Annotated in this window: 158 protein-coding genes, 4 pseudogenes and 1 riboswitch (2 of these 163 running past the window's edge); of the genes and pseudogenes, 91 read left to right on the top strand and 71 right to left on the bottom strand. The window is 70.7% G+C overall.

The features are described 5' to 3' along the window. Both QBL25_RS02175 and ccrA read right to left on the bottom strand, forming a co-directional pair. Positions 1-841, bottom strand: the 5' portion of a protein-coding gene (locus QBL25_RS02175; protein WP_409062519.1) for a 3-hydroxybutyryl-CoA dehydrogenase. The gene continues 23 nt to the left of window position 1, outside the view; 841 of the gene's 864 nt are visible here — the first part of the coding sequence; its start codon is at positions 839-841; its stop codon lies beyond the left edge, outside the window. 86 nt (positions 842-927) lie between these two features. Then, positions 928-2,310, bottom strand: a complete 1,383-nt coding sequence (gene ccrA, locus QBL25_RS02170; protein ID WP_409055231.1) for a crotonyl-CoA carboxylase/reductase — start codon at positions 2,308-2,310, stop codon at positions 928-930. 450 nt (positions 2,311-2,760) lie between these two features. On the opposite strand from ccrA, the gene QBL25_RS02165 reads away from it, so the two are divergent. The 10 genes from QBL25_RS02165 to QBL25_RS02120 all read left to right on the top strand — a co-directional run bounded on the left by QBL25_RS02165 (position 2,761) and on the right by QBL25_RS02120 (position 30,217). After that, entirely contained in the window at positions 2,761-2,976 is a 216-nt protein-coding gene (locus QBL25_RS02165) for an MbtH family protein (protein WP_409055230.1), read from the top strand. A 116-nt stretch (positions 2,977-3,092) separates the two neighbouring features. Further along, positions 3,093-4,703 carry an amino acid adenylation domain-containing protein gene (locus QBL25_RS02160; RefSeq protein WP_409055229.1) on the top strand — a complete coding sequence of 537 codons (1,611 nt, stop codon included), beginning with the start codon at positions 3,093-3,095 and terminating at the stop codon, positions 4,701-4,703. A 36-nt stretch (positions 4,704-4,739) separates the two neighbouring features. Further along, complete coding sequence (locus QBL25_RS02155) at positions 4,740-4,970, top strand: phosphopantetheine-binding protein (protein ID WP_409055228.1); 231 nt, start codon at positions 4,740-4,742, stop codon at positions 4,968-4,970. Positions 4,971-5,025: 55 nt separating this feature from the next. Then, the gene (locus QBL25_RS02150; RefSeq protein ID WP_409055227.1) at positions 5,026-6,213 is read left to right on the top strand and encodes an NAD(P)/FAD-dependent oxidoreductase; all 1,188 of its coding nucleotides are present in this window, start codon (positions 5,026-5,028) and stop codon (positions 6,211-6,213) included. A 43-nt stretch (positions 6,214-6,256) separates the two neighbouring features. Continuing rightward, positions 6,257-14,905 (top strand): amino acid adenylation domain-containing protein, encoded by an 8,649-nt coding sequence (locus tag QBL25_RS02145; protein ID WP_409055226.1) that lies wholly within the window; start codon positions 6,257-6,259, stop codon positions 14,903-14,905. Between the two features lie 5 nt (positions 14,906-14,910). Continuing rightward, positions 14,911-23,820 carry an amino acid adenylation domain-containing protein gene (locus QBL25_RS02140; protein ID WP_409055225.1) on the top strand — a complete coding sequence of 2,970 codons (8,910 nt, stop codon included), beginning with the start codon at positions 14,911-14,913 and terminating at the stop codon, positions 23,818-23,820. Between the two features lie 5 nt (positions 23,821-23,825). Next, a complete protein-coding gene (locus QBL25_RS02135) occupies positions 23,826-27,650 on the top strand; it encodes a non-ribosomal peptide synthetase (protein WP_409055224.1) in 3,825 nt (1,274 codons plus the stop codon). A gap of 64 nt (positions 27,651-27,714) precedes the next feature. Then, a complete protein-coding gene (locus tag QBL25_RS02130; RefSeq protein WP_409055223.1) occupies positions 27,715-28,449 on the top strand; it encodes a thioesterase II family protein in 735 nt (244 codons plus the stop codon). Between the two features lie 68 nt (positions 28,450-28,517). Further along, a complete protein-coding gene (locus QBL25_RS02125) occupies positions 28,518-29,456 on the top strand; it encodes an ATP-binding cassette domain-containing protein (protein WP_409055222.1) in 939 nt (312 codons plus the stop codon). After that, positions 29,453-30,217, top strand: coding sequence for an ABC transporter permease (locus QBL25_RS02120; protein WP_409055221.1), 765 nt, complete (start codon positions 29,453-29,455; stop codon positions 30,215-30,217). The genes QBL25_RS02125 and QBL25_RS02120 overlap by 4 nt, the downstream gene beginning before the upstream one ends. Here the strand turns inward: QBL25_RS02120 and QBL25_RS02115 are convergent. Beyond that, positions 30,201-33,392: a BTAD domain-containing putative transcriptional regulator gene (locus QBL25_RS02115; RefSeq protein WP_409055220.1), complete on the bottom strand. Its 3,192-nt coding sequence runs from the start codon at positions 33,390-33,392 to the stop codon at positions 30,201-30,203. The genes QBL25_RS02120 and QBL25_RS02115 overlap by 17 nt on opposite strands. Positions 33,393-33,601: 209 nt before the next feature. Further along, positions 33,602-34,426, bottom strand: coding sequence for a dimethylargininase (gene ddaH, locus QBL25_RS02110; protein ID WP_409055219.1), 825 nt, complete (start codon positions 34,424-34,426; stop codon positions 33,602-33,604). A gap of 298 nt (positions 34,427-34,724) precedes the next feature. Here ddaH and QBL25_RS02105 point away from each other — a divergent pair, with 298 nt between their 5' ends. From QBL25_RS02105 to QBL25_RS02055, 11 genes are all read left to right on the top strand, one after another. Further along, entirely contained in the window at positions 34,725-34,973 is a 249-nt protein-coding gene (locus QBL25_RS02105; RefSeq protein WP_409055218.1) for a phosphopantetheine-binding protein, read from the top strand. Further along, positions 34,970-36,220: a cytochrome P450 gene (locus QBL25_RS02100; protein WP_409055217.1), complete on the top strand. Its 1,251-nt coding sequence runs from the start codon at positions 34,970-34,972 to the stop codon at positions 36,218-36,220. Before QBL25_RS02105 ends, QBL25_RS02100 begins: the two co-directional genes overlap by 4 nt. Next, entirely contained in the window at positions 36,217-36,954 is a 738-nt protein-coding gene (locus QBL25_RS02095; RefSeq protein ID WP_409055216.1) for a thioesterase II family protein, read from the top strand. Before QBL25_RS02100 ends, QBL25_RS02095 begins: the two co-directional genes overlap by 4 nt. Before the next feature lie 52 nt (positions 36,955-37,006). Then, the gene (locus tag QBL25_RS02090; protein WP_409055215.1) at positions 37,007-40,189 is read left to right on the top strand and encodes a type I polyketide synthase; all 3,183 of its coding nucleotides are present in this window, start codon (positions 37,007-37,009) and stop codon (positions 40,187-40,189) included. Positions 40,190-40,232: 43 nt separating this feature from the next. After that, positions 40,233-60,176 (top strand): type I polyketide synthase, encoded by a 19,944-nt coding sequence (locus QBL25_RS02085; protein ID WP_409055214.1) that lies wholly within the window; start codon positions 40,233-40,235, stop codon positions 60,174-60,176. Between the two features lie 32 nt (positions 60,177-60,208). Beyond that, positions 60,209-66,760 (top strand): type I polyketide synthase, encoded by a 6,552-nt coding sequence (locus QBL25_RS02080; RefSeq protein WP_409062518.1) that lies wholly within the window; start codon positions 60,209-60,211, stop codon positions 66,758-66,760. A gap of 67 nt (positions 66,761-66,827) precedes the next feature. Further along, a complete protein-coding gene (locus tag QBL25_RS02075; RefSeq protein WP_409062517.1) occupies positions 66,828-69,872 on the top strand; it encodes a type I polyketide synthase in 3,045 nt (1,014 codons plus the stop codon). 223 nt (positions 69,873-70,095) lie between these two features. Then, positions 70,096-73,320, top strand: coding sequence for an AMP-binding protein (locus QBL25_RS02070; RefSeq protein ID WP_409062516.1), 3,225 nt, complete (start codon positions 70,096-70,098; stop codon positions 73,318-73,320). 60 nt (positions 73,321-73,380) lie between these two features. Continuing rightward, positions 73,381-74,952, top strand: a complete 1,572-nt coding sequence (locus QBL25_RS02065; protein WP_409055213.1) for an FAD-dependent monooxygenase — start codon at positions 73,381-73,383, stop codon at positions 74,950-74,952. A gap of 263 nt (positions 74,953-75,215) precedes the next feature. After that, complete coding sequence (locus QBL25_RS02060) at positions 75,216-76,562, top strand: lysine N(6)-hydroxylase/L-ornithine N(5)-oxygenase family protein (RefSeq protein WP_409055212.1); 1,347 nt, start codon at positions 75,216-75,218, stop codon at positions 76,560-76,562. A gap of 100 nt (positions 76,563-76,662) precedes the next feature. After that, positions 76,663-77,433 (top strand): thioesterase II family protein, encoded by a 771-nt coding sequence (locus QBL25_RS02055; protein ID WP_409055211.1) that lies wholly within the window; start codon positions 76,663-76,665, stop codon positions 77,431-77,433. 226 nt (positions 77,434-77,659) lie between these two features. Here the strand turns inward: QBL25_RS02055 and QBL25_RS02050 are convergent, their stop codons facing one another. Together QBL25_RS02050 and QBL25_RS02045 are read right to left on the bottom strand one after the other, a co-directional pair. Next, the gene (locus QBL25_RS02050; protein WP_409055210.1) at positions 77,660-78,505 is read right to left on the bottom strand and encodes a DUF4097 family beta strand repeat-containing protein; all 846 of its coding nucleotides are present in this window, start codon (positions 78,503-78,505) and stop codon (positions 77,660-77,662) included. A gap of 929 nt (positions 78,506-79,434) precedes the next feature. Then, on the bottom strand, positions 79,435-80,643 hold the full coding sequence (locus QBL25_RS02045; protein WP_409055209.1) for an IS701 family transposase: 1,209 nt from the start codon (positions 80,641-80,643) through the stop codon (positions 79,435-79,437). 671 nt (positions 80,644-81,314) lie between these two features. Between QBL25_RS02045 and QBL25_RS02040 the strand changes: the two genes are divergently transcribed. After that, the gene (locus QBL25_RS02040) at positions 81,315-81,998 is read left to right on the top strand and encodes an LmbU family transcriptional regulator (RefSeq protein ID WP_409055208.1); all 684 of its coding nucleotides are present in this window, start codon (positions 81,315-81,317) and stop codon (positions 81,996-81,998) included. 130 nt (positions 81,999-82,128) lie between these two features. Here QBL25_RS02040 and QBL25_RS02035 read toward each other — a convergent pair whose 3' ends face one another. The 7 genes from QBL25_RS02035 to QBL25_RS02005 all read right to left on the bottom strand — a co-directional run bounded on the left by QBL25_RS02035 (position 82,129) and on the right by QBL25_RS02005 (position 89,183). Next, positions 82,129-82,773: an FMN-binding negative transcriptional regulator gene (locus QBL25_RS02035; RefSeq protein ID WP_409055207.1), complete on the bottom strand. Its 645-nt coding sequence runs from the start codon at positions 82,771-82,773 to the stop codon at positions 82,129-82,131. Between the two features lie 654 nt (positions 82,774-83,427). Beyond that, positions 83,428-84,822 (bottom strand): purine-cytosine permease family protein, encoded by a 1,395-nt coding sequence (locus QBL25_RS02030; protein ID WP_409055206.1) that lies wholly within the window; start codon positions 84,820-84,822, stop codon positions 83,428-83,430. Beyond that, positions 84,819-85,508, bottom strand: coding sequence for a thiaminase II (gene tenA, locus QBL25_RS02025; protein ID WP_409055205.1), 690 nt, complete (start codon positions 85,506-85,508; stop codon positions 84,819-84,821). Before tenA ends, QBL25_RS02030 begins: the two co-directional genes overlap by 4 nt. A gap of 5 nt (positions 85,509-85,513) precedes the next feature. Further along, complete coding sequence (thiD, locus tag QBL25_RS02020) at positions 85,514-86,347, bottom strand: bifunctional hydroxymethylpyrimidine kinase/phosphomethylpyrimidine kinase (protein WP_409055204.1); 834 nt, start codon at positions 86,345-86,347, stop codon at positions 85,514-85,516. Continuing rightward, positions 86,344-86,982, bottom strand: coding sequence for a thiamine phosphate synthase (thiE, locus tag QBL25_RS02015; protein ID WP_409055203.1), 639 nt, complete (start codon positions 86,980-86,982; stop codon positions 86,344-86,346). The genes thiD and thiE overlap by 4 nt, the downstream gene beginning before the upstream one ends. 238 nt (positions 86,983-87,220) lie before the next feature. Beyond that, positions 87,221-87,997 carry a hydroxyethylthiazole kinase gene (gene thiM / locus QBL25_RS02010; protein ID WP_409055202.1) on the bottom strand — a complete coding sequence of 259 codons (777 nt, stop codon included), beginning with the start codon at positions 87,995-87,997 and terminating at the stop codon, positions 87,221-87,223. 47 nt (positions 87,998-88,044) lie between these two features. Next, positions 88,045-88,170, bottom strand: a riboswitch (TPP riboswitch). A 173-nt stretch (positions 88,171-88,343) separates the two neighbouring features. Continuing rightward, on the bottom strand, positions 88,344-89,183 hold the full coding sequence (locus QBL25_RS02005; protein ID WP_409062515.1) for a glycoside hydrolase family 19 protein: 840 nt from the start codon (positions 89,181-89,183) through the stop codon (positions 88,344-88,346). A gap of 450 nt (positions 89,184-89,633) precedes the next feature. Here QBL25_RS02005 and QBL25_RS02000 point away from each other — a divergent pair, with 450 nt between their 5' ends. Together QBL25_RS02000 and QBL25_RS01995 are read left to right on the top strand one after the other, a co-directional pair. Next, positions 89,634-90,794, top strand: a complete 1,161-nt coding sequence (locus QBL25_RS02000) for an alkaline phosphatase PhoX (RefSeq protein WP_409055201.1) — start codon at positions 89,634-89,636, stop codon at positions 90,792-90,794. Positions 90,795-91,139: 345 nt separating this feature from the next. Continuing rightward, positions 91,140-91,316 (top strand): hypothetical protein, encoded by a 177-nt coding sequence (locus QBL25_RS01995; RefSeq protein WP_409055200.1) that lies wholly within the window; start codon positions 91,140-91,142, stop codon positions 91,314-91,316. A gap of 135 nt (positions 91,317-91,451) precedes the next feature. On the opposite strand, the gene QBL25_RS01990 is transcribed toward QBL25_RS01995, so the two are convergent. Next, a complete protein-coding gene (locus QBL25_RS01990) occupies positions 91,452-92,324 on the bottom strand; it encodes an alpha/beta fold hydrolase (RefSeq protein ID WP_409055199.1) in 873 nt (290 codons plus the stop codon). An 85-nt stretch (positions 92,325-92,409) separates the two neighbouring features. On the opposite strand from QBL25_RS01990, the gene QBL25_RS01985 reads away from it, so the two are divergent. Further along, entirely contained in the window at positions 92,410-92,970 is a 561-nt protein-coding gene (locus QBL25_RS01985) for a CGNR zinc finger domain-containing protein (protein ID WP_409055198.1), read from the top strand. A gap of 291 nt (positions 92,971-93,261) precedes the next feature. Further along, positions 93,262-93,597 (top strand): annotated as a pseudogene (locus QBL25_RS01980) (CoA transferase); the annotation flags it as partial. Positions 93,598-93,693: 96 nt separating this feature from the next. Here QBL25_RS01980 and QBL25_RS01975 read toward each other — a convergent pair. Continuing rightward, complete coding sequence (locus tag QBL25_RS01975; RefSeq protein ID WP_409055197.1) at positions 93,694-94,260, bottom strand: TetR/AcrR family transcriptional regulator; 567 nt, start codon at positions 94,258-94,260, stop codon at positions 93,694-93,696. 128 nt (positions 94,261-94,388) lie between these two features. On the opposite strand from QBL25_RS01975, the gene QBL25_RS01970 reads away from it, so the two are divergent. Beyond that, a complete protein-coding gene (locus QBL25_RS01970; RefSeq protein WP_409062514.1) occupies positions 94,389-95,387 on the top strand; it encodes an NADP-dependent oxidoreductase in 999 nt (332 codons plus the stop codon). A gap of 224 nt (positions 95,388-95,611) precedes the next feature. On the opposite strand, the gene QBL25_RS01965 is transcribed toward QBL25_RS01970, so the two are convergent. After that, positions 95,612-96,397, bottom strand: a complete 786-nt coding sequence (locus QBL25_RS01965) for an SDR family oxidoreductase (RefSeq protein WP_409055196.1) — start codon at positions 96,395-96,397, stop codon at positions 95,612-95,614. Between the two features lie 38 nt (positions 96,398-96,435). Next, a complete protein-coding gene (locus QBL25_RS01960) occupies positions 96,436-96,798 on the bottom strand; it encodes a nuclear transport factor 2 family protein (protein WP_409055195.1) in 363 nt (120 codons plus the stop codon). Positions 96,799-96,876: 78 nt separating this feature from the next. Between QBL25_RS01960 and QBL25_RS01955 the strand changes: the two genes are divergently transcribed. Continuing rightward, a complete protein-coding gene (locus tag QBL25_RS01955; protein ID WP_409055194.1) occupies positions 96,877-97,671 on the top strand; it encodes a MerR family transcriptional regulator in 795 nt (264 codons plus the stop codon). 213 nt (positions 97,672-97,884) lie between these two features. Here the strand turns inward: QBL25_RS01955 and QBL25_RS01950 are convergent, their stop codons facing one another. After that, on the bottom strand, positions 97,885-98,820 hold the full coding sequence (locus tag QBL25_RS01950; protein WP_409055193.1) for an alpha/beta hydrolase family protein: 936 nt from the start codon (positions 98,818-98,820) through the stop codon (positions 97,885-97,887). 205 nt (positions 98,821-99,025) lie between these two features. On the opposite strand from QBL25_RS01950, the gene QBL25_RS01945 reads away from it, so the two are divergent. Then, positions 99,026-99,400 (top strand): MerR family transcriptional regulator, encoded by a 375-nt coding sequence (locus QBL25_RS01945; RefSeq protein WP_409055192.1) that lies wholly within the window; start codon positions 99,026-99,028, stop codon positions 99,398-99,400. Positions 99,401-99,595: 195 nt separating this feature from the next. Here QBL25_RS01945 and QBL25_RS01940 read toward each other — a convergent pair whose 3' ends face one another. Then, complete coding sequence (locus tag QBL25_RS01940; RefSeq protein WP_409055191.1) at positions 99,596-100,609, bottom strand: sporulation protein; 1,014 nt, start codon at positions 100,607-100,609, stop codon at positions 99,596-99,598. A gap of 398 nt (positions 100,610-101,007) precedes the next feature. On the opposite strand from QBL25_RS01940, the gene QBL25_RS01935 reads away from it, so the two are divergent. The 7 genes from QBL25_RS01935 to QBL25_RS01905 all read left to right on the top strand — a co-directional run bounded on the left by QBL25_RS01935 (position 101,008) and on the right by QBL25_RS01905 (position 108,923). After that, positions 101,008-102,603, top strand: a complete 1,596-nt coding sequence (locus QBL25_RS01935) for a hypothetical protein (RefSeq protein ID WP_409055190.1) — start codon at positions 101,008-101,010, stop codon at positions 102,601-102,603. A gap of 172 nt (positions 102,604-102,775) precedes the next feature. After that, positions 102,776-103,237 (top strand): hypothetical protein, encoded by a 462-nt coding sequence (locus tag QBL25_RS01930; RefSeq protein ID WP_409055189.1) that lies wholly within the window; start codon positions 102,776-102,778, stop codon positions 103,235-103,237. Between the two features lie 117 nt (positions 103,238-103,354). Next, a complete protein-coding gene (locus QBL25_RS01925) occupies positions 103,355-104,122 on the top strand; it encodes a class I SAM-dependent methyltransferase (protein WP_409055188.1) in 768 nt (255 codons plus the stop codon). Positions 104,123-104,208: 86 nt separating this feature from the next. Further along, the gene (locus QBL25_RS01920; RefSeq protein WP_409055187.1) at positions 104,209-106,254 is read left to right on the top strand and encodes a hypothetical protein; all 2,046 of its coding nucleotides are present in this window, start codon (positions 104,209-104,211) and stop codon (positions 106,252-106,254) included. A gap of 217 nt (positions 106,255-106,471) precedes the next feature. Then, positions 106,472-107,257, top strand: a complete 786-nt coding sequence (locus QBL25_RS01915) for a transporter substrate-binding domain-containing protein (protein WP_409055186.1) — start codon at positions 106,472-106,474, stop codon at positions 107,255-107,257. A gap of 41 nt (positions 107,258-107,298) precedes the next feature. Further along, the gene (locus QBL25_RS01910) at positions 107,299-108,084 is read left to right on the top strand and encodes an amino acid ABC transporter permease (protein ID WP_409055185.1); all 786 of its coding nucleotides are present in this window, start codon (positions 107,299-107,301) and stop codon (positions 108,082-108,084) included. A 5-nt stretch (positions 108,085-108,089) separates the two neighbouring features. After that, positions 108,090-108,923 (top strand): amino acid ABC transporter ATP-binding protein, encoded by an 834-nt coding sequence (locus QBL25_RS01905; RefSeq protein ID WP_409055184.1) that lies wholly within the window; start codon positions 108,090-108,092, stop codon positions 108,921-108,923. A gap of 319 nt (positions 108,924-109,242) precedes the next feature. Here QBL25_RS01905 and QBL25_RS01900 read toward each other — a convergent pair whose 3' ends face one another. Next, positions 109,243-109,890, bottom strand: coding sequence for an SMI1/KNR4 family protein (locus tag QBL25_RS01900; RefSeq protein WP_409055183.1), 648 nt, complete (start codon positions 109,888-109,890; stop codon positions 109,243-109,245). A 46-nt stretch (positions 109,891-109,936) separates the two neighbouring features. Then, a complete protein-coding gene (locus QBL25_RS01895) occupies positions 109,937-110,587 on the bottom strand; it encodes a TetR/AcrR family transcriptional regulator (protein WP_409055182.1) in 651 nt (216 codons plus the stop codon). Positions 110,588-110,800: 213 nt separating this feature from the next. Between QBL25_RS01895 and QBL25_RS01890 the strand changes: the two genes are divergently transcribed. The 3 genes from QBL25_RS01890 (at position 110,801) to QBL25_RS01880 (ending at position 114,362) form a co-directional block, all read left to right on the top strand. After that, complete coding sequence (locus QBL25_RS01890; protein ID WP_409055181.1) at positions 110,801-110,968, top strand: hypothetical protein; 168 nt, start codon at positions 110,801-110,803, stop codon at positions 110,966-110,968. 221 nt (positions 110,969-111,189) lie between these two features. Next, the gene (locus QBL25_RS01885; RefSeq protein WP_409055180.1) at positions 111,190-113,220 is read left to right on the top strand and encodes a hypothetical protein; all 2,031 of its coding nucleotides are present in this window, start codon (positions 111,190-111,192) and stop codon (positions 113,218-113,220) included. Positions 113,221-113,435: 215 nt separating this feature from the next. Next, complete coding sequence (locus QBL25_RS01880; protein WP_409055179.1) at positions 113,436-114,362, top strand: RICIN domain-containing protein; 927 nt, start codon at positions 113,436-113,438, stop codon at positions 114,360-114,362. A gap of 91 nt (positions 114,363-114,453) precedes the next feature. On the opposite strand, the gene QBL25_RS01875 is transcribed toward QBL25_RS01880, so the two are convergent. From QBL25_RS01875 to QBL25_RS01860, 4 genes are all read right to left on the bottom strand, one after another. After that, on the bottom strand, positions 114,454-114,795 hold the full coding sequence (locus QBL25_RS01875) for a hypothetical protein (RefSeq protein WP_409055178.1): 342 nt from the start codon (positions 114,793-114,795) through the stop codon (positions 114,454-114,456). Positions 114,796-114,834: 39 nt separating this feature from the next. Then, positions 114,835-126,891, bottom strand: a complete 12,057-nt coding sequence (locus QBL25_RS01870; RefSeq protein WP_409055177.1) for a hypothetical protein — start codon at positions 126,889-126,891, stop codon at positions 114,835-114,837. Positions 126,892-126,974: 83 nt separating this feature from the next. After that, positions 126,975-131,156, bottom strand: a complete 4,182-nt coding sequence (gene eccCa / locus QBL25_RS01865) for a type VII secretion protein EccCa (protein WP_409055176.1) — start codon at positions 131,154-131,156, stop codon at positions 126,975-126,977. Positions 131,157-131,239: 83 nt separating this feature from the next. Beyond that, positions 131,240-131,680, bottom strand: coding sequence for a WXG100 family type VII secretion target (locus QBL25_RS01860; protein ID WP_409055175.1), 441 nt, complete (start codon positions 131,678-131,680; stop codon positions 131,240-131,242). A gap of 199 nt (positions 131,681-131,879) precedes the next feature. Here QBL25_RS01860 and QBL25_RS01855 point away from each other — a divergent pair, with 199 nt between their 5' ends. Continuing rightward, complete coding sequence (locus QBL25_RS01855) at positions 131,880-132,518, top strand: hypothetical protein (protein ID WP_409055174.1); 639 nt, start codon at positions 131,880-131,882, stop codon at positions 132,516-132,518. A gap of 118 nt (positions 132,519-132,636) precedes the next feature. On the opposite strand, the gene QBL25_RS01850 is transcribed toward QBL25_RS01855, so the two are convergent. The 8 genes and pseudogenes from QBL25_RS01850 to QBL25_RS01815 all read right to left on the bottom strand — a co-directional run bounded on the left by QBL25_RS01850 (position 132,637) and on the right by QBL25_RS01815 (position 140,255). After that, the gene (locus tag QBL25_RS01850) at positions 132,637-132,960 is read right to left on the bottom strand and encodes a WXG100 family type VII secretion target (protein WP_409055173.1); all 324 of its coding nucleotides are present in this window, start codon (positions 132,958-132,960) and stop codon (positions 132,637-132,639) included. A gap of 18 nt (positions 132,961-132,978) precedes the next feature. Next, entirely contained in the window at positions 132,979-135,807 is a 2,829-nt protein-coding gene (locus QBL25_RS01845) for a right-handed parallel beta-helix repeat-containing protein (protein ID WP_409055172.1), read from the bottom strand. Between the two features lie 82 nt (positions 135,808-135,889). Further along, positions 135,890-137,236 (bottom strand): EsaB/YukD family protein, encoded by a 1,347-nt coding sequence (locus QBL25_RS01840; protein ID WP_409055171.1) that lies wholly within the window; start codon positions 137,234-137,236, stop codon positions 135,890-135,892. A gap of 61 nt (positions 137,237-137,297) precedes the next feature. Continuing rightward, positions 137,298-137,612: a WXG100 family type VII secretion target gene (locus QBL25_RS01835; protein ID WP_409055170.1), complete on the bottom strand. Its 315-nt coding sequence runs from the start codon at positions 137,610-137,612 to the stop codon at positions 137,298-137,300. Between the two features lie 101 nt (positions 137,613-137,713). After that, the gene (locus tag QBL25_RS01830; RefSeq protein ID WP_409055169.1) at positions 137,714-138,079 is read right to left on the bottom strand and encodes a WXG100 family type VII secretion target; all 366 of its coding nucleotides are present in this window, start codon (positions 138,077-138,079) and stop codon (positions 137,714-137,716) included. A gap of 203 nt (positions 138,080-138,282) precedes the next feature. Beyond that, positions 138,283-138,479, bottom strand: a pseudogene (locus tag QBL25_RS01825) (IS5/IS1182 family transposase); the annotation flags it as partial. Then, complete coding sequence (locus tag QBL25_RS01820; protein ID WP_409055168.1) at positions 138,476-139,210, bottom strand: hypothetical protein; 735 nt, start codon at positions 139,208-139,210, stop codon at positions 138,476-138,478. The pseudogene QBL25_RS01825 and the gene QBL25_RS01820, both read right to left, overlap by 4 nt. A 289-nt stretch (positions 139,211-139,499) precedes the next feature. Further along, a complete protein-coding gene (locus tag QBL25_RS01815; RefSeq protein ID WP_409055167.1) occupies positions 139,500-140,255 on the bottom strand; it encodes a BPL-N domain-containing protein in 756 nt (251 codons plus the stop codon). Positions 140,256-140,404: 149 nt separating this feature from the next. Between QBL25_RS01815 and QBL25_RS01810 the strand changes: the two genes are divergently transcribed. The 3 genes from QBL25_RS01810 (at position 140,405) to QBL25_RS01800 (ending at position 145,108) form a co-directional block, all read left to right on the top strand. Continuing rightward, entirely contained in the window at positions 140,405-141,058 is a 654-nt protein-coding gene (locus tag QBL25_RS01810; protein ID WP_409055166.1) for a response regulator, read from the top strand. Next, a complete protein-coding gene (locus QBL25_RS01805; protein ID WP_409055165.1) occupies positions 141,055-141,729 on the top strand; it encodes a histidine kinase in 675 nt (224 codons plus the stop codon). The genes QBL25_RS01810 and QBL25_RS01805 overlap by 4 nt, the downstream gene beginning before the upstream one ends. A 181-nt stretch (positions 141,730-141,910) precedes the next feature. Beyond that, entirely contained in the window at positions 141,911-145,108 is a 3,198-nt protein-coding gene (locus tag QBL25_RS01800) for a Tn3 family transposase (RefSeq protein WP_033254955.1), read from the top strand. A gap of 232 nt (positions 145,109-145,340) precedes the next feature. On the opposite strand, the gene QBL25_RS01795 is transcribed toward QBL25_RS01800, so the two are convergent. Further along, a complete protein-coding gene (locus QBL25_RS01795) occupies positions 145,341-145,847 on the bottom strand; it encodes a hypothetical protein (RefSeq protein WP_033254956.1) in 507 nt (168 codons plus the stop codon). A gap of 197 nt (positions 145,848-146,044) precedes the next feature. After that, on the bottom strand, positions 146,045-146,602 hold the full coding sequence (locus QBL25_RS01790; protein ID WP_033254957.1) for a recombinase family protein: 558 nt from the start codon (positions 146,600-146,602) through the stop codon (positions 146,045-146,047). Positions 146,603-146,955: 353 nt separating this feature from the next. Between QBL25_RS01790 and QBL25_RS01785 the strand changes: the two genes are divergently transcribed. The 4 genes and pseudogenes from QBL25_RS01785 to QBL25_RS01770 form a co-directional block, all read left to right on the top strand. Beyond that, entirely contained in the window at positions 146,956-148,944 is a 1,989-nt protein-coding gene (locus QBL25_RS01785) for a hypothetical protein (protein WP_033254958.1), read from the top strand. Positions 148,945-149,142: 198 nt separating this feature from the next. After that, the gene (locus tag QBL25_RS01780; RefSeq protein WP_033254959.1) at positions 149,143-149,697 is read left to right on the top strand and encodes an EF-hand domain-containing protein; all 555 of its coding nucleotides are present in this window, start codon (positions 149,143-149,145) and stop codon (positions 149,695-149,697) included. 414 nt (positions 149,698-150,111) lie between these two features. Further along, the gene (locus QBL25_RS01775) at positions 150,112-150,444 is read left to right on the top strand and encodes a hypothetical protein (RefSeq protein ID WP_033254960.1); all 333 of its coding nucleotides are present in this window, start codon (positions 150,112-150,114) and stop codon (positions 150,442-150,444) included. Between the two features lie 11 nt (positions 150,445-150,455). Further along, a pseudogene (locus QBL25_RS01770) lies at positions 150,456-150,620 on the top strand (IS5/IS1182 family transposase); the annotation flags it as partial. Positions 150,621-150,650: 30 nt separating this feature from the next. Here the strand turns inward: QBL25_RS01770 and QBL25_RS01765 are convergent. Further along, positions 150,651-150,983, bottom strand: a complete 333-nt coding sequence (locus QBL25_RS01765; RefSeq protein ID WP_158715226.1) for a hypothetical protein — start codon at positions 150,981-150,983, stop codon at positions 150,651-150,653. A gap of 569 nt (positions 150,984-151,552) precedes the next feature. Between QBL25_RS01765 and QBL25_RS01760 the strand changes: the two are divergent. Then, positions 151,553-152,005 (top strand): annotated as a pseudogene (locus tag QBL25_RS01760) (sensor histidine kinase); the annotation flags it as partial. Between the two features lie 100 nt (positions 152,006-152,105). On the opposite strand, the gene QBL25_RS01755 reads toward QBL25_RS01760, so the two are convergent. Beyond that, positions 152,106-152,753 (bottom strand): TetR/AcrR family transcriptional regulator, encoded by a 648-nt coding sequence (locus QBL25_RS01755; RefSeq protein WP_409055164.1) that lies wholly within the window; start codon positions 152,751-152,753, stop codon positions 152,106-152,108. A gap of 151 nt (positions 152,754-152,904) precedes the next feature. Between QBL25_RS01755 and QBL25_RS01750 the strand changes: the two genes are divergently transcribed. Beyond that, entirely contained in the window at positions 152,905-153,663 is a 759-nt protein-coding gene (locus tag QBL25_RS01750) for an SDR family NAD(P)-dependent oxidoreductase (protein WP_409055163.1), read from the top strand. Positions 153,664-153,836: 173 nt separating this feature from the next. Here QBL25_RS01750 and dmpG read toward each other — a convergent pair whose 3' ends face one another. The 7 genes from dmpG to QBL25_RS01715 form a co-directional block, all read right to left on the bottom strand. Continuing rightward, positions 153,837-154,850, bottom strand: coding sequence for a 4-hydroxy-2-oxovalerate aldolase (gene dmpG / locus QBL25_RS01745; protein WP_409055162.1), 1,014 nt, complete (start codon positions 154,848-154,850; stop codon positions 153,837-153,839). Then, positions 154,847-155,794: an acetaldehyde dehydrogenase (acetylating) gene (locus tag QBL25_RS01740; RefSeq protein WP_409055161.1), complete on the bottom strand. Its 948-nt coding sequence runs from the start codon at positions 155,792-155,794 to the stop codon at positions 154,847-154,849. Before QBL25_RS01740 ends, dmpG begins: the two co-directional genes overlap by 4 nt. Then, positions 155,791-156,615, bottom strand: a complete 825-nt coding sequence (locus QBL25_RS01735; RefSeq protein ID WP_409055160.1) for a 2-keto-4-pentenoate hydratase — start codon at positions 156,613-156,615, stop codon at positions 155,791-155,793. Before QBL25_RS01735 ends, QBL25_RS01740 begins: the two co-directional genes overlap by 4 nt. 115 nt (positions 156,616-156,730) lie before the next feature. Next, complete coding sequence (locus tag QBL25_RS01730) at positions 156,731-157,495, bottom strand: IclR family transcriptional regulator (protein ID WP_409055159.1); 765 nt, start codon at positions 157,493-157,495, stop codon at positions 156,731-156,733. A 192-nt stretch (positions 157,496-157,687) separates the two neighbouring features. After that, positions 157,688-158,608: an MBL fold metallo-hydrolase gene (locus tag QBL25_RS01725; protein ID WP_409055158.1), complete on the bottom strand. Its 921-nt coding sequence runs from the start codon at positions 158,606-158,608 to the stop codon at positions 157,688-157,690. Then, positions 158,605-159,939 (bottom strand): MFS transporter, encoded by a 1,335-nt coding sequence (locus QBL25_RS01720; protein ID WP_409055157.1) that lies wholly within the window; start codon positions 159,937-159,939, stop codon positions 158,605-158,607. Before QBL25_RS01720 ends, QBL25_RS01725 begins: the two co-directional genes overlap by 4 nt. Then, a complete protein-coding gene (locus QBL25_RS01715) occupies positions 159,936-160,814 on the bottom strand; it encodes an alpha/beta hydrolase (RefSeq protein WP_409055156.1) in 879 nt (292 codons plus the stop codon). The genes QBL25_RS01720 and QBL25_RS01715 overlap by 4 nt, the downstream gene beginning before the upstream one ends. Positions 160,815-161,094: 280 nt before the next feature. Between QBL25_RS01715 and QBL25_RS01710 the strand changes: the two genes are divergently transcribed. From QBL25_RS01710 to QBL25_RS01685, 6 genes are all read left to right on the top strand, one after another. Continuing rightward, on the top strand, positions 161,095-162,573 hold the full coding sequence (locus QBL25_RS01710; protein WP_409055155.1) for a 2-hydroxymuconic semialdehyde dehydrogenase: 1,479 nt from the start codon (positions 161,095-161,097) through the stop codon (positions 162,571-162,573). Further along, positions 162,570-163,391, top strand: coding sequence for a 2-keto-4-pentenoate hydratase (locus tag QBL25_RS01705; RefSeq protein ID WP_409055154.1), 822 nt, complete (start codon positions 162,570-162,572; stop codon positions 163,389-163,391). The genes QBL25_RS01710 and QBL25_RS01705 overlap by 4 nt, the downstream gene beginning before the upstream one ends. Continuing rightward, positions 163,388-163,828 carry a RidA family protein gene (locus QBL25_RS01700; protein ID WP_409055153.1) on the top strand — a complete coding sequence of 147 codons (441 nt, stop codon included), beginning with the start codon at positions 163,388-163,390 and terminating at the stop codon, positions 163,826-163,828. Before QBL25_RS01705 ends, QBL25_RS01700 begins: the two co-directional genes overlap by 4 nt. Beyond that, positions 163,825-164,352: a 3-hydroxyanthranilate 3,4-dioxygenase gene (locus QBL25_RS01695; RefSeq protein WP_409055152.1), complete on the top strand. Its 528-nt coding sequence runs from the start codon at positions 163,825-163,827 to the stop codon at positions 164,350-164,352. Before QBL25_RS01700 ends, QBL25_RS01695 begins: the two co-directional genes overlap by 4 nt. 4 nt (positions 164,353-164,356) lie before the next feature. Continuing rightward, positions 164,357-165,352, top strand: coding sequence for an amidohydrolase family protein (locus tag QBL25_RS01690; RefSeq protein ID WP_409055151.1), 996 nt, complete (start codon positions 164,357-164,359; stop codon positions 165,350-165,352). Between the two features lie 227 nt (positions 165,353-165,579). Further along, positions 165,580-166,521: a LysR substrate-binding domain-containing protein gene (locus tag QBL25_RS01685; RefSeq protein ID WP_409055150.1), complete on the top strand. Its 942-nt coding sequence runs from the start codon at positions 165,580-165,582 to the stop codon at positions 166,519-166,521. Positions 166,522-166,651: 130 nt separating this feature from the next. Here the strand turns inward: QBL25_RS01685 and QBL25_RS01680 are convergent, their stop codons facing one another. Then, the gene (locus QBL25_RS01680) at positions 166,652-167,590 is read right to left on the bottom strand and encodes an AraC family transcriptional regulator (RefSeq protein WP_409055149.1); all 939 of its coding nucleotides are present in this window, start codon (positions 167,588-167,590) and stop codon (positions 166,652-166,654) included. 101 nt (positions 167,591-167,691) lie between these two features. Here QBL25_RS01680 and QBL25_RS01675 point away from each other — a divergent pair, with 101 nt between their 5' ends. Continuing rightward, positions 167,692-168,633 carry an MBL fold metallo-hydrolase gene (locus QBL25_RS01675; RefSeq protein ID WP_409055148.1) on the top strand — a complete coding sequence of 314 codons (942 nt, stop codon included), beginning with the start codon at positions 167,692-167,694 and terminating at the stop codon, positions 168,631-168,633. A gap of 112 nt (positions 168,634-168,745) precedes the next feature. Here the strand turns inward: QBL25_RS01675 and QBL25_RS01670 are convergent, their stop codons facing one another. Continuing rightward, the gene (locus QBL25_RS01670) at positions 168,746-169,642 is read right to left on the bottom strand and encodes an NADP-dependent oxidoreductase (protein WP_409062513.1); all 897 of its coding nucleotides are present in this window, start codon (positions 169,640-169,642) and stop codon (positions 168,746-168,748) included. A 155-nt stretch (positions 169,643-169,797) separates the two neighbouring features. Here QBL25_RS01670 and QBL25_RS01665 point away from each other — a divergent pair, with 155 nt between their 5' ends. Continuing rightward, the gene (locus tag QBL25_RS01665; protein ID WP_409055147.1) at positions 169,798-170,205 is read left to right on the top strand and encodes a winged helix-turn-helix transcriptional regulator; all 408 of its coding nucleotides are present in this window, start codon (positions 169,798-169,800) and stop codon (positions 170,203-170,205) included. A 43-nt stretch (positions 170,206-170,248) separates the two neighbouring features. On the opposite strand, the gene QBL25_RS01660 is transcribed toward QBL25_RS01665, so the two are convergent. Beyond that, positions 170,249-171,193 (bottom strand): LysR family transcriptional regulator, encoded by a 945-nt coding sequence (locus QBL25_RS01660; protein WP_409055146.1) that lies wholly within the window; start codon positions 171,191-171,193, stop codon positions 170,249-170,251. A 110-nt stretch (positions 171,194-171,303) separates the two neighbouring features. On the opposite strand from QBL25_RS01660, the gene QBL25_RS01655 reads away from it, so the two are divergent. From QBL25_RS01655 to QBL25_RS01595, 13 genes are all read left to right on the top strand, one after another. Further along, the gene (locus QBL25_RS01655) at positions 171,304-172,110 is read left to right on the top strand and encodes a cyclase family protein (protein ID WP_409055145.1); all 807 of its coding nucleotides are present in this window, start codon (positions 171,304-171,306) and stop codon (positions 172,108-172,110) included. Then, positions 172,107-173,756 carry a thiamine pyrophosphate-binding protein gene (locus QBL25_RS01650; RefSeq protein ID WP_409055144.1) on the top strand — a complete coding sequence of 550 codons (1,650 nt, stop codon included), beginning with the start codon at positions 172,107-172,109 and terminating at the stop codon, positions 173,754-173,756. The genes QBL25_RS01655 and QBL25_RS01650 overlap by 4 nt, the downstream gene beginning before the upstream one ends. A gap of 55 nt (positions 173,757-173,811) precedes the next feature. Further along, positions 173,812-174,966 carry a thiolase family protein gene (locus tag QBL25_RS01645; RefSeq protein WP_409055143.1) on the top strand — a complete coding sequence of 385 codons (1,155 nt, stop codon included), beginning with the start codon at positions 173,812-173,814 and terminating at the stop codon, positions 174,964-174,966. After that, complete coding sequence (locus QBL25_RS01640) at positions 174,963-175,274, top strand: zinc ribbon domain-containing protein (RefSeq protein WP_409055142.1); 312 nt, start codon at positions 174,963-174,965, stop codon at positions 175,272-175,274. Before QBL25_RS01645 ends, QBL25_RS01640 begins: the two co-directional genes overlap by 4 nt. Next, complete coding sequence (locus QBL25_RS01635; RefSeq protein WP_409055141.1) at positions 175,271-176,899, top strand: ATP-dependent acyl-CoA ligase; 1,629 nt, start codon at positions 175,271-175,273, stop codon at positions 176,897-176,899. Before QBL25_RS01640 ends, QBL25_RS01635 begins: the two co-directional genes overlap by 4 nt. After that, a complete protein-coding gene (locus QBL25_RS01630; protein ID WP_409055140.1) occupies positions 176,896-178,350 on the top strand; it encodes a 2-hydroxymuconic semialdehyde dehydrogenase in 1,455 nt (484 codons plus the stop codon). The genes QBL25_RS01635 and QBL25_RS01630 overlap by 4 nt, the downstream gene beginning before the upstream one ends. Continuing rightward, positions 178,351-179,160, top strand: coding sequence for a 2-keto-4-pentenoate hydratase (locus QBL25_RS01625; RefSeq protein WP_409055139.1), 810 nt, complete (start codon positions 178,351-178,353; stop codon positions 179,158-179,160). It begins immediately after the preceding gene. Next, positions 179,157-179,960 carry a 2-keto-4-pentenoate hydratase gene (locus QBL25_RS01620; RefSeq protein ID WP_409055138.1) on the top strand — a complete coding sequence of 268 codons (804 nt, stop codon included), beginning with the start codon at positions 179,157-179,159 and terminating at the stop codon, positions 179,958-179,960. Before QBL25_RS01625 ends, QBL25_RS01620 begins: the two co-directional genes overlap by 4 nt. Next, positions 179,953-180,393 (top strand): RidA family protein, encoded by a 441-nt coding sequence (locus QBL25_RS01615; RefSeq protein WP_409055137.1) that lies wholly within the window; start codon positions 179,953-179,955, stop codon positions 180,391-180,393. The genes QBL25_RS01620 and QBL25_RS01615 overlap by 8 nt, the downstream gene beginning before the upstream one ends. After that, entirely contained in the window at positions 180,390-180,923 is a 534-nt protein-coding gene (locus tag QBL25_RS01610; protein WP_409055136.1) for a 3-hydroxyanthranilate 3,4-dioxygenase, read from the top strand. Before QBL25_RS01615 ends, QBL25_RS01610 begins: the two co-directional genes overlap by 4 nt. A gap of 7 nt (positions 180,924-180,930) precedes the next feature. After that, complete coding sequence (locus tag QBL25_RS01605) at positions 180,931-181,959, top strand: amidohydrolase family protein (protein WP_409055135.1); 1,029 nt, start codon at positions 180,931-180,933, stop codon at positions 181,957-181,959. A gap of 367 nt (positions 181,960-182,326) precedes the next feature. Beyond that, positions 182,327-183,667 (top strand): MFS transporter, encoded by a 1,341-nt coding sequence (locus QBL25_RS01600; RefSeq protein WP_409055134.1) that lies wholly within the window; start codon positions 182,327-182,329, stop codon positions 183,665-183,667. A 206-nt stretch (positions 183,668-183,873) separates the two neighbouring features. Further along, a complete protein-coding gene (locus QBL25_RS01595; RefSeq protein WP_409055133.1) occupies positions 183,874-184,986 on the top strand; it encodes an acetate/propionate family kinase in 1,113 nt (370 codons plus the stop codon). Between the two features lie 60 nt (positions 184,987-185,046). Here the strand turns inward: QBL25_RS01595 and QBL25_RS01590 are convergent, their stop codons facing one another. Further along, positions 185,047-186,876, bottom strand: a complete 1,830-nt coding sequence (locus QBL25_RS01590) for a PucR family transcriptional regulator (protein WP_409055132.1) — start codon at positions 186,874-186,876, stop codon at positions 185,047-185,049. 175 nt (positions 186,877-187,051) lie between these two features. Here QBL25_RS01590 and QBL25_RS01585 point away from each other — a divergent pair, with 175 nt between their 5' ends. The 9 genes from QBL25_RS01585 to QBL25_RS01545 are packed head-to-tail and all read left to right on the top strand — an operon-like array spanning position 187,052 to position 196,539. Next, a complete protein-coding gene (locus QBL25_RS01585; RefSeq protein ID WP_409055131.1) occupies positions 187,052-187,534 on the top strand; it encodes a general stress protein in 483 nt (160 codons plus the stop codon). A gap of 55 nt (positions 187,535-187,589) precedes the next feature. Next, positions 187,590-189,485: a molecular chaperone DnaK gene (dnaK, locus tag QBL25_RS01580; protein ID WP_409055130.1), complete on the top strand. Its 1,896-nt coding sequence runs from the start codon at positions 187,590-187,592 to the stop codon at positions 189,483-189,485. A 9-nt stretch (positions 189,486-189,494) separates the two neighbouring features. Further along, positions 189,495-190,031, top strand: a complete 537-nt coding sequence (locus tag QBL25_RS01575) for a nucleotide exchange factor GrpE (protein ID WP_409055129.1) — start codon at positions 189,495-189,497, stop codon at positions 190,029-190,031. Between the two features lie 6 nt (positions 190,032-190,037). Further along, the gene (locus QBL25_RS01570; protein ID WP_409055128.1) at positions 190,038-190,994 is read left to right on the top strand and encodes a DnaJ C-terminal domain-containing protein; all 957 of its coding nucleotides are present in this window, start codon (positions 190,038-190,040) and stop codon (positions 190,992-190,994) included. Further along, entirely contained in the window at positions 190,991-191,398 is a 408-nt protein-coding gene (locus QBL25_RS01565; RefSeq protein WP_409055127.1) for a chaperone modulator CbpM, read from the top strand. Before QBL25_RS01570 ends, QBL25_RS01565 begins: the two co-directional genes overlap by 4 nt. Beyond that, positions 191,389-194,028, top strand: a complete 2,640-nt coding sequence (clpB, locus tag QBL25_RS01560) for an ATP-dependent chaperone ClpB (RefSeq protein ID WP_409055126.1) — start codon at positions 191,389-191,391, stop codon at positions 194,026-194,028. The genes QBL25_RS01565 and clpB overlap by 10 nt, the downstream gene beginning before the upstream one ends. Then, the gene (gene trxA / locus QBL25_RS01555; RefSeq protein ID WP_409055125.1) at positions 194,025-194,492 is read left to right on the top strand and encodes a thioredoxin; all 468 of its coding nucleotides are present in this window, start codon (positions 194,025-194,027) and stop codon (positions 194,490-194,492) included. Before clpB ends, trxA begins: the two co-directional genes overlap by 4 nt. Beyond that, on the top strand, positions 194,489-194,752 hold the full coding sequence (locus tag QBL25_RS01550; protein WP_409055124.1) for a UBP-type zinc finger domain-containing protein: 264 nt from the start codon (positions 194,489-194,491) through the stop codon (positions 194,750-194,752). Before trxA ends, QBL25_RS01550 begins: the two co-directional genes overlap by 4 nt. Further along, complete coding sequence (locus tag QBL25_RS01545; RefSeq protein WP_409055123.1) at positions 194,752-196,539, top strand: FAD-dependent oxidoreductase; 1,788 nt, start codon at positions 194,752-194,754, stop codon at positions 196,537-196,539. Before QBL25_RS01550 ends, QBL25_RS01545 begins: the two co-directional genes overlap by 1 nt. Before the next feature lie 106 nt (positions 196,540-196,645). On the opposite strand, the gene QBL25_RS01540 is transcribed toward QBL25_RS01545, so the two are convergent. Beyond that, positions 196,646-197,095, bottom strand: a complete 450-nt coding sequence (locus QBL25_RS01540) for a DUF1931 family protein (protein WP_409055122.1) — start codon at positions 197,093-197,095, stop codon at positions 196,646-196,648. Positions 197,096-197,383: 288 nt separating this feature from the next. On the opposite strand from QBL25_RS01540, the gene QBL25_RS01535 reads away from it, so the two are divergent. Then, positions 197,384-198,508, top strand: coding sequence for a hypothetical protein (locus QBL25_RS01535; protein ID WP_409055121.1), 1,125 nt, complete (start codon positions 197,384-197,386; stop codon positions 198,506-198,508). A 311-nt stretch (positions 198,509-198,819) separates the two neighbouring features. Beyond that, on the top strand, positions 198,820-199,995 hold the full coding sequence (locus QBL25_RS01530) for a glutathione-independent formaldehyde dehydrogenase (protein ID WP_409055120.1): 1,176 nt from the start codon (positions 198,820-198,822) through the stop codon (positions 199,993-199,995). An 88-nt stretch (positions 199,996-200,083) separates the two neighbouring features. On the opposite strand, the gene QBL25_RS01525 is transcribed toward QBL25_RS01530, so the two are convergent. From QBL25_RS01525 to QBL25_RS01500, 6 genes are all read right to left on the bottom strand, one after another. After that, positions 200,084-200,956, bottom strand: coding sequence for a MurR/RpiR family transcriptional regulator (locus QBL25_RS01525; RefSeq protein ID WP_409055119.1), 873 nt, complete (start codon positions 200,954-200,956; stop codon positions 200,084-200,086). 61 nt (positions 200,957-201,017) lie between these two features. Continuing rightward, positions 201,018-202,352 (bottom strand): cyanophycinase, encoded by a 1,335-nt coding sequence (locus tag QBL25_RS01520; protein ID WP_409055118.1) that lies wholly within the window; start codon positions 202,350-202,352, stop codon positions 201,018-201,020. 129 nt (positions 202,353-202,481) lie between these two features. Then, positions 202,482-203,708: a M20 family metallopeptidase gene (locus tag QBL25_RS01515; RefSeq protein WP_409055117.1), complete on the bottom strand. Its 1,227-nt coding sequence runs from the start codon at positions 203,706-203,708 to the stop codon at positions 202,482-202,484. Next, positions 203,705-204,511 (bottom strand): amino acid ABC transporter ATP-binding protein, encoded by an 807-nt coding sequence (locus QBL25_RS01510; protein WP_409055116.1) that lies wholly within the window; start codon positions 204,509-204,511, stop codon positions 203,705-203,707. The genes QBL25_RS01515 and QBL25_RS01510 overlap by 4 nt, the downstream gene beginning before the upstream one ends. Then, positions 204,508-205,491, bottom strand: a complete 984-nt coding sequence (locus tag QBL25_RS01505; RefSeq protein WP_409055115.1) for an amino acid ABC transporter permease — start codon at positions 205,489-205,491, stop codon at positions 204,508-204,510. Before QBL25_RS01505 ends, QBL25_RS01510 begins: the two co-directional genes overlap by 4 nt. Positions 205,492-205,493: 2 nt before the next feature. Next, positions 205,494-206,444 (bottom strand): ABC transporter substrate-binding protein, encoded by a 951-nt coding sequence (locus QBL25_RS01500; protein WP_409055114.1) that lies wholly within the window; start codon positions 206,442-206,444, stop codon positions 205,494-205,496. Positions 206,445-206,754: 310 nt separating this feature from the next. On the opposite strand from QBL25_RS01500, the gene QBL25_RS01495 reads away from it, so the two are divergent. Next, positions 206,755-207,807, top strand: coding sequence for a hypothetical protein (locus QBL25_RS01495; RefSeq protein WP_409055113.1), 1,053 nt, complete (start codon positions 206,755-206,757; stop codon positions 207,805-207,807). 168 nt (positions 207,808-207,975) lie between these two features. On the opposite strand, the gene QBL25_RS01490 is transcribed toward QBL25_RS01495, so the two are convergent. Both QBL25_RS01490 and QBL25_RS01485 read right to left on the bottom strand, forming a co-directional pair. Then, a complete protein-coding gene (locus tag QBL25_RS01490; RefSeq protein WP_409062512.1) occupies positions 207,976-208,341 on the bottom strand; it encodes an ArsR/SmtB family transcription factor in 366 nt (121 codons plus the stop codon). A gap of 174 nt (positions 208,342-208,515) precedes the next feature. Beyond that, the gene (locus tag QBL25_RS01485) at positions 208,516-208,890 is read right to left on the bottom strand and encodes a hypothetical protein (RefSeq protein ID WP_409055112.1); all 375 of its coding nucleotides are present in this window, start codon (positions 208,888-208,890) and stop codon (positions 208,516-208,518) included. A 178-nt stretch (positions 208,891-209,068) separates the two neighbouring features. On the opposite strand from QBL25_RS01485, the gene QBL25_RS01480 reads away from it, so the two are divergent. Both QBL25_RS01480 and QBL25_RS01475 read left to right on the top strand, forming a co-directional pair. Beyond that, positions 209,069-209,710 (top strand): hypothetical protein, encoded by a 642-nt coding sequence (locus QBL25_RS01480; RefSeq protein WP_409055111.1) that lies wholly within the window; start codon positions 209,069-209,071, stop codon positions 209,708-209,710. Positions 209,711-210,236: 526 nt separating this feature from the next. Continuing rightward, positions 210,237-210,575: a thioredoxin family protein gene (locus tag QBL25_RS01475; protein ID WP_409062511.1), complete on the top strand. Its 339-nt coding sequence runs from the start codon at positions 210,237-210,239 to the stop codon at positions 210,573-210,575. Positions 210,576-210,599: 24 nt separating this feature from the next. Here the strand turns inward: QBL25_RS01475 and QBL25_RS01470 are convergent, their stop codons facing one another. Continuing rightward, a complete protein-coding gene (locus QBL25_RS01470; RefSeq protein WP_409055110.1) occupies positions 210,600-211,580 on the bottom strand; it encodes an RNA polymerase sigma-70 factor in 981 nt (326 codons plus the stop codon). Between the two features lie 204 nt (positions 211,581-211,784). Here QBL25_RS01470 and QBL25_RS01465 point away from each other — a divergent pair, with 204 nt between their 5' ends. The 3 genes from QBL25_RS01465 to QBL25_RS01455 all read left to right on the top strand — a co-directional run bounded on the left by QBL25_RS01465 (position 211,785) and on the right by QBL25_RS01455 (position 213,591). Continuing rightward, positions 211,785-212,552, top strand: coding sequence for an SDR family oxidoreductase (locus QBL25_RS01465; protein WP_409055109.1), 768 nt, complete (start codon positions 211,785-211,787; stop codon positions 212,550-212,552). Between the two features lie 190 nt (positions 212,553-212,742). Then, on the top strand, positions 212,743-213,231 hold the full coding sequence (locus QBL25_RS01460; protein WP_409055108.1) for a hypothetical protein: 489 nt from the start codon (positions 212,743-212,745) through the stop codon (positions 213,229-213,231). Positions 213,232-213,357: 126 nt separating this feature from the next. After that, complete coding sequence (locus QBL25_RS01455; RefSeq protein ID WP_409055107.1) at positions 213,358-213,591, top strand: DUF5133 domain-containing protein; 234 nt, start codon at positions 213,358-213,360, stop codon at positions 213,589-213,591. 71 nt (positions 213,592-213,662) lie between these two features. On the opposite strand, the gene QBL25_RS01450 is transcribed toward QBL25_RS01455, so the two are convergent. The 4 genes from QBL25_RS01450 to QBL25_RS01435 all read right to left on the bottom strand — a co-directional run bounded on the left by QBL25_RS01450 (position 213,663) and on the right by QBL25_RS01435 (position 216,214). Further along, complete coding sequence (locus QBL25_RS01450; protein WP_409055106.1) at positions 213,663-214,379, bottom strand: SGNH/GDSL hydrolase family protein; 717 nt, start codon at positions 214,377-214,379, stop codon at positions 213,663-213,665. Then, complete coding sequence (locus QBL25_RS01445) at positions 214,376-214,843, bottom strand: cupin domain-containing protein (protein ID WP_409062510.1); 468 nt, start codon at positions 214,841-214,843, stop codon at positions 214,376-214,378. Before QBL25_RS01445 ends, QBL25_RS01450 begins: the two co-directional genes overlap by 4 nt. A gap of 87 nt (positions 214,844-214,930) precedes the next feature. Continuing rightward, positions 214,931-215,764 carry a helix-turn-helix domain-containing protein gene (locus QBL25_RS01440; RefSeq protein WP_409055105.1) on the bottom strand — a complete coding sequence of 278 codons (834 nt, stop codon included), beginning with the start codon at positions 215,762-215,764 and terminating at the stop codon, positions 214,931-214,933. Positions 215,765-216,022: 258 nt separating this feature from the next. Beyond that, positions 216,023-216,214: a DUF4236 domain-containing protein gene (locus tag QBL25_RS01435; RefSeq protein WP_409055104.1), complete on the bottom strand. Its 192-nt coding sequence runs from the start codon at positions 216,212-216,214 to the stop codon at positions 216,023-216,025. A 385-nt stretch (positions 216,215-216,599) separates the two neighbouring features. On the opposite strand from QBL25_RS01435, the gene QBL25_RS01430 reads away from it, so the two are divergent. The 4 genes from QBL25_RS01430 (at position 216,600) to QBL25_RS01415 (ending at position 221,560) form a co-directional block, all read left to right on the top strand. Further along, entirely contained in the window at positions 216,600-218,135 is a 1,536-nt protein-coding gene (locus QBL25_RS01430; RefSeq protein ID WP_409062509.1) for an APC family permease, read from the top strand. A gap of 209 nt (positions 218,136-218,344) precedes the next feature. Next, positions 218,345-218,677, top strand: coding sequence for a hypothetical protein (locus tag QBL25_RS01425; RefSeq protein WP_409055103.1), 333 nt, complete (start codon positions 218,345-218,347; stop codon positions 218,675-218,677). A gap of 79 nt (positions 218,678-218,756) precedes the next feature. Further along, positions 218,757-220,997: a DnaB-like helicase C-terminal domain-containing protein gene (locus QBL25_RS01420; protein WP_409055102.1), complete on the top strand. Its 2,241-nt coding sequence runs from the start codon at positions 218,757-218,759 to the stop codon at positions 220,995-220,997. Next, positions 220,997-221,560, top strand: coding sequence for a hypothetical protein (locus tag QBL25_RS01415; RefSeq protein ID WP_409055101.1), 564 nt, complete (start codon positions 220,997-220,999; stop codon positions 221,558-221,560). The genes QBL25_RS01420 and QBL25_RS01415 overlap by 1 nt, the downstream gene beginning before the upstream one ends. 287 nt (positions 221,561-221,847) lie before the next feature. Here the strand turns inward: QBL25_RS01415 and QBL25_RS01410 are convergent, their stop codons facing one another. The 9 genes from QBL25_RS01410 to QBL25_RS01370 form a co-directional block, all read right to left on the bottom strand. Next, positions 221,848-222,126 (bottom strand): DUF4873 domain-containing protein, encoded by a 279-nt coding sequence (locus QBL25_RS01410; protein ID WP_409055100.1) that lies wholly within the window; start codon positions 222,124-222,126, stop codon positions 221,848-221,850. A gap of 1,079 nt (positions 222,127-223,205) precedes the next feature. After that, on the bottom strand, positions 223,206-224,795 hold the full coding sequence (locus tag QBL25_RS01405) for an AMP-binding protein (RefSeq protein WP_409055099.1): 1,590 nt from the start codon (positions 224,793-224,795) through the stop codon (positions 223,206-223,208). A 16-nt stretch (positions 224,796-224,811) separates the two neighbouring features. Further along, positions 224,812-225,462, bottom strand: a complete 651-nt coding sequence (locus tag QBL25_RS01400; RefSeq protein WP_409055098.1) for a 4'-phosphopantetheinyl transferase family protein — start codon at positions 225,460-225,462, stop codon at positions 224,812-224,814. 14 nt (positions 225,463-225,476) lie between these two features. Next, on the bottom strand, positions 225,477-226,610 hold the full coding sequence (locus QBL25_RS01395; RefSeq protein ID WP_409055097.1) for an acyl-CoA dehydrogenase family protein: 1,134 nt from the start codon (positions 226,608-226,610) through the stop codon (positions 225,477-225,479). Next, positions 226,603-227,769 carry an acyl-CoA dehydrogenase family protein gene (locus tag QBL25_RS01390; protein ID WP_409055096.1) on the bottom strand — a complete coding sequence of 389 codons (1,167 nt, stop codon included), beginning with the start codon at positions 227,767-227,769 and terminating at the stop codon, positions 226,603-226,605. The genes QBL25_RS01395 and QBL25_RS01390 overlap by 8 nt, the downstream gene beginning before the upstream one ends. Next, positions 227,766-228,032 carry an acyl carrier protein gene (locus QBL25_RS01385; protein WP_409055095.1) on the bottom strand — a complete coding sequence of 89 codons (267 nt, stop codon included), beginning with the start codon at positions 228,030-228,032 and terminating at the stop codon, positions 227,766-227,768. Before QBL25_RS01385 ends, QBL25_RS01390 begins: the two co-directional genes overlap by 4 nt. Positions 228,033-228,079: 47 nt before the next feature. Then, positions 228,080-229,219, bottom strand: coding sequence for an acyl carrier protein (locus QBL25_RS01380; protein ID WP_409055094.1), 1,140 nt, complete (start codon positions 229,217-229,219; stop codon positions 228,080-228,082). Positions 229,220-229,256: 37 nt separating this feature from the next. After that, positions 229,257-229,964, bottom strand: a complete 708-nt coding sequence (locus QBL25_RS01375) for a maleylpyruvate isomerase N-terminal domain-containing protein (RefSeq protein ID WP_409055093.1) — start codon at positions 229,962-229,964, stop codon at positions 229,257-229,259. 28 nt (positions 229,965-229,992) lie between these two features. Beyond that, positions 229,993-230,686: the 3' portion of a pyridoxal phosphate-dependent aminotransferase gene (locus QBL25_RS01370; protein ID WP_409055092.1), read on the bottom strand. 608 nt of this gene lie beyond the right edge of the window; 694 of the gene's 1,302 nt are visible here — the last part of the coding sequence; its start codon lies beyond the right edge, outside the window — the gene reads right to left on this strand; the stop codon is at positions 229,993-229,995.

Raw genomic sequence — 230,686 nt, 5'->3', positions numbered from 1 at the left:
GGCCGGACTTCTTGCCGAGGAGCCCGGCCTCCACCATCCGGAGCAGGAGAGAGGGCGGAGCGAACTGCGGTTCGCGGAACTCCCGGTGCAGGGACTCGGCGATCGCGACGACGACGTCCAGGCCGATCAGGTCGGTCAGCCGCAAGGGCCCCAGGGGGTGCGAGCAGCCGAGCGTCATGCCCTGGTCGATCACTTCTGCCGTGGCGACGCCGGACTCGACCATCCTGACCGCGCTCAGCAGGTAGGGGATGAGCAGCGCGTTGACCACGAAGCCGGACCGGTCCCGTGCGCGGATCGGTGACTTGCCGAGGGTGACTTCGAGGAACTCGGTCATCCGCCGCAGCGTGCTCTCCTCGGTCCGCAGTGAACCGATCAGCTCCACCAGCGGCATGGCCGGCACCGGATTGAAGAAGTGCGCCCCGACCACCTGCCCCGGCCTGCTGGTGACCGCGGCCAGGCGGGTGATCGGGATCGACGAGGTGTTCGACGCGAGGATGGCGTCCGGGGACTCCACGATCTTGTCCAACGCCACGAACAGCTCGGACTTGTCGTCCTCGTCCTCCCGGATCGCCTCCACCACGAGGTCACGGTCGGTCAGCTCGTCGAGGTCGTCGGTGAACGTGATGCGTGCCAGCGCGGCATCCCGGTCGGTTTCGGAGACGTGGCCGCGGGTCACGGCCCGCTCCAGCGAGGCGGTCAGCCGCCCGCGCCCGGCGGAGACGGCCGCGGGCCCGGACACCACGACCCTGACGTCCAGGTCGGCCCGGCCGCAGAGGTGGGCGATACCGGACCCCATCACTCCGCAGCCGACGATTCCCACCCGGTGGATGCCGCCGGGCAGGCCGGTGGCGCCGGTCGTGCCGGCTTCTTCCGCTCTCCCCTGGACGGCTACAGCGTCGTGCTCGGTCACGGTCGAGTCCCTCCTGGTCAGCCGGTGGGCCCGGCGGCGACCGGGGTCGGGTGGGCGGACGGGGTCGGGTGGGACGGGTCCCACAGCGGGGTGAGCCGGTCCGCGCCGAGCCGGTCGCGCAACGCGGGATCGGTGACGCCGAGCCCGGTGCGCGGGGCCAGGCACAGCACGCCGACCTTGCCGGTGTGCCGGTTCTTCTGCACCAGCCGGGCGGCCTCGCCGATCTCGTCGAGCGGGTACACCGTCGAGAGCGCGGGCACGAGCATGCCCAGCTGCACCAGTCGGTTGCACTCCTGGAGCTCCTGCCAGTTGGCCGCGTGACTGCCGATGATCCGTTTGAGGTTCATCCACAGGTAGCGGTTGTCGTACTGGTGCTGGTAACCGGTGCTCGATCCGCAGGTGATGACCGTGCCGCCCTTGCGCACCACGAACACCGAGATGCCGAAGGTGGCGGCGCCGACGTAGTCGAACACCACGTGCGGGTCCTCGCCGACCTCTGCCCTGATCCGCTTGCCGAGCTGCTTGCCCAGGGCGATGGCCTCGTGGGGATCCGGTACATGGTGGCCCAGGCCGATGTCGTTGCGGTTGATGACCACGTCACAGCCCAGCCGGCGCAGGGCGCTTGCCTTCGCGTCGGAGCTGACCACACCGATCGGGATGCCGCCGCCCGCCTTCACCAGCTGCACCGCGTAGGCGCCGAGGCCGCCGGTGGCCCCCCAGATCAGCACGATGTCGCCCTGCTTGATGCGTGCGCCACGGTCGCTGACCAGCATGCGGTAGGCGGTGCTGCCGCACAGCGGCACGGACGCGGCTTCCTCCCAGGTCAGGTGGGTGGGCTTGGGCACGAGCTGGTTGACCCGTACGACCGTGTAGTGGGCCAGGCCGCCGAAGTTGGTCTCGAAGCCCCACACGCGCTGCTCCCTGCCGAGCATTCCGTCGGCGTGGGTCGCGGGCTCCTGGTCGTCGACGTACGACGGTGAGACGACCACGTGGTCACCGACGCGCCAGTGCCGCACGCCCGTACCGACGCGCACGATCACGCCCGCGCCGTCCGAGCCGAGCACGTGCTGCGGCCGGTCGTGCCGGGCGGCGTACCCGCCCTGGCGGCTGAACCGGCGCAGGAAGTCGAAGGTGGGCAGCGGTTCGAAGGTCGCCGACCAGACGGTGTTGTAGTTGACGGAGCTGGCCATGACCGCGACCAGCGCCTCGTCCGGCGCCAGTTCCGGCATCGGCACCCGGCCGACCCGCAGCGAGCGGCGTACGTCTTTGTCCGGGGCGTCGCCGAACATGCCGGTGTCCTCCGCGTGCACATACGCGGCCCGGTACTCGCCCGGCACTTCCTCCCGGATCAGTTCGTCAGGCGAAGCACCCGCGAGCGCGGCTTCGGCCAATGCGTCCATCAGGAATTCCTTTGCCCTCGTTACGGCGCAAGCGCGGTCGCCGCTGCGTTACGGAGTTCGGCAGGGATGGGGCTCTTCCGGCATCTCTCCGATCGGGACACCAGGCCTTGGCGGGCACCCGCACAGACCGCAATCAACAGCGCGCTCTCCCGAGCGCTTTGGTGCGATGAGATGGGGCGAATCCGCATTCGAGTAAGCCCTGTTATGGGCCACTGGTCGGCCATCGTGGCACAGAACCCCAGAGGGACACAGGCCTGGGCGGACGGTCGGGAGGCCGGTAATTCTACGGTCCTTGCGGCCTCGGCGGCCGAGTCCTAGCGTGGCGTCAGCATTCCAGGGCGGCTGCGGATGCCGGGTGTCCTGTCGACGGGACGACGCCGATGCGCGAACCGGTGCGCGACCCTGTTGATTTCCCCTTTCGATACGCGCTGACGATTGAGGATGGTGGCAATGAGCACGAACCCTTTCGACGATGAGAACGGCCACTTCTACGTCCTGACCAACGACGAGGACCAGCACTCCCTGTGGCCGGTGTTCGCCGAGGTGCCCGCAGGCTGGCGGGTGGTCTTCGGCGAGGCGGCCAGGTCCGAGTGCCTGGAGTACGTCGAGCGGCACTGGACCGATCTGCGTCCCAGGAGCCTGCGGGAGGCCATGGCGGCGGACTGACGGTCCGTGGACCGGCGCCGGCGGAGGCCACCACGCTCACCATCGAACGGTCCGCGGGCCGGCCGGCCCGCCACGACGGCTCGCCCGTCCGGCCACCTCCACATCGGAGTCAGTTGATGATCCTTCAGGGAAAGCGGGTCGCCCTGCCCCCGGCGCCCGTCGTCCACCGCCAGTTCGAGCACCACGCGCGGGCCACCCCCGACGCCGTCGCCGTCCTCTGCGCCGGACAGCAGGTGACGTACGCGGAACTGAACGCGAAGGCGAACCGGTTCGCGCACTACCTCACCGCGCGGGGACACGGGCGGGGCGCGAAGGTCGGGGTCTGCCTCGACTATTCGATCGACATGGTCGTCGCCATCCTCGGCACGCTGAAGGCAGGCGCGGCCTACGTACCGTTCGATCCGTCCTACCCGGCGGCCAGACTGCACCTGCTGCTGGACCAAGTCCCCGGCCTCACCCTGATCGTGGCCTCCCCGGCGACGACCGCCCTGGTCGAGTCGGCGGCCGTCGAAGTCATCGACCTGGAGCAGCTGGCCGGCCACCTGGCGGGCCTCGCGCCCACCGACCCCGACTGCGCGGTCACCGGGGACGACGTGTGCTACGCGGTCTTCACCTCCGGGTCGACCGGCACGCCCAAGGTGACCGCGGTGCGGCACGAGGGCTGGTTCAACCTGCTCAACTGGCTGATGCTCGAATACCGCCTCGACCACGCGTCGCACCACCTGGTCGTCAGCGCGTTCGGGTTCGACCTCTCCCAGCGCGCCCTGATGATGCCGTTGTTCTGCGGCGCCACCCAGCATTTGATGCCCAGCCGGAACTTCGACGCCGCGATGGCCCACCGCATGCTGGCCCGGCACGACATACGCGTGGTGCACTGTGCGTCCAGCACGCTGTACCTCCTGGTGGACTGGGAGACCGCGCGGGGCGGTGACGCGCTCGCCGGGCTCGACTACGTGCTCTTCGGCGGGGAGCCGCTGCGCGTCGAACGGCTCGCGGACTGGGCCCGGCGTGCGGACACCACCTGCACTCTCCTGCACCAGTACGGCGTCGCCGAGTGCACGGACGTCGCGACGTCGTACGACCTCGCCGGCCACCGGCCCGGCACGCATGACATCGCACCGGTCGGCACGCCGGCCTACAACACCGACATCCACCTACTCGACGAGCAGATGCGCGGCGTCGGGGCGGGGGAGTACGGCGAGATCTACATTGCCGGGAGCAGTGTCGGCGCGGGCTACCTCAACGGCACGGGCCCCGAATCCGAACGGTTCACGACGGCCGTGATCGACGGAGTGCCGTGCAGGCTGTACCGCACGGGTGACCGCGGCCGGGTGGACGAGGCCGGCCAACTCGTCGTCGCGGGGCGGATGGACGCACAGGTGAAGGTGCGGGGCATGCGCATCGATCCCACCGACATCGAGCGCGCGCTCGGCAGGCTGGACGGCGTCCGGGAGGCCGCCGTGGTGGTCGGGAGCACGGACTCCGGCGAGGCCGAACTGGTCGCGTTCATCGTGCCGGCGGATGAGGAACTTGCCGAGCACGACGTGCGGACCCGTCTCCTCGAGACGCTGCCGCGGAACATGGTTCCCGCCCGCTTCGTCACCGTCGGGCGGCTCCCGCTGAGCCCGCACGGGAAAGTGGACCGCGCGGCGTTGGCCGATGAATTCAAGAACAAGCACCAGCGCAAGCACGAGAACAAGTACTCGGACAGCGGCATGACGGCATAGTCGACGGACCTTGCTGACGAACGAGAGGGCTGTGTGATGATTGCCGACCAGGTCCGCGGCATTTGGTGCCGGGAACTCCAGTGTGACGACCTTTCGGTCGACGACGATTTCTTCGCCCTGGGTGGCCAGTCCGTGATCATGGCCAAAATCCAGATGGCTTTCATCGAGGAGCTGGGCGTCGAGGTTCCGGTGGACCAGATGTACCTCAACCCGACGGTGGCCTCGATTTCCGCGTACATCGAATCCATGGGCGCGGAAACTCACTAGCGTCAGGCGATTGCCGCGTAGGGGATCCACCAAACCACTTGGTAAGAGAGGCGCCATGTACGACATCATTGTCATAGGTGCCCGGTGTGCGGGTTCGCCGGCGGCCATGTTGTTCGCCCGGCAGGGGTACCGCGTCCTGCTCCTGGAGAAAGCGCGATTTCCGCAGGACACACTGTCCTCGCACTACATCCACCAGCCGGGCGTGGCCCTCCTGGGCCGGTGGGGGCTGCTCGACACACTCCGTGCCACGGGCTGCCCGCCGATCGACCGCGAAAGCTACGAGGGCCCCGGCGTCCGGCTGGAGGGCTTCTCCCTGCCGGTCGACGGCCATCGCACGACCTATGCGCCGCGGCGGTTCGTGCTCGACTCGATCCTCGCGGAGGGTGCCGTGGCGTCCGGCGCGGAGTTCCGGGAGAACTGCGCGGTGACCGACCTGGTGTTTGACGGTGACCGGGTGGCCGGGGTGCGGTACACGACCCCCGGCGGCGTCGAGACGACGGAGCGGGCGCGGCTGGTCGTCGGCGCGGACGGCATGCGCTCGCTGGTGGCCCGCAAGGCCGGTGCGCGCAACGTCATCGAGCACCCGCGCATGAGCTGCGTCTACTACAGCTACTGGGCCGGGGTCCCCGCCGGCTTCGAGGTGTACGAGCGGCCGGGGCGCTGGATGGTCGCCGCCCCCACCCACGACGACCTCACGCTGATCATGACGTACTTCCCGCAGGACGAGTTCCCCGAGGTCCGCAAGGCAGCGGAGTCCGCCTATCTCGAAGCCGTCCGCTCGACGAGCCCCGAGCTGTACGAGCGGATGACGGCGGGTGAGCGCGTGGAGCAGATGTACGGCACGGGTCATCAGGAGAACTACTTCCGCACGGCCCGCGGGCCCGGGTGGGCGCTGCTGGGTGACGCGGTGCACCACAAGGACTCCATCACCGCCCGCGGCATCACCGACGCCTTCCTCCAGGCCCGGTCCCTCACCGAGCACATAGGGGAGCGGCTGCACGACGAGGCGGCGCTCGCGCAGGCGCTGGACCGCTATGAGGAGGACCTTGAGGACACCTTCTCCGGCGTCTACCAGGGTGCGCTCAACGTGGCCGAACTCAAGCCGGAGGGGCGCACGGAGATCCTCCGGAAGCTGGTCGGTCACCAGGAGCTGATCGACCGGTACTTCTCGACGGTGTCGGGCGCGTGTTCCTTCGACGACTTCTACAACGCCGAGCTTCTGGCAGTACTCGATCAGAACTGAGCGGCGGATTGCTCCTTGGTAGCTCTATCGATGTGGAGGAACAATGATCCCGTTGTCGTTCGCGCAGCGCCGACTGTGGTTCGTGGACCGGTTCGAAGGCCCTTCGCCGACGTACAACGGCGCTTTCGCCCTGCGGCTGACCGGTGAACTGGACGCGGACGCGCTGGAGTCGGCGCTCCGCGACGTCATCGACCGGCACGAGGCCCTCCGCACGGTGATCGTCGAGGACGACGGCGGCGTCCCGCACCAGCAGGTGCTGCCCTCCGGGCGCAGCCCTTTTGCCCTGCCGGTCGTGCCCGTCGCCAAGGAGGAGGAGCCGGCGGCCGTCGACGAGGCGGCCACCGCGACCTTCGACCTGGCCGCCGACGTGCCCATCCGCGCCAGGCTGCTGCGGTGCGGACCGCGCGACCACACCCTGGTGCTGGTGATGCACCACATCGCCGTGGACGGAGAGTCCTTCGGCCCGCTGTTCCGTGATCTCCTGATGGCCTACGAGGCCCGCACGGAGGGCCGGGCCCCCGCGTGGGAGCCCCTGCCGGTGCAGTACGCGGACTACACGCTGTGGCAGCGGGACATGCTCGGCGACGAGTCCGACCCGCACAGCCTGGCGGCCCGGCAACTGGAGTACTGGCGGCAGACCCTGGCCGATCTGGCCCAGCCGCTGGCGATACCCACCGACCGCCGGCGCCCGAAGACGATGAGCCGCCGCGGCGACATGGTCCCGTTCTCGATCGGCCCGGATCTGCTCCGGGCCGTGGAGGAGCTGGCCGCGCAGGCGGACACCACCACGTCCATGGTCATGCACTCCGCGCTCGCGGTCCTCCTGCACCATCTGGGCTGCGGTGACGACGTGCCCATCGGCGCACCGATCGCGGGACGCACCGACGAGGAACTGCGCGACCTCGTCGGCTTCTTCGTCAACACCTGGGTACTGCGCGTCGACCTCTCCGGAAACCCGACCTTCCGCGCGTTGCTCCAGCGGGTGCGGGAGCGGGCCCTTGCCGCCTACGACCACCAGGACATGCCGTTCGAGCGGCTGGTGGAGCTCCTGAACCCGGACCGGTCCACCGCCTACAACCCGTTCTTCCAGGTGATGCTCGCCTGGCAGCCGCCCGTACCGGACATGGATTTCGCCGGTCTGGACGCGCGGGCCGAGCGCCTGGAGACCCGGACGGCCAAGTTCGACCTGTTCTTCGACCTGATCCCGGACGGCTCGGGCGGGGCGCGGTGCCGGCTGGAGTACGCCACCGATCTGTTCGACAGGGGAACGGCCGAGGACCTCGCGGACCGGTTCGTCCGCGTCCTTGGCCGGCTCGTGGCCGACCCGGGGCACGGGATCAGCGGCATCGACGTGCTCGACGCGGCCGAGCGGGAGCGGGTGCTCACCCGGTTCAACGACACCGCCACGGCTCTGCCCGACCTGACGATCCCGCAGCTGTTCGAGAACCAGGTCGCCGCGACCCCCGACGCCCCGGCGATCGTGTGCGCGGACCGCACCCTGACCTACCGGGAGCTCGACGAGCGGGCGAACGGCCTCGCGCGGGAGCTGATCCGGCGGGGTGCCGGTCCGGAGGACCTGGTGGTGCTCGCGCTGCCGCGCACGCAGGACCTGGTGGTCGGCCTGCTCGGCATCCTCAAGTCCGGCGCCGCGTACCTGCCGATGGACCCGCAGTACCTCGGCGGGCGAGCGGAGACCGTGCTGGCCGAAGCGGCGCCGCGGTTCGTGGTCACCGACACCCGGACGGCGCCGGACCTGCCGCCGAACGACATGGCGGCCGTCCACCTCGACCAGTACGCGCAAGGGGACCGGCCCGAAGCGCCGTCGGACGCCGTGGGCCGGATCCCGGCGCCCGGTCCGGACAATCTGGCGTACGTCATGTACACCTCCGGCTCCACGGGCAAGCCGAAGGGCGCCGCGATCACCCACCGCAACGTCGTCAACGGCGTGCGGGAGCTGGTGCGCGTCCTGGACGCGCCGCCCGGGTGGCGGATGCTGGCCGGCACCTCGGTCAACTTCGACGTCTCGGTCTTCGAGCTGCTGACCACCCTGTCCACCGGCGGCACCGCAGAGGTGGTGCCCAACGCACTGGCGCTGGCCGAACGGGACTCCTGGGACGGCCACGTGATCAGCGCGGTCCCCTCGGTGATCGGGGAACTGGTCGGCCACCTGGACAAGGCGGCGGACGTGCGCACGGTCGTCTTCGCGGGCGACGTGCTCCCGGCCCGGCTGGTGCGCGAGGTCCGCGCGGCCCTGCCCGGCGCGCAGATCGTGAACTCCTATGGCCAGAGCGAGAGTTTCTACGCCACCACGTACTCCCTGACGGCGTCGGAGGACGAGGCGGGCAGCGAGGTCGCGCCGATCGGCACCCCGCTGGGCAACATGCGGTCCTACGTGCTGGGCCCGGGACTCGCCCCGGTGCCGCAGGGCGTGGTCGGTGAGCTGTACGTGGCGGGGACCTGCCTGGGCCGCGGCTACCACGCCCGCCCGGACCTGACGGCCGAGCGCTATGTGGCCGACCCCTTCGGTCCGGCGGGCGGGCGGATGTACCGCACGGGTGACCTGGCCCGCTGGAACGCGGCCGGTCAACTGGAGTGCGTCGGCAGGGCCGACGGCCAGGTGAAGGTGCGCGGCTTCCGCATCGAGACGGCCGAGGTCGAAGCCGCGTGCATGCAGCACCCCGGGATCAGCCAGGCCGTGGTGATCAGCCGGGAGGCGCCCTCGGGCGGACGGCGGCTCGTCGCCTACGTGGTGCACGCCGGGACCGGCGGCGTCGGTGACGACGGCGCCGGCGGGATCGGGGACGTGGATGTCCTGGCCGGTGCCTCGGCGGCCGAACTGCGCAAGTTCGTCGCTTCGCGGCTGCCCGACTACATGGTGCCGTCGGCGTTCGTGGCCCTGGGCCACCTGCCGCTGGGGCCCACCGGCAAGCTGGACCGTGCGGCGCTGCCCGAACCGGAGTTCACCGGCGAGGCCTACCGCGCGCCGCGCACCGAGGCCGAGGCGGTCATCACCGCGGCGTACGCGGACGTGCTTGGCGTGGAGCGGGTCGGCGCCGACGACGACTTCTTCGCCGTGGGCGGCGACAGCCTGCGCTCTCTCCAGGTGGTCGCCCGGGCCCGGGCCCGCGGCCTGGAGCTCACCACGCGGGAGGTCTTCGAGTGCCGCACGGCGGCCCGCCTCGCCGAGGTGGCCACCGCCCGCCGGGAGCGGGTGCCCGTACTGGCCGAGGACGAGGGCGGCGGCGTCGGCCCCATGCCGTTGCAGCCCGTGGCCCGGCAGGTGTTCGAGCACGGCGGCGGGATGGACCGGTTCGCCATGGCGATGGCGCTGGAGCTGCCCGTCGGCATCGACGCGAGCGGACTGGCCGCCACGCTGGACGCCGTGCTCGACCGGCACGATCTGCTGCGCGCGCGGCTGGTGCGCGGCGGCGAACCGTCCCTGGACGTGCGCCCGCCGGGTACCGTGCGCGCGGCCGGCCTGATCCACCGGGTCGCCTGCGACGGCCGGTGGGAGGAGCCTGCGTCGCTGGCGGCGGGGAAGGCGGAGCTGGACGCCGCGGTCGGGCGGCTGGACCCTGCGGCCGGGACCATGGCGGACTTCGTGTGGTTCGTCCCCGAGACGGGTGCGGGCCGGCTGCTCGTCGTCCTGCACCACTTGGTGGCCGACGGGGTCTCCTGGCGGATCCTCATGTCCGACTTCGCCGAGGCGTGGCAGCAGATCCGCTCCGGGCGGACGCCGGAGCTGCCCGCGGTCGGGACATCGGCCCGCCGCTGGGCGTCGGCGCTGGCCACCGAGGCACTCTCCCCGCGGCGGGAGGCGGAACTGGCGTACTGGCGGGACATGCTCCAAAGGCCCAACCCCCCGCTGGGCAGCCGGGCGTTCGACCCGGCGGTGGACCTCATGTCCACCGTCGACACCGTACGGGTACAGCTGTCCGCCGAGGTCACCGAGGCGGTCCTGACCCGGCTCCCCGCGGCCTTCCGGGGCACCGGGACCGATGTGCTGCTCGCCGCGCTCGCCCTGGCGGTGGACCGGTGGCGCGGCGCCGACCGCTCGACCCTGGTCCGGCTTGAGGGACACGGCCGCGAGGAGGACGTCGTCCCCGGGGCCGACCTCTCCCGCACCGTGGGATGGTTCACCAGCATGTACCCGGCGCGGGTCGACGTGAGCGCAGTGGACCTGGCAGACGTACTGGCCGGCGGCCCCGCGGCCGGTGAGGCGATCAAGCTGGTCAAGGAGCAGCTGCGCGGGGTCCCGGACAAGGGCGTGGGCTATGGCCTGCTGCGCTATCTCAACCCGGAGACCGCCCCGCAGCTCGCCGGCTACCCGGCGCCGCAGATCGGGTTCAACTACCTGGGGCGGATCTCCGGCGCCGACGTGCCCGAGCACCTGCGCGCGGAGGGCTGGGGACCGGCGTCCTGGTCCGCCGACCTGCTCCCGCTGCCCGACCCGGACCTGCCCGCGCTGTCCGCGCTCGAGGTCAACTCGGTAGCCACGGACACCGCCGACGGCACCCGGCTGCAAACCGTCTTCATGTTCCCCACCGGGGTCCTCTCCCGTGAACGGATCGCCGAGCTGGCCGAGCTGTGGGTCGCGGTGCTCGACGGCATGACCGCGCACGCCACCCGCCCGGAGGCCGGCGGGCTCACCCCGTCGGACGCGCCGCTGGTCGCCGTGCGGCAGGACGAGATCGAGCAGTGGGAGAAGCGCTACGGACGGCTGGCCGAGGTGTGGCCGCAGTCACCTGGGCAGTCCGGGATCCAGTTCCAGGCCGCGGTCGCCGACGGCTCCTTCGACGTCTATCACATGCAGTTCGTGCTGCATCTGTCCGGACACGTGGACCCCGCGCGCATGCGGGCGGCCGGCCAGGCGCTCCTGGAGCGCTATCCGAACCTGCGCTCGGCGTTCTTCACCGCGGCAGGCGGCGATCCGGTGCAGGTCGTGCCGGAGCACGTCACCGTGCCCTGGCGGCACCTCGACCTGACGGGCCTGGGCGAAGCCGCGCAGGACGCGGCGCTGGACAAGGCCCTGGCCGATGACCGGGCCGACCGGCTCGACCCCAGCAAGCCACCGCTGTTCCGCCTGGCTCTGCTCACCTGCGGGCCGCAGCAGGCCAAACTCCTCATCACCGCGCACCACACCGTGTTCGACGGCTGGTCGTCGCCGCTGGTGTTCAAGGACCTGATCCAGCTGTACGCCGGGGCCGGGGAGCTCGCGCCGGTCCGCAGTTACGGTGACTACCTGGCCTGGCTGTCCACGCGGGACCGGAAGGCGTCGACCGCCCGGTGGGCCGCCGAGCTCGCCGGATTCGACCAGCCGACCCTGGTGGCTCCCCACGCTCCCCTCCAGGAGGCGGCCACCGCCCTCGGGCGGGTCGAGGTGCCGCTGACCATCGACAAGGGGCGTGATCTCGCCCGGCGTGCCGCGGAACTCGGCGTCACGCTGAACACGCTCCTGCAGGGCGCGTGGGGGATTTTGCTGTCGAAGCTGACCGGGCAGCAGGACGTCGTGTTCGGGGCCGCCGTCAACGGCCGCCCGGCGGAGCTGCCCGGCTCGGACGAGATGGTGGGCCTGTTCGTCAGCTCCCTTCCGATCCGGGTGTTCTGCCGGCCGGACCGCAGCGCGGCCGAGGTCATCACCGCGTTGCAGGACCGGCAGACCACGCTGCTCGACCACCACTACTACGGGCTGGCCGACATCCAGCGCGAGGTCGGTCTGCCCGCCCTGTTCGACACGATGATCGCCTTCGAGAACTACCCGGTCGACCGCGAGGGCATCGTCGACGCGAACACCTCGGCGGGCTTCACGATCGACGGCATCCGGCCGTTCGCGGGCTCGCACTACCCGCTCAGTCTCAACTCCGCCGACCCCTACCTGCGCCTGTCCCTCGACTACCAGAACAACCTCTACGACCGCGAGGCGGCCGAGGTGATCGCCGCCCGGCTCGTCCGGGTGCTCGAACACGTGCGTGCCGACCCGACGGTCCCCGTCGGAGCCATCGAGGTGCTCAGCGACCAGGAGCGGGAGTGGTCGCTCGCGCAGGTCAACGACACGGCGCACGCCGTGGCCGAGGGCAGTCTGCCCGCCGCGTTCGAGGCCCAGGTGGAGCGCGGCCCCGACCGCGTCGCACTGATCGGTGAGCACGAGACGCTGACCTACGGTGAGTTCAACCGGCGGGCCAACCAGCTGGCGCACTGGCTGATCGAGCGCGGCGCGGGACCCGAGCAGGTCGTCGCGGTGCGCGTCCCGCGCTCCGTGGACCTGCTGGTGGCGCTGTACGCGGTGGTCAAGGCGGGGGCGGCGTATCTGCCCGTGGGCACCGATCTGCCCGAGGAGCGGGTGCGGCACATGCTGGAAAGCGCGCGGCCGCTGCTGGTGCTCGACGAGCAGCTCCCGGACGTGTCCGGCCAGCCCTCGGACAACCCGGATCGCACGCTCCGCCCGGACAACGCCGCCTACGTCATCTACACCTCCGGATCCACCGGCCGCCCCAAGGGCGTCCAGATCTCCCACCGCTCGATCGTCAACCGGCTGCGCTGGATGCAGCATCAGTACGGGCTCACTTCTCGGGACCGGGTGCTCCAGAAGACGCCGTCGTCGTTCGACGTGTCGGTGTGGGAGTTCTTCTGGCCGCTGCACGAGGGCGCGGCACTGGTCGTCGCGGAGCCCGACGGACACAAGGACCCGGCGTATCTGGCCCGGTTGATCCGCGAACAGTCCGTCACCACCTGCCATTTCGTGCCCTCGATGCTCCAGGTGTTCCTCACCGAACCGGCCGCCGCCCGGTGTGCCGAACCGCTGCGCCGGGTGTTCTGCAGCGGTGAGGCCCTGTCGCGCGAGACCGCGACGGCCTTCGCCCGCACGCTGCCGGCCGTCGAGTTGCACAACCTGTACGGCCCGACCGAGGCCGCCGTCGACGTCACGCACCACGCCTGCGTCCCGAAGGGCTCCGGCCCGGTGCCGATCGGCGTGCCCATCTGGAACACCCGGGTGTACGTGCTGGACGCGGCGCTGCGCCCGGTCGCGCCCGGCGTCGAGGGCGAGCTGTACCTCGCCGGGACCGGGCTCGCGCGCGGCTACCTCGGCCAGGCCGCGCTGACCGCGGACCGGTTCGTGGCCTGCCCCTACGGAGAGCCCGGAGCCCGGATGTACCGCACCGGCGACGTCGTGCGCTGGAACGGGGACGGCGAACTGGAGTACGTCGGCCGCACCGACTTCCAGGTGAAGATCCGCGGATTCCGTATCGAACTGGGCGAGATCGAGAGCCAACTGGTCGGTCACCCGGCCGTACGGCAGGCCACGGTGATCGCCCGTGACGACGCCGCCGGTGGCCGGCAGCTGGCCGCGTATGTGGTGGCGGACCCCGAGACGGCGCCGGGGGTGTCCCCCTACCTCGAACTGGAGGAGGCCGGGCGGCTGGCCGGCGTCGAACTGCACGAGTTGCCCAACGGCATGCTGGTGGCAGGGCGCAACAAGTCGAACATCGCATACCTCTACGACGAGATCTTCCGGCGCGGCGAGTACGCGCGCGGAGGGGTGAGCGTCGACGACGGCGCGTGCGTCGTCGACGTGGGCGGCCACGTGGGCATGTTCGGGCTGTGGGCCGGGACGGTGGCATCCGGCGTGCGGGTGTACGCGGTCGAGCCGATGCCGGAGTCGGCCGAGTTCTACCGGATCAACGCACGGCTGCACGGACTGGACGCGGTGGTGGCCGACTGCGGCATCTCGGATGCCGCGGGACGCGCGGAGTTCACCCACTACCCCGAGATGTCGATGATGTCGGGGCAGTTCGCGGACGAGGCGACGGAACAGGAGACGCTGCGCAGGGTCATCGCCAACGAGCGCGGCGCCGACGCGGCCGAGGACGATCAGCTGAGCGACCTGCTGGCCGACCGGCTGGCGAGCACGCGCGTCGACGTGGAACTGCGCACCGTGTCGCAGGTGATCCGGGACAACGCGCTCACCGCGGTGGATCTGCTGAAGGTCGACGCGGAGAAGAGCGAACTGGCCGCCCTGCGGGGGATCGAGCCCGAGCACTGGCCGATCATCCGCCAGGTCGTCGCCGAGGTCCACGACGTCGACGACCGGGTCGCGGTCGTGACGAAGATGCTGGAGACCAAGGGGTTCCAGGTCATCGTGGAGACCCCGCAAGGGCTTGAGGGAACGGGGATGTGCCAGCTGTACGCCACCCGCGGCGCCCCCTCCGCGGCCCCGGTCCCGGCCGCCCCGGCGCCCGCCCGGTGGTACAGCCCGGCCCAGCTCGTCCGCGACGTGCGCGCCCACCTGGAACGGCAGCTGCCCGACTACATGGTCCCCGCCCATCTGATGGTCCTCGACCGCATCCCGGTGACGTCGAACGGCAAGGTCGACCGCGCCGCGCTGCCCGCACCCGACCAGGCCGAGGTCGCCACCGGACGCGGGCCGCGCACCCACGAGGAAGAGGTCCTCTGCCGGCTGTTCGCGGAGCTGCTCGGCGTGGAGGAGATCGGCATCGACGTCGACTTCTTCGCCGCCGGCGGGCATTCGCTGCTGGCCACCCGGCTGACCGGCCGGATCCGCAATGAGCTCAACGTCGACGTGAAGGTCACGACGGTGTTCCGCAATCCGACCGTCGCCCAGCTCGCGGAGCAGATCAAGAAGCTGGCCACGTCGAAGCGCCCCCAGCTGCGACAGATGACCGTACAGGAGTAGCGTCGATGATCCCGTTGTCCTTTGCCCAGCGTCGGATGTGGTTCCTCCACCGCCTGGAGGGCCCGTCCGCGACCTACAACATCCCGTTCGCGCTGCGCCTGGACGGGACGCTGGACACGGCGGCCCTGGCCGCGGCGGTGACGGACGTCGTCACCCGGCACGAGAGCCTGCGCACCCTGGTGGCCGAGAACGCGGACGGCACCCCGGAGCAGCGGATCCTGTCTCCGGACGAGGCGGACCTGCACTTCCGGGTGGTCGAGGTGACCCCGGAAGCGCTGGACGAGGCGATGCGCGAGGCGGTGAGCGAGAGCTTCGACCTGGAGGCGGAGTGCCCCTTGCGGACCTTCGTCTTCCGCCTCTCCCCGCAGGAGCACGTCCTGACGTTCGTGTTCCACCACATCGCCGCGGACGGGGCGTCGATGGCGCCGTTCCTGCGGGACCTGGTGTCGGCGTACACCGCCCGCCACCGAGGGAGCGCGCCCGAGTGGACACCTCTCCCGGTGCAGTACAAGGACTACACGCTGTGGCAGCGGCAGCTGCTGGGCGACGACGGGGACCGGGAGAGCGTCGCCGCACCCCAGTTGGCGTACTGGCGCCAAGAGCTGGCGGAGGTCCCGCAGCCGGTGCGCCTGCCCCTGGACCGGCCGCGGCCGCCGACGGCCGGCTATAGCGGCGGCCACGTCGACTTCCTGCTCGAACCCGACCTGGTCGCCGGTCTCGGGAAGGTGGCCGCGGAGCGCGGCGCCACGGCCCCGATGGTGGTCCAGGCCGCACTGGCGGTCCTGCTGCAGAAGCTGGGCGCCGGCGAGGACGTGACGATCGGCAGCCCGATCGAGGGCCGCACCGACGAGGCACTGGCCGATCTGGTCGGGTTCTTCGTCAACACCTGGGTGCTGCGAGCCGACCTGTCGAAGAACCCCTCGTTCAGCGACCTGGTGGAGCAGGTCCGCGACAAGGCGCTCGCCGCGTACGACAACCAGGACGTGCCGTTCGAGCGGCTGGTGGAACTGCTCAATCTGGAGCGTTCCACCTCCTACCAACCGCTGTTCCAAGTGATGCTGGCGTGGCAGTTCGTGTGGCCGGAGATCGAGATGCCGGACCTGCGGGCCACCCTCGCCCCGGCGGGCACCGACAGCGCGAAGTTCGACCTGTTCTTCAACATCGTCCCCGAGGCGTCCGGGCGCGCCTTCGGGCGGCTTGAGTACGCCGCGGAACTGTTCGACCACACCACGGCCGTCGACATCGTCGACCGGCTCGTACGCATCCTGGGACAGGCCGTCGCCGAACCGGACGTCCGTCTGGGGGACGTGGACGTGCTGTCGGCCGGGGAGCGGGAATGGCTGGTGCGCGGGGTCAACGACACCGCGCATCCGGTGGCCGAGGGCACGCTGCCCGCCGCGTTCGAGGCGCAGGTGGAGCGGGATCCCGACCGCCTGGCGCTGATCGGGGAGCAGGAGAGGCTGTCGTACGCGGAGTTCAACCGGCGGGCCAACCAACTGGCGCACTGGCTGATCGAGCAGGGCGCGGGCCCCGAGCGGCTGGTCGCGGTGTGTGTCCCGCGCTCCGTCGACCTGATGGTGGCGATCTACGCGGTGGTCAAGGCGGGTGCGGCCTACCTGCCGATCGACACCGACCTGCCCGAGGACCGGGTGCGCCACGTCCTGCAGAGCGCGCGGCCGCTGCTGGTGCTCGACGAAGCGCTGCCCGATGTGTCCGACCGCCCGACGGCCAACCCGCCGCGTGAGCTGTCGCCGGACAACGCGGCCTATGTCATCTACACCTCCGGGTCCACGGGTGGGCCGAAGGGCGTGCAGGTGTCGCACCGGTCGATCATGAACCGGCTGGCGTGGGGGCTGGCGCACTTCGCTGTCACGGCCGAGGACCGGGTGCTGCTCAGCACGTCGGCGAGCTTCGACGTGTCGGTGCCGGAGCTGTTCGCGCCCTTGCAGGTGGGTGCGTCCGTGGTGATCGCGCGTCCCGATGGCCGTCGGGACCCGGCGTATCTGGCGGAGCTGATCCGGCGTGAGCAGGTGACGGGTGCGGACTTCGTGCCGTCCTTGCTGGAGGTGTTCATCACCGAGCCGGCGGCCAAGGAGTGCACCAGTCTGCGCTGGATGGAGGTCGCGGGCGAAGCGTTCCCGGCCGCGCTGGCCAACAAGGTCGCCGGCGTGCTGCCGGGCTGTGGGGTGCACAACCTCTACGGGCCCACCGAGGCCGCGGTGGAGGTCACCGCGTGGCAGCACGTGCCGGGCCTGGACCGGGTGCCCATCGGCGCGCCGGTGTGGAACACGCAGGTGCACGTCCTGGACGCGGCGCTGCGCCCGGTGGCGCCGGGAGTGTCCGGCGAGCTGTACCTGGCCGGCGCCGGTCTGGCCAGGGGCTATGTGGAACAGAGCGCGCTGACCGCGCACCGGTTCGTCGCCTGCCCCTACGGCGCTCCGGGAAGCCGGATGTACCGCACCGGTGACGTCGTGCGGTGGAACAAGGACGGCCAGGTCGAATACCTCGGGCGGACCGACCACCAGGTCAAGATCCGCGGATTCCGCATCGAGCTGGGCGAGATCGAGCAGGCGCTCGCGGACCATCCCGGGGTCGCGCAGGCGACGGTCGTGGTGCAGGAGGACCAGCAGGGCGACAAACGCCTCGTGGGGTATGTGGTGCCCGACCCGGCCGCCGCGGTGGCCGACGCCGACGCCGAGGTCCAGACGGACGAGTGGCGCCAGGTCTACGACGACACCTACCGGGCCTCGCAGGACCAGGCATGGGGCGAGGACTTCCAGATGTGGACGTCCACCTACGACGGTGAGCCGATCCCGCGCGAGCAGATGCAGGAGTGGCGGGACGCGGCGGTGGCCCAGGTGCTCAGGTTCGCGCCACGCCGGGTCCTGGACGTGGGTGTGGGTGCCGGACTGCTCCTCGCGAAGATCGTCGGTGAGGTCGAGGAGTACTGGGGCACCGACATCTCGGCCCCGGTGGTGGACCGGGTGCGGGCACAGGCCGAGCGGGCCGGCCACGGCGAGCGGGTCCGGCTGAGCGCCCAGGCCGCCGACGACCTCTCCGGGCTGCCCCGCGGCCACTTCGACACCGTGGTGCTGAACTCCGTGGCGCAGTACTTCCCGAGCGCCGAGTATCTGGACCGGGTCCTGTGCAACGCCCTGGAGCTGCTCGCGCCGGGCGGCCGGGTCATCGTCGGTGACGTCCGCAACGCCACGACGCTGCGGCTGCTGCTCACCGCGGTGCAGCGTGCGGCGCACCCGCACGCCTCGTACGAAGAGCTGCGGACCATGGTGGAGAAGGAGCTGCTCGCCGAGCGGGAGCTGGTGGTGGCCCCGGAGTGGTTCACCGAGTGGGCGGCGGACCGTCCCGTCGGGGTCGACATCCGGATGAAGCCCGGGCAGGCGCACAACGAACTGACCCGCCACCGCTACGAAGTGGTCCTGCACAAGCAGCCCGTCGACGTCCAAAGCCTGGCCGACGTGCCGTCGGTGCCCTGGGGCGGGCAGCTGTCCGTCCTGTCCGACCTGGGCACGCTCCAGGAGCGGGTGGGACACGGTCCGTTCCGGGTGACCGGCATCCCCAACGCGCGGCTGGCCGAGGAGGCCACCGTGGCCGTCGCGGCCGGTCTCCTCGACCCGGCGCGCATGTCCGCAACCCCCGTCGACCCGCACGAACTGCTCACCTGGGCGGGCGAGCACCACCGCCAGGCGATCCTCACCCCCTCGGGTGAGGACGTGCGCCACTTTGACGCGGTGCTGCTGCCCGAGCGGCAGAGCGCACCGCCGCGCGTCGTGGGCACGTTCGTCCCCGGCGCCGTCGGCCGGCGGGCCCGGGCCAACGCCCCGGTGCTCGCCAAGTCGATCGGCCCGCTCCTCGCCGGACTGCGCGAATACCTGCACGGTCGCCTGCCGGACTACATGGTGCCCACCGCGGTCGTACCGCTGTCGGAGATACCGCTGACGCCGAGCGGAAAGCTGAACCGCAGGGCACTGCCGCCGCCGGACTACGCGCAGGGGTCGACCGGCCGGGCGCCGCGCACCGAGCGCGAGGAGACCTTCAGCGCGCTGTTCGCCGAAGTGCTCGGCCTGGAGCGGGTCGGTGTCGACGACGACTTCTTCGCCACCGGCGGGGACAGCATCCGTTCCATCCAGGTCGTCGCGCGGGCCAGGTCGCGCGGCGTGACGGTCAGCACGCGGGAGGTCTTCGAGCACCGCACGGCCGCCCGCCTCGCGGAACTGGTCGAAGGACGCGAAGAGGAGCAACTGCCGGTCCTGGCCGAGCTGCCCGGTGGCGGCGTCGGCTGGGCTCCGCTGCCTCCGATGGCCGCGCACGTCCTGGACCTCGGCGGTCCCCTGGGCCGGTTCTCCATGTCCGGGATGCTGGCCCTGCCCGCGGGCATCGACCGGGCGGGCCTGGTCGCGACGCTGCAGGCCGTGCTGGACCGGCACGATGTGCTGCGCTCCCGGCTCGACCGGGAGACGCCGGGCCTGTCGATCGAGCCGCCGGGCCGGCTGGACGCCGGCCTGCTGCTGCGCGAAGTCCCCTACGTCGAGGCCGAGGTGCATGCCGAGCTGGACGCGGCCACCGACCGCCTCGACCCGGACGCGGGCGTCATGGCGCAGTTCGTGTGGTTCACCTCCGGCACGGACGGGGGACGGCTGCTGATCGTGCTGCACCACCTGGTCGTCGACGGGGTGTCGTGGCGCATCCTGATACCGGACCTCATCTCGGCGTGGCAGCGGGTGCGGGACGGCCACGCCCCGGAACCGGCCAGGACGGGTACCTCCTTGCGCCGGTGGGCCCATGCCCTGGTCGAGGAGGCGGCCGGTGCGGAGCGCGCGGCGGAACTGCCGGTGTGGCAGCGGATCCTGCGCGCGGAGGAGCCCGTGCTGGGAGCGCGCGAGCTGGACCGCACGCGTGACGTCGCGGCCACCGTCGACACGGTGGTCGTCCGGATCCCGGCAGACGTCAGCCAGACCCTGCTGACCACGCTGCCCGCGGTGTTCCGCGGCGGTCCCGACGACGGGCTGCTCGCCGGGCTCGCGCTGGCGCTGGCCCACTGGCGCCGCACGCGGGGCGTGCCCGGATCCTCGACGCTGGTCCGGATGGAAGGCCACGGGCGGGAAGAGCACGTGGTGCCGGGCACGGATCTGTCGAGCACGGTCGGCTGGTTCACCTCGCTGTATCCGGTGTGCCTCGACGTGGCCGGCATCGACGTGGCGGACGCCCTCGCCGGCGGCCCCGCCGCCGGCCGGGCGCTCAAGGCCGTCAAGGAGCAGCTGCGGGCGGTGCCGGACCACGGCATCGGCTACGGCCTGCTGCGCCACCTCAATCCCGACGCCGCCGCCGCGCTGGCCGCCGAGCCGGAACCGCAGATCGGCTTCAACTACCTCGGCCGGGCATCCGGCGCGGACATCCCCGAGGAGCTGCGCGATCTGGGCTGGGCGCCGGACGCCACGCATCAGGATCTGATCGCGGCCCCCGACGGCGACATGCCCGTCCTGTCGGCGCTGGAGATCAACGCGGTGGCCCTGGACACCCCCGACGGCGAGCAGCTGACCGCCTACCTCGGCTTCCCGACCGGTGTGCTCTCCCGCGAGGAGGTGACCGAGCTGGCCGGGCTGTGGGTGCGGGCGCTGACCGCCCTGGCGCGGCACGCCACGTCACCCGGCGCCGGCGGGCTGACGCCGAGCGACGCACCCCTGGTCGACGTGGGCCAGAAGGAGATCGACACCTGGGAGGCGCGGCTCGGCACGCTGACGGAGATATGGCCGATCACCCCGACCCAGTCGGGGATCCTGTTCCACTCGATGCTGGCCGGGACGTCGTTCGACCCCTACCACATCCAGCTGGTGTTCCAGCTGTCCGGCGAGGTCGACCCGGAGCGGATGCGCCGGGCCGGGCAGGCCCTGCTGGCGCGCTACCCCAACCTCCGAGCCGCGTTCGTGAACCGGGCCGACGGCGAGTTCGTCCAGGTGGTGCCCGCGGAGGGCGTCACCCTGCCGTGGCGGTACCTCGACCTGACGGCGGCCGGCGAGGCCGAGCGGACCGAGACGTTCGAGCGGTTCCTCACCGAGGACCGGGCCGCCCACTTCGACGTGGACACTCCGCCGCTGCTGCGGCTGTCGCTCGCCGTTCTGGAGCCCGGCCGGGCCGAGCTGGTGATGACCGTCCACCACGTGCTGTCCGACGGCTGGTCCGCGCCCCTGCTGATGCGGGACCTGCTGCTCCTGTACGCCTCCCACGGCGACGCGTCCGGGCTGCCCGCCACCCGCAGCTTCGGCGAGTACCTGGCCTGGCGCGCCGAACAGGACCAGGACGAGGCGGCGCGGGCCTGGGCGGCCGAGCTGGCCGGGGTCGACGAACCGACCCTGCTGGCCCCCGGAGCCGCGGACGGCGACGGCCTCGACCAGATCGAGTTCAGCGTCCCGCCCGAGCTCTCGGGCGAGTTGAACGCTCGCGCCGCCGCGCTGGGCGTCACCATCAACACCCTGATCCAGGGCGCCTGGGCGCTCCTGCTCGGCCGGCTCACCGGCCGCCAGGATCTGCTGTTCGGCGCCACGGTCTCCGGGCGCCCGCCCGCGGTGACGGGCGTGGAGTCGATGGTCGGCATGTTCATCAACACGCTGCCCGTACGCGTGGAGTACACGCCCGGCGACACCCTCGCCGAGGTCATGACGCGGCTTCAGCACCGGCAGGCCGGATTGATGGAGCACCACCACTACAGCCTCACCCAGATCCAGCAGTCCGTCGGCCTGCCGACCCTCTTCGACACGCTGGTGGTCTTCGAGTCCTATCCGGTCGACCGGGAAGGCATCGGCGCCGCGACCCGGGCCGCGGACGGGATCGCCTTCACCGGCCTGCGGCCGACCAACGGCACCCACTACCCGCTGGCCCTGATGGCGGCGGCCGACACGCACCTGGAGTTCCTCCTCCAGTACGCGCCCGGTGTCTTCGACCGGGACACCGTCCAGGCCTACGCGACACGGTTCCTGCGGGTCCTGGAACAGCTGGCGGCCACCCCCGAGCTGAAGGTCGCACGGCTCGACGTCCTGGAGCCCGCCGAACGCGACCGGCTCCTCGTCGAGTTCAACGACACGGCCGCCCCGACCCCGGACGTCACGATCACCGGCCTCGTGGAGGCCCAGGCGGAGCGCACCCCGGACGAGGTCGCCGTGGTCGCCGAGGACATCTCGCTCACGTACCGCGAGGTGATGGCCCGCGCCGACCGCCTGGCCCGCGAACTGGCCGGCCGCGGCGTGGGCCCGGAGTCGCTGGTCGCGGTCTCGCTGCCCCGGTCGGCGGACCTGGTGGTCGCGCTGCTCGCGGTCCTGAAGGCCGGCGGGGCGTATCTGCCGGTGGACCCCAGGTACCCGAGCCACCGCCTGGTGCCCATCTTCGACGAGGCGCGCCCGCACCTCATCCTGACGGACAGCGCGACGGCCGGGGTGCTGCCGGAGCACGACGCCCCGGACGTCCTTCTCGACACGCTCGATGTGTCCACGCACGCCCCGGCCCTGGACCGTCCGCTGCACGCGGGCCAGTTGGCCTACGTGATGTACACCTCCGGCTCCACGGGCAAGCCCAAGGGCGTCGCCATCACCCACGCGAACGTGGTCAACGGCGTGCTGCGGCTGGCCTCGCGCACCGGAATGGCAGCGGGCAAGCGTCTCCTGGCGGGCACGTCGGTCAACTTCGACGTCTCGGCGTTCGAGATCTTCACGACGCTCGCCGTCGGCGGTGTCGTCGAAGTCGTCCCGGACGTGCTGGTCCTGGGCGAGCGCAAGGGCTGGAGCGGCAGCGTCATCTCCACGGTCCCGTCCGCCTTCGCCGAACTCGTCGACGAGATCGCCGGGCGCACCAGCGTGGAAACGGTCGTCTTCGCCGGCGAGGCCCTGCCCGCCACGCTCGTCGACAAGACGCGGGAGGCCTTCCCGGGCGTACGGATCGTCAACGCCTACGGGCAGAGCGAGTCGTTCTACGCCACCACCTTCACCGTCGACGGCGACACGGCCGGCTGGACGGGCAGCGCACCCATCGGCACCCCGCTGGGCAACATGCGCACCTACGTCCTTGGCCCCGGACTCGCTCCGGTCCCGCCGGGCGCGGTCGGCGAGCTCTACGTCGGCGGGAACGTGGGCCGCGGCTACCACGGCCGCTCCGCACTGACCGCCGAACGCTTCGTCGCCGACCCGTTCGGGCCGCCCGGCGCCGTCATGTACCGCACCGGCGACCTGGCCCGCCTCGACGACGAGGGCCGGCTGGAGTACGTGGGCCGCGGGGACGCGCAGGTCAAGGTGCGCGGCTTCCGTATCGAGCCCGCCGAGGTCGAGGCCGCGCTCACCGCGCACCCCGGCATCACCCAGGCCGCGGTCATCGCCCGCGACGGGCGCGGCGCCACCGCCCGGCAACTGGTCGCGTACGTCGTGCCCACTGCCACTGCCACTGCCACCGGCGACAGCAGGCGGGCCGACGACCACCACGGCCCGCAGACCAAGGAACTGCGCTCCTTCGTCTCGCAGCGGCTGCCGGACTTCATGGTGCCGTCCGCCTTCGTGGTGCTCGAGCGGCTGCCGCTGGCCCCGAACGGCAAGCTGGACCGGGCGGCGCTGCCCGACCCGGAGTACACCACCGCCCCCTACCGGGCCCCCCGCATCCCCCGCGAGGAGATCCTCGCCCGGTTGTTCGCCGAGGTGCTCGGCGTGGAGCGGGTCGGCATCGACGACGGCTTCTTCGAGCTCGGCGGGCACTCCCTGCTCGCCACCCGGCTGATCAGCCGGGTCCGCGCCGAAATGGAGATCGAGATACCGATCCGCAAGATCTTCGACCTGCCGACAGTGGCCGCGCTCGCCGCGTGGACGGAGGAATCGACTGCTCCCCGTCGCCCCAGCCTGCGCAAGATGTTCACAGAGGAGTAGGAGAAATGATTCCGCTTGCTTTCGCGCAACGCCGCATGTGGGTTCTGCACCAGATGGAGGGCGGGTCGGAGAACTGGAACATGCCGGCCGCCTTTCGGCTGACCGGATCCCTGGACCGGGACGCGCTCGCCGCGGCCATCGGCGACGTGGTCGACCGGCACGAGATCCTGCGCACCGTCTACGCGACCCACGACGACGGTGAGCTCTGCCAGCGCATCCTTCCGACGGCGGAGGCCATACCGGAGGTTCCGGTCATCGAGGTGGCACCCGAGGACGTGCCCGGTGCGGTCGAGGAGGCCATCGCCTACCGGTTCGACCTGGCGGCCGAGATCCCGCTGCGCGTGCGCCTGCTCCGCTGCGCGCCCGAGGAACACGTCCTCGTCCTGGTCATGCACCACATCGCCACCGACGGCAGCTCGGGCGCCCCGCTGGCACGGGACCTGGCCGCGGCCTACACGGCACGCCGGGAGGGCCGGGCCCCGCAGTGGGAGCCGCTGCCCGTGCAGTACAAGGACTACACGATGTGGCAACGGGAGGTGCTCGGTGACGTCGCGGACCCGGACAGTCTCGCGGCGCGGCAGATCGAGTACTGGCGGGGCGAACTGGCCGGAGTGCCGCAGCCGCTGAACCTGCCGCTGGACCGCCCGCGGCCCGCGGAGGCCAGTGGGCGCGGCGCCACGGTCGGCCTCGAGGTGCCCCCGGAGGTGGTGAGCGGGCTGCAGAAGGTGGCCGACACCCGCGGGTCGACCATGTCGATGGTCCTGCACGCCGCGCTCGCGGTGCTCCTGAACAAGCTGGGCGGCGGACAGGACGTGACGATCGGCAGCTCCATCGCCGGGCGGACGGACGAGGCGCTGGCCGACCTGGTCGGGTTCTTCGTCAACACCCAGGTGCTCCGGGTGGACCTGTCCGGCGACCCCTCGTTCACCGAACTGCTCGCCCAGGTACGGAACAAGGCGCTGGCCGCCTACGAGCACCAGGACGTGCCGTTCGACATGCTGGTCGAGTCGATCAACCCCGTACGCTCCGCCGCCCATCAGCCGCTGTTCCAGGTGATGCTCGGCCTGCAGAACTACGAGAGGCCCCAGCTCGAACTGGCCGGGCTCACCCTGGAGGCCGAACAGGTGAGCACATCGACCTCCAAGGTCGACCTGTTCTTCAACCTGGTCGCCGACGACGCGGGGGCCCTGCGGGGCGACATCCTGTACGCGACCGACCTGTTCGACCGCGAGACGGTCGAAGCCGTCGCCGAGCGGTTCGTCCGCGTCCTGGAGCAGACGGCCGCCGATCCGGGCCTGCGCGTCAAGGACGTGGACGTCCTGCTCGCGGGGGAGCGGCAGCGGCTGGTGGCACAGGTCAACGACACCGCCGAGCCCTCCCTGGAGCCAGGCCTCGCCGCGGAACTGAGCCGGCAGGTACAGGCGACCCCGGAGGCACTCGCCGTCATCGGCGACGATGAGTCGGTCACCTACCGGGAGCTGGAGGCCCGGTCGAACAGGCTGGCGCACTGGCTGGTCGAGCACGGGGTGCGGGCGGAGTCGCGGGTGGCGGTGTGCCTGCCCCGCACGGTGGACCTGGTGGTGGCGCTGCTGGCGGTGCTGAAGGCCGGCGCAGCCAGTGTCCCGTTGGATCCGGACCACCCGCGTGCCCGGCTCGACGCCGTCATCGCGCACGCGCAGCCCACGCTGGTGCTGGATGTGGGCACGCTGGCCGGGGCGGCCTTGTCGGGGCACCCGGACACGGCACCGGAGGTGGTCGTCCGGCCCGAGAACACCCAGTACGTGATCTACGCGACGGAGCCGACCGGGACGCCCAAGGGCGTGGCCGTCCCGCGCGGCGCGGTGGCCAACTTCCTGGCCACGCTGCGGCGTCGGTTCCCGCTCGCGCCCGAGGACCGGATGCTGTTCGGCACGACCGTGGCGCTCGACCTGGCCGCCACGGAGCTGTACCTCCCGCTCGTCACCGGCGCGGCCATGGTGCTGGCCGGTGAGGAGGCCGTCGACGACCTGTCGGCCCTGGCGGACCTGATGCGCCGCCACGCGGTCACCGCGGTGCAGGCCACCCCCGGCTTCTGGCAGGCGCTGGCGATGCGCGTGCCGCATGCCGCGAACGGTCTGCGGATCATCGTCGGCGGAGAGCCCCTGCCGGCCCGCCTCGGCACGACCCTGGCCAAGCAGGCCGCCGAGGTGGTCCACGCGTACGGCTGCGCCGAGACGGCGATGTGGTGCACCGAGGCACGCGTGCGGGTGGGGGCGGGGGTACCGATCGGCTTGCCGGTCGGGAACACCCGGGTGTACGTGCTCGACTCACGGTTGCGCCCGGTCCCGCGCGGCGTGCCGGGGGAGCTGTACGTCGCCGGTGCGGGCGTGGCCCGCGGCTACGAGGGCCGGCCGGAGCTGACCGCCGAGCGGTTCGTGGCGTGCCCGTTCGATCCTGTCGATGGCGGACCGGCCGGGCGGATGTACCGCACCGGGGACCTGGTGCGCTGGGACAGCAACGGCCAGTTGGAATACCTCCAACGGACCGACCGCCAGGTGCGGATCCGGGGATTTCGCGTCGAGCCGGGCGAGATCGAACAGGTGTTGGCCGCACACCCCGGTGTGGCGCGGGCGGCGGCCGTGGTGCGGGAGAACCAGGACGGCGGCAGGCGCATCGTGAGCTATGTGATGCCCGGGCCCGACGTCGAGCACGGAGACGCCGGCGTCCAGGCGCTGCTCGCCGAGCTGGCCGATTACCTGCGGGAGCACCTCCCACGCCCCATGGTGCCCGCCGCGCTGATGCCGCTCCCGGAGATCCCGCTGACCGCGGACGGAGCGATCGACCGGGCAGCGCTGCCGTCCGAGGACCCGGGCGCCGCCGGGGGCCGGACACCGCGCAACTCCCACGAGGAGCGCATGTGCGCCCTCTTCTGCGAACTGCTCGGCCTGGAGAGTGTCGGCATCGACGACGACTTCTTCGAACTGGGCGGGCACTCGCTCCTTGCCACGCGGCTCAGCGCCCGCATCCGCGGCGAGTTCGACATCGAGATGCCTCTCAGGACGATCATCAAGTACCCCACGGTGGCCGAGCTGGCCGCGCTCCTGCTCGTCGCCTCGTCCGAGGACCTCGACGACCCGTTCGCCGTCGTGCTGCCGCTGAACCCCGATCCCGGCACGGGCAAGCTGCCGCTGTGGTTCCTGCACGGAGGAGGCGGGCTCGGCTGGGCGTTCTTCAGCTTCGTGCTGCACGCGCAGGACCGGCCGGCCTACGCCCTGCAGTCCCGCGGCTGGAACGGCGTGGAGAAGCTGGCGGGCTCGGTGGAGGAGATGGTCGAGGACTACGTCGACGAGATGGTGCGGGTCCAGCCGGAAGGGCCCTTCCACCTGATCGGCTGGTCCTACGGCGGCACCGTCGTGCAGGCCGTCGCGGAGGCGATCGACCGGCGCGGGCGCGAGATCGCTTTCGTGGCCATCCTGGACTCCCAGCCGGGGGGCGGCTATTTCAGGGATCTCCATACCGGCAGGACGGTGTCGGACTACCGCGAGGAACTCGTGGAGCACTTCAGCGAGTACTTCGGGGACATCGAGAACCAGCAGCAACTCGTGGACACCATGGCGGGCATCCTGGCCAACAACGCGGCCATCATGATGGATTTCGAATCGCCGGTCTACCGCGGTGACGTGCTGTTCTTCAACGCGACGCTGGAAGAGAACTCGTACGCGCACCTGTGGCGGCCCTACATCCTGGGGTCCATCGAAGTGCACGACGTCCGCGCCGTGCACCACGAATTGCACATGCCCGGACCCGTGGCCGAAATCATGGATGTCATCAACCGCAAGCTCGACGCATGAGCCGACGTCGGTTTTCCGGGTGCGGCGCAGCGAACCATCGGATGGAGGAACGGGGTTGGTCGGGGTGAGGGAAACCGGTGGGTCCACGGGAGACGGGGACCGGACCACGCTGCTGTGCGTGCCGTTCGCGGGAGCGGGGGCCTCGTTCTTCCACCCGTGGGGGGCGCTGGCCGCCGGCCGGTGGCCGGTGCTCGCCTTCGAACTGCCCGGCCGGGAGCGGCGGATGCTGGAGACGCCCTACCGCAGTGTCGTCGAGGCGGCCAAGAACGAGGCCGACGGCCTCGCCGCGCGGCTGGGCGCCGGTGCGCGCGTGGTGATGTTCGGGCACAGCCTGGGCGCCGTGCTCGCCTACGAGCTGGTGCACCGGCTGACCGAGCGCGACATCCACGTCGAGCGGCTGGTCGTCAGCGGTTCGCCCGGGCCGTGGACACAGCGGGAGCGACGCGCGGCGGGCCTGCCCGACGAGGAATTCCTCGCCCGCGTCGAGGAGTTCGCGGGGTTCCGGCACGAGGCCCTCGACCATCCGGAGATGCGTGAGCTGATACTCCCCGTGCTCCAGGCCGACTGCGAGATGCACGAGAACTACGTCCCGAGCACCGACGCACCGGTGTCGGTGCCGATCTGCTCGCTACGGGGTGACTCCGACGGCCTGGTCACCGCGGACGAGGCGCGGCAGTGGCGGGACGCGACCACGAGTGGCTTCAGCTACGTGGAACTCCCGGGCGACCACATGTACCTGGTGGCGCTCGGCCGGGAGGTCCTCGACGTGATCGAGGAGGTGTCCGGTCGTGACGGCTGAGGCCCGTGTCAGTGGCCGTGTCAGGGGCGTGACAGATCGGTGTCAGGACCGGCGATGACGGTGGAGACATGACAAGTGCGGCAATCACAGTCTCCGGACTGCGCAAGGCATATGGCGACAAAGTCGTGCTCGACGGCATCGACTTCGAGGTCGCCGAGGGATCGGTGTTCTCCATGCTCGGCCCGAACGGGGCGGGCAAGACGACGACGGTGAACGTCCTGGCGACGCTGCTGAAGGCCGACGCCGGCACGGTGCACGTCGCCGGGCACGACGTGGCGAGCGCGACCAAGCAGGTACGTGGCTCCATCGGCGTGACCGGCCAGTTCGCCGCGGTGGACGACCTGCTGACGGGCCGGGAGAACCTCCAGCTGGTGGCGGATTTGAAGCGTGCGCCCTCCGCCGCTCAGCTGGTGGCGCAGCTGCTGGAGCGGTTCGAGCTGACGGAATCCGCGGACAAGATGGCCGCCACCTACTCCGGCGGCATGCGCCGCAAGCTGGATTTGGCGATGACGCTGGTCGGCAAGCCGCGGATCATCTTCCTGGACGAGCCGACCACGGGTCTCGACCCTCGCAGCAGGCGCACCATGTGGGGGATCGTCCGCGATCTGGTGGCCGACGGCACCACCATCTTCCTCACCACCCAGTACCTCGACGAGGCCGATGAGCTCTCCGACCGGGTCGTGGTGCTCGACCAGGGCCACCTGGTCGCCGAGGGGACCCCCGAGGAACTCAAGCGGCAGGTCCCCGGCACCCACGTCCGGCTGCGGTTCAACGACCTCGACGACCTCGACACCGCCGCGCGGATCCTGGCCGGGGCCACCCGGGACGACCAGGAACTGACCCTGCGGGTGCCCAGCAACGGCGACTCGAGGTCGCTGCGGGCCATGCTGGACCGGCTCGACGAGCACATGCTCAACGCTCAGGAGTTCTCCGTGCACACACCGGACCTCGACGACGTCTTCCTCGCCCTGACCGGGCAGACGCGCGTGAAGGAGGAGGCCAAGTGAGCTCCCTCGCCGCGGCCATGACCGACTCGTCGATCATGTTGCGCCGCAACCTGAAGCACACCCTGCGGAACCCGATCACGGTGTTCAACGCGGCCCTGGTCCCCATCGTGATCATGCTGTTGTTCGTCAAGGTGTTCGGCGGCGCCTTCAGCGTGGGCGAGAACTACGTCGACTACGCGACGCCCGGCATGCTCGTGATGGCGGTCAGCTACGGCCTGAGTGCCACCGCGGTGGCCGTGAACGACGACATGCGCAAGGGCATCATCAACCGGTTCAAGGCCATGGACGTGTCGCGCGGTGCCGTCCTGACCGGCCAGGTCGTCGTCACCATCGTGCGCTGCCTGGTGGCCAACGCGGCCATCATCGGGGTCGCCTTCGCCATGGGGTTCGACCCGGCCGCCAGCGGCCTCGACTGGCTCTACGTGCTCGGTCTCATCCTGCTCCTGAGCATCGCGGCCAGCTGGCTCACCGTCGCCGTGGGCCTGGCCGCCAAGACCGCGGAGTCGGCGGGTCTGGCCGCGGTGCCGCTGATCATGCTGCCGTTCCTGAGCACCGCGTTCGTGCCCTCGGAGACGATGGGGGCCGGCGTGCGGCAGTTCGCGGAGTACCAGCCCTTCACCCCGATCATCGAGACGCTGCGCGGACTGCTCCTGGAGAGCGGCCCGTCCAGCGGCGACGCGATCGCGGCCGTCGCCTGGTGCGTCGGGCTCGCCCTCCTCGGCTACACCTGGGCGCTCTCCAGCTTCAAGAAGCGAGCGTGACCCGCACCAGCTGAGACCAGTTGGTGCGCGTCCCCTCCCTGGCCGCCTCGGCGAACCCCGCGTCGCCGAGGCGGCGGCGTGCGCTCTCCTCGATCCGGGACACGTCCGGATGGGAGCAGTCCCGCAAGCCGCGCACGCCCGCGCTCGCCGCCAGCAGCCGCGCGGCCTGCTCGTGCTCGTCCCGGCGCAGGGCCAGGTCGGCGACCCCGACGAGCACCTGCGCGATCAGTGGCGCGTGCCCTCCCTCCGACGCCGCCGCGCAGGCGGCCCTGCGGTGTGCCCGGGCCTCGCCGAGATCGTCGGCGAGGTAGCCCCGCAGGTCGTGGGTCACCGCGCGGATGTTCGCCCGCTCCGCCTCGTCGCCCAGCATGGCCGCCGCGAGGCCCAGTTGCCGGTGCGCCTCGTCGGCGTCGCCGCCCCACCGGGCGAGCTCCGCCTCCGAGAGGGCCAGCTCGGCCAGCGCGTCCGGCCAGGTCACCTGCCGCGCGCACCGCCGCGCCTCGGCGATGGCGGCCGCTGCGGCGTCGCGATCCCCCAGCAGCCAGTACAGCTGCGCCTGCCGCGACCGCATCCGGACGACGTCCTCACGGGCACCGACCTCGGTCGCGGCTTCGGTGACCACCTCGGTGACGACTGCGATCGCCTGCTCGTAGTGCTCACACGCGGCGGCGAACCGGCCGCGCACGGCGATCCGGTCCGCCAGCTCGGTCAGGGCGAACGACATCCCGAACCGCTCCCCGAGCGCCGAGAACTCGGCGAGCGCCCCCTTCAGATACGTGTCCGCCTCCCACCCGTCCCGGCCGAGCATGATCCGCATCTTGCCCAGGTGGAGCCGGGCCATGGCACGCACCCAGGGGTCCTCGTCGTCGAGGAGCGGTTCGAACGCCGGCAGGAACGCGTCGGGCGCCTGGAGCATGCGCTCCAGCGGGGCGATGAACCCCAGCATCGGGTGGCGGCGACGGCTGAGCCTGCTGAACCGGTACGCCTTGTGGATCCACTCCGCGGCCTGGTGCTCGTCGCCGCCCCGCCCGGAGCTCACGAACATCGCGATGACCGCGTAGACGATGGCGCGGACCTCGTCGGACACCTCGCCGGGCATCCTGGTGGCCGCGGTGAGCAGCTCCATGCCCTCGGTCTTGTGGCCGCCCAGCCACCAGTACCATCCCGCGCCCGCCGCGAGCCGCATCGCCGCCGGTGCCTCGCCCGCCGCCAGCGCGCCGCGCATCGCCGCGCCGATGTTGTCGTGCTCGGTCTCGAGCGTGGCCAGCCAGTCCAGTTGCTCGGCGCGGCGCAGGTGCGGCTCCGCGACCTCGGCGAGCTCGGTGAAGTGGGCCAGGTGCGCGCGGCGCACGCGGTCGCTCTCCCCGGCCTCCGTGAGCCGGTGCCGGGCGTACTCCTTGATCGTGCCGATCATGCGATAGCGCGGGGCGCTGCCGCCCTCGGCGAGCAGCAGCGACTTCTCGGTCAGCGCGGTGAGCAGTTCGAGCACCTGCTCGGGCTCCACCGCGTCACCCGCGCACACCTGCTCGGCCGCCTCCAGGCTCGCCCCGTCGGAGAACACCGACAGCCGGCGCAGGACCATCCGCTCGGCGTCGCTGAGCAGCTCCCAGCTCCAGTCGACCGAGGCGCGCAGCGTCTTGTGCCGGGGCAGTGCGGTTCGGCTGCCGTTGGTCAGCAGGCGAAAGCGGTTGTCGAGCCGGTTGGCGAGCTGGTCGACGGACATCGTGCGCAGGCAGGCCGCGGCCAGTTCGATCGCCAGCGGAATGCCGTCCAGAGCCCGGCAGACCCGCGCGATGGTCGCCAGGGTGTGCGCGTCGGCCCCGAGGTCCCGGCGCACGGCGCTGGCCCGGTCCCGCAGCAGCCGGACGGCGGGCGAGGCCGTGATCTCCTCCGCGCCCGCGTCACCGGCCGGCAGGGCCAGCGGTTCCACCAGCCACAGGGCCTCCCCGGTGATGCCGAGCGGTTCCCGGCTGGTGACCAGGATGCGCAGCCGGCGGCACTCCCCGAGCACCCGGTGGGCGAAGACCGCCGCGGACTCGATGACGTGTTCGCAGTTGTCCAGGATCAGCAGCGCTTCCCGCTCGCGCATCGCGACGACGAGCCGGTCGACGAGTTCCGCGTTCGAGGGCCCGCGGAACAGTGAATCGCGCAGGCCCAGACCGGCGAGCGTGGACTGCGCCACGTCGGCCACGCCGCCGTTGACGCGGACGGCGGCCAGCTCCACCAGCCACACCCCGTCCGGCAGATCGCCGACCAGCGTGCGTGCGGTCTCCGTGGCCAGCCGGGTCTTCCCCGAGCCGGCAGGCCCGATCACGGTGGTGAGCCGGTGCTCGGCGACGAGCTCGCGGACCGCGGCGACATCGGCGCCCCGGCCGACCAGGGTGGTCAGCTCGGCGCGCAGGTTCGTCTTGCGGCCCGCTTCCCCTTGCCGCAGTGGCTGACCCAACTCGCCGCGCAGCAGGGCGAGATGCAGTGCCGCCAGCTCGGGGGAGGGGTCGGCGCCCAGCGCGTCGGCCAGGGCCTCCCTCGCGCGCTGATACACCTGTAGCGCCGCACTGTCACGACCGGCCGCGGCCAGGGCGCGCATCAGCGCGGCGACGAACCGCTCCCGTACCGGATGCGCGGCGACCAGATCGGTCAGTTCCGCGACCAGCTCGGCGCCGCGGCCCAGGGCGATCTCGGTGTCGATCCGCTCCTCCGCGGCGGTCAGCCGCAGCGTCTCCAGCCGGGCGATCGCGGCATCGAAGGAGATGCTGTCGTGGAGACCGATGTCCTGCATGGCCGCACCGCGCCACAGGCCGAGCGCTTCGGTGAGCAGCTGTACCCGCCGTGGACTGTTCTCGGCCCGGGCCCGGCCCGCGCCGACGAGGCGTTCGAACCGCACGGCGTCGACGGCGTCGGGCTCCAGCGTCAGCCGGTACCCGTCGGTCTGCCCCTCGATCACTCCGTCCGGCAGTGCCTTGCGCAGCCGGGAAGCCAGTCGCTGAAGGGCGTTCGACGCGTCGGCGGGCGGGTGCTCGCCCCAGATCCAGTCGACCAGGGAGGCCTTGGGAACCGCGTGGCCCGCTTTGAGGGCGAGGGCGACCAGCAATCCGCGCAGTCGCGCGCCCGGCACATCGACCAAGTCGCCCTGGTCTGTGCGCACTTCAAACGGACCCAGCATCCCGATCTGCACGCGCTGATTCTGTCATGAGCATTTGGCCGGCCGTGCACTGGCCGACGCGCTCGGGGGCATCGCGCGGGCCACGGTTTCGCCAGATCAACCGGGCGTGTCGGTGTCGCCGGCGCCTTCGCGGGACCGGTGCGGTTGTCCCGTGGACGGGACAACCGCGAAGCGCCGGCGGGAGGCCCCGCGGAGGGGCCGGCTCCCGGTGCTCCCGCGCCCTACTCCCGCAGTTCGAGCGTGCAGCACTTGACGCTGCCGCCGGCCTTCAACAGTTCGGCCAGCTCGGCGCCGACGGGGTGGTAGCCGCGCTCGCGCAACCGCGCCGCGAGGCCGACGGCCCGCCGGGGCAGGACGACGTTGCGGCCGTCCGACAGGGCGTTGAGGCCGAACACGGCGGCATCGGCCTCGTCGGCGATGACGGCGTCCGGGAACCGCTCGGCCAGCACCGCCTGGCTCTGCGGGGAGAACGCGCCCGGGTAGTACATGATCTCCGCGTCCCCGAGCACCGCGAGCGCCGTGTCGAGGTGGTAGAACCGCGGATCGACGAGCGTCAGGCTGATCACGGGGCGCCCGAAGAACTCGCTCACCTCGGCGTGGGCCCGCGGTTCGGAGCGGAAGCCGGTGCCGGCCAGGATCTCCCTGCCGGTGAAGAGGAAGTCGCCCTCGCCCTCGTTGACGTACTGCGCCTGCCGGACCTCGGACCAGCCGCCGCGGCCGAACCACTCCAGGTAGGCTGCGGACTCGCCCTGGCGCTGGGAGTGCCGGAAGCGCGCGACGAGCACCTTGCGGTCCACGACGATCGCGCCGTTCGCGGCGAAGACCATGTCGGGGAGCCCCGGCACGGGCTCGATCAGCCGCACGTCATGGCCCAGTTCGGCGAAGGTGTCGAAGAGCCACTTCCACTGGGAAAGACCGGTGTCTATCGAGGTGGGCCGGTCCGGGTCCATCCACGGATTGATCGAGTACGTGACGTCGAAGTACGTGGGACGGCACATCAGATATTGCCGGGGCGATGCCTTTCGCTGTTCCTGCGGCACCTTCATTCCCTTCTACAGGTGACACTTCGAGTTTTCCGGAGCGGTCCCCGGATGAAAAAGGAATAACGCGGAGCGGAGAAAGTCAATGCGGCAGCAGTCAGGGCGGCGCGCTGTCCTGTCGGCGGGACAACGGCGTCCGGCGCGGCCGTTCAGCCCTCTCTTGCACTGCGTTTCCTTCGCCATTTACGTTGACCTGGCGATGTCCCTCGGAGCGCTGTCGGCGCCCACTTCCGCGCAACGGATTCGGCCGCCCGACGGGGCAGTGGAAAGGAAAGGGCTGGCAATGGAGTCAGAAGCGCAAGCTGTGCCTTCGAGTGCGCCCGAGTCACTCGTCCGAGGGGTCTCGGTTCTGTGGGGCGAATACCTCCCCTCCCGTGAAGTCGGGCCGGACGACGACTTCTTCGCGCTCGGCGGCAATTCGCTGATCGGAATCAAGATCATCGACCGGGTGGCCCAGGACTGGGGCGTCGAACTCTCCGTACGTGACTTCTACCTGGCGCAGACTCCGGCCCGGGTCGCCGCGCTGATCGAGCAGGGGAGGACACAGACGTGAGGTTGACGCCCGGCCCTGCGCGCGACATCGACCTCGACCGCGTCGACCTGTTCGACCTGGATCTCTACACCGAGGGGGATCCCCACCCGATCTGGGACGCGATGCGGGAGAAGGCGCCCCTGCACCGCCAAGTCCTGCCGGACGGGCGCGAGTTCTGGTCGGTGACGCGCTACGACGACGTCTGCCGGGTCCTCGGCGACCACCGGGAGTTCACCTCGGAACGCGGCACGGTGGTCACGCACCTCGGGGTGGACGACGTCGCGGCGGGAAAGCTGATGACGTCCACCGACCCGCCCCGGCACACCCAGGTGCGCAGGGCGATCGGCGCCACGCTCACCGCACGCGCGGTGGCGTCCTGGGAGAACCGCATCCGGCAGACCATCGTGCGCTTCCTCGAACCGGCCCTCCAGGGCGCCACCTTCGACCTGGCCGAGCAGGCGCTGCTCCTGCCGGCGATGGTCACGGGCCCGCTCCTGGGCATCCCGGAGCGGGACTGGGAGGAGCTCGTGCAACTCACCGCGATGGTGACGGCCCCCTCGGACCCGCACTTCCAGCACGGCAGCGAGGCCGCGACGCTGGCCATCTCCCACCACGAACTGGTCACCTACGTCACCGAGTGGGTCAAACGGCGGCGGGCGACGGGCGACGAGGACGGGAGCCTGCTGGACCACCTCATGGGCGTCCGTGCGGGCGACGCGCCACTGACCGACGAGGAGATCGCCCTCGATGGCTACAGCATCCTCCTGGGCGCCAACGTCACCACGCCGCACACCGTCTCGGGCACGGTGCACGCCCTCATCGAGCGGCCCGAACAGTTCGCCAAGGCACAGGCCGACCCCTCGCTGGTCCCGAACCTGGTCGAGGAAGGGCTGCGCTGGACATCGGCGGCCTGTAACTTCATGCGCTACGCGGTCAGCGACATCCGGATCGGCGGCGGCGTGATCCCGGCCCGCGGGGCGGTCGTGGCCTGGATCGGATCGGCCAACCGCGACGCGTCCCACTTCAGCGATCCGCACGCGTTCGACCTCACGCGGGGCAACGCCAAGCGCCAGGTCGCGTTCGGGTTCGGGCCGCACTTCTGCATCGGCGCACCGCTGGCCCGTCTGACGCTGCGCGTCTTCTTCGAGGAACTGCTCCAGCGGTGCGAATCGATCGCCCTGGACGGCGAGCCGCAGCATCTGCGGTCGTACTTCATCGCCGGGATGACCCACCTCCCCATCGTCGCCAAGAAACGGACGACGCCATGACATCCGGCTCCACCACCGCCACCTCACCGTGGTTCGTCCGGCCGTCCTCCACCGATCACGCCGCCCGCCTCTTCTGCTTCCCCCACGCGGGATCCGGGGCCTCGGCCTTCAGCGCCTGGCCGGCCGCGATCGACGACGTCGAGGTCTGCCCGGTGCAGTTCCCCGCCCGCGAGAACCGCCTGGCCGAACCCCACTACGACACCTACGAGAACCTCGCCGCCGACCTGATCGGACCACTGACTCCGCGACTCGACCGGCCCTACGCGCTCTTCGGCCACTGCGCGGGAGCGCTGCCCGCCTTCGAGACCGCCGTCCTGCTCGCCGAGCTGGGCCTGCCCCGGCCGGCCTGCCTCTTCGTGTCGGGCCAGTCGGCACCGCACGACGCCGCGAGTGACCGCATGCTCACCATGACCGAGCCCGCACTCCGCGCCGAGCTGGAGTCGGTCATCCGCGGACGGGGGATCGAACCCCGGTCGGACATGCTCGATCTGGGCATGGTCGTGCTGCTCCGCGATCTCGCCGCCGCGCGCGCGTACCGGCGTACCGAGCCCGTCGCGGCGCCCTGCCCCCTCGTCGTCCTGCACTGGCGCGACGACCCCGGCGTGCGCCTCGACCAGCTCTCGGGGTGGCGACGGTACGCGGACTCGGTCGATTTCCACGGGATCGACGGCACCCAGCACGACTTCATGAACGCACCCGACGCACTGCGGAAGCTGCTGACCTCTTGGCGGTGAAGGCAGTGCGGCCCGTGAGCGCGGTACGCCGAGGGAACCGGAAGGAATGCGCATGAGTGGCACAGCCGCCGATATTGCGGTCATCGGTATGTCATGCCGTTTCCCCGGCGTGCACGACCCGCGGGAGTTCTGGCGTCTGCTGCTCGACGGGAAGTCCACCGTCGGCACCTTCCCCGAGCAGCGCGCGGCGAGCGCCCCGCCACACCCGCCCCACCCGGACACCGCCACCGTCACCGCGGGGTCGTTCCTCGACGCCGTCGACGGGTTCGACGCGGAGTTCTTCGGGACGGACCCGGCGGAGGCGGCCGCCATGGACCCCGTACAACGACTGGGACTCGAACTCGCCTGGGAGGCCGTCGAGGACGCCCGTATCGCGGCGACGACGCTCGCCGGCCGCGAGGTCGACGTCCTGGTCGGTGCCGCGTCCTCCGGGTATGACGTGCTGCGCAAGCTGTCGGGCAGCGACCGGGACGACCATTACGCCGCGCTCGGATCGAGCGGCGCGCTGATCGCCAACCGGATATCGGGCCTCTTCGACGTCCGCGGCATGAGCTTCTGCGCGGACTCGGGCCAGTCCTCGTCCCTGGTGGCGCTGGCGCTGGCATGCGAACGAGTACGCAGCGGCGCGGTCGACATGGCGATCGCGGGCGGCGTGAACCTCGTCGTCGATCCGGACGCGGGACTCGCCATGGCGAATCTGGGCGCCCTGTCACCCGACGGCCACTGCTTCACCTTCGACGAACGGGCCAGCGGTTTCGTCCGGGGCGAGGGCGGGGGATTCGTCCTGCTGAAGCGGCTGGACCTCGCCGTCGCCGACGGTGACCCCATCCACGCGCTGGTCCGCGGCTGGAGCGTCGCCAGCGGTGGCGCGACCTCCCGGATGCCCGACCCCAGCCCCGGCGCGCAAGCGGCGACCGCGCTGTCCGCGCTGCGACGCGCGGGCGTCCCGTTCGACGAGATCGACTACGTCGAGGCCCACGGCACCGGCACCCGACTGGGCGACCCCGCCGAGATAGCCGGTCTGCGCGCGGTGTTCCGGGAAACCGGCCGCAGCCGGCCCCTGACGATCGGTTCGGTGAAGACGAACGTCGGTCACCTGGAGCCGGCCGCGGGCATCGTCGGCTTCATCAAGGCGGTGCTCTGCGTGGAGCACGCACAGCTGGTTCCGAGCCTGAACTTCCGCTCTCCGAACCCCGCCATCCCCGACTTCCAGCAGGACTTCGAGGTCCTGCGCACCGCCCGGCCCTGGCCGAGCGCGCCGGACCGGCCGCGGCGGGCCGGGGTGTCGTCGTTCGGCATGGGCGGCACGAACGCCCACGTGATCCTGGAGCAGGCGCCACAAGAACGGACCCGGCCCCGCAGCGAGGAGGCGGACCCCGCATCCGCGGGCACCTTCGGCGTGGTGCCATGGGTCCTGTCGGCGCGGACGGAGGCCGCCTTGCGCGCACAGGCCTCCCGGTTACGCGAACGCGTGGCCGCGGACACGTCCGTGCCGGTGGCCGACGTGGGGCATTCGCTCGTGTCGACGCGGGCGCTGTTCGACCACCGGGCGGTGGTGCTGGGCGGTGGCCGGCAGGAGTCGCTGGCCGGCCTGGACGTGGTGGCGTCGGGTGGAAGCTCGGCGCGGGTGATTCAGGGGAAGGCCGCAGGACCGGTGGGCCCGGTCGTCTTCGTGTTCCCCGGCCAGGGCTCGCAATGGGCGGGCATGGGCAAGAGGCTGTACGCGGAGTCGGACGTCTTCGCGCGCGCGATCGACGAGTGCGCTGATGCACTGGCGCCGTGGGTGGACTGGTCGCTGGCGGACGTGGTGACCGGCGCGGAGTCGGCGCCGTCGCTGGAGCGCGGCGACGACGTGGTGCAGCCGGCGTTGTTCGCGATGATGGTGTCCCTCGCCCGGGTGTGGCGGTCGCTGGGCGTGGTCCCCGACGCGGTGGTGGGGCACTCGCAGGGCGAGATCGCCGCGGCCTGCGCGGCGGGTGCGCTCCCGCTCCAGGACGCGGCGCGGATCGTCGCCCTGCGCAGCCAGGCATTGACGCAATTGGCCGGCCTGGGCGGACTGAACGCGGTGGCCGCGCCCCTCGCCTGGGTGGAGGAGCGGCTGAGCCGGTGGCCCGGGCGGCTCTGCGTGGGCGCGGTCAACGGACCGGGCTCCGTGGTCATCTCCGGGGACCTCGAAGCGCTGGAGCAGTTTGCCGCGATGGCGGCCGAAGACGGCGTGCGGGTGCGCCGGGTCAGAATCGAGTACGCGTCCCACTCCCACCAGGTGGAACGCATCCGTGATCGCGTGCTCCAGGCCGCCGCGGACCTCTCCCCGAAGGAGACGGGGGTGGAATTCCACTCCACGGTCACCGGGGGAGTCCTCGACACGCGCCGACTCGACGGCTCGTACTGGTACGACAACCTGCGCTCACCGGTGCGTTTCGGCGAGGTGGTCGAACACCTGATGCAACGCGGGGGCCATGACCGCAGTGGGGTGTTCCTCGAAGTCAGCCCGCACCCGGTGCTCGCGGTGGCGATGGAGGAGACCGCCGACGCACTGGCGGCCTCACCGCTGGTGGCCGGCACCCTCCACAAGGACGACGGCAGCGCGAGCAAGATCATCACTTCGCTGGCCGAGCTGCACGTCCGGGGCGTGCCGGTGAACTGGGAGCACGTCTTCGCCGCGCACCGGCCGCGCCGCATCGGCTTGCCCACCTACCCGTTCCAGCGGCAGCGGTACTGGCTGACGGCACCCGACGACACGGACACGCCGACAGCACGACATGACATGCCGACCGTGCCAACCGACACGGCCACCAACAGCACGAGCCCCTCCACGCACACGAGCGGACACGGCCCGCAGCGGCCCGCTGCCGCCGCCACCCCGGCGGCTCACCTGGACTCGGAAGCACTGGTGCTGAACCTCGTGTGCGCCGAAACGGCAGCGGTGCTGAGCAGGAACGACACGGACCTGACGGGCACCGACCTCATGACGAGGTCGACCGAGACCTTCAAGGACCTGGGGTTCGACTCCTCGATGGCCGTACGGCTCCGCAACCGGCTCGCCACGGCGGCAGGCGTGCGGCTCCCGGCCGCCGTCGCCTTCTCCTACCCCACCCCGCGAGCACTCGGCGGGCACATCTTCTCCCTCCTCAAGCCGGAGACGCCCGACGTTCCGGCACCGGCGGAGGAAACGCGACCGGCAAGCCGGAGCGACGACGAACTATACGAACTGATCGACCGCGGATACGTGTAGCGCCACCCGTACGTCCGAGCAACAACCGTTGGGGGAGGCCCTGGTGAACGACGTCGACAAGCTCCGGTCCTACTTGCGACGCGCCGTCGACGATGCGCAGTCCCTGCGCGAGCGGGTGCGCGAGCTGGAGGATTCCGCTCGCGAGCCCCTCGCGATCGTGGGCATGGCCTGCCGCTACCCAGGAGACGTCCGCGCCCCCGAGGACCTGTGGCGTCTGGTCAGCGAAGGCGTCGACGCCATCACCGAGTTCCCCACCGACCGCGGCTGGGACACCGAGAAGCTCCTCGATCCCGACCCGGACCGACCCGGCGCTTCCTACGTCACCAAGGGCGGGTTCCTGTCCGACGCGCCCGAGTTCGACCCCGCGTTCTTCGGGATCAGCCCGCGCGAGGCGACGGCGATGGACCCGCAGCAGCGCCTCCTCCTGGAGACGTCCTGGGAGGCGTTCGAGCGGGCGGGCGTCGACCCGACCGCACTGCGCGGCAGCCGTACCGGCGTGTTCGTCGGCGCCATGACCCAGGAGTACGGCCCTCAACTCCACGACGGAGCAGCCGGGTTCGACGGCTACCTCCTCACCGGCAACACCGCGAGCGTCGCCTCCGGCCGCGTCGCCTACACCTTCGGCTTCGAAGGACCCGCGGTGACGGTCGACACCGCATGCTCGTCATCCCTGGTCTCGATGCACCTGGCGGCCCAGGCCCTGCGCAACGGCGAGTGCTCGCTGGCCCTGGCGGGCGGCGCAGCCGTCATGGCCACACCGGGCATGTTCGTGGAGTTCAGCCGACAGCGCGGACTCGCCGTGGACGGGCGCTGCAAGGCCTTCGCCGATGCGGCGGACGGCACCGCCTGGGCGGAGGGCGTAGGCCTGCTGCTGCTGGAACGCCTCTCCGATGCGCGGCGAAACGGCCATCAGGTCCTTGCGGTCCTGCGCGGTTCAGCGGTCAACCAGGACGGCGCCAGCAATGGCCTGACCGCCCCCAACGGCCTTTCCCAGGAACGCGTGATACGCCAGGCACTGGCCGGCGCCGGCCTCTCTCCGCAGGACGTCGACGTCGTCGAGGCCCACGGAACGGGAACGACACTGGGTGACCCGATCGAGGCGGAAGCGCTGCTGGCCACCTATGGTCAGGACCGCCCCGAGGACCGGCCGCTGTGGCTGGGTTCGCTGAAGTCGAACGTCGGTCACACCCAGGCCGCGGCGGGCGTGGGCGGTGTCATCAAGATGGTGATGGCCCTGCGGAACGGGGTGCTGCCCCGCACGCTGCACGTGGACGCGCCGTCCTCGCACGTGGACTGGGCTGCGGGAGGCGTGGAACTCCTCACCGAGGAGCGACCTTGGCCTAAGACGGGCCGCCCGCGCCGTGCGGGTGTGTCGTCCTTCGGCGTCAGCGGCACGAACGCCCATGTCATCGTCGAACAGGCCCCGGAGGGCGAAGCCGCCGACCACGAGGGCGCGTCGGCGTCAGGGCCGGCTGTGGTGACGGATGGGACGTTGCCGTGGGTGGTGTCGGCGAAGTCGGATGCGGGGCTGCGGGATCAGGCCCGACGGCTGCTCGATTACCTGGATGGCCCTTCGCAGGTGACGGCTGCTGAGGTTGGTCATGCGTTGGCGGCGGGCCGCTCCCTGTTCGATCATCGGGCGGTGGTGGTCGGCCGTGAACTGGCCGACTTCAGGGGTGGTTTGGCGGCATTGGCTGCTGGTGAGCCTTCCGCTCGTGTGGTCACGGGGGCGGCGGCTGCCGAGTCGGGCAAGACGGTGTTCGTGTTCCCCGGGCAGGGCTCGCAGTGGGTGGGCATGGGCGTGGAGTTGATGCGGACTTCGCCGGTGTTTGCCGAGCATCTGAGGGCGTGTGCGGCGGCGCTTGAGCCGTTCACGGGTTGGGATCTTCTCGATGTGCTCAACCAAGTGCCTGGTGTGCCTGGTTTGGATCGGGTGGATGTGGTGCAGCCCGCGTTGTGGGCGGTGATGGTTTCCCTGGCCCGGTTGTGGGAGCACCTCGGGGTTGCCCCGGACGCGGTGGTGGGGCACTCACAGGGGGAGATCGCTGCCGCGCACATCGCCGGTGTGCTGTCGTTGGAGGATGCGGCGCGGGTGGTGGCGTTGCGTTCGCGGGCGATTGCGGGCATCGCGGGTCGGGGCGGGATGGTTTCGCTTCCGGTGCCGGCGAAGGCTGCCGCAAAGTTGATTGCCCGGTGGGAGGGCCGGGTGGCGGTGGCCGTGGTGAATGGTCCGTCGTCCACCGTGGTGGCCGGTGACGCGGATGCGCTGGCGGAGCTGCTGATCCACTGCGAGAGCGAAGGTGTCAGGGCCCGGAAGATTCCGGTGGACTACGCCTCGCACACCTCGCACGTGGAGGCACTCCACGACCAGCTCCTGGAGCTCCTGGCTCCGGTTCGCGCGCAGGAAGCCACGGTGGCGTTCTACTCGACGGTCGCCGGTCACGTGGGCGGGCCGATGGCCGATACGACGGTGATGGGTGCGGCGTACTGGTACGAGAACCTGGCCACCACCGTCGACTTCCAGGCGACCATCCGCTCCCTCCTCGATGACGGGCACACCCTGTTCGTCGAGTCCAGCCCGCACCCGGTGCTGACCCATCCCTTGCAGGAGACCGCCGAAGACCACGAGGGTAGGCACGAGGTCGCGGTCACCGGCACCCTGCGCCGCGAGGACGACACCTGGCAGCGCGTGCTGACCTCCCTCGCGACCGCTCACACCCACGCCAGCGCGGACTGGGCCGGTTTCTACCCCGCCACCCGGCCCACCCACCTCGACCTGCCCACCTACCCCTTCCAACACCAGCACTACTGGATGGAGGCATCCGGAGGCGCGGCAGACGCGGCCGCGTCCGGACAGGCCGTGGTCGAACACCCGTTGCTCGGTGCGGCGGTGGAGCTGGCGGGGACCGATGTCACCGTACTGACCGGCCGGTTGTCGTTGCAGACGCATGGCTGGCTGGTCGACCACGCGGTCTCCGGCACCGTGCTGCTGCCCGGCACGGCCTTCGTCGAGATGGCGCTCCGCGCGGGTGACGAGGTAGGCGGCGATCACCTGGAGGAGCTCACCCTGCAAGCACCGCTGGTTCTGGCCGCCACCGGCGGCGTCCAGCTGCGGGTGGAGGTGGGTGAGGCCGGTGAAGCCGGGCGGCGATCCGTGAGCGTGCACTCCCGGCCCGACGGCGAGGGGACGGGTGTGCCCTGGACCTGCCATGCCACGGGCGTACTCGCCCCGGGCGGCCCGGCGCCGTCCTCGTGGGACCCCCAGGTGTGGCCGCCGGCCGGGGCGCTGCCGGTGGAAACCGATGAGCTGTACCCGGCGTTGGACGCGCTCGGCTATCAGTACGGCTCCGCCTTCCAGGGAGTGCGGGCGATGTGGCGGCGGGGAGAGGAGGTGTACGCCGAGGTGGTGTTGCCGCAGGAGCGGCACGCCGAGGCGACCGCCTTCGGCATCCACCCCGCGCTGCTGGACGCGGCCCTGCACGCCGGGCTCATTTCGGAGGACCCGGGGGCCGGGCGGGGAGCCGAGCCGCCGAGGCTGCCCTTCGTGTGGTCCGATGTGCGGTTGCATGCGACCGGCGCCACGGATCTACGGGTGCGGTTGGCCCCGTCGGGCTCTGACGCCATGGTGGTGGAGGTCGCCGACACCGAAGGCGCGCCGGTCGCGTCGGTCGGTTCGCTGGCGATGCGCCCCGTTGACCCGGGGAAGCTGGGCGGAGCACGAGAGGAACACCACGACGCGTTGTTCCGCATGGGGTGGGTGAGCCGCCCGGTGCAGGATGCCGGGGAGACCTTGCTCGGCCCGTGGGCCCTGGTGGGTGACGACGGGCTCGGGCTGGGCGCCCTTCTGGACGGCACACGTGCACGGCGGTACGCGGACTTGTCCGCGCTCGGTGCGGAGTTCGAGGCACTCGCCGCCACCAGCACAGCGACTGCCGACAGCACAGACACAGCCACCGTCGCAGCCGCAGCCACAGCCACTGACTCCGCCTTCCGACCCGAACTTGTGCTGGCCTGCCAGCTGCCCGTCCCGGAGGTCTCCTGCGCCGACGACATCGCCCCCGGCAGTCCTGCCGCCGTCCGTGCCCAGCTGCTCAGGGCACTGTCCCTGGTGCAGTCATGGCTCGCCGACGAGCGGTTCGCCGACACGCGGCTGGTCGTGGTCACCCGCGGTGCGGTGGCGGCCGGCCACGCGGAGCGGCCGGATCTCCCCTCCGCGCCGGTGTGGGGCCTGTTGCGCACCGCGCAGACGGAGAACCCGGACCGGTTCGTCCTCGTCGACGTCGATGAGGACGCGCGCTCCCTGCGAGCCCTGCCTGCCGCGCTGGCCTGCGGGGAGCCGCAGCTGGCGGTGCGTGGGGGAGAGGTCCTGGTGCCGCGGCTCGTCCGGGCCGCCGCCGACGGCGCGCTGATTCCCCCGCGGGAGGTGGCGTGGCGGCTGGACGCGACCGGCGGCGGCACCCTGGACGCGCTGTCCCTGGTGGCCGCACCCGACGCGGCTGAGCCGCTGCGGCCGCACCAGATCCGGGTCGCCGTGCGGGCGGCCGGGCTGAACGCCCGGGACGTGTCGGCCGCACTCGACGCCACCCGGGGTGAGAGCTCCGCACTGGGCGTCGAGGGCGCCGGTGTGGTGACCGAGGTCGGCTCGGGCGTGACCGGGCTGGGGCCGGGTGACCGGGTGATGGGACTGATGCCGGGAGCATTCGGCCCCCTGGCGGTCACCGATCAACACCTGGTCGTACGCATCCCTCATGACTGGTCGTTCGAGGACGCGGCATCGGTACCCCTGGCGTTCGCAGCGGCTTACCACGGCCTGGTGAACCGGGCGCAGCTGCGGCCGGGCGAGTCGCTGTTCGTGCACGACGCCACGAGCGGCGTGGGCATGGCCGCGGTGCAACTGGCACGACACCTGGGCGCGGAGGTGTTCGGCACGGCGAGCACCGACGACCGGGCCGCCCTGCGGGCAACCGGGCTGGACGACGCACACCTCGCGTCGTCGGGGGCACCGGAATTCGCGGAGCGGTTCCTGTCCGCCACCGGCGGCCGCGGCATGGACGTCGTACTGAACAGCCCGGCGCGGGAGCTGACGGACCGGGAGCCGACGGACGCCTCGCTTCGGCTGCTGCCGCGCGGGGGCCGCCTCGTGGACGCGGGCACGACCGGCACCTCGGGATCCCGGGAGGCGGCGGCCGGGTCCCCTCCCGGCGTGGAGCACCAGGCGTTCGACCTGACCGAGGTGGCCTGGGCGGAGCCGGAGCGGTTCCAGCAGACGCTGACCGAGATCGTCGCGCTGTTCGAGCGCGGAGTCCTGCGCCGCTCACCGGTGCGGGCATGGGAGGTGCGACAGGCCCCGGAGGCTTTTGCCGCGTTCAGCCGGGCCCAGCACATCGGGAGAAGTGTGCTGACCCTGCCACCGGCGTGGAACCCGGAAGGCACGGTCCTGCTCACCGGCGGCACCGGCACACTGGGCGGGCTCCTCGCCCGCCACCTGGTCACCGAACACGGAATGCGGCGCCTGCTGCTGGTCAGCCGACGCGGACCCGGCGCCGAGGGCGCCGCCGAACTGGTGGAACGGCTCGCCGGACTCGGCGCGACGGCCACGGTGGTGGCGTGCGACGTCTCCGACCCCGAAGCGCTGTCCGACCTCCTGGACGCGATACCGGCCGAGCACCCGCTGACCGCGGTCGTGCACACGGCGGGCGCCCTGGACGACGGCCTGGTCTCCGCGCTGACGCCCGAGCGGCTCGACGCGGTGCTACGGCCCAAAGCGGACGCGGCATGGCACCTGCACCACCTCACCAGGGACCGGGAACTGGCCGCGTTCGTCCTGTTCTCCTCGGTCATGGGCGCGCTCGGCGGTGCGGGGCAAGGCAACTACGCGGCGGCGAACGTCTACCTCGACGCGCTGGCCGCGCACCGCCGGGCCCAGGGACTCCCGGCCACCTCGCTCGCCTGGGGCCTCTGGGACCAGCGCAGCGACCTGACGGGTGACTTGAACCAGGCGGACCTGGCCCGGATGGCCAGGGTCGGCCTGACGCCCCTGCGGGCGCAGGAGGGACTGGCCCTGTTCGACGCGGCCGTCGCTCTCGATGAGCCCCTGCTCGTTCCCGCACGGCTGGACACCGCGCGGCTCGCCCAGGGCGGGAACGGGGCGCTGCCCACGGTACTCGGCGCCCTGGTGCGTCCCCGGACCGCTCGCCGCACCGCCGCGGCCGGTCCCACGGGTGCTGCCGCAGGCGGCCAGCGGTTCGCCGGGATGTCCGAGGCCGAGGCCGAGCGCGAGCTGATCGAGCTGGTGCGCACCCACGCCGCGACCGTACTGGGCCACGCGACACCGGAAACGGTCCGACCGGACAGCGCCTTCAAACACCTCGGCTTCGACTCGCTGACCGCGGTCGAGCTGCGCAACCAGCTCAACAACGCCACCGGCCTGCGCCTGTCCCCGACAGCGGTGTTCGACCATCCGACGCCGGCCGCGATGGCCCGGCATCTGCGCGCCGAACTGCTCGGAGAGACGCCGCTGGCCACCGAACCCCTGCTCGCGGCCACGGAGTTGGACGAACCGGTGGCCGTGGTGGGCATCGGCTGCCGGCTCCCCGGGGACGTGGGCTCGCCCGAGGACTTGTGGGACCTGGTCGCTTCCGGCAGCGAGGCGATCTCGGGACTTCCGACGAACCGGGGCTGGGACGTGGAAGGCCTGTACGACTCCGATCCGGACCGGTCGGGCAAGAGCTATGTCCGCGAGGCGGGCTTCCTCACCGACCCGGCGGCGTTCGACGCCGGCTTCTTCGAGATCAGCCCGGGTGAAGCGACGGCGATGGACCCGCAGCAGCGACTCCTGCTGGAGGTCGCCTGGGAGGCGATCGAGCGCGCGGGCATCGACCCGACCGCGCTGCGCGGCAGCCGTACCGGCGTCTTCGTCGGCGCCATGACCCAGGAGTACGGTCCGCTGCTGCACGAGGCCGCGGACGGCATGGACGGCCTGCTGCTGACCGGCAAGATAGCCAGCGTCATCTCGGGTCGGCTGGCGTACTTCCTTGGTCTCGAAGGTCCGGCGATCACGGTAGACACGGCATGCTCGTCGTCGTTGGTGGCGTTGCACCAGGCCTCGCAGGCACTGCGCCAGGGGGAGTGCACGCTCGCGGTGGCCGCCGGCGTGTCCGTCATGACCACTCCGGGACTGTTCACCGAGTTCAGCAGGCAGCGAGGCCTGGCGGCGGACGGGCGGATCAAGGCGTTCGCGGCCGCCGCCGACGGCACGAACTGGGGCGAGGGCGCAGGAGTTCTCCTCCTGGAGCGGCTTTCCGACGCGCGGCGCAACGGACACCCGGTGCTCGCCGTCATCCGCGGCTCGGCGGTCAACCAAGACGGCCGCAGCAACGGCCTGACCGCACCCAACGGACCCTCGCAGGAGCGCGTCATCCGACAGGCCTTGGCCAACGCGCGCCTCACTCCCGACGAGGTCGACGTGGTCGAGGGACACGGCACCGGCACCACCCTGGGCGACCCGATCGAGGCCCAGGCGCTGATCGCCACCTACGGTCAGGACCGACCCGAGGAACGGCCGCTGTGGCTGGGTTCACTGAAATCCAACATCGGCCACACCATGGCGGCCTCCGGCGCCGCCGGCCTGATCAAGATGGTGATGGCCCTACAGAAGGGTGTGCTGCCCAAGACGCTGCACGTGGACGAGCCGAGCCCGCACGTGGATTGGTCCGCGGGCGCGGTGGAGTTGCTGACCGAGCAGCGGCCCTGGCCGGAGGCGGGACGTCCGCGCCGCGCCGGTATCTCGTCGTTCGGCATCAGCGGCACCAACGCGCACCTGGTACTGGAGCAGGCCCCGGAGGCCGAGGAATCTACCGTCGACGAGCATGCGACGGGACCGGTGGTCACGACGGACGGGCCGGTGCCGTTCCTGGTGTCGGGCAAGAGCGCGGCGGCACTGGCCATGCAGGCGGGCCGACTCGGGGATCTCATGGCCACGGACGCCGATGTGTCGGTGGCCGATGTGGGATTGTCGCTGGCGGTTTCGCGAACGGCGTTCGATCACCGGGCAGTGGTGATCGGCCGCGAGCCAGCCGACTACCAGGACGCTTTGGCGGCGCTGGCCGCAGGTAATCCTTCCCCGCACGTGGTCACGGGGAAGGTGGCGGCTGAGCACGGTAGGACGGTGTTCGTGTTCCCCGGCCAGGGCTCGCAATGGGTCGGCATGGGCGTGGAGTTGATGCGGACTTCGCCGGTGTTTGCCGAGCATCTGAGGGCGTGTGCGGCGGCGCTTGAGCCGTTCACGGGTTGGGATCTTCTTGATGTGCTTGGCCAGGTGGAGGGTGTGCCTGGTTTGGATCGGGTGGATGTGGTGCAGCCCGCGTTGTGGGCGGTGATGGTGTCGTTGGCCCGGCTGTGGGAGCACCTGGGTGTGACCCCGGATGCGGTGGTGGGACATTCGCAGGGGGAGATCGCGGCTGCACATATTGCTGGGGTGCTGTCGTTGGAGGATGCGGCGCGGGTGGTGGCGTTGCGTTCGCGGGCGATTGCGGGGATCGCGGGTCGGGGCGGGATGGTTTCGCTTCCGGTGTCGGCGGATGCTGCCGCAGAGTTGGTTGCCCGGTGGGAGGGGCGGGTGGCGGTGGCCGTGGTGAACGGTCCGTCGTCCACCGTGGTGGCCGGTGACGCGGATGCGCTGGCGGAGCTGCTGGTCCACTGCGAGAGCGAGGGCATCCGCGCTCGCCGTATCCCGGTCGACTACGCCTCGCACACCTCGCACGTGGAGGCACTCCACGACCAGCTCCTGGAGCTGCTGGCTCCGGTTCGCGCGCAGGAAGCCACGGTGGCGTTCTACTCGACGGTCGCCGGTCACGTGGGCGGGCCGATGGCCGATACGACGGTGATGGGTGCGGCGTACTGGTACGAGAACCTGGCCACCACCGTCGACTTCCAGGCGACGATCCGTTCCCTGCTCGATGACGGGCACTCCCTGTTCGTCGAGTCCAGCCCGCACCCCGTCCTCACCCATCCCTTGCAGGAGACCGCCGAAGACCACGCGGGCAGGCAGGAGATCGCCGTCACCGGCACCCTGCGCCGCGACGACGGCGACCTGAAGCGTTTGTGCGCCTCCTTGGGCGAGGCATGGGTGCGAGGAGCGAACGTTGACTGGCCGGCGGTGTTCGCGGGCCGGGGAGCGCGTGTCGTCGAGCTGCCGACCTACGCATTCCAGCACCAGCGGTACTGGCTGGGAACGTCCGGGAGCGCCGGAAACGTCATCGCAGCGGGACAGGCTTCGGTCGGTACGGCGGATCCTGTCCCGGATGGGCAACGGTTCGCCGGGATGCCCGTCGCCGAGGCCGAGCGCGAGTTGATGGAGGTGGTGCGTGCCCACGCCGCGACCGTGCTGGGGCACACGACGGCGGAGGCGGTCCGCCCGGACAGCAAGTTCAAGGATCTCGGTTTTCAGTCGCTGTCCGCGGTGGAGCTGAGCAACCGCCTGACGGCGGCCACTGGTCTGCGGGTGTCGCCGACGGTCGTGTTCGACTATCCGACGCCGGCCGCGATGGCCCGACATCTGCGCGGCGCTCTCCCCGGCGAGGCGACGCCCTCGGCCCAACCCCTGCGGGCAGTAACGGAGTCGGACGAACCGGTGGCCGTGGTGGGCATCGGCTGCCGGCTTCCCGGGGATGTGGGATCCCCGGAGGAGCTGTGGGACTTGGTCGCGTCCGGCGGTGAGGCGATCTCGGGGCTTCCGACAGATCGTGGCTGGGACGTGGAGGGGCTGTATGACCCTGATCCCGACCGGTCGGGCAAGAGCTATGTCCGCGAGGCGGGCTTCCTCTCCGACGCGGCCGGGTTCGACGCCGGCTTCTTCGGGATCAGCCCCCGTGAAGCCCTCGCCATGGATCCCCAGCAACGCCTCCTGCTGGAGACCGCCTGGGAGGCGTTCGAGCGGGCGGGCATCCGCCCGGAGTCGGTGCACGGCACCCAGACCGGCGTGTTCGTCGGCGCGGTGGGCCTGGAGTACGGCCCGCTGCTGCACGAGGCCGCGGACGGCATGGACGGCCTGATGGTGACCGGCAAGATGACCAGTGTCATCTCGGGTCGGCTGGCGTACTTCCTTGGTCTCGAAGGTCCGGCGATCACGGTAGACACGGCGTGCTCGTCGTCGTTGGTGGCGTTGCACCAGGCCTCGCAGGCACTGCGCCAAGGGGAGTGCGCGCTCGCGGTGGCCGCCGGTGTGAATGTGATCGCCACTCCGGGGCTGTTCACCGAGTTCAGCAGGCAGCGAGGCCTGGCGGCGGACGGGCGGATCAAGGCGTTTGCGGCCGCCGCCGACGGTACGAACTGGGGCGAGGGCGCAGGGGTTCTGCTACTGGAGCGGCTTTCCGACGCGCGGCGCAACGGGCACCCGGTGCTCGCCGTCATCCGCGGCTCGGCGGTCAACCAGGACGGTGCCAGCAACGGCCTGACTGCCCCGAACGGGCCTTCGCAGGAGCGTGTCATCCGGCAGGCCCTGGCCAACGCCCGGGTCAAGGCCGACGAGGTCGACGTCGTCGAGGCTCACGGAACCGGAACCACCCTCGGTGACCCGATCGAGGCCCGAGCGCTGCTGGCCACCTACGGTCAGGACCGGCCCGAGGATAGGCCGTTGTGGCTGGGCTCGCTGAAGTCCAACATCGGTCATCTAGGGGCCGCGGCGGGCGTGAGCAGCGTTATCAAGATGGTGATGGCCCTGCGGAACGGGGTGCTGCCCAAGACGCTGCACGTGGACGAGCCGACCCCGCACGTGGATTGGTCCGCGGGTGCGGTGGAGCTGTTGACCGAGGAGCGGCCCTGGCCGGAGGCGGGACGTCCGCGCCGTGCCGGAGTCTCCTCCTTCGGTGTCAGCGGAACCAACGTGCACCTCATCGTCGAGCAGGCTCCGGAGGACGGGGACATCGCAGGCGAGGATGTTCCCGGGCCGGCTGTGGTGACGGATGGGACGTTGCCGTGGGTGGTGTCGGCGAAGTCGGATGCGGGGGTGCGGGATCAGGCGCGACAGCTGCTGGAGCACCTTGATCGTCATCCGCAGGTGACGGCCGAGCAGGTCGGTCACGCGTTGGCCGCGGGCCGCTCGCTGTTCGATCACCGGGCGGTGGTGGTCGGCCGTGAACTGGCCGACTTCAGGGGTGGTTTGGCGGCGCTGGCTGCCGGTGAGCCCTCCGCTCGTGTGGTCACGGGGGAGGCGGCTGCCGAGTCGGGCAAGACGGTGTTCGTGTTCCCCGGCCAGGGCTCGCAATGGGTGGGCATGGGTGTGGAGTTGATGCGGACTTCGCCGGTGTTTGCCGAGCATCTGAGGGCGTGTGCGGCGGCGCTTGAGCCGTTCATGGGTTGGGATCTTCTCGATGTCCTCAACCAAGTGCCTGGTGTGCCTGGTTTGGATCGGGTGGATGTGGTGCAGCCCGCGTTGTGGGCGGTGATGGTGTCGTTGGCCCGGCTGTGGGAGCACCTGGGTGTGACCCCGGACGCGGTGGTGGGGCACTCCCAAGGTGAGATCGCTGCCGCGCACATCGCCGGCGTGCTGTCGCTGGAGGACTCGGCGCGGATCGTGGCGCTGCGCTCGCAGGCCATCACCAACATCGCGGGCCGGGGCGGCATGGTCTCGGTGCCGCTTGCCGTGGCCGATGCCTCGGGGGTGGTGGCCCGGTGGGAGGGCCGGGTGGCGGTGGCGGCGGTGAACGGGCCGTCCTCCACCGTGGTCGCCGGTGACGCCGACGCCTTGGAGGAACTGCTCGCGCACTGTGAGCGCGAGGGCATCAGGGCCCGGAAGATCCCGGTCGATTACGCCTCGCACACGATGCACGTCGAGGTCCTGCACGACCAGCTGCTGGAGCTCCTTGCACCGGTACGTGCGCAGCAGGCCTCGGTGGCCTTCTACTCCAGTGTCACCGGGTACCTGGGCGGACCGCTGGCCGACACGACGGTGATGAACGCCCAGTACTGGTACGACAACCTGGCCTCCACCGTCGACTTCCAGGGTGCGACCCGAGCTCTGCTGGACGACGGGCACAGTCGGTTCATCGAGCCCAGCCCGCACCCGGTCCTCACGCACCCCTTGCAGGAGACCGCCGAAGACCACGCGGGCAGGCGGGACGTCGCGGTCACCGGGACCCTGCGCCGCGACGACGGCACCTGGCAGCGCGTGCTGACCTCCCTCGCGACCGCCCACACCCAGGCCACCCACGCCGCCCATGCAGGCGCCGGCTGGGCCCGCTTCTACCCCGCGACCCGGCCCACCCACCTCGACCTGCCCACCTACCCCTTCCAACACGAGCACTACTGGCTGCTGGACACCACCGCCGCCGGTGATCCCCACACCCTCGGCCTGCGCGCCACCGACCACGGTCTGCTCGGCGCCGCCGTAGCTCTTGCGGACGGCGACGGCCATCTGTTCACCGGAAGCCTGTCGCTGCGCAGCCACCCCTGGCTGGCCGACCATGCCGTTCACGACACTCCCCTCGTGCCCGGCACCGCGTTCGTCGACCTCGCGCTCCACGTCGGCCAGTTCCTCGACACTCCTCACCTGGAAGACCTGGCCCTCGAAGCACCCCTGACGCTCACGGGCGCGGGAGGGTTTCACCTCCAGGTGCATGTGACGGCGGCCGACAACGACGGCCGCCGGGCCCTCACCGTCCACTCTCGGCCCGACGACGACACACCCGACCGGCCCTGGACCCGCCACGCCACCGGCACCCTCGGCCCGCAGCCGCCCGCCGCACCGGACACGGCGCAGTGGGCGACGTGGGCGGAGCCGACGGCCTGGCCGCCGACCAGCGCCACCCCCTTGCCCGCCGACACCCTCTACGACCTCATGGCAGGCTTCGGATATCACTACGGCCCCACCTTCCAGGGCGTGACCGCCGCCTGGCGCGATGGCGAGACCCTCTACGCCGAGGTGGCTCTCCCCACTGACGACGCCACCGATGCCGACCAGTACGGCATCCATCCCGCCCTCTTCGACGCGGCGCTCCACCCCTCTGTCTTCGCCCGTTCCGAGCAGCGCTCGGACGAGGTCCCGCTGCTGTTCGCCTGGTCGAACGTCCGGCTGCACGCCGTGGGGGCCAGGGAACTGCGCGCTCAGATCACCCTTTCCGACGCGGGGGCGCTGCGCGTCAGGCTCGCCGACCCCGCCGGGCGGCCGGTCGCCGACGTGGAGTCCCTGGGGATGCGGTCGATCACCGCCGAGCAGTTGGCGAAGGCGGTCGCGACGGGCGGGGACGACCACCTGTTCCGCCTGGACTGGGTCCCGATGCCCGCCGCCGAGGGACTCGGGACGGACCGGGTCGCGTTCCTGGGCACCGACGTGCCCGAGGCGCTGGCAACGGCGCTGTCCGACGGCGCCACGGCCGAGCTCCACGCGGAACTGGCGACGCTTGCGACAGAGGACACTGCCGGTCTCCCGGACCTGGTCATCGCCACCGGCCTGCTGGGGCGTTCCGGACCGGCCGAAGACGTTCCCGGAGCCGCCCGCGAGACCGTGCGGTACGCCTTGAGCACGATCCAGTCGTGGCTGGACGATGAGCGGTCGGCAGGCAGTCGGCTGGTGTTCGTCACCCGGCGAGCCGTCGCGGTCGACGCCGAGACCGAGTCACCCAGCCCCGCGGACGCCGCCGCATGGGGTCTGATCCGTACGGCTCAGACCGAGAACCCCGGCCGCTTCACCGTGATCGATCTCGCGGACGAGAACACCGTCGACGCCGAGTCGTTCCGCGCGGCGCTGGGAAGCGGCGAGCCGCAGGTGGCGATCCGAGACGGTGACCGGCAGCCGCTCTATGTTCCCCGGCTCGTGCGGGAGCTGCCCACCGACACAGGCGCAGGCACGCCCACAACTACAGGTACGGGCGCAGACGTCGAGGCACCCGCGCCGGAGACGGCCGCGGGGGGCACGGTCCTGATCACCGGCGGCACAGGCACCCTGGGCTCGTTGTTCGCCCGCCACTACGCGACGACTGGGCAGGCCGCGCACCTGCTGCTGACCAGCCGACGCGGCATGGACGCTCCGGGCGCCCCCGAACTGGCAGCCGAGCTCGGCGAGTTGGGGGTCAAGGTCACCATCGCGGCCTGTGACACCGCCGACCGTGACGCTCTCGCCGCCCTCCTCGCCGCGATCCCCGACGCGCACCCCCTGACCGCGGTCGTGCACAGCGCCGGCGTCCTCGATGACGGCATCGTCACCTCGCTGACGGCGGAGCGTGTCGACGGCGTGTTCCGTCCCAAGGTCGACGCCGCCTGGCACCTGCACGAGCTGACCCGTGAGATGGGCCTCACCGAGTTCGTGCTCTTCTCCTCCATGGCAGGCGTTCTGGGTACTCCGGGACAGGGCAACTACGCCGCGGCGAACGTCTTCCTCGACGCGCTGGCCCAGCGCCGTCGCGCCGAAGGGCTGCCCGCCACCTCGCTGGCTTGGGGCTTCTGGGAACAGCGCAGCGACATGACCGGCCACTTGGACGACGCGGATCTGACCCGGGCGGCTCGTCTCGGGATCAAACCGCTCACGGCGGAGGAGGGGCTGGCCTTGTTCGAGGCCGCCCGTTCCACACGCGGCGCCTGCCTGGTCCCCGCGAAGATCGTTCCCGCCCTGCTCCGTCCGCACTTGGAGAGCGGCACTGTTCCCGCTGTCCTCCAGGGCCTTGTACGCGTTCCCGTTCGCAGGGCCGCCGCCGCCACGGCGAGCAACACCGCCGGCATCCGCGATCGCCTGGCCCACCTCTCGCACGAGGACGCCGAGGCCGCCCTCGAGACCCTTGTACGTACGGAGGTCGCCGTCGTCCTGGGCCATGCCACACCCGAGGCCGTCAATCTCACCCAGGCGTTCAAGGACCTCGGATTCGACTCGCTGACCGCGGTCGAGTTCCGCAACCGGCTCAACGCCGCAACCGGTCTCCGCCTCCCCGCCGGTCTCGTCTTCGACCACCCGACCCCGCGGCGCCTGGTCGCCCACCTCCAAACCGCTCTCGCCCCGACCGCCCAGGCGCCCACCGCGACCTCCACCGCGGCGACGGCGACCACCACCGTCGCCGCCGTCGCCGGCGACGAGCCCATCGCCATCGTGGCCATCGGCTGCCGGTATCCGGGCGGCGTGCGATCCGCGGACGATCTGTGGTCCCTGGTGGCGAGCGAGTCGGACGCCGTCGCGGAGTTTCCGGCCACCCGCGGCTGGGACGTCGAGACGCTCTACGACCCCGATCCCGACCGGCCGGGCAAGACGTACGTCCGCGAGGGCGGCTTCCTCTACGATGCCGACGCCTTCGACCCCGCGTTCTTCGGGATCAGCCCCCGTGAAGCCCTCGCCATGGACCCCCAGCAACGCCTCCTCCTGGAGGTCGCCTGGGAAACCATCGAACGTGCCGGCATCGATCCCACCGCCCTGCAGGCAACGCCCACCGGCGTCTTCACCGGCGTGATGTACGGCGACTACGGCAGCCGCCTCAGCTCGGTCCCCGAAGACCTCGAGGGCTACCTGCTCAACGGCAGCGCGGGCAGCGTCGCCTCCGGCCGTGTCGCCTACACCTTCGGGTTCGAGGGTTCGGCGGTGACGGTCGACACCGCCTGCTCCTCTTCCCTGGTGGCCATCCACCTGGCCGCGCAGGCCCTGCGCAACGGCGAGTGCTCGCTGGCCCTGGCCGGCGGCGTCACCGTCATGGCAACGCCCGATGTCTTCACCGAGTTCAGCAAGCAACGCGGTCTGTCCGCCGACGGGCGGTGCAAGTCCTTCGCCGCTTCCGCCGACGGCGCGGGCTGGGCCGAGGGCGTGGGTCTGCTGCTGCTGGAACGCCTCTCCGACGCGCGGCGACAAGGCCACCAAGTCCTCGCGGTCGTACGCGGCTCGGCGGTCAATCAGGACGGCGCGAGCAACGGCCTGACCGCCCCGAACGGGCCCGCACAGGAGCGTGTCATCCGGCAGGCCCTGGCCAACGCCCGCCTCACGGCCGAGGAGATAGACACCGTCGAGGCCCACGGAACCGGCACCACCCTCGGCGATCCGATCGAGGCGGAGGCCCTGCTGGCCACCTACGGTCAGGACCGGCCCGAGGACCGGCCGCTGTGGCTGGGTTCACTGAAGTCGAACGTCGGTCACACCCAGGCCGCGGCGGGCGTGGGCGGTGTCATCAAGATGGTGATGGCCCTGCGGAACGGGACGCTGCCCAAGACGCTGCACGTGGACGAGCCGACCCCGCATGTGGACTGGACATCCGGGGCCGTCGAACTGCTGAGGGAAACACGGCCTTGGCCTAAGACGGGACGTCCGCGCCGTGCGGGTGTGTCGTCCTTCGGCGTCAGCGGCACGAATGCCCATCTCATCGTCGAGCAGGCTCCGGACGACGAGGAGGTCACCGATCAAGGCGTTCCTGGGCCGGCTGTGGTGACGGATGGGACGTTGCCGTGGGTGGTGTCGGCGAAGTCGGATGCGGGATTGCGGGATCAGACACGACAGCTGCTGGAGCACCTTGATCGTCATCCGCAGGTGACGGCCGAGCAGGTCGGCCATGCGTTGGCGGCGGGCCGCTCCCTGTTCGATCATCGGGCGGTGGTGGTCGGCCGTGAACTGGCCGACTTCAGGGGTGGTTTGGCGGCGCTGGCTGCCGGTGAGCCCTCCGCTCGTGTGGTCACGGGGGAGGCGGCTGCCGAGTCGGGTAGGACGGTGTTCGTGTTCCCCGGCCAGGGCTCGCAATGGGTGGGCATGGGCGTGGAGTTGATGCGCACCTCTCCGGTCTTCGCCGAGCACCTGAGGGCGTGTGCGGCGGCGCTTGAGCCGTTCACGGGCTGGGATCTTCTCGATGTCCTCAACCAAGTGCCTGGTGTGCCTGGTTTGGATCGGGTGGATGTGGTGCAGCCCGCTTTGTGGGCGGTGATGGTGTCCCTGGCCCGGCTGTGGGAGCACCTCGGGGTTGCCCCGGACGCGGTGGTGGGGCACTCCCAAGGTGAAATCGCTGCCGCGCACATCGCCGGCGTGCTGTCGCTGGAGGACTCGGCGCGGATCGTGGCGCTGCGCTCGCAGGCCATCACCAACATCGCGGGCCGGGGCGGCATGGTCTCGGTGCCCCTGCCGGCGAAGGCTGCCGCAGAGCTGATTGCCCGATATGAAGGCCGGGTGGCGGTGGCGGCGGTGAACGGGCCGTCCTCCACCGTGGTCGCCGGTGACGCCGACGCCTTGGCGGAACTGCTCGCCCACTGCGAGAGCGAGGGCATCCGCGCTCGCCGTATCCCGGTCGACTACGCCTCGCACACCTCACACGTGGAGGCGTTGCACGACCAACTGCTGGAGCTGCTGGCCCCGGTGGAACCCCGGCCGGCCACGGTGGCGTTCTACTCGACGGTCAGCAGCCACGTGGGCGGGCCGATGGCCGACACGACGGTGATGAATGCGGCGTACTGGTACGAGAACCTGGCCACGACGGTCGACTTCCAGGCGACGATCCGCTCCTTGCTCGATGACGGACACACCCTGTTCGTCGAAGCCAGCCCCCACCCCGTCCTCACCCATCCCTTGCAGGAGACCGCCGAAGACCACGCGGGCAGGCAGGAGATCGCCGTCACCGGCACCCTGCGCCGCGAGGACGACACCTGGCAGCGCGTGCTGACCTCCCTCGCGACCGCCCACACCCAGGCCACCCACGCCGCCCATGCAGGCGCCGGCTGGGCCCGCTTCTACCCCGCGACCCGGCCCACCCATCTCGACCTGCCCACTTACCCCTTCCAGTACCAGCACTACTGGCTGCTGGACACCGCCAAGACCGACACCGGCCATGGGCCCGGCGCAACCGGCGGGACCAACGTCTCCGGCGGGACCGGCGCCTCCGCGGACCCGGTAGAGGCCGAGTTCTGGGACGCGGTCGACCGGGAGGACGTGGAAGCCCTGATCGGCGTGCTGGGGCTGGGCGGCTTGGAGCTGGGCGGCGCGGAAGGGGAGCGGGAGCCCGATGGCCTGCGCACCGCCCTTCCTGACGTGCTGTCCGCCATGACGTCGTGGCGGCGGCGCCGACTGGACCGCTCGGTCCTGGAGAGCTTGCGCTACCGCGCCACGTGGAAGCCGCTGCTCGGCCTCGGGACCGGGCCGACGCCGGGAGGCGAGGGACACGCCTGGCTGGTGGCCGTCCCCGAGGCAGCCGCGGCGGACCCCGCGGTGGAGACGGTGCTCGAGGCGCTGCGGCAACGCCGCACCCAGGTGATCCGATGGGACATCGCGGCGGCCGACCTGCGCGACCGTACGGCGCTCGGCCGAAGCCTCGCCGCGATCCTCACGCGGGAGGACGTACCGGGCGGTCTCTCGGGTGTGCTGTCGCTCGCCGCACTCGTCGACGACGGCCTGGGCGCCGCGCACGAGCCGGTCTCCGACGGTCTGTCGGGCACGGTCGCCCTGGTGCAGGCGCTGGATGACGAGGGCGTCGAGGCGCGGCTGTGGTGCCTGACGCGCGAGGCGGTGTCCACGGGGAACGCCGACGCGGTCGCCAACCCGCTACAGGCCCAGATCTGGGGTCTGGGCCGGGTCGTGGCCCTGGAGCGGCCGGAACGGTGGGGCGGGCTCGTGGACGTACCCGCGCGGCTGGACGGGCGCGCCGCCCACCTGCTGGGCGCGGTCCTGCACGGCGTCGACATCGTGGAGGGAGTCCCTGGTGAGGACGAGGTGGCGGTGCGCACCTCGGGAGCGTTCGGCCGGCGGCTGGGGCGCGCGCCGCTGGAGGGTTCGCCGAGCGGCGACTGGCGCCCACGGGGCACCGTCCTGGTGACGGGCGGCGCGGGGGCGGTCGGATCGCACGTCTGCCGCTGGCTGGCCCGGGCCGGCGCGCCACACATTCTGCTCGTCGGCAGGCGTGGCAAGGACACGCCCGGCATCGAGGAGTTGGAGGCGGAGCTGACGGAGTCGGGGTCACGGGTGACCGTGGCCGCGGTCGACGTCGCCGACCGGGACGGGTTGCGGGAGGTGCTGGCGTCGATTCCCGAGGAGTACCCGCTGACGGCGGTGATCCACGGCGCGGCCGTGCTCGCGGACGGGCTGGTGGAGAGCCTCACGGCCGAGCAGCTGGAGCGGGCGCTGAGGCCCAAGGTGGCGGCCGCCACGGTGCTGCACGAACTCACCGCCGATCTGGAGCTCGACGCGTTCGTGCTGTTCTCCTCGGCCGTCGGCAGCGTCTGGGGCAGCGGAGGGCAGGGCGGGTATGCCGCGGCGAACGCCTACCTCGACGCGCTGGCCCAGGTGCGGCGGGCGGCGGGGCTGCCCGCGACATCCGTGGCCTGGGGCTCCTGGGGCGGCGGTGGAATGGTGACCGGCGAGGTGGAGGAACGCCTGCGCCGGCAGGGATTGCCGCCGATGGAGCCTGAGACGGCGATGGCGGCGCTGGCCGCTTCGCTGGGCCGCGAGGAGCCGCAGGTGATGGTGGCCCAGGTCGAGTGGGCGGATTACGCGCCCGCCTTCACCGCGACCCGTGCCAGCCGGCTCATCGCCGATCTCCCCGACGTCGCCGGGCCCGCCGCGGCGCACCCGGGCGATCAGGTGGGCGAGGAGTCGGAGGGCGACTTGATGGCCCGGCTGAAGGGGCTGCCGGACGGCAAGGTGGACGACACCCTGCTGGAGACCGTGCGTGCGCATGCCGCGGCGGTTCTCGGCCTGGGCGGCCCCGAGAAGATCGGTGCAGAGCGGGCCTTCAGCCTGGTCGGATTCGACTCGCTGACCTCGGTCGAGCTGCGGAACCGGCTGCGGCGCGCGACCGGTCTGCAACTGCCCAGCACGCTGCTCTTCGACTATCCGACGCCGGTCGTCGTGGCGCGGTACCTGAGGGAGGAACTCTTCCCGGAGCGGACGGCCGACGACGGTGACACGTCATCGAACGGCACGAACGGCGCCAACGGCGCGGGTCACGCACCGGAGAACGGCGAGGGGCCCTCGCTGGACGAGATGAGTGTCGACGACCTGGTGCGCATGGCGATGAAGAACGACGTTCCCGACGAGATGCGGAGGTCATGATGACCGGGGCGAATGATGAGGTCGTCGAGGCGTTGCGGGCATCTCTCAAGGAGACGGAACACCTGCGCCGCGCGAACGCCGAGCTGTCCGCGGCAGCGCACGAGCCGATCGCGATCGTGGGCATGAGCTGCCGCTATCCGGGCGGAGTGCGCTCGCCGGAGGACTTGTGGGAGCTGGTCGCCGCCGGGCGGGACGCCATCTCCGGCTTCCCGCGGAACCGCGGCTGGGATCTCGACGAGCTGTATGTGCCGGAGCCGGGCACCCCGGGCAAGTCGTATGTGCGCGAGGGCGGCTTCCTGTACGACGCGGACGAGTTCGATCCCGCCTTCTTCGAGATCAGCCCGCGCGAGGCGATGGCGATCGACCCGCAGCAGCGACTCCTGTTGCAGGCCTCGTGGGAGGCGATCGAGCGGGCCGGCATCGACCCGACGACGCTGCGCGGCAGCCGCACCGGCGTGTACGTGGGAATCGCGCGCCAGGAGTACGGGCCGCCGCTGCACGCATCGCCGCAAGCCCTTGAGGGCTACCTGATGACGGGCACCTCGGTCGCGGTCGCCTCGGGACGCATCTCCTACGTGTGGGGGTTCGAGGGACCGGCCGTCACGATCGACACGGCGTGCTCGTCGTCGCTGGTGACCCTGCACATGGCGGCCCAGGCGCTGCGCAACGGCGAGTGCTCGCTGGCGCTGGCGGGCGGCGTGACGGTCATGGCGATGCCCGGCGTGTTCGTCGAGTTCAGCCGGCAGCGCGGGCTTGCTCCGGACGGCCGGTGCAAGCCCTTCGCGTCCGCCGCGGACGGCACGGCCTGGGGCGAGGGGGTGGGTCTGCTGCTCCTGGAACGCCTCTCCGACGCCCGGCGACACGGTCACCAGGTGCTCGCGGTCGTCCGTGGCTCGGCCGTCAACCAGGACGGCGCCTCCAACGGCCTCACCGCCCCCAACGGCCCCTCCCAGCAGCGCGTCATCCGCCAGGCCCTGGCGAACGCGCGGCTGACGGCGGATCAGGTGGATGCCGTAGAGGCGCACGGCACCGGCACGACGCTGGGTGACCCGATCGAGGCGCAGGCGCTGCTGGCCACCTACGGCAAGGACCGGCCCGGCGGCCGGCCGCTGTGGCTGGGGTCGGTGAAGTCCAACATCGGTCACCCGCAGTGCGCCGCGGGCGCGGCGGGTGTCATCAAAATGGTGATGGCCATGCGGCACGGCACCTTGCCCAAGACGCTGCACCTGGACGAGCCGACGCCCCACGTGGACTGGTCGGCCGGCGCGGTGGAACTGCTCGCGGAGGCGCGGCCATGGCCGCAGACCGGCGGGCCGCGGCGGGCCGCGGTGTCGGCGTTCGGCGTGAGCGGCACGAACGCCCACCTGATCATCGAGCAGGCTCCCGAGGAGGAGACCACAGCGGGCAGCGCCGATCACGAGCCGGACGGCGCCGGACGGATCGTCCCGTGGGCCTTGTCGGCGCGGTCGGAGGAGGGCTTGCGGGCGCAAGCCGCCAAGCTGCGCGACTTCGCCGCCGCCGACGAGAGCCTGGACCTCGGCGATGTCGGCGGGTCGCTGGCGTCGAGCCGGGCGGGGCTCGAGCATCGCGCGGTGGTGCTGGGGCAGGACCGGCAGGAGCTGCTGAGCGGCCTGGCCTCCTTGGGCGAGGGCACGGAGTCCGCCCGGGTGGTGCGCGGTGTCGCGGGCAGACTCGGTGGTTCCGTCTTCATGCTCCCGGGACAGGGGGCGCGCTGGGTCGGCCTGGCGCGCCAGCTGTACGACCGTTTTCCCGTCTTCGCGCAGAGCCTCGACGAGGTCTGCGACCACTTCGAGGCCCACCTGCCGTACGCGCTGAAGCCCCTGCTCGTCGCCGACACGCTGGAGGAGGCCCGGGCGCAGCGCACCGACATCGCGCAGCCGGCGCTGTTCGCCCTCCAGGTGAGTCTGTATCGGCTCATGACGCAGTACTGCCCGCGGCCCGACTACCTGATCGGTCACTCCGTCGGCGAGATCACGGCCGCTCACGTCTCGGGCGCCATGGACCTGGAGAGCGCCACCAGGCTCGTGGCCGCTCGTGGTCGGGTCATGCAGACGGTCACCGAGCCGGGCGGCATGCTGGCGGTGCGCGCCTCGGAAGATGACGTGAGGGCGCTGCTCGACTCGTACGACCGTGTCGGTGTGGCCGCCGTCAACGGTCCGGAATCGCTGGTGGTCTCGGGTGACCGCGACGAGATCCTCGCGCTTCGGGACCGGCTCGTCGCCGACGGCACGCAGGCGAAACTGCTACCTGTGGACCACGCGTTCCACTCCCCGCTCATGGACCCGGTCCTCGACGAGTTCGCGGGAGCGATCGGAGAGCTGCCCGCCGGGCGGACGGTGATCCCGGTCGTCTCCACGAGGCTGGGCCGCGTGGCCACCTCTGAAGAGCTGACGTCGGTCGAGCACTGGGTGCACCACGTCCGCGCACCCGTCCGCTTCTTCGACGCGGTGGAGCACGCTCGGGCGGCCGGTGGGCAGGTCTTCCTCGAAGTGGGCCCGGGATCGGCCCTCGCGAGCATCACCAAGGAAGCCTTCGCCGGTGAGGGCGTGGACGACGCGGTGGTCCTGACGTCGTCGCGGCGGGACCGAGGACCCGTCGAGGCGCTGGTCGGCTCGCTGGCCCAGCTGCACGTCCGGGGCGGATCCGTCGACTGGGACGCCCTGCTGGGGGCGCGCCGACGGGCGGACCTTCCGACGTACGCGTTCGAGCGCCGGCGTTACTGGCTTGAGCCCTCGGCCGGGACGGGCGCCGCGGACGTGGCCTCGGCGGGACTCTCGGCCCCGGAACACCCGTTGCTCGGCGCGGTGGTGGACCATCCGGGCACGGGCGAGGTGGTGTTCACCGATCGGTGGTCCCTGCGCACGCACGACTGGCTGGCCGATCACGCCGTGTTCGGCACGGTCGTCGTACCGGGAACGGCCTACCTGGATCTGGCGCTGTGGGTGGGCGACACCGTCGGATGCGCGGGGGTCGACGAACTCTCCCTGGAAGTCCCCCTGGTCCTTCCCGAAGCGGGCGATGTACAGGTCCGGGTCGTCGTCGGCGCGGCCGGCGAGACGGGACGCCGTTCCCTGGACGTGTACTCGCGCCCCGGTGACGACGGCAGGACGGTGGGCGGCTGGACCCGTCACGCGACGGGAAACCTGGCACCGAGCACACCGAGCACACCGGGGCCGGCTGGGCGCACCGGGGAGGGGCCCTCACTCGCCGTGTGGCCGCCGGCCGGGGCGCACAGGATCGCCCTGGAGGGGTTCTACGATTCCCTCGCGGACAAGGGCTTCGACTACGGTCCGGCCTTCCGTGGGCTACGCGAGGTATGGCAGCACGGCGAGGACCTGTACGTGCTGGCCACTCTGCCGGCCACCGACGACGGCTCGGACGGCGGCGGGTTCGCCCTGCACCCCGCGCTGGTCGACGCGGTGCTGCACGCCGCGGCCGTCGGCGGGGTCCTCGACGTGGACGGCGGCCAGGGCTGGATGCCCTTCTCGTGGTCGCAGGCCGCCCTGACCGGGGAATGCGGCACCAGCGTCAGGGTGCGGATGACCCCGGCGGGCGACGGCGTCGTCTCCTTGGCGATCGCCGACGAGCACGGCAGCGACATCGCGCGCGTGGCGGCGCTGACGTTCCGGCCGGCCGGCCCCGAGCACCTGCGCTCGGCACGCGGCGGGAGCGCGCAATCGCTGTTCGAGCTGCGGTGGCGACCGTTCCAGCAGGGCGAGCAGGAAACCCGCCCGGGGCCGTGGGGCGTCATCGGCGCGAGGACCGGCCTGGCCTCTCGGCTCCTAAGGGCGGGCGAGGACGACGTCCTGCTCCATGCGTCCATGGAGGATGCCCTCAGCGGGGAGGCACCCCGGCACATCGTCCTGTGCCTGGACGACCTCGTCACCGCGGGAACGGACCTGTACGCCCAGGTCGCCGACGCGGACACCCGCGTCCTCGACTGGATCCAGCGGTTCCTCGCCGAGGAGCGGCTCGCCCGGTCCACGCTGGTGGTGCTCACCCGCCTGGCCCTCGACACCGGGGGCGGGGAGAGCGTCGAAAGCCTCCCCGGCGCGTCCGTGTGGGGCCTGATCCGCAGCGCCCAGACGGAGCACCCCGGCCGGTTCCGGCTGGTGGACGTCGATGACGACGAGAGGTCCTGGGCCTGCTTCCCCGGCGTACTGGCCCTCGGCGAAGAGCAGTTGGCCCTGCGCGCCGGCGCGTACCTCACACCGCGCATGACGCCGGCCTCGCCCGCGGACCACCGGATCGAGCCGCCTCCGGCCGGCGCCCACCGGTTGGGCATCCCCACCAAGGGGACGCTGGAGAACCTGACCTGGGTGCCGTGCCCCGAGGTGGAGGAGCCGCTGACCAGTGGCCAGGTGCGCGTCGCCGTGCAGGCCGCGGGGCTCAACTTCCGGGACGTCACGATAGCCCTGGGCCTGGTGGACCGGACGGCCTTCGGGGCCGGGCTCGGCAGCGAGGGCGCCGGCACGGTCCTTGAGGTGGCCGACGACGTCACCGAACTGGCGCCGGGCGACCGGGTGATGGGCGCGTTCTCCGGGGCCTTCGGACGCGTGGCCGTGACGGATCACCGCCTGCTCATGCCCACCCCCGAGGGGTGGAGCCACGCCGAGGCGGCATCCGTGCCGAGCGCCTTCCTCACCGCCTACCACGCGCTCTTCCACGTGATGAAGCTCGAAAAGGGGCAGCGGATCCTCATCCACGCGGCGGCGGGCGGCGTCGGGATGGCCGCCGTTCGACTGGCGCAGCACGTCGGCGCCGAGATATACGCGACCGCGAGCCCGGCGAAGTGGCCCGCCCTGCGCGCTCTCGGCCTGGACGACGAGCACCTGGCGTCGTCCCGCGACCTGGAGTTCGCGGACACGTTCCTGCACGCCACGGGCGGCCGGGGCATGGACGTCGTCCTGAACTCCCTCGCGCACAAGTTCGTCGACGCCTCGCTGAGGCTGCTGCCCGAGGGCGGCCACTTCATCGAGATGGGCAAGACGGACATCCGCGACCCCCGTCACGTCGCGGCCGACTACCCTGGCGTCGACTACCGGGCCTTCGACCTGTACGAGGAAGGCCTGGACGCGACCCAGGAGATGTTCCGGGCCGTCCTTGAGCTGTTCGCCGACGGACGCATACACCTGAACCCCATCTCCCTGCGGAACATCCGTGACGCGCGCGGCGCGTTCCGCGAGATGAGCCAGGGACGCCACGTGGGCAAGCTGGTCCTCGAAGTGGGCGACGCCTTCGGCGGTGGGACCGTACTGGTCACCGGCGGGACCGGGGGAGTGGGTTCCCTGGTGGCGCGGCATCTGGTCGCCGAGCACGGGGTGCGGAGCCTGGTCCTGGCAAGCCGTCGGGGAACGGCGGCCGACGGAGTGGCGGAGCTGGTCGCCGACCTGGAAGGGCACGGCGCGAGGGTCACGGTCCGGGCCGGTGACGTCGGGGACCGGGCCGCCGTGGCAGCCATGCTCACGGACCTGCCGCGGGGCTACCCGCTGACGGCTATCGTGCACGCGGCGGGTGCGCTGGCGGACGGCACCGTCGAGTCGCTGACCGCGCAGAGCGTCGAAGACGTACTGCGCGCCAAGGTCGGCGGCGCGGTCAACCTGCACGAGCTGACGCGGGAGCACACCCTGTCGGCGTTCGTGCAGTTCTCCGCCCTGGCGGGCACGCTCGGGAGCGGCGGACAGGCGAACTATGCCGCGGCGAACACGTTCCTGGACGGTCTGGCGGCCCAGCGCAGGGCTGCTGGCCTGGCCGGCACATCGCTGTGCTGGGGATGGTGGGAGCAGCGCAGCGGCATGACCGCGGACCTGGACCAGGCCGACCTCGTGCGGACGAGGCGCCTGGGCGTCGCCGCGATGGCGACACCCGAGGCGCTGGCCCTGTTCGACGCGGCGTGCGCGAGCGGCAAACCCGTCCTCATCCCGGCCCGGATGGACCTCTCCGCGCTGCGGAACAAGACCGGCGACGAGCTGCCGCTCCTGCTGCGCGACCTCGTCGGCACTCACCGTCCGCCCCGCAACCGGGTCGGCAAGGCCGGCGAAAGCGCCCCTCCCGGCCTGCCCGGCAGGCTGGCCGGCCTGCCGGCGGACGAGGCGGCGGCAGCCGTCCTCGACTGGGTCCGCGAGCAGGCCGCCGTCGTGCTCGGGCACCCCACCGGTGCGGCCGTCGACGCGGACCAGGCCTTCAGCCACCTCGGATTCGACTCGCTGACCGCGGTCGAACTGTGCAACCGCCTGGCGGCCTCGACCCACCTGCGCCTGTCGTCCACCCTCGTCTTCAGCTACCCGACACCACGCGAGTTGAGCGGACACCTCTTTGGTCTGCTGCGCCCGGAGCCCGACGAGGGTGCGGAGGGGGACACGGAGATCCGCGAGGTGCTGCGGACCGTCTCGATCGACAGCTTGCGCAGCGCGGGCCTGTTGGACCTGGTCCTTGCGTGCGCCGCACCCGCTGGACCGGGTACGGAGGGGCCGGCGCCCGGCGCGGGCACGGCCGCCGGTGAACTGGCGGCCCTGGACTTGGAAGCACTGGTCGACCTGGCTCTGGACGAGAGGGACATGTGACATGACCAACCCGCCGGACAGTACGGAGGAGGGCGCGGCCCGGGTCCAGAGGGCGCTGCGCACGCTGTTGGAAGAGCGCGACCGCCTGCGGCAGGAGAACGAGGCCCTGAAGGCCGACCGGGGCGCGCCGATCGCCGTGGTGGCCATGGCGTGCCGCTACCCGGGAGGCGTGTCGTCGCCCGAGGACCTGTGGGAGGTGGTCCGCGAGGGCCGGGACGTCGTGGACGCGTTCCCGCAGGATCGCGGGTGGCGGGATGTGTATGACCCGGATCCCGACACGGCCGGCAGCGCGTACGTGCGGCATGGCGGCTTCCTGAGGGACGTGGCCGGTTTCGACGCGAACTTCTTCGGCATCAGCCCGCGTGAGGCGCTGGCGACCGACCCGCAGCAGCGTCTGCTGCTGGAGACCTCATGGGAGGTCTTCGAGCGGGCGGGCATCGTTCCCGCCGGAGTGCGAGGGACCGACGTCGGTGTCTTCACCGGGGTGAGCTCACCCGAGTACGGGGCGCGTTTCTTGGAGGCCGACCAGCACGAACTGGAGGGCTACCTGCTGCACGGCAGCACGCTGAGCGTCGCCTCGGGCCGGGTGGCGTACGAGATGGGGTTCACCGGGCCGGCGCTGTCGGTGGACACGGCGTGCTCGTCGTCGCTGGTGGCCCTGCATCTGGCGGCGCACGCGCTGCGTTCGGGCGAGTGCTCGCTCGCGCTGGCCGGCGGGGCATCGGTGATGTCGACACCCGTGACCCTCGTGGAGTTCTCCCGGCAGCGTGCCCTGTCGGCCGACGGCCGCTGCAAGGCCTTCGCCGACGGAGCCGATGGAACCGGCTGGGCCGAGGGCGTGGGCGTCCTGCTGCTGGAGCGGCTGTCCGATGCCCGCCGCAACGGCCACCCGGTGCTGGCCGTGCTGCGCGGTTCCGCGGTGAACCAGGACGGCGCGAGCAACGGCCTGACCGCGCCCAACGGCCTCGCCCAGGAGAAGGTGATCCGCAAGGCACTGGCGAACGCGGGCGTTTCGGCCCGTGAGGTGGACGTCGTCGAGGCCCACGGCACCGGAACCGCGCTGGGGGACCCCATCGAGGCCGGTGCGCTGCTGGCGTCCTACGGACAGGACCGGGCCGCGGGCAGACCGCTGTGGCTGGGGTCCGTGAAGTCGAACATGGGCCACGCCCAGGCCGCCGCGGGAGTCGCCGGGGTGATCAAAATGGTGATGGCCATGCGCCACGCGTTCCTGCCGGGAACCCTGCACGCGGATACGCCCTCCCAGCATGTGGACTGGTCGTCCGGTGCGGTCGAACTGCTGGTCAAAGGGCGGGAGTGGTCCCGGCCGGACGGGCCGCGGCGGGCCGCGGTCTCGTCCTTCGGCGTCAGCGGCACCAACGCACACGTGATCTTGGAGGAGGCTCCGGCGTCGGAGCAGGCGCCCCGGCCCGCCCCGGACCCGGACGGCGCGGCAGGGCCGGTGCCGTGGGTGGTGTCGGGCAAGAGCTCTGCGGCACTGGAGGCGCAGGCGCAGCGGCTCAAGGACTTCGTCACCGCGCAGGCCGAGGTGTCGGTGGCCGATGTGGGGCTGTCCCTGGCGGTGTCGCGCTCGGCGTTCCGGCACCGGGCGGTCGTGACCGGCGCGGAGCGCGAACCGCTCCTGAAGCAGCTCGCCGAGCCCGTCGTGCGCGGAACGGCCGACATCGACGGCAAGACCGTGTTCGTCTTCCCCGGCCAGGGGGCGCAGTGGGCGGGCATGGCGGTGGAGTTGGTCGACTCCTCGCCGGTGTTCGCGGCTCGGCTCGCGGAGTGTGCGCGTGCGATCGAGGCACATGTGAAGTGGCGGGTCCTGGACGTGCTGCGGGAGGTGGAAGGGGCGCCGTCGCTGGAGCGTATCGAGGTGGTGCAGCCGGTGCTGTTCGCCGTGATGGTGTCCTTGGCCGAGATGTGGCGGGCGTCCGGCGTGGTGCCCGCGGCGGTGGTGGGCAGTTCGCAGGGAGAGATCGCCGCCGCGTGCGTGGCGGGGGCGTTGTCGTTGGAGGACGCGGCGCGGGTGGTGGTCCTGCGGTCGCAGTTGTTCGCCGACGAGCTAATGGGCCGGGGCGCGGTGGCGTCGGTGGCGTTGCCGCGGGCGGAGGTCGAGACGCGGCTTGAGCCGTGGGGGGAGCGGTTGTCGGTCGCGGGGGTCAACGGCCCCCGGGCGGCGACGGTGGCCGGGGAGACCGAGGCCTTGGAGGAACTGGTCGCGGCCTTGGAGAAGGAGGGGGTGCGGGCGCGGGTGGTGGCGGCGACCGTGGCCTCGCACTGCGCCCAGGTGGACCGGCTGCGCGAGCGGATTCTCGACCTGCTGGGCTTCGTCGAGCCCCGGGCGGGGTCGGTGCCGATGTACTCCACGGTGACCGGCGAGGTCCTTGACGGTTCCGAGCTGGACGCGGGCTACTGGTTCGACAACTGCCGCCGCCCGGTGGCCTTCGAGCCGGTCGTGCGCTCGCTGCTCGCCGACGGATTCCGGGCCTTCGTGGAGTCCAGCGCGCACCCGGTGTTGACGTGGGGGGTGTTGGAGACCGCTGAGGAGGCCGGCAGCGAGGTCGTCGCGGTGGGTTCGCTGCGCCGGGGCGAGGGCGGCCTTGAGCGGTTTTATTCCTCTTTGGGCGAGGTGTGGGTGCGGGGGGTGGACGTCGACTGGCCGGCGGTGTTCGCGGACCGGCCGGCGCGCGTCGTCGACCTGCCGACCTACGCGTTCCAGCGGCGGCGCTACTGGCTGAACGCCCCCTCGCACGCGGCGTCGACGGTGGAGATGCCCTCCGCCGAGCTGCCCGAGGACGAGGATGACACCGTCCCGCTGGCGGACAAGCTCGCCGCGCTCCCCGACGGCGACGCGGAGACCTTTGTACTGGACCACGTCCTGGAGAAGGTCGCCGTCGTTCTTGGGCACCCCTCCGCCGATACCATCGATCCCGACCAGAAATTCGGGGACATCGGATTCGACTCGATGCTGTCGGTGGAGCTCAGTAAACGCCTGGCCGCGACGACCGGACTCAAGCTGAGGGCGAATGTCGTGCTGCGCTACCCGACACCGAAACTGATCGCCGGGCACCTCATGTCCTCGATGGCCGGCAGTAATCCGCGCTAATTACCTTGCATTCCCGGGCCTTTGCGCCTTGTGCCGCGTCCCGCCGACGGGACACGGCGCGTTAGGGTCGCGGCCCGTATCGCCCCGGAACCTGAATGTCTTGACCGGCCGCTCCACCTCCGTGAAGGTGGAGGAGATCTGCGAATTCCTCCGCCTCCCGGGCCTATTTGTTGAGGGGTTGATCCGTTTGCGTTCATTCGATGCACCGGCTGCGCACAAGGGGATGTGGCTGGCGCAGAAAATGACTCCCGATTCGCTGAACCACGCGATGATCTTGTGGGACGTGGACGGTGAGCTGGACCCGGCGGCCATGGAATCCGCATTCCGGCACGTGCTGGACGAGGCCGAGGTCCTGCGCGTCAACTTCGTCGACGACGGCAGCGGTCTGCGCCTGGTGCCCAGGGAGTTGGGGGACTGGCGGCCCTTCTCCCTGGATCTCAGGTCCGAGGCCGACCCCGAACAGGCGGCGCGCGAAGCGCTGGCCGACACGGTGCGACGGCCCTTCGACCTGGAGCGGGATCTGCTGTTCCGGCTGGGCGTGGTCAAACTCGCGGCGGCCCGCTCGCTCGTGGTGATCGCCTACCACCACCTCATCTCGGACGGATACGGCGCAGCCGGTCTGCTGTCGCGGCGCATCGCCGAGGTGTACACCGCGCTGGCACGGGGGGAGAAGGCACCGGACCTGCCCCACCCGTGGGATGCCGAGTCGTTCACCGCCGGGGCAGCGGAGTATCACGGCTCGCAGAAATTCGCCGACGACACGGAGTTCTGGCGCGACTACCTCAAGGACGCGCCCGCACCCGCGCAGGTCCCGCGCGTCGCCCTGTCCGAGTCGACGCGCTCCGCGCTCTCCGAGCCGATGAGCAGCGCCGACCGCTGGTCGGAGGTGGCCGCCTCGATCGGCGTGGTGAGCCGCACGCTGACCGTCCCGCGCGCCGAGGCGGATGCGTGGGGCGAGGCCGCGAAGTCCATGGGCGTGTGGATGTCCTCGCTGCTGACCGCGGCCGCGGCGGTGTTCTTCCGGCACCGCTGCGATCGCCCGGAGTTCCTTTTCTCGCTGGCCGTGGGCAACCGGTCGGGGGCGGCGAGCAGGACCCCCGGTCTGGCGGTCAACGTCGTGCCGGTGCGGGTGCGGGTGCCGCTCGATGCGACCCTCACCGACATCACCGACGCGCTGAGCGACGAGACGTACGACATCTTCGATCACACCGCCTGCCATTACTCCGACATCCAGCGCGCGAGCGGAGCCGCCCTGGGCGACCGCGGCACGTTCGGCGCCGTCATGAACGTCACCGAGTTCGCGGAGCAACTCCACTTCGGCGACAGCCCGGCCCGCTATCTCTGCGCGACGACCGGGACGTTCGACGAACTGTCGATCGCCGTCGGCACCGACGGCAGCCCCGACAGCGACCTGTGCTTCCGGCTCGATGCCCCCGCGGAGCTGTACTCCCGGGCCGAGCTGCGCTTCATCGGTGCGGAGCTGATCGCCTACATCCGTGCGGTGACGGCCGCCGACGCGCACACGCGGGTCGGCGCCCTGGACGTGCTGAGCGGCGCCGAGCGGGACCAGGTCCTGACGGCGTCGCACGGCACGGACGCGTCACTGCCGGGACTGACGGTGCCGGAGCTTTTCGCCCGGCAGGTGCGGGCGGCTCCCGACGCCGTCGCGATGAGGTCGGGGGATGCGGCGGTCTCCTACCGGGAGTTGGACGAGCGGTCGGACCGGCTGGCCGAAGCGCTGCGGCGTCGGCAGGTGGGCCCGGAGGCGGTCGTGGGCGTGGCGCTGCCCCGATCGGTGGACTTGGCCGTCGCCCTGCTGGGCGTGGCGAAGGCGGGCGGAGCCTACCTGCCCATCGACCCCGCGGCCCCTACCGACGTGATCACGTCCGTGGTCAGGGACGCCTCGGCGCGCGTCGTGCTCACCGACGCGACGGCCGCGGAGGCGCTCAGGGCCGATCCGGATGTTCCGGTGATCGTGTTCGACGAACTCCGCGCGGAGGCCGCCGCCGGTGACAGGGACGCCGACGGGGACGCCGACAGCGCTGCGCGGACGGCCCCGGCCCGGATACACCGGGACAACCTGCTGGCCGTGGGTTACGGTTCCGCGTCGACCGGCGCCGCCACGGGAATCGCCGTGACGCACCGGAGCATGGAGCGGTTCGTCCTGGACAGCCACTGGCAGGAAGGCGGCCGCGGCACCGTGCTGTGGCATGCGCCGCCCACCTGGGAAGGGCTCGCCCTTGAACTGTGGGTGCCTCTGCTGAACGGTGGCCAGGTCGTCGTGGCTCCTCCGGCAGGACCGCACATCGAGACGCTGACCGAGTCGCTGGCAGCACACCAGATCTCCACGGCCTGGCTGCCGGCCTCCCTGTTCGCGGCGGTCGCCGCCACACGCCCCGCGTGCCTCGCCGGGCTGACCGAGGTGTGGACCAGTGGCGACCGTGTGCCCGCGGCCGCGCTGCGACGGGTGCGGGAGGCCTGCCCCGAGCTGACGCTCGTCCACGGCCACGGCCCGGCGGAGACGACCGGGCTCGCCGCAGGCCACCGTCTGAGCGCGAGCGCATCGGTGCTCGACGGCGGCACGATCGGCCGTCCGGCGGACCAGAGCGCGCTGTACGTGCTGGGGCCCGGCCTGGCGCCGGTCCCGGCAGGCGTGACGGGCGAGCTGTACGTCGCCGGACCCGCACTGGCGCGTGGCTATGCCGGGCGCCCCGGTCAGACCGCGGGGCGGTTCGTGCCCTGCCCCTTCGGCCCGCCCGGCACCCTCATGTACCGCACCGGAGAGCGCGTGCGGTGGGGGGCCGAAGGACGGCTTCAGTACGTGGGCCGGGCCGACGCCCGGGCGGAGATCCGGGGTGTCCGGGTCGAGGCGGCCGAGGTCGAGGAGGCGCTGGCCGAACACCCCGGCCTCGCACAGTCGATCGTGGTCGCCGTCAAGGACGACTCCGGGCAGCAGCGCCTGGTGGCCTACGTGGTCCCGGCGGGCGGCCCGGAAACCGGTGCCGGTCCTTCGGGCGAGGAACTGCGGCGGTTCGCCGCTGGGCGGCTGGCGGAAGCCATGGTGCCGTCGGCGTTCGTGACGCTCACGGAGCTGCCGGTGACGGCCGGCGGCAGGGTGGCCCGGGCGTCGCTGCCGGAGCCGGTGTTCGACGACGGACAGCACCGGGCACCGCGCAACAGCACCGAAAGGGCACTCGCCCAGGCCTTCGCGGACGCCCTGGAAGTGGACCGGGTGGGCATCGACGACGACTTCTTCGACCTGGGCGGCAACTCGCTGCGCGCCATCAGGCTGGTCGGTCTGATCCGGGCGGAACTCAACCAGGAGGTGTCCATCCGCACGCTGTTCGCGGTCCGTACCGTCGCCGGCCTGTCCGACACGTGGAAGGACCTCACCCAGTCCAGCAGGCCGACCCTGCGCCGCAGGACGAAAGACGGCCAGGTCCTCTGAGCGGGCCGCGGCCGACAAGGAGGGCCCGGTGGGCCCGAGCAGGTACGTGGAGAGCAGTTCATGACGTCACAGGCGCAGCGGACCGAGGGGGAGAACGACGTGGGGCACACCGGCTGGGACACGGACGTGGTGATCGCGGGCGCCGGTCCGACGGGCTTGATGCTCGCCTGCGAGCTGCGCCTGGCGGGCGCCGACGTGGTGGTGGTCGAGCGGCTCCCGGAGCGCACGGGCGAGTCGCGGGCCGGCGGGATGCACTCGCGCACGCTGGAGGTGCTGGACCAGCGCGGAGTCCTGGACCGCTTCCTGGCCCTCGGTGAACTACAGGGAGTGGGCCACTTCTCCGCCCTGCGGTTGGAGTTCGACGAGTCCGAGTCCCGCCACCCCTACCCGCTGATGATCCTTCAGTCCACCGTGGAACTGCTGATGGAGCAGTGGGCCGCCGAGCTCGGCGTACAGGTGCGCCGGTCGTCCGAGGTGATTGGCATCCGCCAGGACGAGTCCGGTGTGGCCGTCGAGCTGCGTACGGCGCAGACGTCACCGGCGACGCTGCGCGCCCGCTACCTGGTGGGTTGCGACGGTGCGCGCAGCACGGTGCGCAAACTGACGGGCATCGACTTCCCCGGCACCCCGGCGACGATGACCTCCCTGATCGGCGACGTCGAACTCCCCGATCTGCCCGAGGACTACATCTGGGGCCGGCGCTGCCCGGCCGGCGACTACTCGGTCATCGCCTTCGAGCCGGGCTGGTACCGGGTGATCACGACCGAGCACGGCCAGGTCGCGGACCGCGACGAACCCACGACGTTCGAACAGCTCCGGCAGTCGCTGATCAGGATCGCGGGCACGGACTACGGCATGCACGGTCCGCGCTGGGTCTCGCGGTTCAGCGACGCCGCGCGCCAGGCCGCCCAGTACCGCACGGGCCGCGTGCTGCTCGCGGGCGACGCGGCGCACATCCACTTCCCGGCCGGCGGGCAAGGGCTGAACATGGGGGTGCAGGACGCGGTCAACCTCGGCTGGAAGCTCGCATCGGTGGTGCGCGGACAGGCACCCGACAGCCTCCTGGACAGTTACCACGCCGAGCGCCACCCCGTCGGGGAGCGGGTGCTGCACAACACCCGGGCGCAGGCGGCCCTGGCCCGCCCCGGCGCCCACACGGACGCGCTGCGCGACGTGTTCGCCGCGCTCATAGTCTTCGACGACGTCAACGCCCATCTGCGGGGCATGCTCACGGCGCTGGACATCCGCTACCCGACCGACGGCGACCATCTGCTGGCGGGACGCCGGGTCCCCGACGCCGACCTGAAGACGGTCGAGGGCGCCACCCGCGTGTACGAACTGCTGCACGCCGCCCGCCCGGTCCTGCTCGACCTGCGCGGCAGCGCCCGGGTGACGGCGGTCGCCGAGGGCTGGGCCGACCGTATCGACGTCGTCGAGGCGCGCAGCGAGGACGACCACTGGCCCGTCCCGGCCGTCGGTGAGATTCCCGCTCCCGCCGCGCTGCTCATCCGCCCCGACGGCCATGTCGCCTGGGCGGCCGCCGCGGGAGAAGCGCCCGACACCGGGGCGCTGCGCACCGCGCTCACCACTTGGTGCGGCCCGGCGACAGCGGCGCCCGCACGGCGGACCTAGCCACCGAGGCGAAAGACGGACCTTGCGCGCAGGCGTGTCCCGCTGACGGGACACGCGTGCACGGCCCCACGAATACGCCGATACATATCGGTGCGCGTCGGCTGAGTTCGACGTACTTGAATGGTTCATCGCGCCGGTCTACGTTGGCGGCGCGACCGATGGAGATGAAATCCCGCCCCGGACGTGGATCCTTCTGGGTGCGGATGAGTACCGGTCGGAGATGCGAACAACGCATCGCACATCCATGCCAGCGGGAGAATTCTATGAGTGATCGTGAAAACGAGATCTACGACGTGGTCGGAATTGGCTTCGGCCCGTCCAACCTGTCACTCGCCATCGCCCTGGAAGAATACCGGGCGAAGGGTCCGGAGAATGAGATCAACGCCCTCTTCCTGGAGCGTCAGTCGTCGTTCGGCTGGCATCGGAACATGCTGCTTCCGTCGGCGACCATGCAGATATCCTTTCTCAAGGACCTGGTCACCTTCCGCAATCCGACGTCGAGCTTCAGCTTCATCGCGTATCTGCACGCCTCGGGCCGGCTCCCGCAGTTCGTCAACAACCAGGACTTCTTCCCCACGCGCGAGGAGTTCCACCAGTACCTCGAGTGGGCGCAGTCGCGCGTGGCCGATCGCATCGCGTACAACTCGGAGGTGACGTCGATCCGGTTGCCGCCGGGCGGCGGCGCGGACGAGTCGGACCGGCTGCGGCTGGAGGTGGCGGACGCCACCGGGCGGACCGGCCGTGTCGTCGAGGCACGCAACGTGGTGATCTCGACGGGCCTTGTCCCGAACATGCCCGAGGGAACCGAGCGCGACGACCGGGTCTGGCACAGCTCGGAGTTCCTGGCGAAATACCGCCGGACGAACCCCGCGGAGCTGCGCCGGGTGGCGGTGGTCGGAGCGGGCCAGAGCGCAGCCGAGATCACCAGGTTCCTGTATGACGAGCTGCCGCATGCCGAGGTGTGCGCGGTCATCCCCTCCTACGGTTACTCCGTCGCGGACGACACCCCCTTCGCCAACCAGATCTTCGACCCGGGGGCCGTCGACGACTACTACTTCGGCACCGAGGAGACGCGGGAGGCGTTTTGGCGGTACCACCGCAACACGAACTACTCCGTCGTCGACGACGACGTGATCAGGTCGCTGTACCGCAGGTCGTACGACGACGACGTACGCAGTGTCCGGCGCCTTCAGTTCCTCAACCTGTCGAGGGTCACCGGTGTGAAACGCCTCGGTGCCGAGACTCGCGTCTCTCTTCAGGTGGGCCCCGACGCCGAGGTGCGTGAACTGGACTTCGACGTCCTGGTCTGCGCCACCGGCTACAACACGATGCAGCCCACGGGCCTGCTCGGCGAGCTCGACCGCAACTGCCTGCGCGACGCGGCCGGCCGCTACCGCGTGGAGCGGGACTACCGCATCGTCACCGCACCGCAGATGCAGTGCGGCATCTATCTTCAGGGCGGCACCGAGCACACCCACGGCCTGACCTCCTCCCTGCTGTCGAACATCGCGGTACGAAGCGGCGAGATCGCCGACTCGATCGTCACCCGGTGTGCGGGGCGTGAAGCCGAACACGCGGTCCTCGCCGAGGTCGGAGGCGACATCCGCTGAGGGCGATGCGGTCCCCGGCGGGCCGGGTCGCACCGAGATACGTCGGATCGCCGATCGCGCCGATCCCTACATGCCTCCAGCATCCGGAAAGGGAATGTGGATGAGGAGTCCGGAGCAAGAGCGGTGGATACGCCGCTTCCGTGATGACGACGGGTGCGAGACGAAACTCGTCTGCTTTCCCCATGCCGGCGGCTGGGCGAGCGCCTACCGCACCTGGCCTCGGGGGCTGCCCTCGGACACCGGGGTGCTGGCCGTCCGGTACCCGGGCCGGGAGGACCGCTACAGCGATCCGTTCCCCTCGGGGCTGGAGGCGCTCGCGGACGACATCGCCGATGCGCTCACCGAGCTGACGCGGTACCGCTTGGTGCTGTTCGGCCACAGCATGGGGGCCTCCGTGGCCCACGAGGTGGCGCTGCGCCTTCAGCGGCGGGGGTGTCCGCCGGCCGCCTTGTGCGTGTCCGGCCGACGTCCGCCGCACGCGCTGCAAGGCATGCGGCGGCTCTCCGGCACGGACGAGGAGATCATCGCCGACATCCTGCGCTTCGACGCGAGCCGTGCCCCCGTCTTCGCGGACCCCGACCTGAGGGACCTCGTGCTCCCGGCGGTGCGCGCCGACTACCGCCTGGTGGACGACTACCGCGCCGGCCGCCGCCCACCGCTGGACTGCCCCGTGTACGGCTACACCGGCGACGACGATTCCGAAGTGACCCCGGAGCAGATGCGCGGCTGGGCGGACATGACCAACGAGACCTTCCAGCTTCGGGTGCTGCCCGGCGGGCACTTCTATCTCATCGCCGAGGAGGCCGCGCTGCTGGCCGACGTGAGCGACGTCGTGAGCGGCCTCAAGTGCCGTACACGGACGGCGTCTTGAGATAGGCGGCAGCCGGGCTGCCGCACGCTCCACGACCACCGCACCCGCCGACGGCCGGACACCGCCACCTGCCTCGGTGACCAACTTCTCCCATCACCCCGCACGGGCCAGGGGCACAGCCCCTGGCCCGTCGTGCTGTCGGTCGGCAGGTGCGGTCTCGCTCTGTGCCCAGCTCGACGACGCGGCCAGCCCTCGTGATGCCCGTGGCAGCCGCCCGAGCGAGCGTTCATTGCGTGCCGGAACGCTCCACCACGATGTCGCCGATCACGGTCCGGGCCTGGACGGACACGACTTCGCCGGTCTGCTCGTCCGTGTCCAGGAGCGAGAGGGCCGTGGAGACCGTGCCCGCGGCGGAGTCGAGAGACAGCCGGGCACCGCTGTTCTCGGCCACCCCGACGCGGATGCCGCCGCACGTGGTGGCGACGGTCACCGACCCGCGCCGCACCTCTCCCACGGCGATGTCCCCGTCGATCGTCCGGGCATCCACGTCGTCGTGCGCCCGGCCGATCCAGATGGCCCCCCGCTCGGCGTACAGACGTACGGCCCCGCGCACCTCTTCCACGGTGGCGTCGCCTTCGCCCTTCGCGCTGAGCGTGGCTCTGCCCTCGACCGATCCCAGGCGCACGTCGCCCCGTCCCGCCGTCGCCTCGATGGTGCCGACCGCGCGGTCGACGGTGATGTCGCCGAGGGTGGCTTCCACGTGCAGGCTGCCGGTGCGGTGAAGCCTGATGTGCCCCAGGCCCGTCTTGAGCCGGCACTCGCCCAGCTCTCCCGCTCCCAGGAAGTCCGCCGCCATGCCCCGGCCGTGCAGGCTCGATCCCGTGGGTACGGCGAGGGCCACGATGACCGCGCCGCCCCCGCAGCCGCCGGGCCCCGGAACGTTCACCAGGAGCCGGCCGTCGGCGTACTCGATGTGCGGCCGCCGGGCGGTCTGTATGTCGTCCTGGTTGTCGCTCTCGCGCGGGCACACCTCGACCGTCGTGTCGGTGCGGTCGCTCGCGGCGACCCGGACCTGGCCGCACACGAGGTTGATCACGACCTGGACGGGTGAGGGCGTCTCGAACGTCGGCATGGCGGGCCGCCTTCGGGATGTCTGCGGCTGCCGGCCTGATGACGGCGGCCCGAATGACGCGGGTTCACGCTTCGTCGCGGGGGGTCGGTTCTGTTCCCCCTGAGGCGCGGCCGGGGCACGGGCCCCGTATCGCCGGGGAACTGGGTGGATGCTGGTCCGTCCTCAGCACGTCGGACACCTTGCCCTTCGCCGTGCACGGGGACGCGGCGCACCACGGTCCCGTGCTGTCTGCCTTCTGGTGTGATGGTCTGTGCTTCTTCTGGCACTGGACGCACGAGAAACGGTGGGGGGGACCCGCGGTTCGGATCGCGACTCTCCACTGATGCCATGTGGTGCCACAGTAGCGCCATGAGGCGAAGTCCGTGCCCAAGGGAGCGTGGACCGCCCTGGGGCAGCGTGCGGAATCGGTCAACTGTGTGCGGGCGCGCCCCGAGAGCTAAGACGGCGATACGCCCCCTCCGGCGGCGGATCGGACGTGGACGGATGGGCCGAAGCGGCCCGGTGGCCCCCTGTCCCTGGCCGGTGTGCGCGGTGCGGTGCAGGCGAGGAGGGCGCGTCGCTGAAGGAGCGTCGGGCGATGGGATGACGCCAAAATCAACGTGACCGGCGTTCCGGCGTTGCGGAGCTGTGGTCGGCTCCTGCTGGGTTCGAACGTCTGGCCCGCACCGGCCGCTCTTGCGGTGTGCCTCGTGACCTCTGCTCCACGGCCGGGGCGGATCATCGGTATGTGGACAACGCTCGTCGAAATGGCGCGAGTTGGCGGTAGTGCTGGAGCCAAAGTGGTGTCAGTGTGGCCAAGGCGGCTCGGACGGTACAGCCCGAGGTGGGACGGGGCCCGCCGCGGAGGGCTGCCCGCCTTGGGGGCGGTGAGGGCGGGATGCCGTCGTGCCGGCCTGCGGCCTGGGACCGGCGGCGTGCGGCACGCGGGGTCATCGCGCCGGGCGCGTACGCGTCTGCTGTGCCGTGTCGTGGGGCGGATCAGCGGAAAGACCGTGCAAGTGCCGAAAGGCGTACGCGGCCGAGACGAGGGCCATGTGGTGATACCAGCCGGGGAACGAGCGTCCCTCGAAGTCCAGCAGGCCGAAGTCCCGCTCCATGGAGGCGAGCGCGTTGGCCGTCCCGGCGTGCAGGGTGGCGATCGCGCCGACCTCCGCGAGGGTGCGATGGGCGAGGCTGGTGAGCCACAGTGGACGCGGAGCACCGGCGGGGTCCGCTTCGGTGAACAGCCGGTAGGGAGGGCCCGGAGGGTGGCCGGGAGTGTCGCCCGCCAGGCGGACGAGCGATGTCTGGAGGTTCGCGACGCGCCGTTCCTTGGAGGCCAGCGGGAGGACGGCGGTCTCCGGGCTCTGTGCCGAGATCAGGGTCCTTGCGTCCACCGGGGCCGAGGAGGCCTCGCCGACGGGTAGCGCCGCGAGGTGGGGCGGCACGGCGACGACGAATTCGCGCCGCCGCTTGGCGAGTCCGTGCAGCAGGTACCCCACGTCGGGTTCGTCGCTCATGTCGACGAGGACGACCGAGGACGGCGAGTTCGTACGGGCCGAGAGCCGGTCGACGAGCCGCAGCGTGTCCGACCACAACGGCCGGTACTGCTCGCAGTCCGGTATGCGCGCCTCCCAGCGCCGCACGGGGTCCTGCGTCCAGGTCGTCGACAGGTGGAGGCACCAGTCGACGGGAAGTTGGACGTCGCCCACGCACAGGAAGGAGCCCAGCCCCAGCTGGCAGTTGAGGGTACGGCCCGAGGCCGGGTCGAAGTGGCGATGAACGCCCACCGACCGGTCACCGCGCTTGGGCAGAATGGCCCGTCCTATGGACCACACGGGCCCGGGTCCGCGGTCCGTCACCCAGTGGGTGAGCTCCTCCATGACCTCGTCGAAGCCCCACGGGCTGAGGCTGACGAACTGGCGCAGCGACTGTACGACGGAGGGGTCGGGGGAGACCGCGGTCGCGAGCCGGCGCACCGACTTCTTGCCCGGGGTGACGAGCAGCGCCTTCAGATAGGCGTGGGCCCACTTGCGTTGGTCGGTCCGGCGTAAACTGCTGAATATGGTGCTACTGAAACGATCCAGAGACAGGTCCGAATTGATTGGATAAGTCGGGCCTCTTGAAGCCGACGAGCTGCCTGCTTGGGTCGTCGCCATGACGCAATAACTCCCCCGAGGTTACTGAGTGCTGTGGGGCGAAAGTGTAAATCGCACGCCCGTGTGGTGTCACCATCCGCAGGTTGGCTGACTCGTTATGGTGCCCCGGATGGCGCATAGTCTCGCGGCGTGCGGCGGCATGACGAGAGCCGGATTCCGCTCGGCCCTTCACCGCCCGGCGGCCGTTCGCGCCGTTGGCGCAGGTGTGCGGGCGCCGTCATGATCCAGGGGTAATGATCTTCGTGGGCACGGCCTTTGTGAGCATGGCGTGAGGGTATGCCGCCGACGGGTTGACGCCGGAGGGCAGGGCGTGGCATATCGCGCGAATGCCCATGTCGGCGCGGGCTATGCAGGTGTGCTCACATCGCGCCAATCGGCGGCTCTGGACCGCTTGGCGGGCCGGGCGCTCGAACTCTGCAAAGTAGTGCTCGCTGGCACCTGGATACTTGAACTGGCATCGATGTCAGGATCTACTCAAGAGCGCGGTAGTTGGCCGACCCAGCCTGAACATGTGGCCGCGTAATGCCCGGTACGTTCAGGTTGTCAGCGCTCCTCTGCGAGCGGTGACCGGTGTATGAAGTGCGTTAAAAAACGGGGAGAACACTTGCCTTTTTTGACGGGGGCCCGCCGCGAAACCGCTCGGTCGATACGCGCGTTGAAACGGAGCCGTAATGACACAGCAGGTCGAGGACTGCCAGGACTCCAAGGCGACTTTGTTCGGCAGAACCGCAGGGGCCGGAGAAGGTGCCCGAAGAAGCGGCGGGATCCAGTCGCGGCGTGAACAGGTGCTCACCACAAAGGTGGGGCTGCACATACCCAGAGGGCTGGCTTTCGAGGAGTGGGAACGCGCCGGACGCCAGCTCTCCGGGTTACTCAACTCGTCGTCCTGGTGGCTGGGCGACTGGCTCGTCTACGGCAAGGACCACTATGCCGACCGCTATGAGCTCGGCATCCGGGCGGCCGGCCTCCAATATCAGACGCTGCGCAACTATGCCTGGGTCTCTCGGCGGTTCGAGGTGCAACGGCGCCGGCAGGCGCTCAGCTTCCAGCACCATGCCGAGCTGGCTTCGCTGCACGTGGACGAGCAGGAGGTCTGGCTCGATCGTGCGGAGCGCTCGAAGTGGAGCACCAAGCAACTGCGCCATGCCATCCGTGCCCAGCGCGTGGACGCCACGCAGGAGGCGGATGCCGTGGCGGCCACCCGTCGGCTCGCCGTGCCCGACAACCGGCTTCAGTGGTGGCACAAGGCGGCGGCCCTGACCGGCGCCGAGTTGGAGGAGTGGGTGATGGCCACGCTCGATGCCGCCGCCGAGCAGGTGCTGAAGGAGACGGACCTGCCACCTCGCGTCGAGTGAGCGGATCGCGGGCGCCGATCGGCACGCTCCTCGCGTCGCGGGCGGAAGTGGAGTGTCCGTCCGCGACGGTGAACGGCGTGGGGTCCGCACGCGCCGAGCGGTGCGGACCCCGGGGTGTGGAGCGCGGCTGCTAGGGCAGACGGGTCATGAGCTCCGCGGTCTGCGCATGCCGGGTGCAGCCGCGCCCGGCGAACGACTGCACCACCCGCTCGCGGACGTCGGGATCCTGTTCCTGACTCAGTTTGAACATTCCCTCGGCCTTGGTCACCCGGACCCGGAAAGCACCGACACCCGGCACTATCTTGCGGAAATAATCGAGGGACTCGGCCATGTCCCAGCTTTCGCCGAGTTCCTTCTCGAAGGCGCGCACGGTCGCCTGTACGACACCCAGGGTCTCTTCTGTCGACGCGATCTTCTCCACCACGCCGTGCACGTGCACCGAGGTGAAATTCCACGTCGGGGCGGCCGGTGTGATGTCGTAGACGGTGGGTGAAACATAGGCGTGCGGACCGGTGAACGTCAGCAGGATGACCGTTCCCGTGTCCAGCGCCTTCCAGTGCGGATTGGCCCGGTTCATGTGCCCCAGCAGAGGCATGCCGGCCAGGTCCGAAATGGGCTCTCCCTCCCACTGCGGGTCGGTGATGACCGGAAGATGGGTGGCGAACGGTCCGTCGGCGGGAGTTCCATTGCTGGCCGCCAGTGCCAGCGGGTTCTCGCGCATCAGGTCGAGAATCCACGAGACGTCAGGTTCTCGGTAGTGACGGGGAACGAACATGCGGCATCTACCTTTCGTCGTACGGCGTGCACAGCGGCTCGGGGGCATCGAGACGCAAGGCTCGGAAACCGATGTGGCGAATCAGCGGTGAATCATCGGCGAAACGTGAAATCGCCGTACTGTCCCGTTGGCAGGACAACCGCTCCTTCATCGTGACGCGCCGTCGCATCTCGTGCAACGAAGGGCAGAAGCGAGGCCTGGGGGAGTTTCGCCGGGCCGGAAAGGGCAATGCCGAGCATATTGATGCAAGGCGAGTTTCCGTGCGACTCCAAAAGAATTAGTGGGGCGTGGGCAGGCGGTCAACCCGTGCGACGAGAAGACCTGTGCGCCCCCAAATGCCGGAGACGCCCGGCAGACTCTTCAAGCCAGCCCGCGGCGACAGGTGTCGCGCCGAGCGACCCGCAGACCCAGCGATCATGTGACGTTTCAGCCCGACGCCCGGGGACACAGTTTCGGCCACGGGCCGCACCGAACGAACTGCACCCCCGCGTCGAACGGTTACGGCCCGCTCCAAACGGGCACAGCACCGCCGGGCCCGCTCCGAACGGGCACGACACCGCCCGATCGGGTCGCACGAGCGGTGGCGTGATCACCGCGGGGCCGCAGCCCCTCCAGGAGGCGAGAGCGCACACGCGCCGGTGGCGCCAGGTGCCACTACCCGGGCTGTCGCCCAGGAGCAGCGGACGCGTGGCGGCGGCTGTGGCCCACGGCCAGGGTGGTGAGGGCGGCTACCGCGAAAGACAGCAGGGAGGCGCTCATCCACGGCTGGACGGTGAGGCCCACGGCGTCTTGCAGCCAGGCCCAGAAGTCGGACCAGCCGGCGATGTTCGTCGGTGCGATCAGTTGGTAGGTGGCGAAGCCCAGTGCCCAGGGCAGCAGCATGACCCAGCGGGTGGGGGCCTGTTCGGAGACGTCCCAGGCGCGGTGGCCGCCGAGCACGAAGAAGTCCACGACCAGGACGGCGAACATCGGGATGAAGACCGCGCCGATCAGATAGAGGAAGCTGGCGTAGCTGTCCATGTTCACCAGAAGAGCCAGGGCGGTGGCCAGGCTGCCGCTGATCAGGCACAGGATGCGGCGGTCGACGCGCGGCAGCAGGTTCTGGGCGGAGACGGCGGTGGAGTAGACGTTGGCGAAGGACTGGTCGACCTCGCGCAGGACCAGGACACCGAAGCAGATCACGCCGACGCTGGTGGCGGTGAACGGGTCGAAGACCTTGTACGGGTCGGTGGTGTCGAACGCGATCATGGCGAGGGCGGCCACGCCCAGGACCGAGCCCGCGACGCCCGCGAGGGTCTGGCCGATGACCAGGCCGCCGAAGGCCGCCTTCTCGCTGCGGGAGTGGCGCGAGTAGTCGGCGACCAACGGCAGCCAGGAGATCGACACGGCGATCACGCTGTCGGCGGCGAACCAGAAGTCCTTCCAGGAGCCGCCCTCCATCGGGATGCCGCGGCCGGCCAGGTCCCAGCCCAGGTAACAGATGGCCAGGACGACGGCGATGGTGACATACCGGCGGATGATGCGCAGCGCGCCCAGCGGACGCAGAGTGAGCGCCGTGGTCACCGCGCCCGCGAGCAGTACGTACAGCCAGCCGGGTCCCGGCTCGCCGAAGGCCTGACGGGCCAGGATTTTCAGGCCGGTGGAGATGACCACCAGCTCGAAGACGGCCCAGCCGACCATCTGCAGCACGTTGAGGACGGTGGGCAGGTAGGAGGCCTTCGCGCCGAACAGGCCGCGCAGCAGCACCATCGAGGGCGCGCCGGTGCGGGCGCCGGTGATGGCGGCCAGGCCCAGGGCGAGGGTACCGATCAGGGTGCCGACGACGGACGCGGTGACGGCCGCGGCGAACGACAGCGTCGGACTGCCGGTGCCCAGCGGGTCCAGGACGACCAGCATGCCGCTGAAGCCCAGCAGGCTGACGCCCAGGTTGGCCCAGAAGGTGCCTTGGTCCAGGCCGCTGAGGACCTTGGGCGTGGGCTGGTCGAGGGTGAGCGGCGCCTCGTTGGCCGGGGCCGGTCTCGGCGTGGCGGGTTCGGTGGTGGTCGTCACTTCGCGGGCTCCGAAACCTGGACGGGAGCAGTGCCGAGGGGCCAGGACTCCATGCGCCAGGCGGCGTCCCAGAACATCCACTCCCAGGTGGACGCGGTGGTGAAGGCCGTACGCATCCGGGCGCGGGTGGCCGGGTCGGCCTGCTCCGCCAGCCGGTTGACGATCTGTCGGGCGTGTTCGGTGGCGGCTTCGAACTCCTCGTCGGCGTACGTGCCGATCCAGTCGCCGTAAGGGTGGGCGGCGAGGTCGCCGGCCAGTTCGAGGAGGGCCCGGCCCACCTCGGCGTAGATCCAGAAGCAGGGCAGGACCGCTGCGGTCAGCTCCGGGTAGCCCTGGGTGTGGGCCACGGAGAGCAGGTAGGAGGTGTATCCGGTGCCGGTGGGGGACGGTGTCCAGGCGTCGACGTCGACGACGTTGCTCTCGTGCAGGGAGCTTTCGACGACCACGGCGTCGTGGGCGGACTTCGCGAAGAACGCGATGTCCTGCGGCCGGTCCGCCTTGGCGGCGGCGCTGGCCAGCGCGCGGGCGTAGCCGCGCAGGTAGTGGGCGTCCTGGGCCAGGTAGTAGACGAACTTCTCCCGGTCCAGGGTGCCGTCGCCGAGGGCGATGACGAACGGCAGTTTGTCGATGCCCGCGCGGATCTCGGCCGTGGCCGTCCACAGCTCGTCGCAGAACGTGGTGGTCATGGGGCTCAGCTCCAGTACTGGTGGAAGTGGTGGACAGGTCCGTGGCCGCTGCCGATGTGCAGGGTGTCGGCGGCGCGCAGGGCTCCGGTCAGGTACGCCTTGGCGGCGCGGACGGCGGTGGGCCAGTCCTCGTGCTGCGGGCGCAGGGCGGCGATCGCGGCGGACAGGGTGCAGCCGGTGCCATGGGTGTTGCGCGTGTCGACACGGGGTGCGGACAGCTCGGTGATGTCCGCGGCACCGGCGCCCGTGGGGTGCGTGGCGTCGACGAGGATGTCCACGGATCGGGCGTCGTGGGTGTGGTGGCCGCCCTTGAGCAGGACGCGCCGGGCGCCGGTTTCGAGGAGTTCTTGGGCTTGCTCGACGGCTTCCGCGCGGTTCTTTGCCGCGGCGGTGCCGAGCAGGTCGCCGGCCTCGGGGAGGTTGGGGGTGATGAGGTCGGCCAGCGGCAGGAGACGCTCGCGCAGCACCGCCACCGCATCGGCTTCCAGGAGGCGGTGGCCGCTGGTCGAGACCATGACGGGGTCGAGGACGACGTACCGGGGGCGGTGGCGCTCCAGGGCCCCTGCGACGGCGTCGGCGATGGCGGCGTCGGCCAGCATCCCGATCTTGACGGCGTCCACCGGGACGTCGGCGAACAGCGTGTCGAGCTGCTCGGTGACGAATGCCGGGGGGATGGCGTGGATGCCGGTGACACCCAGGGTGTTCTGTGCGGTCAGGGCGGTCAGAACGGCTGTTCCGTAGGCGCCGTTGGCGGAGAACGCCTTCAAGTCGGCTTGTATCCCGGCGCCGCCGGAGGGGTCGCTGGCGGCGATGGTGAGGGCGATGGGCGGGCTGGTCACGCGGAGATCTCCTGTCGCAGGGTGCGGACGAGGGAATGGGCTGCGGCCCGGGGGTCGGGCCGGCCGCAGATGGCACTGACGACAGCGATGCCGGCCGCGCCACGCCCCATGACCGCGGCGGCCCGGGACGGACCGATCCCGCCGATGGCCACGCAGGGCAGCGGGCTCTCCCGGACGATCCGGGCCATGCCGTCCAGGCCGAGCGGGGCATCCGCGTCCGGCTTGGTGGACTGCGCGAACACCGGACCGACACCGAGGTGATCGACGCTGTCCGGCACGTGCGCCAGCTGCCCGGGACGGCTGATGGACAGGCCGATGTACGCACGGGGGCCGAGTCGGCGACGGGCGGTATCGGGAGAGAGGTCCCGCTGCCCGAGGTGGACGCCGTCCGCGTCCAGCCGGGCCGCCACGTCCAGCCGATCGTTGACGATCAAGGGGACGCCGGTGCCCGCCAGTTCGGCCTGGATCGCCCGGCCGAGCGAGAACAGCGTGCGGTCGTCCGCGTCCGGGTCGCGCAACTGGACGGCGGTCACGCCGCCCTTGACGGCCGCTGCCACGGTAGGGGCGACGCCACGGTCGCCGCAGAGCCTGGTGTCGGTCACCAGATACAGGGACAGGTCGAGAGGAGGTCGCATGAATTGCTCCTTGGGGTCTCCCGGCCGGGCGAAGGCGTGGGAAACGCATCGGGAGGTACGGGGGAAGGCAGGCCCCGGCGTGCCGTGCGGGGACCCGTGAGTCGTACACCGGGGTGAGAGGAGGCGGGGGAGAGGGCAGCCAGGCCCGGTGCCGGGGGGCGCCCCAGGGGGGGCGGGCACTGTGCGGCGGGTGGCGTCGAGGCCACCGCTCACGCGGATCCCCGCCGTACGCGTCCGCTCAGCGCAGGTCGAGGGCCTCGGCGAGCCGCTCAGGGCTCAGCTCGTACAGCGCGTCGATCAGGGCGACCGCGAACGTGCCCGGCCCCGCGGAGCGGGTGGCGGCGTCCTCCGCGGCCACGGTGAGCAGGCCGGTCGCGGCCGTGGCGGCCAGCAGTGCGTCGTCGGTGACGGCGGTGCAGGCGGCCACCAGAGCGCCGAGCGAGCAGCCCGTACCGGTCACCACAGCCAGCAGCGGGCTCCCGTTGGCCAGACGCACCACGCGCGTCCCGTCGGTGAGAACGTCCTCGGGGCCGCTCACCGCGACCGCGCAGCCATAGCGCCGGGCCAGCGCGTCCGCCGCGGCCAGCGCCGCCTCGGGGACGTCCGTGCTGTCCACGCCGCGCCCGCCCGCGCCGCCGTCCAGTGCCAGGATCTCCGAAGCGTTGCCCCGAATGACCGCCGGCGGCGTGCTCTCCAGCAGTTCGCGGGCCAGCGCGGTGCGCCAGGGCAGCGGGCCGACCGCCACCGGGTCGAGCACCCACGGCCGCCCGGCGCCGGCCGCTTCGGTGACCGCGACACGCATCGCCGCCGCCGTCACGGAGGTCACCGTGCCCAGGTTGACCAGGACACCCCCGGCCACCCGGGCCAGCGCTCCGGCCTCCTCCGCGCTGTGCACCATCGCGGGGGCAGCCCCCGCCGCGAGCAGCACGTTCGCGGTGAACTGCGACACCACGACGTTGGTCAGGCAGTGCACCAGGGGTGCGGAGGCCCGCAGGGACGCGCTCACGTCCGCCACGGCAGCACGGGAGACGGCAGTGTCGTGCCGGGCAGGTATGGAGGCAGTATCCATCGTCAACACCCTTCCTACGCCGGCATTACCCGGTCCAGGTTCATGCGGTCGGCGGAAAGGGGATCAAGTCCCGTCCGCCCTCTCAGCCCGGCTGCTCCCGAGCTCCCGCGGTGGTCGCTACGCAATGTACCTCCTTGAGGAACAGGAGGTCGCACACGGGTACCTCACGCAACGGCCTGGCTCCTATGCCCACCGGAGCCGGGTGCGACGCACGAAGCCGGGCGGCCCTGACAGGAATCAGGGCCGCCCGGCCGTCGTGCGTGGAGAAGCGTCGTGCGCGCAGAAGGAAAGGTCAGCAGCTCAGGTTGGAGCCCGGCGTGGTGCCGAGGATCTGGGTGAACTGCTTGTAGCGGTCGACCCGGCTCTGGACCTGGGCGGGGTTGCCGCCGTTGCACTCCAGGGTGCCGTTGATGGCGCGGATGGTCTCACCGAAACCGCGGCTGTTGACCATGGCGTTGTGCGGCGTCATGGTGCCCGGACCCGACTGGGTGTTCCAGTACCAAAGACCGGTCTTCCAGGCGACCGCCGGGTCGCGCTCCACCAGGTAGGGGTTGCGCAGGAGGTCGATGCCGAGCGCGTCGCCGGCCGCCTTGTAGTTGAAGTTCCAGCTGAGCTGGATCGGACCGCGGCCGTAGTACGCGGCCTGGCCCGCCGGGCAGCCGTAGGGCTGGGAGGCGTCGCAGTAGTGCGGGTAGTTGGCCTGGTTCTGCTCGACGATGTGGACCAGACCGCCGGTCTCGTGGTGGACGTTGGCGAGGAACGCCGCTGCCTCCTGGCGCTTGATGGTGTCGCCGCCGGTGTTGGCGAAGGCCGGGTACGCCTTGAGCGCGTCGGTCAGGCCCTTGTACGTGTAGAACGAGTTCCGGCTCGGGAACATCTGGTTGAACTGCGCCTCGGTGACCACGAATCCCGAGGGGTCGGGGTTGCCGGGGTCGGTGCCACCGCCGCAGGCGCCCGCGTCCGCCCAGACGTCGCTGCGGCCCGGCGTCTCGTTCTGGGTCCACCACTTGGCGTTCCAGTTGCGCCCGTTGTACGAGGCGGTGTTGCCGCCGGTGTAGACGGAGGAGGAGTTCCAGGGGGCTGCGCACGCGGCGGCGGACGCCGTGGCCGCGGCCGGGCCAAGGACGATCATCGCGCAGAGCGCGGCTAGCGCTGCTGCGAAACTGATGAGACGTTTGATCACGCGACATCTCCTATCGAGCGGGCTGGAGGAGGGCTCCACGCGCCATGGGGGTGTCGGTGACTCAAGCGAAATGGTCTGGACCTGTCAAGGTCTGGACCAATTCTGGTACGCGGCTGACCTGAATTCGCCATGCACCGACCCCGCAGGGGTGCCGCCGCCACGGGTGCATCGCCGCTACAGGAGTGCCCCCGTGAAGGCCGATCAGGCCGGTCGTCGCCCGCCGGCGGGGCGGCGGGTTCGGGCAAAGGGCTCGCCGCAACCGGCCGGCAGCAGACGCTTCCCCTTCATCGGTTGTTGATGCACCGTCAACCCGGGTCTCTTAGGTTCCGCAAGCGCCTCGCGCGACCCCGCCGCCCGACCGGTGCGGCAGGGACGGTCACGAACCCCTGGAGTGATCAAATGGAACGTCGTAGTTTCCTGCGCGGAGCAGTCGTCGGCGGCACGGCGGCGACCTTCGGCTACACGCTCATGCAGGGCGCGGCCTACGCGGCCCCGGCGCAGAAGGGCCCCGGCCCGTACGGCGCGCTCGGCGCGGCAGACGCCAACGGCCTCCAGCTGCCCGGCGGCTTCACCGGCCGGGTGATCGCACGGTCCGGCCAGAAAGTCGGCTCCACCACCTACACCTGGCACGACGCCCCTGACGGCGGTGCCTGTTTCGCCGACGGCACGGGCTGGATCTACGTCTCCAACTCGGAGATCTCCTCCACCGGCGGCGCGGGTGCGATCAAGTTCAACTCGACGGGTTCCATCACCGGTTCGTACCGGATCCTGTCCAACACCAACCGCAACTGCGCCGGCGGCGCGACCCCCTGGAACACCTGGCTGTCCTGCGAGGAGGTCAGCACCGGCTACGTCTACGAGACCGACCCGTGGGGCGTGAACGCCGCCGTGCGCCGCGGCGCCATGGGCCGCTTCAACCACGAGGCGGCGGCCGCCGACCCGGTCCGCAAGGTGATCTACCTGACGGAGGACGCGACGGACGGCTGCTTCTACCGGTTCGTTCCCTCCACCTGGGGCAACCTGGCGGCGGGCACGCTCCAGGTCCTCAAAGCCGGAACGGCCACCTCCGGCAGCTTCACCTGGGTGACCGTGCCGGACCCGGACGGCTCGCCCACCCCCACCCGCGACCAGGTCTCCGGCGCCAAGCTGTTCAACGGCGGGGAGGGCTGCCACTACGCCAACGACACCGTCTGGTTCACCACCAAGGGCGATGGCCGCGTCTGGCAGCTCAACCTGGCCGCCGGCACCTATGAGCTGGCCTACGACGACTCCCTGGTCGTCGGTGGCGGAGCCCCGCTGACCGGGGTCGACAACGTCACCGGCTCGTCCTCCGGCGATCTGTACATCGCCGAGGACGGCGGCAACATGGAGATCTGCATCATCACGCCGGACGACGTGGTCGCGCCGTTCCTGCGCATCAACGGCCAGTCCGGCTCGGAGATCTGCGGCCCGGCCTTCTCGCCGGACGGCAAGCGCCTGTACTTCTCCAGCCAGCGCGGTACGAGCGGCAGCTCGTCCGGCGGCATCACCTACGAGGTCACCGGTCCCTTCCGCAGCTGACCGGCCACTCCGGTCCCGTGAGGGCCGGGGGCGGCGGGGGCGGTTCCTGGATGCGCAGTGGGGGCCTGCCTCCATCGGGTTGGCGCCCGATGGGGGCAGTCCGCGTACCCTCGGCCTGTGCCTCGCCATATGAAGAAGCCCCGCCGACTGGTTGCCGACGGACGGGTCTACATGTGGGCGACGCGCCACAGCCACCGAAGGGACCATGCCGGCCGTCCCGTGGGCTGCCGCCAAACCCTCACCCTGTCCGTGCAGCCCGCGGGCACGGGAGGGCTGCTGCGCATCGTCTTTGACGAGGGGCCTGGACGGTACATCCCGGGCGGGGCGCCCTTGGGCTCCGGAGACGTGGGTTTCACCCGGGGTGCAGACCTGAACCTGCACGAGCCGGGCGCCGTCCGGGCCTTGCTCGACGTGGCGCTGGCCCGTGGGTGGCAGCCGGAGGAGCGCCGGCCGGTGGAGGTCGACGGCTGGCTTCTGCTGGAGGCGGCTGCCGCCGCGCGAACCGAGGGGCGCAGACCCTGATGGTCCGCAGATGCGATGCTGCATGCGCTGGGTTCACCGGCCCGCCGTAGGAGCCGCCGCGGCGACGCAACAGGTGTCTGGGCCTGCTGCGGTGCCTTGACGGGCACCTCGGTCGTACGGGGGCGGGCGGGCCGGTCACTTCCAGGCGCGGTCGAGGAAGTCGGCAATCAGCGGGGCGATCTCCGGCAGGTGTGTCTCCAGGGCGAAGTGCCCGGTGTCGAAGAGGTGGAGCTCGGCGTCGGGCAGATCCCGGAGGTAGGCGCGCGCTCCGGGTTCGATGAAGAAGGGGTCGCGGGCTCCCCAGGCGATCAGGGTCGGCGGCGTGTGCCGGCGCATCCATGCCTGCCAGCGGCCGTAGCTCTCGATGTTCGTGGGGTAGTCGAAGAAGAGCGCCAGTTGGGCTTCCTTGCGGCCCGGCAGATCCAGGAAGTGCTGGTCGAGGGTCCAGCCGTCGGGGGCGATCAGCTCGGGCCCGGCGACGCCGCTCTCGTACTGACTGCGGGTGCCGTCGAGGGTGAGAAGGCCCCGGAGGGTGTCCTCGGCGCCGGGTGTCTGGGGGGTCAGGGTGAGGTGGGCGCGGGCGGCGTCGGAGAGCCCGTCTTCATAGGCGTTGCCGTTTTGCGTGATGAGTCCCGCTATCCACTCGGGGTGGCGCGTGGCGAGGCGGAAGCCGACCGGTGCGCCGAAGTCGAACACGTACATCACGAAGCGTTCGAGGCCCAGGCGCTCGACGAAGCCCTCGGTGATGTCGGCGAGCCGGTCGAACGAGTAGGTGAAGCCGTCGGGGACCTGCGTGTGGCCGAACCCCGGGTAGTCCGGCGCGATCAGCCGGTAGCGCGAGCCCAGGGCGTCGAGCAGGCGGCGGAACTGGTGCGAGGCGGAGGGAAAACCGTGCAGAAGCAGCAGCACGGGAGCGTCGGGCCGGTCGGGCAGGGATTCGCGGTAGAAGACCCGGACTCCGTCGACTTCCAGGTGGCGGTGGACGACGCGGGCGACTGGGACGGACATTTCTAATCCCTTCGTTGCCGAGGTATGCATTAGGTATACCCCTGTCGGTGCTAACGCGTCAAGGTGAAGATGTAGAGTTAGAGACATGAGTACGCCCGCGCCCCTGATCGGCGAACCGCTGGCCCTGGACCTGGTCAACACCCGCCCTGCCACGGGCGACTTGCTCGCGACCCCGGGAGACCTGCGCGCCTGGTGGGCCCTCCAGGCGGAGCGCCTTGGCGGCACGGTGCCCCCCGAAGAGGTCGGGCCCGCAGACCTCGCCGCCGTCCAGGCCGTACGAGAGCACACCGCCCGCGCCCTCGCGTGCGCACGCCGCGGAGAGGAACCCGCAGCCGCCGACCTGGCGGCACTCAACCAGGCGCAGCGCGCCGCACCCGCGATCAGCGGGCTGGCGTGGGACGGAGCGGCGGTGACCGCCGCGCGCCGACGCGACGGATCACCGGGTCAGTGCCTGACCGCCCAACTCGCGGAAGCCGCCGCCGAGCTGTTGGCAGATCCGGCGGTCGCCAGGATCCGGGAGTGCGAGGCGCACGACTGCGTGCTGCTCTTTCTGCCCGCCCATCCGCGCCGCCGCTGGTGCTCGGCCACCCGCTGCGGCAACCGAGCGCGCGTCGCGCGCCACTACCAGCGGCACAAGGCCGAGTAGGCCGAGCGGGGCAGACGTCTTCTGCTGAGCACCGTGGGCAAGCGCGGTGCGCCGTACGGGCTTTACCCCGGCGGGCGGTTCAACGGTGTGCCCCGGCGTTGTGCCGGTGGTCAGTGCGCTGCTGGGGTCACGCGCTCGCGGAGCAGGGCGAGTTTCTCGGCCGCGCCGGTGTCGGGCGCCGCCCAGTTCAACACGAGGTGCAGGTCGGCGCGTTCGATGGTCGTGATGTCGCAGTCGAGGACGATCTCGCCGAGGTCGGGGTGGACGACCGTCTTGTGTGAGCGCCCGATCGGTGTACTGCCCGCACAGGCGCTGGACCACGCAACCGGATATCTGCTCGCCGCTGCCGTCCTACGCGCACTGAGCGATCGGCATACCACCGGCGGCGGGCGGCATCTTCGCCTCTCCCTGGCCGGCACGGCCTCCTGGCTGCTGCACGACATCCCCGCCACCTCTGCCCCAAGCGAAGCCGACCTCCCCCACGACCCCGCAGCCTGGCTCACCGAGACCGCATCGCCCTACGGAGTGCTGCGTCATGCCCTGCCCCCGGTCCACTACGACGGCGCACCCGCGCTCTGGAACCGTGGACCGATCCGCTGGGGCACCGACCTGCCGAACTGGGCCTGAACGGCTACCACGTGAGGGAGGCGGGTCCCGGGGCGGAGCTGGGCGGCGGCGTACAGGCCGGCGAGGTGGTCTGACTGCCGGACGCCCAAACCGTCCTCACTCGGAGCGCCGGCTGGGCTCGCTCGCCAGGAGGGCGCTCCCGACGATGTCGAAGAGACGGTCGGCGCGCGGTGCGAGAGCGGGTTGATCACCCGCCCAGGCCAGCATGGCGATCAGCGCGAACAGGTCGTCGCCATCCATGTCGCCCCGGGCCGCACCTGCCGCCTGGGCCCGTGCAAGAAGCCGAGCGCCGGCTGCGCGCAGCGTGACGCACGAAGAGTGGAGCGCGGATTCGGGGTCCTCGATGGCGGCCGCCATCAGCACCGTCACGCCGTGGTACTCGGTCGTCCAGGCAACGCATTCGCGCACCCACGAGGCGAGAGCGTCTGCGGCCGTGGACGCCCTCTCCAGTTCGTCCGCCCTGGCCGTCAGCTCACGGAAGCTGGTGTGGAGCAGGGCCTCCAGCAGGGCCTCACGGGTCGGGAAGTGTCGCAGCAACGTCGCCAACCCGACGTTGGCCGTGCGCGCGACGTCACGCATCGACGCGTCGGTGCCCTGTTCGGCTATGACCGTGCTCGCCACGGTGAGCAGGTGGTCACGGTTTCTCTTGGCGTCGGCGCGCATCGTCCCTCACTTGACCAAACGGTTCACTGATCCATATATTCGGATCAGTGAACCGTTTATGTGGTTCGCTGATCCGGATAAGGGTATCCCGCGCTGCGGGTAGGAGGACAACGGTGCCTGCACACACGATGAAGGCGATCCGGCTGCACGACTTCGGCGGCCCCGAAGTGCTGCGTCATGACGAAGTGCCCGTGCCCGCACCAGCACCGGGCGAGGTGCTCGTGCGCGTGAAGGCCGTCGGCCTCAACCCGCCCGACTGGTACGTGCGCGAGGGCATGCCCGGCGTCCCTGCCGAGTTCAAGCCGCCGTTCGACCTGCCTCTGATCCCTGGGACGGACATCTCGGGAATCGTGGAAGCCGTGGCCGACGGCGTCCAGAACTTCACCGCCGGAGACGAAGTGATGGGTCTGCTGCGCTTCCCCGACGCGATGCAGAGCGGCGCCTACGCCCAGTACGTCACCGCGCCGGCGGCCGACCTCGCGCCCAAACCGGCCGGCGTCGACCATGCGCACGCCGCTGGACTGCCCATGTCGGGGCTGACGGCATGGCAGTACCTGATCGAGGTCGGGCACGACCACCCCTCCCCGTTTCAGGAGGCCAGGCATCGCCCCATGCCCTTGACCGCCGACACCACCGTGCTCGTCAACGGCGCCGGCGGGGGAGTGGGCCACCTCGCCCTGCAACTGGCCAAGTGGAAGGGCGCCCGTGTCATCGCCGTGGCCTCCGGCGCCCACGAGGAATTCCTGCGTGACCTGGGCGCGGACGAGTACATCGACTACACCCGGCAACGCCCCGAGGACATCGTCCGGGACGTCGACCTCGTCCTGGATGCCGTCGGAGGACCCGCAAGCCGACGCTTCCTTCCCACCCTCAGGCGTGGCGGCGCGCTTTACCCGGTGTACTTCGGGGACTTCGACGACGCAGAGAACGCCAAACTGGGCGTCACCGTGACCGGCACCCAGGTGCGCGCGAACGGCGCACAACTCGCCGAGCTGGGGAAACTGCTCGACACGGGCGCCATTCGCGTCGCGATCGACAGCACGTTCACACTCGAAGACGCCCCGGCGGCCCACAAGCGCGCTGCCCAAGGGCACATCCAAGGCAAGATCGTGCTCACGGTCCCGTAGCCTCGCGCTCTCACGCCTTGGGGCGCCGAGGCTTGATCAAATAAGCAGAGAGTGCTTCTGACCTGCAACGATGGGACTTGTCTGGGTCTTGTTGGCTGCACGGAAAGAAGCACTCTCCAGGTGAAGAAGCGTATCGGGCCGTACCCGCGTGGTCCTCGTGAAGGAGAGGGCTCCGCCGCCGGATCGAGCTGTTCGCGAGTGGCCACTCGGAGCCGGTTCCTGGCTCAGACGGTTGGAACAGTGCCGCCGTCAATGACGTACTCCGCGCCCACAATGGATGAGGCTCGATCCGACACAAGGAAGCCGACCAGGTCCGCGACCTCGTCCGTCGTTGCGAACCTTCCGAGTGGAATCCCTCCGAGGGAATCCATCAGGCTCTGCTGCGCCTCTTCGCGGGTCAGTCCGTTGCCCTCGGCGAGCTGGTCGATGAAGCCCTCATACGCTCCGGTCTGAATCCCCCCGGGGCTGACGGCGTTCACCCGCACGCCACGTGGCGCCAGTTCGTTCGCAAGACCCTTGCTGTACGTACGCAAGGCACCCTTCGCTGACGCGTACGGCAACGTCGCGTCGTGCAACGGCATCTGACGCTGGATCGAGGTGACGTGAACAACCACTCCTGATCCGGCCTCCACCATTGCCGGCAGCAGCGCTCGATCCAGCCGGACAGCTCCCAAGAAGTTCAGGTTGAGTTCCGCCAGCCAGTGCTCCTCAACCGCTGCAGCGAACCCGCCAGGCGGGGTTGACGACCCTCCGACCACGTGCACCAGGATGTCCAGCGCACCTCCCTCAGAGATCTTGGACACCACCACCTCTACACCGCCCACCGTGGAAGTGTCCGCCTCGATGAACCGGTCGGGGCGCTCGTAGCCGCCGGGCATAGTGCGTGCCGTGGTCCACACGTCGGCACCCATCTCCCGCAGTCTCTCCACGACGGCCTTGCCCGAGCCCTTCGAACCGCCCGTGACCAGCGCCCGGCGACCGTTGAGACGATCGCGATCTGAACTAGACATTTTTCTCTCCACTGAAGATCGAGGTGGTGCGGGTTCGGTCAGGCCGAGTGGTTGGCGATGACGAGCTCGGCGATGAGGTCGTCCCGCAGCGCGAACCGGTAGTCCAGCTCGGCGACGCCTCCCGGGAAGGTGCCCTCGAGCCGCATGGTGACCACCCAGTGGGTGTCATCGACGCGGTGAGCGCCGATCTGCTCGGTCGTGTACTCGAACTCCGACCCGGCGTCCCGCAGGAACGCGTGGGTCTCCTCTCGGCCGCGGAAGGTCTCGTCCTGGTCGACGATCACCGCATCCTCGGCGAGGAACGACGAGGCGGTGTCGGCGTCGCGGACGATGTGGGCGGCGAGGAACTCGCGCACGGCGGTCGGGAGCAGATCGGACGGAAGATCGGTGTGCTGTGTCATGAGCCCATGGTGTGACCTCGCGGAGCGGGAGGGTCAAGCCGTGGACTCTCCCCCCGGGGGAGTGTTTAGAGTGACGGGATGCTGACCATCGGAGAGTTCTCGCGGCTGACCCACTTGAGCGTGCGGACCCTTCGCCGGTATCACGAAGCGGCCCTGCTGGAACCTGCCGTGGTGGACGAGACCACCGGTTACCGCTACTACCGCGTCGACCAGATCCCGACCGCGCAGGTCATCCACCGGCTCCGCGAGCTCGACGTCCCCCTGAGCGATGTGCGGCAGATCCTGCGGGCCCCCGACCCCGGTGTCCGCGCGGCGCTGGTCACGGACCACCTGCAACGCCTCGAGGACGCACTCGACCGCACCCGCGCCGCGGTCGTGTCGCTGCGCCGCCTCCTGCGGCCCAACCCCGCGCCAATCAACGTCGAACTGCGGGCAGAGCCCGCCCGGACGGTCGCGGCGGTGGAGGCCGTGGTCGGGGCTCGCGACATCGAGACCTGGTACGCAGGCGCGATGGCCGAATTGGAGGCGGCCGTCGGCGCCGCCGTGACCGGACCACCGGGCGGCAACTACGACAACGCCCTTTTCGAGCAGGAGCGCGGTCACGCGCTCGTCTACCTGCCGACCGCTGCACCACCTCGCACCGGCCGCGTGCAGCCCACGATCCTTCCGGCCGCGGAACTGGCCGTCACCACCCACATCGGCGAGCACGACGGCATCGAGGTCACCTACGGCGAACTCGGGACCTGGGTGGTGGAGAACGCGATGTCGGTGGCCGGACCGGTACGGGAGGTCTACGTTGTCGGCCCCCGCGACACGAGCGATCCCGCTGCGTGGCGCACCGAGATCGGCTGGCCGGTCTTCCGAGTCACCTGAGGCGGTCAGTGCGGTGCGGAGCCTTGGAACGACGGGGCGCGACACTGCGCAAGGCCGGCTTGGACACCGCGCTACCAGCGGCGCTGATGCCGTGGCGGAAGCCGAGGGCCGTCCACGATCCGGGCACGGTCTTCCTGACCCTCACCGCCTCCGAGGAGAAGGCTCTGGCGGAGATCCGTGCTGCCCGGGCCGACACCCTCCGTGGTCGCCGAGCTATTTGGATTCGAGGTGCCCCAGCGAATGGTCGGTGAGGGCCGCTTGGGCGTTGTGCCAGTCGGTGTGGTCGATTCCGGTGACGTGGCGCAGATAGGCGAGGGTGAACTGCTGGACCAGGGCGACACGGTCAGGGTTCTCGTCGGTGGTCTCGGCTGACTGGTAGCCGGAGATGCCGCCCAGGAAGTGCTCGCCGCCGTGGACGGTCAGGAGGCTCTTGTTGCCGCGGCTGAGGGTGTAGGGGTCGGTCGTCCAGGCCGGGCCCCGGGTGGTGAGCGGAAGGTCGTCCTTGTCTCCGGCGACGACGAGGCCGGGGGCGGTGATGGGAGAGAAGTCCTGATCGCGTAGCCAGGGAAGGTTGTCGTGAGCGAAGGGGGTCAGCTCGTCGCCGCCCTTACCTGCGGTGGCCAGTTGGATGCTGGCCATGACGCGGGCATCGGACAGGTCCTCGGCGGCGCCGGACTCCGGGTCCGTGACGCGCAGGCCCACCAGGATGCCGGCGGTCTGGCCGCCGAAGGAGTGCCCGGCGGCAATGATGCGGCTGTGGTCGACGCGGCCCTCCAGCCCCGGCACGCTCGCCTCCAGGATGGTGAGCTCGTCGAGGATGCGTCGCATGTCCTGGACGCGGTGGCGCCACATCCGAGGGCGGCGAGGGTCCGCGGCGGGGAGGGCGAGCCGCTTGGAGTCCAGGTGGGTGGCCCGTACGACGACGAAGCCGCCGGCAGCCCAGTGATCGACCAGCGGGGCGTAGCCGTCGAGGTCGGATCCGAAGCCGTGGGCGAAGAGCACCACGGGCAAGCGTGTGCCGGTGAGGGGGGCGGTGACGCTCACGTGCAGGTCCTCGCCGCGCTGTGGTGCGCGGAGCACGAGCGGTTTGACGGACACCGTCGCGGTGGGGACCGGACCGGTGAGGCCCGCAATGGGGTGCGTGGTCATGGGGGTGTGCCTTTCGGGAGGTGGCGGGCCGGGGAGGCGGAGAGTGCGTTCGACGTTGAGGTGGCCGACCTTGTCCCCCACCTGACGCCGACCGCCGAAAAAACGGGATCATTCGCCCGCTGGTGGGTGCACGGATTACCGTAAAACTTGACGTTGGCGTGAAGGGCAAATGGGTGTGACGCGGAACATCCGAGAAGGAGCAGGGATGCGGATCGGGGAACTCGCCCGGCGCACGGGAGTCAGCACCCGGGCCCTGCGGTACTACGAGGAACAGCACCTGCTCACCGCCGAGCGCAGCAGCAGCGGGCAGCGCCATTACGCGGAATCCGCCGTCGACCGGATCCATCTCATCCGTCAGCTGTACGCCGCCGGTCTGAGCAGCAAAGTCATCGCCGAGCTGACGCCCTGCATCATCGACGGCAAGGCCACCCCCGAACTGCTCCGGCGCCTGGCCAAAGAGCGTGACCACCTCGACCAGCACATCGCGGAACTCGCCCAGAGCCGGGACAGGCTCGACTCCGTCATCGACGGCGCCACATTCAACCTGGACACAGGCGCTCCCTGCCCGCGGAACAAGTAGGCGGAGAGCCGCGTCAGATCCCCGACGGGGAAGCGTCGTAGTCGGCAGGGGCGAGACAGCTGACGGTCCACGACGGCGAACGCGGAAAGGGACGTCGCGCGTTTGAGCCGGCGGTCCTGGCGCCGACTTTGAGCGGCGGCGCCAGGACGTTCGTGAGAGGGTGCTCCGCCAGCAGGGCGTCGACCTCCTGCTTGCCTACCCCTCGTCTTCTTCCTCGTCGTCACCCTCGAAGAAGTCGCCCACCTCGTCGATCACTTCGGCCGCGACCACTCCGCCGACGACGCCGACCGCGAGCCCGGCCGCGCCTGCTGCGACGACGGTGCCCATGCCGGGGCCCGAACGGCGGTGGTCGTCGTGCCCGTGATGGTGATCGCCGTGACCGTGGCCCGAGGCGCGGGGATCGTCGTGCCCGTATGAGCCGTGGGAGGCGTGGGACGCACGGTGCTCGACCAGCTCCTGCATCCAGCCGTCGACCAGCGTGTTCCAGTCCTGGTGTTCGATGCCGTCGTGACCGACGGTGAAGCGGGTGACCGTGTCGTGGCCGTCGGAGAAGAGGCCGCCGCGCTTGTCCGCTTCCAGGACGACCTCCATCCCGCCCGGATAGGGCAGGAAGGTCAGTTCGATCTCGTTGAGCGTGTGGGCATACGGGGAGGGCGGGGTGAGTTCGATCTCCTGGTAGAAGGGGAGTTGCTGTGCGGTGCCCCCGATGTGGCCGTACTCCAGGTCGGCGGACTTGAAGCCGAAGCCGAGCTGCTCCAGGGTTTCCAGGATCGTCTCCTGGACGGGCAAGGGCCGCACCGCGAGCGCGTCCAGGTCGCCTTTGTCCTTCCCTCCCGCCACCGACAGCTCCGTGCGCACTCCGAGGACGATGCCAAGCCCTTGGCCATACAGCTCCGTGATCGGCGTCTCCCACGGCAGGGTCACGGCGAACGGGATGGTGCGCTCCTCGCCCGCGGCGAGACGGAACCCACCGCCCACCAGGAACCGGTCGAAGACGACGGCGCCGTCGCTCTCCCCGTCCTCATGCTCGACCTCGGCCCGGGCCACCAGCTCCAGGGTGATGTGCTCGATCTCGAAGTCGGCACTGCCGCCTTTGAGATGGACCTGCCCGTGGAGACTGCCGCCGGGCAGGACCGCACCCGGCTCAAGGACCGTGTCGACCGTGGGCCCGCCCACGCCGAGTGAGCCGAGCAGCCGTTTGAACACCATCGTGGCGTCCACTCCTTACATGCGTGTGATTTTGTACTGAGGGTGACGCCTGAGCAGGGCTGGATGGGCGGACAAGCGCTGGGGGAGCCGTGACGCCCTCAGATCTTCTACAGTCATGTAGAAGAATAGGGCTGCCCGGCCCGCTCCGAACGACATCCCGGTAGTGGCGGCTGGAACGTCCGAAAACAGGCGCTGACTCCGGCCAGGATCAAACCGCCACCTCTACGCCGAGGGCGAGCCTTGAACCGGACCGGCGGTGCGGTCTGGCTGCGTAGGGGATCGCCCAGGGGCTCGGGCGAGACCATTTGGGCCATACCGTGAGGCGGGAAGCGCGAAGTCTTACGAATCGGGCATTCCGCTGGGAAACTCCCAAGAATCGGAGCGGTGAGGAGGTTCCCATGGACCGTCTGCACGCGGAACAACAGCTCTCCATCGGCGAGGAGTTGACCTCGCACAACGCACGGGTGCGACTGGACATGCAGGCCGATGGAAACCTCGTCCTCTATCGCACGGACGACGGAGTGCCGCTGTGGTCCTCGGACACCTGGCAGCAGCCGGCAACCCACGCCGTGATGCAGCAGGACGGAAATTTCGTTCTGTACACGGACGAGGACAAGCCTCTGTGGGCCAGCAACACGGACGGCAACCCCGGGGCATGGATCGTCTTGCAAGATGACGGCAACCTCGTCGTCTACTCCGACTCCGGGGTCGCCCTATGGGCGTCCGGCACGGTCCAGCGCTTCGGCCCCGTCGCCGTGCCGGGCTTCCTTCCGTCGAGCCGGGCCCCCTTGTTCGGCAACGGGCCGTGGCCGCCCGGCAGCAGTCTCCACATATCCGTGTCCGGGCTTCCTGCGGTATCGGTCGACGTGACCCGGATGGGGCTCTGCGGCGGCATGTCCTTCCTGGCCAGGGACATTCACGAGGCCGGCACGCCGCAGCTGCGCGGAAGGTCGTCCTCGCAGATACCGCTGGAGCTGGCCCAGCACATACTCGGACGCCTCATCACCAGCTTCAACGGCATCGCTCTCGTCGAGCGATGGCGCAGGGAGACCCAGGCCCTCGACCATGAGACCTTGGTCTGGGGCCCCGGCCTCTTCCACCGCACGATCGACGAAGTGCCGGGCATCCTCGACGACATCGACAACGGCATCCTGTGCCCGATCGGCCTCGTCCTGGTCCGCTCGTACGCACCCTGGGACGTGTTCCAGAACCATGTCGTGCTGGTGTGGGGGTACGAGCGGCACGGCGACATCCTCACCCTGCGCACCTACGACTGCAACTGCCCCGGCAGGGACGACATCGTCATCCAGTTGGACATCAGCTCGCATCGGCCGGCCAAGACCATCACCACCAACGGGACGGCGGGCGAGGTGCCCGGGCAGATACGCGGTTTCTTCCGCATCCCCTACACCCCGGCCGATCCCGGACCCGCCTACATCGATGACGCATCGGTCCGCGTGACCGGGCGGCCCCCCACCCCGATGGGAACGGGCGCTCGGTCCCACGTCACCGTCACCGCGGCGAACAACGGCTCCACCACCTGGACCGCTCGCGATCTCTACCGCCTCGGCAGTCAGAGTCCCCAGGACAACACCCTCTGGGGCACCGGCCGGTTGGACTTGGTGCAGGCGACCGTGGATCCGGGCAACAGCGCCGTGTTCCAGTTCGACATCACCGCCCCTGCCGTCGCGGGCAGCTATGCCTTCTGCTGGCAGATGGTACGAGAAGGAGTCCGCTGGTTCGGCCAGGCGAGCCCGCGCATCAACGTGCCCGTCGGATCCACGAGCGGCGTCTGCGACCAGCTGCACACCCAGTACCGAAACCTCGCAGAACAACTGGACGACGTGCGACGCGAACTCGAGCACATCGACTGGAGCGATCCGTACGAGGCCCGGAGGGAAGCCGTGCGTCTCAACAGGGAGGCCAAAGCGCTGCGCGACCAACTCGGCTCCGTGGAGCGGGACCAGCAGACGCACGGCTGCGCCCCCGGCTGACACAACCTCACAGCGGGGCTGTCTCCGGGATGGTCCGGGCCCGTCCTCCACCAAGAGGAACGGAACCCTGACTTTGTCACGGCAACGCAACCACCTGGCACGATCGCGTAGTTGCTCCGATTCGCTGGATAAGGTTCCCCGAAATCACTGGCTGATCAACAGGGGGATTCTCATGGGGCTCAAGCGTGTGGGCAGATTGGGCACTACCGGCGCATTGGTCACCGCGGCGCTCGGCGCGTCGATCGTCTTCACTCCGTCCTCGGCATCCGCGGCAAGCGAATGGCAGTGCTCCGGCACGCAGGTCAAGCGCTGCGCCACCGTCTGGTGGGACGAGGCCAACGACACCTACCGGGCACGGGCGAAGATCACCGACGTCGCCGGTGGCGGCAGCTACCAGGTCGCGGTCACCAACGTGAAGCTGCGGCGCTACGACGGCGACAAATGGGTGACGGTGCGCACCTCGGCGGACAGCGACGGCTGGCACGGCACCGAGGACGCGGCCGCCACGACGACCATCGACCCATGCGTTTCCAAACAGAGCTTCGACGTCGTGGCGACGTTCAGATGGAAGGGCACGTCATCCGGCACGAAGACCTGGAACCCCAACATGGGGTGGTCCCTTCTCTGCTCCTGATCCGCTGAACCCGGCCGTCCCGCACGCATCGGTGCGGGGCGGCCGGTCGGCACCGGCCGGGCGGGACAAGTACCCAGATCAAGCACTGCAAGGAGTGCTCGTGTCAGGATGCTGGGTATGTCTGGTCGCGCGGTGAGTTTCGGAGTGGTGGCGGAGTCATACGAACGGTTCCGGCCGGGGTATCCCGAGGAGCTGTTCGACATGGTGATCGCCTACGCCGACCGCCCGGTGCGGACCGCCCTGGAGATCGGCGCGGGGACAGGCAAGGCGACGCGCCTGTTCGCTCAGCGCGGGGTCCAGGTCACTGCGACCGATCCCGACGGGGCCATGCTCGCCGAACTGCGCAAGCACGTGCCGGCCAATGTCACCACGGTGCACGCAGCGTTCGAGGACTTGCGGCCGAGCCAACGCTATGGCCTGGTCTACGCGGCAGCAGCACTGCATTGGGTGAACCCGGCGGACCGGTGGTCGCGCATGGCCTCACTGCTGGAGCCCGATGGCGTATTCGCCTCATGGGGCGGGCCCCTTCGGCTGGCTGACCCGGCCGTGGAGGAAGCGGTCCGCGCGGCACGAGCACCTTTCCTGGAGAGCGACGAGATCCCCTCACCTGACGGAACCTCTCCGGACCATGAAATGCAGTGGCCGGGGACGGAACTGCAACGCTCCGAGTGGTTCACCGGCGTCCAGCAGTCCGTGATCGAACGGCGCGTCACGATGAGCGCTCGCGACTACCTCGGCCATATCTCCACCATCTCGGCCTATCGCGTCTTGCCGACCGCGCAGCGAGAGCGGGCCTTCAGCGGGATCATGCAGGTACTACCGGACAGCGTCGAGCTGTCCGCCGACCTCACCGTCCATCTCGCACGCCGGCGCCGCGAGGGCTGACTGATCCGTAGGGCGAGCCAGAGCCAGACTCCTGTGACGCCCCGGCCCCGATGAAAGGCGGCCAGGCCATCCGGCAGGATGGCCGCATGTCCCACGCCCCGATGCACCCCGCGCAGCCCTTCGACGAGAAGTGGATCGCTCCGGCCCTCAACGGTTTCATCGAAGGTGCCGGATACTGGAGGCCCGGCACGCTCGCCGTGTTCACCCAGGTCGGTAACTACTTGACCGGAAGCGGCGAGGAGGCGCCCGAACGGTACCTGGGCTGGAACTGGCACCAGTTCATCGGCCGGTGCGGTGCCGTGGCCCTGCGGGCCAGCTCCTTCCACGTACAAGACCATCTGCGCGCCGTCCAGTTGGCGATGCTGGAGGTGTGGGCAGAGACTCCTTTTGCCGACCCGGAGGCCCGTAGCCGGATGCGTACCGGCGTCCTTGAACTCGCCGACAAGGACCAGGACGAGCACAAGGACAAGGACAGGTATGCCGTGCGGACCCGCGACGGCGCGATGGTCGCTCTGCACGGGCTCGGCACCGGCCAGGACGGGCAGCGGTTCGTCGAGTTGCGCACCGGCACCGCGCCGGCGCCCACCTCCGGACGGATCACTGCCGCCGAGCCGGTGCCCGCGGCCGGTTGGGACACGCCTGAGCGGCTGCGGCGCCTTGTGCACCTCGTACGGCAGAAGGGCCCCGCGCCCTGGGACCGCGCGGCGGCCGCGCTGCTCGCCGAGCGGACCGGGCTGAGCCGGGCCGGTGCCGCGCTGCTGCTCGCCGGAGTGCCTGATGTGAAGTACGGGTATCAGGGTCTCGACGCCGAGGCGCGCAAGGTGATGGGGCTCAAGCAGTCCGACGCCGAGGCCGGTGAGCGGGAGTTGTTGACCCTGCGGGTGGCCGAGCGTCTCGACCTGCTGGCCGACGTACTGCCCGCCGACCCCGAGCAGTTGTGGCTGGAGGGCGGGCAGCTGGCGCTCGCCGAGCGGATCGCCGAGGCCTGGGCCAGGCAACAGGGCGTACGCCCCGCCGTGCCGGAGTCGACGCTCGTCGTCGCCACCGAGCACAGCGACATACGGATGGCCCCGGCAGCCGTGTGTGCCGTGTTCGCCGATCCCGCGCGCGAGCCGCGGCTGACCCGCGACCCGGACACCCGGCTGCGGGTGAACAGCATCAGCGGCGGCGGTTGGGAGGGCGACGAGGGTTTCCGTTTCAGAGAGCTGCTCGCGGTGGTCTGTGACGCCGTCGACTGGGTGTACGCCGAGCTTCCCGAAGGAGATCCCGTACGCCGTGGAGTCCCCGAGACCCTCCGGCTGCTGCGTGAACGCCTGGCCCACCCGGCGTTGCTGCTCTCCGCCCGTGGCCGCAGCCTGCGCGGCCGCACCGTGGCGGACCTGCTGCCGGGCTTCCCGGGCGCCCAGCCCTATGTGGACGCTGCCGAGCCGCTCACCCACCCCACGCTCGACGACGGCCTGGTTGTGGTGTCCGAGGCCGGGTTCGACCGGCGCGGTGAGCGCGAGGCGCCCGGCGTGTACTTCCGGCCCGGCCGCTACGCGGCCGACGAGCGCTCGCGGCGCCTGGAGAGCGTGATCGACGCGGAGGGCTCGCATCTGGCGCTGGTGCGCAGGCTGCGCGGACCGGAGTTCGAGCGGATCGTGCAGCGCATCACCGAGGGGGCTTTGCCGCCGGGCGGCTACGAGAGCGATCCGCGGCTGTCCGCACCACAGGTGGTCGAGGAGGTGGTCGCCGCCACCGGTCTGGACACGGACGCCGCCACGTTGTATCTGCAGCTGCTGGCCCTGCCCGTGCCCACCGATCGCCGAATCCGCCGCTTCAACCGGTGGACTGCCGCGCACCACAAGGCCGTTGCGGCCACGCTCGTCGAGGCCGGTGTGGTGGTCGCCGACCGCAGGGCCCGGGCCGGGCGCGGGATGTTCCTGCCCGGCGACTGGGCGAGCGGGGACAAGTTCTACCCTCCGATGGAGACCTGGAAGGCGGAGCTGCTCGGGGTCCGGATCATCGGGCGCAAGGTCTACTCCCGGCCCGTCGCCGGCCCCTTGCCCGAACTTTTCGCCCGGGCCTGGCGCATGCGGTCCTCTGCGTTTCCGACGGTCACGGCCGCCCATGCGTCAGCTGACGCAGAGTAAGGAGTGCATAGCAGAGGGGAGTTGGTGCAGTGGAGATCGAGTGTGTTACCCATACGCAACCCCGAGGGCGGGACAAGAGCCCTGGTCGGTGGCAGGATGCACCGCAGCTCGCGCAGCACACAGCGCTGTTGATCTCGCTCGCGCCCTGGTTCGAGCCTGCCCTGGAGGTCCTGTGTCCGCTCGTCCCCCGAAGCCCGTTCGTTCCCCGGTGGCTGCCATGGCCCTGACCGCGGTCGCCGTCCTGTTGATGTCGAGCTGCACCAGCACCAAGTCCGACGGCGACGGCGACACGAACGCCTCGGGGATCAAGCTCGTCTCGTCCGGCAAGATCAAGACCTGCACGCATCTGCCCTATCCGCCGTTCCAGTCGAAGAAGGACGGCAAGATCGTCGGCTTCGACGTGGACCTGGTCGACCTGGTCGCCAAGGAGCTGGGGGTCGAGCAGGAGATCGTCAACACACCGTTCGAGGGCATCGAAACCGGCCAGGACTTCAACATCCGCAAGTGCGACCTGGCCGCCGCGGGCATGACGATCACCGACGAGCGCGACAAGGTCATGGATTTCTCGGCCCCCTACTTCAACGCCACCCAGGCGCTGATCACCAAGAAGGGGCAGCCCTACAAGACCTTCGAGGATCTCAAGGGCAAGAAGCTCGGCTACCAAAAGGCCACCACCGGCGGCATCTACGCCAAGAAGGAGAGCAAGGGCCTCGACGTCGAACTCGTGGAGTACGAGGACGTCGGCCTGCTGCTCACGGCGGTCAAGGCCGGCAAGGTCGACGCGGGCATCAACGACAACGGCGTGCTCTTCGAATACATCAAGGACAACCCGGACACCGAGGTGACCGCGGAGTTCGACACCGGTGAGAAGTACGGAATCGGCTTCCGCACGGGCAACGACTCACTGCGCAAGAAGGTCAACGAGGTGCTCAAGGACGCCCGGGCCGACGGCAGTTACGACAAGATCTACAAGAAGTGGTTCGGCACCACACCGCAGAGCTGACCTCAAGGACCCGGGCGGCTGACCAGAGGAGTTCTGCACGTATGTCCATGTCCCGACGGCGGCGGGCACGGCTGCTGCGCGGCGTCCAGTACGCCGTGCTGTTCATCGCCGTAGCCGTGTTCGCGCTGGTGGCCGACTGGGGGACCCTGCGCCAGGCATTCTTCGACGTGGAGATCGCCAAGGCGCTGTTCCCCGAGGTGATCACCACCGCGCTGGTCAACACCGCCTACTACACGCTGCTCGGCTTCGGCTTCGGCCTGGGGCTCGGCATCATGCTGGCGCTGATGCGGCTGTCCACGGTGCCTCCCTACCGCTGGATCGCGATCGCCTACATCGAGTTCTTCCGCGGCGTTCCCTCCCTGCTGGTGTTCATCGCGCTCGGCTTCGGTGTGCCGTTGGCCTTCGAGGTCGCGCTCGACATGAACATCACGGTGATGCTGTCTCTGGGCCTGGTGGGAGCCGCCTACATGGCCGAGACGATCCGCGCGGGCATCCTGGCGGTACCCAAGGGGCAGACGGAGGCGGCCCGTTCGCTGGGCATGTCTCCGGGGCGTGCGATGGTGTCGATCGTGATGCCGCAGGCGTTCCGGATCGTGCTGCCGCCGCTGACCAACGAGCTGATCCTGCTCACCAAGGACTCCTCACTGGTGTATCTGCTCGGCCTCTCGCTCGGCCAGTTCGAGCTGGCCAACTTCGGCCGCGACGCGCTGAACGAGCACAAGAGCCTGACCCCGATCCTGATCGCCGGACTGCTGTACCTCGTCATCACCCTCCCGCTCGGCCATCTGGTGCGGCGGCTCGAAGCCCGTACGGCGAAAGCCAGGTGAGCACCATGAAGTCGGACAAGGAACCCGATGCGCCCGCACCTTCGGGCCAGGCGATCGAAGTGCGCGAACTGCGCAAGTCCTTCGGTGATCTGCCGGTGCTCAAGGGCATCGACCTGACGGTCGGGCGCGGTGACGTGGTCTGCGTCATCGGACCTTCGGGCTCCGGCAAGTCGACCCTGCTGCGCTGCGTCAATCTTCTGGAAGAGCCCACGTCGGGCACGGTGACGGTGGCCGGCACGGAGGTCACCGACCCCGATGTCGACATCGATCGCGTCCGCCGCCGGATCGGCATGGTCTTCCAGTCCTTCAACCTCTTCCCGCACCTCACGGCCCTGGAGAACCTGACCATCGCGCAGCGCCGCGTGCTGCGGCGCGGCAAGGAGGAGGCGGAGCGCATCGCGCGGGCCAACCTCGCGCGGGTGGGCCTCGTCGACAAGGAGCAGTCCTATCCGGCGCAGCTCTCCGGCGGTCAGCAGCAGCGGGTCGCGATCGCTCGGGCGCTGTCCATGGACCCCGAGCTGATGCTCTTCGACGAGCCGACCTCCGCGCTCGATCCCGAACTGGTCGGGGACGTGCTCGCGGTGATGCGCTCGCTCGCCCAGGAGGGGATGACGATGCTGGTCGTCACCCACGAGATGAGCTTCGCGCGCGAGGTCGCCGACCGGGTGGTCTTCATGGACGACGGAGTGATCGTCGAGGAAGGCACGCCCGACCGTGTGGTGGGCGACCCGCAGCACGAGCGGACCCGACTGTTCCTGGCGCGCGTACTCGACCCTGCGGCGGCGGAAATGGGCGAGGTCCCGGACACAGGACCGCACGAGAAGCGCGTGGATCGCTGAGTGCATCTCGGGAGCGAGTAGCTCGGCGTGCGGGCCGTCGCGGCGGGCGCGTGGGCTTGTGGGAGCGGCCCCGCGGGGGCGCATGCCCGCAGGCGCCCGCCCGCACAAGTTCCGGTGCGGCGGGCGAGGAGGAGGTCCGCACAGCCGGACTCGTTGCGCGCGGGCGGCGCTTGTGAGCGAGCACAGCCGGGACTCGGACGCGATGATCCCCCGGCTGTGCCATGGCTTCGTCACCCGCTGCGACAGGACCATCGAGTCCTGCGAAGCAGCCGCCGGCCGCGCCTCGCCACTGACGTGGACGTGACGTCAGCGACCCGACTCAGTCGTCGTCTTCGTCGCCGTCATCGTCATCGTCGTCCATGTTCTCGTAGTCGGAGTGGAACAGCTCCGAGAAGCTGGGGTACTGGGTCGGATCGCCGTACTTCGGCGCGAACTCGTAGGCGGCCCACTCGCCGTCCGGACCGACGTCGGTCGGATCGAGCAGCCAGAAGTCCTCTCCGTGGGCGATCTCCAGGGACCGGCGGAACATCTGTACGTCGTCTTCGTTGCCGGGTATCGATTCGTAGACCTCGATCACGCGCCGGCCGGCGTCGCTGTCCCGCATCCACGAGACGCGGCCGCACGGATGGACGCCGTCCACCCAGGCATCCAGGTGCGTCCATCCGTCGCTCGCCAGGTAGAACCCCCGCAGGCTCGGTGGGAACCGTACCCCGAGGCGCTCCTCGGATGCCGCCAGCGCGTCTTCCCGAGCCGGTGCTTCACCCAGCCACTGTTCGACCCGCTCCTCCCGGTCCAGCGCGTCCAGCTGATCTTCGTCCAGCAGATCGGCCAGCTCGTCCTCGTCGGCAGAGGACTTCAGGTACCGCTCGCCGTACCGCTCCAGAAAGCCGCGCCACTCCTGCGGAGTGGTCAAGACAGCGGCAACTTCATTTTCGTCAGGCCCAGTTGTCTCACTCATGGCGGTCATGGTGCCAGGTGGCTCTGACAACGCCGCCGTGCGGGGCCCCTACGGCTCACGTTCCCGAAGAAGCCTCGCGGGTACTCAGGGCCGATCGCTGCGCACGCGCGATGCCGAGAGACTGGGTGCACTGTGCGAGGAGCCATTCCTGGGCGCGGTCATAGTCCCAGCCGTTGTCGTCGAGCAGCGTGAAGTAGCCGCTGTAGCCGAAGAAGAACCACAGCACGTCCCCGATGAGGTGTCGTCCTCCGGGAACGCCGAGCTGTTCGAGATGTCGGGCGACCTCGTCCATGGTGCCGCGGTACCGCTCTGTTGACGTCTTCAGCTCGCACGCGATCGGCGGATGGCTCGAGGCGGTCGCGAGCAGGATGCGCATGGTGTCGCCGTGCTGCTCACGCACCTCTCGGCTGGCACGCGCGACGTAGCTCACGACCTCGAAGGGGTCAGTGAGGGTAGGGAGTCGCTGCAGGCTGTCGTGCAGGATGGGGGAGGCGGCCCACCTTGCGGCGAGTGACGTGATCATTCCTTGCTTGCCGCCGGCAACCGCGTAGACCGTCGCCGGGGACACGTCCGCCAGTTCCGCGATGTCGTGAACGGTCGTCGCGAAGTATCCCTTGTCGGCAAACAGGCGGCCTGCCGCGTCGATGATCGCTTCGTGTGTACTGGCTGCGCGCTGAGCTCGCCGCTGCTGTGAAGGGCGTTCCATTCTCGCCACGCTACCTGTGCGGCAGGTGCGCGGATGCCCGGCCCCCGGGCCAATCTGGAGCCCAACTCCAGTTGATCAGAGTGCGACTCCAGACATAGGCTACCTGGCGGAGGGGCCCGGCCCCGTGGCGCCGCTCGCGCACAACCCGCGGACGTCTCCAGCGTCAAGAAGTGAAGCCGCAACGGCCAGACCCGCTGATGGGGAGGTGCAGGCATGCTGTTCGTCGAAGTGCTCTCCGTTGCGGAAGCAGTGGGAGAGCTGGCCGATCACGTGGTTGAGCAGGGGGCGCGGGGTGTGTCCGAGGCCGTCGCATCCGGCCGTCGTGCCATTGTCGCTTCGGGCCGGATCCTGACGTACACGACTTCGACGCCCCTCACGTGATGCCGATCCCGCCGGCAGCCGAAGAGGGCGGGGAGTTGACGTCCGCCCCTCTACCGGCGAACCCCTCCTACGACTTCGCGGACCCACTCGATCTGGCCGGCGGGCCCTGTCAGGTCCTCACCGCCAACAGCGGACCCGGCAGACCCGGGCGACCCCCCCAGGCCCGGCAGCGACAAGGGCGCTGGTGCGGCCGCGCACAAGATACGGAGTGCCCCACACTCATGTCTGACGATTCCCACGGAAGCGCCCTTGCGGCGTTGCGTCGCAAGTTCTTCACCGGGCGCGTCGCCGAACTACGGCTGCTGCGCGAGCTGATGCTCAGCGAGGGCCGGGGCTGCTTCGTGGTGTGGCTGCACGGCATGGGGGGAGTCGGCAAGAGCACTCTGCTGCTTCGCTTCGCGGACGAGGCAAGGATCCACGGCAGGTCCCTGCGTATGGTCGACATGCGGAGCACGGAGGCGACGCCGGATGCTTTCCGGGCCGCGTTGGAGGCGCAGGGGCCGCCGGACGAGGCGCAGTTGCTGCTGATCGACTCGGCGGAGGCACTGGGTCCGCTGGAGCAGTGGCTGCGTGAGGATTTCCTGCCCCGGATGCCCGCGCACCTGCTGGTCGTGATCGGGTCGCGCCTGGCCCCGGCCATCGAGTGGCGTACCGACACACAGTGGTGGCATGCGCTGCGCCGCGTGAAGCTGTCCGCCATGGACGACGCCGAGGCCGCCTTGCTGCTGCGCAACCGGGACGTCGCGGAGACGTCGGCGGCCGACATCGTACGCACCGCACACGGCTTACCCCTGGCTCTGGCGCTCTTCGCCGACGCCCGGGAAAACTCCACGGAGGATGCCGGACCGGGCAGTGCGTGGGAACTGGACAACTCACCGGATCTGGTGAGGGAGTTGCTGCGGTTGCTGCTGCGGGAGACTCCGTCACCGGCCCGGGCCGACGCGCTCCACGTGCTGGCACTGGCCCGGGTCACCACCGAGGAACTGGTGCGGCAAGCTCTCGACGTGCCGGTGGCCGCGGCCCAGGCTCTGTTCGCCTGGCTGCGCACGCTGTCGTTCGTGCACAGCACCGCCGATGGTCTGATACCGCACGAACTGGTGCGAGAAGCCCTGCTGGCCGACCTGCGCTGGCGCGATCTGGAGAAGTACGAGCGCCTCTTCCGTCGGCTGCACGCGTACTTGGCCGAGCGGCTGGCCCAGCGCACGGGCGGCCGCTGGGCGTTCGGTGCGAGCCTGGCCTACCTCGGGCGGGCGAGTTCGGTGGTGCGCAAAGCGGCCGACTGGCGCGGCACGGACCGTCTGCACCTGCGGGCCGCACGCCCGCAGGACCTGGACACGGTCCTGGCCGCGATCGAGAAGGAGCACGGCGTCGCGGCCGGTGATCTGGCGCGGCAATGGTGGAATCGACAACCGTCGGCCTTCATCGTCGCCGAGAACGGCCGGGGCGTCATCACCGGCACGCTCGTCGTGCCCTGCTTGGAACCGAGCGCCACCAAGCTGCCCGACGACCCGGTGATGCACGCCGCTCTGGAACACATGACCGACCAGTCATCGCCGTTACGACGCCCCGGGCGCCTGCTGCTGGGGCGCTGGAGCACCGGCGACGCGGTGGCGGCCTGCTTCGCGCTGACCACGTTGTGGGCGACCACCCCCGGTCTCGCGGTGAGCTGGATCTGCACGACGCGAAACCAGCGGCAGCTGGCCCAGCTCCTCGACCTTTATGGCCAGCGGCCCGCGGCCCCGGTCACCGACACCGACGGCGAACCGCTGTCCTCGTTCGTACAGGACTGGCGCAGCGTGCCGTTCGCCCGCTGGACCAAGGCGCTGAGCGTGCGGCTGCTGATCGACGAACCCGTGGCGACCTCGGTTCCGGTCGTCGCGCCGTTGGCACCGGCCATGCCGTGGTCGGAGTTCGTGGAGGCCGTCAAGCACGCCTATCGCAGTGTCTCGGAGCCGCAGCAGTTCGCACACAGCGCGCTCCTCGGCACCCGGCTGGTAGCGCCCGATGCGAACCCCGGCGCGCTGCAACAAGTGCTGACGGAGACCGTGGTGCAGTTGCGGGCGCAGCCCGGAGGGCGGCAGCTGGCCGACATCCTGGAGATTACCTATCTGAGCGGGCCGCGAAGCCAGCAGGCCGCGGCGAGCCGGGCGGCGCTGTCCTTCAGCACCTACCGGCGCCGCCTGTCCACCGCGCTGGTGACGGCAGCGGAACTGCTGCGGGAGCGCGAGCTGCACGGCCCGGTACCACGCTGAAGCCGGCCGGCCAGGTGTGCTCAATCCCTGCTCAAGCAGTGCTCACCGTGCCCACGGGCCGGCCTGGTGCGCGCCCTGTGGTGTTTGACTGACCCGATGAGGACGGGGGTCCGGTCCTGACCCAGGGCGGAAACGGCCCGGCCGGGGTTCCGTCGTACCTCATACCCACTGGTGAAACACCGTCTGTTGGACCTTCTGCACGTTGGGAACGGGCATTGAGTGAGATCGATGAGGATGACGCCAAGCGGCGGCAACGCGCGCGGTTCGTCGACGCACTGACGACGAACGCCCAGCAGCCGGGCGAACGCTCGCGCCTGGGGAGCAGAGTCACCGGCGCGGTGGCCGTGCTGGCGCTCGCGGCAGGGGCCACCCTGGGGCTGGGCGCGTGGCGCAGCTACCAGGCCGACGAGAACGACAAGAAGCTGAAACTGGCGGCGGAGCAGTCCGTGGCGGAGAAGAAGTCCCCCCGGCCGTCGTCGCCGCGCCCCAAGCCGGAGGCGACACAGCAGAACAAGAAGCAGCCGCCGGGGCCCGGCGCGATCGCCGAGCGTCCGGCGGAGCCCTCTGGCGGCGTCGCACCCTCGGCGTCCTCGGAGAAGAAGCAGAAGAAGAGCAAAGAGGGGGAGCCGTCCAGCGATTCGGGTGAGGTGTCGGCGCGCACTCTGACCACGGGCGAGCGCCTCGGCATTTTGTTGAAGAACGCGTCCACCGGGATGTGTGCCGACATCCCCTATTACAAGGCCGGTTCTGTGGGCAAGGGCGTCAGCCAGTACCACTGCGACGGCACCGACGAGGACAACCAGATCTGGAACATGAGGGTCCGCTACGCCGGGAAGGGCCCCGGCGGCAGCGATCTCGTGTCGTTCGGCAATGTGAAGGACCACCTGTGCATCGACCTTCCCGAGCGCGGTTCTCAGCGGGCGGGTACCAAGCTCTCCGAAGGGCGGTGCAACACGATCCCGAGCGACAACCAGTTGTACTGGCTCCAGTCGGCAGGTGACGGCGCCGTCTGGATCCGCAACTACGCCAGCAACGACCTGTGCCTTCAGGTCTACGGCGCCGAGCCGAGGGTCGCGGGTACGCGGCTGGCGATCGGCACGTGCACGAACGGCGACAGCCGCTGGCGGCTGATCAACACCTGATCCCCCTGGTCCGCGGACTGCGCGGGTCACCACCGGGCCCCGGCGGGAGCTTCCGCCGGGGCCCGGTCACGCCTGTCAGCGATGACAGGACCTACGAGAGCGAGCCCAACGGGAACCGTGCCCCGCCGACGCCCTCCCGGCAGCGGTCGGCGCTGAGCGTTCCGGACAGGCCCGGCATGGCCGCCCAGGCGTCGTCCCGCAGCCTTTGCTGATCGGCTCGCTCCTGGCGGATGCTCCGCACCTCGCTCTGGAGCTGCTGCCACTGCCTGTCACGCCGGTCGCGAGCCGCTGTGCCCTGGGTGACGGCGTCCGCGGCCATCCGTTCTCGCGCCGCGGCCTCACGCACCTGGCCCTCGGTGGCGGTGAGCTGGTCTTGCAGGTCCCGCACCGTCCCGGCCGCGTCCTCCGCCGCTTCCTGTGCCACCGTGGCCATGCCCTGCGCGCGGGCCAGTGTCAGGTGGGCACGGTGGCGTTAGGCTTCCGCCTCGGCCAGGGCGGTGCGGGGATCGGGGACCGCTTCCGCCACCGGTTCTTCCGTGCCCTCGGTGGCCGGCCGGCTTTGAGCGGCCTCCTGGTGGACCTTCTGCTGGTTGACCTTCTGCCGGGCATCCAGCACGGCGTGCTCGGTGTGGGCGGCATGTTCCTCGGCCGCCGCGACCGCCGCCGCCCGGTCGGAGGCTTGGGTGTGGGCCCGCGCGAGGGCCGTCTCGGCGTCGCCGAGACGCTCGGCGAGGGAAGCGCGAGCGGTCCGGGCGGTGGCGTGTGCCGCGGCAGCCGTGGTTTGTGCCTCGGTCGCGGTGTCCAGCTCCCGCCGGGCGTCCGCCAGCTGCCGTTCGGCCTGCGCCTGCCGGGGCAACAGCTCCCTCTCCCGGGCGACTTGGTCGGCCTCGGCGTCGGTGGCGTCGGTGGCCGTGACGATCGCGGTGCGCAGCCGGCGCCAGGTGTCCTGGGTGGCCGGGGTGAGGTCGGCGAGTGAGCCGTCGGCGGCGAACGGCCAAAACCGCAGCCCTGTCGCTCCGCGCAGTACCAACTCCACCGGCCGGCCGGCCGCCGCCGCGGTGCGCGACCCCACGTACAGAGCGCGGGCCAAGGCAGCGGCGTCCGGGTCGGCGCCCAGGTGGAGCCAGAGCTGCGCGGCGCTCTCCTGCTCGTCCAGCCTCCGGGCCAGTACCGCCGGCAGCTCGGTGACAGGATGCGTCGCCCAGTTGCGCAGCGCCTCGTGCGGTTGCTCGGCGAGCATCGAGGGCAGGTCGTAGACCTGGGATGCGGTGCGTGGCCCGGTGACTCCGTATCCGAGCAGGTCCCGCTCGAAGACACGGGCGATGGCACTGCCGGTGACGTGCCGCGTCCCGCCCGGTCCGGTGACCGTCACCACGGTGTCGACCAGGGTCTCGTGGCTGCGCGTGACGGTCTCGGACGCGGAGGCGGCGGAGGAACCGGTCTTGAAGCGGTCCCAGCCGCCGTCGGCGGTTGCGGCGTTGCCTGTGCGGGAGAGCGGCTGCCGGTTGAGGACGGGCAGGGTGAAACTGATCAGGTGCAGGTTCGGCTCGTTGCCGCTCTGGGTGAACTGGTAGCCCAGACCGGCGGTCGAGGCCGCCGACGAGGCACTGCCGATCGAGCGCGATGTCACCCGCAGTCGGTCGACTGCGATGTCGGCCGCGTCGCTGATCGGCCGGGGGTTGTGCAGCGTCACCTGGAGGCGGGGCGTGGCCGGCTCGCTCTCGGCGGGCCAGGCACCGGGCATCGTGGAGGTCAGGCCCGCCGCCGTGCGCGGCATGTCGACGAGGATCTCCCCGGACTGTACGAGTTCACCCAAGCGCACCGCCGCCGCGTCCGGTGGCAGATCGGCCGGCAGGCCCCACGAAGCGGCGAGATCAGGCGCCACCGTCTCCAGTGCCTCGGCCAGCTCGCGAAAGGCGTTGAACTCGAACACCGGCGTCGCGCCGGTGGGGATCAGCTGGGGCCCGGCCACGAACGGGGGTTCGCCGAGCGGCAGCGGTCCCTGCGGCGCCGGCAGCCGTGGATCGGTCCGGGTGACGCGGGGCCGCACCGCCGGTGCGTGTTGGCGTGGCGCGACGGCCTCCGAGCCGGCGAACCGCAGGGCCACCGCCGCCGGGACCCGGACCTGGCGGGCGGGCCTGCCGCGCAGCAACCGGCGCAGCCGCTCGACCAGTTCGCCGCCGTCCCGCTCGGTCAAGGACAGGAAGCCGGACTCCAGGGCTCCGCCGACCAGGTCCGGTGGCCAGTCCTGGACGAGTTTCGAGCGCACCGTACCGGTGAAGGTGTAGCCGACGTCGTCGAAGTCCGCGGCGTTCTCGGTCCGGGTCCAATAGCCGTCCTCCGCCGAGTAGGCGGTACGCGAGGAGTGGCTGCGCGACCCGGTGCCGGACAGCACCGGGCCGGTCCGGTCGGTGTGGCCGGTGCGGCCATAAGGGCGCGCATACCGGGAGATGGGGTTCGCCGACGCCTGCAGGGAGCGGGTGACCGTCTCGGTCTCGGCACGGTTGTGGGGAGCGTGCGTGCTGATCTGGTCCAGGCCCGCCCCCTCGCCCGCGGGCCGGCCGCGGATCTGTCGCAGCGCAGGGCTCTGGCCCTCGGGCTCGGCCGTCAGAGCGATCTCCACCAGACGGCCGCCGTGCCGGAACCACAGGCTCGCCCCGCCTCGGCCCGGGAGCGCCCGCAGCTCGGCCGGCGCGGTCATGTCGGCGATGAGGGTGGCCACGCCGGGCCGATAGGAGAAGTGCTCGGGACGGGTCACGCCCGGCGCCTCCCGTTCGACCAGTGCGAGCAGTTCTCGCCGCATCCGGTCGCGGCTCTCGTGGCGCCGTATCGGGTCATCGAGCTGGGTGACCGACAGCACGCCGGTGAAACCCAGCGCGCGGGTGCGCACATAGCGGTCGGGCAAGGGCACCGTGGCTTGCGACGCCAAGGGCCGCGGTACGCCCGGCACGCCGGCGAACCAGCGCTCGAAGCGCGCCAGCTGCCCCTGGGAGAGCTGGAACCGCACGGCGCGCGGCAGGTCGATCGCGACCGTGATGCTGTCGCGGCCGCCCAGCCCGGCGCCGTTCAGGGCGACGTTGCGCGTTCCTTGGCGGAGGGTCACCAGCAAGGTGGCGTCGGCGCCGATGAGGTGCTGTTCACCGGACTCCGTCGCGATCCGTACGACCGAGGAGCCCGCGGACTGCTCACTGGTCCGCGCGGTGCGGTGGGAGTAGGTGCCCCGCACGCTGGGGTTGGCCTGCGGAGCCGTCCGCGCTGTGCCGTCCGAGGCCGGCGCGGGCGCCGACTGGAGTGCGGTCAGTGCGCCGCCGTACTGCTGGGAGGTGGTGACCGAGCGCGCCTTCGCGGACGTGTCCTTGGCGCCGAGATCGTTTTCCGCATACGTGCGGTAGGAGCCGTGGTGGGTGGGGTGGTGCAGGTACCCCACGATCTCCAGGGACAGCTTCTGGTCGGCGAGGAATCCGGGCAGGGTCAAACCTTCGATGACGTAACCGCCGTTGAAGATCTGCGCCGCGCGCCCGAGCAGACTGGCGACCCGCACCTGCTGGTACAGGACCTCACCCGCGAAGGCCCGCTGGTCGTCGGCGGCGGGGCCGGTCAGGTACCCCCACAGCCAGTTGCCGGGCCCTGTCACCGTGTCCGGCAGATGCCGGGCGGCCCCCTCGATCCACTGTCCGAACGTGCCCACGGCCGGATGGCCGGGATACGTGCCGGTGACCAGCTGCCGGAATGCCTCCTGGAGGGCCGCGCTGCCGCGGAAGACGTCCACGTTCACGTCGTCCGGCAGCCGCAGCAACCCCGGCTGGGGGCGCCCGGTGTCGTCCGTCAGGCGCAGCCGCACCAGGTCGTCGTCCTGGCCGCCGCCGGTGACGGGCGCGCGGACCTGGTGCCCTGCGGGCACGGCCGGGGGGCGGGAGGTTGCCGGGAGGGTGCGGGGGTTCGGCACGGCGAGGCGGACGCGTCCGGGGGCGGCCGTGGGTGGGGCGGGTTGGGGTCGTGGGTTCGCCTCGGCGTCCGTCCCGGGCGCCAGGTGGGGTGCCGGCTCGGTTGCGAACCGGGCCACGGGCTCCTCGGCGGTGCCTTCGTAGAGATCTAGCGTGAACAGGGCCGGGATGTCGAAGAGTTCGGTGCCTGCGCCGGTGGTGACGTTGAACGCATCGGTGCCGGCTGCGGCCCCGGCGCTCGCCGAGCTGTCGTGCGTCGCGCCGTAGGTGTAGTCCACGGTCGCGTCCAGCGCCGCGGCTCCTTCGGCGAGCGGGAAGCGCGGACCTCCACCGCCGCCCAGCGTGCCGCCGAACTGGTTGCCGCGCTGCCGGCCGGCGCGCGCCTCATGGGAACTGGAGCCCAGCATCTCCACATCGGGCAACCGCCGCGTGTGCACGGCGGGCGGCGGCCCCGCCTGTTCCTGCCCGGCGGTCGGGGTCCGGTCACGGGTGGCGGAGAACCGCAATTGCACGCGGCGTGTGCCTCCGCTCACCTGGTCGGGAAGGTCGAACCACAGGGGCCGGCCCCCGTCGACGGCGTCGGGCAGCGCGGCGGCCTGCCCGTGCCGGGAACGCAGTCGGGCGAACCTGCGCAGGTTCTCCAACTGCCGTTCGGCTCGCACCTCGTTGATGACGTGCTCGGGCGCGGTCGGCGGGAGAAATCCCTCCTGGCGCAACCACGTCTCGGCCCGGTCGAACATCGGCCCGGTGCCTTCGGCGGCGAGGGGCACGGCGGAGAATCCGATGCTCTCCAAGTTCTCCAGGTGCTCGGGCAGTCGGCGCAGCTCCTGTGGCGTGGGAGCGTGTCCGAGGGCGGTGCTCTGTTGCGTCAGCCGCAGGGAGACGCTGTCCGGCCACGGGCCGTAGGAGCCGGTGATCTCGCCGCCGCCGGAGCGGATGAGCGTGATCCGGTAGGTGATGTCCGCCGGTGCCAGCAGATGACTGCTGGTCGTGTAGAGGGCGTGCATCAGGGCGGCCGCGCTGCTGATGTTCAGCGCGTCACTGGACTGCCAGGTCGCGCCGGCCCTGCCCATGACGCTTCCACCGATGTGCTCGGCCGCGTCCGGATGGCCTGCCGCGTGGTCGGGGGTGAACATGGGCCCGCCGCTGCCGCTGAGCCCGACGCCGTTGCTGAGCTGCGACGACTGGTTCACGCCGGAACTTTCGGTGAGCCAGGACTCCAGGCTGAACTCTCCCTCCGGTGTCCGATCGGCCGGATCTTGGGGCAGCACGACGGCGTCGAGCCGGAGCACACCCACCGAGCTGCCGTCCCGGCCGAACAGCACCGGCGAGTGGGCACCGCCGTCGCGCTGCATCGGCAGACCGCCACGCAGCATCCGTTCGGAGAGGAACTCCTCCAACTCCGCCTGGGAGCCTGCGCCCAGATCGTTCAGTGCGGCGAAGTTCTCGTCCGCGCGCAGGTCCTCCAGCAGCCTGCCCGGATCGAGGACCTCGTCGACACCCCACAGCGGCAGGTCGTCAAGACCGGCCGCGGCGGGCAGCGTCCCGGGGCTTTCCCCGTCACCGAAGACCCGGTGTTCGGGGAACCAGACGGCCAGCCGTTCCCGCCCCTGCTCCGTGCCCCAGGCGTCCACCGGCGCGTTGCGGTCCGCGTCGACACGTATCTGCCAGCGGCCGGTGTAGTCCACCGCATGGGCCCGCTCGTTGGCGCGCTGCATGCTTCTGATCGTGAGGCCGTCGTGGACCGTCAGCGACTCCGAGGACTGGTGGTGCGTCAGGCTGAGCACGAGAGAACCGTCGAACCAGCGCAGGGGCCCGGCCGGACCGTTGTAGATCCCGATCCACGGGACGGGCACGGTCCGCATGGTGCCGGAGCCGGCGCTCCTGGAGGAGGACTGTCCGCCCTCGCCGTGCCGTTCCAGGGCCGTCCGGCGCGGCACCTCGCCCGAGGCGCCCGCGCGGGTGGGCAGCGCGGGGTCGGTCAGCCGCAGCCGGACGTCGACGGCGTGCTCCCGGCCGTCGACGGTGACGGTGACGCGGTGTCCGCGGGCGCTGCGTACCTGCGGCAGCTCCCGGCCGATCTCCGACTGGCTGAGCACGGCCGCGAGTTGCTCGCGCACCGCTGTCTCCTCCGTGCTGCCGGCCGCCACTCCCAGGCCGTCCAGTACCTGCTGGTGGAGCGCCCCGAGCAAGGCCTCGGACAGCGGCTCGTACGTCACGAGCCCCAGGGAGCCGTCGTGCCGCGCGCCGTAGGTGAGCGCGTACGGAGACAGGGTGCGCGGGGTCTCTTCATCCTCCCGCGGTCCGGCGGGGGCCACCTCGGTCCTGTCGTCGGCGGGCACGACGACGGATGCCGGTTCTTCCGTGTCGGTGTGGGTGTCCGTGCCCTGTTCGGCCCGTGGTTCGGGGGCCGTTGACGCGGGAGCGATGGTTTCCCGCGCGGGCGGGGGCGTAGTCGATGCGTCGGGTGAGTTGCTGGTCGACGGGGGAGCCGGGGCTGCCGGGCGGGGTTCGGGGCCGAAGAACACCGTGGGCCCCGAGCTGTCGGAGACGGCGGCAGCCGTCCGCGCCGGACTCTTTCCGGTCCCCGTGCCGAGAGCGACCGACGTGGTCGACGAGGTCGCGGAGACATCGGGACGAGTGCTCCGGCCAGGACGCGGGGCGTTGTCGCCGGACGTGGTGCCCCACCCGGAACCCGAGGTCTCGGCGGTGCGTGACACGTCGGGCCGCCGGGCCTTGCGGGCCTGGGCGGCGGGTTCGGTCGCCGCCCACCGTGCGGTGTGGGGGAGGGGATCCTCCTGCTGGAGGAGGACGACCGGGCGGCCGTCGTCGGGGCCGGTCGTCCAGGGGGTGCCGTCCGGGGTCAGCACGGTCAGACGCAGACCCAGTACAGGCGCTGCGACGGCCAGGGTCAGCCAGTCCGCGCCGTCCGGTCCCGTCCCGGTCCGCAGGACACGGACGGCCGCGTCCTCGGAACCACCGGAAGCGCTCGCGAGCGGGGTGCCCGAGGGCCCCGCCTGCTCGGTCACGGCGGGCCACAGCCTGCGCTCCCGCGGCGGCAGGCGCAGATCGCCGGCGAGCGCGTCGCCGAGCGCGGCCCGCAGCTCTTCCGGTCCGGCAGGCCAGCTGTGCCCGGCCAGCCGGCTGCTCTCACCCGGGGCGACGGCGGTCAGCGCGTGCGCCAGCGCGTCCCCCTCGGCCGGGACGTACAGCGGCACCAGGTCGCGCTCGAACAGCTGCGTCTCTTGGGAGGGAGGAGGCTGTTCGGCGGGGGAAGAGGTTCCTGTTCGTTCTGTTAGGGGTGCTTGTTCCGTCGAGTGCGGTTCGGTGGTCGTGGTCGCGGACGTGTCTGCGGGCGGTGTGTCGTGGGTGGTGCGAGTGGTGAGGGGGATGTGGACCGCGGGGTGGTCGGGGTGGGCGGGCACCATGTGGAGACCGGTGTCGGTGGGTACTGGTGTGTGGGGGAATGCCTGCGGGTCCAAGTGTGTCCGCACCGCGGTGATCTGGTCGATGTTCCCGATACGGCCGATCCAGCCGTTGTCGCCGCGCAGGAGCGCGCCCGCCTGCACGTGGATGAAGTCGTCACCGAAGCTGGTCCAGCCCAGCGGTGAGAGTTCGGTGCCGTCGGGCAGTCTGATCCACCCGCCCGGGTTCACCTCGTATCCCAGCGGTGTGGCGGACGAGCCTGCTCCGCCGACGGGCAAGGGAAGATCGAACCTGGTGAATGCTCCGCCGGTGCCCCCGGCACCGGCCTCCATCACCGCGGCGGGGCCGCGCAGGACACCTCCTCGGCGCGGTTGGGCCAGGGTGACGTCCCGGCCGATGTGCCACTGCTGCTCAACGGGCTCGATGCCGGTGTCCGGGGAGCCGCCCCGCAGGCCGTAGTAACGCCTGTCGTCGGGGTCGGCGGGTCCCATCACGTGTTCGTACATACCGGGCTGGCCCACGTACACACTCGGATCCACGGGGGCATAGGCGTACTGCATGTGATCGTCGAGCTCGGCCCTGTTGATCGTGCTGAGACCGAAGGCCAGGTAGTCGACGCCGTCCGGCTGGATCTGCACGGCCCGCGGTGAGATCTGCGGGTTCTCCCGCGTGCCGACCAGGAATGGGAAGGTGAAGGCCGGGTCCGAGGCCAGGATCGGCCGGGTGCGCAACTGCCAGGGGTCGACGATGACGATGTCGAGGGGCCGGTCGGGGAAGCCGATCGCGGTGAAGACGTGATCGACATAGGGGGCGATCGGACGGCGGGGGTCCTCGTCCGGCTTCAGGTTGAGGTCGACGTACCAGATGGAGGCGCCCGCGGGCAGCCGCTGCTGGTTGAGGAGGACGAACGCCATGGCGGCGTTCTCGCCGCAGTTGCCGGCCCCCGCCAGCTGGGCCTGCGCGGCGTTCTGCCCCAGCCACTGCTGGAGGGTGTCGACCGGCTGGCGGGAAACCCCGCGGGCGAAGGCGAGGATCTCTGCGTTCGCGCCACCGGTCGCCGCCCTGGAGGACGCCTGGTTGCCCGCTCCCAGCGATATGCGCCGGGGCACCTCGGCCAGCACGTTCCTGGCGATCGACTGCAACTGCTCCTGCGGTGTGGCCTGGACCGACGCAGACCGCGACCTCGACGACCTGTGCGCGCTCCGGTGACGCGAGCGGCCTTCTCCCTGACTGGACCGGCTGCTCTCCCTCCCTATCGCCGGTACGGGAGTACGGAAGGAGATCGGCGGCCGGGATGGCCGGATCACCCGCGCGCCCAACCGCCCGGCGCCTGAGGAAGACTCGGGCCGGCTGGACGAGCCGTACATGCTTGACCGGCGGTCACGCGTGGACCCCGGAGACATGTCCACGTCCATCTCCTCGTAGGGCCGCTGCGGCTCACGGCCATAAGCCCGCTCCTGCCGTTGCTGCTGCTCGCGGTCGTACGCACGCTGCCGCTCGCGCTCATCTGCCCGTCTGCGCTGCTCGCGGTCGTACGCACGTTGGCGCTCGAGTTCATCCGCCCGCCTCTGCTGCTCGCGGTCGTACGCCCGTAGCCGCTGCTGGGAACGCCACTGCTGCTCGACCAGGTCGGCGAGCTCGTCGGCACCCCGCGATGCCCGCCGTTCCCGACGGGGCGGAGGCCACGCGGACGCCTCGTCGTCCATCTCCATCGCCTCCGGGTAGCTCCGAGACCACGAGGGCATACCACCGGGCAGCGTGAACGGGCGACCAGTCACGACCGTCTGTGCGATCGCCTCCCCACGCTGACGAAGCGTCCCGCGATCCCGCAGCGAATCAGGCAACTCCGCATGCAGGCGGGCGATGTCCGACGCCGTGACCGGGGCATCCGCGTGCTTCAGCCGCTGCAACTCGCGGCGCACTTCATGAACCAGGGCCTGACCGCCCAGCTCGCCCTCATCCGTCAACTCCCCGATCTCCTCCTGCCAGACCCGGGAGGCGGGTGGCTGCCCGGTCTCCGGGTCGGCGGTCGTCGGGAGCCGTGGAGTGTCGGCGGACTCCGCGGTGTCGCCTTCCTTGGCCGGTGTCGTGGGTGCCGTCGCGTCCGGCACCGCCGAGGTGACGGGTTCGCTCTCAGGACGCGACCGTCCCGGAGACAGGTGAGCGGAGTCGGGGACGAGGGAGCCCAACAGGGCCCCCGCCGGCAAGTGGCCCGCGCGCAGGTGTTCCGCGGCGACCAGTTCCACGACTTCGTCGGGTCGCGCGACGACGCCCGACGGGTGCCGGCCCGGTGCTACCTGCTGGATGCGGTCCCATACGGCGCGTTCGGACCATTGGAGGGACTCTTCCCTGCGGTCCGGCGGCACGGTGGGGTCGTCGAGCCGTGCCCGGGCGGCGTCGACGTCGAATCGTGCCGCGCCCGGGTGACGGTGGCTGGGCGGGGGAACTTCGGTGTGAGGGTGTACGCCCGTGGTCACGGCCGTGTCCGTGCCTTGACGCGAGATCGGGGGTTCGCTGGTTTCCCGGGTGGGGCGGGTGCCGGGGGCTTCGCTGGTTTCCCGGGTGGGACGGATGCCGGGGGCCTCGCTGGTTTCCTGGGCCGGACGGATGCCAGGGGCTTCGCCGTGCTCGCGCTCCCTGCCCGACCGTGAGTTCGTCCCTGCGTCCGGGGCCCAGTCCGGCTCCGGCTCCGAGGTACGCGGCGTCGCAGTGACCCCATGACGTTCACCCGGGATGCGCTGCTCCTCGTGCTCTTGCGTGGACCGGCCCGAGCCCGGCCTGGTCATCTCGGTGCCGGAATCCCCGGAGCCGTTCGGCCGTCCCATGCCCGTGCCGGGCTTGTCCTCGCCGCGGACCGGTACCGGCTGGGTCGAGCGAGTCCCCGTATCGCCCGTGGGCCGTGACGAGGTGGAGCTGTCCCCGGTTGAGCCGGTACCCGGGCCGGTGCCCTGGGAGCGGTGGGGGACGTCCTGCCGTGCATGAGGATCGGCCTTCGGACCGCCCGCATTCTCGGCGGTCTGCGTCTTGCCGGGGGAGGGCGGGCGGACACCGCTCCCGCCGGGGTGGCCCCCCTTCTGAGGCGTGCCCGGGGGATCGCTCGGCGTGTGGGTTGTGGTGTAAGTGGCGCTGTCGTTGCCGTAGTTGGGCCGCAGGCTGCCCGCACCGGAACCCGGACCCCTGCCGGCACCCGACGGCGTCCCGGAGGGAAGGTCGTTCATCGTGAAGGGCCGGTCGTAGCCGGCACCCTTGCGCGAGGACGGCTTGGGGACGACAGGTCCCGTTTCTCCGTCCGTCGCCCTCACTGTTCCGTCGGGGCGAGGTGTGGTGAAGCCGTACGGGTCCTTCTGGCCGTCACCCAGAGTCCGTCCCGCGCCTTTGAAATTCGAGCCGTCCGTGTCCGTGTCCGGCGCGTGCTGTTTGGGCGGCGGAGTGGGACCGACCCTTCTGCCGTCGTCGAGGCGTTGTCCTGGGCGGTCGAGTGGTGAGGTGGTGCCGTTTGCGCTGTGGGTGTCGGTGTTTGTGTCGGGTGTGGGTTGTTTGGGCGGTGGGGTGGGGGCCACCTTTTTGCCGTCGTCGAGGCGTTGTCCTGGGCGGTCGAGTGGTGAGGTGGTGCCGTTTGCGCTGTGGGTGTCGGTGTTTGTGTCGGGTGTGGGTTGTTTCGGCGGCGGGGTGGGGCCCACCCTCTTCCCGTCGCCGAGGCGCTGTCCCGGCCGGTCGATCGGCGACGTACTCCCGCTGCCGCCGTGGGGGTTGCCGCCGTTGGGCTCAGTGTCCGTCGCATGTTGTTTGGGCGGGGTCCCGTGCGAGTTTCGTACGTCACCGGGCAGATGGCGTCCTGGGCCGTGCGAACCCCAATCAGCGGTTTTGCCGCGCGATCGGCCGGGGGGTGGGACCGGGTTGTCGCGGCCCTTCCCTCCGGGGGCCCCGCCACCGAGCTGGGAGTCCGGGGTGACCCGAGAGCCGTCGGAGGAGCCGGCCGCGCGCTTGGTGACCGGCGGGGGCGAGGTGACGCCTTCCCCGGAGGCGCCGGGACGTGTGGCAGCCGGAGGCTGCGGGGCGCCGCCTCCGCTTCCACCGCGTGCCGCCGGGCCTGGCGTGGGGGCCGGGGCCGGGGCAGGAGCGCCGGTGTCCTGCGACTTCACGCGGCCCGGTACCGGCGTGGGGGGCGGCGCCGTGGAGGAGCCGTCACTCCTTGCCGGCGGGGAGGGCATACCCACGTCAGCGGATCGGCCACCGCCGCCGGACCCGCTGTTGGTGGGGTGGGCCTGTGTGGCGGCGTCCCCGCCCCTGCCGCCGAGCGCAGGGGGAGTGGACGCCCCGCCTGTGTTGCCCGAGCCGCCGGGGGCCGGGAGGGAGTGGTCGCCGCCCGGTAGCCGGGACGGGGGCGGGACCGCGCCGCCCCCGTCACCGCCGGGTACGGGTTTGGAGCCGACCGGGGTGACGCCGGGAGGCGCGGTCGACGGCGGGGCGGTGGTCCCGGGATTGGGTTTGGGAACGCTGGGGTTCCCACCCCCGAAGTGCCGGCCCGCCATGCCGCCGCCGTGGGCGCCGAACGCCGCGCCGGAGATGGCGCTGATGGCCACCGTCCAGTCCGCTTTGAAGTCGGTACCCGCGATCTCGGCGCCCAGCGCGCCCACGCCCATGTCGAAGGCCACCTCGCTCGCGGCGCCGGCGACAGCGCCGCCGCCCACGCCCACGATCGTGCTGCCCACGCTGCCGAGACGGCCCGCGATCGTGGCCAGGACAGGGATCAGTCTGGCCAGCAGAGAGCCGATCAACGCCAGCAGTCTGCCCAGGAGCGGACCGAGGCCGATGAGGACGAGGCCGCCGAGGATGCCCAGGATGTTCGCCCACATGGCGGCGTTGAGCTGCTTGGCGTACTCCTCGGCCGCCGCGTACAGCTCGGCGGCGTAGCGGTTGATCGTCTGGCCGATCGTCCAGGCGTTCTCGGCGGCGGCGTCGACGGTCTTGGCGAGCCCCTCGTTCCAGGCGCGGCGCGCCTCGTTGCCCGCCGCGCCGGTCATGCCGATGCCTTCCACATGGCCGTTGACGGCCGCCCGGCGCTCGTAGAGGTCGTCACCGAGCTGGATCCAGGCATTGCCCAGAGCGTAGATCTCGGCGATCTTGATGTCGCCGAGTACGGAATCCGCGTCAACCATGGTGCTGCCGCCCTCCCTGGGCGTTCGGTGCTCGACGGTCGCCGGTCAGGCGCCGCACTCGGCGGTCTGCGTCTGTGCAGGTGCTACGTCTGGGTCAGAGGCTGTGTCTGCGTGGCGGGCGGTTGCGCGGCCCGGGAATCGCCGTCCTGCCGATCGCCGTTCTGGTCTCCCGGCGACGCGGGGGACACCTCGGTCGGCGCATCCCGTTCGTCCAGGGCGATCTGGACGAGGCTGGGCTCGTGGCCCCGGCGGACCAGCGTGCCGCGACCGGGCGGGCGGCGGTGGGCGCGCTGGTCGTGGACCAGGACCCCTTCGCGGTGGTCGCCGGACAGCAGCAGGGCGTCGGAGCCGATCTCCTTGAGCTTGCTCAGCAGCGGGTCCGACAGCAGGGCGCGGGCGGCGCCGCTGACCCGGCGGGCCAGCACCAGGTGGAAGCCCAGCTCGTCGGCCTGCGGGATGAACTCGGCCAGCGGGGCGAGCGGGCCGCGTCCCATGCTGCCTGCCGCCAGGTCGTAGTCGTCGGCGACGACGTACAGTTCGGGGCCCTGCCACCAGCCGCGCTCGGCGAGCTGGGCGGGGGTGATGTCGGCCGGGGGTACCCGGGAGCGCAGTGTCTCGGTGAGCGCCTGTACCTGGCCGCCGACCAGGTCGGAGTTGCCGCCCCGGGCACCGATGTACTCGTCGGGCACCACGCCCAGCAGGCTGTGCCGGTAGTCGACGACCATGAAGCGCAGGTCGTGCGCGGTGTGGCGGGCTGCCAGGGCGCGCATCCAGGCGCGCAGGAACGCGGTCTTGCCGGAGCTGGAGTCGCCGAAGACCACGAAGTGGGGGGCGCCGGAGGTCAGGTCGAGGCCGACGGGGCGCAGATCGGACTCGCGCAGACCGATCGGTGTCTCGTGGTCCTTGATGGCGGCGCCATGGCCCTCCCAGCGGTCGGCGAGGGCGGGCGTTGCGGTGGCCGACAGTTCGCGGACGGTGATCCGCTCGGGCAGGACGCGCAACGCCGGGGCCGCCGCCCGCTGCCAGCTCTTGGCGATCTGGGACACCAGCCGGCGCTCGGCGTCGGCGAGCCCGTCCATGCCGTCGACGCCGTCCAGTCGGGGCAGTGCGACGTGGTGGGTCAGTCCGGGTGAGGCCAGCCCTCGCCCGGGAACGCTCTGGCCCAGGGCCCGGGCGGCGGGGCGGCTGATCTCGGACTCGGAGGGGTCGTTGAGCCACAGTTCGAGGCGGCCGGGAATGTTGTCGCGCAGGCCGACGCGGATCTCCGCCCACCGGTTGGCGGTCAGCCACAGGTGGACCCCGACGCCCAGCCCGCGGGCGGCGATGTCGGTGAGGGTGGTGACGGCGTTCTCGTCGGAGGCGTGCAGGGCAGCCCAGTTGTCGACGACCAGCACGATGTCCGCGGCCCGTACGCCGTCGGGCAGTTCGCCCTCGGAGCGGCGGGTGCGCAGCTCGGCCGCCGACTGGATGCGCAGGTCGCGGAACATGCGCTCGCGCGCGGAGACCAGGCGGCTGACCTCGGCAAGGACCCGGCGTACCCGCTCCTCGTCACGGCGGCCTGCCACGCCCGCCATGTGCGGTGCCTCGCTCAGCTGGTGCAGTGAGCCGCCGCCCATGTCGATGGCGTAGAACTGCAGCTCGTCGGGGGTGTGGGTGAGCATGGCGCTGAGCATCGCGGTGCGCAGGAAGGTGGACTTGCCGCTTTGCGGGGCGCCCACCAGCGCGACGTGACCTTGACGTCCCGTCAGGTCGGCGGTGAGGGGCCGCTGTTCTTGGCGCGAGGGTACGTCGAGCACACCGATGGGGAACACCAGCTGGCCCGCGTAGGGCCACTGGGGACAGCGCAGCCCCAGCTCCGGGTCGATCTCCGGCTCACCGAGCAGCGAGCTGAGGGCGAAGTGCGTCGGCAGCGGCGGCAGCCACACCTGGTGGCCCGGGGCGTCCTCGTGCACCAGGCGCTCGACGGCGATCTGCAGTTCGGTCGCGACCGCGTCCGGCGTCCAGGCCCAGCCGGTGGCCTCGCTCTCCTCGGGGGCGAGCGGCGCGAGGTCACCGTGCACGGCGAAGGGCACCGGTTCGGCGGCCACGGCGGTCGTGGCGGTGTCCGGCTCGTGGTAGGGCGCGGAGACGTGGGCGACTCGGAATCGCTCGTAGACCGACTCGTCCACCTTCAGATAGGCGGAGCCGGGGATGGCGGGCAGCGCGTAGGCGTCGGGGGTGCCGAGGACGGCTCGGGACTCGGCGGCGCTGAAGGTGCGCAGGCAGATCCGGTAGGACAGGTGGGATTCCAGGCCGCGCAGCCGGCCTTCCTCCAGGCGTTGTGTGGCCAGGAGCAGGTGCATGCCCAGGGAGCGTCCGACCCTGCCGATCTGTACGAACAGGTCGATGAAGTCGGGCCGTTGGGAGAGGAGTTCGCCGAACTCGTCGACGATGACGACCAGGTAGGGCAGGGGTTCGAGCGGCTTGCCGTGGATGTCGGTGCCGCCCGCGGCCTGACGGAGCTGGTACTCGCGTACGGAGTCGACGTTCCCGGCCTCGCGCAGCATCCGCTGCCGGCGCTGCTGTTCGCCTTGCAGGGCCCGGCGCATCCGGTCGACCATCGCGAGGTCGTCGGCGAGGTTGGTGATCAGGCCGGAGACGTGCGGCAGCTCGGTGACGCCGGCGAAGGTGGCGCCGCCCTTGAAGTCGACCAGGACGAAGGCCAGGTGCTCGGGTGCGTGCACCATGGCCATCCCGGTGACCAGCGTGCGCAGCAGTTCGCTCTTGCCGGACCCGGTGGCGCCCACGACCAGCCCGTGCGGGCCGATGCCGCCCTGCGCCGACTCCTTGAGGTCCAAATGCAGAGGTTCGCCGGTGCCGGTCACCCCGATGGGGACGCTGAGCAGGTTCTTCTCGTCGGGGCCGCGCCGCTTGGCGGCCGGGTCGAAGGCCGCGAGGTCGGAGAAGCCCAGCATCCGCGAGAGGGAGATGTGCTCGGAGAGGACCTGTTCGCGTTCGCCCGAAAGGCGCAGCGGCGCCAGGGCACGGGCGGCAGCCATCAGCACGGCGGGCTCCACCTCGTCGACGGTGCCCTTGTCGATCGTCGCGTGCAGACCCGGTGTGCGCCCCTCCAGGACGAGGCCGCCGCGTGCGTCGGTCCGTGCGCGGACGTCGACCCGGCCCGGTTCGGAGCCCTCCTCTTCCACCAGGCACACCACGTGCACCCCCAGGTCGGGGCCAGCCTCGGTGAGTAGGTCGGTCAGCAGGGCCGAGCGGGCCCAGTGCGTCCCGGGTTCGTAGTCGTCCAGGAGGACGACCAGTTGGCGGCGGGGGCTGTTGTCCCGCTGCGCGATCAGACGGCTGGCGCGGTCGGTGCGGGCCGCGATGGCCTGGTCCAAGGTGGCCCGCAGATGATCCTGGAGTCCGGCGAGGTCGTCGGCGAGCAGCGGCACGACTTCCTGATCGCGGCTCTGCGCCTCCTGGTCGGGCTGCTGGGCGTGCGGCAGCCACTTCACCCAGTCCCAGGCGGAGTTGCCGCCGGTGACCACGGCAATCCGTACGTCGTCGGGGGCATGCAGCACGGACAGCTGCAGCAGCAGGCTCTGGGCCAGCTCCCGGGTGCGTGGGCGTGGGCCCAACAGGCTGACCACGCCGGACGCCCGCAGGTCCAGCCAGGCGGCCTGGCCGTCCACCGTATTGTGCGCGTCGACCAGTTCGGCGGCGGCGTGCTGGCACCGCATGTCGACTTCGATGGTCGGATCCTTCTGTTCCGGCACCTGCAGGGCGTCGGCCAGCGGCACCGTACCGGTGCCGAGCCGCAGCTGGAGGAAGTCGCTGTCGCCGGGGCGGCGTTCCCACACGCGGCGCCGCTGGTGGGCTATCGCCCACAGCCGCTCGGGGTGCGGATGGCGCCATGCGTCGGCGGCCTGCTGGCCGACCTTGGCCAGCAGGGCCCGCTTGCGGACGCCGGACAGGTACTCCAGGTACTGCTCCCGCTGGCGGAACTGATTGCGGCGCCGGCTGCCCCGCAATTGCATCCGGACGCCGATGGTGATGCCCACGGAGACCACGACGAAGGCGAAGCCCAGCAGGATCATCCATGCCTTGCCGTAGGCCACCATGTACGCGGCCATGCTCACGCTGGACAGCAGGGGCAGGAGAAGCATCAGCCAGCCCGCCGCGCCCTGCGGCTGGGGCCGCTGGGGCGGAGAGGCCAGTTTCGTCAGGCCCTCGGGCATCGGCGGGGGCGTCATCCGGACGGGGCGGTGGAAGGGGGTTCGACTCACGGTGGCTGCCTAGCTGGCTGTCGGGGCGGGGAGAGCGGGGCGGGCGGGAAGAGGGTGTGCTCAGTACGGGAAAGGCGGCGTGCTCAGTAGGGGAAGGTCATGGTGACCGCCGTCCTGTTGGTGTCGGTGATCTCCTCGGGGGCGGCGCCGGGGTCGCCCTCCGCCGACTGGTTGGCGAGGAATTCCTTGAAGAGGTTGGTCACGCCCACCTCGGCCACGCTGAAGTTGCCCGACGCCATGCCCAGGCCGTCCGCCAGCGTGGGCAGCACCCCAAGGAGCGGGTTCTCCACGGTGCCGAACAGGGCGGTCATGACTCGCGTCCACTCCTTGCTCAACTCCTCGGCGTCGGAGGCGGCCTTGCCCTGCCAGGCGACGCGCAGCCCGCCCAGGGTGGTGTTGATGGCGCCGATGCGCTCGGAGACGACCAGGGCGAGGTCGGCCAGTTGCTTGGACGTGCTTGTCATGCCGCCGGGGGACACGTCGATGACGGAGAGGTCGTAGTCGGTGGTGCCGTGGTCAGCCATGACTGGCCCTTCGCGGGTGGTGATCCGATGGATACATCAGATATGGGGTGATTCCCTCAACAGCAGGAACCAGGGAGCTTGCTGACAATTCATGAGGTAAGTGGTAAACCTGACCGCAGTTCTTCGGGGCGTTGCCCCGCACGCCACGCCCCCGGACACCGGGCCGGGAAGTCGGCGGGGGAGAGACGAGGGAGACGCCGTGACCGACCCGATCGACTCGCAGTACGACAAGACGCCGCTGCCCGAGCCGGAGGTGACGGACGAGGACGGTGACGGAGAGGCCGATCCCTCGGCGGACAACGGCAAGGACCTCAGCCACCTGGTACCGGATACCGAGGTCGCCTGGGATGCGCCGCCCTCCTTCAACCTCGACCCGAAGGACCTGTCCAAAGACGGGGGCGGACCACCGGCCGAGGAAATCACCGAGCCCTCCGCGGATCTGCGGATCGACCTCGGCGCACTGCGCACCGCGGAGCAGTCGATGCTCACCGAGGCCCGCGGCGCGGTGAACAAGTACGAGGAAGTCCGCGCCAAGGTCGCCGCCGTCAAGGACAGCGTCTTCGGGCAGGGCGCCACGGACAAGTACGAGAAAGGGGCAGGCAACAGCAACTCCATGGCGTACGACCCCATGGAGGGCAAGTCGGTCGCCAACCCGTTCGCCGCGACCGGCGAGACCTTCGCCGCCGAGATGAACCCGGCCATGGAGCGCGCGCTGCTCCAGATCGGCTCCACGATCGAGAGACTGGGCGAGTACATCGCGCTGCTCAACCACTCCGGGCAGGTCTACGCGGAAGCCGACCGCAAGTCGCGCTTCCCCGAACCGCCGTCCAAGAAGTGAGCCGGCCGGGGCCGAGGCCCCGCTGCGCCCGCGCGGAGTGAGGCGACCGCACGCCGCCTCACGCTGACGCGCCCTGCGCCGTCCGCCGGGCTGCGCTCCGGGCACGCCACGATGCCGCTCAGGCACCGGACTGCCCGTCGCTGACGTTGTCGTAGTTCGCGTTCTCGGCGTTGTGATAGTTCGTATAACTGGTGTGCATCCGGTGCACGATGTCCTTCAACAGCGCTTCCAGATCGTGCTGACTGGTCTGGAACCACGTCTTGATCTCGTCGAACGTGCCGTAGGACGGGCTGTTCCAGTGGGTGCTGATGTCGTTCGACTTGGAGTCGATCGCCGCCATGGTCTCCGAGATCGACGTCGACTCCCGCTCCACCACACCGATCGCTTCCTTCAGCGCCGCGAGGTCCGCGCGCCACTGCGTCATGCCCGGGTCTTCCGCCATCGCGAAGCCACCCGCCTTTCACCTTGGTCCGAAGTCCTGTGGCGTTCTGTCGTGCCCTGTCGCCGGCACACCCTCGGCCGCGGGGATATCGGCGGGCTGGAGAGTGGTGAGCAGTTCCTCGTCGGCCGAGGCCAGATCCACGGCGCTCATGCCGAGTTCGGCCACGCGCTGCGCGTGCCGCTCGGTCATCCGCTGGAACACCTGCCGCGCGCTGCGTCCGTTGCCGAACTGCTCGCCGCGCGGCAGGGTCTGGAAGTAGTCGTGCAGCGCTGCGGTGGTCTGGGGCGTGAAGATGTAGTCGTGGCTGTCGGCCTGATGCTCGACGATGCGCACCAGCTCGGCCGGGGAGTAGTCGTCGAAGGTCAGCGTGCGCGTGAAGCGCGAGGCCAAGCCGGCGTTGGATTCCAGCAGCCGGTTCATCTCGCTGGGATATCCGGCGACGATGACGACCACCTCGTCGCGGTGGTCCTCCATCAGCTTCACCAGGGTGGAGATGGCCTCCGAGCCGAAGTCGGTCGACTGGCCCGGGGGCGCCAGGGAGTACGCCTCGTCGATGAACAGCACGCCGCCCAGGGCGCGCTTGAAGACGGCGGTCGTCCTGGGCGCGGTGTGTCCGATGTACTCGCCGACCAGGTCGCCGCGGTCGGCCTCGACCAGGTGGCCCCGGCCCAGCAGCCCCAGCGCCGCAAGGAAACCGCCGTAGAGGCGGGCCACGGTGGTCTTGCCGGTGCCGGGGTTTCCCTCGAAGACCAGGTGCCTGCTCAGCGGCGGCGGTGCCAGCCCGGCGTCCTGGCGGACCTTGACCATCTGCATCAGCTTCGTGAGCGTGACCACATCGCGTTTGACGCCGTCCAGACCGACCAGGCGGCCCAGCTCCGCGTGGAGTTGCTCCAGTTTCGCCGCGGCTGCCTCGATGCCCTCGGAGTCGGTGTCGGTGTCGGGGGAGGCCTTCTTGCCCCCATCCTTGGCGCCGGTGAGCCCGGCTGCTCTACGGACGCCGGGCTCGGGGGCGCTGCCCTCCCGTGCCGCCGGGGGTGACAGCGTCGGCAGGACCGGATCGGTCACCTCCTCGACGTGGCAGTCCTCCGCGTACACCTCGGCCCCTTCGTCCCGCAGCAGGTCGGTCTCGGTGCCGTCCACGGTGCAGCGGCGCAGCACGATCCGAGAGCGGGCCCCGGCGTGCACGGCGGCCAACCGGCTCGTCGTGAAGTGACAGTCCTCGTAGCGGCCTTCGCCGCCGTCCTCGACGAACAGCGCGTTCTTCGCCGCGGCTTCGACCGTGAGGCCGCGGACCGTGGGCCGGGCCCCGGCGTGCACCACCACACCGCTGCCCCGCGACTCGTGCACCGCTCCGCCCTCCACGTGGGCCGTGCTGTCCTCCTCCAGGAGCAGACCGGTGGTGCTGCCGGTGATCGTCAGGTCCTCCAGCCGGGCGCCCGTGTCCCGGCCGACCCGGACACCGGTCCCACCGAGGGAGGTGACGGCGCACTCCGCCAGCAGCGGCCGGTGGGTGGTGAGCAGACGGACGCCCTCGCGCTCGCCCTCGATCCGGCACTCGCGCAGGGCCGCGTCGCCGCCCTCCACGGACACCCCCGTCAACGCGACGTCGCTCACCTCGCACCGCTGCGCCAGGAGTTCGGCCCGTTCCGTGACCCGTGCGCCGTACTCGGGAGTGCCGCCGATCGCGCAGTCCCGTGCGGTCACCCGCGCCGAACCGCCCAGGTGCACGGCTGTATAGGCGGTCTCCCGCACGGTGCAGCCGGTCAGCGTGACCTCGGCCTCGCCCGTCGCGTACAGCCCGTTGGCGCCGGTGCGGGCGAAGGTGCAATCGCGCGCGGTGGTGTGCCCGGTCGCGCTGACGACCAGCGCGGTGTCCGCGCAGTCCACGGCCCGCACCGAGACCAACTCCGCGACGGCCTCGCCCGTGACCAGCACCGCGGCACCGGCGGTGTGGTGCACGTGACAGCCGTCCAGGGCGACCGCGCTCGCGTCTTCCACCAGTACACCGGAGCGCCCGGTACGGAAGATCTCACAATCGCGCAGCCGTACGCCCCGGGCGCGGTCGGCGGCCGGGGAGGGCGTCACCGAGCTCCGGGCTTCGTCGCCGGAACGGACATCCCACGGCGAGCCGTTCTCCGCGCCCGGCGAGCGGCCCGCCGTCCCGCGTACCCAGATGCCCTGTCCGCTCGCCTCGTACAGGCGGCAATCACTAAGCGCCGCACAGGCGTGCCCGTCCACCAGGACGGCGGCGGCGCCGCTGCCGCGTATCTCGCAGCGGGTCAAAGCCGCCTGGGCCCCGGCCATCATCACGACGCCGTTTCCGGTGACACCGTCGACCAGCGCGTCGGTCAGCTCCAGCACCGCCTCGTCCTCGACGACCACGCCGTCCCCGGTGCAGTCGCCGACCGTCAGCTGCTCCAGCGTGGTGCGGCTGGTGCCCGTCAGACGCACCGCCGTGCCCGCGGCCTGCCGCACCGAACAGCCGCTGAGCAACGGAGCGGCCGCCGCGGCGACCTCGACGCGGCCGCCGGTGATCTCGCAGTTCCGCAGCACCGGTTCACCGCCACGCAGCAGCACGGCGGCCTCGCGGGGCGCGGGGGAGACCAGCGCGAAGCCGCGCAGCTCGGCGCGGCCCGCGTGCACGGTGACGGCCGGGCCGCGCGGAGCGACCAGCCGTACGGTGCCCTTGGCGACCAGGCTGATGTCCTTGTCCAGGACCAGGCTCTCGGTGTACGTCCCGGCCTGCACCGTGATCACGGTGCCGGACTCCGCGTCCCTGACCGCTGCCCCGATGGAGCGATGGGCGCCCCAACTGCCGGGCGCCACACGCTGCGCGCCCAGCTTCACCCCCTGCACCCCTGTCCCGTCTGCCCGGCTCCTGGCCGCCGCGGCAGCCCTACCACCGCCCGGCACCGCCTCGGCCACGCGGTCACAGACCGCCGCCCAGGTTGGCCAGCCAGCCGAAGAGGCCCAGGACTCCGGCGGCCAGCGGCAGGGCGGCCACGACGAGGAAAGTGACCAGGGCCCCGGGCCAACTGGGGCGCTCCGGCTCGATGGGGCGCAGGGCTGCTCCAAAGGCCAGGAACAGCCCGCACGCGACCAGGACCACGCCCACGGCGAAACCGGTCAGCGGTCCCGCCGTACGCGAATCAAAGACGTACTCGGGCACCCTTACCGCCAAGGCGAGCAGCCCCAGCACTCCGGCGGCCAGCTGCGGCAGCACACTGGACAGCACGCGCACCGTACCGGCCTGGAGCAGCAGCCCGACGCTGACGCAGGCCACCAGGAGAAGGGCGTACACGCCCCGGGACGTCGTCAGAGTGATCAAGGCGGCCGAGAGGACGGTCGCGGACACGACACTGAGGAAGGTGAGCAGCCCGTTGCCCCGGCGGACGACGGCGGCGACATCCCCGCTGTCCAAGGCGGGGGCGCTGGTATCCGGGCCGTCGGGCACGAGCACCGCGATCTGACTGGCGATCCGGGGCAGCAGCCCGGTCAGTGAGAACAGCACCAGGGCCACCACGGCCGCCGAGCTGATCAGACTCGTGTCCAGCACGGTCAGCGGTGCCACGAACACCGCGGCCACCAGCGTCAGCATCTGGAGCACCACGGTGGCAGGAGCCGCCAGCGCGACCACTCCGGCCAGCGCGCCGATCACCGCGGTGCCCGCGACCAGCAGCGGCGTGGCCACCGGGCCATGGATGGGTGCCCCCAGGCCGGCACAGGCCAGCAGGGGGCAGGCGGCCAGCGCGAGGAGTTGGCGCACCGCGCGCGGCAGCGGCCAGTTCTTGCGTTCGGAGTACCAGGCGAGCAGCGCCGAGCACAGCGCGGCGAGACCGAAGAACAGCACGGCCAGGCCCGCTGTCCGGTGTGCGCTGAGCCAGCCTGCGGAGGCCGTCATGACCAGCAGTCCGGCGCCCAGAACGCACTGGGCGCGACGCCGGGCGCTCCACAGGCCGCCGTCGTCCTGGGCGTTCGCGACCTGTTCGTCCAGGTCGGTGACGGTCAGCTCGCTCAGCTCCGCGGCCCGGTGGTCGCGCAGGTACAGGGTGGCACCGTCCACGATGCCGGCCCCCGCAAGGGAGTCGCCGGGGGCCATGGAGGAGCCGCCCGACGGGGCGAGTGTCCAGACCGGGGGCATGCTCTCGGACTCGGGCTGGCCGCACAGGGTGGCGAGACGCGGAACGTATTCGGCGATCGGGGCCTGGGCGGGGAGCGCCAGGTCGACACGCCTGCGGTCGCCGACCACGGTGACCCGGCAGCGTTCATCGGGCACGGATGTCTATCCTTCGTGTCAAACAGCCGAGCGCACGATGGCGGGCTGGAAGTGCGGTGGTCTACTGCCGCCAGGTGGAGATGTTGGACCACTCGGCGTCGCTGTAGTTGTTCCAGTTCACGTGCATGGCTGCGGCGATCCGGCCGAGCACACCCTCCGGCCCGAACAAGCCGTCGGCCGCCAGGTCCCATTCGTTCTGCATGTCCTGGTAGTAGATGGAGGCTTGGCTCTCCCGCCAGGCGTCCACCAGCGGCGCCAACTGGGTCTTCAGCGCCTGCAGTTCACCGGAGATCTCTCCGGCTCTGCCGTTGAGTGTGCTGCCTGCGGCCGCGAGCCCCTCGCCGACGTAGATCGGCGTGCCGTCGATGTTGGCCATGAAACGCTCCTCGAATGGGCCGGTCCAGCAAATGAACACGCGGATGAACCGCTTGAAGGCACGGATGAACCGCCTGGGCGCGCGGATGAATCAGCGTGCCGTCAGTTGAAGTTCGTGCCGGAAGGCGCCTTCGGAACGTCCTCGCCCAACGCGGCGAGGTTGTTCAGGTTCTGCTGCTCGGTGTCCTTGTAGTTGACGTAGTTGCCCTGGAGCCCCTTGGAGATGCCCTCCAGGGCGTCATTGAGCATCCGCGCGTAGATGTCGTACTCCGCCATCAGGGTCTGGAACTGGTTGTGGGCGATGCCCTGCCAGCTGGCCTCCAGGCTGGTGACATAGGTCTTCAGTTCCCCCAGCTGCCCGGCGATCTCCGTGGCCGTCGTGGCCGTGTTGCTCGAGGCGTTGGCCAGATACTCCGGTGTCACCCGGTACGTCACACCGCCGATGCTTACGGAAGGCTCATCAGCCATAAGTGGGATCCACCCTTCTCGCCGTTGATCCGTAGTCAAACACCGCTGTGGGCGGGGTCAGGACGGGTGAGCAGCATCTGAACAGGTTTTGGACACAACGCAGGTGAGTTCGCCTGGAGTCAGGGGTTTCGCGGGCCGGCGGGTGCGGGATCGTGAAGTACCGGTAGCCCTGGGACCGCTCGGCGATGGCGTGGTCGCGGGAGGGCGCTTCGAGACGCGTACGAGCCAGGAGAGCCGGCGCCTCGTCAAGTACGTGCGCCAACGCAGTGACCAGCAGACCCCGTCTCTCCAGCGACAGGCTCCACGGCCGGCCCCTGCACACTGCATCTGCCCCGTCACGCCGGAGCATCGTCACCAACTTACTGAAACGGCGCGGGCTCAGCCCGGTGAGCGGGGTCAAGGCGTCAGCGCCGCGGTCACCCGGGCCAGGCGATCGACTGACAGGGCAAAACGGTTGGTGGGGTTGCGGAAGGAGTACTCGCCATCGTTCACGGAGAGGCCGTGCCCGGCTTTCGTCCAGCGCGCGGGACCAGGAGCTCCTTGGTCCTCCAGGAGAGCAGAGGCGAGAGTCTCGGGGTCTTCCACGCTTGTGCGGGCACGTAGCGCACCCGACAGGCGGCGAGCCGCATCCTCGGGTACGGCATCATCGCCGAACGCAGGCAACAGGAGCAGCAGCCGGGAGTGGGGATCGGTGGTGCTGCCGCCGGGCAGCATGTTGTCCGCAGCTGCCACGAGTTCGGGCCAGGACAGGCCCGGCCCCATGAAGTGCCCGTCATCCCGGGCGAGGAGTTCGGCCCGGTCCCAGTCGGGGTGATGGAGAAGGTAGTCGGTGCCGGTGTCGTCCGTGACAGTGCGGTAGACCACGTGGAGACGGTGATCAGCAGCGAGCGGAACCGTGAATGCCGGCCACTCGGCCTGTTCCCATAGCCGCCGCTGGAAGTCGCCGGCCGCATCGTAGTCCGCGCCGAACAGCAGTTCCTCGGCTTCCTCGTTGTGGATACACGAGTACAGGTGCCCCAGCCAGAAGAGCGGCTCGTCCAGGAGCCCGGCCTGGTACGTGAGGGGGCCACCGTCGTAACCAGGTATCCGGGCAGGACGCAGGTCTGCATTGTTCAACACGGACGACATCATGCCGCCCAGGCTCCGCACCCTGAAGTCGGTCACACCAGCCGTCGCGCTCGTGAAGATCCCAACGTCAAAGGCGACCTCTGCTTGCGCATCGCACACAGTGACGTCTTCGGCTGCGCGGGCAGATGGTCGAGGATTTGTATGTGCGTTTGGTCTGGCCGTCTTCGATTTTCCCGTCCTCGGTGCTGGGCCTGGTGTCGGTGTCCTGCTCGCAGATGTTCATGGTTCGGGTGCCGACCGGCGCCGCGGGTGTCTGTGCAGCCCCTCGCCTCGCCTCCCTTCCCTGCCCGGGTCAGCCAGCGGTCGCCTCGATCAGGTCGTACGCCAGGTCAGGTCGGATGCCGTCGGGGTTTTCCAGCCCCGCGCCCTTGTACCAGGAGGCATCGGCCTCCGGGTGCGGTCCGCTCACTCCGACGCGGCCCTTGCCGTAGCGGGCGACGGCTGCGGCGGGCAGACCGTTGCCGGGGTAGGTCGCCAGGACATCGGCGTCGGCCGAGTCGCTGAAGTGGAAGGCGGGGCCGTCTTGGAAGTACATGTGGCGCTGCTTGCCCCGCCATGTCACCCGCAGGATGGTGTCGCGGTCGTCGTCGACCACGGCGCCTTCGGAGTCGGCATAGCCGTCCGTGTCACCGGGCAGCAGGTTGAAGCCCGGATCGCTGCCCGCCAGATAGGCGCCGAAGCACAGTCCCAGGAAGCTTCCGCCCTCCTTGACCCAGGTGCGAAGGACATCGGCGGAACCCTTCAGCTCTTTCCAGGTCCGCTCCAGGTCCGCGCCGCCGCCCGGCTGCACGTACAGCTTCGCCCCGGCGAGGTCGGCGGCTCGCAAAGGTGCCTTGACGTACTTGGTCCGGTAATGCTGCGGCGCCTCGCGCAGCACCTTGGCGATGGCCGGCGCGCAGGCGGAGCAGCCTTGCGGGCCGTCGTAGATCACTGCGAGAGGGCGGCGCTTTTCCGGCGCGGACGGGGTGCAGCCGGCAGCCAGCAGGGCGGCGCTGACCAGGGCGGCGATGAGGGGGAGGGGGCGGCGAATGGGGCGCTTGGCGGTCATGGCTCCACCCTGCTGCTGTGCGGCTCATGCCCGGTACCCGCCGGTCGGCGGGAAGGACCCCCCGGACCGGCGGGTGACCGCGGGTGGCGTGCGAGTCATAGGGTTTGGGAGGTGACCGGGAACGCGACGACATACAGGGGACCGCACACATGATCCGGACCGTGGTGGTCGACGACGAGGCGCTCGTGCGTTCCGGCTTCCGGCTCATCCTCAACGCCGCCGACGACATCGAGGTGGTCGCCACGGCCACCGGTGGTCAGGCCCTCGCGGCCGTCCGCAAGCACGAGCCCGAAGTCGTCCTTCTGGACATCCGTATGCCGGACGTGGACGGACTCGCCGTCTTGCGCGAACTGTGCGCGCTGCCCGCCCCGAAGCGGCCGGTCGTCGCCATGCTGACCACCTTCGACACCGACGAGTACGTCCTGCGCGCCCTCGACGCCGGGGCGGCCGGCTTCCTGCTCAAGGACACCGAGCCGGCCCAGCTCGCGCAGGCGGTGCGGATGCTTGCCTCCGGCGGCGTCGTCATGTCGCCCAAGGCGACCCGTTCCCTCCTCAGCGGCCATCCGGGCACCGCGGGCACCGACCAAGCCGCCGCGCGCGTCGAGCGGCTCTCCGAGCGGGAACAAGGCGTGCTCGTGTTGGTCGCCGAAGGGCTGTCGAACGCCGAGATCGGGGACCGGCTCCATCTGAGCAGCGGGACGGTCAAGGACCACGTCAGCGCGATCCTGGCGAAGCTGCGGGTCGACGGCCGCGTCCAGGCGGCGCTGCTCGCGCAGCGGGCAGGACTGCTGGCGCAGCGATGAACAAGATCCGCACCGCGCTCGCCGACGTCGCCCTGGTCGCCTTCGCCGGGCTCGACCTCTGGCTGAACCTGGAGGACAGCAGCTCCTACGGCCTGGCCCTCGGCATTCTGTCGTGCGCGGTGTTGCCCCTGCGCCACCGTCTTCCCCGATCCGCCTTCCTGCTCTGTCTGCCCGGCAGCCTGGTCCAGGACATCCTCATCGCGCCGATCGCCGCGCTCTACACCCTCGCCGCGCACACCCGTGACCGGCGGCTGCTCGCCCTTTACGCGGTCCTCTTCGCGCTCACCACCGCCGCTCCCTGGCCGCTGACGGATTTCACGGGCCAGGAGCGCACCTGGACCCTGGTCACCTTCGTCTACATGCTCGCGATGGCCGCCGGTCCCGTACTGCTGAGCCAGCTCGTCCAGGCCCGGCGGGATCTGGGGCGGCAGCTGGCGGAGACCGAGGCGGCCAAGGAGCACGAGCGGGAACTGCACGCGCAGACCGTCCTCGCCCGTGAACGGGCCCAGCTGGCGCGGGAGATGCACGATGTTGTCTCGCACCAGGTGAGTCTCATCGCCGTCCAGGCGGGAGCCCTCCAGGTCACCGCCGCCAGCGACGAGGCCCGTGAGGCGGCCGGAACGATCCGCACGCTCAGCGTCGACACCCTTGATGGGGTCCAGCCAAGGTGAGCTCAAAAGGGGCAGTGGGATGATCTTGAAGTTGTGAGCCCGCGTTCCGGGCCTAGCACCCAGGGCTTGCCGCTGTCCCGGGTACCGCTGTTCCAATGCTCTCCCGGCGCTGACGCCACGATGATCTCGCGCGGGTGCGTACCGCGTGCCCGGCAGGGGCTGGGTATCGGGTGGGGTGGGGATGACTTCGATCGAGCGGACCGCGTATCCGCGGTTCAAGCGGTTGATCACGGCGCGTGAGCTGCATGTGTTCTTCACGCCGTGCGAGGAGGAGCGGGCTTGGGCGGAGGAGGCTGCGGACTCCGATGAGCACCAGCTGACGCTGTTGTTGGCGCTGAAGTCGTACCAGCGGATGGGCTGTTTCCCGAAAGCGCACGACGTGCCGGACCAGGTGATGGAGTTCGTGCGGCGGGCGGCGGAGCTCCCGGAGGACACCCTGCCGGTGTACGGCTCGGAGCGGACGGCCAAGAGCCAGCGGAGCATGGTCCGTCAGCGGTGCGGGATGCGCTACGACGGGCCTGCCGCCCGGGCGCTGGCCGAGGAGACGATGCGGATCGGGGCGGCGTCGAAGAACAACCCCGCGGACCTGATCAACATCGCGCTGGAGAAGCTGGTGGAGGCCGGGCTGGAGATCCCGAGCTTCTCCACCCTGGACGCGATGGCCTCCACCGTGCGGGCCCGGGTGAACGAGGAGATCCTGGCCGGCATCCGGGAGCGGATGACCGAGGACGAGCGAGCGCGGCTGCTGGGCCTGGTCGACGTCGTCGGCCTGGACGGCAAGACGCTGTTCAACGCGCTCAAGCACAACCCCGGGCGGGCGACCTGGTCGAACTTCAAGCGCCTCAAGGGCCACCTGGCGTGGGTCGACGGGCTCGGCGAGACGGCCAGGTGGCTGGAGTCGGTGGCGACGGGGAAGGTCGCGGACTTCGCCGGGGAGGCGGAGGCCCAGGACGCGGCGACGCTCAAGGACTACACCGCCCGCCGCCGGGTCGCGCTGATCGCCTGCCTGGCAGCGAAGGCCAGGATGCGGGCCCGCGACGACCTGACGACGATGTTCTGCAAGCGGATGGCGGGCAAGGCGAAGAAGGCCCGCGAGGAGCTGGCGGAGATCCGGCGCCAGCAGCAGGAGATCGTGGAGACGCTGGTCGCCAACTACCGCACGCTGCTGCAGCAGGTCGACGTCGGCGGGCCCGCGCAGACCGCGCGGGCGAAGGCTGCCGCGCTGACCCAGCGGGCGCTGGACGCGCTGGAGGGCCTGGACGAGGAGTCGAGCGCGGCCGAGGCGGTCCGCCAGCTGGAGGGCCGAGTCTCGCCCGCCCTGCTGACACTGGCCGAAGGACTGATGGTGCAGTCGAACGGGCTCGCCTCGCTCACCGCGGCGGTGGAAGGGCTCGGCGGGTTCGACGCCCAGTACGCGCAGATCGAGCGGGTCTCCGCCCACCACGGCGACAACTGGGAGGTGCTGCTGCACGGGCACCTGAAGGCGGACCGGCCGGTGATGTTCGACCTGCCCGACGTGATCGAGCTGAGGGCCACCAGCGAGGACTCCTCGGTGCTGGACGCCCTTGCCCACGCCAGGGCCCACCGGGCGCTGGTGCGCGACTTCATCCCCGACCTCGACGCGGACGGCCGCAAAGTGGACGTCTCCTTCGCCACCCAGAACTGGCAGAAGGCGATCCGCGACCGGCGCCGGCCCGGGCATTTCGTGCGCCGCCACTTCGAGGCGATGGTCTTCTTCTACCTCGCGGACGAGCTCCGCACCGGCGACGTCGCGGTGCTCGGCTCGGAGGAGTACGCGGACTGGTCCGAGCAGCTGCTGCCCTGGGATCAGGTGGAGGCGAAGCTGCCGGAGTACCTGGCGGAGGTCGGCCTGGCCGCGCCGGACGGCCAGGTGCCGTTCGACGGCCGCGCGCTGGTCGCCCAGCTGCGCGGGCGGTTGAGCGCGGCGGCGGCTGCGGCGGACGGCGAGTACCCGGACAACGACGAGCTGTTCATCGACCCCGACAGCGGGGCGCCCAGGCTCAAGGCCCGCCGGGCGGAGAAGCCCCGCAAGAGTGCGCAGGTGCTGGAGCAGGCCGTCAAGGAGCGGATGCCCGAACGCACCCTGCTGGGGATCGTGGCCCGCACCGCGTACTGGACCGAGTGGTGGAACCGGTTCGGGCCGGCGTCCGGCAACGACCCCAAGCTGAGGGACCCGTTCGGCCGGTACGTGATCACGACGTTCGTGAAGGGCACGAACATGACCTTCGCCGAGGCCGCCCGGCACATCGCCGGCGTCTCCGGCCACGAACTCTCCATCGCGTCCCGCCGCCACGTCACCACCGCGAAGCTGAACGAGGCGATCGGCGACGTGGTCGACCGGCATGCTCAGCTCGACCTGTCCCGCGCGTGGGGCAACGGCACCACCGCGGCGGCCGACGGCACCCACATGGACACCTACCTGGACAACCTGCTCGCCGAGACCAGCGTCCGGTACGGGGCGGTCGGCGGCATCGCCTACCACCACGTCTCCGACCTCTACATCGCGCTGTTCACGCGCTTCGTGCCGTGCGGGGTGTGGGAGGCCGTCTACATCATCGAGGGCTTGCTGAAGAACACTTCCGAGGTCCGCCCGACCACCCTCCACGCGGACACCCAGGGGCAGAGCTACCCGGTCTTCGCCATCGCCCACCTGCTCGGCATCGACCTGATGCCCCGCATCCGCAACTGGAAGGACCTGCTGTTCTTCCGCCCCTCGCGCACCGAGAGTTACGAGCACATCGACGCCCTGTTCGGCGAGATGGGGCGCAACGTCATCGACTGGCGCCTGATCGAGACCCATTTCCGGGACCTGATGCGGGTGATCGTCTCGATCCGCGAGGGGGCCATCTCCTCCGTGCTGCTGCTGCGGCGCCTGCGCTCGGGCTCCCGGCGCAACGCCACCTACACCGCCTTCCGCGAGGTGGGCAAGGTCATCCGCACCGTCCAGCTCCTGCGCTACCTCTCGGACAGCCCGCTGCGGGCCCGGGTGACGGCAGCGACCAACAAGGTCGAGGCGTTCAACGGCTTCTCGGACTGGGTGCGCTTCGGGCAGAACGGCACGGTGGCGGCGAACGACCCGGCCGAGCAGGAGAAGGACGTGAAGTTCACCTCCCTGCTGGCCAACCTGGTGATCTTCCACAACACCCTGGACATCGCCGACGTCGTCCGTGAGCTGCAGGCCCAGGGCCGAGCGGTCGACCCGCTCGACCTCGCGCAGGTCTCCCCGTACCTGACGGAGCACATCAAGCGGTTCGGCGAGTACTCCACCCACGAACTCGGCATCACACCCGACGCCTACGACGCCCGCTTGGACGTCGACTTCAGTGTGCTCGGCGACGAGAAGGCGACAGCAGCATGACGGCCCTGAACGTCGAGCGGGCTCGGCGTCGAACCAGCACGAGGATTCCTCCCTCCGGTACTGCAGCCGGTCATGGGCGGCGGGAGGGCAGTTCTCGGACACCCTTCTCGCGGCAGGCCCGGGAGCCTGCCGCGAGAGGCCGGGCCCCGGCCGGTGCAAGCCGCCGGGTCTGCGGGAGCCGACGCGTACGGCCGGAGCGGGGCGCGAGCGAGATCCGCCAGGCTTCCCGAGGCTAGATCGTGAACCTCATGGCGGGCTGAGGATGGCAGACCGGGCCTTCTCCCTCAACCCGCACACAGGGGATTTTGGGCCCGGACTCGGTCCCGAGGCTGCCGAATCCGAGGCCGGGCCCGACCTCGGACTCGGCCCCGAGGATTTGGACATCGATCTGCGTGCCCTTGGGGAGTCCACGGCTGCGGGAGTAGTCGTAGACCAAAATCTCCATTCCGCTGAAGGTGTGATCAGCCTTGCACTGCAGCTGACCCTCTCCGAGGAACAGCGAGTCCGAGCCTGCGATCTTCTGGATAGTTGCGCGATAGGGGCCGGGCTCGGCGCATGTCCCGCTCCAGACGGTGTAACGGTCATAGGGCCCGTTCCGCACCTCGTTCACGGCATCGAGTTTGAACGACCACCGGGACTGCCAGTCACTGGGCGGCGGTACGGCCTGTGCGGGAACGGCGGTACCGAGAGCGGCCATCAGGGCAGCTGCGGCGACCAGCGCACGCCGGGCAGGGTTCATCGGGGACTCCTGTCTACGCGGCCCCCTCCCATGGGGGCCAGTGCCCTCAGGATGATCGTTGCGATCGCTCGACCGGCGCGCGCAGCACCGTCCGTCACCCCATCGGGTGGGAACGGGCCATGGGCCGTGCCTGCACTACGAATGCGGCCCCGGGACGGTGGAACAGCCAGTTGGCGCTGGGCAGCGGATTTTGGGCGCTACGGGGCAGGGTTGAGGGTCTTGTGTACGACGCCGACGGACACCTTGACGGCGGCGGCGATCTCGCGGATGGACTGGCCTTCGGCGCGGCGGGCGAGGATCACGCGCCGTTTGTCGTCGTCCACGACGGGGCGCCGTCCGCCGATCCGGCCGCGGGCACGGGCGGAGTCGAGGCCGTTCTTCGTCTTCTTCACGATGTCGCGACGCCGGTCTTCGGCGAGGGCGAGGGCCAGGTCGAGGATGAGCGAGCGTTCGGTGTGCTCGCCAGCGGCGATGCCGTCCAGCACCTTGACCGCAATGCCGCGCTGGAAGAGGTCGTTGAGGACGATCAGCCCTTCGAGAAGGTTGCGGCCGAGGCGGTCGACTTCCTGGACGGTGAGCATGTCGCCGTCGCGGAGGTAGTCCAGGGCGGCGGTCAGGCCGGGCCGGTCGTCGACGGCGAGTTTGCCGCTGATCTTCTCCTCGAAGACTTTGAGGCAGATCGGGCCGAGGGCGTCGTGCTGGCGCTGGGTCTTCTGCTTGTCGGTGCTGACGCGGACCAGTCCGATGAGCGCCACGGGGCACCCTTTCCGTTCATCAAACGTCTTCAGGTAGCGATCTGAACGCTAGCGGTTGATGAACGGGAAAATGAACGGTTCCGACGGGGAATGGGGACGCGGGGCGGCGCAGCGGCGTGCGTTCGGCAAACGGTCGATAGATGAACGCGGGCACCTGCCCTGGCTGTCTTGAAGGTGGATTCACCACAGCGCTGCCTGCATTGGCGAGGCAGCGGGGGCCATGTGCGGCGCGCCGGACAGAGGCAAGATCACTGGCTGTAAACGGCCTGTCGCTTTGCGCGGTGCGACGGAAGGATCAATGCGCACGGCCGCGTTCATCCGTCCGGACCGTGCATGAGACTGGGGAGTTGCTCATGGAGACCGTCGATTTCGGGACCACACCGGCCGAACGGTTGGAGCGGCTGCGGGGGAAGTTGCGGGGTACGCCGGTGGTGGGTACGCGGGCCGCGCAGCGCACCCAGCCGTCGCGGGGGTCGCATCTGCTGCTGGGGGTGATGCTGCACGCGGCAGCCCGGCTGGAGGCCGGGCTGGAGCTGACGGACCTGGAAACGCGGATGCTCGCTCCGCTGCGGCTGTTGCTGTCGGAGGAGGAGGTCCGTGACTTCGGGCGGGTGTACCGGGAGGAGAACACCGCGCGCAGTACGGCCGCGGTGTTCCCCGAGGTGCTCACCGGGCGGGCGGTGGAGCAGGGATACGCGGTGGCGGATCTGGTCAAGGACCTGCCCGCGCTGCGCGAGGAGATCCTCGCGCAGGCCAATGTGAACCTCGTCGACCTGGACGCCCCGGCTGCGGGCGAGGAGACCTGGGACAGTGCGCAGTTCATCGAGGGTCAGGCCGCCTACGGGTACGGGGCGACGTTCGTGACCGCCTCGAAGACGACGGTGCCGCCGGCCGAGGAGCCGGGTGTGAACGCCTCGTTCATCGCGCGGGTGGACATGCACTCGTTCTACTGCGAGGACGAGTCCAACGAAGCCTCGGCGTCCGACGAAATCTACTGGGCGACCAGCTCGGTGGGTGCGTTCGGGGCCCGGACCGAGCTGCTGACCCCGGTGAGAACCAACGTCGACAAGGGCGAGTGGCACGACTTCGCCGCCAACACCACGGTCTTCTACGGCCGCGTGAACACCTCCCTGGTGTGCAACATCTCCTGCTGGGAGGAGGACGACGGCGGCGACAAGTGGCGGAACGAGCTGCGCGACAAGCTGCGCGCCATCAGTGCGGAGCTGATGAAGTTCCTTGAGGTCATGGAGATCTACGGCTACCTGGCGCCGCAGTACGGCGACTTCCTGGACTACGTGCAGATCACCGCGATCGTCGCGCTCATCGTGGCCTGGCTGATCGATCTGTTCCGCAACAACGACGACCTGATCCAGGAACGCACCCTGGTCTTCAGCCAGGCCGCGCTGCGCCAGTTGGTCACCAGCGGTGGGGCAAATTCGACCGGCTGGGTCTTCAACGGCGGCGACGCCGAAGGCCGCCACCGTCTGCAGCTCAAGTGGATCGGCAGCCCGCCCCCGGCCGACAACCCCGGCGACGTCATGGTGATCACCCGGGCAAACGGACGGTGGAGCGCCCCGGTCCGGCTGCGCGATGTCACCGACGCAGGCCCATCGATGGTGGTCCACAACGGCGACCTCCACGTCGCCTCGCGCGGAATGAACGGCGGCGTGCATATCGGCAAGTTCAGCGGTGGCGTCTGGGGCGGCTACGGGTTCGTGCCCGGGCTCACGACCTGGACCCCGCCGGCCCTGGCGGTCAACGCGGGCACCTTGTACGTGACCAGCGGCGGCCCACAGGGCCAGATCTACGTCTCCGCCAACAGCTTCGACTGGGGCCGGCCGGTCCAGCTGTCGGGGGCCAGCTCGGCGGGTGCGGCCCTGGCCAGCCGGGGCGGGCAGCTGCACTGCGCGATCCGCGGCAAGGACGACAACGGCCAGGTGTACCTGGCCTGGCTCAGGGGCACCACGTGGTCGGCCTTCCATCCCGTCCCCGGCCTCACGACTCCCCACGCCCCGGCCCTGGCCGCCCACGCGGGCAATCTGTACGTGGCTGCCGTCGGCATGGACGGCAAGACCTACGTCAGCGTCGACAACGGCACCGCGTGGTCCACGACGCCGATGGACCTCGGCGGCCTCACCGACTGCGCCCCCGCGCTGACCGTCCGAAACGGAGTCCTGTACTGCGCGGTGCGCGCCCTGCAAGGAGAGGTCGTCCTCAATAACCTCAACGGCACCACCTGGACCGGCTTCCACACGCCGGTCCCCGGCGCGGCCACCATGTCGGAGGCCGCCCTGGCCGGTGACACCGGCGACACCCTCCACATCGCCTACCGCAGCATGTAACCCCCGGGGGCTGCGTGCTGTGCACCACCCCCGCCGAGGGAGCACACCCGCAGCCCGCGAGGTCGTGCGCACGTCCCGGCCGTAACCCTCCGGGCTGGTTTCGCCCCGTACCGGCGACCCCAGTCCGGAGGCGGCCCTACCGTGCGGGAAGCGCCGCCCGCACTCGGGCGCGCAGCCCACGATCCGAGGACGACGCACATGACGACTGCCGTGACGAGCCAGAAGTTCAGCACGCTCTTCGACTGGTTCGACCAGGACCAGGACGGCCAGCTCACCCAGGCCGACCTGCGAGCCACCGCCCGGGTGTTCTCCCAGGCGGCAGCCGACGACGACCACGGCAACATCACCGCCATCCATGACGCCTTCGAGCAGTGGTGGCAGCTGCTGCTCCAGCATGCCGACACCGACGGCGACGGCCAGGTCTCCCGCGAGGAGTTCATCACGGCCATGGAGGTCAACGTCACCGCCCCCGAACACTTCGAGACGGCGGTCATGACGATCGCCGACGCGGTGATGAACGCCCTGGACACCAACGGCGACGACGTCCTGGACCGCGAGGAGTACATCCGCCTCTACGACACCCTCGGCGTCCCGCAGGAACTGTCCCAGGAAGCCTTCGCGCGAGTCGACCGCGACGGCAACGGCGTGATCAGCTACGGCGAGTACCGGGCAGCCATCGTCGAGTTCTACCTGAGCACCGACCCCACCGCCCCCGGCAACTTCCTCCTCGGCCCGCTTACCCAAACCGCCTGACACCCCGGCGGCCGAAACAGCCCCCAGCACAGAGGTACGGGCCGGACCGCGGGGAAAGCCGCACCCGCACCACCAGACCAACCCCTGTGCTTGAGCGCAAAGCAGCGCCCGGCACGGCTCACAGCAGAGTCCGTACCGGGCGCCGCCCCCTCAGCCCCGGCAAGGGCCTGTGGCAGGCCCGACCGCTGGCCGTCCCTGCAACTGCGCCCGCAGCCGTTCCAGCCGCTGCTCCTGAGTCGTTCCGAACCCGACCGATTCCATACCCGCCAGCTCAGCGCCCCCATGCTGCCCGGGCAGGCAACCGTGAGCGAAGACGTGCCGGATCACTTTCGACTTCCGGCTGACACGATCGGCATCCGATACCTACGCTGAGAATGATCATCATTCCTGACGTCGAGTGAACAGAGGTCCCCCATGGCAAGCGTCCTCCCCAACGGCGCGACCATCAGCGATGCCGCTGCCAGCGCCCTCAAAGCGGCGCGAAACCGGTCCGAGTACGAAGAGGCACTGCGCCTGGCGCCCGCCTGCTCATACACCGACCCCTTCGGCATCGGCATCACCTTCTACGAGAAGACAGCCGACGGGCACCTCTTCCTGAGGAACACGCCCCTCGCCAATGACAAGGCGCGCTGCCCGGACGGCCGCCTCTACTTCAACATGGATCAGCAAAAGGCGCTCTTCCCCGACGAGACCCCTGCCCTGGGCGACGGAAGCGACCCCAACCCGAAGATCGGCCAGGTGTACTAGGAGGCGCCCCCTGGATGAACAACTGCGGCACGCACCGACGCTGCACCGAACGCCGCAGAGCGGCCATCGAGTTCCTCCTCGCTCTGGCCGCCACCATCACCACCATGCGCTGCCACATCCGCCGCGCATGGTCTCTCTGCCGGTGGAACACCCGGCCTCCGAGCCCACCCATCCGATGCCCCTGCTGGCGGACTTCGAGGACACCCCTAGCCCGCGGTGTCCTCGAAGTCCGCCATGCCGATGCCCGCTTCGAGGATGCTGTAACTGCTGCTCCTGGCCAGCCGGCGCGGCGCGGTGTATTCCGCGACGACATCTCCCGACCCGTCCACAGCGGTCAGCACAGCAGGGATGACCGTTCCGCCGGTGATGACGAGCTGAGGCGTCCCCTCCACATACCGCACACTGACCATGCCCACCTCGTCCGGCGTCACCTCAGTCACCGGGAACGGGCGCAGAGCAGTCTGCCCCGCCTCGCCCTCGCCCGCCGGGATGGAACTCATGTCGATTTCCTCGACTCGCTGTGCGGTCTCATCAGTCATGGCGTCCCCCCTCAGGGCATGGTTCCCTGCCGGCCCCTCGCGATCCTCCCCCGCCAAACCCCCACCACACCTGCGGACGTGACGCATCAGAGAGCGAAGCTGCCCACGTGTTGCGTCGGGGCGAAACCGGGCCGGGACAGGGCTGCGACGGATGCGGCGGGAAGGGCGCTTCACGTGGCCCCGGTGACTTAGCGTTACCGCGCCGAGAATATCGGCTACACCCACCCGGGCACCGGCACCCCGGCGGTAGGCGATAGGGGACCACAAAGCAGCAGTTGCCCCGTGGTGACCGATCAGAGCACACACGGCGGGGCCGTCCCTCCAGCGCACCCGCTTCGGAGGGGAGCCAACGACACCGCCCTCGCCCGGTCGGCTGTGGGCAGTTCACCGCTCCTCCCCGGCGTCCGCGTCCTCGTCGAGATGAACGGTGGCGGGGTCGCCCAGGAGCCGCAGCCCTTCACGGGGAGGCCCGCAGAACCCAGGACAGGACCAAGCCCTCGGCCCGAAGGGTGGGCTCACACATCCAAGATCATCCCACTGCCCCTTTTAGGCTCACCTTGGCTGGACCCCTTGATGAGCTCCGCACCATGGTGACCCTGCTCCGCGTGTCCGGCGGTGACACCGCGGAACTGGCCCCACAGCCCACCCTCACCGACCTCCGCCGTCTCGTCAGCGGCAGTGGCCTGGACGTCCTTTTGACGGGCGAACTCCCGCACCCGGACGGCGTCCCCGCACCGGCCCAGCGCGCCCTGTACCGCACCGTTCAGGAAGCGCTGACCAACGTGCGCAAGCATGCCCCCGGAGCCGCCGCGACCGTCGAACTCTGGCACGACGGCGCGGCCTACGGTGTCACGATCACCAACAGCGCCCCGGTCCGCCCCGCCCTCTCGCTGCCCGGCGCACATCAAGGACTCGTCGGCCTCCGCGAACGTGCCGAACTCCTTGGCGGCACCCTGGAGTCAGGGCCGTACGAAGACGACGGCTGGCGGGTCCGGCTGCGCCTCTCGTACGGCCACGACTGATCGCCACTGCCGAACAGAGAGCCGGGCCGCGCGCGTCCCGCCAACCCCTGCCGATCTCCGCCCGGCCCCCGTGGTCCGGGGCAGGTAGAAAACCTCTTGCTCAGGAGTGCTGCGATGCGCCGGCGCTGCGGCCGTAGCGGGCGAGCATCGTCGTGACGGCCTCCTCGACGGCGTGGTCGACGTCGGCCGGTGCGGGGCTCCAGTCGGCGAGCAGCATCCGCGGCCACAGGACGTAGTTGGCGATCATTCCGAGGAACTGGTTGGTGGCGCTCTCCGCGTCGGGTACCGCCGCAGTGCCCGCGGCGTGCTCGGCCTCCAGGTAGTGCTGGACGGAGATGAAGTAGGGCAGCTTGCCCAGCTCGAACTGGGCGCGTCCCAGTTCCGGGAAGCGCGGCAGTTCGGCGATGACGATGCGGAACAGGGCCGCCATCGCGGGTCGGCCGATCAGGTCGGCGTACTGGCGGCCGATCGCGCTCAGGCCGGCGCGCAGGTCACCGGGCTGCGTGGCGGGCGCCGCCGGGTCCGGTCCGCCCTTCCAGTACTCGGTGACGATGGCTTCGAAGAGCGCTGCCTTGGTGGGGAATTGCTTGAACAGCGTGGACTTCGAGACGGCCGCTTCCTGCGCGATCTTCGCCAGCGAGGTCCCGTCGTAGCCCCGTTCCAGGAACAGCTGCGTGGCCGCTGCGGTGATCGCCTCGCGCTTGCGCCGGGCGAGTTGCTGGTGGTGTGGGGAGAGTCCTGCGGTCATGGGCCCAGTATGACCCATGGCGAGGCGAGTCACTTGACTCGCCACTGTGTGGATGTTTACGTGGAGAGGGAGGCGAGTCGCCCGACTCGCCTCTGATCGGCGGGAGCGCGACCCCGCCGACGTCGTTCCGTTCGCGCATGGAGAAGCACTCATGGAGTCAGGCAAGATCGCACTGGTGACCGGCGGCAATCGCGGGCTGGGCCGGGCCACGGCCCAGTCGCTGGCGCGGCACGGGCTGCGGGTCGTCGTCACCTACCGCGGCGACGCGCAGGCGGCCGAGGAGACGGTCAAGAGCGTGCAGGAAACCGGCGCCACGGCCGCCGCGCTGCGGCTGGACATCAGCGACGTGGCTTCCTTTTCCGACTTCGTCACCGACCTGACCGCACAGTTGGAGCGCTGGGCGGCGACCCGGCTGGATGTCCTGGTCAACAATGCCGGGATAGGCCTGTTCGGACCGCTGGAAACGGTCACGGTCGACGACTACGACGCGGTAATGGACACCAACGTGCGCGGCACGTTCTTCCTCATCCAGGCGCTTGCGCCCCTGCTGGCCGACGGAGGGCGGATCATCAACGTCTCCTCCTCCCTCAGCCGCCACACCAGTGCCGGCACCTCGGTCTACTCGGCCTCCAAAGCGGCCGTCGAGGTCCTCGGCCGGACCTTGGCCGTGGAGCTGGGGGCGCGCAAGATCCGCGTCAACGCCATCGCGCCGGGACCGACCGCCACCGACTTCAACGGCGGCGCCATGCGGGATGACCCGCAGCTGCGCGAGGGCCTGAGCGCGCAGACCGCGCTCGGCCGCGTCGGCGAACCCCAGGAGATCGGCGACGCCATCGCCGCGCTCGCCTCCGACGACCTGCGATGGGTCACCGCCCAGCGCCTCGAAGTGTCCGGCGGCGCCCTGCTGTAAGGGCCCCCGCCCGCACCGTGAGTCCCGCCCCTCACCTGGCACAACCAGAAGATGGAGCTGCCGCGCACAACCGTCCGCCCCCAGCAGGACGGCTCCCCGCTGCGTGCTCGCCTCTCCTCACGCCGGGCAGGGCCGGGAGCCACTGCCCTCCCGGCCCTGCCCCGTACGGGATGTCAGCTCGCCTGGGCGAGCCCCAGCGCCACGTCGACGATCATGTCTTCCTGGCCGCCCACGAGCCCGCGCTTGCCGACCTCGACGAGGATCGTGCGGACGTCGATGCCGTAGCGCTCGGCCGCCGTCTCCGCGTGCCGCAGGAACGAGCCGTAGACCCCGGCGTAGCCGAGCGTCAGCGTCTCGCGGTCGACCCGGACCGGCCGGTCCTGCAGCGGGCGCACGAGATCCTCGGCCGCGTCCTGGAGCGCGAAGAGATCGCAGCCGTGCTTCCAGCCCTTGAGGTCGGCGACCGCGATGAACGGCTCGATGGGGCAGTTGCCCGCGCCCGCGCCCTGACCGGCGAGAGAGGCGTCCACGCGGGTCACGCCCTCCTCGACCGCGACCATGGAGTTGGCCACCGAGAGGGAGAGGTTCTCGTGGGCGTGGATGCCGATCTCCGTGGCCGGGTCCAGCACGTCGCGGTAGGCGCGCATCCGCTCGCGTACGCCGTCCATCATCAGCCGGCCGCCGGAGTCGGTGACGTAGACACAGTGGGCGCCGTAGGACTCCATGAGCTTGGCCTGCTGGGCCAGCGTCTTGGCGTCGGCCATGTGGCTCATCATCAGGAAGCCCGAGACGTCCATGCCCAACTCGCGGGCGGTGGCGATGTGCTGGGCCGAGACATCGGCCTCGGTGCAGTGCGTGGCGACCCGCACCGAGCGCACCCCGAGCGCGTACGCCTGCTTGAGCTCCTCGATGGTGCCGATGCCCGGCAGCAGGAGAGTGGTGAGGCGGGCGTTGGTGAGGTGAGCGGCCGCCGCCTCGATCCACTCCCAGTCGGTGTGGCTGCCGGGGCCGTAGTTGAGCGAGCCGCCGGCGAGGCCGTCGCCGTGGGACACCTCGATGCCGTCGACGCCTGCCGCGTCGAGGGCGGCCACGATCCGGCCCACCTGCTCGGGCTCGATGCGGTGCCGGATGGCGTGCATGCCGTCCCGCAGGGTGACGTCCTGGATGAACAGCTTGTTGGTGCTCATGCGCCGGCTCCCTGAAGTTCGGTGGCGCGGGCGGCCATGGCCTCGGCCATCCGCAGGGCCGCGCTGGTCATGATGTCGAGGTTCCCGGCGTAGGCGGGGAGGTAGTGGGCTGCGCCCTCGACCTCCAGGAACACGGACACCTGGTGGGTGGCCGCGGCCCGGGTGAGGGTGTGCACCGGCTGGTCCGCGGGGACGGGGGTGATCTGTACCTGCTGCTTGAGGCGGTAGCCCGGCACGTACGCCGACACCTCCTCGACCCGCCGCGCGACGGCCGCGCGGATCGCGTCGTGGGCCGCCTCGTCGGGCGCGTCCACGAGCGCGAGCACGGTGTCGCGCATGATCAGCGGCGGCTCGGCCGGGTTGAGGATGATGACGGCCTTGCCGCGCTCGGCGCCGCCGACCGTCTCGATGGCGTGGCTGGTCGTCTCGGTGAACTCGTCGATGTTGGCGCGGGTGCCGGGACCGGCGCTCTTCGAGGCGATCGAGGCGACGATCTCCGCGTAGGGGACCGGCGCCACCGAGGAGATCGCGGCGACGATCGGAATGGTGGCCTGGCCGCCGCACGTCACCATGTTCACGTTGTCCGCGGTGACGTGGGCGTCGAGGTTGACCGCCGGGATCACCATGGGCCCGATGGCGGCGGGGGTGAGGTCGATGAGCTGCTTGCCGTAGGGGGCGAGCATGTGGGCGTTGGCGAGGTGCGCCTTCGCGGACGTGGCATCGAAGACGATCTTGATGTCCTCGAAGCCGTCCATGGCGATCAGGCCCTGGACGCCCTCGGCGGTCACGGGGACCCCGAGCCGCTTGGCGCGGGCGAGCCCGTCGGAGGCGGGGTCGATGCCGACCATCGCGCCCATCTCCAGGGTGTCCGACAGGCGGAGCACCTTGATCATCAGGTCGGTGCCGATGTTGCCCGAGCCGATGACGGCAACCTTGGTCTTCATGCGGAGGCTCCTTCGTCGCCGGAGGCGTGGAAGCGGACGGAGACGGAGCCGAGTCCGGTGATCTCGGCGCTGAACGCGTCTCCGGCCGCGGCGGGCACCATCGGCCCGAGTGCGCCGGACAGCACGACCTGGCCCGCGCGCAGCGGATCGCCGACGTCGCGTGCGGTGCGGGCGAGCCAGGCCAGGGCGGCCAGCGGATCGCCCAGACAGGCCGCCCCGTCACCCGTGGAGACGGTCTCCCCGCCCCGTTCGAGGGTCATGGCGGCCTGGACCGGCTCGAATTCGCTGAGCGACTTGGCCGGGGTGCCAAGGACGTACAGCGCCGAGGAGCCGTTGTCGGCGACGGTGTCGCCGAAGGTGATGTCCCAGCCGGCGATCCGGCTGTCCACGATCTCCAGGGCGGGGACGGCGTGCGCCACCGCGGCCCGGATCTGCGCCGCGTCGAGCGGTCCTTCGGTGAGGTCGGCGCCCAGGACGAACGCGATCTCCGCCTCGACCTTCGGCTGGAGCAGCTCGCCGACCGGTACGGACGCCCCGTCCGCGACGCTCATGTCCGCGAACAGCACCCCGAAGTCGGGCTGGTCCACGCCCAGTTGCCGCTGGACGGCGGGGGAGGTGAGGCCGATCTTGCGGCCGGTGATGCTGGCGCCCGCCGCGAGGCGGCGCGCGGTCAGCAGTTCTTGGACGGCGTAGGCCGCCTTCACGTCGTCGCTGCCGATCAGATCGCGCACCGGGGGACAGGGAACACGGTCGGCGGCGGCACGCAGCAGACGATCGGCCGCCTGGGCCACGGGGCCGTCGCCGGGAGGGAACTCGTTCATGCCCACAGCTTGGACACGAGGGCTGTCCCCTGCCCAGCAATGAGTTCCGCCTCGCGGAACTCGACCGCCGAACAGGGGCCGAGCGGCCGCGGAACAGGGGCCAAGCGGCCGCCGATCAGTGGTTGCGCAGCTCCGCGCGGCGGCCGAGCGTCGCGGAGATCCCGGCCGCGGCGGCGCGCACGCTGGTGGCGTGCCGGGCGGGCTGGAACCGGTGTACCGGGCCCGTCACACTGACCGCGGCCACGATCTCGTCCGACGGGCCGAAGATCCCGGCGGCCACGCAGACGATGCCGACCGCCGACTCCTCGTACTCGAAGGCCACCCCCTTGGTGACGGCGTCGGACAGCTGGCGCGTCAGCACCTCCACGTTGGTGATCGTCCGTGGCGCCTTGCGCTCCAGGGGTCCGCGCAGTGCGGCCTCCCGTACGTCGGCCGGGGCGTGGCTCAGCAGCATCTTGCCGAGGGCCGTCGCGTGCAGCGGCATGCGTCCGCCCAGCCGCGACGGAGAGTGCGCCTGCTGATGGCCGCCCATCTTGGCGACGTAGACGACCTCGGTGCCCTCGCGGGTTCCCAGGTGGACGAGTTCGTGCGTGCGCTCGTAGAGGTCCTCGAGGAAAGGCGTCGCGACTTCGAGCAGCCCGCGCTCGACGGACGCGCGCATTCCCAGCTCGAAGACCAGCCCCGACAGGCGGTAACGCTCCTCGACCCGGTCCAGGAGCCGTGCCGCCACCAGATCGCCGAGCACCCGGTGCATGGTGCTCTTGGCGAAACCGGTACGGCGCCGCAGTTCGGTGAAGTCCAGGGTGGTGTCCTCGACGGTGAACGCCTGCAGCACGGCGAGGGCCTTGCTCAGGACACCGCTCGGCGCGTCGTCGCTCACGAGGATCTTCCTTCCGGGGCCATCGCAACAGGGCGACTGTACGTGACCGTGAGCGCGTCTCTCGCGGTGTCGGCGCGCGACCGGCGCCGCCACGGACGGGGCGGATGAGCCGCGGCGAGCGGGCGGGAGCGGACGCGGGCAGTCCCGGCAGAAGACAACGGCCCGCAAGGCGCAGCGGTCGTGGCCGGCCCGCTATCCGGCGGCGGGCGCGCCCGGCACCACGTACCGGCCCGGGCGATGGAGATCGGCGGCAGGGGCGAAGGTGTATCCGGAGCCGTGGCGGGTGACGCGGCCTGCGGAAGGGGCGGCGAAGTGCGCGGGGATCATCGCGGTCCCGGTGTCGGCCAGCCACTCCAGGGTCCGCCTGCGGGTGTGTGCCGAGAGCTCGGGGTCGACGCAGTAGCGGGTGCTGGCGTCCGGGTCCATCAACTGGAGCGGGTGGTGCAGGATGTCGCCGGTGAGCAGCAGGCGTGCCCGGGAGCCGGTGACCAGGACGGCCGTGTTGCCCGGGGTGTGACCCGGGGCCGGGCACAGGCGCACATGCGGGCCGAGTTCGGCGTCCGGGGGCGTCAGATCCAGCAGTCCCGCCTCGGCGACCGGTTCGATGCTGTCGGCCAGGTAGTCGCCGGTCCGGGTCATCGCCGCGGCGCCGGCCGCCGAGCGCCAGTAGTGGTATTCAGGTGCGGTCAGCACGTGCCGGGCCTTCGCGAAGGCCGGTCGCCAGTGCCCGTCCGACCACCGTGTCGCCCAGCCGACGTGGTCCACGTGCAGATGGCTGAACACGACCGTGGACACGTCGTCGCCGGCCAGTCCGGTCGCCGTGAACCGCTGCCACCAGCCGCTGTCCTGGCGGTCGAACTCCGGCCTGCCCCGGTGTTTTCCGTCGCCGACGCAGGCGTCGACCAGGATCCTCTCGTGCGGGGTGACGACCAGGAAGGCCTGCATGGTGAAGACCAGCTGTCCTCGTCCGGGTTCGGACCAGGGCTCTTCGCCGGCCCAGCCGTAGGGCACGCCCGGGTGTCCGGGGAAGAACTCCACCGGGTCGATGAGCAGCCGCGGTGTCTCCACGATCGGGACCACCGCGACGTCACCGAGATCGAACCAACCACTCATCGCGCCGTCACTTCCCGCTGTTTCGGTTCCGCGTCCTCGGCCTCGCCTGGCCGGTCGGCCGCGTGGGACAGGCGCCACAGCACCGCCGCGCTCACGGCGGCCACCACCACCGGAATGGCGGTCAGCAGGACGATGTCGTCGCCGGGGAGCGAGAGCGCCAGCAGGATGCCCGCCGCGGCCGGGCCCACGATCGAGCCGACCCGGCCCAGGGCCGCCGCCCAGCCCACGCCGGCGGTCCTGGTGGCCGGCGGGTACATCGCCACCGCGAGGGTCAGCTGACCGATCTGGCTGGCCGTGACACCCGCACCGGCGCCGGCGAGTGCGAGCAGCAGCGCGGTGTGGTCGGTCCCGACGGTGGCCGCGCCGACCATCGACACCGCGCCGATCACCGGCATCACCATCAGGGCGAACGTGATCCCCTTGCGGGCGGCGAGCAGCAGGAGCACGATGCCGCCGATGACCCCGCCGAAGCTCAGGAAGGCCAGGCCGATCGGGGCCTGCGAGGCGGAGAAGCCGTATCCGGTCAGCAGTGTGGGCACCCAGGACTGGAGGGTGTAGCTGGCGATGAAGACCAGGAAAGCGAAGATCCACAGCAGTACGGTGGCGGCGCGAAGACCGGGGGCGAACAGCGCGCCGACGCGTGCCTCGCGGGAGCCGGCCGCCGAGCCGTCGGCTGCGGGCGCACCAGCCGTGCCCGCCACGGGCGCCGGGGCGGCCGGCAGCCACCGGCCCATCAGCACGGCCAGCAGCAGCGGCAGTGCGCCGCCGATCCAGAACACCCCGGTGGCTCCGACCGACGCCAGCATGCTGCTGCCGAAGACACCGGCGACCGTGCCGCCGAAGGCGAGTCCGAGGGTGACCGTGACGGAGACCGTCTGGCGTTGGGCGTCCGGGTGGTGGGCGGTGGCGAGGGAGACGGCGCCGGGAAGGACCACGCCCAGTCCCAGGCCCGTGACCAGCCGGACCGTGCTCAGGGCGGTCAGCGACTCCAGGGGAAGCACCAGGGCGGTGGCCAGCGAGCCCACGGCGAAGAGCACGGTTCCGGCGATCAGCATCCGCCGCAGGCCCAGCCGCACCGCGAGCCGGCCCGAGGCGAGGTAGCCGAGCACCACGCCGATGTTGGTCAGCACCACCGCCGGGGTGAAGTCGGCCGAGGCGAGGCCCCACTGCTCGGCCAGGGAGGGCAGGACGAAGGAGAGCGAGGCGGAGTCGAAGCCGTCGAGCAGTACCGCGAGAAAGGCCAGTCCCACCACGCCGAAGCGCATCTCGCGAAAACTCGCCAGGACGCTTCCCGGGCCGCTGCCTGTCGCCGTTCTCTGGTCGTGTCTCATCGGGTGCCTCCGAAAACTACCTGGTGAGCGGCTTCGAACAGCTCCGATGTCGGTTCGGCGAAGGCGGTGGCGGTGCCGATGTGGTCGGTCCCGGTCAGCGTCACGGTCACCGGCGGCCGGCCCGCGTCGGTCAGGGCGTCGGCGAGCAGCCGTCCCTGACGGGTCAGCCACAAGTCGTCGTCCGCCTTGCGGTTGGGCTCCGGATCCCCGAAGGAGACCACCACCCGCTCGGGGCTGCGGCTCACCCGCAGCGCGGGGCTGAGCCGCAGGGCCTGTGCCGGGTCGTCGACGATGTCCCGCAGATCGGTGGGCGCGCTCATGCACACGGTGCCCGCCACCGGGCCGGGGGAGTCGTCGGTCAGCGTGACCATCGCGGCGAGATGTCCGCCCGCGGAGTGCCCTGCCACGGTGATGCGTCGCGGGTCGCCCCCGTAACGGGCGGCGTTCGCGCGCGCCCACTCCACCGCCAGGGCCGCGTCCGCGACCGCGTCGGCAATGGTGTGGCGTGGTTCGAGCCGGTAGCCGCAGGACAGGAAGACCGCGCCGGCGTCCACCCAGGGGCCGGCGAGGTGGTCGTAGTAGGCCGGGTGACCCTCGCGCCAGCGTCCGCCGTGGAAGTACACGATGACCGGGCGGTCGCCGGATCCGGCGCCGGCGGGGGCGGCGGCCGGCCCGGGGTGGTAGACGTTCACGATCTGGTGGGCGTCGGGACCGTAGGTGAGGTCGACCTCATGGGGCACCCGTGAGCGCAGTTCCCGGCGGCTGTCTGCGGCGTGGCGATAGAAGCCCGGCCAGTCGGGGTGGTAGTCCTCCGGGCGGCGACAGGTGAAGAACTCACTGGTGTCCGCCGGACGGACGGTGTGACGTGCGGCCACTGGTCCTCCTCGTCATCGCCGGTGCCGTGACGGCTCCGGGTGTGCAGTGGTCCGTATCATCGCCAGGCCCGTGGCACCTCGGGTAATGCCTACTTCGTCCGTACCTATCGCCATTCGGTCATACCGGAGGGGTGTGCCCCCCGGCCTGCCGCCCGCCTGCCGCCGCGCGGCGCGCGTATCGGACCGTCCTGGCCGTCCGCCCCCGCTATGCCTGAAAGGCTATGGCCGAAGCCCAGATCGGTATTGGACGGGCATGGAAAGGCGATCGTACGGTCCAGCCATGAGTGACGATTCGCCAACCGAGGCCGTTCAGCTGCGGAACTTCGTCGACGGAAGCTTCGTCGACGGCGCGGACACGTTCGACAAAATCAGCCCGGTCGACGGGGCCCGCGTCGCCGTGGTGCACGAGGCCGGGCAACAGACGGTGGACGCCGCCGTCCGGGCCGCGCGCCGGGCCTTCGACGGCCGCTGGGGCCGGGGCACCGACCGGGACAGAGCCGCCTTGCTGCGGCGGATCGCCGACGGGATCGAAGCGCGTTTCGAGGAGTTCGTGAACGCCGAGATCCGGGACACCGGCAAGCCGGTGGCGCTGGCCCGCGAACTGGACGTGGCCCGCGCGGCGGCGAACTTCCGCTCCTTCGCCGACACGGTCTCCTCCGCCGGTCTCGATTCGTATCTGACCGACACGGCCGAAGGCCGCGGTGCCCTGAACTACGCGGTGCGCAAGCCCCTGGGGGTCGTGGCCGTCATCGTGCCCTGGAACCTTCCGCTGCTGCTGCTCACCTGGAAGGTGGCACCGGCTCTGGCCTGCGGCAACGCCGTGGTGGTCAAGCCGTCCGAGGAGACTCCCTCGACGGCGACCCTCCTGGCGGAGGTCATCGCCGAGGCGGGCGCGCCCCGCGGGGTGTACAACGTCGTCCACGGCTTCGGCCCGGACTCGGCGGGTCAGTTCCTCACCCGGCACCCGGGGATCGACGGGGTCACCTTCACCGGTGCGTCCTCCACGGGAGCGACCATCATGAAGGAGGTCGCGCCACGTGTCGTGCCCGTCTCCTTCGAACTGGGCGGCAAGAACGCGGCCGTCGTCTTCGACGACTCCCCGCTGGAGGCGACCCTCGACGGGCTGACCCGGTCGCTGTTCTTGAACACCGGCCAGGTCTGCCTGTGCACCGAGCGGGTCTATGTCCAGCGCGGTGTCTACGACGAACTGGCGGCCGGGATCGCCGAGCGGGCCCGGGGACTGCGCCTGGGCCGCCCGCACGCCCCCGGCACGACGACCGGCCCGCTGATCTCCCAGAGCCACCGGGCCAAGGTCATGTCGTATCTCGAACTCGCCGTGCAGGAAGGGGCCGAGGTCCTGGCCGGGGGCGGCATCCCCGACCTCGGCAAGGATTTGGCGCGCGGCGCCTGGATCGAACCGACGGTGTGGAGCGGCCTGGACAACTCCTGTCGCACCGTGCGCGAGGAGATCTTCGGACCGGTCGCCGCACTGATCCCCTTCGACACCGAGGCAGAAGCCATCAGCCTGGCCAACGACACCGAGTACGGGCTGGCCGCCTCGGTGTGGACCCGTGATCTGACCCGGGCCCATCGGGTGGCGCAGGCGATGGACGTCGGCCTCTCCTGGGTCAACACCTGGTATCTGCGCGACCTGCGCGCCCCCTTCGGCGGGACGGGCCGCTCCGGTATCGGACGCGAGGGCGGCAAGCACTCGCTGCACTTCTACACCGAGACGACGAATGTGTGCGTGGCGCTGTGACCGACTCGACCTCCCTCCTCTCCCGGTACGCCTCGGCTCTCGATGAAGCCGTCACCTCCCAGGCGGCGATCGCGCAACTGAGCAGGACCGCCTCCCTCGGCCTGGAGGACGCCTACCGGGTGCAGGCGCTCAGCTCCGATCTGCGGGTGGCCCGCGGTGACCGTCTCGTCGGGGTGAAGCTGGGGTTCACCAGCAAGGCCAAGGCGGTGCAGATGGGCGTCTCCGACGTCATCTTCGGCCGGCTGCACGCGCGCGGCGAGTACGCCGACGGCGCCGGCGTCGCCCTGGAGGACTTCATCCACCCCCGCGTCGAGCCGGAGGTGGCCTTCCGGCTCGGCGCGCCGTTCGACGCGCGCGCCTCGGCCGACCCCGAGGCCGCACTGCGGGCCGCCGTCGACGCGGTCGCCCCCGGACTGGAGATCATCGACAGCCGCTACACGAACTTCAAGTTCTCGCTCACCGACGTCGTCGCCGACAACACCTCGGCGGCCGGGTTCGTGACCGGGGCCTGGCAGCCGGCCGATCTCACCTCCGCCGCGGTCCGGTTCGACGACCGGCCGGTGACGCTGGAGATCGACGGCGCGGTCGCGGCGACCGGGAGCACCAGCGACATCCTCGGGGACCCCGTTCTCGCCCTGCCGGCGATCGCACGCATGGCCGCCGCCCAAGGGGTCGTCCTGCCGGCTGGGTCCGTGCTGCTGGCCGGGGCGGCGACCGCCGCGGTCGCCCTCCCGGGCGGGGTCACGGTCAGCGCGACCGTGCAAGGACTCGGCTCCGTCCGCGTCACCACCACCGGCACACCGGCGGAGGAGCGATGAACGACGAGTCCCTCGTGGTCGCGGGGAAAGCCACGCCGCGCGGCCGCTTCCCGCACGTCAAGGTCGTCGGTGACCTGGTGTTCGTCTCCGGAACCAGCAGCCGCCGCCCCGACAACACCTTCGCCGGAGCGCGCGCCGACGCGATGGGGGTGACCGACCTCGACATCGAGGCGCAGACCCGAGCCGTGATCGAGAACATCCGTGACGTCCTCGACGCCGTGGACTGCACGCTCGACGACCTGGTCCAGGTCACCACCTATCTGGTCAACATGAACGACTTCGGCGGCTACAACCGCGTCTGGGCCGAACACTTCGACGCCTCTGGCCCCACGCGCACCATCGTCGCGGTCCACCAGCTTCCCCACCCGCATCTGCTCATCGAGATCCAGGCCGTCGCCGCGCGCCGGCCCGGCCGTACCGCCAAGGAGAACGCATGACGTCGTCACTGCCTCCGGTCTTCAACTTCCCGCAGTGGCTCGCCGAGCACGGGCACCTGCTGAAGCCGCCGGTCAACAACAAGGCGATGTGGGACACCAGCGGTGACTTCATCGTGCAGATCGTCGGCGGCCCCAACCAGCGGCTCGACTTCCACTTCGAGCCGTTCGAGGAGTACTTCTACCAGGTCAAGGGCAACATGCACGTCAATGTGATCACCGAGGACGGTCCGCGGCGCGTGGACATCCGCGAAGGCGACATGTGGCTGCTGCCCGGCAACACCTGGCACTCGCCACAGCGCCCGGAGGAAGGGTCCATCGGCATCGTGGTGGAGCGCGTCCGCCCCGAGGGGACCACGGAGCAGTTCGGCTGGTTCTGCCTGCAGTGCGGCACACAGGTGCATGCGGTGGAGTTGCAGGTGCGGGACATCGTCGCCGACCTGCCGCCGGTGTTCGAGGCCTTCCACGCGTCCGTCGAGCAGCGCACGTGCGCCAACTGCGGCGCGCTGCACCCCGGTAAGGGCTGATCCGGTGTCCGCTGTCATCGACATCCACACCCACTATGTCCCCGCCGCCTGGCCGTACCTCGGGCCCGGCCGGCCCTGGCTGCGGGTGGAGTCCGAACGCCAGGCGATGATCATGGTGGGGGAGAGCGAGTTCCGCGCCGTCGAATCGACCTGCTGGGACGCGTCGGCCCGGCTGGCCGACATGGCGGCCGACGGGGTACAGGCCCAGGTGGTCTCTCCCACACCGCTGTTCTTCGGCTACGACCTGAGCGGCGCCGAGGCGGTCAAGGTCTGCCGGATCTTCAACGATCTCGCCCTGGAGATCTGCGCACCCGACCGGGAGCGGTTCATCCCGTTCGCCCAGGTGCCGTTGCAGGACCCCGACGCGGCCTGCCGCGAGCTCGACCGCTGCCTGGACGCCGGGCACGTCGGGGTGGAGATCGGCAATCACGTCGGCGACCAGGACCTCGACGCGGAAGGTGTCGTCACCTTCCTCCAGCACGCGGCCTCGCGCGGCGCGCCGGTTTTCGTGCATCCCTGGGACATGCCCACCTCCCCGCGGTTGGACCGCTGGATGGCGCGGTGGCTGACCGGGATGCCCGCCGAGACCCATCTCTCCGTGCTCGCCATGATCCTCGGCGGAGTGTTCGACCGGGTGCCGGACTCGCTGCGGATCTGCTTCGCCCACGGCGGCGGATCGTTCGCGTTCTGGCTGGGGCGCCTGGAGAACGCCTGGCATCGCCGCGCGGACCTCATCGCCACCTCGCAGCTGCCGCCCTCGGCCTATCTGGGCCGGTTCAGCGTGGACAGCGTCGTCTTCGACCCCGTGGCCCTGCGCACGCTGGTCGACACCCTCGGCGCGGACCACGTGATGCTGGGCAGCGACTACCCCTACCCGCTGGGCGAGCGGCCCGTCGGCGAGGTACTCCGGAGGGCCGACTTCCTCAGCCCCGCCGAGCGCGAGGCGATCGCCGGCGGCAACGCGCTGCGCTGGGTGGGGCGCGTGCCCGCCGGTCACTGACGCGCGAAGCGTCCCGCCAAGGAGGACATTCCAGCCGAGCGAGATCGGCTCAGCGGGGAGCGGCGGACCCCGGCACCCGTGCCACCACGGCCGGGGTCCGCCGCTCCCGTGCCCGAACACCTCCGTCACCGGGCCCGCGGATCAGGCCCCACCAGCGGGTATGTCTACGGAGCTGCATACAGGCGTACGGCTATGCCTCGCGGCGGAAGGCGGTCTACCGTTCTCGTATGGAAATACCGCGGATGCTGGACGGGCGGCTGAAATTCCGCCATCTCCTCCTCGTCGAGGCGCTCTCGGCGCAGGGGAGCGTGGTCGGCGCCGCGGCCGCGCTCCATGTCACCCAGCCCGTGGTCACCCGCAGCCTCCAGGATCTCGAACGTATCCTCGGCGTCACGCTCTACGAACGCGGCCCGCGGGGCATCCAGCCCACCGAGTTCGGTGACGCCTTCACCCAGTACGCGCGCTCGGCACTGGCCCAGATGAACCAGGCCAGCCGGCATCTCCAGGAGATAGCCGACGCCACCCGCGGCCACGTCGTCATCGGCACCCATCTCGCCGGCTCCAACCTTCTGCTGCCGCGGGCCATCGCCCATCTCAAAAAGGACCGCCCCGCCCTGAGGATCGTCGTGCGCGAAGCGACGCCGGAGGCGCTGCTCGAAGACCTCGTCGCCGGGAAGGTCGACTTCATCATCGGCCGCCTGGCCACGGTCCCCCCGGAGGGGGCGATCCAGCAGACGCTGCACGAGGAGACCATCCGCGTGATCGCGCGCAGCGGGCATCCGCTCGCCACGCGCACCCACATCCCGCTCGACGAGCTGATCGCCTACCCGTGGATTCTGCCGGGGGCGGAGACGGCGCTGCGCACGGAACTGGAGGAGTTCTTCCACCGCAACGATTGCGCCCTGCCTCCCGACCGCGTGGAGACGACCGCGTTCCTCACCATCCGCCAACTCCTCGTGGAGACCGACATGGTGGCCGCGCTGCCGGAACTCATCGCCGCCAGCGACCCCCGGCTCACCGCTCTGCCGATCTCGCTCGACCTCGTCGGCGCACGTGTCGGCATCACCCGCGCGGCCGGACGCCGTCTGAGCCCGGCCTCGGAGGCCATGACGCAGTCGCTCGTCACCATCGCCGCCTCGGTGCACCCGCGGACGGCTCAACCCGACTGAGTGCCGCCCGTACGCAGGGCATGTGGAGCGCGTTTCCCCCGGTCGGCCGACCGAAGGCGAGGCACATGGAAGCGGCGCCGTCGGCGTTGACGCAGGTGCCGACCGGGGGCCACTGGATCCCCGGCGTCGGTCACGGGCTCGCGGTGAGCGCGGGTCGTCCCGCGGCCTGCGCTCGATACCGCCCCGGTGTGATGCCGAACTCCCGTTGGAAGGCGTGGGAGAGCGCGTACGGGCTGCCGTAGCCGACGCGGTCGGCGATGGTGGCCAGGGTGTCCGAGGTGTCGCGCAGCAAGGTGGCGGCACGGATCACACGCCACCAGGCGAGGTACGCCATCGGAGGCCGGCCGACCAGGGTGGTGAAACGGCGCGCCAGGGTGGGACGGGAGACACCCGCCTGCGCCGCCAGACGATCGTTGCTCCATGGCGCGGCCGGGTCAGCATGCAGCGCCCGCAGGGCGGCGGCCGCCACCGGGTCGCCCAGTACGCGGGGCCAGGCTCCGCCGGGGGCCTCGGCCATCCAGGCGCGGATCATGTAGACGAGGAGGAGGTCGAGCAGGCTCGGGAGCGCCACGCAGGAGCCCGGTCGCCTCTCGTCCAGCTCACCGGCGAGCAGATCGATGGCGGCACGGAGTTCGAGATGGCTGCCTACTCGGCTGGGAAGATGGACGACCTCAGGCAGCTCTGCCATGAGCGGGTGCATGCGGCTGCAGTCGAGCCAGTACGTGCCGCAGAGCACCTCTGTCTCGTGGTGATCGGGCTGGGTTGGCTGCTCTGCTTGCACAAGCCATTGCTCGAACGGCACCGCCTTGGTCTTCGCGATCGCCGCATCGACCGGGGAGTCGGCGATCACATGGCCTGTGCCATGGGGCAGCAGCACCGCGTCACCCACGCCGAGAGAAATGGCGGCGCTGCCGTCGGTCAGTAGCCAGCAGTGGCCTTTGAGGACGATGTAGAAGCCCGCGCCGTCGTACGGGTCCAGTCGCGCGCACCAACTCCCGCTGGTCCGCAGCCGGTGGGACCAGGGGTGCCCGAGGTGCACGGCAGAGATCGCATCGCTCACCACGTCCATCCACTCAGGGTATCCGCCGTATGAAGGGTGAGATGGATGCGTATTTTGGTGAGCTGGATACGCATTGAGACGCTCGTTCGTCCCTCCTTAAAGTCGATCAGGTGACGAACGAGAACGAGAGTGTGCAGCGCATGGTGCTCGGCGACGTCGAGGTCATCCGGGTTGTTGAGTGGCACGAACCGTTCCTGCCTGCCTCCGGCATGTTCCCGGGAGTGGCCGCCGATGTGTGGAAGGACAACGAGGACTGGCTGGCACCGGACCACTGGGAGCCGGACAGCGGCTTGGCGGTGCTTGCCCTGCAGAGCTGGGTGTTGCGCAGCGCGGGGCGGACCGTCCTGGTCGACACCGGAGCGGGGAACGGGCGCGAGCGACCGGGCATGGGGCCCTTCCACCACTCCCGAAGTGATGTGCTCGGCCTCCTGGCGAGGGCCGGTGTCCGTCCGCAGGATGTCGATGTCGTCGTCAACACCCACCTCCACGTCGACCACGTCGGCGGGAACACCGTCGACGCGGACGGGCAGTGGGTGCCGGCGTTCCCCAACGCCCAGTACCTCATTCCGGCCGCCGACGACTTCCACTACGGTCCGGACAACGCGTACGGGAACGGTGCGCAGGAGGTCGACCGCCTGATCTACGAAGACAGCATCGCGCCCCTCCACCAGAACGGGCAGGCCGTGTTGTGGGACGGCCTGCACCGCATCGACGAACACTTGACCCTGGAGTCCGCACCCGGTCACACGCCCGGCTCATCCGTACTGCGCCTCGCATCCGGCGGCGACCGGGTCGTGTTCGTCGGAGATCTGGTGCACACCCCGGTGCAGATCCTGGAGCCCTGCTGCAACAGCAGCGCCTGCCTGGCCCCGGAACAAGCCGTGACCAGTCGCCGTCGGATTCTGGGCAGGGCGGCTGATGAACGGGAGTTGCTCGTTCCCGCGCACTTCGGTGGCGTGGGGGCCCTGGAAGTACGCCGGGACAGCGACAGGTTCGTGCTCGGCCCATGGGCGACAATCAGCCCGAAGGAGAGTGCGTCCGTCGTCGAGTGAGCCGTGATCTCACTCGCTCACCGCCCCGTCGTCCGCCGAAGCCCTCGACGCCTCGATGCCTCGACGCCTCGGCGGACGGCGCGACCGTCGCCGGATGCGGCGGGGGAGTGGTTCACGGCACGATGACGAGCCGTCCGCGCAGGCCGCCGTCGGCCAGGCGCTGGTGGGCCGCGGCGGCGTCGGCGAGCGGGAAGGTCTCGGTGACGCGGGCCAACAGGACGCCTTGGTCGGCGAGTCGGGTCAGTTCGGTGAGCTGGGCGCTGTCGGCGCGTACGTCCAGGGCGTCGATGCGGATGCCGCGCTCCGGCGCCGGTTCCTGTCCGGGCCAGACACCGATGTAGGCGCCGCCGTCGCGGACCGGGGCGAGGGCCGCATCGCCCATGATCGCGGTGTCGATGACGCCGTCGAACGCGGCCGAGGGGAGGGGTTCTCCGCGGGGCAGGAAGTGGTCGGCGCCCCGGGTGTACAGGAACTGCTCGTCGCGCGCGGAGGCGAGAGCGGTGACCTTCAGGCCCCGGTGGTGTGCCAGCTCGACGGTGTGCGCACCGACGCCGCCGGCCGCACCGGTGACCAGCAGGCTCTGCCCGGGCTGGAGGGCGGCCAGGTCCAGGGCCTGGGCCGCGGAGAGCGCGTTGAGGGGCAGTGCCGCGGCGTGGGTGTCGTCCAGCACCGTCGGGGCCGGTGCGATCGCGTCCGCGTCGAGGACGGCGTACTCGGCGTGGGTGCCCAGCGGAGTGCGGTGGCCGGTGGCCAGGCCGATGACACGGTCGCCCGGGGACCAGCGCACCCCGTCGCCGGTGCTCTCGACGGTGCCGGCGACGTCCCAGCCCAGGCCGATGCGCTCGCCCGCGCCGCCGAAGACGCCGGCCCGCATGGCCGCGTCCACCGGGTTCAGCGCGGCCGCCGCCACCTTGATCCGTACCTGTCCCGGGCCCGGGGCGGGCACCGGGACCTCGGTGATCTCGACTGCCTCGGGGCTGCCGAAGCGGGACACGGTCGCGGCGCGCATGAGCATGCTCTTCCTCCTGGGTGGGATGGGTGGCCGCGCGGGACGAGACACCGTTCAGCCGTTTCTTACTTTTGGTGCGTAACCCCACCCTGCGTCAGTATGGAAGTCCGTACAAAACGCACACGCGTGTAAGTGAGGCGGAGGACCGCAGCGCCATGGCACACGACTTTCAGGCCGAGCGGCCGCCGGGCCGGACTGGGCCCTGCGCCCGCTGGCCGGCCGAGCAGGGCGAGACGATCCGGCAGATCGTCGAGCGGGCCGGCGACAAATGGTCCGTACTGGTGATCGGCACCCTGGAGAACGGCCCCCTGCGCTACACCGACTTGCAGCGCTCCATCCCCGGCATCTCCCAGCGCATGCTCACCCACACCCTGCGCCAGCTGCACCGCGACGGCCTTGTCACGCGCACCGCCTACCCCGAGGTGCCGCCGCGCGTCGAGTACGCGCTGACCGGGCTGGGCGCCACGCTGCTCGACGCGGTCACCGCCCTGATCGACTGGGCGGGCACCCACCACGACGAGATCACGCACAACCGGGCTCACTATGACAACGCACTGTCGTGACCGGCAGCGATGACATGTCGAGCGGAGCGGGCCACTGGCATCGTCATCGTGACTCCAGCAGCACGGGGTCGGTCTCCCGGGCGACCTCCACGATTCCCTTGATCAGGAGGCGGGTGCTGGCGGACGGCGGCCGGTCGGCGAGGGTGGTGATGCCGATCTCGCGGGGCACGGTGTCCAGTGCCAGGGGCAGCATGTCGAGCAGCGGGTCCCGTGCGCCGATCAGCATGGGCAGGGGAGCGATTGCGTCGGTCTCCAACAGGACCGTCCTCAGGGTGAGGATCGTCGAACACTCGATGATGTTCGCGGGCAGGGGCAGGCCCCGGCGGTCGAAGAGCTGGTCGATCTCCTGACGCAGTTGGGTGTTGCGGCCCGGCAGGATCCACGGCAGGTCCATGAGGTCCTCGATGTCCTGGGCGAGCGTCCCGAGGCTGGGGTGCTCCCGCCGCACGACGAGGCGAACCGGCTCGTCGTAGAGCCGCACGTGGCGCAGCGTGGCGCGCAGGCTGGAGGGCTGGAGTCGGCCCACCAGTACGTCCACTTCGCCCCGGGAGAGTTGCAGGCCCAGTTCCTCGGGCATCGCCTCGACGACCGAGACGGTCAGGTGCGGGTGGGCCTTCTTGAGCCGGATCAGGGTCTGCGGCAGCAGGGAGTGCGCGCCGGCGAGAATGGTGCCGACCCGTACGGGCTCCATGCCAAGACGCTGGAGCTCGTGGATGCGTCCGGCCGCGGCTTGCACGTTGCCCACCACCGCGCGGGCGTGCTCGATAAGGATGTCGCCGTACTGGGTCGGGCGGACGCCGCGCGGTCCCCGGGCGAAGAGTTTGACCCCGATGATCGTCTCGATCTCCTGCAGGCTTCGGGTCACGACCGGCTGGGTGACGTGCATCGCCTTGGCGGCAGCGACGAGGGTGCCCTCGTCGGCCACGACGGTCACGAGAACAAGGTGGCGCAGTTTCAGCCGACCGTCCAGAAAGTGATCCACGTTCATGTCAAGACATCTCTCTGTAACATGCTGTTGGTCTTCGGTATAGCCAAACACGAATAGCGCCGACCGGAGAAGCATTAGTCAAGGCCGAATCCCTGCCAAATGATGGGGTCATGTCTTGGACACACCCCGCTGAGGGCCCACTGGGCGGCCTGACGTCGGCTCTGGAGTCCGGTGGCGTCGAGGTGGTCGACCTGACCGCCCTCCTGTCGCCGTCGACGCCCGTGCTCGACCTTCCGCCGGATATGGCACCGATCCCGCACTTCGAGCTGGAGGAACTCGCCCGGTACGACGAGCGGGGGCGCACCTCCTACCAGAACGGCATTCACACCGGTGAGCACGTGGGCACGCACTTCGACGCGCCGTGCCACTGGGTCACCGGCGCCGACAAGGGGGACGTCGCTCACGTACCGGTCCGGCGCCTGGTGGCTCCCGCCGTCGTGATCGACAAGAGCGCCGAGTGCGCGGCCGACCCGGACTTCCTGCTGACCGTCGAGCATCTCCAGGAGTGGCAGCAGCACAACGGCCCGCTTCCACGCGGCGGTTGGCTGCTCTATCGGACCGGCTGGGCCGCGCGCTCCCACGACCAGCACCTGTTCCTCAACGCCGACGAGAGCGGGCCGCACACGCCCGGCATCACGGCCGAGTGCGCCCGCTGGCTGGCCGACGAGTCACCGATCGTGGGACTGGGAGTGGAGACGGTCGGCACCGACGCCGGGCAGGCGTTCACCTTCACTCCGCAATTCCCCGCGCACCACTACCTGTTGGGCGCGGGCAAGTACGGCATCACCCAGTTGCAGAACCTCGACCGGCTGCCCGTCACCGGCGCCGTCCTGATCGTCGCTCCGCTCCGCATCGCCGGCGGGTCCGGCAGTCCGGCGCGGGTGATGGCTCTCATGGAGAACGGAGCAGACCAGTGACCGAACTTGTCCACGAGGCCATCGGCAGGCAACTCACCGACCTCGGCGTCCGTGCGGTCTTCGGCGTGGTCGGCAGCGGCAACTTCCACTTCACCGACGCCATGGTGCGCGGCGGCGCCCGGTTCGTGGCCGCCCGTCACGAGGGCGGCGCGGCCACCATGGCCGACGCGTACGCCCGGATGTCCGACGAGGTCGCCGTGCTCTCCCTGCACCAGGGCTGCGGCTACACGAACGCTCTGACCGGCATCACCGAGGCCGCCAAGAGCAGGACGCCGCTCCTGGTGCTGACCGCCGAAGCCGCCGACCCCACCTCGAACTTCGCGCTCGACCAGGCGGCGATCGCGACCGGCGTCGGAGCGATCGCCCTGCGCGTGCGCTCAGCGCAAACCGCCCTCGACGACGTGGCCCGGGCCTTCGCCATCTGTGGCCACCAGCGGCGCACGGTAGTCCTCAACGTCCCCATCGACGTCCAGGACGCGGTCTTGGACGCAAAGGCCCCGGCCCGGGAGTACCACAAGGTCGCCGAACCGCGGCCCGACGACAGGGAGATCGCCGAGTTCGCCCAGCTCCTGGAACGCGCCGAGCGGCCGGTCTTCGTCGTCGGACGCGGCGGCCGCTCCCCGGGCTCCGCGGACGCCGTCCGCGAACTGGCCGCCGAGGCGGGCGCCCTCCTGGCCACCTCGGCCGTCTCCCGCGGGATGTTCAACGGCGACGAGTGGAACATCGACGTCTCCGGTGGCTTCTCCTCGCCGCTGACGGCCGAACTCGTCTCCGGCGCCGACCTGGTGGTGGGATTCGGCTGCGCCCTGAACATGTGGACCATGCGGCACGGCCGGCTCATCGCGCCGGACGCGACCGTCGTGCAGGTCGACATCGAACCGGGGGCCATCGGCATCCACCGTGACGTGGACCTCGGCCTGTGGGGCGGTGTCGCGGGAACGGCCCGGGCCACGGCCGCGTACCTTCGGGCGAACGCGCCCGGCGGGCGCACGGGTTACCGCACCCCGGACGTGGCCGAACGGATCCGGACCGGCCTGCGCTGGCATCAGGTGCCGTTCGAGGACGCGTCGGGCGACGGACGGGTCGACCCCCGCGCCCTGAGCGCCGCGCTCAACGACCTTTTGCCCACCGAGCGGATCGTCTCCGTCGACTCGGGCAACTTCCTCGGCTACCCGAGCATGTACCTCGACGTGCCCGACGAGTACGGGTTCTGTTTCACCCAGGCGTTCCAGTCCGTCGGCCTGGGCCTGGCCACCGCGATCGGTGCCGCGCTGGCGCAGCCCGACCGGCTGCCCGTGGCCGGCTGCGGTGACGGCGGCTTCCTGATGGGCCTGTCGGAGCTCGAGACCGTCGTGCGCCTTGGTCTGCCCATGCTGATCGTCGTCTACAACGACGCCATGTACGGCGCCGAGGTGCATCACTTCGGGGCCGGCACGAGCGGCCTGGACACCGTGACCTTCCCCGACACGGACATCGCGGCGCTCGCACGGGGGCATGGGTGCGAGGCACTGACCATCCGACGGCCCGAGGACACGCATGCCGTGAAGGAGTGGCTGTCGGCCGGCCCCGTCCGCCCCCTGGTGCTGGACGCCAAGATCACCTCGGACGGGGGGTCCTGGTGGCTGCACGAAGCCTTCGGACACTGAGGCACCCCGGCATGAATCCCCCCGACCGCCTCACGACACGGCAAAGCGAGCTTCGATGAGAAAGAAGACAAGCGGCGTCTCCGTCATCGGCGCCGGCGAATCGCCCTACACCCGGCACCCGGCCCCCGGCACGACCACGGAAGGAGTGCTCGCCGACGCCGTACGCCGCGCACTCGCCGATGCGAACCTCCCCACCTCCCAGGTCGACGGCTTCGGTGTGTGCAGCTTCACCCTCGGTCCGGACCACGCCATCGACCTGGCCTGGCGGCTGGGCCTGCGACTGCGCTGGCTGATGCAGGACACCAACGGCGGCGCGAGCGCCGGCACGATGCTCCAGCACGCCGTGCGGGCCGTGGAGTCCGGCGACGCCTCGGTCGTGGTCCTCGTGGCCGGCGACCTGATGGACCAGCAGGTGCACCTCAAGATGGTGGCCGAATACAACCGGGCGACCGCCGAGCAGCTGGTTCCGCTGGACATGCTCGGGCCCAACGCCCTGTTCGCACTGCTGACCCAGCGTCAGATGAAGGCCGAGGGACTCACCCGTACGGACTACGGGCGACTGGCGGTGGCTCAGCGCGCCTGGGCCTCCCTCAACCCCGGGGCCGTGTACCGCAAGCCGCTGACGCTCGACGACTACCTGAACGCTCCCATGGTCGCCGAACCCCTCGGCCGGTACGACTGCGTCCCGCCGGTCACGGGCGCCGATGCCGTGGTGATCGCGGCCGACGAACGGGCCCAGGGCACCCGGCGCGCCCGAGTACTGGCCGTCTCGGCCCGCTACAACAGCGACGACCAGACGGGCGACGGCCTGGTCACCGGCTTGGCCGACTGCGCACCCGAACTGTGGGACACCACAGGCCACGGGCCTGGCGACGTCGACGTGGTCAGCGTGTACGACGACTACCCGGCCGTGGCGCTCGCCCAGCTCAAGGACCTCGGTCTGGTCGCCGGCGGGGAGATGCCGGCCTTCATCGCCGAGCGTCTGGCCACCCGCAAGCTCGCCGTCAACACCTCCGGCGGACAGCTCTCGGCCGGCCAGCCGGGTTCCGCGGGAGGCATGCACGGACTCGTGGAGATCGTGCGGCAGCTGCGCGGCCAGGCCGAACAACGCCAGGTCGAGGCCCGACTCGGTCTGTTCAGCGGATACGGGATGGTGCTCTATCGCTACGGCGCGTGTGCCACCGCCGGGCTTCTGGAGGCGGCCGAATGAGTGTGATCGTGCAGAACTGCCGCACGTGCGGCGGCCAGTGGTTCCCCGCCCGGTTGCTGTGCCCCCGCTGCGCAGGCGCCGACCTGGAGCCCCAGCACATCGAGCGCGGGGTGGTCGAGCAGCTGACCCACCTCGGCGACGTCGTCATCGCCTCGGTCGCCTGCGACCCCGAACCGCTGCTCGTGGCCAGGCTGCACGGCGCGGTCGAGGTCGGTGACGTCGTGGAACTCACCGATCGCCCCGACGCGTCCGGCCGTCCCGTTGCCTTCGTACCGCCGAGCGTCCGGCCCCGAGAGGAGTTGTCATGAGCGAGGTCACCGCCCTGCCCGACCTCACCCGCGCGAGCGTCCCCGGACTGCTGCAATGGCGCGCGGACATCACCCCGGACAGCGTGCTGCTGCGCTGCGGGGACACGCAAAGGACCGCCGCCCAGATGCTGGAGCGGGTCGCCGTCGCGGGTGGCCTGCTGCGCCGGCACGGGGTGGAGCGCGGAGACCGGGTGGCGCTGATGGCGTCCAACCGGGTCGAGTTGCTGGACCTGATCCTGGGCTGCGCGTGGATCGGCGCCGTCGCGGTGCCGATCAACACCGCCGCACGGGGCGAGCAGCTCCATCACATCCTGACCAACTCCCAAGCGGAGCTGCTGGTCTTGGAACACCCCTTCCTCGCACAGGTGGAGGCGTTGCCGGGCACCGCCGAGCTGCGCCAGATCTGGCTGCTCGACGACGAGGACGTCGTCTCCGTGCTGCCGGTTCCCGTCGACGTGATCCCGGACGACGGCCAGGCCGTGGAGGCCGCGGCGGTCGGCCCCGGCCACCCCGCGGTGATCCTCTACACCTCGGGCACCACCGGGGTCTCCAAGGGCGTCGTCTGCCCGCACGCCCAGTTCTACTGGTGGGGCCGCAACGTCACGGCCCAGCTCGGCATCACCTCGGCCGACGTGCTGCACACCTGCCTGCCGCTGTTCCACACCAACGCGCTCAACGCCTTCAGCCAGGCGCTGGTCAGCGGCGCCCAGTACGTCATCGGCCCGCGCTTCTCGGCCTCGCGCTTCTGGTCGGACGTGGCGGCCAGCGGGGCGACCTGCACCTATCTGCTGGGCGCCATGATCAGCATCCTGGCGGGCCGGCCGCCCGCAGAGCACGACCGGGCGCACCGGGTCACCGCGGCGCTGGCCCCGGCCACCCCCGCCGGGCTGCTGCGGGAGTTCCATCAGCGCTTCGGTGTCGTCCTCATCGACGGCTACGGCTCGACCGAGACCAACGCGGTGATCTCCGCGAGCCGCACCGAACAGCGGCCGGGATACGTCGGACGCCTCCAGGAGGGGTTCTCCGCCCGGGTCGTCGACGAGAACGGACTCGACGTTCCCCCCGGTACACCGGGCGAACTGCTGCTGCGCAGCGAGCAGCCCTTCGCCTTCGCCTCCGGCTACCACCGCATGCACGAGGCCACCGTCGCCGCGTGGCAGGACCTGTGGTTCCACACCGGCGACCGGATGGTGATCGAAGCGGACGGGTGGATCAGGTTCGTCGACCGCATCAAGGACGTCATCCGCCGCCGCGGCGAGAACATCTCCTCCGTCGAGGTCGAAAGCGTCCTCGCCCAGCATCCCGGGGTCCGTGACGTCGCGGTGTACGCGGTGGACTCCGAACTCGGCGAGGACGAGGTGATGGCCGCCGTGGTCCCCGTCGAGGGACAGAAGATCGACTTCGTCGAGCTGGTGTCCTTCTGCGAGCCCCGGCTGGCCTATTACGCGATTCCCCGCTTCGTGGCGCTGTGCCCGGAGCTGCCGCTGACCGAGAACGGCAAGGTGCGCAAGACCGTGCTCAGGGAGTGGGGAGCCGACCGCGCCGACTGGGACCGCGAGGCGGCCGGCGTCACGCTGCGGCGCGAGCAGCCCACCACCGTCCGCTCGGAAGGAGCTTGTACATGAGCGAGTACCGCAACTTCGTCGGTGGCCGCTTCCTCGACGGCGCCTCGCTGTTCGACGACATCAATCCCGTGGACGGCACTCTCGTGGCCCGGGTGCACGAGGCGGACGCGTCCGTGGTCGACCGCGCGGTGGGCGCGGCGCGCACGGCCCTGGACGGACCGTGGGGCCGGATGACGCTGGCCGACCGATGCCGTTTGATGCGCGCCGTGGCCGACGAGATCGACCGGCGGGCGGAGGACCTGCTGGCCGCCGAAGTGGCCGACACCGGCAAGCCCGAAGCCGGCGCCCGGCACCTGGACATCGCGCGGGCCGCGGCGAACTTCCGCAGCTTCGCCGACACGGTGGCCGCGGAGGGCGTCGAGTCCTTCCTGACGGAGTACGGCCAGGGGCGCCAGGCCCTGAACTACGCGGTCCGCAAGCCGCTGGGGGTGGTGGCCGCCATCGCCCCGTGGAACCTTCCGCTGCTGCTGTTGACGTGGAAACTCGCCCCGGCCCTGGCCTCGGGCAACACGGTCGTCGTCAAGCCCTCGGAGGAGACGCCCGGTTCGGCCACCGTCCTGGCCGAGATCATGACGGCCGCAGGCGTGCCCGACGGCGTCTTCAACCTCGTGCACGGCTTCGGCGCCGGCTCGGCGGGCGAACTGCTGACGAGGCACCCGGGCATCGACGGGGTCACCTTCACCGGCTCCTCCGCCACCGGGGCCGGCATCATGCAGGCGGTCGCCCCCCGCGTGCGACCGGTCTCCTTCGAACTGGGCGGCAAGAACGCGGCGCTGGTGTTCGCGGACGCCGACCTGGACGCGACCGTCGAGGGGCTGACCCGTTCGGTCTTCGCCAACACCGGCCAGGTGTGTCTGTGCACCGAGCGCGTCTACATCCAGCGGTCGGTCTTCGACGAGGTCAGCGAGCGGCTGGTGGACAGCGCCCGGTCCCTGCGTCTGGGCCGCCCGGCCGATCCGGCCACCACGACCGGGCCGGTCATCTCGGCCGGGCACCAGCGCAAGGTCCTGCACTACTTCGACCTCGCCGAGCAGGCCGGCGCCACGGTCCTCACCGGCGGCCAGGCCGCGAAGGTGGACCGCGACCTCGCCGGCGGCTTCTGGGTCGAGCCGACCCTGTGGACCGGCCTGAGCAACGCGGACCGTGTCGTACGCGAGGAGATCTTCGGCCCCGCCGCCGCCCTCATCCCCTTCGACACCGAGGACGAAGCCGTCCGGCTCGCCAACGACACCGACTACGGCCTGGCCGCCTCCGTCTGGACGAGCGACCTGTCCCGCGGGCACCGGGTCGCCCAGCGCATGGACGTCGGGATCGCCTGGGTGAACACGTGGTTCCTGCGCGAACTGCGCTCGCCCTTCGGCGGCAGGGGACTGTCCGGCATCGGCCGCGAGGGCGGCCGGCACTCGCTGGACTTCTACACGGAACCGACCAACGTCTGTGTGGCGATCTGAATGACCATCCCTACCGCGACACGCACCGCGGACCGGCTCGCGGCGGCCGACCGGCTGGCCGCCGCGAGAGCGTCGGGCACCGCCTGCGCCCCGGTCCGCGACCTGATCGGCGCGCAGGACCTCGATGCCGCCTACGCCGTGCAGTCCGAACTGATCGAGCGCCGTCTGACGGGTGGCGCACGGATCGTGGGCCGCAAGATCGGCCTGACGGCACCGGCCGTGCAGCAGCAGTTCGGCGTCCACCAGCCCGACTTCGGCGTCCTCCTGGACGACATGATCCACTCGGACGCCGCGGTGCTGCCCCTGGGCGACTTCATCGCGCCCCGCATCGAGGGCGAGATCGCGTTCGTGCTCGGCGCCGACCTGGACGACCCGCGCACCACCGTCGTCGACGTGCTGCGTGCGACCCAGTACCTGCTGCCGGCCCTCGAGGTCGTCGACTCGCGCATCCGCGACTGGGACATCTCCCTGGCCGACACCGTGGCTGACAACGCCTCCTGCGGAGCGGTCGTCCTGGGCACCACCGCGTACGACCCGGTGGGCCTCGACCTCACCGAGGTGGCGATGACGCTGGAGCACGCCGGTGAGCCGGTCTCCACCGGCACGGGGGCGGCCTGCCTCGGGTCCCCGGTCAACGCCGTGGTGTGGCTGGCCCGCGAGTGCGCCGCCCGGGGCCGTCCCCTGACGGCCGGGGAGGTGGTCCTGTCCGGCGCACTGGGCCCGATGGCCCCGATCGACCGGCCGGGCCACCACCGGTGCGACATCTCCGGCCTCGGACATGTCGCCGTGCACTTCGAGGAGACGGCATGAGCGCGGACACGGCGGCCCACGCGCCGCACATCCAGGACGTCGTCGACCGGCTGGACCGCGCCGAGATCTCACGCACCCCGGTCGGCGACGACGGCACTTGGCCCGCCCTCACGCTGGACGAGGCCTACACCGCCCAGGCGGCCCTGGTCGCCCGCCGGATGGCGCGCGGCGCGCACGAGGCAGGGCTCAAACTCGGCTTCACGAGCGCGGCCAAGATGCGGCAGATGGGCGTCTCGGACCTCATCGTCGGCCGCCTCACCGATGACATGCGCATCGCCGAGGGCGACGCCTTGGACCGCGCGGCCCTCATCCATCCCCGGATCGAGCCGGAAGTGGCCTTCCGCGTCGGCCGCGACGTCGACCTCGTCGACCCGCACGCCGATCTCGTGTCCGCGGTCGACGCGATCGCCCCCGCCATGGAGATCATCGACTCGCGCTACGAGGGCTTCCGCTTCGACCTGCCGCGTGTCGTCGCGGACAACACGTCGGCGGCGCGGTACGTGACCGGCGCGTGGGTGCCCCTCGACCCGCTGGCACTGGGCAACCTCGGCGTCACCCTGCGGGTGGACGGACGGGACACGGCCTTCGGCTCGACGTCGGCCATCCTGGGCCACCCGATGCGCACCCTCACCCGCCTCCAGGCGCTCGGCGCCCGCCTCGGCCTGCGCCTGAGCGCCGGGGCCGTGGTGCTCGCCGGAGCGGCGACGGCCGCCGTCCCGCTGCCCGTCGGGCATGTCGAGGTCGCCATCCCCACCCTGGGGCGCGCCGGCATCCAGGTCGAAGGAGTACCCCATGGGTGAGGCCTATCTGCTGGCCGGCAAGGCCCGCCCACGCGGGCGCTTCCCGCACGCCAAGCGCGCCGGCGGCTTCGTGTTCGTCTCCGGCACCAGCAGCCGACTGCCGTCGAACGAGATCGTCGGCGCCCGCGTCGACGACATGGGGACCGTCGAGCTGGACATCCGCGCCCAGACCGTGGCGGTCATCGAGAACATCGCCGACATCCTGCGCCCGATCGGAGGCGGCCTGGACGACCTCGTCCAGGTGACCGCCTACCTCGTCTCCATGAACGACTTCGGCGGCTACAACGAGGTCTACGCACGCTACTTCGACGAGAACGGACCGACCCGGACCACCGTGGCCGTCCACCAACTCCCGCATCCCCACCTGTTGATCGAGATCCAGGCGGTCGCCTGGATCGATCCCGCCCGTGACACGACACAGGAGCAGCAATGACCGACATCGCCCCCGGCATCCCTCCGGCCGTGAACTTCGCCGCCTGGATCAAGGACAACGAACACCTGCTCAAGCCGCCCGTCAACAACCAGGCGATCTTCACCGGCGACGACTTCATCGTCCAGGTTGTCGGCGGCCCCAACCAGCGCACCGACTTTCACGTGGACCCCTACGAGGAGTGGTTCCACCAGATCAAGGGCGACATGCACGTCAATCTGATGACGGCGGACGGCGAACGGACCGTGCACATCAAGGAGGGCCAGACCTGGCTGCTGCCCGGGAACGTGCCGCATTCGCCGCAGCGTCCCCAGGCCGGGTCCATCGGGATCGTCATCGAGCGCATCCGCGAGGAGGGCACCTTGGAGAAGTTCCAGTGGTACTGCCCCAGGTGCGCGCAGCTGGTGCACGAGGTCGAGCTCCAGGTCCGTGACATCGTCGCCGACCTGCCCCCGGTGTTCACCGCGTTCTACGAGGACGAACGGGCCCGCACCTGCAAGGGCTGCGGGACCCTGCACCCGGGCAAGGGCTGAGCGCGCGATGACAGGCATCATCGACGTGCACACGCACTACGTGCCCCGGGGGTGGCCGCACCTGCCGGGGGCGGGCCCGAACCCCTGGCTCGACGTACGGACCGAGAGCGAGGCGGTGATCATGCTCGGCTCGCGCGCGTTCCGCACCATCGCCTCCAACGCCTGGGACACCGGGACGCGGCTGGCCGAGATGGACGCCGACGGGGTCGAGGCGCAGGTCATGTCGCCGACGCCGGTCTTCTTCTCGTACGACCGGGACCCCACGGAGTCGGCGGCGATCGCCCGGATCTTCAACGACCTGGCCCTGGAGATCGCCGCGGATTCCGACGCACGGCTGATTCCCTTCTGCCAGGTGCCGTTGCAGGACACCGACGCCGCCTGCGCCGAGCTGGAGCGCTGCATGGCCGCCGGCCACCGGGGAGTCGAGATCGGCAACCACGTCGGCGACCGTGATCTCGACGACGCGGGGATCGTGACCTTCCTCCAGCACTGTGCCGACCTCGGCGCACCGGTGTTCGTCCACCCCTGGGACATGGCCACCTCGGTCCGCTCGGACCGATGGATGGCCCAGTGGCTCGCCGGGATGCCCGCCGAGACCCATCTGTCGATCCTCGCGATGATCCTCGGCGGCACCTTCGACCGCGTCTCGGACGAACTGAAGATCTGCTTCGCACACGGCGGCGGCTCCTTCGCGTTCTGGCTGGGGCGCGTGGAGAACGCCTGGCACCAACGGCACGACGTGATCGGCACCTCCGCCGAACCTCCCTCGCACTACCTGGACCGGTTCTCGGTGGACTCGGTCGTCTTCGACGAGCGGGCTCTGCGACTGCTCGTCGACACGATGGGTGCGGAGCGCGTCATGGTGGGGAGCGACTACCCCTACCCACTGGGCGAACGGCCCGTGGGCAACGTCGTCCGCACGGCCGGTTTCCTCGACGACCGGCAGCGCGCGTTGGTGCTGTCCGACAACGCGCGACGCTTCCTTGGCGCCACCGCGGCCGCGCCCCTACCGCTGCCGCGCGCAGGAGCCCGGTAGGAGGGGCGCCCCTGACGGCGCGTCCGTGGCCTGGGATAGGGCCCCGCACGGCATCGAGGTCCCGCGCATCATGCGCGGGCCCACCGCGGCGAAGACCGCCCTCCGAGGCGGCGACCATTCCCCTCCTCCAGGCCACGCCCAGGTGGCAGTCGATTTTCGCCGCCCAGACCGCGGCCACCGTCGTCCGGCGCCCCGCCCCTTGAAACGGCATCGGCCGTCCCCGGCCAGGTGCTGGCCGTGAACGGCCCTCTTCGCAACACCCATTGGGCGGTCCCCGCCCCGGCGCATCCCCATCCGCGACTACCGCGACGTCGCCACGCGATCCCCGGCGTCCTGGTGGTTACCGTCCTCACTCAGAGGTGACCAGATGAGCCCCACCACCCCGCACCAACCCGCGGCCCGACCGCAGTCGATCCGCAGGGTCGCCATCGCCAGCCTGACCGGCACGGCACTTGAGTGGTACGACTTCTTCCTCTACGGGACTGCCTCCGCCCTGGTGTTCGGCACCCTGTTCTTCCCCGGGGCCAGCTCCCTCGCCGGCACCCTGGCCTCGTTCGGCACCTTCGCCGTCGGCTTCGCGGCCCGCCCCCTCGGCGGAGTCATCTTCGGTCACTTCGGCGACCGGATCGGCCGCAAACCGATGCTGGTGATCACCCTGTTGATCATGGGCGTCACCACCTGCCTCATCGGCGCCCTGCCCACCTACGCGCAGATCGGGGTATGGGCACCGATCCTCCTCACCCTGCTGCGGGTGTTCCAGGGCATCGCGGTCGGCGGCGAGTGGGGCGGAAGCGTCCTCATGATCACCGAGCACGCCCCCGCGGAACGGCGCGGCTTCTACTCGGCCTGGAGCCAGGTCGGCATCAACCTCGGCTTCATCGCCTCCGCCGGAGCCTTCGCCGCGGTCCAGACCCTGTCCGACGAGGCGTTCTTGTCCTGGGGTTGGCGCGTTCCCTTCCTGCTGGGAGCCGTCCCCGCACTCGTCGGGCTCCTCATCCGCCTCAAGATCGAAGAAACACCGGAATTCCAGGCGGTCAAGCACGAGGGCAAAAAGGAGCGGCTGCCCGTCCTGCACGCGCTGCGCACCCACCCGCGCTCCATCCTCATCACGGCGGGCGCCCGCATGGCGGAGAACGGGGGCTCCTACATCTTCCTGGTCTTCACCCTCGCCTACGGCAAGCACATCGGGGTCGACAGCGGCCTCCTGCTGACCGGGATCATCATCGCGAACGTCGTGGAAGGCGTCTCCATGGTGGGGTTCGGCGCCCTCTCGGACCGCATCGGCCGCCGCCCCGTCTACATGGCCGGCGCCGCTACCCTCGTCCTGTTCGCGTTCCCCTTCTTCTGGCTCGTGGACACCGGCACCCCCGCCCTCGTCTGGCTCGCCTTCATCATCGCCCTCGGCATCGGCCACGGCGCCATGATCGGAACCCAGCCGAGCTTCTTCACCGAACTGTTCGGCAAGAGCTCGCGCTACAGCGCCATCTCGCTCGGCCATGAACTCGCCTCGGTGTTCGCCGGTGGTCTCTCGCCGCTCATCGCGACCGCGCTCCTGGCTGCCACCGATGCCTCCTGGCCCATCTCGCTCTACCTCGTCTTCCTGGGCTGTATCACGCTGGTGTCTGTCTACTTCGCGCGTGAAACGGTGCAGCGCGATGCCCCGCCCACGCCCGCCGCGCAGCTGCAACCCGCCGGCACACGCGAGTAGCGCACACCTGCTACGCCGCTGCTCGTCGGCCACCGCCCCCGGCCGACGAGCAGCTCCCATGAGCATCCCCAGGCGCTGGTCGTCCCGCGGAATGTTCCGTTTCCCGGGTGGTCGGATCGGGTACCCAGTGCCGAGGCATGAAAGACCGATATGCGAGTGACATAACGTCTTGCGGAATATGTCGCGTAACCAGGGAGAGGATCGGTGTGAGCGCACGAATCGGCCCGGTACTGGTGACGGACGCGGGATCATCGAGTTTGCGTCTGACGGTCTTCGGCAGCGGCGGCGAGGTCCTCAACGAGCATCACAGCGCGTCTCCTCCCGGCGAGGGCGCACGTGATGCGCTGCGGCACTTGCTGAGCCAAGGCCCGGCGCCCGCGGCCGTGGGCCACCGCATCGTCCACGGCGGCTCGGAGCTGCGCAGCCACGCTCTGCTCGACGACGAGGTGCGTATCGGTCTGGATCGGGTGGCGGAGCTCGCGCCCCTGCACGTCCCGCAAGCGTTGACCGTTTTGGACGCGGCCCGGGAGCTGCTGCCCGACGTTCCGCACGTGGCCTGCTTCGACACCGTGTTCCACGCCGGGCTCCCGGCCGCGGCACGGGAGTACGCGGTACCTGCCGACTGGCGCACGGCGTATGGACTGCGCCGCTACGGCTTCCATGGACTGTCCTACGCGTGGGCGTTGAGCCGTACCGCCGAACTCCTCGGACGGCGCCCGGAGCAGCTGCATGTGGTGATGGTGCACCTGGGCGGCGGCTGCTCCGCCTGCGCGGTGCGCGAGGGGCGCAGCGTCGACACGACGATGGGCTTTACGCCCCTGGAGGGTCTGGTGATGTGTCGTCGCAGCGGCAGCGTCGACCCCGGCGCCCTGACCTGGTTGGCGCGACGGAAGAAGGTGTCGGTGGATGAGATCGAAGACGCTCTGCACCACAAGTCGGGTCTCCTTGGCCTGTCCGGCACTTCGGACGACACGCGCGACCTGGTCCGCAGCCGGGCCGCGGGCGACGAGCGTGCCGCGCTCGCCCTTGACGTCTTCACCCACCATTGCCGTCGCGGTATCGCCGGGATGGCCGCGTCGTTGAGCCGTCTGGACGCCCTGGTCTTCACCGGCGAGATCGGTGAGGACCAGCCCGAGGTCCGTGAGGAGGTGTGCGAACGGCTGTCCGTGCTGGGCCTCACGGGTGGTCTGCGACCCGTGATCGCAGAGCGGCCTGAGATCGTCAGCGCGCGGGATGCGCGCGTTCCTGTCGTGGTCGTTCCTACCGGAGAGACGCAGCAGATCGACCTGGAGACCCGGGCTCTCTTGGCCCAGGGCTGACCGGAGTCATGCGGACGGACGAGACCTGCACCGGCCCGCTCACAGCTGTCGCAAGGAGCCTCAGCCGCCTCCGCCCAGCACGATCCTCCACACTCGGGTCGCCACCTGGAGGTTGAGCCGGTCCTCGACGTTCGCGAGGTCGTTGCCGCCGATCTCGCGGATGCGCTGTAGCCGGTAGCGCAGCGTGCTGCGGTGGATCGCGAGGGATGCGGCGGCCTCGTCGTAGTTGCCGCCGCAGTCGAAGTAGCGGGAGAGGGTCTCCACCATCGTGGCGTGATGTCGGGCGTCGTAGTCGATGAGCTGCCCGAGCCACTCCCGGACGAACGACTCCAGTTCCTGGTGACCGGTGCCAGGTCCCAGGATGCGGTACAGGCCGAGCTCGTCGAAGAAGATCGTGCCGTAGTGCTCGCGGGAGCTGAGACGCACTTCCAGGGCGCGCTGCGCCTCCTGGTAGCGGTGGGGGATGTCGGGCACGGAGTCGGAGGGGGTGCTCACCCCGATCGTCCCGGACTGTGTTCCGGTCGCCTGGGTCAGCGCCTCGTGCAGCGCGCGAGCGTGCGGTCTGGCGTCAGCGATCAGGACCACGTGGTCCGAGCGTCGGGTCAGCAGCGCGTGTATACCGACGGCGGCGGCCGTCCGGCCCACGGTCTGGGCGAACGCATCGTCCGCGGCCCGGTTGGACCACTTCACGACGACGACGTAGTGGCCGCGGCGCAGGTCGTGTCCCACGGCCTCGGACCGGGCGTAGGCGCTCGCGGTGTCCGTGCCCGCCAGGAGGTCGTCGGCCAGCTCACGGTGGAGCCTCAGCTCCACTTCGGCCAGAGTGCGCAGGTGCGCCAGCTCCAGGGCGAGCGACGCGGCGGCGTGTTCCAGCGCGAACACGGTGTTCTCGTCGGCCTCACCGAGGGCGTCGACCAGTGCCAGCACGCCCAGGATCTCGCCGTGCGGGCGGACCAGAGTGATCAGCCGGTTCTTGATCCGTACAGGCCCGACCTCCCGGGCGACGGTGGTGAGCATGTCGGTGTGGCGGACGGGGTCCGGATCCGGGTAGGGGTCGGGCCGGCCGGGCCCTGACCAGGCCTTCAGCCGTCCGAAGCGGTCCTCGACCAGGGTGGGAAGTCCGGTGAGCTCATGCAGCGCGCGGGTGACGGCCTGCTCACCGCCGCCCGAGACGGCGATGTCGGCCATGAGCACGTGGACGGCCTTCTGATAGCCCAGCTCGGCCTCTAGGGAGATCAGCTGCTCCTGAAGAATCGCGCGTTCCTCCTTGGCCTGGCGAAGCTCCACCGCGTCCTCGCGCTGGCGGCGGTGCGCGAAAGCGACCGACAGGGCAGCAGCGGTGTGCCAGACGAGCATGGCGAGCTGGGATCGATCGGTCCCCGTAGGGCGGGTTGCGGACGTCACGACGAGGTAGCCGTGAAGTCTCTCCAGCCCGCGCAGCGCAAGGGCCCAGCCCCAGAGCCGGCCGGGGACGGGCACCGGGCCGTCGTGCCCCGCCAGCTCCCGGACCCTGTGGTTCACCGCTGCGGCGTGGGTCTGACCGTTCCCGGGACTGGGGACCAGGTCACCGTCCACCTGGAGGTATCCGGCTTCGGCGCGGTAGGGGCCGGCGGCGGTCACGTGGTGCATGGCCAGGCGCAGGACCTCGCCTTCGTCCGGAGCTTCGATCAGCACGCGGGAAAGGGCCGCCAGCTCGTGGAGGGCCTCGTCGACCGGGCTCGTGTCGGATGGGTGCGGCTCGTTCCGTGTGTCCGGGGGAGGCCGGTCGGCGAGATCCTGAGGAGGGCTGCCCTCCTGGTCGGAGCGGCGGCCGTCCACGTCGCGTGACCGGCTGCCGGCCATGGGATCACTCCGTTCGTCCCGGAACTCCGGGAAGTCGATGGCCTTCATGTGTACCCATTCGCGGGTGATTAATACCAGATATCTAGATTATTCCTTCTCGTACTCGCGGGGCTATCCGACCCGCGCACTTTCGACTCGCCAGGAGCAGGTGCGAGCCCGCTCCGACGGTGATCCTGGACAGCGTCTTGCGGTCTCCGCGGGCATCGGCAGGAAGGACCGGGCGATGACCGAGCAACCTCGCAGGCCAATTGCCTCGTACAGGACGTACGAGGAAGCCGAACGCGCTGTCGATCATCTCTCTGACCAGGGGTTTCCCGTGGAGAGAGTGGCTATCATCGGGCACGACGTGCGCCTGGTGGAACAGGTGGTCGGCCGCATGGACTACCGCAGGGCCGCACTGCACGGAGCGGCGAGCGGCGCGCTGCCCGGCGTGCTGATCGGCTGGCTCTTCGGCCTGGTGAACTGGCTCGACCCCCTCGTCTCCGCACTGCTCCTGGCCTTGTACGGGCTGATCTTCGGAGCGGTCGTGGGTGCGCTGTTCGGCGTGCTGCTGCACGCGCTGCAGGGCGGTCGTCGGGACTTCACCTCGCTCAGCTCCCTGCAACCGAGCCGCTATGAGGTGGTCGCGGACGAAGCGGTCGCCGACGAGGCTCTACGGCTGCTCGGCACGCTGCGCACCACCGGCGGAGATTCCACGCGTACCTGAACGAACCTGATCCGGAGAGTCGGCACAAGATCGCCGCACCGGGAGGAGAATTCTCATGGCCAAGGCAGTGGGTATCGACCTGGGTACCACGAACTCGGTGATCGCCGTGTGGGAGGGCGGCGAGCCGACCGTGGTGCCCAACAGCGAGGGCAACCGCACGACACCGTCCGTGGTGGCCTTCACCGACACCGGCGAGCGCCTGGTGGGCCAGATGGCCCGGCGCCAGGCGATCCTCAACCCCAAGGGGACGATCTACTCGGCCAAGCGGTTCATCGGCCGGCACTTCGACGAGGTCTCCGAAGAGGCCAGGGCGGTCGCCTACGACGTCGTCGAGGGCGACGGCGGGGCGGCCCGCTTCAAGGTCCGCGACAAGCTGTACGCGCCGGAAGAGATCAGCGCCCAGGTGCTGCGCAAACTCACCGAGGACGCCTCCAAACAGCTGGGGGAGCGGGTCACGGAGGCGGTCATCACGGTGCCCGCCTACTTCAACGACGCCCAGCGCACCGCCACCAAGGACGCCGGCCGGATAGCCGGACTGGAGGTGTTGCGGATCATCAACGAGCCGACGGCCGCGGCGCTCGCCTACGGCATGGACAAGCAGCAGCACGAGACCGTCCTCGTCTTCGACCTGGGCGGCGGGACCTTCGACGTGAGCATCCTCGACGTCGGCGACGGCGTGGTGGAGGTGCGCTCCACCGCCGGTGACAGCCACCTGGGCGGCGACGACTTCGACCGCCGTCTGGTGGATCACCTCGCGGACGACTTCCAGAAGGAGAACGGCATCGATCTGCGCAAGGACCCGCAGGCGTTGCAGCGGTTGTTCGAGGCGGCGGAGAAAGCCAAGACCGAGCTGAGTTCGGTGACCCAGACGCAGGTCAGTCTGCCGTTCATCACCGCGGACGCCGAGGGCCCCAAGCACCTCACCGACTCGATCATGCGGTCCACCTTCGAGCAGATCACCGGCGACCTGGTGGAACGGTGCCTGGGGCCGGTCCAGCAGGCGATGACCGACGCCAAGGTCGGCGAGAGCGACATCGACGAGGTCATCCTCGTCGGCGGTTCCACGCGCATCCCCGCCGTCCAGGCCCTCGTGCGCCGGCTGACCGGCGGCAAGGAACCCAACATGAGCGTCAACCCCGATGAGGTCGTGGCCTTGGGCGCCGCGATCCAGGCCGGGGTGCTCAAGGGCGAGGTCAAGGACGTCCTGCTGCTCGACGTCACCCCCCTGTCGCTGGGTGTCGAAACACGTGGCGGCGTGATGACGAAGATCATCGAGCGGAACACCACCATCCCGGTGCGCCGCTCCGAGACCTTCTCCACCGCCGAGGACAACCAGCCCGCCGTCGACATCGTCGTCCTCCAGGGCGAGCGCGAACTGGCCGCCGACAACCGGGTCCTTGGACGCTTCCAGCTCACCGACATCCGGCCGGCGCCGCGGGGCGAACCCCAGGTCGAGGTCACCTTCGACATCGACGCCAACGGAATCCTCAACGTCACGGCCCGCGATCGGGACACCGGCAAGGAACAGGGCATCACGATCAGTGAGAGCTCCAACCTGGACCGCACCGAGGTCGAACGCATGGTCCAGGAGGCCGAGCGGAACCAGGGCCAGGACCAGGCCCTGCGCGAGGCCGTCGACGCCCGCAACGAACTCGACGCCGTCGCCTACCAGGTCGAAAAGCGCCTGGCGGAACTGGGCGACACGGCGCCCGCGCACGAAAAGGCACGCGCCGAGATGCTCGTGTCCGACGCCCGGGCGGCGGTCAAAGACGAGGCGGACGTCGAGCGCGTGCGGCCCCTGACCTCCGAACTCCAGCAGCTGCTGGCGTCCCTGACGGCCCACCAGGGCGACGCCGGGACGAGCGGCCCCGCGCAGGACACCGCCGGCGGTCCCCCGAGCGGCAGTGACGGTGACGACGACGTCATCGACGCCGAGTTCGACAAGGACTGAGGAACCGCCATGCCGATCCACCCCGAGAAACCCGACCCGCCCCTGACCGAGCACACCGATCCGGCACCGGAGAGCGCCGGCGCGGTCGACGTGGACCCCGCACCGCCCGAGGACGACACGGGCGAGCTCCAGGAGCTGCAAGACCGCTGGCGTCGCGCGCTCGCCGACCTGGACAACCAGCGCAAGCGCCATGTCAGGGAACTGGAACGGGAGCAGAAGGCCGAGCGGTCCCGCACGGCCGCCGCCTTCCTGCCTGTTCTGGACAACCTCGAACTCGCCCTGACCCACGCCGGCGCCGATCCCGGTGCCATCGTGGAGGGCGTCCAAGCGGTCCGCGACCAGGCGGTGAACGTCCTCGAGCTGCTCGGCTACCCGCGGCACGCGGAGACCGGCGTCGCGTTCGACCCGGCCCGGCACGAGGTGATCGGCGTCGTCCAGGACCCCGACGCCACGCCGGGCACGGTCGTCGACGTGCTGCGCCCGGGCTACGGCGACGGCGAACGGCAGCTCAGGCCCGCCGCCGTGACGGTCGCGAAGCGGGAGTGACCAGCCATGGCACAGGACTTGTACGAGGTACTGGGCGTGTCGCGGAGCGCGAGCCAGGACGAGATCCAGCAGGCCTATCGCAAGCTCGCCCGTAAATACCACCCCGACGTCAACAAGGACCCGTCAGCGGAGGAGCGCTTCAAGAACCTCAACGAGGCGCACAGCGTCCTGTCGGATCCCAAGACCCGTGCCCGCTACGACCGCTTCGGCGAGGACTTCCGCAAGATTCCCGAGGACTTCGACGAACGGGTGGCGGCCGGGGCGGGCGACGGCTTCCGCGCCCGCAGGGGCGCGGGCGCCGGCGGCGGCCCTCGAGTGCGCTACGCCACCGGCTTCGGCGACGACTTCGCCGCCGACGGCGTCGACATCGAGGACCTGTTCGGCTCGCTCTTCGGAGCAGGCGCCGCCCGCGGCGGTGTACCGGGAGCCGACCAGGAGGCCGAGCTGTCGCTCACCGTGGAGGAGGCGTTCAAGGGCGGCCGACGCACCGTCACGCTCGCCGGACCCGCCGGTCAGCCGCGGCGGTACGAGGTCAACGTGCCGCCGGGCGTCAGCGACGGACAGCGCATCCGGCTGGCGGGAGAGGGCGGCCGGGGGAGCGGCGAGGCCCCTGGCGGCGATCTGTACCTGCGGGTGCGCATCCAGCCCCACCCGCAGTTCCGGCTGGAAGGCCGCGACGTCCACGTCCAGGTCCCCGTCACCCCCTGGGAAGCGGCCCTTGGCGCGACCGTCCCCGTGCCCACCCCGGGCGGCGGCACCGCAAAGGTCACCGTGCCCGCGGGCTCGTCCAGCGGTCGGCGCCTGCGGCTGCGCGGCGAGGGCATGCCCCATCCGCGCGGCCGAGCCGGTGACCTGTACGCCGAACTCCGCGTCATGGTGCCGCCCACCCTCAGCGACCGGGAGCGCGAACTGTTCGAGGAGCTCGCCGCCGCCTCCTCCTTCGACCCCAGGAGGACACGATGAACGAACGACCCGCGAAAGCGGCCGACGTCGGCCGTGCCGGCACAGGCGCCCGCCCGGTGCACACGGGGACCGGCCTCACCGCCACGACGGCTGTCCGCTACGCGCTCGTACCCGTGCACCGGCTCTCCCTGGACACCGTGGCCCGTCGCTCGGGCCTCCACCCCGACCTGATCCGCCGGCTCAGCGCCCTCGGACTGATCGACGCCGACCGCGACGCCGCGGGGCACCTGGTGTTCGACCCCACGGCCCCGGCGGTGCTCGCCCGCATCCAGCGGCTGCGCTCCGGGCTCTGCCTCAACTACGCCTCGATCGGCCTGGTGCTCGATCTGCTCGATCGCATCAGCCTGCTCGAAGCCGCCCTGCGAGCAACCGGCACGAGGAGTGAAAACCCCCCATGGACATGAACCGTCTCACCCAAAAATCCCAGGAAGCCCTCCAGGAAGCCCAGACCTTGGCCGTCGGCATGGGGCAGACCGAGGTCGACGGGGAACACCTGCTGCTCGCACTCCTCGATCAGGACAACGGTCTGATCCCGCGGTTGGTGCAACAGGCCGGCAGCGGGCCGGACGAACTGCGCGCGGCCGTGCGCGAGGAACTGTCCCGCCGCCCCCGGGTCACCGGCCCCGGCGCAGCTCCCGGACAGGTCTTCGTCACCCAGCGTCTGTCCCGCCTGCTCGATGCCGCCGAACAGGAGGCCAGGCGCCTCAAGGACGAGTACGTGTCCGTGGAACACCTCCTGCTCGCCCTGGCGGAAGAGGGCTCCTCGACCGCCGCCGGGCGTCTGCTCAAGGAGGCCGGCATCACCAGGGACTCGTTCCTGAGCGCGCTCACCGAGATCCGCGGGAACCAGCGCGTCACCTCCGCCAACCCCGAAGTGGCCTACGAGGCGCTGGACAAGTACGGCCGCGATCTCGTCGCCGAGGCACGGTCCGGCAGTCTCGACCCGGTCATCGGCCGGGACGCCGAGATCCGCCGGGTCACCCAGATCCTCAGCCGCAAGTCCAAGAACAACCCGGTCCTCATCGGCGACCCCGGCGTCGGCAAGACCGCCATCGTCGAGGGTCTCGCCCAGCGCATCGTCCGGGGCGACGTGCCCGAAGGGCTGCGCGACAGGACCGTCTTCGCCCTCGACATGGGCTCCCTGGTCGCCGGGGCCAAGTACCGCGGCGAGTTCGAGGAACGGCTCAAGGCCGTGCTCAGCGAGGTCAAGGCCGCGCAGGGGCGCATCCTGCTCTTCGTCGACGAACTGCACACCGTCGTCGGCGCGGGTGCCGCCGAAGGAGCCATGGACGCGGGCAACATGCTCAAGCCGATGCTCGCGCGCGGTGAGCTCCACATGATCGGCGCCACCACCCTCGACGAGTACCGCAAGCACATCGAGAAGGACGCCGCCCTCGAGCGCCGTTTCCAGCAGGTGGTGGTCGACGAGCCGAGCGTGGAGGACACCATCTCCATCCTGCGAGGACTGCGCGAACGCCTGGAGGTCTTCCACGGAGTGAAGATCCAGGACACCGCGCTGGTGTCCGCGGCCACCCTCAGCCACCGCTACATCACCGACCGGTTCCTGCCGGACAAGGCCATCGACCTCGTGGACGAGGCGTGCGCCCGGTTGCGCACAGAGATCGACTCGATGCCCGCCGAACTCGACGAGATCACCCGCCGCGTCACCCGCCTGGAGATCGAGGACGCCGCCCTGTCCAAGGAGACCGATCCCGCCAGTCAAACCCGCCTGGCGGAGCTGCGCAGGGAACTGGCCGACCTCCGTGCGGAGGCCGACTCCAAACACGCCCAGTGGGAGGCCGAGAGGCAGGCGATCCGCCGGGTGCAGGAGCTGCGCCAGGAACTGGAGCAGGTCCGCCTTGAGGCGGAGGAGGCCGAACGCGCCTATGACCTCAACCGCGCCGCCGAACTCCGCTACGGCCGCCTTCAGGACCTGGAGCGCCGACTGGCCGCGGAGGAGGAGGCCTTGGCCGCCAAGCAAGGCCAAAACCGGCTGCTGCGCGAGGTCGTCACCGAAGAGGAGATCGCCGAGATCGTCGCCGCCTGGACCGGCGTGCCCGTCGCCCGCCTCCAGGAGGGCGAACGCGAGAAACTGCTGCGCCTCGACGAGATCCTGCGCGAGCGCGTCATCGGCCAGGACGAGGCCGTCAAGCTCGTCGCCGACGCCATCATCCGCGCCCGCTCCGGTATCCGCGACCCGCGCCGCCCCATCGGCTCGTTCATCTTCCTCGGCCCCACCGGAGTCGGGAAGACCGAGTTGGCCAAGACCCTGGCCCGGGCCCTGTTCGACTCCGAGGAGAACATGGTGCGGCTGGACATGAGCGAGTACCAAGAGCGGCACACCGTCAGCCGGCTCATGGGCGCGCCGCCCGGATATGTCGGCTACGAGGAGGGCGGCCAGCTCACCGAGGCCGTACGCCGCAAGCCGTATTCGGTCGTGCTGTTCGACGAGATCGAGAAGGCGCACACCGATGTCTTCAACACGCTGCTGCAGATCCTCGACGACGGCCGCATCACCGACGCCCAGGGCCGCACCGTCGACTTCCGCAACACCGTGATCATCATGACGTCCAACATCGGCTCCGAGCACCTGCTCGACGGCGCCACCGCCGAGGGCGAGATCAAGCCCGACGCCCGCGCCCTGGTGATGGGCGAGCTGCGCGGACACTTCCGCCCGGAGTTCCTCAACCGCGTCGACGACATCCTGCTGTTCAAGCCGCTCGGCGAGCGGCAGATCGAGCAGATCGTGGAGCTGCAGTTCGACGAATTGCGCAGCCGCCTCGCCGAGCGCCGCATCGGCATCGAACTCACCCAGGCGGCCCGGGAGCTGATCGCCCAGCAGGGCTACGACCCGGTGTACGGGGCCCGGCCGCTGCGGCGGTACATCTCCCACGAGGTCGAGACGCTGGTCGGGCGCGCCCTGCTGCGCGGCGACGTGCAGGACGGCGCGAAGGTCCGCGTCGACGCCCAGCACGGAGAGCTGGTGGTCACCTACGACCAGCCCGAGGACGTGGAGGGGGCGAGGGCGGCATGAGTACCGGGCAGGCCACCAACGTCACCTGCCCGCACTGCGGGCGCACCAACCGGGTGCCCGTGGCCGCGGAGGGCCGGCCCACGTGCGGCAACTGCAAACAGCCGCTGCCGTGGGTGGCCGACGCGGGCGACGACGACTTCACCGAGGTCGTCGAGAAGGCCTCCGTGCCCGTGGTCGTCGACCTGTGGGCCACCTGGTGCGGCCCCTGCCGCATGGTGAGCCCCGCGCTGGAGAAGGTCGCCGCCGACCTCGCCGGAAAGATCAAGCTGGTCAAGGTCGACATCGACAAGAACCCGCGCCTGGCGCAGCGGTTCGAGGTCCAGGCGGTACCGACGCTGCTGGTCCTCGACCACGGGCAGACCCTTGCCCGCCAGGCGGGTGCCGCACCGGCCCCGGCCCTGCGGCGCTGGGTGGAGCAGTCGATCGCGGGCCGTGACCCGGCCGGAAAGGATGATCAGCCATGACCGTACGAACAGACCCCCACCTCGCGCTCGTCCGGCCGGTTCAGCCACTGAGCACCGAAGGGTGTCAAGAGTGCCTGCTGCTCGGCTCGCCGTGGGTCCACCTCAGACTCTGCCTGACCTGCGGCCACGTCGGCTGCTGCGACTCCTCGCCGAACCGGCACGCGCGCCGTCACGCCGCCGCCGACGGCCACCCCATCGTGGCGTCGATGGAGCCCGGCGAGAACTGGCGCTGGTGCTTCGTCCACGAGGCGCTCGTGTGATGCCCGGCGACCAGGCGCGGCCCGGCGCGGCGCAGACGCCGGACGAGGCGGAGGAAAACGTCCCCTTCGAGACCGCCGACCTCTACGGCGCCTACCCCCGCCTGCCGGACGACCAGCTGGCCCGCTTGGCGCAGCGCGGCCGACGGCGCGCCGTCAACGCCGGCGACGTACTGATCCGGGAGGGAGAGCGGTGCGAGACGTTCTACGTCGTCCTCAGCGGTTCGGTCGCCGTCGTCGAGGACTACGGCACGCCCGACGAACGACTGCTGCGTGTGCACGGCCCCGGCCGCTTCATCGGCGAACTCGGCCTCCTGAACGGGCAGGTGGCCTTCTACACCGCTACGGTCAAGGATCCCGGCGAGGTCCTCGCCCTGTCCATGGACCAGCTGCGTGACCTGGTGACCCGGGACTCCGCCCTCGGCGATCTCGTGCTGCGCGCCTGCCTGGGCCGTCGTGCCCTGCTCGTCGGGCAGGGCGCCGGTTTCCGCATCGTCGGCTCGCGCTATTCGCCCGACACCCGGCGGCTGCGTGAGTTCGCCGCCCGCAACCGGCTGCCGTACCGCTGGATCGATCTGGAGACCGATGAGGAGGCCGAGCAGCTGCTGCGCCGCTTCGGCGTCGGCCCGGCGGAGACACCGCTCGTCATCTGGCGCGACACCACCGTATTGCGCAACCCCAGCAACGCGGACCTGGCCCGGCTCATCGGCCTGCCCTCGCTGCCCGCGGGAAACCATCACGGCGATCTCCTGATAGTGGGCTCCGGACCCGCCGGTCTCGCCGCCGCGGTGAACGCCGCCTCGGAGGGCCTCGACACGACCCTGGTCGAGGCGATGGCCACCGGCGGCCAGGCCGGGACGTCGTCCCGCATCGAGAATCTGCTGGGCTTCCCCTCCGGCATCTCCGGCGCCGAACTCACCGACCGCGCCGTGCTCCAGGCCGACAAATTCGGCGCCCGCATCAGCGTCCCCACGGAGGCGGCCCGCCTCGAACCGAGGGAGGGCCACTACGCCGTCGGGTTCGCCGACGGCAGCGAAATCACCGCCCGCAGCGTCGTCCTGGCCACCGGCGCCCGCTACCGCCGCCTGCATGTGCCCGGCATCGAACGCCTGGAAGGGACCAGCGTCCACTACTCGGCGACCGTCTACGAAGCCGGCCAGTGCCGCACCGACCCGGTGGCCGTCGTCGGGGGCGGCAACTCCGCGGGGCAGGCTGTGCTCTTCCTGGCCGGGTATGCACCGACGGTGTATCTGCTCGTCCGCGGGCCAAGTCTTGAGGCGCACATGTCCCGCTACCTGATCGACCAGGTCGAGCGCCACCCACGGGTGCGCGTGCTGCTGCGCACCGAGGTGACCGAGGCACTCGGCGACCAGACGCTGGAGGCCGTCGACGTGGTCGACCACCGCACGGGCGAGCACCGCCGGCTCGCGGTGCGGGCACTGTTCGTCTTCACCGGCGCCGACCCTCACACCGCGTGGTTGTCCGCCGCGCTCGCCTTGGACGCGCGCGGCTTCGTGCTCACCGGCGCGGAGGCGCAACACCGCTCCGTTCCCGAAGTGTGGCAGAGCCAGGGCCGCGACTGCCTGACGCTGGAGACCAGCCTGCCGGGCGTCTTCGCCGTCGGCGACGTGCGCAGCGGCTCGGTGAAACGCGTGTCTTCCGCCGTCGGCGAAGGTGCGATGAGCATCCACTTCGTGCACCGCTATTTGGGCCGCTCGGCCGCGCCCGGCGGCAGCGACGACTCCCCCCGGACTCGTCCGAATGCCAAGGGGTCCGCCTGGCTGGCGTGACCCTGGAGGGACTCATCCCTTGGCGAGTGCTGCTGTTGTGCGTGGAGCCCGTAGGACGGGCTCCACGCACAACAGCAGCACTCGGGAGCACTCACAGCAGGAGCACTCACAGCAGGAGATCGAAGAGGGCTCGCGCCTCGTCCCAGTCCTGGGTCTGGGGGTTCCTCAGATCAGGGTGGAGGATCTTGAAGCTCTGGGCCAGGGCCAGGCTGAGGCCGCCGATGATGTCCGGATAGGCCGCCTCGGTCTCCTCGTCGGGCGCTCGGTCCAGAGGGGGGTGGGCGGCGAGTTGTTCCAGGATCGGCTTGAGCTCCACTTCCTGGTCGATCTTCCGGAAGCGGTGAATGCTTTCTTGCAGGCCTTTCGTGATCGGCAGGTCAGAGGTCCGGATGATGTCGCGCCCGTTGGCCTTTGCCGTGGCCTGGGCGACGGTCAGCAGATCGTAGAGCTTGGCATCGACGAAGTCGCTGTAGCGCTTGAGATCGTTCTTGTCGACGTCCAGTCCTGCGGCCGCACGGAAGAACCTCTCGAACTTGGCGATGGACATCACGGTCATGAGGGCAACCTCCGGTAGCGGGGTGCGGGTGGCTCCCGGCCCCTGGGCTTTTCAGCCAGCCTGGCCGACGGGGGCGCGCGGACGCATGCGCATGGCGGGCCCAAATAGCTTCCCTGTCTTGCCCTGCCGGGCCCAGGCGTAGCACTGCCCGGGGCGGGCGGACGGGGGATTCGCCCGTCTCACCGGCATCTGATGGTCGGGGCCAGCGTGTCACGCGGTGTGGACGTTACCTCGGTGATGTCGTGGGTACCTGGGATCGACGGGGCAGCCGATACGGAGGTTGCAGTCATGCAGGTGTCATCGCAAACCGTGACGGTCGTGGCTCTCCTGGCGGATCCCGACGCGCCCACGGAGATCGCGCGGCGCGTGGCCCGGACGCTTTCTGCTCGGCTCGCCGACAGGTCGGGCCACGAGCGACGGTTCGACGTCGAGGTGGTCAGTGAGCCCTTTACTTCTGGGCGCGAGGACCCACCCACCTTGATGCGCCGGATCATGGACCGTAGTAGCGCGGAGAACTGGGACGTCGTCGTGGCCCTCACCGACCTTCCGCTGCACGCACACGGGCGCAAGCTCGCGGTGGACCTGAATCACGAACACGGCCTGGCGCTGCTCTCTCTGCCTTCACTGGGTGGCCTGCGGCTGTTGACGAGGGCCCGGCGGGCCGTCGAAGACGCCGTGCTCGGCCTGATGAGAGGTCCGCAAAACCCTGGGGCTGATGCAGCTTCGCGAAGTCAGCCCATCCTGGAGCCCTCCGCCCCTGGCTCCGCGCCTGCTCGTCCCGGCCAGACCGGTGAGAAGGAGAGCGACGATGTTCGGTACGTCGCCGAAGGACCGCGCGGTTACCTGCGGGTACTCGCCGGTATGGTCCGCGCCAACCGGCCGTGGCGTTTGGTGCCGGGCCTGTCGAAGGCTTTGGCGGCGGCACTGGCCACGGGGGCGGTCGCCACGGTGAACTCCACCGTGTGGAACCTGGCCGCATACCTGGGCACGCCACGCCTGGTGATCGCCGCGGTCGGTTCTGTCGCGATCATGATCGGCTGGCTGATCGTGGACGCGGAGCTGTGGCATCGATCGGCGGAGAGCTCGCCGGAGGCGCGGCAGCGGGCGAGGCTGTACAACGCCTCGACGGTCGCCACCTTGGGTATCGGGGTGATCGTCTGCTACGTGGGTCTGATGCTCATCAACTGGGTGTGGGCGCTGTTCATCCTCAACGAACAGGTGTTCGCTTCCATGACGCGAACCCCATTGCACGCCGACGAGTACTTCACGCTGGCATGGTTCGTCGCGTCGGTCGCCACCGTGGGCGGCGCGCTGGGATCCGGCTTGGAAAGCGACGAGGCGATCCGTGCAGCCGCCTACTCCAAGCGCGAACAGGAGCGTCGCCGCAGGCTGCAGGGCGACGACGATGCCTAGTCCGGCTCCGAGCCGGCGACACGGCGGTGGCCGTTGTCGTCCGGACGGGAAACTTCGCAAATAGGTGCGTGTGTGCCCGTTTCGCGTCGAGGCCGGCGGAGACCCGGACTGCACGCCGCCGGGGAGCCAGTTCTCCACACCGAAAGCCGACGACGGCGCCGTTGCACCTGATCTGGGTGGACGACCCACACAGGCATGCCGGAGACACGGACCGGGCCCCACCCTTGGGGTCAACGCCCGCGAGTGATGCCCCGCGCCATCTCCATCACCACCGTGATGCGGTCATGCCGTGACAGCAAGGGAGCGCAATCATGAAGGCAGCGGTATACGAAGGCCCGCGGACCGTCGCGGTGAAGGACGTCCCGGACGCGAAGATCGAGCATCCCTGCGACATCATCGTCAAGATCACCACCACCAACATCTGCGGTTCGGACCTGCACATGTACGAGGGCCGCACCTCGTTCGAGACCGGCCGCACGCTGGGACACGAGAACCTGGGCCAGGTCGTGGAGGTCGGCTCGGCCGTGAGCAAGGTCCGGGTCGGCGAGTACGTGGTTCTGCCCTTCAACATCGCCTGCGGCTTCTGCAAGCAGTGCGAACGGGGGCTGACCAACTACTGCCTGACCATGCAGCCGGAACCGGCCCTTGCCGGGGCCGCCTACGGGTTCGCGGACATGGGTCCCTACCAGGGCGGCCAGGCGGAACTGCTGCGTGTGCCCTACGGCGACTTCAACGCGCTGCGCCTGGGCGAGGACGCCGCCGAGCGGCAGACCGACTACGTGATGCTCGCCGACATCTTCCCCACCGGCTATCACGCCACGGAGATGGCCAACGTCAAACCGGGTGACCAGACGATCGTCTACGGTGCCGGCCCCGTCGGGCTGATGGCGGCCTACTCCGCCCTGCTCAAGGGCGCAGGACGCGTGTGGGTGGCCGACCACCAGCCGGACCGGCTCCGTATGGCGGAGGAGATCGGGGCCATTCCGATCAACACCGCCGACCAGAACCCGGCGGAGGTCGTCAAGGAAGCCACTCTGGGGCTGGGCGCCGACAACGGCTGTGAATGCGTCGGCTACCAGGCGCACGACCACGAGGGACGCGAGGACGCCAGCCTCACGCTCAACGGCCTGATCGACTCGGTCAGGTTCACGGGCCACATCGGCGTGGTGGGTGTCTTCCTGCCCGAGGACCCCGGCGGCGCAGAGGCCCAGGGCGAGCTGGAGGCGCAGGGCAAGGTGCCGATCGACTTCGGCACGATGTGGTTCAAGGGGCAGCGCATGGGCACCGGGCAGGCGCCGGTGAAGAAGTACAACCGGGCGCTGCGGGATCTGATCGCCGGCGGGAAGGCGAAGCCGAGCTTCGTCGTCTCGCACGAGCTGGGCCTGGACGAGGCCCCCACCGCCTACGAGCGCTTCGACGCCCGTGACGATGGCTGGACCAAGGTGGTCCTGCATCCCGACGGACAGGGCAACGGCGCCAAGCGCTAGGAACCCAGGGACGCACGCCCCCGGTCACCCGGACCAGTCCGGGTGACCGGGGGCGTGCGTCATCCTGGTCCCGGCGGATTAGGCGATCTCACACCAGGCCGGTGGCCTGTGCGAGGCGCTCGCCTTCTTTGAGTCGTGCATGGGCGTCTTCGCCGAGTGTCTGCACCAGCCCGGCGACCACGGTCTCGATCAGGGCCATCGTGGGGACCAGGCTGTCGTAGGGCGAGGGCGCGGTGACCTGGGTGGCCAGGACGACTTCGGAGTGGGCGGCGACGGGGGACAACCAGGTGTCGGTGAACAGCACCACGCGTCCGCCGCGTTCGCCGAGGAGTTCGGCGAGGGCCATCTTGTCCTTTTCGTAGCGGCGGTAGTCGAAGACCACGAGCACATCGCGGCGGTTCCAGCCGGTCACGGCGGTCGTGCGCTCCACGGGGCGCTCGGACAGCACGCTGACGCCGTCGCGCAGCTGCATCAGGTGCAGGGCCAGGTACTGGGCGAGGTGATGGGTGAAGCGGCCGCCGGTGAGGACGATGCGGCGTTTGGGGTCGCCGAGCAGTTCGATGGCACGCTCGAGGTCGTGCGGGGGCAGCTCGGCGTACGTCTGCTCGAGTGCCGCGGTGAACACCCTGCGGCCCTGGCTCAGCAAGTCCTCGTCGGCGGGGTGTTCTGCGGGCCCGCCGGTCCGGTCGCCGGCTTCGTACAGGGTCAGCGGAGAGGCGCTGCGCTCGTCGAGTTCGGCGCGCAGCCCGGCCTGGAAGTCGGGAAAGCCCTGGAAGCCGAAGCGGGTGACGAACCGCAGCACGGTCGGGGCGCTGACGCCCGCGCGCTCGGCCACGTTCGCGACGGTCTCGAAGCCGGCGGCGGGGTAGTCGGCCAAGAGCACCCGTCCGACCCGGCGCTCCGCGGGGCTGAGTTCTCCCAGCCGCAGGCGGATACGGTCGGCGAGGGTGCCCTTGGCCATGAAACGGTTCCTTTGCGGGAGATGTCGTTGATCGAGCCTAGCGCCGGGATGGGCGGGCGGGTCAGTGGGCGTCGATGTCCAGGCGCAGGTTCAGCAGGGTGTGGGGCGTGTGGCCGTCGCCGGTGAGCGGCCGGTAGCGGGCCGGCTCGGTGAGGGTGACGGTGAAGCGGGGCCCGCGTTCGTAGCTGCTCGCGGTGGCGGTGCGCTGGGTGGAGGCGGCCAGGGCGCGGGCGGTTCCCCGCAGGCTGTAGGGGGTGCCGTCGGGGTTGGCGGGGGAGTAGAAGACGTCCTCGTTGGCCGGGACCGGGGCATGGGCCGACGGTAGCAGCCGGCGTTTGTGCGGCGTGGCGGTCGCGCCGGTCAGCGGGTCGTAGCGGTCACCGGAAGTGAGGTAGCTGTAGCGGGCGTTGTGCAGATGCCAGCCGTGCGTTCCTGTCCCGGCGGAGGCGCGCGAGAGGTCGAGGACGCTGACGCCCTGACGGCCAAGGACCCGGACGCGTTCGCGTCTGCTGCCGGGGTTGTCGACGACCAGAGCGGTGTCCTCGTCGAGGGCGTAGACGATGTCGTGTCCGGTGTCGGCGGCCAACCGCAACGAGCGGCCCTCGCGTCCGCTCGTGCCGGTGTGGGTGTCCAGCAGGCCGGAGCGAAGGAACCCGAATCCGCCCTGCGGAAGGTGGCCGGGCACACTAGGGTCGTCGAAGTATCCGGGCTTGCTGCCCTCACGCAGCGCCGGATAGGAGTCGCCGCCGGTGAGCATGTCGGGGCCGGAGGCGATCTGAGCACCGGCGCTGGACCCGGCGATCACGGCGCCGTCCGCCAGCTTGGCGCGGATGGCCGCGAGCACCTTGGAATCGGTGTGCCGGGTGCCGTTGAGCAGGCTGGTGACGTAGCGGTATTGGTCCCCGCCGCCGAAGAAGAAGCCCGACATGGAGTTGACCTGTGCGACCACGGCGTCGGAGTCGGCGTTGGCCAGGTGGTCCAGGTCCACCGGGATCCACTGGGCGTCCGCGGCGCCATGGCGGCGGAAGAGGTTTGCGTAGTAGGCGCCGTTGCACTCCGCGTTGCTGCACTGTTCGGGGTCGCCCGCGTGCGGGTCCTGGCTGGCCGGGACGGAGGCCGCGGTGAGGATGCCGATGCGGGCGTGTCGGGGGCCGCCCGCACGGCGGATGATCTCGCCGTAGATCTGTGTGTTGTCGTCCTTCAGTCCGCCGCCGATCAGCACCAGCGAGCCTCGCCCGGAGGCGGACGTGGCCGAGGTGGCCGACGTGGACGAGAGGGCCGGGGAGGCCGGCGCCGGGCTCGCGCCGAACACCGCGAGACAGACGGTGAGGCCCGCCGCGCCGATGACACGGCGGACCCCGCACGGGGGGAGGGAACGGATCACAGGGGCGCTCATCGCGAAGGTCTCCTTGAGTGGGATGGGTCCGATCCGGGCGCACCGGTCGGTGACGGTGAAGTGGCGCGCGGGGCGCGACGGCAGGGGGGACGCCGTCGCGCCCCGCTCCAGGGCGGGCAAAGGCCCGGGTCACAGGGACGAGCGACGGCCGGCGTCTCCCAGTTCCGAGATGAGCGCGGCCAGCAGGGCGATCCGCCCGGGCACGGAGGACACGTCGAGCCATTCGCCGGGGCTGTGGTCGCCGCCTCCGACGGGGCCCAGTCCGTCCAGCACCGGGGTGCCCGTCCCGGCGATGATGTTCGCGTCGCCGACGCCGCCGGTCGCGGCCGCCCCCACGGTCAGGTCGAGCCGCTCGCCCAGATGCCGCGCCGTGGCCGCCAGTTCGCGGACGCGCTCGGTGGCCTCCATCGGCGGGCACAGGTCGTGGACCTCGACCACGGCCCGCGTGCCGGGCACCGATGTCCGGGCGGTGAGTTCCTGCACCGCCGCACGAGCCTCGTGCAGTCCGCCGGTGCTGGTCGCGCGGATCTCCACGTCCAGTTCCGCCTGTGCCGGGACGATGTTGGGACGTGAACCGGCGCGCACCACGCCGACGTTGACGCTCACGCCGGGGATGGTGCCGTTGAGCGCCTGGAGGGCGACGACCAGATGGGCCGCGGCCAGGGCGGCGTGGGCGCCGCGTTCGGGTTCGATCCCGGCGTGCGCGGCGCGCCCGGTCACCGTCACCCGCAGGTCGGCCACTCCCTTGCGGGCGATGACCAGGTCGCCGTTCTCCCGTGCGCACTCCAGCGCCAGCGCCCAGTCGACGCCGGAGGCCGTGGCCTCGGTCACCGGTCGGCTGACGGGGGAGCCGATCTCCTCGTCGGGCGTTGCCAGCAGGACGAGCTCGGCGTACTGGTCGAAGCCGAGGCCGTCGAGTGTCTCGATGGCGTGGATGCCGGCCAGCAGACCGCCCTTGTCGTCGCTGACGCCAGGACCGTAGGCGCGATCTACGGCCGTGGTGAAGGGGCGGGCGGCAGCCGTTCCGTCGTCGAACACCGTGTCCATGTGACCGGCCAACAGGATGCGGCCGCCCCCGTCGGTGCGGGCGAGCGCACCGGCCCGGCGGGCCACCACGACATCCCCGGCCCGCTGCCCCGTCGGCAACATGCCGCCGCCAAGCCGTTCCACCGTGAACCCCAGCCCTGACAGCCTCCCTTCGATCCAGTCGGCGACCTCGTCGATCCCGTCGGCGCTGTAGGAGCCCGAGTCCACGGCCACCAGTGCGGCCAGTTCGTGCAGATACCGGGGCAGGGCCTCACGCGTGCGTGCCAGCAGCAGGTCCGTGGTGGGACCGCCGGCGACCGGGGCGCTCACAGGACCTTGGACAGGAAGGCGCGGGTGCGTTCCTGCTGCGGTCGGGTCAGGACGTCGCGCGGGCTGCCCGCCTCCACCACGACACCGTCGTCCATGAAGACCGCGGTGTCGGCCACCTCACGGGCGAAACCGATCTCGTGCGTGACCACCACCATGGTCATGCCGTCCTCGGCCAGGGAACGCATGACGTCCAGGACGTCACCCACCAGTTCGGGATCGAGGGCGGAGGTCGGCTCGTCGAAGAGCATGAGGCGCGGCTTCATCGCCAGCGCGCGGGCGATGGCCACCCGCTGCTGCTGCCCGCCGGACAACTGGGCGGGGTGGTGGTCGGCGCGGTCGGCGAGGCCGACGCGGTCCAAGAGCTCCATGGCCTCCTCCCGTGCCTGCGCGCGCTGACGACGCGCCACGCGCACGGGCGCCTCGGTGACGTTCTGCAGCGCGGTCAGGTGCGGGAAGAGATTGAAGCGCTGGAAGACCATGCCGATGGATCGGCGGTGGGCGGCCACCTCGCTCTCGCGGAGTTCGTACAGGCGCCCGTCCTGTTCGCGGTAGCCCACGGGCACGCCGCCGACGGTCAGGCGACCGCCGTCGATCTTCTCGAGGTGGTTGATGCAGCGCAGGAAGGTCGACTTTCCCGACCCGGAGGGGCCCAGCAGGCAGCACACCTGGCCCGTCTGCACGGTCAGGTCGATGCCGCGCAGGACCTCCAGGCGGCCGAAGCTCTTGCGCACCCCCTCGGCCCGGACCAGCGGCTGGTCCACCGGCGGCGCGGGGTCGTGGGCGGGCTGGGTTGCGGTGCTCATGCCGGGTCCTTCGTGATCTGGGCGGGGGCGGCCTGGGCGCTCGCGGGTGTGCGCAGGCGGACGCCGGTGGACAGCAACCGGGCCAGGGGCGAGGGGCGTCCGGTCGCCTGTCCGCGTCCGTATCGGCGCTCCAGCCAGGCCTGGGGCACGCTCAGGAGGCTGACCAGGGCCAGGTACCAGATGCTGGCGACCGCGAGCATGGGGATGACCTGGTAGTTCTGCGCGTAGACGTCCTGGATGTTCGACATCAGGTCATGGGCCGCGATCACGGAGACCAGGGCGGTCATCTTGAGCATGTTGATGGTCTCGTTGCCCATCGGCGGAATGATGACGCGCATGGCCTGTGGCAGGACGATGCGGCGCATCGTCAGAACCGGCCGCATGCCCAGGGAATGCGCGGCTTCGGTCTGGCCGGGGTCCACGGACTGGATGCCGGCGCGCACGATCTCACTGGCGTAGGCCGCCTCGTTGAGGCCGAGCGCGAGCAGGGCGGCCACCGTCGGCGTGATCAGGGCGTTGGTGTCCCCGCTGACGAAGGTGATGTCGGTGAACGGGATGCCGATGAGAACCTTCTTGTACAACGCGGCGGCGTATCCCCAGAAGATGATCTGGACGAGCAGGGGGGTGCCGCGAAAGATCCAGACGAACAGGGTGGACAGGCCGTACAGCACCGGATTGTGCGACAGCCGCATCACGGCGAGCAGGGTGCCCAGCACCAGTCCGAGCGCCATCGCGGCCACGGTCAGCCACAAGGTGGTGGCCAGGCCGTCGAAGATCAGTGGTTCGAAGAGGTAGTCGCCGACGATGTCCCAGCGGAGGTTGGCGTTGCCGGCCAGGGAGCCGATCAGCCCCCCGACGGCCAGCAGGGCGGCGAGCGCGGCGATCCACCGGCCCCAGTGGCGAACGGGGATGATCCGCGGTTCGTCGGGCGGCGGGACATCGGTGCGGGAGGTGTGCGTGGTGAGGGACGCGGCGCTCATGTCTAGTCCACCGCCGCGTTCTTGGTCGCCGTCTGCACGGCGATGGAGGCGACTCCGTACTTGGCGTAGATCTTCTTGACGGTGCCGTCGTCGATCAGCGACTGGAGCGCCTTTTGGATGGCGTCGGTCAGCTGTGGCTGCTTCTTGGAGACGGCGATGCCGTTGGGCGAGGCGTTGTATCCGCCGGGCGCCTTGGGGTCCTCCACCAGATCGAAGGCCTTGCCGCCGTCAGCGGTCTTGGCGGTCCAGCCGGCGGCCGGCTTGGTCAGGACGTCGGCGACGACCTTGCCCGAGCGCAGCGCCAGTTGGGCGTCGGAGTCCTTGGGGAAGGTCTGGATGTCGATGGATTTGCGGCCGGAGCGCGCGCACTGCTTTTGATGGGCCTTGAGCAGCTTCAGCTGATTGGTCGCGGCCTGCACGGCGACCGGGCTTCCGCACAGGTCCTCCAGCGTCGTGACCTTCTTCGGGTTGCCCTGCGCCACGAGGATGCCCGAGCCGGACTGCGAGTAGTCGACGAAGTCGACGACCTGCTGGCGTTCCTTGTTGTCGGTGATGGCCGACATCGCCACATCGAACTTGCCCGCTTGTATGGCCGGCACGATCCCGTCGAACTTCTGCGGGGTGAACTTGAAGGTCACGCCGAGCCGTGCCCCCAGCGCCTGGCCCAAGTCGTAGTCCAGTCCGGTCAGTTCGCTGCCGCCTTCCTTCACGAACATCTCGAAGGGTGCGTAGGGCACGTCGGTCGCCACGCGGACCGTGCCGGACTTCTTGACGGCGTCCGGCAGGGCGGCGTGCAGGTCGGTGTTCTTCTTCACCGTGACCCCGGCGACCTCCGCGGAGGCGGGAGCCTTGCCGGCCGGCTCGTCGCTGCCGCCGCAGGCGCTGAGGAGGCAGACGAGCGCTGTGGGGACGGTGACCAAGGCGGTGCGACGTGGTGCGGATCTGGGCGTCACGGTGGGTTCCTCTTCGCTTCGCTTGCGGGCGGTGGCCGACGGGCCCGTTCGAAGAGGGAAGTTACATCCTGAAGCTGAGAGTGCATAGATGTATCGGGCGTTACGTTCGCGTAACGCGGCACGGTGGCGAGCTCGACCCGCAAGAAAAGCGGTTGAAGTGCACTAATGGAGCGATCTGTGCAGGCGGCCCGGAGAAGACTCAGCGTTACGTATAGCGCTCACGGTGAGCGACTTGTATGTTCCGGGTTCACCTCAAGGCACCGACGGCGTACTCACGCCGCGCCGAGAGGCATGAGCCGAAGGAGACCTCGTGAACCCCTTCTTCACCACCCGCAGCGGGTTGCGCTCGGCGCTGCTCGCCGCGGTTCTGGCCCTGACCGCCACCGCACTGGCGGCACCGCCCGCCGCCGCGCGCGGCGACCGCGTCCGCCTGGGCAGCGCCGGCGACGTCAGCCGTAGCGCGTGGTCCGGCCCGGCCTTCACCATGAACGGTGACGGCGGCGTCGTGGCGGCATCGATGCGCCGGGCGATCGACACCATCCGCGGCGGAACCGGCACCATCGACGTGGTGGTCCTGGCCGGGTCGGCCGCCTCATCCGGCAGCACCACCCCCGAATGCGACAGCGTGATGCGCCTCGCCGGCGTCAACTCCTGTACGACCTGGACCCTCACCACCGCATCCGACGGCAACAACGCGCAGGTGAACCAGGACATCCGCAACGCCGAATTCGTCTACTTCGCCGGCGGCGACCAGTGCCGCTACACGGCGTGGAAGGGAACCAGCCTGCCGGCGTCGGTCAAGTCCGTCGTCGCCAAGGGCGGCGGCAGCGGAGGGGGCAGCGCGGGCACGCACATCAACAGCTCGATCGTGTACGACGCCTGCCGGGGCAGCATCACCAGCGACGAGGCGCTCGACGATCCCTACGACTCGTACGCCACCTTCACCACGGGCATGTTCTCCTGGCCGCACTACGCGGACACGATCAACGACTCACACTTCGTGGCCCGCGACCGGATGGGCCGACTGATGTCCTTCGCCGCGCGGGCAGTGAAGGACGGACGCACCACCCAGGGCCGGGCATGGGGCGTGGGCGTGGACGAGGGCGGCGGTTCGCTCTTCCTGGACGCCCAGGGCAAGGCGACGCTCTACGGCGCCGACGCCTACATCGTGCTCGCCGACCACCAGCCCGAAAAGGCGGTGGCCGGTCAGCCGCTCACCTACAAGGGCTTCAAGATCTGGCACCTGACGCCGGGCGCCACCTTCGACTTCGCCCAACGCCCCACCTGCGGCTACTACCTGCGCAGCGTCATCGACGGCAGGGCGGACGCCGGACTCTACGACGGGACACCGTCCGCCTGCTGATACGTCGATGCCTCCCGTAGCGCCTCCCGACGGCGTGGGCGCCGGTCGCGCCCTTCCACCCCTGCTCCGCGCGCGTGACGCCACGTCGCTACCGATCGGGGATGCGAAGGAAGCGGCAGTGGTCTCGCGGTCGGGGGGTGGGGGGGGAGCGTACCGGCCCGGTAGTCCTTACTCAGGGACCGCTTGCGCGGTGGGGCGGTCGGGCTCGTCGGAATCCTGCAGTTCGGCCAGCAGGGCGGTCTGACCGGCAAGGAGGTCGGTGAGAATGCGGCGGGCCGCGCGCAGGAGTTCGGCGACGTCGCCTCCGGCCAGCGCGTAGGTGACCGTGGTCCCCTCGCGGGTGGAGACGACGATGCCGGAACGGCGCAGTACGGCGAGTTGCTGCGAAAGATTGGACGGCTCGATGTCTATGTCGATGAGCAGATCCCGTACGGATACCGGCCCGTTCTGCAGGAGTTCGAGGACGCGGATGCGGACGGGGTGCCCGAGCATGCGGAAGAACTCTGCTTTGACCTGGTAGAGGGGGCGCTGCACGGGATCGCTCACTTCCCTGGTTCGGATGAGGCTGCGAAGAGGGGCGCGGCCGCCTCGCCCGTCGTTCTCCCCATTCTTTCCCCGCCAAGACCGCTGAAGCCGAAAGTTCGACAGATGCAGACGTAGAGACTTGAAGAAGTCTTCAAGCAGCGGGCAAAAAAGGGCTGTTGCAGGTCAGACTTCCAGCTGCTCCTCGGTGCGCCTGAGGTGATGACGGGCCATGGCGAGGTTCGAGCGGGCCTTGTCGATGACGAGGTAGATGAACAGCCCGTTGCCGGACTTCCCTGCCACCGGGCGGATGAGGTGGTACTGGGTGCCCAGAGTGATCAGGATGTCCTCGATCTTGTCCGTGAGGCCCAGCATTTCCATGGTGCGCAGCTTGGCGCGGATCACGTCGGTGTTGCCGGCCGCGGCGACACTCAGGTCGAGGTCCTTGCCGCCGCCCAGGGTGCCCAGGGCCATGCCGCTGGTGTAGTCGACGGCCGCCGCTCCCAGCGCGCCCTCGATCTCGGTCAGCAGGCTCTTGAGCGACACTTCCACACTGGTCATGGGTTCTCCTAAAGGGAGAGAGGTACGAGGGCTGGTTCCAGGCCCTCGCACAGAACCTAGGAGGTGCACCCTCTGCCTGGGGGCAGATGCCCAAAGCGGTTGCGGACGGTGTTTCCACGCGATAGAGGACGTGCCGTGCCGCGGTGGCCGCTCGCGTGTGGTCGGTACGGTGCGCTGCATGAGCGAGGAGATACAGCGGGTGCGGGCGGCGTGGACCCGGCTCGAGCAGTGGTTGGCGCGGCACGCACCGCTGTCGCATCGAAGTGTGCTTGCGCCGGCGTCCGAGGAGGAGATCGGCGCGGCGGACGCGGAGCTTCGCCGGCAGCTGGGCTTTGGGCTTCCCGCCGAGTTGGTCGCGCTGTGGCGGCTGTGCGGGGGAGTGGAGCACCAGGTCATCGAGGAAGACGAACAAGGCGAGGTCGCTTCCGGAGCGTTCTTGCCGGGCGGGATCATCCTGCCCCCAAGCCAGGCGGTGGGGCTGCGGCTTCCCGGCGTGGGGCACAAGGATGGCTGGGGCGGCCTGCCCGCGGTGCCGTGGCTGACCCGTGACGAAGCCGGCCCTGAATCCGGTCACTGGGTGTGCGACGGCGCAGTGGGCCGCTGGTATCTGAGTGAGCCGCCGGAAGGCCCTGCCCCCTTCACGTCGATCGCGCACTACTTCGACGAAGTGTTCTCCACCCTCACCCAGGGGCCGGCCGACCGGATGGGCTCCGATGTGCCCGGCCTGGTGTGGGGGTGCCTGATCTGGGACGACCCGACGCGGCAGCAGCCGTTCCGGACTCTGGATGAGGCGTCCGCCCACTGGCATCCGGTGCACTGACCGTGCAGCCAGGGGCCCTGCCGCCGTGCGGTGCGGCGGCGAGAGCGTCCTGGCCCACGACCTCTGGCCGGTCGGGCGACCGGCTCGTCACGACCAGTCAGGCCGACTGGCACTCAGAGGTGCCACGTCATTGACGATTGCCATGCACCCGGCTGAGGGGATGCCCCGTCGTTGGGATAGAAGTCGATGGTGCCGACGGATGGCGTACTGCCCAGGCTGTCTCGGGTGATGTCGTCGACGATGTCGGCACCGCGGGGGAGTGGGGCCGCGGCCGCACTTGTGGTGGATAGCAGCAGGGCACCGGCGGCCATGGACAGAGCAGCGCAGATCTTCGTCGTTTTCACACCCGCCCAACAGTGGCCCCGCGCATCAGGTCACGCACGATTCGCACCCAGCACAACGTGGTTGCCCCCTTCGCGTGTCAGTGCTGCCCGTCCGGCAGGACGACGGGACGGGCGACCGGATCGGCCTGCACCGGGTGGGAGATGATGGGCCTGCAATGGGGCAGCGTGAGGGCAGGAGCGGCATGGCACAGCGAATTCACCGACCCCGTGAGGACGCGGAGTTCGATTTCATTCTCAAGATGAGTGGGCTCCCGGTCTTCGCATACTTCACCGGGGCATGGCCCAAGGCCATCGAGCCTTGCCGCGAGATGGACGGGGTGGTGGCTGGCATCGCCGACGACTACGCGGGCCGTCTGACGGCCGTCCGCGCCGACATTACACGCTGTCCGGCCGCAACCGAGCGCTATGGGATCACCGCGGCCCCGTCCTGGGTCCTGCTGAAGGAGGGGGAGGCGGTGGCGCAGGGCACGGGGCCCGTGACTCCCGCCGAGGTGCGCACGTTCCTGGACGGTCACCTGTGAGCGACCGGCTCGTGCCGGCGATGATCACGTGGTCTCGTCGCGCACGGGGGCCGGGTTGCGGCTCACAGCCGTCTCTCGCCCCACGCGCTTCAGCTTCTCGGGATTGCGGACATGGTAGGCACCGGTGACGTAGCCGTTTTCGATCCGCACCGCCACCACGCCGTCGACCTCCCCATTGACGCGGACCAGGAGCCCCGGCTCTCCGTTGATCTGGGCCAGCTCGACCGACCTGGGGGCGGTGCGTTTCCACCAGCCGCCCTCCAGTAGACGGGCCACCCTGTCCGCGCCCACGATCGGCTGCAGCAGGGCGTGTTTGATTCCGCCTCCATCGCTCAGGGCGACGACGTTTGGCGCCAGGATGTCGAGCAGGCTCTGCAACTCGCCGGTCTCGACCGCTTGCTGGAAGGCTTGGAGCGCGGCTCGGGTCTGGTCCGCGCAGACGGTGCCGCGCGGTCGGCGGGCGGCGACATGGGCCCGGGCCCGGTAGGCGAGCTGGCGAACCGCGCCGGGGCTCTTGCCGACGGCTTCGGCGATCTCGTCGTAGGGGACGTCGAACACCTCACGCAGTACGAACACCGCTCGTTCGACCGGCGTCAGTGTCTCCAGAACCAGCAGCATCGCCATCGAGACGCTCTCGGCCAGTTCGATGTCCTCGGCGACGTCCGGCGCGGTGAGCAGCGGCTCGGGCAGCCACGGTCCCACGTAGGACTCTTTGCGCCTGCCCAGTGCCCTCATCCGGTCCAGGGCCAGCCGGGTGACGATCCGTACGAGGTAGGCGCGCTCTTCCCGTACGGTCGCCGGGTCGACGCCGATCCATCGCAGCCAGGTCTCTTGCAGGACGTCTTCGGCGTCGGTGGCCGAACCGAGCATCTCGTAGGCGACGGTGAACAGCAGATTGCGGTGGATCACGAACACGGCTGTGGCCGAGTCCACCGGCTGGTTTTGCTGCGTGCTCTCACGAGGTGCGGCTGTGCCTGGGCTTGGGTTGCTGCGCCGCTGGCTCATCCCCGGCTCCTGTCTGGTCGTTCACAGCTGTGCTCCACGCGCACTAGACGACGGCCGCCGCCCTTTCGTAACACCGTCCAGCCGGTGTCTTAGGTCACACGATGGCGGCTGTTACGGGCGTCAGGACAGGTGCGTCTGATGTCCGTCCGGGAGCGCACTCGCTGACCGGTGGGAGATCCCTGACACCGACGAAGGGCATGGAACATGAGCAGCAGTAAGTTCGCGGTAGCCGGAGCCACCGGGCGACTGGGGCGCCACGTGGTGGACGTCTTGACCGAGCGGGGACATTCGGTGGTGCCGATGTCCCGCGCCACCGGCGTTGACATCATCACCGGTGAGGGCCTGATTGAGGCGTTCGCCGGTGTCGACACCATCATCGATGTCGCGTCGTGGCACGCATCCGACCAACAGGCCGCCACGGAGTTCTTCCGCACCGCAGCGCGCAACCTGCACCGGGCCGGACAACAGGCGGCAGTCGGAGGCGTCTTGGCCGTGTCGATCATCGGCGCCGACCTGGCCACCGAAGGGTTCGTCGCGGCCCAGCAGGTCCACGAGGAGGCCACTCTGCACGGCCCGCTGCCCGCTCGTATTCTGCGGGCCGCGCAGTTCCACGAGTTCGTCGGTCAGCTGCTGGATTGGCGGCAGGGCGACGTGGCGTACATACCGCGGCTGCCCACGCAGCTGGTGGCCTGCCGCACCGTGGCCGAAACGCTGGCCGACCTGGCCGCCGACACCGACGCCCCCGCCCAAGCGACGGGGGGAACGCCCATCCCCGAGATCGCCGGGCCCCGCACGGAAACCATGGCCGCTGCGGCCAAGCTCCTCGGGGCCCGCCGCGGCATCGAGGTCGTCGAGATCGACGGGTCGGGAATGCCCGATGCCGAGATCGCCGCCGCCGGTGGCTTCCTGCCCAGCCCGCACGCCACGCTCGCGGGCCCCACCTTCCAGCAGTGGCTCGACGCTCAGTTCTGATGCGGGCCCATCGGGTGGGCCGCTCGGCACGCCCCCGGACTCTGCCGACGCCGGGCCCCTGCCGACACCGGGTGCCGGTCCGACACAACTCGATCATTTGGAGTGCGTCCATGAGTGCGTCCATGTCCCGGTGAGGCCGCATCGCCGTAAGACCAGGTGAGGCAACATCGCTTATGAAAAGAGGACTTCCATGCACGACACTTCGTCCGCCGGCAGGCCCCAGGACGCCGCGCCGGAGCCGTCCTGCCATGCCGGCGCGCATACGGCAGCGATGATCGCCCGCAACGTGAACGGCCGCGGCGCCACCGTGCTGTTGCGGATCGTGGCGACCCTGGCCGGTGTGGAGACCTTGGTGCAGGGGTTGTTGGCCGGGATGCTGCTGAACGGCGACATCGCCTCGATCGACCCGCACGGCTTCAACGCCTACGTCTTCGAACTCTTGGTGATCCTGCAGGTGGTGGCCGCGCTATGGCTGTGGCGGCGCGATCGCTGGCTCACCTGGCCGCTGAAGGCCACCACCGGGATCCTGCTGGCCACCTTCACCCAGACCGCGCTGGGGCTGCACAGTTCGCTCGCCGCGCATGCCACCCTCGGCGTGGCTCTGTGCGCGATGCAGATGGCACTTGTCCTGCGGGCCTTCGCGCTTCGCCCGGAGCACCCCGCCGCCCCGCCTTCCTGAAACGGCCGCAGGTGGTGGTGCCGGGAGGCGGGGCGAGAAGGCGGAAAATGTAGGGGCATAGCGTGGTCTGGGTGGGGCACAAGGTGCAGCACAGACCCCTGTGAGTGGCTTTGAGGGAGTTGTTCGATGCTGATGGCACACCCCGTCGTGCTGAAGAACCTGCTGGAGCAGTACGAGACGCTGAGCGCCCTGCACGCCGAGAACGGCACCGATCAAGCACGACAGCGCATGGAAGACGTCGCCTACACGCTGTGCATATCGACCGGCACCCGCCACATCGATGCCGCCCTCGACGCCGCACGCCACCAGCTTTCCACCCCCCACCCGCATCTCGACAGCGAACCCATCCTGACCGCCTGAGTCAGGGCCACCGCTGCACGGCGCCCCTACCAGGCAGCCGTCAGGAGAGCCGTCCCGAGCAGCACACGCGACTACCTGTGCTGCGGCAAGAACGCGTCGATGACCTCGGCGATCAGGGTGGCGCCGCGGGTGTTTTGGTGGATGTGGTCGGTGGTCAGGAGAAGGCCTCGGCGCTGTGAAATCGTGTCGAGGCTGTGGCGCAGCACGGTGCGCCGGGCCAGGACGCCGGCGCTCGCCCAGGCAGTGGGATCCCGGTAGGGGATCGGCGGCGGGTCGGCTTGGTGAAGCTCCTCCACTTGGCGTTCGTGCAGCGGGAGGTAGGCCGCCCCGCTGGAGGTGGCGACCTCGGCGATCAGCCGACTGTAGGTCTGTGAAGCCTGCGCCGGCGCATCGTCGAGTTGTTGGCCAAGGACCGGGAGCGACAGCAGGGCGATCGTCGCGTCGGTCTGCGTGCGCAACCGTTCGACGGCGGCTGTCAGGCACTGCTGGAACCAGTCGGCCGACGGGCGTCGGGGGAGTTGTTTGCGCTTCATGGCTTGCTCGATGGGATAGCCGGACAGGCTGGCTCGGGCGTCATTGGTCCCGATCAGCACGGTGATCACGTCGGGTGGGTCCGCGACGACGGCGTCGAGGCGCCGCAGGAGGTTGTAGGCGAAGTCGCCGTTGGCGGCGAAGCGAGCGGACCGCACGTCGCCGCGAGGATGGCATCGCTTGAGCAGGTCCACGTAGTCGACGCTGAGCTGCGCGCGGGTGAGGCTGTCGCCCAGGCACGCGAGACGTGCGGTCACCGGGCTCGCGGACCGGGCGTGCCGGCGTGCTCGGTGGGGCGGGCATCGGTTCGAGGACGGTGCTCGGTGTCCAGTCCGGCGGTGATGGTCAGGATAGACGCCAGCCCCGTCATGTCGACCGCATGCCAGGTTCCGGCCGGGTTGACGGTGGCTTCACCCGGCCCGAGCACCACGCGCTCGGCCCTCCCCTCCACGTCGCGGGTGACCGTGACCGACCCGCCGAGGCAGACGACCAGTTCGTCGCCGACAGGGTGGCGCTCCCAGTGGTCTCCGGGGCCGTCACCGTCGAAGATCGTTACGATCCGGCCCTCGGCGCCGTCGGCTGCGACCGCGGCGCTGTAGGCCTGGAGCACCTGCGGGTCCCAGGCGAAGCCCTCGATCGATCGCGCCCTCGATCCCAGTCCGAGGTGCACGGGCGTGGTGCGCAGGTCGATGGCGTCGCGTTCGTGATCCAGAAGTCTCATGTGGAGGATCGTCACAGGAGAAGGACCGGGCGGTCTTGAAGAAAAGGGAACGGACAAAGGGCCCGCGAACAACCGGTCGGCCCACCCCTACCCGGCCCCCAGGAGGATCTCGCCACGACGCCAGGCTGTCGGCGATCGGCCGGTGAACTCGCGCCAGTCCCGGACCAGATGGGCCTGATCGGCGTAGCCGCAGACGCTCGCCACCTCGGCCCAGGGGAGCGGAGTGTGCACGGTTGCCAGGGCGTGGGCGTGCTCGAAGCGCAACACGCGGGCGAAGGTCTTGGGCGACAGGCCCACCTCGCCGCGGAACCGATCGGTGAGGTAGCGCCGACTCCAGCCCAGTTCCGCGGCGAGCGCCCCCACCTGGATGCGGCCCTGCGCGGCGACGAGGCGGCGCCACGCCTCGGCCACCTCGGCGCCCTCCCGGGGCACGCGTCCACCCTCGGTGCGGCCGACGGCTCGCAGGAGCACCTCATCCAGCGCCGCGAACCGCGCGGGCCATGTCTTCGCGGCGCGAAGGCGCTCGACCAGCTCCACGCCAAGCGGTCCGAGAAGCTCCTCGAGCGGGATGAGTTGATGGGCGAGCGCGGCGGCGGGCATGCCATAGACGGCCCGGGCCCCCAGCGGGGTCAGCGACACCTTCACGCCGTGTTGGCGTCCGTCGTGGTGGATCGCGACGGACCGGCACATCAGACCCCCGGCCACACCGCCGAACCGGGTGGCCGAAGACCCCTCGTCGGTGCCCGCCGCCACCTCCAAAGGGCCGGACAGACTGATCACCGCGGTCAGTTCCCGGCCCGGCGGACCGCAGTGCACCCCGGCCGGGAAGCCGCGCAGGTCAAAACCGACGTACGAGCCGACGTAGCGTCGCAGGGCGGGCGCCGGACGTGCCTCGATCTTGGTAGCCGTAGGGTCCTTCACCCGGTTCAGTGTACGAACCGGCGACCCCGAAACGGCCGCCACCGGAGCCAACTCGTGCGGCGCGCCGCTCACTTCAGCATCCAGGCCCTGATCCCGGACCGGTCGATCCCGCCCCCAGGGGGGAGCAGCCAAGAGCTCGGCCGGGGTTTCGCGGCCGAGCTCTTGGCGTGGGTGCTTCTCAGCACGGCACAGCGCGCCGCGCGAACACATTCTCCGGGCGCCCCGGATTCGTCCGATGACCGTTCTCCTGCTGTCCTCTTACGGTCGTTTCGTCGTGCGGCGCCAGCCGAACGGGCCCGGCAGGTCCATCGACGTGGTGCGCCGGCCGGTGCTGCTGTGGGTATGGCGGGGGCCGTTGCGGCCGCCTGTGGTGAGGGACCACGATCGTTTGTTGATGTTCAGCCGTACGCCGGGAAGTATGCGGAAGCTCTTGCGGAAAGTGAGCGGCATGGGATCCTCCTGAGGTCCTCCTCCGGATACCCGGAAAGGCCCGCCCCTCACCTGCACCGCGACTCCGCGCTGATTGAGGGGATCGTTCAGGGCCAACCGTGGTGCGAGGAACGGAGCGTGCTCACGCAGCCGAGGATCCGGGTGCCGCACACGATTGCGCCCCCGGGTAGGACGCCGCGTCCGTACCGGCCGGAGTCCTGGGTGCCCTGCTCGACCGTGCGGCGAGCTGCGATTCACCTTCGCGGGCCGCGTTGCGCTGCGTGCCGCGGGCCGCGTGACACGCTGAGCCCCGTGGATCTGTGATCGTCGAGGAGGTTGCCACGTGGCGCAGCAACAGCCGGCCGAGACGGCCGGCGTGCCGGACGTCCGCGCCGAGGAGAGCCGGCTGCGCAAGGACCTGGGGTTTTGGGCTCTGACCGCGATCGGCTTTTCCAACATCCTCGGCTCGGGCTGGCTGTTCGCCGCCATGTACGCCGCCCAGATGGCGGGACCCGCCGCGCTGCTCTCGTGGATCGCGGCCGGTCTGCTGTGCGCGCTGGTGGCCCTGGTCATGGTCGAACTGGGCGCCACCCGGCCCGAGGGCGGCGGCACCGTGCGCTGGCCGCTGTATGCCAACGGCCGCCTGGTCGGCACCGTTGTGGGCTGGTCCGTCATGCTGTCCGTGGGCGGCACCGCGGCGGAGATCAGCGCGATCATGCAGTACGCCGCCCACTATGTGCCCGGGCTCTATGACGGCGGCAGCCTCACCGCGTCGGGCCTGGGAGTGGCCACCGCGCTGAGTGTGCTGCTGACCGCGCTGAACTGGTTCGCCGTGCGGCTGTTCGCCCGTATGAACAACCTGGTGTCGGTGTTCAAGGTCGTCGTGCCGGTGCTCACGGTGGCCGCCCTGTTCCTGTCCGGCACCCACTCGGGCCGCCTCACCGACCACGGTGGGTTCGCCCCCTACGGTTACGCGGCCTGCCTGACCGCTCTGGCCGGCGGCGGCATCGTGTACTCCGTCAACGGCTTTCAGGCCCCCTTGGACTTCTCCGGGGAAGCCCGCAACCCGCGCCGCAACGTACCCGCCGCCGTCCTGACCGGCATCGGTCTGGCGGTGCTCGTCTACCTCGGGCTGCAACTGGCCTTCCTCTACACGGTGCCCGACTCCCTGCTGGCGCACGGCTGGCAGGGGGTCAACTTCGAGTCACCGTTCGGGCAGCTCGCGCTCGTCCTCAACCTGCACTGGCTGGCGACGCTGCTGTATGCCGACGCGGTGGTCTCTCCGGGCGGCTCCGCCTACGTGGGTGTGGCGATCGACGCCCGCCACACCTATGCCCTGTCCAAGAACGGTCTGCTGCCCCGTTTCTTCATGCGCATCGATCCCCGCTCGGGTATCGCGCGCCGCGCCTTGGTCCTCAACCTCGCCGTCATCATCGTCTTCATGCTGCCGTTCGGCGGCTGGCAGGACATCGTGAGCGTGATGGGCGACATGTACCTGATCATCTACGCCGCTTCGGCGGTGGCGGTGGCGTCCTTCCGGGCCCACGACCGGGAGCGTGGCCTGCCCCTGGCCGAGGGGCACATGCCGGGGGTGCGCTGGATCGCCCCGGTCAGTTTCGCCGTGGCGAGCGAGTTCATCTACTGGTCGGGCTGGGACGACCTGCGGCTGGCCCTGCCCCTGGTCCTGGCCGGTGTTCCGCTGTTCCTGCTGCAACAGCGCAAGACGGCGGGCAAGCCCCCGGGCCTGGAACTGCGCCAGGGGGCCTGGCTGGTGGTCCACCTGGCGGCTTTGACGCTGCTGTCGTGGCTCGGCACCTTCGGCGGCTCGGGACATCTGCCCGCGCCCTACGACTCGCTCGTGGTGGGCGTTCTCGCCTTCGCCGTCTTCGGTTGGGCGGTACGTTCGGGCGCTGCCCACCTGCGCACGAACCCCGCTCACTGAGCGACCTGTCGGCGCTCGACGCGCCCGCCGAACGCCGCCCGGCCTGGTCCGCCCGGGCTCGGGCGAATCGTTCACCGGTCCCGCGGCGCGTGCGAGGACGGACCTCTTCCTGGCCGCCGACACCACGAATCAACTTTCCAACTTGTTGGAAAGTTAGCTTCGATATGGTAACTTTACAACAAGTTGAAAAGTATGGGGAGGGGGTTCGGGTGCTGCAGATCCAGATCGGTGCCGAACGCGCCGCGGACGCAGGGGACCTGCTGGGTCGAGCCACCCTGGGATGGCGTCCCGGCATGAGCGAGGCCGAAGTCTGGGAAGTCAGCCGGGGGATCTGGAAGTTCAACGCCGACCGGGCCCTGTCCCAGGATGAGGTGCAGATCATCAACACCGAGGGCACCGTACTCGCGGTCGCGACGATCACCGGCATCTCCAAGCACGGGGAGCGCTACGCCCTCGAAGGGGACCTCCTGCTCGGTGACCCGCGGGTCGGCCGGCCCACCCCCAGCCCGCACCGGTCCCGCAACCCCGTCACCTACATCTGAACGGGCCGGCCCGTTGAGCCACGCCGACCCCCTCGACACTCTCGACGCGCACACGGCATTCCCCAAGGGAGAAGACACGGTGGACAGCGAGCAGACCCCGCCCCGCCCCGCCCCCCGCAAACTGGCGGCCCTGGGTGACATGGTCGGCGACGTCCTCACGCCCACCACCCCCAAGGGGCAAGCCTTCGGGCTGCGGGATCTGGACGCGGCCACCGGCGGCCTCCAGCCGGGCCGCCTGACCCTGGTGGCCGCGCCCCCCGGCGCAGGCGGCAGCCTGCTGGCCCTGGCCGCTGCCCGTCACACCGCCCTCGTGCAAGGCCACCACGTGCTGTACGCGGCCGCGGGCCTGACCAAGGAAGTCGTCACCCGGTGGATCATCGCCGCCGAGGCGGGAGTTGACCTGCGCAACCTGCGCGCCGGAACGCTCACCGCACTCGAACGCGAAGCCGCCGAGGCGGCCGGTGCCAGCGTGGGGCATGCTCCGGTGCTCTTCGATGACGGCGCCGGGCTGACCGCTAGGGCCATCTGTGAGACCGCACCCTACGTCGACGACCTCGCCCTGATCGTCGTGGACCGCCTGCACCAGACCCACGACCCGCACATCCCGCTCTCCGGCGACCAGGTGCCGCCCGCGGTGCGCACGCTGACGCACCTGGCCCGGCAGCTGGCGGTGCCGGTACTGGCCGTCTTGAACACCGACGACCCCGAGGCCGTGCGCGGCCTGGACGCGGATGTCACCCTCACCCTGGCCGTCGCCGACGACTGCGGGCTCGCCGACGTCGCGGTCGCCGAGCGGGACTTCGGGCAGACCACGATCCGCCTCCAGGCGCAGCTCGACCGGGCCCGTTTCACCGACACCGCCGCGCCGCCGCATCCGGCTGCCTCGGAAACCACCGCATCGCCCGCCGAGGGCACCGCCGCAGCCGTGGCCGGTGCGGTCCCCGAGCCCGTCACCGAGACCGAGCGTGAACTGGTCGAGGCCGTCCTGCCCTTTACCTCCGGCGCCCTGCGCGGCCTGCCCTCCGAGGCCCTGCAACTCCTGTCCGATCACCGCGACGCCGTACTGAAGGGAGCCGCGGAGGAACTGCCCGACCTGCGCCCCTATACGACCGCCCTGGCCTCGGCCGCCGGCCTCACCCTCCCCGACAACCCGGAAGGCCGGCGTCTGCGCGCCGCCCTGGACGCCTTTGCCGCAGCCCAGCGCGCCGAGCACGCCCAGGTCCCGACCCCCGCCCCCGATACCGGCGCAGAGACCGGCCAGGACGCCGACGCCGAGGCCCTGACTGGGCGAGCCGAGCGCAGCACCCCGCAGACGGCACACCAGCAGCCGCCCGCGGAGGAGGAGGCAGCGGCAGAGCAGGAGCAGACTCTGCAACCCGGCGACGAGGACGACGAACCCGAAAACGCCTCCTTCCCTGCGCTGCGGCTGCTCAAGGAGGCCATCGGCCGGTCGAAGATGCACCCCATCGCGGTGATCGGCAAAGCCGAGCGTGACCAAGAGCCGTGGACCCTGTTCAACGAGGTCATGGACGGTGAGCCGCGCTGGGTGCACCCCCAGGTGCAGAGTGTCCGGGGCCGCGGCGGCAAGCGCCACCGGCTGATCGTGCCCGACAGCCTGGGCCCCGGCCAGTTCTGCACGATCGACCGCAACGGCTCCTATCCCTCGGCCTGCTCGGCCGTCACCCTGGCCCCCAACAAACTCCTGCACACCGGACCGCTGGAGCAGCGCGCCAAGGACCAGGCCGGCATCTTCTACATCGACGTGCCCGCCTGGGACCATGCCGCCATGGCCCACCCGCTGGGCCGGCTGGCCGACCGCCCCGACGACCAGGGCCGGATCTGGGTGACCACCCCGCACATGGAACTCCTGGAAAAGCTGATCCGCCAAGAGCAGATGGCGCACCCGCTGCGCATCTACGACTCGTTCACCGGCCGCGCCAACAACAGCCTCCTCAAGCCCTTCTACCAAGAAGCGAAGCAGGCCCGCGCCGAGCTGATCGAGGCGGGCGGCGAGCCGTACACCGAGTACAAGCGGCGCCTGTCCATCGCCCTGCGGCTGCTGTGGCCCAAGGGCGAACACCTCAACTCGCCCTTCTGGCGCCCGGACTGGCGCCTGAGCATGGTCGCCGAAGCCTCCGTGCGCCACTGGGTCGTCGCCTGGGGCGCCGTCCAGGAAGGACACACCCTCATCGCCCTGCGCAACGTGGACGAGGCGGTGTTCTGGACCCCGGACGGCGAAGCGCCGGGCAGGTACAAGGTCGGCACCGGCTTCGGCGAGGTCAAGGTCAAGGTAGAGGCCGAGCAGGGGAGTGAGGCCTGATGCCCCAGGGCCAGGGTCCCACTCTGGGCGCCGCACTCAACAGCCTGCTCGCCACCTACCATCTCACCCCCAAGGGGCGCCTGACCTCCTATAAGGCCAGGACCTGGCACGCCCAGCTGGTCCACCTCACCCAGACCCACCGCGGCTACAGCGCCCTGGAGGAGACCGGCCTGCACATCACGGCCGTCACCCTCACCAAGTGGCTGGCCGACGACGAGTACAACGTGCGCCGCCGCTATCGCGAGATCATCGGCCAGGCCTACGAAGCAGCCGCGACGATTCCCGCCGACCCGATCCCGCAGGCCTTCAAGGACCACCAGTTCGAGATCCGCGGCATCGTTAAGACCGGCGCGGACGAGCGCAATCGTGGTGCCGGCGGTTCCGCGCCGCTGCGCATCGACGGCCGCAACGGCCACTGGGCCTCGATCGAGGCCAAGTGGCGCGAGGGAGAGCTCGACGACGGTGAATTCGAGGACGATTTCATCGACTTCGTCATCTGTGACGACATCGGCGAAGGTACCGACGGCTGGGACTTCCCCGGCGGCACCTACATCGTCACCTGATCTCCCAGGACCCGACTGATCTCCCAGGACCCCGACGGCTGAAACCCGGCCTGCAATGCGATCGAGAGGTTGACGCGCAGGGCCGGGTCTCTCATCGGGTGGTACTGCGACAGGAGCGTGGTGATCGCCGCGGGTTCCCCTTGCGGCCACCAGAGCTCGTCGTGAGGGACACCAGCGGCGCGCCGTGCCCTCACGATGAGTGGGTCCAGGGCGCTCTCGAGTTGCGGTGAGGGCGCCGGGTGCAGTCGTTCTTCGACGCGGTGTCGGCGTCGTTGTTCGCGTCTTGCTCAGGGTGAGAAAGGCGCCGGGCCCTTGCCGCTGAGCACGGCGCTCCCGCTCTCTGCGTCCATGTCGATGCGCGCGGTCCCTTGGCGGCCGTCGGGCATGCGGATCGTGACGCTGCTGCTCTGGACGGCCACCCAGAACGAGGCTTGGAGCCCATCGGCGTGAATCGAGCCCGACCAGGACGTGGATGCCCCGGAGCCGACGGCTTCCAGGGCGGCCATCACCTCGGTCGCCTCCTCGCCGAGGATGAGGGTGGCAGGGCCTTCGTAGATGTTGGTCATGCGTTTCCCCCTGCCCGCAGAATGCGCGACGACTCCGACGCCTTGAGCTGGGTCGCGCGGTCGGTTTTCGGCGGTAGCCGGGGAACGGGCGCGCGATCCGTGCACGCCGGCACGGCAGACCTTGGGTTCCGCTCTGGTGGCCGCTGATCTGTACGTCTTTGGCGAGGCCCTGCATGCGCAGACAGCCAGACCTGCCTGGCCGGGCAGGGCGGCCACGGCAGGCGCAGACCCGGCGGGCCGACAGGCGGTGGTCGTGATCGCCCGGTGGCGGACCCAGCCACCGCAGCCGGTCGCGGTTGATTAACTTACTACCGCAGACGCGGAAATCTATGACGGCGAGAGTAGACATTGCGCGGTGATGTGGTTATGGTTTCTCACGTAGCCGAGATCAGCAGGGCCCGGCAGACAGGAACTGCCGGGCAGTAGTACCCGCAAGTGCAGTTGCAGGACGGTGCGGTGGTGGAGTTTCGAAGCCGGAGCGGTCGCAGGATGGCGACGGGGCTGATCACCGGACCGGGTGGCCCGCAGTGGAGAGGGGCCGCCGTGAGCAGAACCGCAGTACCCGCAAGATCCAGCAGCGTAGATAAATGCGCGGTACCTCGATGAAGGCGTCGGCTGCGGGCGCGCGCATCGGGAAGTTCGGCAGTGGGGTTCTAAGCCAGAGCAGATGCGAGAGAGGCGACGGGGCTGGCTGTCGAAGGGTGATGCTCGTGCAGATCACCGGAAGTTCGCAATACCAGCAGTACGCAGTACCAGCAGTGCGCAGTCCCCTTCGGTAATCAGTTGATCAAGAGGGAAGAACGGAGGAGCCGAGCGCCATCAGGATCGCCCGGGTGTATCTGCAGAGCCCGGGTACCGCAGGACATCGATAGTGAGGTGGTCTCCGGTCACGCAACCGCGATCCCCGCATCCCCCCGCTCCCAGGAGGGCGTGCGGACACAGAAGGCCGGTGCAACATCAGGGCCGGCAGATGGTGTAGCAGTTCCTTCGGGGCCCGGGTGCCGACATGGCACCCGGGCCCCTCAACGTGCTGCCCACGGTGGCGCCATGACAGCAGGCGCCAGCCGTCGTCGGTGCGCTCAGGGCGCCTCGGGCGGATTCGGTGCGCACAACAGCCGCACCACCTCTGCACGGTCCACCTTCCCGTTCGCGTTCAGCGGGAGCGACGCAACGGGGACGACCCGGTTCGGGACCATGTAAGGAGGGAGCCGGAGGCGCAGCGCGGCGCGATGGTCCACGGCCGCCGCGCCGGACGCGCTGGTGAGGGCCGCCGCCAGTTCGGTGCTGCCGTCCGGTGTCCCCAGCGCCACCACCGCCGCGTCGAGGACCCCCGGCAGGTGCCGCAACGCCGCCTCCACCTCACCTGGTTCGACCCGGTAGCCGTGCACCTGCACCTGCTGATCCGCACGGCCGACGTGGACCAGGGGCACGCCGGCGGGCAACGGCCCGTCCTCGGCTGCGGGGGAGGACAGCGTGGTCACGCGGTCGCCCGTGCGGTACCAGTGCGCGTCCGTCAGGCGGGTACCGGGATCGTAGGGAGTGGCGTCGGGCGTGAGGAAGCGGCCCGCGTCGTTGGCCGGATCGAGGTAGCCGCCGAAGCGCTGGGGTCCTCGTACGCACAGTTCGCCGTCGAGGAGGCGGCCTTGCAGGGCGGGGTGCAGGGGGCCGATCGGCACGGTGTCGTTCGGGGTGTCGGGCCACGAGTCGGGGTCGCGGGGCAGGCGGTGGGCGGTGCAGGTGATGGTGAGTTCCGTGGGGCCGTATGCGTTGTCCACCGTGCTGTTCTCGGCCGCCTGTGCCCATGCCCGCGCTTGACGCAGCGTCAGGGCCTCGCCACAGAACATGCTGCGCCGCAGGGACGGCAGGCTGCCCGGTTTCAGTGCGCGTAGCCGTTCGGCCAGGGAGATCACTGACGGCACGGAGTTCCAGTGGGTCAGGGCGCGGGTGGCGGCGAAGCGGACGGGGCGCAGCAGGTCGCCGCGGGTGGCCGCGACGAGGGTCGCGCCGGTGCCCCAGGCGGCGTACAGGTCCACGACGGACGGGTCGAAGGTCAGCTCGAAGGTCTGGGACACGCGGTCGCCGGGGCCGGGCCCGTAGTGCGGCACCGCTTGCTCCAGGTAGGCGCACACCTGGCCGTGTCTGATCGGAACGCCTTTGGGTTCGCCGGACGATCCCGAGGTGAACAGCAGGTAGGCGAGATCGTCGGAGCCGGCGGTCTGTTCGGGCAGGTGCGGTGGTGCGGTGGCGGCCGCTTCGAGCAGGTGCTCAGGGGTGAGCGTGAGCGTCGGTGCGGGCAGCTCGTCCGCGTGGTCGCAGGAGCCGTCCGTCAAGATCACGTCGAGTTGTGCGGCGGCGGTCACGCGCGTGTTGCGCGCGAGGGGGGAGGCGGGTCCCAGGGGGACCACGGCCGCGCCGAGACGGTGGACGGCAAGATATCCGGCGTACGCGACCGAGGTGCGTCCCGTCAGCAGCCCGACGCGGCGAGGCGCGGTGCCGGTGTTGGCCCGCTCCCAGAGCTGGTGGGCCACGTACTCCGCCGAGGCGGCGAGTTCGCTGTAGGTGAGCCGTGTGTCGCCGATCTCCAGTGCCGTCGTGGCGGGAAAGGCGGCGGCCGTGTGCGCGAACCAGTCGCGCAGCGTCCGGCGTTCGGCTGGTAGGGACTCGGTCACGTGTCGTTCATGCCTTTCAAAGGGAAGCAGGGGCCTGGAGGGGGTGGTGCGGGGGTGTATCGCCGCCGTCAGCGGCCGAGCCCACCGCGCAGCTCAGAGGCGTGCGGGAGACGGCACGCAGGCACATCCAGCGGTACGTTTCCCAGTCGCCGCCGTGCTGTCTTGGCGGTACGTCGATGTCCCACGGTCGTCCGGCTAGCCCGGCCCCCGCCGCTTTGACGCACGCTTCTTGTGCCGTCCATACCCAGGTCAGCTCCTCGGCCGCCCGAGCCGGGGGCAGCGCCAGCACGTCGGGTGCGTGGGACCGCAGCAGCCGATGGGCCAGGGTGCTGCTGACCGAGGCGGCCGGATGCTGGAGGTCGACCCCCACGCGGGCCTCGGTGGCGAATGCGCAGGCCACCATGCCCGCGCTGTGCGAGACAGAGATCCCGGCCGTGGGATGGTCGGGGAGGTGGGGCTGCCCGCGCCGGTCGTAGGCGATGGTGGCTCCGGCCAGCGGGGGCGCCACCGTGCGCAGCAACTGCCGCAGCAGGCCACGCCCGTGGAGGAAGCGGCGGGCTTGCCACTGGGGCAGTGCGGCGGCGTGGCGTGCGTCGTCGTCGTGGTTGCTCGGGGCGGCGGAGCCGGCCGCCACCCACACCCCTGCGGCCACCTCCAGGGGGTCCACCGACAGCCCGGTCCTCACCATTGCAGCGCCGGGCGGCCCAGGTCGTCGAGAACGTGCTCGGCGCCCTCGGCGACCGCGTCCAGCACCACCTCCGTCGTGCCGCCGCCGATGCCGAAGAGCGCGGCCTGCGCCCGGAGCTCTTGCATGCCGCCGTCGGCGAAACCGGCCGCCCCCCACAGGTGGGCACACTCGCCGAGGACGTACGGGACGGTGGTACCGGCGGCCGCCTTCAACGCCGCGGCGGTCTGGAGGTCGTAGTTTCCGGCGATCGCGGAGGCCGCTTGTGCGGTCAGTGCGTTGAGTTCCTGGACGCGCACGAGGGCGGCGGCGAAGCGCTGGCGGACGTGGCCGCGATTCCACAGTGTGCCGTCCTGGTGCGCGCGCTCGGTCAGCCGCAGTCGCGTGGCGATCAGCGCACGGCGGCACAGTGCCACGCCCCACAGCGCACCGGCCAGGCGCTCGACGGCGATGTGCCGGGCGAAGACCGGAAGTCCGAACCCGACCCGGCCCACCACGTGGTCGCGGCCCAGGCGCACCGCGTCGAAGGACACATGGCCGGCGCCGGAACCTTCATAGAGGGTCGAGCCCGCCGAACGGACCCGCACGCCGGGTGCGTCGGCCGGGACCAGGACCCAGGTGAAGTTCGCGAAGTGCCGGCCCGGCCGGTGCCGGGCCAGGACGAGGAAGGCCTCGGCCGTGGTGGCATTGGTGATCCACTCCTTGCTGCCGCTCACGGTGACGCCGGTGGGGTCGATGGCCGCCTCGGTGCGCAGCGCGGTCAGGTCGGTGCCCGCGGTGGTGTCGGTGGCGGCCAGGGCCAGGGTGGCCGCGCCGCTGAGGGTGCGGGTCAGTACGGGCTCGATCGGGGAGCCGGTTGCGGTGGCCAGGATCGGCAGGGCCGTGGCGAGCTGCACGCTCGCGGACAAGGTGGCGGGGATGGAACAGCGGGCGTCGGCGGCCGCCAGGACGTCGGCGAGCCCGTCGACGTCGATGCCCTTGCGGACGTCGCCGTCGCGGTAGGCGCGGGCGAGGTGGCCGGCCGCGCCGAGGGCTGCCCATAGGGACGACCCGTCGAGGGCGGGGCCGGGGTGCGGGGGGCCGCCGGCTGCCGGTGCCGGGGGCGGAAGGAGGGCGGGCAGGTCAGGCAAAGGTGACTCCCTGGTCGCGCAGGGCCAGGCGGCCGTCCGCCAGGTGCAGGCGGTCGTTGTGGTAGTTGAGCGCGGCCGAGCGCAGGTCGCGTACCGCCAGTTCGAGCCGGGTGGGCGAATTCTTGAGGTAGCCGTCGCGCAGCCCGACCGCCTCGACCAGCTCGTCGACGGCGGCGAGACACTGCTCGGAGGCGGTGATCTTGAGGGAGTTGAGCAGGAGCTGCTGCGGCGGACGGGACAGGTCCGCGCCGGATGCGACCACGCTCACCGACCGGTGGAGCAGCGCGTGGACCATGTCCAGTCGCTGCCGGGCGCGGGAGAGCCGGGTGAGCAGCAGCTCGGAGGTGGTGTCGAAGCGGGCGCGGCCGCCCGGTCCGCGCACCAGCCGCAGCACCCGGCCCAGCGCGCCCGCCGCGGTACCGAGCCAGGCGGCCGACCAGCCCAGGTGGGCCAGCGGGCCGAAGACGTGCGCGGCGATCTCGTGGAAGTGCCCCGGCTCGCCGACCAGTTGGTGGGCCGGTACACGGCCGGTCAGCCGCAGGGGCGCGCTGTGGCTGGCCCGCATGCCCATCGGCTGCCAGTCGCCGGTGCCCTCGACGGTCAGTTGCTCCCGGTCGGCGTAGACCAGCGACACCTCGTGCGCCGTGGCGTCGCCCGCCGCACGCATGGTGATCAAGAAGCCGTCCGCGTGCGCCCCGCCGGTGACGACCGGCGCGAACCGGTCGATCTCCAGCAGGCCGTCGGCGTCGGTCAACTGCGCCTGGGCCGTGGTGAGATGTCCGCCCTTGCCGGCTTCCGTGGTGACGGAGGCGAGGTAGACCTCGCCCGCCGCGACGCGGGGCAGGAGCGCCTTGGCCAGCCGCTCGTCGGCGTGCCGGACCAGGGCGGCGGACTGCTGGCAGTGCATGGCGAAGATCATGGCCACGGACATGTCGGCGCGCCCCAGCGTCTCGGCAGCCTGCACCAGGTCGCGCACGGACCCGCCCAGGCCTCCGTGCGTGACGGGCACCAGCAGCCCCAGCAGACCCGAACGGCGCAGCGCGTCCAGTGCCTGAACGGGGAAGGCGGCGTCGCGGTCGGCGTCGGCCAGGTGCGCCTCGGTCACCTCGACGACCTCGGCGAGTCGATCGGCCAAAGAGGGCCTGGCGTCGGCGCTCACGCACTCACCTGACCGGATTCCTCGTCGGCGAGCTGGGCGGCGACGGCCTGCCACAGACTGCCCGCCGTCGCGAACGTGGCGTCGTTCATGTCCTCGTCGGGCAGTTGGATGCCAAAGCCGTCCTCCAGCTGGAAGAGGAGTTCGATGGCCTGCATGGAGTCGACGCCCAGCCGCCGGAGATCGGTCTCGGGGGTGATGGCGATGTCGCCGGAGCCGGCGTGCTTGAGGAAGGGCCGGAGCAAGTCGGTGAAGCGGGGATCCACGGGGGCGGGTCCTTTCGGTACGGGGTGAAGCTGCGCGGAGGCAGCCGTCAGCGGCGGGCGATGCGGCAGAAGTCGTCGACGCGGCGCAGCTTTTCGGGGATGAGCTCGTCGGCGTCCAGTTCCAGGCCGAGGTCGCTCTCGATGCGGTCGATGATCTCGACCAGCCGGAAGGAGCTGAAGGAGGGGAAGGAGTCCAGCGCGGCGCCGTCCAGGAGGTCGGCCTGCGCCACGCCAAGGACGTCGGCGGCCATGGCGGCGATGGCACGGCGTAGCGCGTCGTCGGCGTCCGTGGCCACGGTCGTGGCCGGGTCGGCGGTGAACACGGTGCGGTCGGCGGCGAGCAGTGCGGCCAGCCGGTCGGTGGTGCCGGTGGGTTCGGCTCGTCCGCGGGCGACGCGGCGCTGGGCGAGGTAGACCTGCTCGACCAGCTTGTCCCAGGCCGTGAGGTGGGCGCGCTCGGCCTCGGTCGGTTCGCTGCGCCCGGCGCGCTGTGCGCGGTAGGCGGCGTGCAGCTTGCGGGCGCGGGTGAGCAGCCACGTCTCCGCCGAGAGCTGTTCGAGAGCGCGGAGCCGATCGGGCCACGTCGCGTAGGCGTGCACATAGGGCTCGGGGTCGATGTCGGCCACGCTGGGCTGCACCGGCTGGGGTGGGGCCGGGAGGAAGGTGAGGACCTGCGCCGGGCCGATGCCGGACAACGCCGCCTCGCCCAGGACGTGTTCCCCCGGAAGCGCCGCACCCCAGCGGGTCTCGATGCGGTAGGCGTCGGTGACGTGCCATCCCACGGGACCGGCGGTGAGCAGGAAACTGTGGTCCATGTGCGCGGTGCCGTGGTAGGGCAGCCACGGCAGGTGGTAGCTGTCGGCGACGACGTAGTGCACCTCGGGATGGCGGGCCGTTTCGGCCAGCAGCTCGGCGGCGGTCAGGCGGCGCCTGGCGGCCGTGCGCAGCCCCGCCAGGGGCGCGTCGGTCAGCAGACGCGCCTCGAGGGTGGGGTCCGCCGTGGGCAGGCCGTCGGGCAGTGCGCGCAGGGGCAGATCCAGGTGTGCGCCCAGGTTCAGGTGGGTGCCGGGGCCGTGGAAGTGGTCCGCGAGTACGGCCAGGTTCACCTGGATGCAGTCGAGCAGGTCGCTGCGCACGCCCTCCAGGGGCAGGGGGGCCGGGGCGCTCACGGGCAGGGGGATGGGCATGAAACGGTGTCCTCCATCGCTGGGAGAGGTACGCGGGTCAGATCCAGGGCGGCAGGACCGGCAGGCCGTCGGGCGTGTCGGCGAGGCCGCCGCGGCCGCTCAGCCAGGCCAGCAGCTCGGCCCGCGCAGCGCTGACCACGGGCCCGCCGCCGTTGAACCGGGCCAGCTCCACGCCCTCGGCGTCGCGCAGGGTGAAGGCGGGCACCTGCTTGGCCTCGGCGTAGTACCCCACGACGTCGTCCAGCACGATGTCGCGTGCCGTGGGCGGTATGCCGGACACCTCGTGGCCGATGTCCAGGTCCACCAGATGCAGGGTCAGTTCGCGCAGCCGGATGACGAGGATGCGGCGGGGGGTGCAGCTCTCGCCGGTGAACGGCACGATCGTGGCGTCCCACGCGGGCCCGGGCAGGGTCTCGACCGCGTGCTGCCAGCTCTGTGCGCTCTCGCGCAGCCGTGCCACGAGGTCCGTGGCGGGCAGCAGCGCCCCGGCCTCGATCTCGCTGTCCCGGGCGGCGCGGTCGGCGTACTGATCGGTCCTGACGCCGGTGCGCGCCCAGGTCAGCAGGCGTTCCAGGGCCGGGGCCTGGGCGGCGAGGTGGCTCAGGACGTGGGCGCGGGTCCAGCCCGGCAGCCGTGACGGGGCGGCGATGTCTTGATCGCTCAGGGTGGTGGCGGCAGTGAGGAGCCGCTCGGTGGCACGCTGGAGTTCACCGAAGACGGCGGGGCCGGGATCGATCTCCTTCATCGGGATCCTTTCGGCACAGGGGGCTTGGTCATCGCGCCGCCTCCAAGGCGTGGGGCAGGGGTACGGAGCGGCCCGTCAGCTTCGCGAACGCGTCGGCGATGCGTGCGAGTTGGTCCGCGATGTGTGGCAGCCGCACCGGGTCGTCGGCGGCCAGGGCTTCGGCCTGCTGGTGTTCGTCCCCGTAGAGCAGGCTGGTGGCCGCCTTGAAGCGCAGCGCGTCCGGCGCGTCGCCCAGCAGGTGCCCGGCGAGGACGACGACGCCGGATTCGTCCAGGAGCCGCCGGGCCAGCGAGGCCGAGTCCGTGACGCCCTGCGCGGCCAACTCGGCGCGCAGCGGGCCGAAGTCGGGGTAGACGTAGAACGCGCCGGTGGGGGGCCTGCACAGGGCTCCTGCGTCGAGCGCGATCTGGTGCACCGCGCGGGCCACGGCCCCGTGCAGGCGGGCGGCCTCCCGCAATCTGCGTACGACTTCCGGGGGTTCGGAGAAGGCGTAGGCGGCGACGTGCTGCATGGGGCCCGCGAGGGCGGACCACAGCTCGCTGGCGGCCGACACGACCCCTTGCGTCAGCTGCCGGCCGAGGTCGCCGGCGGGGAAGCGGGCGGCGCCGATGCGCCAGCCGCCCAGGCCCAGACTCTTCGACAGGCCGGTGGTGATGACCGTGCGCTCGGGCGCGACCTGTGCGGGGCTCAGGTACAGGCCCGAGGGGTCGTGCAGCACGTCG

The sequence above is a fragment of the Streptomyces sp. SYP-A7185 genome, assembly GCF_046103685.1.
In the GTDB taxonomy this organism is placed as follows: Bacteria; Actinomycetota; Actinomycetes; order Streptomycetales; family Streptomycetaceae; genus Streptomyces.
The sequence above is the reverse complement of the archived record's forward strand: the minus strand, read 5'-3'. Positions and strand labels throughout refer to the sequence as shown.

What these genes read in the sequence shown, in the direction of transcription:
- ccrA (WP_409055231.1), bottom strand. Translation starts at nt 2,310, where the DNA reads ATGGACGCATTGGCCGAAGCCGCGCTCGCGGGTGCTTCGCCTGACGAA.
- QBL25_RS02165 (WP_409055230.1), top strand. Translation starts at nt 2,761, where the DNA reads ATGAGCACGAACCCTTTCGACGATGAGAACGGCCACTTCTACGTCCTG.
- QBL25_RS02160 (WP_409055229.1), top strand. Translation starts at nt 3,093, where the DNA reads ATGATCCTTCAGGGAAAGCGGGTCGCCCTGCCCCCGGCGCCCGTCGTC.
- QBL25_RS02155 (WP_409055228.1), top strand. Translation starts at nt 4,740, where the DNA reads ATGATTGCCGACCAGGTCCGCGGCATTTGGTGCCGGGAACTCCAGTGT.
- QBL25_RS02150 (WP_409055227.1), top strand. Translation starts at nt 5,026, where the DNA reads ATGTACGACATCATTGTCATAGGTGCCCGGTGTGCGGGTTCGCCGGCG.
- QBL25_RS02145 (WP_409055226.1), top strand. Translation starts at nt 6,257, where the DNA reads ATGATCCCGTTGTCGTTCGCGCAGCGCCGACTGTGGTTCGTGGACCGG.
- QBL25_RS02140 (WP_409055225.1), top strand. Translation starts at nt 14,911, where the DNA reads ATGATCCCGTTGTCCTTTGCCCAGCGTCGGATGTGGTTCCTCCACCGC.
- QBL25_RS02135 (WP_409055224.1), top strand. Translation starts at nt 23,826, where the DNA reads ATGATTCCGCTTGCTTTCGCGCAACGCCGCATGTGGGTTCTGCACCAG.
- QBL25_RS02125 (WP_409055222.1), top strand. Translation starts at nt 28,518, where the DNA reads ATGACAAGTGCGGCAATCACAGTCTCCGGACTGCGCAAGGCATATGGC.
- ddaH (WP_409055219.1), bottom strand. Translation starts at nt 34,426, where the DNA reads ATGAAGGTGCCGCAGGAACAGCGAAAGGCATCGCCCCGGCAATATCTG.
- QBL25_RS02095 (WP_409055216.1), top strand. Translation starts at nt 36,217, where the DNA reads ATGACATCCGGCTCCACCACCGCCACCTCACCGTGGTTCGTCCGGCCG.
- QBL25_RS02090 (WP_409055215.1), top strand. Translation starts at nt 37,007, where the DNA reads ATGAGTGGCACAGCCGCCGATATTGCGGTCATCGGTATGTCATGCCGT.
- QBL25_RS02070 (WP_409062516.1), top strand. Translation starts at nt 70,096, where the DNA reads ATGTGGCTGGCGCAGAAAATGACTCCCGATTCGCTGAACCACGCGATG.
- QBL25_RS02065 (WP_409055213.1), top strand. Translation starts at nt 73,381, where the DNA reads ATGACGTCACAGGCGCAGCGGACCGAGGGGGAGAACGACGTGGGGCAC.
- QBL25_RS02060 (WP_409055212.1), top strand. Translation starts at nt 75,216, where the DNA reads ATGAGTGATCGTGAAAACGAGATCTACGACGTGGTCGGAATTGGCTTC.
- QBL25_RS02055 (WP_409055211.1), top strand. Translation starts at nt 76,663, where the DNA reads ATGAGGAGTCCGGAGCAAGAGCGGTGGATACGCCGCTTCCGTGATGAC.
- QBL25_RS02050 (WP_409055210.1), bottom strand. Translation starts at nt 78,505, where the DNA reads ATGCCGACGTTCGAGACGCCCTCACCCGTCCAGGTCGTGATCAACCTC.
- QBL25_RS02045 (WP_409055209.1), bottom strand. Translation starts at nt 80,643, where the DNA reads ATGGCGACGACCCAAGCAGGCAGCTCGTCGGCTTCAAGAGGCCCGACT.
- QBL25_RS02040 (WP_409055208.1), top strand. Translation starts at nt 81,315, where the DNA reads ATGACACAGCAGGTCGAGGACTGCCAGGACTCCAAGGCGACTTTGTTC.
- QBL25_RS02035 (WP_409055207.1), bottom strand. Translation starts at nt 82,773, where the DNA reads ATGTTCGTTCCCCGTCACTACCGAGAACCTGACGTCTCGTGGATTCTC.
- tenA (WP_409055205.1), bottom strand. Translation starts at nt 85,508, where the DNA reads ATGACCACCACGTTCTGCGACGAGCTGTGGACGGCCACGGCCGAGATC.
- thiE (WP_409055203.1), bottom strand. Translation starts at nt 86,982, where the DNA reads ATGCGACCTCCTCTCGACCTGTCCCTGTATCTGGTGACCGACACCAGG.
- QBL25_RS02005 (WP_409062515.1), bottom strand. Translation starts at nt 89,183, where the DNA reads ATGATCGTCCTTGGCCCGGCCGCGGCCACGGCGTCCGCCGCCGCGTGC.
- QBL25_RS02000 (WP_409055201.1), top strand. Translation starts at nt 89,634, where the DNA reads ATGGAACGTCGTAGTTTCCTGCGCGGAGCAGTCGTCGGCGGCACGGCG.
- QBL25_RS01990 (WP_409055199.1), bottom strand. Translation starts at nt 92,324, where the DNA reads ATGTCCGTCCCAGTCGCCCGCGTCGTCCACCGCCACCTGGAAGTCGAC.
- QBL25_RS01985 (WP_409055198.1), top strand. Translation starts at nt 92,410, where the DNA reads ATGAGTACGCCCGCGCCCCTGATCGGCGAACCGCTGGCCCTGGACCTG.
- QBL25_RS01975 (WP_409055197.1), bottom strand. Translation starts at nt 94,260, where the DNA reads ATGCGCGCCGACGCCAAGAGAAACCGTGACCACCTGCTCACCGTGGCG.
- QBL25_RS01970 (WP_409062514.1), top strand. Translation starts at nt 94,389, where the DNA reads ATGAAGGCGATCCGGCTGCACGACTTCGGCGGCCCCGAAGTGCTGCGT.
- QBL25_RS01965 (WP_409055196.1), bottom strand. Translation starts at nt 96,397, where the DNA reads ATGTCTAGTTCAGATCGCGATCGTCTCAACGGTCGCCGGGCGCTGGTC.
- QBL25_RS01960 (WP_409055195.1), bottom strand. Translation starts at nt 96,798, where the DNA reads ATGACACAGCACACCGATCTTCCGTCCGATCTGCTCCCGACCGCCGTG.
- QBL25_RS01955 (WP_409055194.1), top strand. Translation starts at nt 96,877, where the DNA reads ATGCTGACCATCGGAGAGTTCTCGCGGCTGACCCACTTGAGCGTGCGG.
- QBL25_RS01950 (WP_409055193.1), bottom strand. Translation starts at nt 98,820, where the DNA reads ATGACCACGCACCCCATTGCGGGCCTCACCGGTCCGGTCCCCACCGCG.
- QBL25_RS01945 (WP_409055192.1), top strand. Translation starts at nt 99,026, where the DNA reads ATGCGGATCGGGGAACTCGCCCGGCGCACGGGAGTCAGCACCCGGGCC.
- QBL25_RS01940 (WP_409055191.1), bottom strand. Translation starts at nt 100,609, where the DNA reads ATGGTGTTCAAACGGCTGCTCGGCTCACTCGGCGTGGGCGGGCCCACG.
- QBL25_RS01935 (WP_409055190.1), top strand. Translation starts at nt 101,008, where the DNA reads ATGGACCGTCTGCACGCGGAACAACAGCTCTCCATCGGCGAGGAGTTG.
- QBL25_RS01930 (WP_409055189.1), top strand. Translation starts at nt 102,776, where the DNA reads ATGGGGCTCAAGCGTGTGGGCAGATTGGGCACTACCGGCGCATTGGTC.
- QBL25_RS01925 (WP_409055188.1), top strand. Translation starts at nt 103,355, where the DNA reads ATGTCTGGTCGCGCGGTGAGTTTCGGAGTGGTGGCGGAGTCATACGAA.
- QBL25_RS01920 (WP_409055187.1), top strand. Translation starts at nt 104,209, where the DNA reads ATGTCCCACGCCCCGATGCACCCCGCGCAGCCCTTCGACGAGAAGTGG.
- QBL25_RS01915 (WP_409055186.1), top strand. Translation starts at nt 106,472, where the DNA reads ATGGCCCTGACCGCGGTCGCCGTCCTGTTGATGTCGAGCTGCACCAGC.
- QBL25_RS01910 (WP_409055185.1), top strand. Translation starts at nt 107,299, where the DNA reads ATGTCCATGTCCCGACGGCGGCGGGCACGGCTGCTGCGCGGCGTCCAG.
- QBL25_RS01905 (WP_409055184.1), top strand. Translation starts at nt 108,090, where the DNA reads ATGAAGTCGGACAAGGAACCCGATGCGCCCGCACCTTCGGGCCAGGCG.
- QBL25_RS01900 (WP_409055183.1), bottom strand. Translation starts at nt 109,890, where the DNA reads ATGACCGCCATGAGTGAGACAACTGGGCCTGACGAAAATGAAGTTGCC.
- QBL25_RS01895 (WP_409055182.1), bottom strand. Translation starts at nt 110,587, where the DNA reads ATGGAACGCCCTTCACAGCAGCGGCGAGCTCAGCGCGCAGCCAGTACA.
- QBL25_RS01890 (WP_409055181.1), top strand. Translation starts at nt 110,801, where the DNA reads ATGCTGTTCGTCGAAGTGCTCTCCGTTGCGGAAGCAGTGGGAGAGCTG.
- QBL25_RS01885 (WP_409055180.1), top strand. Translation starts at nt 111,190, where the DNA reads ATGTCTGACGATTCCCACGGAAGCGCCCTTGCGGCGTTGCGTCGCAAG.
- QBL25_RS01875 (WP_409055178.1), bottom strand. Translation starts at nt 114,795, where the DNA reads ATGGCCACGGTGGCACAGGAAGCGGCGGAGGACGCGGCCGGGACGGTG.
- QBL25_RS01870 (WP_409055177.1), bottom strand. Translation starts at nt 126,891, where the DNA reads ATGGTTGACGCGGATTCCGTACTCGGCGACATCAAGATCGCCGAGATC.
- QBL25_RS01860 (WP_409055175.1), bottom strand. Translation starts at nt 131,680, where the DNA reads ATGGCTGACCACGGCACCACCGACTACGACCTCTCCGTCATCGACGTG.
- QBL25_RS01850 (WP_409055173.1), bottom strand. Translation starts at nt 132,960, where the DNA reads ATGGCGGAAGACCCGGGCATGACGCAGTGGCGCGCGGACCTCGCGGCG.
- QBL25_RS01835 (WP_409055170.1), bottom strand. Translation starts at nt 137,612, where the DNA reads ATGGCCAACATCGACGGCACGCCGATCTACGTCGGCGAGGGGCTCGCG.
- QBL25_RS01830 (WP_409055169.1), bottom strand. Translation starts at nt 138,079, where the DNA reads ATGGCTGATGAGCCTTCCGTAAGCATCGGCGGTGTGACGTACCGGGTG.
- QBL25_RS01820 (WP_409055168.1), bottom strand. Translation starts at nt 139,210, where the DNA reads ATGATGTCGTCCGTGTTGAACAATGCAGACCTGCGTCCTGCCCGGATA.
- QBL25_RS01815 (WP_409055167.1), bottom strand. Translation starts at nt 140,255, where the DNA reads ATGACCGCCAAGCGCCCCATTCGCCGCCCCCTCCCCCTCATCGCCGCC.
- QBL25_RS01810 (WP_409055166.1), top strand. Translation starts at nt 140,405, where the DNA reads ATGATCCGGACCGTGGTGGTCGACGACGAGGCGCTCGTGCGTTCCGGC.
- QBL25_RS01805 (WP_409055165.1), top strand. Translation starts at nt 141,055, where the DNA reads ATGAACAAGATCCGCACCGCGCTCGCCGACGTCGCCCTGGTCGCCTTC.
- QBL25_RS01800 (WP_033254955.1), top strand. Translation starts at nt 141,911, where the DNA reads ATGACTTCGATCGAGCGGACCGCGTATCCGCGGTTCAAGCGGTTGATC.
- QBL25_RS01795 (WP_033254956.1), bottom strand. Translation starts at nt 145,847, where the DNA reads ATGAACCCTGCCCGGCGTGCGCTGGTCGCCGCAGCTGCCCTGATGGCC.
- QBL25_RS01785 (WP_033254958.1), top strand. Translation starts at nt 146,956, where the DNA reads ATGGAGACCGTCGATTTCGGGACCACACCGGCCGAACGGTTGGAGCGG.
- QBL25_RS01780 (WP_033254959.1), top strand. Translation starts at nt 149,143, where the DNA reads ATGACGACTGCCGTGACGAGCCAGAAGTTCAGCACGCTCTTCGACTGG.
- QBL25_RS01775 (WP_033254960.1), top strand. Translation starts at nt 150,112, where the DNA reads ATGGCAAGCGTCCTCCCCAACGGCGCGACCATCAGCGATGCCGCTGCC.
- QBL25_RS01765 (WP_158715226.1), bottom strand. Translation starts at nt 150,983, where the DNA reads ATGACTGATGAGACCGCACAGCGAGTCGAGGAAATCGACATGAGTTCC.
- QBL25_RS01755 (WP_409055164.1), bottom strand. Translation starts at nt 152,753, where the DNA reads ATGACCGCAGGACTCTCCCCACACCACCAGCAACTCGCCCGGCGCAAG.
- QBL25_RS01750 (WP_409055163.1), top strand. Translation starts at nt 152,905, where the DNA reads ATGGAGTCAGGCAAGATCGCACTGGTGACCGGCGGCAATCGCGGGCTG.
- dmpG (WP_409055162.1), bottom strand. Translation starts at nt 154,850, where the DNA reads ATGAGCACCAACAAGCTGTTCATCCAGGACGTCACCCTGCGGGACGGC.
- QBL25_RS01740 (WP_409055161.1), bottom strand. Translation starts at nt 155,794, where the DNA reads ATGAAGACCAAGGTTGCCGTCATCGGCTCGGGCAACATCGGCACCGAC.
- QBL25_RS01735 (WP_409055160.1), bottom strand. Translation starts at nt 156,615, where the DNA reads ATGAACGAGTTCCCTCCCGGCGACGGCCCCGTGGCCCAGGCGGCCGAT.
- QBL25_RS01725 (WP_409055158.1), bottom strand. Translation starts at nt 158,608, where the DNA reads ATGAGTGGTTGGTTCGATCTCGGTGACGTCGCGGTGGTCCCGATCGTG.
- QBL25_RS01720 (WP_409055157.1), bottom strand. Translation starts at nt 159,939, where the DNA reads ATGAGACACGACCAGAGAACGGCGACAGGCAGCGGCCCGGGAAGCGTC.
- QBL25_RS01710 (WP_409055155.1), top strand. Translation starts at nt 161,095, where the DNA reads ATGAGTGACGATTCGCCAACCGAGGCCGTTCAGCTGCGGAACTTCGTC.
- QBL25_RS01700 (WP_409055153.1), top strand. Translation starts at nt 163,388, where the DNA reads ATGAACGACGAGTCCCTCGTGGTCGCGGGGAAAGCCACGCCGCGCGGC.
- QBL25_RS01695 (WP_409055152.1), top strand. Translation starts at nt 163,825, where the DNA reads ATGACGTCGTCACTGCCTCCGGTCTTCAACTTCCCGCAGTGGCTCGCC.
- QBL25_RS01685 (WP_409055150.1), top strand. Translation starts at nt 165,580, where the DNA reads ATGGAAATACCGCGGATGCTGGACGGGCGGCTGAAATTCCGCCATCTC.
- QBL25_RS01680 (WP_409055149.1), bottom strand. Translation starts at nt 167,590, where the DNA reads ATGGACGTGGTGAGCGATGCGATCTCTGCCGTGCACCTCGGGCACCCC.
- QBL25_RS01670 (WP_409062513.1), bottom strand. Translation starts at nt 169,642, where the DNA reads ATGCGCGCCGCGACCGTGTCCCGCTTCGGCAGCCCCGAGGCAGTCGAG.
- QBL25_RS01665 (WP_409055147.1), top strand. Translation starts at nt 169,798, where the DNA reads ATGGCACACGACTTTCAGGCCGAGCGGCCGCCGGGCCGGACTGGGCCC.
- QBL25_RS01660 (WP_409055146.1), bottom strand. Translation starts at nt 171,193, where the DNA reads ATGAACGTGGATCACTTTCTGGACGGTCGGCTGAAACTGCGCCACCTT.
- QBL25_RS01655 (WP_409055145.1), top strand. Translation starts at nt 171,304, where the DNA reads ATGTCTTGGACACACCCCGCTGAGGGCCCACTGGGCGGCCTGACGTCG.
- QBL25_RS01645 (WP_409055143.1), top strand. Translation starts at nt 173,812, where the DNA reads ATGAGAAAGAAGACAAGCGGCGTCTCCGTCATCGGCGCCGGCGAATCG.
- QBL25_RS01640 (WP_409055142.1), top strand. Translation starts at nt 174,963, where the DNA reads ATGAGTGTGATCGTGCAGAACTGCCGCACGTGCGGCGGCCAGTGGTTC.
- QBL25_RS01635 (WP_409055141.1), top strand. Translation starts at nt 175,271, where the DNA reads ATGAGCGAGGTCACCGCCCTGCCCGACCTCACCCGCGCGAGCGTCCCC.
- QBL25_RS01630 (WP_409055140.1), top strand. Translation starts at nt 176,896, where the DNA reads ATGAGCGAGTACCGCAACTTCGTCGGTGGCCGCTTCCTCGACGGCGCC.
- QBL25_RS01625 (WP_409055139.1), top strand. Translation starts at nt 178,351, where the DNA reads ATGACCATCCCTACCGCGACACGCACCGCGGACCGGCTCGCGGCGGCC.
- QBL25_RS01620 (WP_409055138.1), top strand. Translation starts at nt 179,157, where the DNA reads ATGAGCGCGGACACGGCGGCCCACGCGCCGCACATCCAGGACGTCGTC.
- QBL25_RS01615 (WP_409055137.1), top strand. Translation starts at nt 179,953, where the DNA reads ATGGGTGAGGCCTATCTGCTGGCCGGCAAGGCCCGCCCACGCGGGCGC.
- QBL25_RS01610 (WP_409055136.1), top strand. Translation starts at nt 180,390, where the DNA reads ATGACCGACATCGCCCCCGGCATCCCTCCGGCCGTGAACTTCGCCGCC.
- QBL25_RS01605 (WP_409055135.1), top strand. Translation starts at nt 180,931, where the DNA reads ATGACAGGCATCATCGACGTGCACACGCACTACGTGCCCCGGGGGTGG.
- QBL25_RS01600 (WP_409055134.1), top strand. Translation starts at nt 182,327, where the DNA reads ATGAGCCCCACCACCCCGCACCAACCCGCGGCCCGACCGCAGTCGATC.
- QBL25_RS01590 (WP_409055132.1), bottom strand. Translation starts at nt 186,876, where the DNA reads ATGAAGGCCATCGACTTCCCGGAGTTCCGGGACGAACGGAGTGATCCC.
- QBL25_RS01585 (WP_409055131.1), top strand. Translation starts at nt 187,052, where the DNA reads ATGACCGAGCAACCTCGCAGGCCAATTGCCTCGTACAGGACGTACGAG.
- dnaK (WP_409055130.1), top strand. Translation starts at nt 187,590, where the DNA reads ATGGCCAAGGCAGTGGGTATCGACCTGGGTACCACGAACTCGGTGATC.
- QBL25_RS01575 (WP_409055129.1), top strand. Translation starts at nt 189,495, where the DNA reads ATGCCGATCCACCCCGAGAAACCCGACCCGCCCCTGACCGAGCACACC.
- QBL25_RS01570 (WP_409055128.1), top strand. Translation starts at nt 190,038, where the DNA reads ATGGCACAGGACTTGTACGAGGTACTGGGCGTGTCGCGGAGCGCGAGC.
- QBL25_RS01565 (WP_409055127.1), top strand. Translation starts at nt 190,991, where the DNA reads ATGAACGAACGACCCGCGAAAGCGGCCGACGTCGGCCGTGCCGGCACA.
- clpB (WP_409055126.1), top strand. Translation starts at nt 191,389, where the DNA reads ATGGACATGAACCGTCTCACCCAAAAATCCCAGGAAGCCCTCCAGGAA.
- trxA (WP_409055125.1), top strand. Translation starts at nt 194,025, where the DNA reads ATGAGTACCGGGCAGGCCACCAACGTCACCTGCCCGCACTGCGGGCGC.
- QBL25_RS01550 (WP_409055124.1), top strand. Translation starts at nt 194,489, where the DNA reads ATGACCGTACGAACAGACCCCCACCTCGCGCTCGTCCGGCCGGTTCAG.
- QBL25_RS01545 (WP_409055123.1), top strand. Translation starts at nt 194,752, where the DNA reads ATGCCCGGCGACCAGGCGCGGCCCGGCGCGGCGCAGACGCCGGACGAG.
- QBL25_RS01540 (WP_409055122.1), bottom strand. Translation starts at nt 197,095, where the DNA reads ATGACCGTGATGTCCATCGCCAAGTTCGAGAGGTTCTTCCGTGCGGCC.
- QBL25_RS01535 (WP_409055121.1), top strand. Translation starts at nt 197,384, where the DNA reads ATGCAGGTGTCATCGCAAACCGTGACGGTCGTGGCTCTCCTGGCGGAT.
- QBL25_RS01530 (WP_409055120.1), top strand. Translation starts at nt 198,820, where the DNA reads ATGAAGGCAGCGGTATACGAAGGCCCGCGGACCGTCGCGGTGAAGGAC.
- QBL25_RS01525 (WP_409055119.1), bottom strand. Translation starts at nt 200,956, where the DNA reads ATGGCCAAGGGCACCCTCGCCGACCGTATCCGCCTGCGGCTGGGAGAA.
- QBL25_RS01520 (WP_409055118.1), bottom strand. Translation starts at nt 202,352, where the DNA reads ATGAGCGCCCCTGTGATCCGTTCCCTCCCCCCGTGCGGGGTCCGCCGT.
- QBL25_RS01510 (WP_409055116.1), bottom strand. Translation starts at nt 204,511, where the DNA reads ATGAGCACCGCAACCCAGCCCGCCCACGACCCCGCGCCGCCGGTGGAC.
- QBL25_RS01505 (WP_409055115.1), bottom strand. Translation starts at nt 205,491, where the DNA reads ATGAGCGCCGCGTCCCTCACCACGCACACCTCCCGCACCGATGTCCCG.
- QBL25_RS01485 (WP_409055112.1), bottom strand. Translation starts at nt 208,890, where the DNA reads ATGACCAGTGTGGAAGTGTCGCTCAAGAGCCTGCTGACCGAGATCGAG.
- QBL25_RS01480 (WP_409055111.1), top strand. Translation starts at nt 209,069, where the DNA reads ATGAGCGAGGAGATACAGCGGGTGCGGGCGGCGTGGACCCGGCTCGAG.
- QBL25_RS01475 (WP_409062511.1), top strand. Translation starts at nt 210,237, where the DNA reads ATGGCACAGCGAATTCACCGACCCCGTGAGGACGCGGAGTTCGATTTC.
- QBL25_RS01470 (WP_409055110.1), bottom strand. Translation starts at nt 211,580, where the DNA reads ATGAGCCAGCGGCGCAGCAACCCAAGCCCAGGCACAGCCGCACCTCGT.
- QBL25_RS01465 (WP_409055109.1), top strand. Translation starts at nt 211,785, where the DNA reads ATGAGCAGCAGTAAGTTCGCGGTAGCCGGAGCCACCGGGCGACTGGGG.
- QBL25_RS01460 (WP_409055108.1), top strand. Translation starts at nt 212,743, where the DNA reads ATGCACGACACTTCGTCCGCCGGCAGGCCCCAGGACGCCGCGCCGGAG.
- QBL25_RS01455 (WP_409055107.1), top strand. Translation starts at nt 213,358, where the DNA reads ATGCTGATGGCACACCCCGTCGTGCTGAAGAACCTGCTGGAGCAGTAC.
- QBL25_RS01445 (WP_409062510.1), bottom strand. Translation starts at nt 214,843, where the DNA reads ATGAGACTTCTGGATCACGAACGCGACGCCATCGACCTGCGCACCACG.
- QBL25_RS01435 (WP_409055104.1), bottom strand. Translation starts at nt 216,214, where the DNA reads ATGCCGCTCACTTTCCGCAAGAGCTTCCGCATACTTCCCGGCGTACGG.
- QBL25_RS01415 (WP_409055101.1), top strand. Translation starts at nt 220,997, where the DNA reads ATGCCCCAGGGCCAGGGTCCCACTCTGGGCGCCGCACTCAACAGCCTG.
- QBL25_RS01410 (WP_409055100.1), bottom strand. Translation starts at nt 222,126, where the DNA reads ATGACCAACATCTACGAAGGCCCTGCCACCCTCATCCTCGGCGAGGAG.
- QBL25_RS01380 (WP_409055094.1), bottom strand. Translation starts at nt 229,219, where the DNA reads ATGCCCATCCCCCTGCCCGTGAGCGCCCCGGCCCCCCTGCCCCTGGAG.
- QBL25_RS01375 (WP_409055093.1), bottom strand. Translation starts at nt 229,964, where the DNA reads ATGAAGGAGATCGATCCCGGCCCCGCCGTCTTCGGTGAACTCCAGCGT.